Raw genomic sequence first — 230,686 nt, forward strand, 5'->3', positions numbered from 1 at the left:
AAAGCAAAAGCCGAAGTTTTAGCAGCAAGAGGACTGAAAATATTGACCCCATCACGTCGGAATATGAAAAACAAACCTATCCAAACAGAAGAAGAAAAACAATTGCTTTGCAGAAGAGGATTAATAGAGACAGTGAATGATCAATTAAAAAATTTACATCAACTTGAACATTCACGTCATCGTTCGGTAAATAACTTCATGGTGAATATCATGGCTGCTGTAGTGGCTTATTGTTTGAATCCCAATAAGCCAACTTTCCAAAATATGTTAAAAGGCTAAGTGGATTTCATCGAACTCAGGTTAAAAATATTTTTTTAGACTTTTTTGTATATAATTCCCTCTATAAAAGCTGAATAACTATATTTGTATAATTGATTGTTACATTAAAATGAGCTAAAAGTATGCAGTCTTAAAACAACAATACTGTTTAAAGTCATAATGATTAAATCATTATTTTATCCTGCCAGCATTAAATTGATAGTAAAAAGAAGATTATATGGGATCTATGAATCATCCATTTCCTCTGCATATTTTTCGTGCCTATGACATCCGGGGGAAAGTGAGTTTACTTAGTACGGGTGTAATTGACGCGATTGCCCATGGCCTTGCCCAGCAATATCGTGCTGCTGCACAGACTCGGGTAGCAATTGGATATGATGCCCGGATCAGCAGCCCCGCCTTTGCCGAAATTCTTCAACGTATTTTTGGTCAGTATTCGATAAAAGCCACCATTATCGGTTGCTGTTCCAGCCCGATGCTGTATTTTACGGCGCGTCAGTTCGACGGTAATGGCGTGATGGTAACGGCCAGCCATAATCCCAAAGAGGATAATGGAATTAAATGGATTATTTCCGGTGAACCGCCTTGCCCGCAGATGATTCAAAATGTGGCGCAACTGGCTAAACAGCATTGCCACAGCGAACTTGCCAACATCCCTCAACGTCCCCACTTGATAGCGCCAGAATTTTGCCTGCCATATCAGTATGCAATCTTGCAAGATATTCAGCTAAAGAAAAATTTTAAAGTCGTACTGGATGGCCTGCATGGTTCGGCCGGTCGCTGTGCCAAGCTGGTACTGGAAAAGCTGGGTTGTGAGGTGACGGCTTTGCGTTGTGTGGCGAATGGTGAATTTCCGGATCATGCGCCGGACCCTTCTCAGGAAGCACATCTGAAAACATTGTATCAGACGGTTATTCAGCAACAAGCCGATATAGGAATTGCCCTGGATGGTGATGGGGATCGTGTGGTTCTGGTAGATGAGCTGGGAAATATCATTAGTGCTGATCAGTTGCTGTGCTTATTTGCCAAAATCTGTTTGACCGGTTCAGAAGCAAAACAGTTTGTTTATGACGTGAAATGTTCGACCCTGGTTCGTAATACTGTACAGGAGCTAGGCGGTGAAGCAGTGATGATCCGCACGGGAAGTTCCTTTTTACGTAAATATTTGGCTCATTCCCAGAATCAGGCTGTTTTTGGGGGAGAATATGCCGGTCATTATGTATTTAATGACGGACGGGGCTGCGGCTATGATGATGGGCTATATGCTGCGCTACGCGTCATAGAATATCTTGACCAGACGGGACAAAGTTTCGCTCAGGTATTACAGGCCTATCCCAAACGCTATGGCACAGAAGACCTCTATATTGCGACCCGTGATATTCAGGCTAGTGAGCTTTTAGAGCTTGTCGAGCAGCAATCTCAACAATTCAATGCACAAATGACTACAATTGATGGGATACGTCTTGATTTTGAGGACGGTTTTGGCATCATTCGGGCATCCAATACAGGTGAATATTTTACAGTACGCTTTGACGCCAGCAGTGCTCAGCGTCTGAATGAAATCCGTCATCTGTTTGTAAGCATGTTGCGGGACCGTTATCCAGAAATCGCGCAAGACATTTTAGATGCTCAATAAGGAGAGGCGAATGCCAAATCAGCAGACCGGCATCGACAAAGCACAAATTCTGACAGAAGCTTTGCCGTATATCCAACGCTTTACAGGAAAGACTCTAGTCGTCAAATATGGCGGTAACGCAATGACGGATCCTGAGCTGGAAAGTTCGTTTGCCCGTGATATCGTCTTGTTGAAAACTGTCGGCCTGAATCCGGTGGTGGTGCATGGGGGCGGTCCACAAGTGGATTCCATGTTAAAACAGCTTGGGCGTGAATCTGACCGTATTGATGGGATGCGTGTGACAGACCCGGCGACCATGGAAGTGGTTGAAATGGTGCTGGGCGGTAGTGTCAATAAATCTATCGTGAATTTAATTAACCAGCACGGTGGCCGGGCAATTGGCCTGACCGGTAAAGATGGGAATCTGCTGCGCGCCAAAAAGCTGCTCATGAAAAAAACGGCAGATGATGGCTCGGTTGAGGAAATTGATCTCGGACTGGTCGGCGAAGTCGTTGGGGTAAAAACCGATGTCCTAGAAATGTTTACCAACAGCGACTTTATTCCAGTGATTGCTCCGCTTGGCGTAGATGAAGAAGGCAATACTTACAATATTAATGCCGACCTGGTGGCAGGCAAAGTCGCAGAAGCCCTGGGGGCGGAAAAACTGATCCTGCTGACCAATATCACCGGTGTACTGGATGAAAATAAAAAACTGCTGACTGGTCTGAGCACACAGGAAGTAGATCGCCTGATCGAAACCGGGGTGATTTATGGTGGCATGATTCCTAAAGTTGGATGCGCTCTAGATGCAGTCAAAGGTGGAGTGGTCAGTGCGCATATCGTCGACGGCCGTGTTCCACATGCCAGCTTGCTGGAAATTTTTACCGATCACGGGGTAGGAACCTTGATTACCAACCGTTCTAAGCCACATTGTGCTTAAGACATTATTTTAAAATTTTAAAGAGCCTCCCTTGAGGCTCTTTTTGATCCTATGTTTTAGCCAAACTGGGCAAATTCTCGAACCTTCAGGTTTTGAATGCTTAGAGATCGAAAGTGCATGGCTCAATAAAACAATAATATATCCCGCTTTCTGTCAATGCAGTGCTGCAGAGCATTACAGCGCTGATCTAAAAGAGATATTTGAAATGCGCTGAGGAGTCATGCACAATAACTTTTCTGAATTAACCAACAGCTGAACCAAGACTATGTGCCAATTGCTTGGAATGAACTGTGCGACTCCCACAGATATTACCTTCTCATTTCGTGGATTCTCCCAGCGTGCAGGTATTACTTCCGATCATTCGGATGGTTTTGGAATCGCTTTTTTTGAAGATAAAGCCTGTCGTCTGTTTGTCGATAACCAGTCTGCTGTCGAGTCACCGATTGCTGAGCTGATTCGCAATTATCCGATTAAATCCCGTAATGTGATTGCGCATATCCGTAAAGCGACCCAAGGTAAAATCAGCCTGGAAAATTCTCATCCTTTTAGCCGTGAGCTGTGGGGGCGGCAATGGATTTTTGCCCATAATGGTGATTTACATCATTTTTCTCCCGAGCTGAGTGGCCGCTTTACACCCGTGGGCAATACCGACAGTGAGTATGCTTTTTGCTATCTGCTGGATCAGCTGGTCAAACGTTTTGGCTACCACGAACCAAAGCTGGATCAGATTTTTGATTTATTGCTTGAAATCTCACCACCCATTGCCGAGCATGGAACCTTTAACTTCTGCCTGTCAAATGGGCAAGCCCTGTTTAGCTATGCGGTAACCAAATTACACTGGCTGGTGCGGGAATATCCTTTTAAACCTGCCCAATTGATTGATATTGATGTCGAAGTGGACTTTAGTCAGGTGACTACTCCTGAAGACCGGGTCGCTGTGATTACCACGGAACCTTTGACCCAAAATGAGCAGTGGACAGCATTTCAGCCGGGGGAAATGATTCTGTTCCGGGATGGCGCCAGAGTTCGGTCTGAAGTGACCCATATTGCGCGTTTAGAACGTGAAAGACTGGATCCTTCTTTAAAGCGAATGACTAAAGCTGATTTATATTAGGGGTCTGTAGATAATTCGTTTATATGGATAAATATAGATATTTAAAAGTATCTTCAAGAATAAATTTTAAAAAAACAGGAGTTACTCCCATTGCTGTCCCACAATTTTTCACAAGAGGAAGCTCATTTGAGCTTCCTCTTGTTTTATGGGTATTTTATCGGGTGAAAATAAAGCTTTTAAAGTTCTTCTTTCAAACAAATTCACTTGAATTATTCTGAGTAAACGTTGAACTGTCCAACCTGTTTTTCCTAAATGTCGAGCGAAACTCACCAATAAATAGGCGATCATCGCAATCCAGATTTGTGTCTGAATTGCGTTCCTGCTGCGGCCTAGAAACGCTTTTAATTTGAGATTCTGCTTAATCGCCTTAAAGAACAGCTCAACTTTCCAACGATCTTTATAAATCGCCGCAATGGTGGAGGCGGCTAAATGAAAGTTATTGCTGAGAAAGCTAAAGTGCTTGCCACTTTGCTGATCTCTATATTCAATTCTTCTTAACACTGGGGCTTTTCTTTTTAGGGCATGTGCGCTATTCAGCTGAATGGTTTCATCTTTTAGAATACCTTTGGATTCAAGCACTGGATGTTGCTGGATCACCTGATACACAGATTTAGGCCTAAAACGTGTGACAAATCCAATGTTTTGAGCAGTCAGATTTGCATACCATTGGTAATCGACATAGCCTTTATCAAAAACTACAATGCTGCCAGCAGGAAACTGGAATTTGCGGCCTTGTACCATGTCATTTTCTTTGCCATTTTCAACTGCAACAAACTCAGGAATATCATTGCTGTGATTCAATCCTATACTGAGTTTCATGCTGGCTTTTGAGTCGTGAACTTTGGCCCATTCACATAAGGAAAGCGACAGGTCAATATGACTGGCATCCAAGGAATACAAGGGATTCTTAAAGCGAAATTTATGAGCTACTTTTGAGTGTTCATAGTATTTAAGCAACTTGTAAAATAGCTGTTGATACAAGGTAGCAGGCTGCTGCTCATTGATTCGTGCCAGCGTGCTTCGGGGAATAGACTTTGCTCCGAGATGACTTAGCTTTTCCTGTTGGCACTCCAAATTGGATTGAATATCTCTCAGACTTTGCCTACAAGAGAATTGAGACATCAATATGGCAATAAACTGATCCCACCGGGAAGCCGCTCTAAATTTCTGTCCAACATGGTGTACTTTAGCAAGTTGTTCAAAATCCTGTCGCACAACAGGTTTAATTAGCTCATGAAATACGGTATTCTGATGTGACAAAACCTGAATCCTGGTCGTTAAAGTGTTTGTTTGCACTCATATTTTAACTGTTAGGACTCAGGTTTTTTTATTTAAAGCAAACTATGGGACAGCAGTGGAGTTACTCCTGTTTTTTTATCAATAAAATGAAAAATATAATATTAAAAACCAATGGATTGATTAAAAAATACTTTATGATTTTGGTCGGGTTTAAAATGTATTAGTTATAAGAAACAAGGGTTTGTGTTAATAGTTCGCGATAATACCGAAAGCCGACTAATTTACTTGATTTTTATTTATAGGTATTCCCTATATGATTGTATTTATGTGATAAATCCTTAATATGAATAGGTGGTCGTAATGAAAATGAAATGGATTCCAGATTATAATACTGGTATCGATGTGATTGACGATCAGCATAGACGCATTCTTGATTATATCAATGAGATTGATGACCTAGATGCCGATAGTGATCGTGATCGGATTAAACAGGTTCTGGAAAATATTATTGATTATACCCAATCACATTTTACTTTCGAAGAATCTCTGCAAGAAGAAGCAGGTTATAAATATCGTGTACCACATAAACGTGTACATGACCTGTTTATTAAAAAAATCGAATCTTATCGTGACCGTTTTGAAATGGGGCATTCGATTGAAGCGGAATTGCATGAAGTATTATCTAAATGGTTGATTAACCATATTCAGCATGATGATGCCGATTATGTGGGGGCAGTCAAAGAAAATATGATCGGGATTCTGAAAGAGAAAGAAAAGAAAAAAGGTAAAAACTGGTTTGCCCGTTTCTTCTCATAATCTGGAAGAACTCCGCATAGATTGAGATAAAAAAAATTAAAATTCTAATAATAAGTTCGCGCAGCAAATCACTGTCTTGGTGATTTGCTTTTTTGTTTTTGATTTTCATGGCCTCACAAGGCAAAATAGCGCTAGGTTTTTATAGGAATGCATCATGCAGGACAAAGCTATGTCAAAATGGTTATCACCGCTGATGGCTTTCTGTTTATCGTTTATTATCATCGCGACGCTCGCACCGATAACAGGTATACAGACTGATCGTCAGCTGGATTTCTGGATGCTCTGGTTAGGCACCATGCTGATTCTGGCGCTTCCCGTTTGCTATTTGGAAATTGCCTTAGCCAAACGCTCTAAAACCACCGCCGTGCAAGCGCTGTCAAGTTTGACCCGGGAAGCGGATGCATCACAAAAATGGCGTATTGTTGGCTGGCTTGGCGTGATCTTTATTCCATTTTTAGCCGGTGCCATGCTCAACAACGCCAGTGGTTTACTCAGCGTTGCGGCGATTGACGTTGCGCCGCAAATACTGTTTGCAGGCCTTGCCGTATTCGCGTTGGCGCTCTCTTTGCTTCCCCGTCAAATTTTACTGCTGCTGAGTACCATCGGGGTATTGGCTTCGCTGGCCTTTGCCCATATACAGGGAACGGCACTACCTGCCTGGCAAATTACCCCAATTGAATTTTCAGAGTGGGGCAATGCAACGGTACTGGCTTTGGTGGCCAGTGGTCTGGGAATGGGACTGTACTGGCAGTCCAGCCTTGCAAGTGTAAAAGAGCAATCTGTTGCAACTAAAACTGTACTGCCAATCTGGATCGCACAATTGCTGGCCGTGGTGGCCTTTGCTTTCTTTGCTGTTAAGGCACAAATTTCAGCTTTGACCTTGTGCGCAGCAATTGTGGCTGCTGCCGCATTTATACTGCAAATGGCACGTGAGCAGTTGCAACAACGTCAGCTAAATATCGCCATGCAATGGCTGATTCTAAGTGTAGCGACTCTGATCTGGCTTATTCCAAATACAGCTCCGGTGTTTAATGGCTTGTTAATTATCTGGGGGCTGCTCCTCTGTCTGATCTATGCCATTTTTGCGGGCTGGATCATGAAGATTAGTCATTTACGTAAGTCTATGAATTTCAGCAATGAAGCTTTTTATAATATCTGGCGTATTGCGGTGCGTGTCGTCCTGCCGCTTTCTATCATCATTGCATTGCTGGCTGTGATCGGACAGTGGGTGTGATGAGTAAGACCATGGTCTGGGTGGCCTATGCCACCCCGGAACAGCAGTTTCATATTGCATTGCCTTTTCAGGCTGGAATGACTGCGCTGGATGCTGTTCAGCAAAGTAGAATTGCACAGCAGGCTACTTTGCCTGAGCCGCTGGTATTGGGAATTTTTGGAATGCGTTTGCAGAATCAGCAGCAGCCATTGGCTGCCGGGGATCGTGTAGAAATTTATCGTGTATTGACCATTAATCCCAAGGATATACGCCGTAAACGTGCAGAGAAAAATCCGGTGGGCCGTTATGCCAAGGGAAACCGTTTTAAGCAACTCAAGACATCTTCCTAGGAACTGACGACTGATTCGGTGTATTTGCTGGTAATTTGATAGATCAATTGAGTTAATCGGAAAACCCCTGAAAATTCAGGGGCTTTTTTATGAAAAACCGACTATAGTGGAGGTGCGTTTAAAATTGCTTCTTTAGAACCTGGTAAACCGGGTTGAGATGCTGGAATTGTTTCCAGACCTTCAATCCGCTGCACCACCCCAGATTCATTAAAGTAGATTTTTAAATGCTGGCCTTGGGCGGCTGGGATCTTGGCCTTTTTGGCATATGTTCCCGGGGTATAGTTGTAGATGTAGTCCCAGCGTAAAGGATTCATTGGATCTGTCACCGTTGGGCTGCCGAGCAAGAAACGTACCTGTTGGTGATTCATTCCCACCTGGATTTTGGAAGCCTGCGCTTGAGTGAGAGGAGTACCCTGCGGTATATCTACTTTGTAGACACCTAATGCCGAACAGCCGACCAGCAGTGAGGTGACGAATAACGTCAACATGAGTTTTTGCATTTTGCTACACTATCCCAATTAATTATGATGCATTTGATCCAAGGATAGATCATACTGCATCTAAACTTTGTTGCCTATATTCCAACTTTGATTTTGTTGAGAGACCTTTTTACATGCCTATTTCAAACCAAGATTTACGAAAAGCTGGACTGAAAGTCACCCTTCCACGAATTAAAATATTAGAATTATTAGAAAACTCTAAACAGCATCATCTTAGTGCGGAAGATATTTACAAGACTTTACTCGAACAGGGAGAAGATGTCGGTCTTGCAACTGTGTATCGTGTGTTAACGCAATTTGAAGCCGCGGGAATTATTGAACGTCATAATTTTGAAAACAATCATTCCGTTTTCGAAATTATGCAGGAAGACCATCACGACCATCTGGTCTGTGTGAATTGTAGCAAAGTTGTTGAATTTATTAATGATACTATTGAAAAAGAGCAGCATGACGTGGCTCAGGAGTTCGGCTTCGAGCTAACCGGTCACTCGCTTAATTTATACGGTTATTGTGATGCCTCTGAATGTCAGGAAGCTTACCGTAAAAAATAATCCCGGTTCAGCTTAAAATAAAAAACAGGCTTCATAAGAAGCCTGTTTTTTTTATGGCTCTTAAATGATCAGCTCTGACCATCAAAGGTGATATTGGAATTGGCACGCAATAAATGCTCGCCGCCTTCTTCAGACAGCTTAATTTGCAGACGCAGGTCGTTTGGTGAATCCGCATGTTTCAGGGCATCTTTATAGCTGATCTGTTTGGCTTTGTATAAATCATAAAGTGCCTGGTCAAAGGTTTGCATGCCCAGCTCGCGCGAGCGTTTCATCAGGTCCTTGATCTCATGCACATCACCTTTACGGATTAGGTCTGCCACCAGAGGAGAGTTAATCAGAAGTTCGATGGCTGCCCGACGACCATTTCCATCCACTGTTGGAATCAGCTGCTGCGCCACGATGGCCTTCATGTTTAAGGATAGATCCATAAACAGCTGGCTATGACGGTCTGCTTCAAAGAAGTGGATAATCCGGTCAATGGCCTGGTTGGCATTGTTGGCGTGCAGGGTCGCAAAGACCAGATGGCCGGTTTCGGCAAAGGCAATTGCATAGTCCATGGTTTCACGGGAACGAATCTCACCAATCAGGATCACATCTGGTGCCTGACGCAGGGTGTTTTTCAGGGCGATTTCAAAGGAGTCTGTATCAATCCCGACTTCGCGCTGGGTGATGATACACCCCTTATGCTGATGGACGAATTCGATCGGATCTTCAATGGTAATGATATGGCCCTTGGAATTTTCATTGCGGTAGCCAATTAGCGAGGCCAGTGAGGTCGATTTACCTGTACCAGTGGCCCCTACAAAAATGATGATGCCACGTTTGGTCATTGCCAGTTCTTTAAGAATCGGTGGCAACTTCAGTTGGTCCATGGTGGGAATTACGGTTTCAATCCGGCGCAGGACCATGCCCGGCTGATCGCGTTGCTGAAAAGCGCTGACACGAAAGCGCGCAGTCTTGTCCGGATTGCTGATCGCAAAGTTACATTCACGGGTTTCTGCAAACTCTTTGCGCTGTTTTTCAGTCATGATGGAGTTTAAAAGTTGCCCCACCGCAGCCCCTGGTAATTTTACCGAACCAATCGGCACAATCTGGCCATTAATTTTGATGGAAGGTTCGACATCGGCTGTAATAAACAGATCCGAGGCCTTTTTCTCTACCATATAATTCAGTAAGCCATTAAAGTCCATGCTCAAGCCCCCAATATAATGAACTGTTTTTTATAAGAATGATTCAGGCTGTTTGGCTGCTGTACGTGCTACTTGCGGGCTGATGATCCCTTTGGAAACCAGGGTTTTTAGGCTTTGATCCAGTGTGGTCATTCCATAGTTGGCACCTGTTTGAATCGCAGAGTACATTTGCGCGATCTTATTTTCACGGATCAGGTTGCGGATTGCTGGAATACCGATCATGATTTCATGTGCTGCCACACGACCACCACCATTTTTTTTGAGCAGGGTTTGTGAAACAACTGCCTGTAAAGACTCTGATAGCATGGCACGTACCATGTCTTTTTCCTCGGCCGGGAAGACGTCAATCACACGGTCAATCGTTTTGGCTGCGGAGGTGGTATGCAGGGTACCAAAGACCAGGTGACCGGTTTCTGCCGCAGTTAAGGCCAGACGGATGGTTTCAAGGTCACGCATCTCACCGACCAGAATAATATCCGGGTCTTCACGTAGTGCTGAACGCAGTGCTTCATTAAAGCCGTGCGTATCACGGTGGACTTCACGCTGGTTGACCAGACATTTTTTCGACTGGTGTACAAACTCAATGGGGTCTTCAACAGTCAGAATATGGTCATAACGGTTATCATTGATATAATCGAGCATGGCGGCAAGGGTGGTTGATTTACCTGAGCCGGTGGGTCCGGTGACCAGTACCAGGCCACGTGGATATTCACTGATATCTTTAAAAATCTGGCCCATGCCTAAATCTTCAAGGGTCAGGACTTTTGAAGGAATGGTACGAAATACCGCACCAGCACCACGGTTCTGGTTAAAGGCGTTGACACGGAAACGGGCCACACCTGGAACTTCAAAAGAAAAGTCAGTTTCCAGGTTTTCTTCATAATCACGGCGCTGCTTATCGTTCATGATGTCATAAACCAGCTTGTGTACTTCCTTGTGTTCCAGTGCAGGCAGGTTAATACGACGTACTTCACCATCTACACGGATCATCGGCGGCAAGCCGGCAGATAAGTGTAAATCTGACGCACCATTTTTAGCAGAAAAGGCTAACAGTTCTGTGATATCCATCAGGTCCCCAATTTCATTAAAATATTATTTATTTTGCTAGAATAATAAGGCTTTCCGTCAGCTTAACCAACCCTTAGTTGGCGAGCAAGGAAAAAAAATCAGGACAAAATGAGAACCTCATCAATGAATATGCTGCAACAGTCACGAAATCAGGTTTTAGCTCAGATTCAGAGCGCATGTACCCAGGCCGGACGTGAACCGGATTCGGTACAACTCTTGGCGGTCTCCAAAACTCAGCCAAGCGCTATCCTGGCGCAGATGTATGAGGCCGGACAGCAGGCCTTTGGTGAAAACTATCTGCAAGAAGCGCTGGAAAAAATCACGGCTCTAAAAGCGCTGGACATTGAGTGGCATTTTATTGGACATGTACAGCGTAATAAAACCCGGCCTCTGGCAGAACATTTTGCCTGGGTGCATGGGGTGGATCGTCTGATTATTGCCGAACGTTTATCCAATCAGCGTCGCGATTCTCAAGCGGCACTGAATATTTGTCTACAAGTAAATATTGACGGACAGGACAGTAAGGATGGATGTCAGCCTGAAGAACTTAGCGAACTGGTGAAGCAGATCAGCCTATTACCGAATATACGCTTACGCGGCCTGATGGTGATTCCTGCCCCTGAAAATACCCGGGCCTTTGCAGATGCCAAAGCCTTATTTGATGTGGTAAAGGCTCAGCATGCCCATCCTGAGGACTGGGATACTTTGAGTATGGGCATGTCTGCCGATATGACCGAAGCGATTGCAGCTGGCTCTACCATGGTTCGTGTCGGAACAGCGCTGTTTGGTGCGCGTCCTAAAAAGGCTGAATAAAGCCGGTCAGATTCTTTGGGCAAAAAAAAGCGTTATTGCAGGGTATTGGATAACGCTTGGTTTCTTTGTGGTTCAAGCCATTTGGCCATGAGCCAGGCAAAGAGGATTAAGCCACACATGCTGCCGAGTAGCGCTAATACAGCACCACCGAGACCATAGGCCAGCGTTGCAGGCACAGCCCCTAAAATAAATAACAGTAATGGAAAATGGGTGACATAGAGTGTATAAGAAAAATTTGCAGATTGCACCCAGACCGGATGATAGCAGCTCTGCTGCTGTTGTAGCTGCACCAGCCAGCAGACAAAGGCCAGCCCGATGCAAATATTAAAAGGCACAAAATAATGCGTGGCGTAAAATTTTGTTTGTTCAATCACCTGAAATTGATAGGCATCCAGACAGGCAATGATGAAGGCTACAGCTAACAGGGCGGATTTAATGGCTTGTAAGCGGTCTAAAAAATGGAGCTGGAGATGACGGTGTGCACTGGCGAATGCTGTCAGCCAGAGCAGAAAATAAAACAGAAACTGGATATTCAACACCGACAGCGTAGTGAACAGAAGCAGAAAGCCGATTTTGGCGAGTTCAGAGGTTTTCAGAAAAGGCAGAAATCCGGCCAGTACATAGAACCAGACTTCAAAACTCAGACTCCAGAGGGGTGCATTGGCAGATACGGTGGGGCCAATAAAGCCATTCAGAAACAGCAGCGAAGCGATAAAATCTGGAGCTGTAATGTCATAGTCAGTCCGGATCATCATGCTAAAACTGTTCTGAAAATGATGGCTTTGTGAAGCAAAAAACCAAGGCGCCAGCATATATAAAACCAAGCTTAAAGCAGAAGCAAACAGAAAAGGTGGTAAAATCCGGCGACAACGCTGCCGCGCATAATGCCGTACATTAAACTGCCCATAGCGTCGGGAATGGTTCTGGATGGAAGTGCCGATCAAATAGCCACTCAGTACAAAAAAGATCATGACTGCGGCCTGACCCAGCAGACGCACCCAGGAATACAGGCTGAGATCAAAAGGGGCGATAAAGGCCTGAAAGCAGTGACTAAATAGTACTATTATCGCACTGATGCCTCGCAAGCTCTCTAGCTGTAAGCTGAAATAGGGCGAGAGCTGGTTCGGCGGATGGGTCATCTTTAACCTATAATCTCGATTGTACTGGCACCGGCACCGACCGGTTTGACCTGAATCTGTACCGGAATGCGTTCATGCATTTCCTGAACATGCGAAATCAGTACCACTTTACGGCCCTGACTCTGCAAATGATCCAGAGCATTCATTACCATGTGCAAGGAGGCCGGATCTAGCGTACCAAAGCCTTCATCAATAAACAGGGATTCCAGTTTCATCGAGCCGGAGGCCATATTGGCAATCGCCAAAGCCAGGGCCAGTGAAACCAGGAAAGTTTCCCCCCCGGATAAAGAGAGCACCGGACGCACTTCGCTGTTCATGTCCAGATCAATAATGGCCAGACTTAAACTGTCCGGAATCCGGTACAGCTGATAACGCGGTGCCAGCGGCTGTAACTGCTGGTTAGCGTATTCCACCAATATATCCAGATGATGCTCCTGGGCAATTTTCTGGAATTTGCTGCCTTCCTTGTGTCCGATCAGGTCATAGATCCGACCCCAGCGGTATTCTTCAGCTTTGACCTGTTCAATCTGATGCTGGTGTCTTTGCAAGGTCACCTGATTATTGACATGAATCCTTAGCTTGGTATCGACTTCATTAAAGGCATTTTGTTGTTCAGCCTTTTCCTGAGCCAGTTTATTTAAGTGTAGTTCAACTTCTTCAAAGCTCAGTTCAGGCTTGGATTTCAGATGATGCTGATATTGTTCTTCCAGAATCTGCCAGGCTGTTTTGGCATTTTCTACAGTCTGATGCTGTAGCTGTAATTGCTGGCGGATTTGCTGGTGCTGTTGCAGATCAATATTTAGGCACTGCTGGATATGCTCATGATTAAAATCAGTATGCAGACTTTGCCAGTGTTGAATCGCCTGCTGACATTGTTCAATCTGCTGCTGCAGTTGCTGAATCTGGGTGCTGATACTCTGCTTTTTCAATTCAGCCTGTTGCAAATGCTGCTCATGTTGCTGGGCAATAAGCTGTTGTGCCCGTAGCTGCTCATCCAGTATGTGTTGCTGCTGTTCCAGATGGTCACGCCATTCCTGTGCCGTGCGATAGCTTTGTCCGGCATGACTGAGAGTCAGGCTATTCAGCTGTTCACGTAACGCTTTACCCTGGTGAAGCGCCGTATCCAGCTTTTGTTGTAACTGCCCCTCATGATGCTGATGCAGAATCAACTGATCACGTGCTTTTTCAAGTTGCTGATTGAGGTTTTGAATGTGGGTTTCTAGGGTTTTAAACTCTTGGGATTGCTGCTGGCGCTGTTGCAGTTGCTGAGACAGCTGCTGACAGCTCGAGCCAGTATCCTTGACCCAGACATTTTGCAGGGACTCGGGCAAATGGGCCAGCACGGGCTGAATCATCTGTTCTAGCTGGAGATACTGTTGCATGCTCAAACGCAGCTGATCCAGTTGTTGTTGTTGCTGACGCCAGCGTTTCCAGTCACCTTGCTGAGTCTGGAGTTGTTGTGCAAGCTGCTGTTGTTCTTGCTGAAGATGAATCGCATGCTGGCCAAGCTGCTGTTGTAGCTGCTCGGTATTCTGGCTTGCATTCACTTGCCAGCCAAAGTGTTGCATCTCTTCATGAAGCTGGAATTTTTGCTGTGCCAGTGTGGTGGTGAGCTGTTGATTGCGCTGCTGTTGTTGCTCAATCAGGGTATGTAATTGAGATTGCTGGATCTGTGCCTGCTGCCATGCATGAGTCTGTTGCTGCAACTTTTCTTGGGCTTCCTGAAGCTGTTGATCATGCAGCTGCTGCAAGGCATTTTCCAGTAACTCCTGATGCTGCACAAAAGGGTGTTTATGACTGCCACAAACCATACAGGCTTCATCAGGTCTTAGCTGGGCGCGTAATTCCTGCACACTCTGGGCCTGTAACAGGCGTTGCTGCGCGAGCATCTGTTGCAGTTGTTCAAAGGACTGTTCGGCTTCTTGGCGCTGTTGTTGTAACTGAAGCAGTTCCGTGGTGAGTTGCTTTAAGGTATTTTGATGCTGCTGTAATTGGCTATTCAGTTGCTGGCTTTCAGCCTCAAGTCCAGCCATTTTCTGGGCAGCCTGGATCAGGCTTTCCAGTTTTAACTGTTGGATGCTGGCTTGTTGTTGCTGGCTTTGCAGTTGCTGTAATTGCTGTTCGAGCTGCTCCAGATCGGTATAGCGCTGCGTGAATTCTTGCAAATTTTCAGCTAAGCGCTGTTGCTGCTGTTGCAGTTCAGCGGGGCCAGCTTGAAAAACTGCCGGAGACTGCTGCATAAATTTTTCACGCAGTGCCTGATATTCCTGCAAACGTTGCAGGGTGGCCTGCGGCTCATGATCAAAAGCCGCTAAAAATTTCTGTTGTTCGAGTTGTGCCTGAATCTGCTGAGATTGCAGCTGAAGCTGTTGTAACTGTTGTTCGGTCCGGAGGATTTGCTCCTGTACAGGCTGAATCTGCCGGGCTTTATAAGTCTGTTGCTCTGCTGCAAGCTGTTTATACTGCTCACCCACTGACTGTAGCTCATGATCCAGTTTTAATCCCTGATCCAGATAGGGTTTGATCTTTTGAAATTCTTGCTGCTGTTGTTGTTGCTGTTGCTGCAATTGAAGCAGCTTCTGCTGCTGAGTGTCACGTTGCTGCTGAATCGCTGAAAACTCGGCAACGACACTGTGCTGCTCGGCCAGAAAATGGCTACGCTGATTGTGGAGCTGTTGTTGCTGGACAAATTGTTCCCGAATCTGCTGAAACTGGTCCAGCTGTTCCAGCAGCTGTTGTTGTGGTGCCATCTTCTGCTCGGCATCCAGCTGAACCATATAAATTTCTTTTTTGGCCTGAATTTCAGTATATAAATAATGCTGCTGGCGATGCCATTTTAGATCATTGTCCAGCACTTTTTCACTCTGGTTAAAATGCTCAATCACCTGTTTTAAGGCAGTATGTTGCTGCTCTAAGGTGGCAATATCTGTTTCGGATAATAGCTCCAGATAGCCAATCTGTTTTTCTAGATCAGCCCGTTTCTGTTTAACTTCACTATGTTTTTCAAATGCTTTTTGGCTGACCAGACTGAAAATCTGTGAGTTGGTCAGATATTCCAGTAAATCGGCACGCTCATTATCCTTGGCTTTTAAAAAGGCACCGACTTCAGACTGAGCCAGCAGAACCGCACGGGTAAACTGCTCAAAACTCAAGCCCACCAGTTTTTCAATCAGTGGGGTACATTCAGAAATTTTCTGGTTTAACACCCGCTGATCATCCAGACAGGTAATGGCCCGTTCTACTTTTAAATTACCATCGACTTTCTGCCGGGCACGACGGATTTCCCAGCGTGCCGTATAGCGTTTCTGATCCAAAGCGATAAATTCAAGCTCGGCAAAACCCTGTACGCAGCCACGGCGCAGAATATTCTTGGTGTCCTTGATGGAGACATCCTGGCCGCCCGCATCTTTAAGGCTACCGGTTGCACCTTTCAGACGCGGAATTTCGTTATATAGCGCCAGACACATGGCATCGAGCAAGGTGGACTTGCCGGAGCCGGTTTTTCCGGTAATGGCAATCAGGCCTGCATAAGCCAGCGGGCTGGATTCAAAATTAATATGATGAGTGCCAGCCAGCGAGGCCAGATTATTCAGGCTCAGACGGATAATTTTCATGGCTGATCCTAAGCTTGTTGTTTTTGGGCAAGTTCATGCTGAGCTTCGACCAGCAGCTGCTGAAAATCCTGCTGTATCGAATGGTCCTGACGATAGCCCATTTTTTCCCAGATATTAAAAAATAGTGATTCCGGCGTTGGAGGCGCCAGATCAATTTTGGAACTATCCGCCGGATCTTCTGCCTGACGCTGATAAACCCGGCTGATCCTGAGCAGACGATAACGATTGACTGGCAGCGCCTGTTCAATCTGCTGACGTAAATCGACTGGCGGCGGAGCATCGGTTGTGTATTCAATTTCCAGAAAATGCCGGGCAGCGAGATGTTCAATTTCACCCGCAGGTAGCGCCTGGATTTTATTCATCAGATTGTCCAGATTTTCCCGGATTCTAAACAGTTCTACCGTACGCGGTACTTGCAGGGCTGCAAACTGAAAGCGCTGTTCAGCCTTTTGCTCGGGATCAATTTTGACTTCAACCACCTGATGCGAATAGTTGATCTCACTAAAGGATAGAGGAATTGGCGAGCCACTATAACGGATATGCGCTTGGCCTACTTTTTGCGGCTTATGCAGATGGCCAAGTGCTACATAGTCGATGACTTCATCAAACAGCGCCGTTGAAAGCGCTTCTTCATTGCCCACTATAATCGGGCGTTCAGAATCTGAGGTTTCACCACCTTGCATATGCGCATGTGACATTAAAATCAGAGCCTGATGGGGCGCCTTACGTGCTTTGGCTTCTGCGATCAGCTGTTGATGCAGATAACTGATGGCATTCTGACTGTTATGAGTATGTTCGTTAATTCCGGTAATTTCAGCGCTGCGTAAATAGGGCAAGGTCAGACACCAGGCCACAATCGTTCGGTTCTGGTCATAAATTGGCACCAGCAGACGGTCCAGATCAAGCTGATTGGTCGAGGTTCGGCCGACAATCCCCACCGCTTTGGCATTAAATTTGGTCAGTAAAGGCTGTACCTGTTCAATCCGGTAACCTGAATCATGGTTACCGGCAATCATCAGGGTTTGCATATGGGGTGCCAGCTCATGCGCATCAGCAAGAAACTGATACAGCTGTCGTTGTGCACTTGAAGCCGGATTGATGACATCAAAAATATCCCCAGCGATGAGCAGGGCATGCGGCTGTTTGATCTTGATTTGTTCAAGCAGCCAGATCAGAAATTGCGCATGTTCAAATTCACGGTCATGGTTATGGAAGAATTGCCCCAAATGCCAATCAGAAGTATGAAGAAAATGAACTGCCATGTATACCAACCTTTATTTTTGCCTTGCTACTATAGAAAAAAGCGCTAGTAAAAGTCTACTTGAAAAATACTTTCTTATTTGCTTGTAAGCCGTTGAACTTGGTCGTAGAGCCTGCTGAGTTTGCCTGCCATCGTTGAGACAGCTTTTAAGTATAGGCCGGGTCTCATCTTTATTCAGCTTCAGGTTGTTTTTATTTTCATTCATTGGGGGAGGCCGGTTTGAAAAAATTTACCCTTTTAAACCAGTTTTTATGCAAACCAGGCAAAGCAGACTTGAAAAATAAGGACTGATCCTTATGTTAGCTCCTATAAAACAGTCCCTGATTCATCTGGTCAGAGTGACAAAATGCAGCGCCCAAACAATAAAAACCGACGATTCGAGTGATAGTGAAATCGTCGGTCAAAAATTGTGCAGATGAAAATTTTGGCTGCTGTTCAAAATTTCCACCTGCACTGAACTTATTGCTTTAGCGAAGTGAACGAAAACTTGTGGATGCCAGTCCAAATTTTCGAACCTTGTACCCTATATAACGTCATGATCTTGGCTGAGGTTGACAATAAAATGAAAAAAAACTTAATTTTTTTTATACTAGCTTGTTAATCGTCTTTGGATTCTTCTAATGGTGCCGCTAACTCGCTATTTTCTCTGGTTTTTCTTCCTGTGCTTTGTCTTTACCTGTATTTGCGGAGTGCTGGCAGCCTTGCTGCCAACCGGCATGGGCGCCATCTTGACCATTGTGCCTTATCTGGTGGCGATGATTTGGGTTCTGTTTAAATTTTTAAAACAGCAGCGCCGTGCACCCTCTGCAACCGAACGTAAAAAATTTAGCTTGGGCTTCAGTCTGATTTACTGGGGCTATAATCTGGCGTTTTTAATTTTGGGGATTGTGATTGCAACCCGTTCCAATCCGAATGCCTGGCAGGATTTTTTGCTGTATTTGCAACAGCCGCAATTTGTCAGCATTGTCGTGATTATGTTCCTTCTGATCGCCATTCCACTTTATTTGCTGACCTATTGGTTTTATGGCAAACAGGCACAGCGTATGGCAGCTAAAATTTCTGGTTTATAGTTGCCATTCAACCGTTGTGTACAAGAAAACCTTAAATATGTGAGTGGACACGGAGGTCAAAGATTACTCATCCTGACAGGACGTCGTGTATAGATAAAAGACTTTGGCTCTCTCAAAATTTGGATCTCGGCTATACACAGTTATTTGCAGAATTTTATGAATAATGAGGTTATCCAAGGTAAATATAAGCTTCTGCAACTCTTATCTTCCTAAACCAGGATGTTTAAAGGGTTAGTAAAATCAAATCTATAAATTAACCCAACTTTAAATTAACCCAGCTATCAACCAGACCGCAGGCTATTTTTAATATTCAGATGGTTTTAGCGCAAATTTTTATTTAATAAATAAAATGAGCCAAAGAGTAACTGCCGAAATGTTCTGGATGGCCTGAGTTTTCATTTACTGATCAATATTTTTATACTCGACATTTTGATAGGTGAGCAGCGTATACTCTGAATCATGACAAGAAGAATAGTGCAGGATCGGTATGTATAAACCAGTCGTATTGATGACAGGTGCCAGCGGTTTTATTGGCAGCCATCTGGTAAGGTTCTTACTGGCACGGGATTATGCGGTGATCGGTCTGACCCGACAGAAAAACTTGCGCAACGCCCACCCGGATTTTCGCTGGGTTCATGATCTGGATGAATTAAAAAACCAGCAGATTGACTATGTGATTAATCTGGCTGGTGAAAGTATTGGTCAGGGTCGCTGGACCACCGCCCGTAAAAAGAAACTGAAGGATAGTCGTCTAAAGACCACCCGGCAACTTTTTGAGCATCTGGAAAGATATCAGATCAAGCCCAAACGGATTATTTCAACCTCTGCTGTGGGCTACTATGGCATTGATCCTAAAGAGCAGTGGGATACGGTGTGTACAGAACAGAGCCCGGCACAAGACATTTTTATGTCCGAGCTATGTGCCGAATGGGAGCGTTTGGCCTTATCTTATCCTGAGCAGAACACCAAGATTATTCGTCTAGGTGTGGTGTTTGCTAAGGGTGGAGGAATTCTTCCGCAGATGTTATTGCCCATCAAACTTAATCTGTTTGGCCGGATTGGTCATGGCCGCCAGCCGGTGACTTGGGTGCATCTTCAGGATGTCATGCGGGCCATCGAATTTTTGATGCAGGAATCGACTCAGCCCCAGATTTTTAACCTGGTGGCTCCAGAAAAAGTCAGTCAGGCTCAATTTGCTCGAATAGCTGCGCAGCTATTGAACCGTAGACCTTTCTTTCCCCTGTCCGCATGCAGCATGAAAATGCTGCTGGGCGAGCAATCCCAACTGATTTTAAATGGACAGTATGTTCAGCCTAAAGCTTTACAGGAGGCTGGTTTTACTTTTAGCTATCCGACTCTGAAAGAGGCGCTACTGGAAGTGTTAAACCGCTAAAGCCTGAGTTTCTAAACGCTGTGCCGGATTATAAGGCTCTGGATCAACAAAAGTCGGCTGTTCCAGCATGAGCTGGGCCAGAAGTTTCCCCGACGCAGCGCCCATACATAGGCCATTACGGAACTGACCGAAATTGATCCAGAGATTGTCCAGATGCGGCACTTTGCCAATATAGGGAATGCCATCGGGTGAGCTGGGCCTTAAACCGGCCCATTGTTTCACCATCGGAAAATCAGCCAGCTCTGGCACCATCTCCAGACAGGCAGTAAAAATATCCTGACGGATTTCGGGTGAAGGGGAGGTATCAAAGCCGACCTGACGCATACTGGAACCGCACAGCACATGACCATCACGGCGTGGGATCAGGTACATGACCTTGTGCATGCACATGCTGGGCAGCCAGTGCTCTGGTGTTTTAAATAGCAACATCTGGCCCTGTACCGGCTGTACCGGAATGTTAAAGCCGAGCTGTTCCGACCAGTAAGCTGACCATGCGCCGGTTGCAATCACAAACTGATCTGCCTGAAAACTCAATCCATTCTCGCTTGATATCTGTTGAACATGACCTTGCTGTATATCGAGTTGGCTGATTTTACAATGTTCCTGCCAGATCACACGGGGATGCTGCCTCAAATAGCTGATGATCGACTTTAGCAGTCGGGGATTGCGGATATTGGCCAGTTCAGGAAAATAGAGAGCCTGTTTGAACTTCGTCTGATCTACTCTGGGATTGATCTGTCCGAGCTGCCTTTGATCGAGAAGTTGCGCCTGCTGCTGCGGATCCTGATATTGCTCGGCATAACGCAAACCAATTTCAAAATCGGACTCATCAAAAATCAGCATGCCCGTGTTATGAATCTGAAAATCAATTCCGCTTGACGGTTGCAGTTTTTGATTCCAGGCCTGATACAGCGGTTTGGCATGGCGAGCCAGAGTATTGACGGCATTTGGGTAACGCCAGGGATACATGGGGGAGAGAATGCCGCCTCCGGCCCAGGACGCTGCCTGTCCGGCGGCCTGCTGATCCAAAATCGTGATCGAACATCCCTGTTCCAGCAGTTCCAGTGCGGACATTAATCCGGTAATACCCGCACCGATAATGGCGATATGCATTGCGCCAGGGTCCTTCTGTTTATTTCATCTCTTTCAGTTTAACAGCTGCTTCTTCAGCAAAATAAGTCCAGATACCATCTGCACCGGCACGACGACAGCACATCAAAGATTCCAGAATCACGCTGTCAGATAACCAGCCATTCTGGATTGCAGCGGCCAGCATGGCATATTCGCCACTGACCTGATAGATAAAGGTCGGCAGACCAAAGGTGTCTTTGACTTCACGAACGATATCCAGATACGGCATGCCAGGTTTGACAATCACCATGTCTGCACCTTCCTGAATATCCAGAGCAATTTCATGCAGGGCTTCGGCGCGGTTGCCAACATCCATCTGGTAATTGTATTTATTGCCGCCTTTCAGGTTGCTGGCAGAACCGACTGCATCACGGAACGGGCCATAGAAGCTCGACGCATATTTGGCTGAATAGGCCATAATAGCAGTATAAATATGACCTTGTTGTTCGAGAGCCTGACGGATCGCGCCAATACGACCATCCATCATGTCGCTCGGGGCTACGATGTCGGCGCCTGCTTCTGCATGACTCAGGGCCTGTTTAATCAGGGCCTCGACTGTTTCATCATTTAATACATAGCCAGTTTCATCAATGATGCCATCTTGACCATGGGTAGTATAAGGGTCCAGCGCGCCGTCGGTAATCAATACCAGTTCCGGCAATTCTTTTTTTAACAGACGTACGGTGGTTTGTACCAGCCCATCTTCGCGCCAGGCTGCTTCTGCAAGCAGACTTTTATCTTCTTGCGGCGTTACCGGGAACAGCGCCAGTTTATTCACACCCAGTTCCAGCAAGCGTTCCGCTTTTTTTAGCAACAAGTCAGCAGACAGACGCTGCACATTGGGCATACTTGGAATGTCTTGCGTCTGGTCTTGCCCGGGCAGTACAAAAACTGGATAAATCAGGTGGTCAGCACTGAGATGCGTTTCACGTACCATAGAACGTAAATGCTCATTTTTACGAATACGACGCATGCGAGTTGCAGGAAATGCGGGACGATTGAACGTATAGGTCATAAAAATCTCAGCAATCAGTATTAAACTAGGCTGCTATTGTAGCCCTATCTGAAATTTTTGGGCATAAATTAGCGGTTTTATTGTGGTGGCTTCGGACAGACTTATGACTAAGACAGAGAAAAACTGGACAGGTAGTATACATTTAGGAGCAAAGGTGGATATTGATGTGGTTTTAAATCAGTTGGTACATGCTTTTAATGCCTCTCCTTTTTTTAAGCATAATGGTATGACCATGCGGATCGTCGATGGTCAGATTGAAGCTTATATTGAGATGCAGGACTTTATGATTGGTAATGTGGCCTTCCAGATTCTGCATGGTGGTCTGGCAGCCACGGTACTCGATAGTATTGGCGGGATTGTGGCCATGGGAGAGCTATATAAAAAGGCAGGACCAGAAACCATTGCCGAGACCATTAAAAAAGTATCACGTCTGGCAACAGTGGATATGCGGGTAGACTATCTGGCACCGGGACGCGGGAAATATTTTATTGCCCGTGCAGAAACCTTAAGATTGGGGCGTAAGGGCTGTACCATGCGCATGACTATGGTCAATAACGAAGACAAGCCGATTGCTACAGCTATTGCCTCTTATGCATATTAATCCATCTGGCAGCTCAAGATTGGCTATGAGCTGAGTATATAAGCACCTTTCTAAGCAGAGGTGCTTATACATTTAAATTTTCAGCTTACATTGTTCTATCGGGGGATTGTTATCAAGATGTACCATCATTCATGGCCGCAAAAAATAACAAGCCAGTAAAACTCATTTTGAACTCTCCCTGGGTGTTGATCTCAGCGCAATATAAAGTAGTAAGTAAGAAAATATTCAATAGAAAACCGGTAGTAGACAGCGGTTTTTATCAGGCTTATAAATCTGACTTTGCCCGTTTTAAGGCATTTTGCCATTTGGCTAAATGTGCTGCACGTTTGTCATCCTGCATTTTGGGTTCAAAGGCCCGGTCGAGTTGCCACGACTGTGCAATTTCATCAAAGCTTGCAAATACGCCAGATTTTAAGCCCGCCATTGCTGCAGCACCCCAAGCGGTAGACTCCAGCATTTTCGGACGTAATACCGGTACATTTAGCAGGTCTGCCTGAAACTGCATCAGCATGTCATTACCACTGGCACCGCCATCAACGCGTAACTCTTTTAAGGGATGGCTAATATCCGATTGCATTGCGGTCAATACATCTGAAACTTGAAAGGCAATTGACTCTAACGCGGCACGGGCAATATGGGCTTTATGGGTGCCGCGTGACATACCACAGAGCAGGGCGCGGGCTTCGCTATCCCAGTGCGGTGCACCGAGTCCGGTAAAGGCAGGCACTAGAACTACTCCATCTGTATCATCGACTGTACTGGCGAGCTTTTCGACATCACTGCTTTTTTGGATAATACCGAGACCATCACGCAGCCACTGTACTACTGCGCCAGCCATAAATACACTGCCTTCTAGTGCATAGGTCGTTTTGTCCTGTGCCTGCCAGGCGAGGGTAGAAAGGAGCTTATTTTGACTGAACTGAATATCATGGCCGGTATTGAAGAGCATAAAACAGCCAGTACCGTAGGTGTTTTTGGCAGTACCAGGCTCAAAACATGACTGTCCAAACAGAGCAGATTGCTGGTCACCTAAAATTCCGGTGATGGGGATAGTCGCACCGAGTAAACCGGGTGCAGTATCTGCAATATAGCAATCGGAACTCACAATTCTTGGCAGGATAGAGGTCGGAATATTAAATTGTTCTAATAACTCTTCGTCCCAACTCTGATTGTGCAAGTTCATCAGCATGGTCCGGGATGCATTACTGGCTTCAATAATATGCTCGGCACCTTGGGTCAGGTTCCAGATTAACCAGCTATCAATGGTGCCAAAAGCCACATGCTCCTGCTCAGCTAGGGCGCGCAATCCATCAATATTTGCCAGTAGCCAAACCAGTTTGCCAGCACTAAAATAAGGATCTATACGTAATCCGGTTTTTTGTTGTACCTGATCCATAAGGCCTTGCTGGATCAGCTGATTACACCAATCGGTTGCCCGGCGATCCTGCCAGATAATGGCGGGTGCCAAGGGTTTACCATTACGGCGGTCCCATACCACTGTGGTTTCACGCTGATTGGTCAGTCCAATGGCTTTAATATCTTTGGCAAGAATGCGCGCTGTAGCCAGTGCCTGCTGGACGACTGCAATTTGGGAGCTCCAGATTTCCTGTGCATCCTGTTCGACCCAGCCTGAATATGGCGTCTGGATATGGGTCTCGCGTTGAGCCGTTGCCTGAACCTGTCCATGTTCATTAAAAATGATCGCACGACTTGAAGTCGTTCCCTGATCAAGGGCCAATAAATAGCTCATGAATGTTTCTTTTATAGGACTTGAAAAACAAAATATTAGCGCAATTATTAAATTAAGGCATATCAAAGTGTAATTGTTTGAAAAATGGCATCGCAATTCTTCACAGTTATGCTATGATGAATCCTACTTTGGGGGTGTTTCTGGCTTCGACGCTGGTGATGAAACTCATAGATGCATGTCGAGAGCGCATTTTCTCTCGTAAATCAAATTTGCATTTTAATAGTCGCAAACGACGAATCATACGCTCTAGCTGCCTAAGGGCAGCTTGTCCGCATCTCTGAATACTTGTGGTTAGAGATCCCGACTGAAGCGCAAGCACACAAGTCCGTATAAAACCAAGCCTCGGGGTTTTGTACTAAATTAAGAGGATCGCGATTTGTACCCTGTTCGTCGGGTCACAAAGAGTTAAAACAATAGACGATATCTAAGCATGTAGTATTCTCGAGCGTAGTGCTGGCGGACGCGGGTTCAACTCCCGCCATCTCCACCAAAATTCTTGTTATAAATCAGCCACTTATATTAAGTGGCTTTTTTATTGCCACACATTTGCCACATTTTTCATTCCAAGAGCTTTTGATTTCAAAGTTTTTAGGCCGTACGTGCTACGCTAAGTTTTGCAATTTCTTGCTTATTTTTATCCCCATGCAACCATTTTGTATAGCGTTTGATCAGCATTTGTAGGCTATGTCCAAGTTGATCGGCTACAAACATTGGATTGACGCCATCCATCAGCAACATCGTCGCATAAGTATGCCTTGCATTGTATGCAGGGCGGTGACGTATAGAACACGCTTTCATCGCTTCTACAAGACGCTCTCTAGGTGGTTTTTCATTAAAGAATGGTTCCTTAGTCTTGGGACATAGCATCACATAATCTGTTTGGTAGCCTTGGTCTTTTTTAAATTGAAGCGGCTTTGTTGCACAAAGATTTAAAAGACAACACTCTGCTCATTTGAACAGAATTCAAGTGACAACTTGGGTATGAGGACGACCTAATTCTGTAAATTTGTTCAATACGGCTATGCGTGCATGAATCTCATTCACCTGACTAGAAAAACTCCTTGCTGTTAATTTATCACCTAATAGTTTGATGCAATGCATCTTGGTTTCAACTAAACTTCGACGATGATAACCAGACCATTTTTTCCAAAGCGTTCTTCCTAAACGTTTAACTGTTTTCAGTAACTCATTCCGCTCTAAAGATCTCAATTTCTGATCTTTCCATGGTTTTGCATTTTTTCTTGGCGGAATGACCGCATGTGCATCTCGATCTAGAATGACTTGTCTGCAGTGCTTCGTGTCATAAGCACCATCGGTATAGACCGAATCAATTCGTTCATCTAAGGGAATTTGAGCAAGTAAATCACCGAGTACTTGCGAATCGCTCACATTATTTGTAGTAAGCTGTACTGCACGTATTTGCAAGGTTTCAGCATCGATGCCAATATGAAGCTTACGCCATTGGCGACGATATTCAGGTCCATGTTTCTTACGTTTCCACTCACCTTCACCTAGAAACTTTAAGCCAGTTGAGTCGACGAGTAGATGTAGCCCATCACTACTTTTTTGATAGCTAATCGCAATATTAATATGTTTTTGTCTTCGACAAAGCGTACTGTAATCTGGTGCGGTCCAATTTAATCCACAAAGTTTAATCAGACTTTGAACAAAACCTGTGACCATGCGTAAAGAGAGTCTAAATAAAGATTTGATCATTAAACAGCATTGAATAGCCTTATCGGAGTAAGTTTGATTTCGACCTTGCTTGTCTTGTAGTTGTGCATACCACTGAGTGTTTGGATCAAACCAAATGGAAATGTTGCCCCGATTAATGAGAGCGCGATTATAGGAAGACCAGTTGGTTGTACGATAAGTTTTAGCAGTATGTTTATTCATTTTGAAATTATAGGACTGAATAAACCTTATAGGCTAGGTTTGTGCAACAAAGCCTACGTAAAGTCACTCACCCACAGTTGGTCAGGATGATCAGCATTAAAATTACGTTTCACTAAATCATCTGCTCTTTTTTGATCATCTCGGCTACGGGTGGTTTGTTTATTCTTACCACGCCAAACACCTTGTATACCTAGCTTCTGCATCAATCGAGCAACTGTACAACGTGCGATAACATAACCTTCACGTTTCAATTGTTGCCAGACCTTACGCACACCATATCGACCTGAACTTTCTTTCCAAATTCGTTTAATTTGTTCAGCATGATGCTCATCATGTAGATCTCGTTTCGCTCGATGTTCCCTTGCGAAGCAATGCTTCTCATCCGCGAGATCTAAAGTTCGGTAATAGGTTGAAGCTGCGATCGGTAAAATCCTACAAATCGCATCAACACCATATCGATCTTTATTGTTATGGATGAAATCCACCATTATTTGTGTGGGCGGTCGAGCTCCGCCTGGGCGAAAAAAGCGGCTGCTTTACGTAGAATTTCATTGGCACGCTTTAATTCTTTAATTTCACGTTCCATTTGCTTCATTTTTTCTTGATCAGATATCTGTTGTACTTTAATAGGATTTTGCTGATCTAAATGCTTTTGATGCCAGGCACGAAGTGTTTCAGGAGTACAACCAATCTTAGGCGCAATTGCTGTGATTGCAGCCCAAGTAGAAGGATAATCTTTTTCAGATTCAATCAATAATTGAACCGCTCTTTCTCTGATTTCAGGGGTATATTTTAATTTTGTCATCGGGGTAGTCTCTCAGAATATTGACTCTCCGACAAACCCGGTACGGTTCATTGAACAAAACCTGTGACCATGCGTAAAGAGAGTCTAAATAAAGATTTGATCATTAAACAGCATTGAATAGCCTTATCGGAGTAAGTTTGATTTCGACCTTGCTTGTCTTGTGGTTGTGCATACCACTGAGTGTTTGGATCAAACCAAATGGAAATGTTGCCCCGATTAATGAGAGCGCGATTATAGGAAGACCAGTTGGTTGTACGATAAGTTTTAGCAGTATGTTTATTCATTTTGAAATTATAGGACTGAATAAACCTTATAGGCTAGGTTTGTGCAACAAAGCCATGAAAAAGTAGTTAAATGTCATCTTATTTAAATATCTGCGGCGTATGGTTCAGCCATCTTTAGATGGGTTGATGCCATGCTCGGTTCTCTTGAAAAATTCCAATTAAAAACAATCAGCGTGGTATGTATAAGTTTCAGCGCTTTATTGCTTACCGCTTGTCAAACTACTACGATAACGCGAAATCAACAAGCCAATACAGAGCAACAGCTCCAACAAGAAAAAGTCCAACAACCGAAACGTGTGGTCTTTTTTTTGGGTGATGGTATGGGCATCACCACGCTTACCGCTTCACGTATTTATGCTGTTGGTGAAGATGGTCAGTTGGCGATTGATCGGCTGCCTGAGTCTGCTTTTGTTCGTACCTTTTCTGAAGATGCGCAAGTCACGGACAGCGCACCTTCGATGGGCGCGTACATGACCGGTGTGAAGATGAAAAACGAGGTGATCTCGATGCAGACAGGGACAATTGCGGTTGAACCTGACTCAGTAGGGAATAACCAGTGCGCTAGTAACCCACAAAACAAAAATAAGCAAAACACACAGACTTTACTTGAATTAGCCAAAGCAAAGGGCTGGGGGACAGGGGTTGTGACCACAACGCGGATCACGCATGCCACACCAGCATCGACTTATGCGCATATATGCCACCGTGATGCTGAAAATGACATTGCATCACAGTTGGTCCCGAGTTCAAAAGGCGATGATTATCAACGCTATAACCTCAAACTCAAAGATGGAGTCGATGTGGTTTTGGGTGGAGGTAAGCGTCAATTTTTGCCTAAAGATGCAGGTGGAGAACGTACTGATGGGCGCAATCTAATTACCGAGATGCAAAAGGCAGGCTACCGCGTGGTTTTTGATGAAAACCAACTGTCCCAAGTGCAACTGGCGAAAAATGAAAAATTATTGGGTTTATTTAATCACAGCCATTTAAATTACGACTTGGATCGCACCAAGAAAAACTTGGCAGAGCCGAGTCTCAAGCAAATGACGCTGTCTGCTTTAGACATCCTGACGCAAAATAAAAAAGGTTTTTTCCTGATGGTGGAGGGCGGGCGTATAGATCATGCGCTGCATGACACCAATGCCAAACGTGCTTTACAAGACACGATTGCCTTAAATGATGCTTTAGAAGCAACCATTCAAAAGCTTAAACAAAGTGATCCTGAACTTAAAAATACACTGATTGTAATCACAGCCGACCATGATCACACCTTGGTTTTAAATGGTTATGCCAAGCGTACAGGAAAATACGTCGAAGGTAAGGAAACCAGTGTGCTTGGATTGGTAAAAAACTATGATCAAGCGGGCTTTGCTCAAGATATTCATGGTCAACCTTATCCGATTATCGGTTTTGGTACGGGCAAAAAACGCCCCACTCAAAACCGTATGGATGACTTGGTACTGAACTTAAAAGACACTGATGTCTGTCATCCTGTACAAGGGCCAAAGGCACTACAAGGTGAAAAATATAGTTTCACCTATCCTTTGGCTGAAACGGGTTGGTGTACGGGCACTGCTGCGGATGATTTCCAACAAGAAGCTGTGATTCAAACGGGCTATAAAGATAAAGAAACGCATGGCGGTGCAGATGTGTTTTTAGGTGCGATTGGTCAGGGAGCCGATCAGTTCTCAGGTAGCCTTGAAAATATTGAGGTCAATCACCTCATTCGTAAGATCACAGGCTTATAGCAGAGGGATATCACATGAAACATACTTTAAAAACCATCCCATACATGATGCTTCTGCTTACAGCGTCGATTTCTTCAAGTGCTTTGTATGCTGCGGACACCACAGTTACACCGACGAAAAGCGTTATATTCTTTTTAGGCGATGGCATGGGACCAACCACAGTGACGGCAAGTCGTATTTATGCTGTGGGGGAAAATGGCAAACTGGCCATGGACAGCATGAAGCACGCAGCAAGGATTAAAACCTATTCTGAGGATGGTCAAACCACAGATAGCGCTCCCTCTATGGGCGCCTATATGACTGGGCAGAAAAATAAAAATGAAGTGATTGCCATGACAACAGGAACGGTTGCGGTCGAACCTGAAGAAGGAAAATTGCCAAATGGCAAAAGCTTAGCGAAAGCCATCAACCGTTGTCCAGAACAGGGCAGTAGTATGGTCGCAGGGATGCCTGCGTTAAGTATTTTAGAACTGGCAAAAAAGCAGGGTAAAGCGGTTGGCGTAGTGACGACGACCGAACTCACCCATGCCACACCTGCGGCAACCTATGCACATATCTGTCACCGTGATGCGCAATACGATATCGCGCTTCAAGCTGTTCCAAAAGGTAAAGCTTATAATCCAAACTTATTGGATGGCATTAATGTCCTTATGGGAGGCGGCTTAAATCATTGGACGCCTTATGATGCAGTCTCTAACCCCAAAGGGCGCTTGGATGGTCGTGATTTATTGGCAGAGTTTAAACAGCAGGGTTATCAAACCGTTTTAAGCCAAAGTGATTTGGCACAGACGGTCAATACTCAGAAAATTTTCGGCGTATTCTCCACACAGTCGCATTTAAATTTTGATTTGGACCGACTCAAGAAGAATATAGAGACTGAACCGAGTCTGGCGGCGATGACCAGTAAAGCGATTGATGCACTGCAAGCACAGAGTCATGGACAAGGCTATTTCTTGATGGTTGAGGGTGGGCGTATTGACCATGCGCTACATGCTAATAATGCCAAACGGGCATTGCAGGAAACCAAGGCATTTAATGATGCAATTCAAACTGCACTGGATAAAGTGGATTTGAGCAATACCTTGATTGTAGTGACGGCAGACCATGACCATGTGATGACCTTTAATGGTTATGCCGCACGAACGGGTCAAACGACGGAAACTAATCCAGGTATTTTGGGGCTGAGCTATGACTATAATATTGCAAAAGAGCAAAATGCTTACAGCAAAGTGCTGGCTGATGGCCAAGTACATAATCCATACCGCGATGTAAATGGGGCAACAGGAACGACGCTTGTTTTTGGAAATGGTACGGGTAAACGTTTAGATATTCGTGACAGTATTAGCAACGAGCAAGCCTTTGCTGACGACTATAAACAAGAAGTCGGGGTACAACTGACGAAAAGCGAAACACATGGCGGCGGAGATGTGATGCTGTTTGCTGAAGGAAAGAATTCAAATCTATTCAAAGGCACACAAGAAAATACATGGGTATTTGAGCAATTGAAAAAGGCGTTTGGATTCTAATGGATACAAGATTTATACGGCCGTTCAAATTCAAAATGAAATTCTTAGCATTGTCTTTCAGTTTGCTCAGTCCATGGGTATGGTCGGCCGATGAATATCGTATTGATTATCAGATTGAACGATTGGATGCCAATGGGGTCACGACCATTCAAAAATACAGTGAGAAAATAATTCGAGATGAGCAAAATATTTGGATTGAACGTTTAAACACACAAACGCATGCTGACGAAGCCCAGACACATAGCAACGCTCATGTGTCTGCCAAAACAGACACCCATGAGCATGTGAGTTTTGACAGTGCAATTCAGTGGATGCAGCGCAAAGATGTAGTCGGGCAAGCAAACGTAGAAAGTCCGTTTCAGCGTTTTTATATTTTGCCAGATGAAAAAATGCGGGTGCAATTGCAGGATGTCGATCAAGAAATGCTAGGGATGAAAAACTGTTGGCGCTGTGAATATAGTTTGATTCATCCTGACATTTTAAAGCGAGCACAATTGATTCAACGTGATCCGAAGTTAGCGCATTATCAAATACGCAGTGCTGGGCAAACGTTGAATATTATATGGAGTGAACAGGATCAACTGGTTCAAAAATACGAATTGCTCAAACCGACCTCAGGCTATGCCAAAACCTTTACCGTGCGCAAAATTGGCCAACATGTTGCTATACCTTGGACACAAACAGAAAAATACAGCGAACGTGACTATGCGGACTTTAGTGATTAGCCGATGAGTTTTTGACTTTTAATTTCGACGTTACAATAGAAATACCCGTGATTTTTTTGGGAAAAATAAGCGCTTAGGACTGTGCCGCTTGTACGGTTAAACCACTCCACCGCTTAAACGCACGTCGAAAATTAGTGGCATCGTTAATTTGTAAATACTGAGAAATCTGTTCAGTTTTAAAACCATGTACACGATATAAAATGATGGCAGTATGCAAACGACTTTGATCGAGTTGCGCCTGAAAATGGGTCTGATGCTTTTTCAGTTTACGTTTTAAGGTGGCAGAACTCATTTGAAAATAGTCAGCGGTTTGTTCAAGTTGAATATTATTTTGAATATTCTGCATTAAATATTGGTGCAAACTGAGCAAAAAATTCTGTTGAATATTTTGAGCTGTCATTTCTTTCAGCGCATATTGATAACTGATTGAAGCTAAGGTCGAAGAGGCATTGGGAAGTTTTTCATAAATCAAATCGCGAGGTAGGCTCATCATGTTGATCGGGCGATTAAACTCTAAAGCACTGCCTAAATGTGTCCAATATTGTTCAATATAATCCGGTTCAGAAAAATTAAACTCGAATTTCCACGCTAATTTGGCTTGGTACAGTTGACGGCTAAACGCTTGTACTGCACTCATTGCGCTTTCGATTAAAAAGCGATTTTCAAGCTTGTTTTCATCTAACCAATAAATATGAATATGGCTTTGACTGTACATGAGTCGAGGGCATAACCAAGGTGAAACGGACGCGGAAAATGTTAAATAACGGCTAAGTGCCTCATCGAAGGTCGATGCATAAAGCATGGATTTAATGGCGTCATTAAAGGGGGTGGTTAGGCTGCGTTGACCAAATAAAAAACTGATGTCCTGATTGCGAAAACACTGTTCAGCATTTTTTAAAACCTGTTGTAACTGTTGTTGACTAATTAGTTTTTGCCCCGAAAAGATATCTTCTAAGAAAATACTGCTGCCACTGAGCAGGACGTGATGTTCGACTTCATGACTCGCTGCCAAATCAATTAAAATAGACAATTGATGATGCGCAGGAATGTAGCTGTAGTCGCATTCAAAGCTCATACCATGACTCGCTTCGGTGAGTAGTACTGCTTCACTTGGAGCAATTGCTGATTTAAGGCACTCAAGAGTTGTTGGGCAGTTTGGTATTGTCCGACAGCGCAGCAGGTCGTGAGTGCTTTTAGAGGAATGTGCACAGACAGATCACGTTGATAATAAGCACTGACCATAAGCATGCGTTCAAGTTGAGCAGCCATTTTTTCAGCCTGTTGTAGCTTAGTCTCTGGTAACAACATAATAAAACGATCTCCTGCGAAGCGGCAGAGCAGGTCTTGTGGTCGTAAGTTTAAGCTAATCAATTGTGAAACATGCTGTAAAATAGATGTGCCTTCATCAAAGCCATGTGTTTGATTAATCTGATTAAAATTATGCATATCTAGCAGTATGACGGACATGTCGCTGGGTTCATGCAAGTTTTGCTCGATTGCGGCTTTGAGCTGTGTTTTAAAATAATGAGCATCGGCCAAAGGGGTGAGTGCATCGAATAAGCGATGATCCCGATAAATACGTTCTCGTTTTTGCATGTGTTTAGAAATTGCCTGTTCTTCTTGATGCCAAAAATAAATCCCGATGGTAAATAGATACAGTCCAATTGGAAAAGGAATGGACTCAAGCCATGCATCCCACATGATTTCTTTAGGCAGGCGAATAAACTCATCTAAGCTGTCCATCCACATGTGGAAAAAAATAAAACACAGTCCATAAAAGATATAGTTGGTTACACGGCCCAAAGGACGGCTTTTAATAATAAAGAAAATCCAAATACCAATAAAAACAGTTGCTCCCCCTTCACCTAAAATATCGACCCAGTTCCATTCAGCAAATGACTTGCTCTGCCCAAGTAAGATAAACAACCAAAGGGATAAGCTACAGGCAGTCGCTACACATAATAAAGGCCAGCGGTAGTAAGCAAAGTATTTAGGCATAGCATTTTTTGAAATGATTTATTTTCGCCCAAGCTAAACAGATTTAGATGACAGTTTGATGGCAATGGCTAGGGTCAAAATAGATCAGGGTATTTTTGATTTTTGAGAATAAAAATGCTGAAAAACCCTATCTTTGAGGTGAATATGCATCATTCTGTATGCTCAGTATTTTCTCTATACAGATCAAATTAGCTCATTTTTTGCTGAAAAAGGCCAAAAACAAATAAAAAGGACAGATCGTAAAAGGCACTGTCACATCATGTTCACATTCAATTTCTATTGTGCGTTCAAACCATGCCACTTTGGCTTGAGGGGAAGAACATAATGCAAAATAATCAGAGCCGTTTCATGAAACATAAGCGTGCGGGTTTTCAGCTCAGCACACTGGTCCTGTCAATGCTGAGCATGACGCATCTACATGCCGAAGATAACACGGTGGAATATGTACAGGTCATTGGTCAAGCTGCAAGTATGGATAAAGCACTCAAAGAACAAAAACGTGCCGACCAAATCAGCAGTGTGGTACATGCCGATGGCATTGGACAATTACCCGATGACAATGCCGCAGAAGCGTTGCAACGGATACCAGGTGTATCTACAGAGCGTGACCAAGGCGAAGGACGTTTTGTTTCCGTTCGTGGTTTAGGCGCTGACTTAAATGCAGTAACCATCAATGGTACTTTGGTTCCCGCGCCTGAAAGCGATCGCCGTGGCGTAGCATTGGATGTCTTACCTTCAGAGCTAGTACAGTCATTGGCTGTGGTGAAAACGCTGACACCAGACATGGATGCCAACTCATTAGGTGGTACGGTGCAGGTTGAAAGTTTATCGGCTTTTGACCATGACGGTTTGTTTTATACGGGAACGATTGAAGGTGGTTATGATGAAAAACGGGAAAAATATAGCCCTAAAGCATCTGGTGCTATCAGTAATCGTTTCAGTGTTGGTGAGGGGCAAGACAACCTTGGGGTGGCACTGGCACTGAGTTATCAAAACCGAAAATTTGGCTCGGACAATGTTGAAACGGGTGGGGCTTGGGATGGTGACGCACTTGAAGAAACCGCAATGCGTCAATATGACATCGAGCGTGAGCGCATTGGTGCGGGTTTAAACTTTGATTACCGTCCGAATGACAGAGGCGAATACTATTTAAGAACTTTATATAGTCGCTTTAAAGACACTGAATCACGTCAGGAAGTGGCGGCTGAATTTTCTGATCCACAACTTGCAGGCCAGCGTGGTGATGCAGAAGTGACTCGTTCACTGAAGAGCCGTGAAGAAACACAAGAAATACAGTCTTTTGTCCTCGGTGGTAAGCAAGGTTTTGGCACGTGGACGGTGGAAGGTCAGCTCGGTTATAGCGAAGCATCGGAGGAAAATCCAGGGGGAATTTCGGGGGCAAAATACCAAGGTGATTTTAGTAATATTGGATTTAATAGTACGCAAAAACCTGTAATTACGGCAGACCAAGATTTTTATGATGCGGCCAACTATGAGTTAGATTCGGTGTCGTGGGAAAAATCTAAAACCACCGATAAAGAATACAACGGTAAATTAGACTTTTTGAAAGACTATATGCTGGGGAATTATGCTGCTGTATTGAAGTTCGGCGGAAAAATCAGTCAACGTGAAAAAACCAACAATACCGATGAATGGAAATATGAAGATCTCAGTACGTCAAGTTCAGATTTCAATTCAAACAGCCATTATGAACTGGGTCAGTTTGGTCCAACCATTAATAAAAACGCTATTAAAGATAAAATCAGTGGATTAAATCCAAATGATTATGTGGTTGCTGACGGTTCAATCATTAATGACTTTAAGTCGAATGAAGACATACAAGCGGCTTATGTCATGAATACCGTTGATTTGGATCAACTGCGTGTGATTGCAGGCTTACGTTATGAAAATACCAACTTTGAAGCACGTGGTTTTGAGTTCAACGATGATGTGATCACTGCGACTAAATATAAAAATGACTATGATCATTGGTTGCCAAGCCTACATTTACGTTATCAATTGGCCGATAACGCTTACCTCCGTGCCGCTTGGACCAATAGTGTGGTACGTCCAAACTTTGCGCAAAGTGCACCAAGTGTTTATATCGATGGCGATGAAGCTGAGTTTGGTAACCCAATGTTAAAGCCTTTAGAATCTTCTAACTTTGATTTGGGGGTGGAAAAGTATTTTGGCAAAGCCAGTATGGTGGGTTTCTACGCATTTTATAAAGATATCGATAACTTTATTTATAACACCAATATTGCAGGAACAGGGCAATGGGCTGACTTTGATGAAGCTATAACCTATAAAAATGGTAATGAAGCAAAACTGTACGGGATGGAGTTTGCCTACTCACAAAAGTTTGACCATCTAGGAGCACCATGGAACGGGTTCTTGTTGGGTTTAAATACCACCTTTAGTAAGTCAGAGGCGGATATTGATTCGATGAAAGATGGCGAACTTCTGAGCCGTCGTATTCATTTACCAAACCAGTCGGATGTGGTCGGTAATGCCATGATTGGTTGGGAAAATGAGCGCTTTGGTGTACGACTTTCAGCAAATTATAAATCGAACTATTTGTATGCATTAGGTGATATCGACACGCCAGAAAAAGACATTTATACCGATGACCAAATCTTCCTTGATTTCAGTAGTCATGTGAATTTATCTAAAAACTTACAATTGACGTTTGATGTGCAAAACATCACCGATGAAACTTATTACAACTATGCAGGCTCTAAGGCTTATAACGCTCAATATGAAGAATATGGCCCAGCATACAAACTTGCACTGACCTACACCCATTTTTAAGTCGAATTAAATTTAGTTCTCAGGTTTGCTCAGTAAAAGCAGACCTGAGTTTCCTTGCCCAATTTTGAGTGTCTCTATGAAATTTTCATCTTTTAAATTGTCTGCTTTAAGCAGTTGCTTGCTGTTATTGAGCGCATGCAGTCAGCACAGCGTGCCCCAAGCTCCGCAAAATAGCCAGTCGTTAAGCTCGGCTGAAATACCAATAGATCAGCCTATGGCAGCGAAGTTGCAATTACGTGAAGTCGACATGAATGGGGCAAAAACTGAGGATGTGCAATGGTTAAGCTTGAGTGCATGGCCTGAGGTTGCCGCACTGTTGAGCAGTAAAAACAAAGGGCTACAAATCTTAGATGATCAACAAAATGTACTACATCAAATTCAAGGTCAGTTTGGGCGTTTTGATTATCGGATTGGTTCGGAGCGTTTATTGATTGCTGCGTCAAATTTGCAACAACAGCAAATTCAACTGATGAGCATGAACTTAAAAAATAAAGCATGGGACAAACCCAGCTTTATTCCAAAGCGTTCATTTAAGTCTGAAGATGTTTGCTTATATACCGATGCTCAAGGGCTGAGTTTTGCTTTTTTAGTAGGCGAAGAGGGGCTTGGTGAACAATGGTTGGTGGCTCAGCATGAGAAGGCTTTGAGTCAACCACAGTTGGTACGCCGTCTCAGTTTTCCACCTGCTAGTAGTGTATGCAAAGTGAATGATGCCACAGCAGAGCTGTTTATTAATGAAGCGAATGTTGGCGTTTGGGCATATCCAGCTCATTCCGAAGCAGACATGGTGCGTCAGGCGGTGGATCTCGTGCAACCCTTTGGTTCGATTCAAGGTTCACCTTCTGCAATTGCGATTGTAGATGATCATGTCGCTGTACTCGATGCGGAAAAACCTTTGCTTTATCGCTATCAAAAGCAAGATAAGCAATGGAAAGCACAGCCACCCTTACAATTAGACACGGTGAAAGAAGCAGAGACTTTGAGTGTTCAAGGTAATTTAACCGATAAATCCTTGCTGATTTTAGATGATAAAACCGTAAAAGTGACAGATGTGGAATGGGAAACTCAGACCCAGACCAAAGCTCAGAATATCATCACCATTCTAGCAGAAGTGCAGACGGAGGGTGTGCCAAGTACAGGTGACGCGGCTGATGATCCTGCGATTTGGCATAACGCTACACAACCGAGTCAATCCCGCATTTTAGCGACAGATAAACAAGGTGGTTTACAGGTTAACGATTTACAGGGCAAAACCGTGCAGTATTTGCCAGTAGGGCGATTGAATAATGTTGATGTACGCCACGGTTTTAAATGGGGCAATCAAACGGTCGATTTGGCTGTGGCATCGAACCGAGATCATAACAGCCTGCATCTCTTTGCGATTCAACCCAAAACGGGCAAGGTTTCTGTGCTCGGCGAGCTAGCAACTACATTGGATGATATTTATGGCATTTGTATGTACCGCGATGCTCAAGGGGAAATCTATGCCATTCCCAACGATAAAAACGGGACTTTTGTTCAATACCACATCACGGCTGCACAGCAAAAATTACGGGCTGAAGAAGTACAACGTTTTTCAGTTCAAACCCAACCTGAAGGCTGTGTCGTAGACGATGCCACAGGACGTATTTTCTTGGGTGAAGAAGATGTCGCGGTGTGGGTAAAAGATCTCAACCCAAAAACTCAGCTCCCTATGCAGCAGGTGATAGGTGTAGGAGAGGTGATGCATGATGACATTGAGGGAATGGGACTTTATCACGGTAAAAAGCAAAGTTATTTGGTAGTTTCAAGCCAAGGCAATGACAGCTTTGTGGTGCTTGATGCCGCAGCACCTTACACGGTTCTTGGCGCATTTCGTATCGGCATCAATACCGACAAAGGCATTGACGCTGTGTCTGAAACAGATGGACTAGATGTGAGTTCCCTAAATTTTGGTGGCAAATGGAAGCGAGGCATGTTGGTGGTGCAAGACGGACGTAAACGTATGCCTGAAACCAATCAGAACTTTAAATATGTGCCTTGGGAAAAAATCGCCCAAGCGCTGCATTTGGACTAAATAACTCTTTAGTACTTTAGTACCTGAGTGAGTACATGGGCTGCTAAAGAATCACAGCCCATTTTAAAAATATATATGTACTGCACCATGCAGTAAAAAAATTGGAGTGCGTTATGCAAGCAACGATGGATCAAATGTCAGTTTGGATGTTGATTAGCCATGCCAGTGTGTTGGTAAAAGTAGTGATGTTGATTTTGGTTTTATCCTCAGTCGTAAGTTGGTATTTAATCGTGCGTCACGGCATGTTACTTCGTGGACAAGAGCAGCTTTGGAACCGTTTTTTAAAGAATTTTAGACAGCAAAAAGATCTCAATCTTTTACAGCAAGATTACCAACAGCCTGAACAACAAAAAGGCGTTGTCAGCATTTTTCAACATGGGGTGGATGAATACCATCAATTGATCAAAGATGAGCAACTCACCACAAGTGATGTGATTGATGGGGTAGAACGTCGTTTACTCAGTAGTATTAGTGAAGAAGAAGAAAAGCTTCAGCAGAATCTAACCTTTCTCGCAACAGTCGGTTCAGTCAGCCCTTATATAGGCTTATTTGGAACGGTCTGGGGCATTATGAATGCGTTTATTGGACTGTCTGCCGTTGAACAGGCAACCCTCAATACAGTTGCACCAGGGATTGCAGAAGCGCTGATTGCGACAGCTATTGGTTTATTTGCCGCTATTCCTGCGGTCGTGGCGTATAACCGCTTTTCGGCACGTGCTGACAAGCTTTCCAGTCGTTATTACGGTTTTGCCAATGAGTTGCAAACGCGTATTTATCGTTTGTTGGGGCACACTGAGCGCACTTCGCGTTAAGGAGCAAGAACCATGATTAAGCGTCCTCAAAAATTCAAACCCAATGCTGAAATGAATGTGGTTCCTTATATTGATGTCATGTTGGTGTTGTTGGTAATTTTTATGGTGACTGCACCAATGTTGACGCAAGGCATTCAAATTGATTTGCCTAAAGTGGATGCCAATGTCATGCCCGCGTCACAACAGCAGCGTATTGTAACCTTATCTATTCAAGCCAATGGCCAGTATTACTGGAATATTGGATCAGAAGTGAATACCGAGAAAGTTACGGATCAGGCCATTGATTTAGCCACTATGCAACAAAAGCTCGTTCCGATTATTCAAAAAGATAAAAGCTTACAGTTTTATGTACGTGCCGATCAGGATGCTGATTATCAACTGGTTGCACAGGCCATAGCATCCTTGCAAAAAAGTGGGGTAACGAACTTGGGGCTAGTGACAGAGGAACCACAATCATGATGACAACCGTTTCCAAAATTAGGTTTCGTGATCAAGGCCTAGCACTTTCGGTCACGGCTGGATTGCATATTGCGCTAATTGCATGGTTATGTACGGTTGAGATGCATGAAACATTGGCGGAACCCAAGCCGAAAACCATTCAATTACAATTTGTGCAAATACCCCCTCCAGCCAAACAACAACCTGAACCTAAAAAGCCTGAGCCGATAGTCGAAGAAAAACCCTTACATGGGCCTGTCAAGAAACAGCTTGAGAAACCTACTGAAGTCCAACCGAAAACCACCAAGAAGTTTGTAGAGTCACAGAGCAACAAAATTGTACCTACAGCGTCTAAACCGACACAGCAAGTCGTGACGGAAAAGCAAACGGCTGTAGCGGAATCTCAGAAAACAGTAGATACGCAGTCTCAAGCGGATATACCAACTCAGACGAAGACCCAGAAATCAGTAGAACCTAAAGCACAAACTCATCCTGAATCATTTGATGTTAAAAATTATCAACCTGTTACAAAAATAGCACCAGCTTATCCTGAACAAGCTTTGGATCGTCAGCTAGAGGGGGATTGTACGGTGGTGTATAGCGTGAACGAAAAAGGACGGGTAGAAAATCCAAAGGCACAAGGCGACTGCCATCCGATGTTTGTACGACCTTCGATTCAGGCTGCTCTCACTTTTAAATATCAGCCTCGTCTCGTCGATGGCAAACCGACCAGTGTGTCGAATGTTAAAAATACCTTCCAATATCGTATTGAAAGTTAATCTTATTCCGTGGGTGCCATAAATTCTCCTTTAAGCTCTTTTCATTTCTATATTTTTCAATTGCCCGTACTCTTCTTGCCGATAATATTTAGTAGCAAATTCAAGATACTATAAGATTACATGGTTATTACTGCTCAAAAAAACAGTAAAAATATCATAGAAGCTATTTTATGGAAGCTATGTACGGGTGCGACATGGCATGATATTCCTCAAGAGCTCTGCCCTTTGCAAACTGCTTACAATCGATTTCATCACAGGCAAGTTAAGATACTTTTTTAACTGTCATGATCCTGAGCAGATCCAAGAATACACGGAATTGGGTATTTTAGGTGTTGGTCGAATCCACAGAAATAATTCTAGTGAAGTAGAAAAAATGGCTAATGCTGTGCGCTATTTAGTACGGCCTGAAAAAGATGCGCAACATCTGCGTGTGAAATGCAAAGCCAAGATGCGTACATTTCAATGAGTTGAAAATAATCTCAAATATACATTATCTAGATGAAAACGAGTTTTTTTAACTTTGCAATGCTTGCCAATCGGTGAGCCTTTGTCATTTCTAGAGGTATATATTATGAGTTTAAATTGTCCTTATTGCTTATCGGATCAAGTCATTCAGGTAGTGAATCAGCAGGTGAGTGGGTCTGATTCTACAGGTCTAGCCGCATCTGCATCGTTCGCAACTATCGGTGCAACCATTTCAAAGGGTTTACCTTTGCCTGTATCACCACTGCTTGGCGGGCTTGCAGTCATTGGTGGCCTATTCAGTAGTGTGTTTGATGAGCCTAAAAAGCCGATCACGCTGACGTATTACCATTGCAACCACTGTCAGCAAAACTTTCGTTGAATCATCATAGGAGATAAGAACGATGGCACATCAAATCGAACAAATCGCCTATGTTGGCGAAACCCCTTGGCATGGTCTGGGTAATCAACTCAGTCCGAACCAACCACTCGAAGTTTGGGCACAGCAAGCTGGGATGGACTGGCGGATAGAATCCTCTAACGTCAGCTATATGGCACAGAATGAGCGTGGTCAGAGCATCATCATGCCATTTGAAGAGCAGCGTGTCTTGTATCGTTCAGATACCCATGCACCTTTATCTGTAGTCAGTCAGCGTTATCAGGAAGTTCAGCCTAAAGAGATTCTGGAGTTCTACCGGGATCTGACTGAGCAATCTGGCTTTGAGTTAGAAACCGCAGGGGTTTTGAAAGGCGGGAAGAAGTTCTGGGCTTTGGCACGTACAGGTCAAAGTTCCGCTTTAAAGTCTAAGGATGTCAGTAATGGTTATATCCTGCTGGCTACTGCGTGTGATGGCACCTTGGCAACGACAGCACAGTTCACCAGTATCCGGGTGGTCTGTAACAACACTTTAGCTATTGCGCTACGTGGACAGAGCAGTAGTGCTGGAGTGGTGAAGGTTCCACATAGTACCAAGTTTGACGCAGAGAAAGTGAAACAGCAATTGGGTATTTCAGTGCGTGCATGGGATGAGCACATGTATGAGATGAAACAGCTCACGCAGCGTAAGGTGAGTCAACAGGAAGCCAAGGCTTACTTTGATGCCGTGTTCAATAACAGCACCATGTCAATTTCTGATCCTGAAGAAAACATCATTCAGTTCTATCGTAATGTCGCACAGCAAGTTCAGGAGAAAAAGCCTGAACCGAATGGTCGCGCCATGAATAAAGTGTGTGATTCATAGAGATCGTTTCAATTTAGCGATCTCTAAATCCATCTTGTAATTGGCATGTTGAATCCGTTCATTGGATGGGTTGTATTGCTTCTGGACCTCATCAGAGAAAGGGGTTTCTTCACATAATTCAAAGTACCTTTCCATCGGTGTTTTACCTTTCAAAGCTGAATGTGGTCTCATCCAGTTATAGTATAGTAATGCTGCCATTCGGCTAGCTTGTCTTGAATATCTTCAGAATTAATATCGACAGTAGCGTAGAACTCAGATTTATCAGTCTTTTGAGAGCGCTCTACCTTGCCATTCAAATGAGGTGAACCTGGTTTATTTGGCCTAAATTTGATTCCATGCTGCATCAATTTTTTCTGTACTTTTTCAGCAAAAAATTCCCGCCCTCGATCGGTCTGTATTCGCTGTATGGGAAAAGGCATTTCTTCAATTACGCAGTCTAAAAAGTCGAGCGTATTCGCTGCTGTTCGGCGTTTATATATCCTTAAAACGCGATATCGTGTGCAGTCATCGATAGATGTGTACTGATATAGCCCAGGACCCAATTTACAAGTATCCATTTGAATCCTATCGCCTGGTAATGGGCGTTCATAACGAATGAAATCTACTTTACGACGGAATTTTTTAATCGGTTTGACTTGATGGGTGGATAGTACTTTATGGATAGTCGCTAAGGACAACGAGACTCCGTGCAGCCTCATCAATTCTGTTTGCAAACGTCGAGCACCCAGATTTCTAGCCGAGCGCATTTCCAATATTAAGGCTTCTAGCTCAGCATTGATTTTAGTATTTGGAGATTTTAATGGGCGTTTACTCTGACTATTTAATCCATCAATACCTTGCTCAGAATATCGTTTCCACCACTTGCGTAATGTTGGTCTAGAAATGCCACATCTCCGACAGACTAGGCCAGCATCATTGGTCTCTTCAAATAATTTAACCCATACGAGTCTTTGTTGAATTTCTCTGTTCATAGACACCAATTATATTGAAATGATGTCTATGAATCACACATAAACATACTGCTAAAACTTATCGTACAACCAACTGGTCTTCCTATAATCGCGCTCTCATTAATCGGGGCAACATTTCCATTTGGTTTGATCCAAACACTCAGTGGTATGCACAACTACAAGACAAGCAAGGTCGAAATCAAACTTACTCCGATAAGGCTATTCAATGCTGTTTAATGATCAAATCTTTATTTAGACTCTCTTTACGCATGGTCACAGGTTTTGTTCAAAGTCTGATTAAACTTTGTGGATTAAATTGGACCGCACCAGATTACAGTACGCTTTGTCGAAGACAAAAACATATTAATATTGCGATTAGCTATCAAAAAAGTAGTGATGGGCTACATCTACTCGTCGACTCAACTGGCTTAAAGTTTCTAGGTGAAGGTGAGTGGAAACGTAAGAAACATGGACCTGAATATCGTCGCCAATGGCGTAAGCTTCATATTGGCATCGATGCTGAAACCTTGCAAATACGTGCAGTACAGCTTACTACAAATAATGTGAGCGATTCGCAAGTACTCGGTGATTTACTTGCTCAAATTCCCTTAGATGAACGAATTGATTCGGTCTATACCGATGGTGCTTATGACACGAAGCACTGCAGACAAGTCATTCTAGATCGAGATGCACATGCGGTCATTCCGCCAAGAAAAAATGCAAAACCATGGAAAGATCAGAAATTGAGATCTTTAGAGCGGAATGAGTTACTGAAAACAGTTAAACGTTTAGGAAGAACGCTTTGGAAAAAATGGTCTGGTTATCATCGTCGAAGTTTAGTTGAAACCAAGATGCATTGCATCAAACTATTAGGTGATAAATTAACAGCAAGGAGTTTTTCTAGTCAGGTGAATGAGATTCATGCACGCATAGCCGTATTGAACAAATTTACAGAATTAGGTCGTCCTCATACCCAAGTTGTCACTTGAATTCTGTTCAAATGAGCAGAGTGTTGTCTTTTAAATCTTTGTGCAACAAAGCCGTTTTGAACCCCTTGTAAAATTAAAAAATACCCAATCTGAAGTGTTTCTAGGTTTAATTTCCTCAAAAAATGAATATCTAGAAAGTGAAGCAGAAATTTCGAAACGTATCACTAAAGCGACTCAATTTTTACCCATTGAGCAACTTGGACTGTGTTTGCAAAGTGGCTTTGCTTCCACTGAAGAAGGCAACCAGCTGTCTTATGATACACAGTGGGCGAAAATTAAATTAATGAATCAAGTTGCCAAAAAGTTCTGGCCTTAATTTGATTATAGGTATCTTGTCGAAGTGATGAGTAAACGCAGGTGTGCACTGAAATTATTCTTAACTGTACCTACTTTATTCATCCTTTTGTATGGTATTTAACCTGAGTTCGATATAAAAAAGAGTATAAAAAAAAGCCTTGTATTTGTAACATATTGGTTATCAAGACAAAATGTTATAAAACAAGGCTTTTCAATGGATCATATTACCGAATTATTTTGTATTTTGGATGATTTCTGCAAAAAATTTAATAAATCTTTAGAGAAAGCTTTAATTTCTGATCAAAAATCCAGGCTAAAAAAGTCAGCTTTAAGCTTGTCTGAAGCAATGACCATTGTCATTTTATTTCATCAATCCGGGTTTAGATTCTTCAAATATTTTTATTGCCAAATGATCGTTCCATTCTGGAAATCTGCTTTTCCTAAACTGCTTAGCTACAACCGATTTATTGAAATTATGCCCCGTTGTTTGCAGGCTCTGAGTAGTTTCTTCCATCAAGTAAAAGGAAAAGATACGGGAATCAGTATCATTGACTCCACTAAATTGGTAGTTTGCCATAATCTTCGGATTAAAAGGCATCGTGTATTTAAAGGTTTGGCAGGTCGTGGAAAAAGTAGTACGGGGTGGTTTTATGGTTTTAAATTACATTTGGTTATCAATAATTTAGGTGAAATAATTAACCTCAAACTGACATCAGGAAATGTTCATGATGTTGCTATATTAGATTCTTTAACTCAAGAATTAAAAGGGATCCTACTCGGAGACAAAGGCTATTTGAGCAAAGCAAAAGCCGAAGTTTTAGCAGCAAGAGGACTGAAAATATTGACCCCATCACGTCGGAATATGAAAAACAAACCTATCCAAACAGAAGAAGAAAAACAATTGCTTTGCAGAAGAGGATTAATAGAGACAGTGAATGATCAATTAAAAAATTTACATCAACTTGAACATTCACGTCATCGTTCGGTAAATAACTTCATGGTGAATATCATGGCTGCTGTAGTGGCTTATTGTTTGAATCCCAATAAGCCAACTTTCCAAAATATGTTAAAAGGCTAAGTGGATTTCATCGAACTCAGGTTATTTAAATTAATCACCAAGTTTGAAATTTTTAAGTCGGTTATTCGTTGGTCTGAGAGTAAATATGTTAAAGGATAAAGAGTTTATTGGTCGTGTATGTCGAATGATACATAGCAATAACCCAATTGATTTTAGTGTGTTCAAGGTAATACGTTCGAAAGAGAATTCGATTCTAGGTTTTGAGATAGCTAGAAAAAATACTAATGATGAGCAATCTGAAATTGTTCTAAAGGATGAGTTGAGATTTCAGGATCATTATACTTGGATCAGTGGTTCTGACTTGATTATTCAATTACTTGAGCAAAAAATTAACACGCTACGCCGTCAAGTGAAGATCAGCTCATCCCAAAGGAAAAAATAGAATTTTGGTTGAGTTCATCAGAATATCTTTAAATGGGCTAGGTAGCGATAGGCCTTTAAGCCATTGAGCGTTTTTTAATCAATGATGTTGGATAGATCAAGGCACATGCTTAATTTTTCACAATACCTATCTAAAAATCAATTCTGTATTTTGTTGGAATATTTAACGACATCTCAAGATACTGCTGTGCCACAGTCTTTGGCAGGATATCCTGTAGTGACGACATTGGCAGATCGTGTGCATGCAGATGATGACCTTGCACCACTTGAAGTAGCCAAGTCATTCCCATCACACATTGAAAAGCTGCTGCATTATTCAGGAAAAGGGCGAGATATCCAAGATTTTGAGATGTTTCTTCAACGAGCCCAGAAAGCGAATATTCAAAATTTGTTATTACTCACTGGAGATAAACTGAAAAACCATAGTGATGGGTGTGATGGTAGTTCTCGTACACGCTATTTAGAGTCAGTTAATGCTGTTATGGTTGCTAATAAGCATGGAGGTTTTCATATTGGTGTCGCCTTTAACCCGTTTAAATATGCAGAAGCTGAACGTGACGCACAGTATCTAAAACTGCATAAAAAACTCAAAGCCGGTGCAGGCTTTATCATTACTCAATTAGGTTATGACATAGATGCTTTAAAACAGGCAAAGGCATTTTTAAAGCATCACCATTATCCTCAAAAAATGCTGGTTTGTGTCATGCCACTCAGTTTTGCACGTGCCAATTTTATGCTGAAAAATAAAGTGGCTGGAATTGTGATTACACCACATATGTTGCAAGTCTTATCTGAAGAAAAACAAGCAGGATTACAAGAAAATGCCTATAAACGCTGTGCTTTACAAATTTTAATCTGTAAACAGCTTGGATTTGCAGGAGTACATTTATCAGCCTGTCATAAGCCTGAAGAGCAGATACTTTTGGAAAGCTATATAGAACAATATCAGCATCTGGATTTGGAGGCACTTGAAGATATCTGGAATTCACTATGGCAAGTGAAGACTGGAAAAGAATTTGTACCGGAATTACCGTATTATTCACGTCAACCGACATCCACTCAGCTGATTAAATATCAACACCTGCATTTCATGCATGAGACGTTGTTTGAATCTAAAATTGCTAAGGGGATTGGAGGTTTTATTTTTAAAGCTTCATTTTGGGAAAATAAGTCTGTAGCAAAAGCATTACTGCAAACTGAATTTATCAGTAAGCATGGTGTCGTGGGCTGTGAAAGCTGTGGACAGTGTCGATTAGCGGATACACTTTATATTTGTCCTGAAACTTGCCCAAAAGGCTTGGCCAATGGTCCTTGTGGAGGAACCTGTTTAGATCGTTGTGAATTTGGTGATCGGGAGTGTATTCACTCGGTGAAAGCGCGACTTGCCAAGGCAATAGGGCAAACAGAGCTTTTAAAACAACAACTGATTCCAACTGTACCCATTGAAGTGCGTGGAACCAGTTCTTGGAAAAATTGGTACTTGGCAACAGAGGCTTAAGTCTCGTCATCCATTGCATTTGAATAGAATTTTACACCGAGTTTGATGCGATCACGTCCTTGGCTCATACGCCAGCGATTGGTATCACGCAAGGAATACACACAACCACAATATTCTTGTTGATAGAACTCTTCTTTTTTACTGATTTCAAGCATACGAACAGCACCGCCATTTTTACGCCAGTTGTAATCCCAATAGGATATTCCGTCATAATGTGAAGCAGAGCGATGACCACAGTCATTAATTTGCTTCATATCTTTCCAACGGGAAATGCCAAGTGAGCTACTGATGAGGCTAAAACCATTTTCGGCGGCATACAGGGCTGTACGTTCAAAACGCATATCAAAACACATGGTACATCGAATGCCTTTTTCAGGCTCATTTTCCATACCTTTCGCACGTGCAAACCAATTATCTGTGTCGTAATCGCAGTCAATAAACGGAATATTATGCTTTTCCGCAAAGCGAATATTTTCTTCTTTACGGATAATATATTCCTTAATAGGATGAATGTTTGGGTTATAGAAAAAGATTGAAAAGTCGATACCTGATTCAATCAAGGTTTCCATCACTTCACCTGAGCACGGCGCACAGCAGGAGTGAAGCAGGAGTTTGTCATGACCTTCTGGGAGAGTCAGTTTTTGACGTTCAAGTTTATTTGACATGGAAATAGGGCTTAAATCTAAACCCTACATCTTAACAATCTAATCTCATGGTTAAGGTGATTTTTGCTCATGTTTAAATGAGTGATCTTCAGGATGTAAGTTGTGAATTAAATTCATCTTTTGGTGAGGAAATATCGTTTTACTCATGTATTGGTGTGGGTATAAATTGCACTGGTGAAATATGATTAGAGCTTAAACAAATCAATTGAATGAAGCCAAATTTTAAAATTGAAGGCTGAGCTATTTTTTCTTTGGAAAAGCTAAAAATAGCTCATTAATTTGAATACTTAAATTTCGCTAAAAGTCATAAAAAAATTGAATCGGGTTCTAAACATATTTTGTTCAGTGTATATCTAAGCCGTCATCATTTTTTTGTACAAATATAAATGAGAGCCGACTTATTTATATCTTTTGATTTTTTATCGAATGATGATGGTCTTTCATGGAATATGTAGAACACAACACCTCCACGGTCAATCCAAATTCTAAAACACGTGTTTTATTTGCGAGTCTGGTAGGTACAACAATTGAATTTTTCGACTTTTATATTTATGCCACGGCTGCTGTACTGGTTTTCCCGCATTTATTTTTCCCTGAAAGTAGTGGTAGTGCCGCATTACTGCAATCTTTAGCCACTTTTTCAATTGCATTTATCGCACGTCCAATTGGCGCTATTATTTTTGGACATCTTGGTGATCGAATTGGCCGTAAAGCCACACTCGTTTCTGCATTGCTATTAATGGGGATTTCTACAGTTTGCATCGGACTATTACCGACCCATGCACAAATTGGTGTGGCTGCACCCATCTTGTTAGCATTGTGTCGTTTAGGGCAAGGGCTTGGTTTGAGTGGCGAGTGGAGTGGTGCGGTATTATTCGCCACAGAAAATGCACCAAAGGGTAAACGTGCATGGTATGGCATGTTCCCACAGCTCGGTTCTCCAATTGGTTTTATTCTTGCGGCAAGCTCATTTTTATTATTAGGTGCATTTTTATCAGATGAAGCCTTTATGCAATGGGGCTGGCGAATTCCGTTTATTGCAAGTGCATTGCTAGTATTCGTTGGCTTATATATTCGATTAAAACTACACGAATCTCCAGCTTTTCAAAATGTTTTAAACAAGCAATCAGCAGTTAAAGTACCTTTGAAGGATGTGCTCACCAAACATATTAGAAAAGTGGTATTGGGTATGTTGGCGACAGTATGTACCTTGGTTGTATTTTATTTGATGACGATATTTGCATTGAATTGGGGGACAACCGCATTAGGGTATAGTCGAGATACTTTTTTAAAAATCCAACTGATTGCAACAGTGTGTTTTGGTCTGTGTATTCCTATCTCTGCATTATCCGCTGAGAAGTTTGGTAGAAAAATAACATCCATTGCCATTTGTATTCTGACCATGATCTTTGGATTGTTCTTCTCAACATTTTTTGTTGCTGATAACGTATTATCAGTATTGGTGTTCCTGTGCCTTGGTTTAAGTATTATGGGCTTAACTTATGGACCACTTGGGACCATTTTGTCTGAAATTTTCCCTGTTTCAGTTCGATATACAGGAACAGCCTTGTCTTATAATTTTGGTAGTATTTTAGGCGCATCATTTGCCCCTTTGATTGCAACTCAATTGGCTCAAAATTATGGTTTGCATGCTGTGGGATATTATTTATCTATCGCGGCAGGTGTTTCTCTATGTGCTTTCATGTGTATTCGTGAAACAAAAAATGAAAACATTATGAGCTGATTGTTTTATTGCACATGATGCTCAATTTCGGGCTTATTCAATCGTATATTTTAAAATGAATAAGCCCACAACTCAGATACACCTTATCCCAACTCGTTTTCTCATCATTAAATGTTCATCATTGTATCGATATACAGATGCATTCGATTTCTATTTAATACGTGTCCAACACTTGATCTTTCAATATGGATATTTGATGAGGCGATCTCATCCATTGCATGTTAAAAACACCAACATGAGATTTACTCATCTCATCCTGAATTTATATCGTTTTACTCATTTTATGATTCACGTTTAAATAAAGCCATTCAGAAATTTAGATTTTGTAAAATTTTTTAGGTGGCAATCTCCATGAGTCAGAAATTTGCATGTTCAATCAAACGCATTCGTTTCGATGAAAACTATGAACCAGCAAACAATACACGTTTAACCACGAATTTTGCTAACTTGGCCCGTGGTGAAAGCCGCCAAGAAAATCTGCGCCGTACATTGGCGATGATCAATAACCGTTTCAATAGCCTTGCAACTGTAGATAATCCTAAAGGCGATCGCTATTCACTTGAAATTGATATTATTTCAGCGGCGATTGATATTGAAGGTAATGGTCAAACTTTCCCATTCATTGAAACTTTAAAAAGCACCGTGATCGACCATAAAACCGGTGAACGTCTTGAGGGTATGATTGGTAACAGTTTTTCTTCTTTTGTGCGTGATTATGACTTCAGCGTGGTACTGCCAGCACATGGTTGTAAGTTCAATGAGCAACCTGAAGGCTTTGGTGATCTACACGGTAAATTGTACTTACACTTGGTGAATTCAGACGTATTTAAAGCAGAATTTAAGCAAAACCCAGTGATTTGTTTAAGTATCTCAACCACGAAAACCTATTACCAAACAGCCAATGTGCATCCAGTACTCGGGGTTGAATATACCAATGACGATTACTCACGTACCGATGCCTATTTTGCCAAAATGGGTTTAAGTGTTCGTTACTTTAAGCCTCAAGGTGCCAATGCACCGCTCGCATTCTACTGCGCAGGTGATTTATTACGTGATTACACTGATTTTGAATTGATCAGTGCGATTGCGACCATGGAAAGTTTCCAAAAAATCTATCGTCCTGAAATTTACAACACCAATTCACCTGCAGGTGTGGAATATCAACCAAGTCTCAGCTATGGCGATTATTCTTTGACTCGTGTTGTCTATGACCGTGTAGAACGTGGCGAATTGGCAGTGAAACAAGGGAAATGGACCGAAGAAAACTTTATTAAGCCTTATAAAGACATTCTTGATGAATGGGCAGCCAATTTTAAAGTTGAAACAGCACAACAAGATACTGCTGCTTAAGCTGACACAATTTAACGATATACAAATTTAGAGAAAGAAGACTATGGCTATTTTACTCCCAACATCAACAGCAGGCAGCTTACCGAAACCCACTTGGCTGGCAGAACCGGAAAAATTATGGTCTGCTTGGAAACTTGAAGGTGAAGAATTATTGGAAGCAAAACGTGATGCTTTAAAATTATCACTTCATGAGCAAGTGACTGCGGGTATTGATATTGTCAGTGATGGCGAGCAGACCCGTCAGCACTTCGTAACCACGTTCATTGAACATCTTGAAGGTGTGGATTTCGAAAAGCGTGAAACCATGCGTATTCGTAACCGTTATGAAGCAAGCGTACCTTCAGTGGTCGGTGAAGTATCACGTAAAAAAGCTGTATTTGTAGACGATGCTAAATTCTTACGTAGCCAAACCAATCAACCGATTAAATGGGCGTTGCCTGGTCCGATGACCATGATTGATACACTTTTTGACGGTCACTACAAGAGCCGTGAAAAATTGGCTTGGGAATTTGCCAAAATTCTGAATCAAGAAGCTTTAGAGCTCGAAGCGGCAGGTGTCGACATTATTCAGTTTGATGAGCCTGCATTTAATGTGTTCTTTGATGAAGTAAATGATTGGGGTATTGCGACATTAGAGCGTGCGCTTGAAGGACTCAAATGTGAAACAGCTGTCCATATTTGCTATGGCTACGGCATCAAGGCAAATACGGATTGGAAACAAACATTGGGTAATGAATGGCGTCAGTATGAAGAGTCCTTCCCTAAATTACAAAAGTCAAAGCTAGATATCATTTCGTTAGAGTGCCAAAACTCACGTGTACCGATGGATTTAATTGAACTGATTCGTGGCAAAAAAGTCATGGTTGGTGCAATTGATGTAGCAACCAATCAAGTTGAAACTGCAGAAGAAGTCGCAAATACCTTACGTAAAGCATTGCAATTTGTTGATGCAGACAAGCTGTATCCTTCAACCAACTGTGGTATGACACCTTTATCTCGTAATGTTGCACGTGGCAAGCTTGAGGCGTTAAGTGCAGGTGCTGCCATTGTTCGTAAAGAATTAGAGGCTTAAATCAAACGTAGTTTGATGCTGAGCAGGGTAAATTGTGACTGAGTCATTTGTCCTGTTCTAAGCAAAAGCACGTGATTATACATTTGAGATGAAAGAGATGATTGAAGCAACAGACTTTAGAAATGCAATGTCTTTACTCACCACAGCAGTGAATGTTATTACGACTTCGGGTGAAACAGGTATGCATGGATTTACTGCATCTGCCGTATGTAGCGTGACGGATACACCGCCAATGTTATTAGTCTGTATGAATCAATCCTCCCGTTCACATGCCCATTTTGTTGAAAATAAAGTCTTGGCTGTAAACGTACTAAGTACTCAGCATGAACAGCTTTCAAATGCTTTTGCTTCAAGTAAATTCAGCTCAGAAGATCGTTTCAAACTCGGTGATTGGAGTACGATGGAAACTGGTTCACCTATTTTGAAAGATGCCTTGGCCAGTTTTGACTGTGAGATTCAAGATATTCAGCAAGTCGGTACACACAGTGTTTTCATGTGTCGTGTTCTTAAAGTTCAACAAAGCGATCAAGAAGAAAGTCTGGTGTATTTTAACCGTGCTTATCATCAAGTGGGTCAATTGGAACACGTTTAACCCAATGCCTTAATTCCTTCATCTTTTTAAAAGTTAGTCTATTGTGGAACTTATAACCTTTTTAATCATCGGTGCTTTTGCTGGTTTTGCAGCAGGGTTATTTGGTGTTGGTGGTGGAACGATCATCGTCCCATTACTCTTTATTGTTTTTACTCAGATGGACTACAGTCCTGATGTGATCATGCATTTGGCATTAGGAACCTCATTAGCCACCATTGTTGTGACATCAATCAGTTCATTCATGGCACACCATAAAAATGGTGCAGTGATGTGGCCGGTATTTAAAAATCTGGCGCCACCGATGGCGATTGGCTGTTTTGCCGGAGCTGCGATTGCGGGATGGCTCTCAGGAATACATCTTCAACTCATCGTTGGTTTATTCTTGATTTGGGTGGCATATACTATGTTCATGGGGGCTAAAAAGGTCGTGGACTCAAGTAGAACACTGCCTTCAACCGGTAAACAGGTTGCTGCAGGTTCAGTGATTGGAGTGGCTTCAGCTATTTTTGGGATCGGTGGTGGCAGTTTAACCGTCCCGTATCTCAACCGTTATGGCGTCGTCATGCAAAAGGCAGTGGGAACATCCGCTGCCTGTGGTTTACCCATCGCGATTGCAGGTGCGTTAGGTTTTATGCTTTTTGGAGTGAAAGCGCATGCTGCTGTACCTAACAGTATCGGCTATGTACATACTTACGCATTCTTAGGCATTAGCCTGATGAGTTTCTTTACAGCTAAGTTGGGTGCAAAAGCGGCACATGCTTTATCACCGCAAATGCTGAAAAAATGTTTTTCGGTATTGTTGAGTATCGTTGGATGCTTTTTCCTGTTTAAAGGGTTGAGTTAAGAGATATTCAATTAATTTGATATGAAGAACAGGCTCACTCAGTGTGGGCTTTTCTAACATTATAGTTATTGTCTGGGATTTACATGATAGAAATACGACATTTAAAAACACTGACAGCCTTGAGAGAGCACGGTTCATTGGTTGCAGCAGCAGGTGAACTATGTCTGACTCCTTCGGCTGTATCTCACCAGTTGCGAGAGCTAGATCAATGGTTTGGTGTAGAAGTAGTCAATCGTCGTACACGTCCTATCAGTTTCTCTAATGTTGGCTTACGTCTATTGAAATTGGCCGATGAAGTATTGCCACAAGTTCAAATTGCACAAAGCGACATTACCCGTATTATTCATGGGCAAACTGGTCGGATTACTTTTTCTTCTGAATGCCATAGTTGTTTCGATTGGCTCATGCCCTTACTCAATCAATACCGTATTCAATATCCCGATGTCGATTTGGATTTTGCATCAGGATTTGAAGAAAATCCACATGAGTTATTGCAAAATGGCGAATTTGATTTATTGATTACTGCAGATCCGATTGCTTTGAAAGGTGTTGAATACTTTCCAGTGTTTGAGTATGAGTCTCGACTTGTCTTATCGACAACACATCCATTGGTGCGTGCAGAACACATTACTGTTCAAGAGTTAGCTGAAGAAACGCTTATTACATATCCAGTGGATAAACATCGTTTAGATATCATGTCGAAGCTATTTATTCCTGCAAATATTCAGCCGAAAAATATTCGAACTACAGATTTAACCCAAATGTTGATTCAACTTGTTGCTAGCGGTCGTGGTATTGCCGCATTGCCTGATTGGGTGGTGAATGAATATGAGCAAAAAGGTTGGGTCACTTCACGACGTCTTAATTGTGTTGCACCTGAAGGTTTACGTCGTACCTTATATGCTGGTTTTAGAACGGATGAAAAAGACAAAGATTACTTTGATGGTTTCTTAAAGCAGCTTGAGCGATTCTCAAAGAAAAGAATCTCTTACTACAGTTAGTTCTCTGAGTCTTTATCATTGCATTATCCTAGGGGGATTTAGACAATAATAGTTTTATGATTCAATGCACTAAATCAAATTTGGGTTCACATTGGGTAAAAAATAATTGCCACATTTTTTGCCACACTTTTTTTAAATCCTATCAAAAACTATCAAATGAAATTATATAAATTATTGAAAATACAAACAATTATATTTGATAGATTTTGATAGAGTTAAGCTTTAGCGGGTTCAACTCCCGCCACCCCACCAAAATTCAAAACAAAACATGGCGAAACATGCCAAGTTTAAAGCGAAAAGGCTTGATTCTAAAAGGATTAAGCCTTTTTTCTTGCCTGAACATAACTATCTATAGTGTACATGCACGGTGTACACTGCCTTGTACATTGCATATTTTATTGAACTCACGGGTGTACAAGCTCATGAAAAGAACCGACATAAAACGCAGGCCGCTATCAGATACCGTATTAGCTAACCTAGAACCTGAGTCAAAAGAGTATCGGGAACTGGACGGCGAAGGCTTATATTTTCGTGTGAAGCCTGATGGCAAAAAAGCATAGCTGTTCAGATAGGCTTTGTTGCACAAACCTATTGATGACGGCTTATTCAGCAATATAATTTCCAAATGAATAAGCCCATATCTAAAGTCTACCGTACAACGAATTGGCCCTCTTACAATACAGCCCTGATCAATCAAGGAAACCTATCAATTTGGTTTGATCTCACTACTCAATGGTATGCTCAACCACAAGGTAAACACGGACGAAATCAAACCTATTGTGATGCAGCTATACAATGCTGCTCATGATCAAATCTCTATTTCGACTCTCTTTACGCATGGTCACAGGTTTTGTTCAGAGCGTCATTAAACTCTGTAAATTAGAGGGGACAGCGCCAGATTATTCCATGCTTTGTAGAAGACAAAAGCATATTGATATTTCGATTCGCTACCAGAAAAGTAATGATGGAGTTCATCTAATCGTTGGCTCTACTGGCTTGAGGTTTTTAAGTGAGAGTGAATGAAAGCGTAAGAAGCATCAGCCTGAATATCACCGCTCATGGCTTAAGCTTCATCTTGGTATGAATGCTAAAACACTGCAAATAGATACCAGTTCATCCCGAACGATATCAGCGATTCACAGGTACTCTGTGATTGACTGGATCAAATCCCATTTGATGAAGGCATAGATTCTATCTATCCCAATAGAGCTTATGACATTAAATACTGCCGATAGCTCATTTAAGATCATCAAGCACCTGCCATAATTCCACCAAGACAAATGCAAAACTACAGAAAGACAAAAAATAAGGATCTTTAGATAGAAATGAATTATTGAAAATTTGTAAATTCTTAGGAAGAATGATTGGGGAAAAGTGGTCTGGGTATCATCGACGTAGTTTGGTAGAAACCAAAATGTATGGCATAAAATGATAGGGAGATAAGCTAAGTGCTAAGAACTTCGGTAGCTAAATCAAGGAGATTCACGCACGTATAGCCATCTTAAATAAATTTACAGAATTAGGCCAACCTCACACCCCAATTGTCACTTAAATTTGAGTGACCCAGAAGAACTCTATCTTCCTATGCTTTATGTAACAAAGCCCGTTGTGGGTATAAATAAATATCCAGAAGGTATAGAAGTTATTCTTTTTTTTAAATAATAGGCTTTATAACTTTGATTGTGAATATTATATTTATTTTCAATTTAGCATTAAATAAATTTGTAAACTAAAGAATATTCGATACGAATTTTAATCATTCAAATATAGAATTGATCTATTCAAATAGTGTGTCTAGCTGATATATTGGAAAAATATTATAAATTTTAGCTAGGTGAAAAGGAATGCACTCACTAAGCCAACAGGATATTGAATTAAAGCATTATTCGAAAAAAGCCGACTTTGCTCAAGATCTTATGTCTACCATCTGTGGCGAACATCGCTTAGATACCAGTTATCGAAATACTTTAGATTTTCATTATGATGGCATGCGCTTGCCAAGTAAGCGAATGACGATTGGCACCATTTCCTATGGTGCAAATGTGGCAATCAATACCTCCCATCTCAGAGCTTATAGTATTAGCCTGCCTCTGTGTGGTAAACAGATTTTAAATATGAGGGGAGAACAATATTATTCAGACGAAAAAACTGGACTTATTATCTCAAATGCCCAGTTGCAAGATCTTACAATTGATAAAAATTGTAAAAAACTTCAAGTCGTCATTCCTGAAAGAAGTTTACATCTTGTATTAGCAGATATTCTTAAGCAACCTGTTGAAAAGTCTGTTATTTTTAGCCCAAGAATGCATTTTGATTCGCAGCAACTTACGACTTTGTGGTGGAAAAATATACAGGATTTTTTAAACTCAAAATCTCAGTATATTAATTCTCATGGATTGTCTTTGCTTGCTGAAGACTATGAAAACTTTATCATTAAAACCTTGTTGCTATTTCAAGAAAATAATTATTCAGAACAGCTTAGACAAGTATCGAATCAACAACAGCCTGCTTATATTCAAAAAGTACATAAATTTATAATTACTCATGCATGTGAGGAAATTAGTGTCGATACTTTGCAACAATTAGCAGGAGTTTCGAAGTCAAAATTATATGAAGAATTTCAAACCTATTATGGAACAAGCCCTTTGGCTTATCTAAAAAAATATCGCTTACAACAAATTTATAAATCTTTATGTACGCCGAGTGTTGATAAAAGAATCTCTATTTCACAATTGGCTTTTAAATGGGGATTTAATCATTTAAGTCGATTCTCTCAAGACTATCGTGAGGAGTTTGGAGAAAAGCCAAGTGATACTAAAAACAAATTTAAAGAGCTTCATTAAAAGACTAAAAATGTAAAGATTAAAAGCCAGATTTAAATCTGGCTTTTGATGCTTTTATAATAATTTAAGCTATTTCTTTAATTTCAGCTTGTTCTGAGTATTTTGATTTCTCACTTAGGACTTTTAGGCTTAAAGCAATAAAAGAAATAAATGTAGGAATTGCAAGGATGTAGAATAAACCACTCAGGCTCAGATCAAATGTGAAAATTAAGGATCCGAAGAAAGCACCTAGAATTGCTCCAATTCGACCAATGCCATGCATCCATGATACCCCTACAGCTCGACAGGTTGAAGGATAGGAAATAGCTGCTAAAGGTAGTAAGGAGGATTGAGCACCAGTAAGCAAGGCACCAATTAAGAATATGGTAACTCCAAAGAAAAATATGTCTGAACTTATGAAGCCAGCTACAATAAATAAGCCAAAAGCAATCAGATAAGAGTATCGAATAACTGTATTCGGATTGGTCTTATCCATATACCATCCCATAATTATAGCGCCAATGACTCCACCAAAAGGAAATATAGCGGCAATTAAACTGAATTGCTGAGTGGTAAAACCTGCTGTTTTTAAAATAACTGGCATCCAACTGGTTAAAAGATAAAAAACTAGTAAGCTCATAAAGCAGCAAAGCCATAACATACTTGAGCTTACTAAATATTTACTTAAAACTTGTTTAACAGGATTTTGAGTAGACTGTACTTCAGTGTAAGCCAGTCTAATTGTGATTCTATCGGGAAAAGGCTTTCCTTGAATCATCTCTAAAATATGCTGAGCTTTTGAAGGTTGATTGTTTTTGATTAAATATTGTGGTGATTCTGGTAATTTGGCTAGTAGTATAATTACCAGAATAAGGGGAACAATCCCACCAATAATAATGACTTTAGCCCAGCCTAAATTCTCTAATAAATAAGCAGATAGAAGGCCACCACAAGAAATTCCCAGCATGAATCCACAACCCGCCAATCCGGTTAAAAATGCTTTACGTTTTGCAGGCATATATTCTGAAACAATTGTACTAATATTTGGCATGGCTGCACCTAAGCCGATACCAGTAATGAACCGGTAAATCATCAATTCTTGTGTTGACGTGGCAAATCCGCATAAAACTGTAAATGCACCAAAAAGTAATGTGGTGAAAGTAATAACTTTTTTCCGCCCAAATTTATCAGCAAGAGGGCCAGACAGAATAGCGCCAATCGACATACCGACTAGAGCGGCACTCAATACTGGTGCAAGTTGGGGTTTGCTTATCCCCCAATCATCTAATAATGCAGGTGCAATAAAACCAATAATACCAGTGTCTAAGCCATCGCAAAAAAATACTAAAAAGCCTAGTGTAAATACGAGCCATTGTAATGGTGATAATTTTTCACGGTCTATCACCGTATTAAGATCAATTGTTTTCATCTTTATTCCTTTAAAGTTTTTAGAATTCTTTACTGTAATTTACAAAAAAGTTTCTTTTTGAAATCAGTGCTATATTTAACGTCATAATCAATTCAAAGATAGTGCACAGCTAAACCTTTGAGATAGTGCATGTTGAAATGTATAGCTTCAAATAAAATTAGCTTTACTTGCTTTATTTTCGTGACCATCAACAGCCTTAAAGGTATTACCGAATCGTATTCAGTCCTGGAATATAATCTTTAAAATTTTAGCTATAGATAAAATGATAAGACTTTTCATCATCAGCTTATATCACTTAAAATACTGAATAATATAAATGATTTTTTGATCTTACTGTTGGTCTTTGCTGATCTGTCATCCCATACCTTCCTTAGAGAAATTGATTCTTGCTTGCTATATTCCATTCACTTGAAATTTTTTTTCAGAGTATTGATTGAACGCTTTTTGATTCTTTTAAACTATCCAGAAATTCCTAAACACCATCCATTTTTTCCAAATTAGATAAATGGGATATTTAGTTAAATAGCTAAAAAATGATATGTGAAGGAAATATTTTACAAAGAGACGATTGTGCTAAAGGACTAGAGGTTTATTAGGAATAAATTATCTCTTTTAATAAAATAGGATTGGAGATAATAGATACATCAGTTTTTTAGAGAACAGTACAATAATTAACCCGAATCGCGGATAAGAAATTGACTTGAAAAATAAGAGGACTAGAGCCATCAGTTGAGTTACCACACCAAACTCACAACTCTAGTCCTGATGTTCAATAGTACCGAATTATTCTGCGTAATTGATGATTTTTTTCTTAAATTTGAATCAACTTATTGGGAGTTTCTCAAACAAAACTGTGGTTCCTTAAGAATCAGAACTGCTCAACTCACAATTTCAGAAATCTGCTTTATTGCCATTTGGTACAAATGCTCTCATTTCAATAATTTCAAAGCCTTTTTCACCTGGTTAAAAGAAGATAAAAGCCATTTATTTAAGTACTTGCCTTGCTATCAAAGGATGATTCATCTGATCAATATGCACCAATTGGCCCTACACGCTTTACATGTGGCGCTGATGAAAGACCAAGCTACACAATATTTATGGATTGATTCAACAACTCTGCCAGTTTTTAAAAATCAACGTATTCAGCGTCATAAATCATTAGTCCAAATTGCATCACATGGTAGAAGCTCAATGGGCTGGTTTTATGGCTGTAAATTACATATTGCGATGAATCAATTTGGTGAAATTGCCTGTTCTGCTTTATCGAATGGACATGTTGCTGACATAAAAATGGTTGAGCAATTGGTTGCTGGTATAGAAGCAAAACTTTACGGGGATCGAGGTTACATCAGCCAAGAATTAAAAAATCAGATTGAAAGATCAAGGTATTGATTTAATTACTTATCATCGAAAGAATATGCAGGCTATTCAACTCTGTGCATCAGATGAATATCACCTAAGACAACGCAATAAGATAGAAACATTATTCAGTTTATTGAAGGGGCAATACAATTTAGTGACGAGTAAAGCACGTAGTCTTCATGGATTTCTGAGTGGAATTTACGCCTCACTATGTGCATATCAATTAACCCATCCAAATAAGCCAACAATTCAAATTAAGGAATCATCGGCTTAAGCAGGATCCGGGTTAATTAAGGATAAAAAAATATTTATTTTGAAGTGAGAAGATTAGAAAAATGGGAAATGAGATAATTCAATTTAGCTTAATTTAGAACTCCCCACTTGAATCAAGATTAAAACTCAGTTCAAGTGGAGAGTAAAAGAGCACTATGCACATAAGCGACGACGTTCAACTTCTGCGGAAGGCGCTGAAACACTGTCTTTGGCTAGAGAGATATTAAATGTAATATGTTTAAACGGTCTATCTACGCCATAACGTTTAATTTCGCTTGAATCGGTAACATCTACTGCTGTTGCGACTAAACCATCACGTGTTGCGAAAGCAAAGTCATCCCATAAATATTGATCACCTTCAATATTGAACTGGGTGGTCAGCTTACGGAATCCAGGTGCAGATACAAAATAGTGCACATGAGAAGGGCGATTGCCATGACGGCCTAACTTGTTCAGCAAAGCCTGTGTAGTACCTTCTGGAGGACAACCATAACCGACCGGCATTGTAGTTAATGCTACATATTTTCCTTTATCATTGGTAAAAATCGTACGACGTAAATTGAATTCTGATTGAGCTTTATCGAAGAATGAATAATTTCCTAAACTGTTTGCATGCCATATTTCGACTTTGGCGTTTTCAATCGGGTTGCCTTCTGTATCAGTTACTGTCCCTTCAATAATAAGAGTATCAATTTTATTAGACTCAGAGCCATCATCCATACGTGCAAAACCTACCGACTCAGGCGCACCTGCTACATATAGAGGACCTTCAATGGTGCGTGGCGTGCCTCCAGTGATACCTGCTTTTAAGTCGATTTCATCAGCTCGCAAGTCTAAAAAATGCTCTAGTCCCAAGCCTGCTGCGAGTAAGCCCAGTTCATTAGCTTGTCCTGCATCAGTTAAATATTCTAAGCCTTTCCACACTTCAGAAGGTTGAATATCGAGCTCTTCAATGGCCTGAAAAAGATCTGTGACTAAACGTACAATAATTTCCTGTACACGTGTATCCACAGGTCCAGTGGCACTGTCTACATTCATTTGCTTGACCAGATTACTAATTTGTTTGCGTTCCATGCTACTTTCCTTAAGTGGGTATTTTAGATTTATTTAAAACTGCTGATTTCATGCTGCATTGATTCAGCACTACAAAAGTTAAGCCTTTATCTACAAAGCTTGTTGTTAAAGGCGACTGGTATTGCTTTGCAAGAATTTTTCACTATAAAGGCGGTAGTTTTGTAAGGCTTGATCCTCCAGCCAGTCTTTGACCGCTTCAATCATTGGTTGCGGGCCACACAGATACATATCAAATGCTTGCTCTGCAAGCTGGTCTTTATTTAAATGGTCCTGAATATAACCCGTTTTACCGGTCCAATTATCTGAAGCCTTACTAATGATTGGTTGATACTTAAAATTAGGCATCCGTTCGGTATAGGCATGTAAGCGTTGCTGTTCACACAAGTCGGCTTCTTGGTTCACGCCATAATAAAGATGTACATCTGGGGCATTAGGCTGTTCAACGATATTATCCAGCATGCCTAAAAAGGCAGATAATCCCGTACCACCAGCAATAAACACCAAGGGGCGCTCGATTTCACGTAAGTAGAAACTACCTAAAGGAGCTTCCATATAAATGGTCTGTCCGACTTTACAGTATTCACGTAAGTAATTACTCATCACACCGTTTGGCAGCAAACGAATTAAAAATTGCAGCTGATTGGTGGCATTAGGCCGGTTGGCAAAAGAATACGAACGCCAGTCCTCAGAATTTGGAATTTGCAGACATGCATATTGACCGGGTAAAAAGTGCAAAGGTTGCTTATAACTGCTGGCATCGACATGCAAAATGGCCGTGGTTTCAGAAACCAGTTCTACAGCAGTCACTGTGGTGGCAATTTTTAAAGACTCGCCGGCATTACAAAGATTTGAATTATGATCGAAATAAAATGCAGCATTGGATTTCACTCGGGTTTGGCATGCCAATATTTTACGCTCTGCCAAATCACGTTCACTGAGTGCCTCTTCATCGACATATTCCTGTTCGTAAGCCCCACTTTCGCACTGGCCCTGACAGGTTCCACATACCCCTTCACGACAATCTAAAGGCAGGGTAATTCCTTGACGAATGGCTGCATTGAGCAGCAATTCGTCATCATGTACAGAGATGAAAAAGGTTTTACCATCAGCGAAATTGAGCGCCACTGAATGAGTCATACTATTGATCCTTAAACATGATAAAAGTCTAAGACCGAGTCAATTTTGTCATTCAGTAATACTGTATGTTGACGACGGATGCGGAAGCTCTCTTCAGCTTTGCGTAAGGTATACGTGGCATGGCCATAAAAACTACCTTCCAAACCTTGACGGTTATACAGGGTGTGCCATGCTACTTTTGCTTCAATTAAGCCATCATCCAGTTCTTTGACCCGAATATTTTTAATCATGTGTAAAGTGCGGGGTAAAGGAGTGGCAGAGGCCGCCTTACCGGTACGGATACGAAAAATTCGGTCTTCTAGGCCTGTACGGTCTTCATAATAAATATAGGACAAGCCCTGATTCGGATCCTGGACGTAGTTATGGTCATCAATCCACTGCGGAATATGGTATTCACTATCCTCATCATATAGATCAAGATAAGCATCCCAATCATAGGTGTCACAGAGTTCGGCCTTTTTGATTAAAAACTGAGAAACAGCAAAGTTAAGTTCAGCAGTCATGATTACACCTCGTCCTTGATAGTGTGTTGCTCAAAAGTCACATCTTGCATTTTTAACGCTTTTTTATTTAGGCCATTGAGCATTAAACGTTGCCATTGACCGTGTTGATTAACGTATAAGCCTTCATGGGTGAATTCACGTCCAGTAATGACTGGCTTAATATTTAAATCTTGAGCATTTTGGGTAATGCCATATTCCCAAGTATGATGACCGCGAGAAATATCGCTCCAGCGTTCAAGTCGAGCTTGAAAGCCTTTTTGTTGTTCACGGAATTCCACAAGGTCATCTGGCGTACCTAAACCTGACACGTTAAAAAAGTCTTCAAACTGGCGGATACGGTTACGGCGTGCTTCGGCAGATTCACCCTTAACCCCAATACACTGGCTAATCACTTCTGTTTTGTTCCATGCTACAGGACGGATAATACGTAACTGTGAACTGATTTGATCCATAAAGAACAGACTAGGGTACAAATTCAGGTTTCTTAAACGATGCATGGCCCATTCGGCACGTTTTTTTCCATATTTTTCTAAAAGGTATGGCATTACAGTGTCATAACCTGGACGGACTGTTGGATTGGGCATATCACTGAACAATACACTATGACCATTTTTAAAGCTGAACCAGCCATCATCAGTTGCAGAGTCACCTGCACCTAATTTGCTGTAATCTAAGGTATCTAAGTCAGCTCCTTTTTCGAGATTGACTTGTTGACGATGCTGAACAGTCGATACATAGTTATAGTGCACCGTACTGACGTGATAACCATCTAGGCCATTTTCGTTTTGGAGTTTCCAGTTGCCTGCAAAAGTATAAGCTGATTTACCTTGTAATACTTCAAGTTCACCCGTTGGTGACTGCTCAACCATCAAATCAAGAAAGACCTTGGCATCGCCCAAAAAATCTTCTAAAGAATCCGTCGCCTGGCTATCTAAACTGACAAATACGAAACCACGATAACTGGCAATACGGCCTTGTTTAAGACCACGTGTGGTTTTATCAAAGTGTTCGCAATATTCGCCTGGCGCCTTAACTTTAATTAAGCGACCATCAGATTTATAGGTCCAAGCATGGAAAGGACAGGTAAATGTGGCCTGGTTTCCTTTACTGACACGTGTCAAGGTGGCGCCGCGGTGTTCACACGCATTGACCATGGCATGAAGTTCACCATTACTATCGCGGCTAATAATCAGGGGTTGACGGCCAATTTGAACCGTCACAAAATCATTGTTGTTCGGAATTTCACTTTCATGACAGGCATAAATCCAGACTTTTTCAAAGATCTGCTCCATCTCCAAGTCAAACAGTTCAGCTTCAGTGAACATTTCTCGAGCAATGCGGAACACACCATCATGTGGACGAAAATCAATACAGTTCTTAATGAAGTCTTGCCATTCAGTAATGCTGCGTGAGGTCATTGTTATATCCTCTAATCCATTAGGGTATTTCCTTCATTGAAGCGAAATTCATCCTACACAGCTATCCGAATCCTCCAGATCTTTATCCAATTTTTAGGATACTAAATAATTTTTAATTTAAATAATTATTTAGTATTTAGGGTATGTGTATTTGACCCTGGCTAAAAGATCAATCGCTTCTATCATGACACCACGCAGTCAAATTTCGTGGATAGAGATTGGTGAGACACCTGATAAAATTCGTGAGCAGGTACTGTCTATGCCTCATAGTTTATTTCCTGTATGCCGGGGTGTCTGGATAAAGTCTTGAATGTGGTTTGTGCAAAGGAATATTAGAGGTTCTGGAAAATGAAGAGCAGTTGAAAGCTCTGATAGTCACCGCCCAATCTATATATTTGAAAAAATGAAAGTGATTGATGCTATTAATACCTTGCGCACCTCTAAAGCTTCATATTGGTTTTAGGCAATGATGAGTTAGGGTATAGCCAGGCTAATTTCTCCGCTGGATGTGTTTGAAGCGATTGCTAGAGAATTCCCTGATGTAGATGAGCAACTTGATTTAGTTAAGTAAATGATCGTACTTGCAGAGCATCAGGTAGGTTAGATCTATACTAACTTGAGCTTGAATCAGGCTTAGACCTTGTTAAGCCAGATTCTGGTTACATCAGTATTTCAGGTTTAATGCTAGAGAAGTGTAATGGCGTAGTAGACGTAGGTTCAAGTGTGCAATATCAAGATACGGACTTTGAAGTCACAGAGTTAGAAGAAAATCGCATTAAAACAGTCATGATTACTTTCAAATAATCACCGCTTTTTTAGGCCCTCATAATTTTTTATGAGGGCTTTTAAGTTTAGGGGGCAGGAATTTATATCAGTTTTATATTTGGACTGAGATATAGTGCAAATCAAATATTCATATTTTTTAAGTTGTTTATTTTTAAAATAAAGATAAAAAGTATAGGACTTAGAAATACCCATACAGCCACAAAGCCAATACTCGGAGTAAACTGTGTGCCTAACAGAAACATCGCGTTGACTAAAAAAATACCCGCAGCAAACCGAGTACATTTAGGATAAGTGGTTAAAAAAGAATAGTGAGATTTTCGGGTTTTTATAATCTGCTTTTCACTTACCGCATAAAAACCAAAACAGCTTAGCCATAAAAGCCCCATGATTGCGATCCATATCATATGGAAGACTCCTGCTGTGCAGCTTTTAGTTTGGTCTGGATTTTCTTAATAGCCTTTTGCTGAATGGGCGTAATTTTCTGGTGTAAAAAGAGAGCAAGAATTGCCAAAATCCATAGCATTAGATCGATCCGTAGAAATGGCCAGTAAGTTGGAAAAGAATCAATATATTGCTGGGAAACTAAATAATAAACATTGATGAGCGGAAGCATGAAAGCGGCACAGATCAGGATTTTAAGTTGCATTCTCCATATATGCTGCTGTGGGGTTACACATGCCAGAATAAAGCTGCCCAACCAAATACTGAAAAAACTATAAATTTCATGATTCGGTGCACCTGCAGGGATGCTGATGAAACGATTTGCATAGAGATATCCCAGCATGGCAAGCGGCAAGCCAATGATTATAGTGATATTCAAACGGTTAACCAAATAGTGGCCGAGATGAAACCGCGCTGATTTTTTCTGTATCTGGCGTTTCAGACTCCAGAGCAGCAGTCCGGAGGCAATCATGCCACAGCCTAATAGGCCAGAGAAAAACAATCCTAAACGTAAAGCAGGCTCGGCAAAACGTGCCATATGTAAACCATACATGCTGGCATTTAAGGTGGCAATTGCACTTTCATTTCGTGTATTTTCAAGCAATTTTCCGGTAGCAGCATTTAAAATAAGTTGTACCTGATTTCGGGTAATCGAATGATCTTTGAGTTGAGTCAAGGTTATTTGTGCCAGCTGGGTATTGGGCTGCTTGACCGTGATATGGTCAAATTCTGCCTGTCCCCAATGTTGCTGCGCCGTGGTGATGAAATGTTGAACTGGCAGCATCTCGGTTTTCACATGTGCCACAGGCTTTGCTAATACATTGACCGTGCGAATTTCTTCAAAATATTGAAAGGGATTATCTGAATACAGTTTTTTCATACCAGAAGGCAGCACTATATAAAAGAAAATCGCCAACCCGGTAAATGTCATGGTCAAAAAAAACGGCAGGGCAATCACTGAGCTGACATTATGAAAATCCAGATAGGAGCGCTGTCCTTTAAGGGCTCTTAGGGTAAAAAAGTCTGTTAATATTTTTTTATGGGTGATAATTCCTGAAATCAGAGTCAGTAACATGATAAAGGCCGCAATTGTCACAATAAGGCGACCAATCGTGTAGGGCATACCGTAGAGCTGAAAATGGAAATTATAGAAAAAATCGCCCCCTTGTGTGGCTGAGAGGTTTAATTCTTTTCCTGTTGAGGCATCCAGGGTTTTGACTTCATAGCCGCCATCTGCTTTTTGCCAGTAGACTTTATTCACAGGTGAGTCTTGATTGGCGACTCCGATATACCAGTTTTGGGCGTCCGGTGCATGCTGCTGTAAATAGCTGTAAGCAGATTTTAAAGCAGTTTCCTGACTGACTTGTATTGAGGCAAATTCAGGCTGCATCCATATACTGATCTCATGTCGGTAATAGGTGACCGCGCCTGTTAAAAAAATGCCGAAGAGTAACCAGCCAAAGCTTAAACCTAACCATGAATGTAACCATGCCATGGATTGACGGACAGATTTATGCATGGTTTAACCTATGAAGCGGGAGAAGAGAAATAAAATAAGTAAAGGAATCAGGCTATAGATAGAAAGCTTTTTTAAGCTTTGGATACAGAAAATTCCAATCACAAAACAGACATAAAAAATCAGGGCAGTAAAGGCGGCCAAATAGACAGACTCAGCTTTAGGCAAATAAGCTTGTAAAAAGTAAGCCAGATCGAGTGCGATTAAATAACTGCACACGTAGCCAATACCAAAGACCATGCCTAAGCGATAGAGAATGGCGAGTGGCTGCACTACAGAAATCATATTTGGCCTTGAATAAATCTATACTGATGAAAATCTAAAAAACTTAATGAACAAAACTTAAAGTCGTGACCAGATACTGTTTTTTATAGGCCTGCTGATTCAACTTTCCTACCTTGTCTGCTTCTTTACCGACTTCAATGACATATTGACCTTTCCATGGCGTGGCGATCGTAATCTGGCCTTGGCTGTTGGTGGTGTATTTCTTTAGCCAGAATTGCGGAGAAAAGACTGTGACCTCAACATCAGCAGCAGGTTTACCCTGATACAGTACCGTAAATATATTGCTGTTGATTTGGGTCGGGACAATATCCAGTTCTGACTCTGCTTTCAAGTTTTGTCTGCCGGATTTGGCATGCTAGCTCAGCAATGATTCTCCATAGATCAATTCATGAATGAGTTGGACATCTGTCTGGCCTTGGGTCGCATAGAGCAAATGATCCTGTCGCATTTGAGGACTAAATGTTTTTTTGGCCTGAAGGGCCTTTGCCTGATTGAAAGACTTCAGGGCACCTTGCTACGTTTCTTTAAGCTGTTCACTATACTCACCAAAAAAAGCATGAGTCTGCATATCTTTACCACGTTCCAGCCAAAGCATATGCGCCTGAGTTGAAAGTGTCATAGACAGTCCAATGGTCAAAGCGATCATTTTTTTCATTTGTTTTACCTGTTTTGTGTATTTATCGATGATTTAGCCCTGAACATGTCGTCAAGGCTAAGCTTGAAAATCAGTATTTAAATTTCACGGCAACGCTGTAATTCGCTGGTGCACCATAAAAACCTTGCTGATTCGGGAAATTGAACAGATATTTTTCATTGGTCAGGTTATTGCCATTGGCTTGCAAGGTCATATGCTCATTCAGCTCATAGCTGGCCATTAAGTTCACGAGGGCGTAGGCATCCTGCTCAATAACTCCAGCTTTCTGGGTAATTACGCCATTGGTTGTTGCTTCAGGCACATCCAGATAGGTTCGGTCCTGCCATTGCACCCCAAGGCCCAGTTTCAGTTTTGGAATTTGTGGTACCTGATAAGTGGTTAGGAGATTAAAAGATTGGGTTGGATTGAAAGTACGCGCATCGCCGCCATTGATTAGATCTTTCAGGCTAAATTGGGTATAACCAAAGCTTAAGTTTAAATGGTCGGTCAGTTGTCCCGCCAAGTCGAACTCATAGCCTTGGGAACGTAGGTTACTGACCTGAGTCTTGCGTAGAGTCGGAATACCATCAGAATCACGAAGTGGATAATTACTTTGCTCGGTTCTAAACACAGCCATGGTGGCGGTAAGCTTGTCATCTAGCCAGGAACTTTTCATTCCGACTTCATAGCTTTCACCTTCGATCGGTTTGTTAATGCTGCCATCCATTGCTTTGGTGGTTTGCGGACGGAAAAGCGAGGTATAACTCAGATAACCTGTATATTCAGGGCTAAAGTTATAGGTTAGACCGGCATATGGTAAAACTTTATCTTCATCATAAATGGTGTCGGTCCCATAACTGCTACCACTGCTCTCAGCCTGAATATAATTGGCACCTAAAAGAAGTTTGAGATCATCATTCAGATGCAGTCGGGTTGCAGCATAAAGACTTTGGTTCTTCTGACGGATATGCATTTCACCACTGGTTTTCGACATATCCCAGGTTGGCTCTTCTGGTGTAAAGCTGGCTAAATCTGTGGTCAGCGGATTGGCAAAGCTGCCAGCATAACCCAATTCATCTAGACTATTCTTAGCCCATACATAGCCCAATGAGGCTTCATGGCGTTGTCCCCAAAGTGGATAGGTGCCGCTAAAACTCAGGCTGGCTTGTTGTTCTTTATTGTCATCAATATACATGCCTGGATATAGGGTGATGCTTGAAGTGCCATTTGCACCAGGTTTTCCGGACAGAAACAAGAGTTTTGAATCGCGTTGTGTTCGTTTTTCATCATAAATCAGTTTGGCTGTCCAGTCGCCTGCCAGCTTTTGCTCAAGCTCGGCAAAGTAACTTTTAATATTGCTGTTCCAATAAGTCCAGTCTGGACTATAATTATAATTTCGTGAATAACTGAGCTGCTTACCTTCGGTATTGATCAGCGGATTAGAACCCCAATTGACACCATTCGGCTTATGGTTGGTTTCGGTATAGCCAGCAGTCAATAAGGTAGTGTCAGTTACCTCTGCTTCCAGAACAGCCCCTATGCCGTTCTTTTCCAGTTTATAACGATCCAGATAGCTGTCGCCAGTCTGTTGATAACCAAATACACGGCCTCTCATTTTCCCATCTTCGGTCAGGGCAGAAGATATATCTGCTTCATAGCGCTGCGTATTCCATGAGCCATAGCTAGCATTCAATACTGCCTGAAGTTCCTGAGTAGGGCGTTTACGGATCATGTTAATGGTTGCGCCGGGATCACCAATTCCATTATTTAAGGCATTTGCACCTTTGACTACTTCGACGCGGTCAAACAAGAAGCTGTCAGGATTATCATTATTATAATTATAGCCTTCGAATGGAATGCCAACGCCATCGACTAAGAGATTTGAAATTTCGAAACCTCGGGCAAGGTAGGAGGTCCGTTCTGTTTCCTGATTACTAACTGTGATCCCTGGGGTATTACGCAGCACATCTCGGGTATTGTCTAATGCAAAATCATCCAGCTGCTGGCGGGTGACGACATTGACTGTTTGCGGCGTTTCTTTGAGTGAAATATCCAGTTTTGAGGCAGTTGAAGAGTTTTGGATGATATAGCTTTTGCTTTGTTCAGAACTCTCTAAGTCTGCTAAGGATTGAGTAGTAATAGTAATCGTTGGTAATTGCTGAGTCGTATCGGCAAAACTTTGCTGGCTAAGTAAAATAGCAACGCTAATACAAGATAGATTAAATGATGAAGGAACAGTATAAGACATTTTAGTTAATGCAAATGATAATGATTATTAATAATATTATTGTTCATTGGGTCTTAAAGCAATATCAACATAATAGGAAATCTAAATTAAAAATGAGTTAGTGATAGGTAAATCGACAACCAAGACTTTGATGTAGGGAGTAGGGCAATAAAGTATTATTATTCAAAAAATGGTATTACTTGAGTTTTGTTCTTGAACTCATTTTTATATCCTGCTCTATAACTTTTCAAACCCTTAATTCGAATTTGAACAATATTTAAAGTTAAATCAATACACTAAACCTAATTGGGGTCAAAATTAGATCAGTCATTTTTTATTTAATAAAAAATATTTAAAATGAATGGCTTAGGTTTTTGAATTCAATTGTTGCCCCTCTACCAAATACCCAACAAAACATGGCAAAATACGCCAAGTTTTAAAACGAAGAGGCTTGATTCTAAAGGGATTGAGCCTTTTTCTTGCCTGAACATAACCTAGTATAACTAGCCATAGTGTATAGGTGTCTTGTGCATTGCAAGATTTATTGAATCCGCTGGTGTACAAGCCATGAAGACAACTGATATAAAACGCCGTCTTTTATCGGATAAGGTATTAGCTAAACTTGAGCCTGAATCAAAAGAGTATCGAGAGCAGGATGGCACAGACTTATATATTTCGTGTGAAGCCTGACGGTAAAAAGCAGGGTTATTCAGATATAAAAAGCAGATGGTAAGTGGTCATGGCTAGGTATAGGTAGTTGTCCCGAACTATCAGGAGCAGGCATCATTTGCATCTCGACGGGATAAGCTCAGAATCCTTTGAGGCAGCTTCAAAATGAGGGGGTCTCATGTCTGGGATATTGCGAGCAGTCCATAATGACTTTGACAAGAGACCTAATATCTTTAGATTAAATCCATAGTGTGAAGATTATAATTATAGATGGTGTATTGATTGCGTAGGTGTTTGTGGTCAAGTTATACGTCTTTTATCAAGGTGTTTACAATGAGAAAAATATTGCTTAGCTGTTGGTTCATTGGTCTGTGGGGCAGTTCATTTACCTCTACATATGCAAATGATTTAACTTGGGGGAGCAATCAGGCTGAAGTTGGCCAATTATCCATCACGGGGGCAATTCGTACTCGCTACCAATCTAAAGATTTCGTTGATGAGGCTTATGAAGGAACTAACAATGATTGGAAACTTGCAGATTTAAAACTTGTTTTGAATTATGAAAATCCGACCTGGCTTGCTCAGAGTGATGTGCGTTGTTATCAATATGACCGATTATGTGATGCTGTATTTTTACATAGTGCATGGTTAGGCTATAAAGTTGATAAAATGCAACTTTTAAGTGCAGGCCTGCAACCTGTCGATTTTGGTTTTGGACGCTTTTGGGGCAGTAGTTATTACGAAACATTATTTAATACACTGGGTTATGAAGATGTACATAATCTGGGTCTCAAATATCAATTGAAACATCCGGATTATAATTTAACTTTAGGTTATTACCCAACGGATGGTGGTAATTTTAAAGGAACATCCAAAGATGCCAGCCGTTATACAGGCAACTTTGTCGAAGCGGAGGATCTGGAAAACGGAACCCATATTCAAGAAAAAAATATGTGGGTGGCGCGTGTATCAAAAAATATTACCTGGGATACAGAAAGTCATTTTTCCTCCGAAATTGGTGGCTCGATTTGGTATTCAGACTTAGACAATAGAATAACCCAGGAAACCGGACATAAAACTAACTGGAATATCTTCACTACCACTCAGTATCAAGCTTGGCAGTTCATGCTGTTGGCTGGGCAGCAAAAAATAAATAATAAGGATCAGCTGATGCCTCACAGTTCAACTTTGGGTGCATTTGATTATACGTATAACATTGCTAATGATGGTGAATATGTTATGGCTGAGTTGAATTATAATCTTAAAAATGACTTTAAAAATATCACGGGGATTAAGCCTTATTTATCCTATAGTCAATTTTTTAAAGATGAGTCAGGTTATAAAGACTCAAATCGGATTATTACTGGTTTAGCCTTTAATTATAAAAAAATTGGTGTACAAGCAGAATATATTTGGTCACGAAATGATGCCATGATCGGTGGAAGTTCAAAAGCTTTGGCGGAAGGCGATAATAATGAATGGAATAAACTTTTATATTTGGCAGTTGGTTATTATTTCTGAGCTGAGCAGTTTACATAGTTCTGAAAAATAATATAAAAACAGGGTAATTCGTGGAAACGGTTTACCCTGATTGGAGGGAAATAAGACATATTAAAATTATAAAAACACTTTTTCAGGAGGAAGAATGACTTGTTCTGCTTTAGCGAGAACAGGTTTGCCTCGAGTTAAGGTATTTAAATGCTGTAGACGGTTAAGTAATTGCGCTTGAATAAACAAAATACAAGTTTTTAATTTCGATGAGCTACGCAGGCGTGAATGATAAACTGCCCAAATATCCGCATCCTGCCAATAGCTCGTTAAAATATGTTGTAACTTTCCTGTGTGTAATTCCTCCATTACATCCCAGATCGAACACAGCATAATGCCCTGATCATCCATCACCAATTGTTTGATAATTTCGCTGTTATTTGAAGTGAATTTCGGTGTAATGGCAATCGACACATCTTCCATCGGGCTGCGTAATTTCCATGCATGGCGTGACTGATCACGTTCTTGAACGGCTAAACAGCTGTGATTTGCAAGTTCATCTAAATCATCAGGTTCGCTGTTCATTTGTAAATAGCGTGGTGAGGCACACAAAATCCGAAAATTCGACAATAATTTTTTAGCAATCATATTGGGTGAGATATCATTGCCAACAAAAATATCTAGATCTAGGCTGTGTTGAATCAGGTCTACCGTATGGTCAATGGTATTGAACTGAATATCTAACTCCGGATACATGGTCATCAGTTTCGATAAAATTGGCGCAATATGGCTACGTCCAAATCCAAAGCTACTGACAATATCAATACGTCCTGTTGGGGTATTTTGCGGATTATTGATCAAATCACTGAGTTCATCAAACTCATTTAAAATATTGGATACTCGTTCCAATATTAATTTTCCATCTTCAGTCAAACTGACATGTCGTGTACTGCGGTGAAACAAGGTGCAGTTTAAATTATTTTCTAAAATATTAATTCTTTTACTGACATAAGCAGGCGATGCACCTAATTCATCTGCTGAAGCAACAAAACTTTTTCGTTTCGCAACGACACAAAAGACCTTTAGGTCTGAAAGATTTGGCAGATTATTCACGATTCGTGTCCATTGGGTTAATGATTACCTTGTTGATCTTTGATGCGCAAAAAAGCATCTTAGCGCCTGAGGAATGTACTAAGAAGCAAAGTGGGTGGTGTAGCAAAGATCTGGAAAATCGTAACGATGACAGATGAGAGGATTTGTAGAGGGTTTTACCATAAGGCATACAGTGAGTAAAGATCATTGATCTAGATCAATTGGGTTGAAGTGCTGTTACTAAGGGTAAAAGCAATATTTCTCTTGATATTTAAGATTAATCTATTTTGATTTTTATGATTTTAAAACGCGATGCCATTTTGCTTTTGAGTTTGTCAGTTAAGACATGATGTAGGCGCTTACACATGTATTCATTCATGGCGTTACAACAATCAGTTTGACCGTAGGCTAAGAACGGATGACGTGATAGATGCAACGATAGTATCAATCATGGGGCATTTGTAGGGTTGATCAACTGCGATTGTGCGCATCAATAAGGATTTATGAATATGGACAGTAAACCCAATAAGGTGAAAATGGATAAGGTGCTGGCAACAGTCAGTTTATCTATTGTTTTCCTGTCGGTTATTGCGCTTTCAGTGTATTCGAAAGAATCAATTGCATTTGCAGAAAAGATTTTATTTTGGAGTACCTCACTTTTTTCTGCGCCAGTTCTTTTGTTCGGCTTTTTTGCCTGTGTATTTGTGGCGGGCTTAGCATTCAGCAAATATGGACATATCAAGCTCGGTGAAGGGAAACCTGAGTACAGCACGTCTTCGTGGATTTTCATGTTTATCTTGGCAGGTCTAGGCTCATCGACATTATATTGGGGCTTTTTAGACTGGGCATATTATTATCAAACACCAGGTTTGAATATTACACCTCAAACACCTGAAGCATTGAAATACAGCGTGCCCTATACCATGTTTCATTGGACGATTAGTGCATGGTCAATTTATGCTTTAGCATCTATTTCAGTATGTTATAGCTTTCATGTACGCAAAAATAAAGGCTTGAGTCTGGCATCAATTATCGAGTCGATCACAGGTTTTAAAGCCACAGGCATAGTTGGGCGCTCAATTGACTTGTTGTTCTTACTGTGTATGTTTGGTGCTTTAACGATTTCACTCGTTCTTACCGCAATTACGTTTACGAATATTTTATCGGCATTGACAGGTATTCCAAATACTTTCATGACCAATGCCATTATTGTACTTTTTGTATCTGTTTTATTTGCTCTAAGCTCTTATGTGGGTATGGACAAAGGCATGCAACGCCTGAGTTCAATGGTGTGTTATGCGGTTTTCGCATTTGCGCTGTATGTTTTCTTCTTTGGTCCTAGCCAGTTCATTTTAAATAATACCATTACCAGTATTGGTTTAATGTTTAGCAACTTTGTCAGCATGAGTTTATTTACCGACCCATTGGGCGATGGCAAATTTACCCGTGAATGGACGGTATTTTACTGGTTGTGGTGGACGTCTTATGCACCAGGTGTAGCATTATTTGTCACCCGAGTATCAAAAGGTCGCACGATTAAAGAAGTATTACTTGCCATGGTACTTGGTGGTAGTGCTGGGATGTGGATTTTCTTTGGCATCATGGAAAATTACAGTATTTACCAGTTTTTACATGGTGTGGTGAATGTCCCTGAAGTGTTGAGCACTCAAGGGGGAGAGGTGGCGATTGCACAGCTCTTGAACCTCTTACCAGGCGGCACATTGATGATGTGGATCTTCTTGGCAATTATGGTGATTTTCCTTGCAGCACACATGGATGCAGTGGGTTATGCCGTATCAGCAACCTGCTCTAAAGGCTTGCAAGAAGGACAAGATCCTTCACAAAATGTGCGTCTGTTCTGGTGTGTGATGCTGACTTTAGTGCCCTTGGCGATGATTTTTTCCAAAGCACCTTTAGATACCATGAAAGCAGCAACCATCGTCACAGCTTTACCTTTCATTATCATTATTTTGGTACAGACTTTTGGTCTGGTGCGCTGGTTACGTGAGGACTATGCAAAATTGCCCTCTTATATGATTGAAAAAGGTGAGAAAAGCGACACGCTCAAACGTATTCAACAAAGTAATGAAACACTGATTCAACAAGCATTGAACAGTGAATTAAAGTCTGAGCATGAAAGGAAGTCTGTGTGATGGAAAATAGTCAGCCAATTCTAACCGAAGAGATGCACATGTTTGATTATTGGAGTGGTGTATATAGCCCTGCTGATCAACATATTGACTCTTTGCGTGCAGCTTATGATGCTTTTCAGCAACATTACACCTTACCGCGCACGGAAGGCATGTGTATCGAAGATCATACTTTGACACTACCGACGCATCGCATCGACATGCGTGTGTTCTCACCTGAAGATATTGAACCCCTAACCGGTTGGTCATGGATTTTTTATGTACATGGTGGAGGCAATGTGGTGGGAGGTGCAGACTCACATGAATATATTGCCCGCCAATTGGCACGTGATCTTAAAGTCAAAGTCTTTTTAGCTGAATATGGTTTAGTGCCTGAGTTTGGCTGGACGCAAGGACAGCAAGATTGTCTGGATGTTTATCAACTTATTTTGCAACAAGCAGAAAAATGGAATATCCGTCCTGAGCATGGTGCAATTGTGGCAGATGGTTCAGGCGCTGTGCTTGCATTACAAGTGCAACAAGCACTATCAGCACAGCAACAACCGAAAGCATTGGTATTAATTTTCCCATCATTTGTAACTCAAAACAGCGCAACGCATCAACCACAAAGTTTGATCTATCAAATTGAAGATCAACATTTGATGCAAACATGGACAGGGGTGTCAGCACAACACGCGTTGCGTACTGTGCCCCAGCTAAAACATGCTGTGCCAAGCAGTTTTATTGCATTGACGCAATATGATGTATGTCATGGGGCAAATTTAGACTTGTTGGAAAAATTAAAGCAGCTCAATACCCAAGTAGACGTTTATACAGGCATGGGTTTAAGGGGCAATTGTCTGCCTTTACTCCGTGATTGTTATGCAGTTGCTTCAGTGTATGAGGCATTACTGAAATTTTTACAGCCTAATTTTTAAAAAATCAGAATTCAATTTTAGTGAGGAGAATGTGATGAATTCACTTGAGAAAATTCCTACTGTCGAAGCAGTGGATACATTACCTGAAGATTTTTGTCAGGATGCAGACAATGCTTGGACAATTCCAAAAGCATTCTATACGTCTAAAAAAGTATTTGAAAAGGAAGCCGCAGAAATCTATGCAAAAAGTTGGATTTGTGTAGGACATTGCAGCGAAGTTGCAACACCAAACCAATATTTCACCCGTAAAATTATTGGTGAAAATATCATCGTGATTCGTGGTAAAGACAGTGTCTTACGTGCATTTTATAATGTGTGCCCACACCGTGGACATGAGTTATTAACAGGTGCGGGTAAATCTAAAAATGTCATCACTTGCCCATATCATGCATGGACATTCAAATTAGATGGCTCATTGGCATTGGCACGTAACTGTGAAAATGTTGCCAACTTTGACAAAGAAGGTTCAAACCTTGTGTCTCTAAAAGTTGAAGAGCATGCGGGTTTCATTTTCATCAATATGGATCCTGAAGCAACGTGTGTTGCTGATCAATTGCCTGGTTTTGCTGAAAAATTAGCCGAAGCATGTAAGGTTGTAAAAGATCTTAAACTTGCAGCACGTTTTATTACAGATACCGCAGCGAACTGGAAACTCATCGTTGATAACTACATGGAATGCTACCACTGTGGTCCTGCACACCCTGGCTTCTCGGACTCTGTACAAGTCGATAAATACTGGCATACGATTCATGAAAACTGGACTTTACAGTTTGGTTATGCACGTTCTTCTGAAAAATCATTCAAATTAGATCCATCGATTGTTGATCCGTCTTTCAGTGGTTTCTGGACTTGGCCTAGTACGATGTTCAACGTACCACCAGGTGGTGATTTCATGACTGCAATTTACGAATTCCCAGTGGATGAAGAAACTACATTACAGCACTACGACATCTATTTCTTAAATGAAGAATTGACTCAAGATCAGAAAGATTTGATCGAATGGTACAAACATGTGTTCCGCCCAGAAGATTTAAATCTAGTTGAGAGCGTACAACGTGGTTTAAAATCAAGGGGTTACCGCGGTCAAGATCGTATCATGACTGATAAACAACGTTCAGGTATCAGCGAGCATGGTATTGCTTATTTCCAGAGTCTTGTAGCCAAACATCATCAATAATTTGATGAACGACACTTTTGGGTTAGGAATAAGCCCATTCTTATTTCTCAACCCAAGACGCTAACTATAGGAACAAACAATGTCAGCATTACAAGAAAACGCGTTATTCCAACAATCTGCTTTTATTGCGGGACAATGGGTTAATGCCGATGACCAAGATCGTGTGATTGTCACTAACCCAGCCACAGATGAAGAAATTGGTTCGATCCCCAATATGGGACAAGCCGAAGCGCAACACGCAATTGAATGTGCTTATGACGCTTTGCAGTCTTGGAAAGCTTTAACTGCACAAGAACGTGCCGATTTACTATTACTATGGCACAAACTCACTTTAGAGCATGCCAATGAACTTGCTCAAATCATGACGATTGAACAAGGGAAGCCACTTGCTGAAGCTTTAGGTGAAGTGAAATATGCAGCTTCATTTATTCAATGGTTTGCCGAGGAAGGCAAGCGTGTTTATGGCGATGTCATTCCAACCACCAATGCAGGTCAACGTTTCTTAGTCACGAAAGAGCCTGTGGGTGTTGTTGCTGCAATTACCCCGTGGAATTTCCCATTGGCCATGATTACACGCAAAGCTGCACCAGCACTTGCTGCGGGTTGTACCATTGTGATTAAACCTGCCAATGAAACACCTTATTGTGCTTTAGCGATTGCAAAATTAGCTGAAAAAGCTGGTATTCCAGCAGGTGTGATCAATGTGGTGACAGGTAAATCTGAAGCAATCGGTTCAGTCTTTACCACGCACGAAAAAGTAAAAAAACTGACGTTTACAGGCTCTACACCTGTAGGTCGTTTGCTTATGCAGCAGTGTGCGCCAACCATTAAAAAGCTTGCGCTAGAACTGGGGGGGAATGCACCCCTGATCGTCTTTGAAGATGCTGATTTAGACAAAGCAGTTCAAGGTGCGATGTTGGCAAAATACCGTAACGCAGGGCAAACCTGTGTATGTGCTAACCGTATTTATGTGCATAAAAATATCTATGCTGCATTTACTGAAAAATTTGTCGCTGCGGTACAGGCTTTAAAAATTGGCAATGGTTTGGATGCAGGTGTGCAAATTGGGCCATTAATTAATGAAAAAGCTGTACTCAAAGCTGAAAAACTGATTGATGAAGCATGCAGCAAAGGTGCAAAAATTGCCTGTGGTGGTCAGCGTCATGCATTAGGCCATAGCTTTTTTGAGCCAACGATTTTGACCAATGTCGATCAAAGCATGGAAATTGTCTCTGAAGAAATCTTTGGACCTGTTGCACCTTTGATCGATTTTGAAACTGATGAAGAAGTGATTGAACAAGCCAATGCCACAATTTACGGCTTAGCGGCTTATATCTATACCGAAAATATTTCTCGTATTTTTAAGGTTTCAGAGCAACTTGAATATGGCATGGTGGGTATGAACTCTACTGCTATTTCTAATGAAGTTGTACCTTTTGGTGGGGTGAAACAGTCAGGTATTGGTCGTGAAGGTTCTAAATATGGTTTAGAAGAATTTATGACCATTAAATATTTATGTTTAGCGGTTTAATTTTTTATTTCGTATAAAGAGTTCATTTTATTGCGCTAAATTTCCCAAACTTTGAGTGGCATTTTAGCAATGTCACTCAGGATTTTGGGGAATATGTTTTCCAAAATTAAAGACTGTGCATGCAGTATTTTATGCTAAAAATCAGGATTTACAGATGACTGACAGTTATCAAATGTTTCCCTCTGTTGTTACAGCAGTCGAACAACTTACGCCATTGATTAAACGTTTTACTTTTAAACGTCAAGATGGTGAAAACTTTCCAGCATTTACTGGCGGAAGTCATATCATTGTCAAAATGAATGACAAACTTTCCAATGCTTATTCATTGATGAGCAATGCCAATGATTTATCGACCTACCAAGTATGTGTCCGTAAAGATGTGGAAGGAAAAGGTGGTTCTGTATTTATGCATGATCACTGCGTGCAAGGCTTTCAACTTGAGATTTCTTCGCCAAAAAACCTATTTGAATTGGCACAGACAGGTGAGAAACATATTCTGATTGCGGGTGGGATCGGAATTACGCCATTCTTACCACAGATGGACGAATTGGCTGCACGCGGAGTAAATTATGAATTACATTATGCATTCCGTTCACCTGAACATGCGGCTTTGCTAAGTGATTTAAAACAAAGTATTCATGCTGAATATATTTACAGTTATATCGACAGTGAAGGTTCACATTTAGATTTAAATACACTCATTGGTTCTCAGCCCAAAGGTACCCATGTTTATGTATGTGGACCAAAACCCATGATTGATGCGGTGATTAATACCTGTAATCAGCACCGTTATCGTGATGAATATATTCATTGGGAACAGTTTGCCTCAAGTGCGCCTGAAAATGCTGAATCGTTTACTGTCATTTTAGCAAAATCAAATCAGCGTATTGAAGTGATGGCAGATCAAACTATTTTACAAGCGATCGAAGCGTTGAATGTGGACGTCGAATGCTTATGCCGAGAAGGTGTCTGCGGAACGTGTGAAACTGCGATTTTACAAGGTGAAGCGGAGCATTTTGATCAATATTTAGATGATGATGAAAAAGCATCACAACAAAGTATGATGATCTGTGTTTCTCGTGCGAAAGGCAAAGAAATTACATTGGATCTTTGATTTTTAATAATTTTTTATATATTAAAATAGATGGGCATAATATAAATCTCTGTAAGATAGTTTTATTATGCTCATCATTTTAAATTAAGGGATGAATGTTTAAAAATAAGTAAATTTATAAATACTATATTTTTATGGCTTTGTTGTATAAACCTATTATTCAAGGTCTCATCAACACTATAATTTCAAAGGGCTTTGTTGCACAAACCTATCTGTAAAGGCTTTTTCAGCGATATAATTTTCAAATGAAGAAGCCTACACACAAAATCTACCGCACAACCAATTGGCCCGCATATAACCGAGCACTCATGAGTCGCGGAAATATTGCCATTTGGTTTGATCCTGCTACGCAATGGTATGCTCCATCAAAAGGCAAACAAGGGCGAAATCAAACCTACTCCGACGCAGCTATCCAATGCTGCTTAATGATTAAATCTCTATTCCGTTTGTCTTTACGTATGGTCACTGGCTTTGTGCAAAGTCTGATTAAACTTTGCGGATTAAATTGGACCGCACCAGATTACAGTACGCTTTGTAGAAGACAAAAGCATATTGATATTGCAATCAGCTACCAAAAAAGTAGCGATGGGCTGCATCTACTCGTAGACTCTACAGGCATGAAGTTTCTAGGTGAGGGCGAATGGAAACGCAAGAAACATGGAGCTGAATATCGTCGCCAATGGCGTAAACTACATATTGGTATAGATGCCAAAACCCTACAAATACGCGCTATTCAGCTCACAACCAATAATGTCAGTGATTCACAGGTGCTTGGTGATTTACTTAATCAGATTCCACAAGATGAGCAGATTGACTCTGTTTATACCGATGGAGCTTATGACACCAAGCAATGCCGTCAGGTCATTGCAGATCGGCAAGCGCATGCGGTGATTCCACCTAGAAAAAATGCGAAACCATGGAAAGATACAAAGAGTAGCTCGCTAGAGCGAAATGAATTACTTCGAACAGTTAAACATTTAGGCAGGACATTATGGAAAAAATGGTCAGGCTATCATCGCCGCAGTTTGGTGGAAACCAAGATGCATTGCATCAAATTATTAGGCGATAAATTAATGGCAAGAAGCTTTCCTAGTCAGGTGAATGAGATCCATGCACGTGTAGCAGTCCTTAACAGATTTACGGAATTAGGTCGCCCACTTACCCAAGTTACGCCTTAAATTTGGATCAATTAGGGGCGCTTTGCATTTCAAATCTTTGTGCAACAAAGCCATTTCAAAGTGAAGAAGCTTATATTCAAAACTTACCGTACATCCAAGAGTCTTTCGTATAACTCCGTATTGAGTGAAAGATATTGCTTATTTTATTAAATTTATAAATGGCCTGTTTTTAATAATCAAGTTATTAAATACATAGATCAGCACTAAAGGGGTTAAGATGAGAAAGTTTATTATTTTTAATTTTATGTGAGTCAAAAGTGAATACTAATCAAAATCCTGATCGTCCACTTTATATTCCATATGCAGGCAATACTTTACTTGAGTTGCCTCTACTGAATAAAGGGTCAGCTTTTTCAGAAGAAGAGCGTATAAACTTTAACTTAAAGGGGCTTATCCCTCAAGTTATTGAGAGTATTGAGGAACAAAGTCATCGCTCATATCAGCAGTATCGTACCTTCAATGAAGATATTAATAAGCATATTTATCTAAGAAATATTCAAGATACCAATGAAACCCTGTTCTATCATTTAATTGAAAATCATTTAAGTGAAATGATGCCAATTATTTATACCCCGACTGTAGGGGAGGCATGTCAGCGCTTTTCAGATATTTATCGTCGCCATCGCGGTATTTTTATTTCATACCCAGATCGCCATCATATTGATGACATTTTACATAATGTAAACCGGAGAAATGTCAAAGTAATCGTGCTTACAGACGGTGAGCGCATTTTGGGATTAGGTGATCAGGGAATTGGTGGAATGGGAATCCCGATTGGAAAATTATCTTTATATACTGCCTGTGGCGGTATTAGTCCTGCCTACACACTGCCCATTACTTTAGATGTGGGAACCAATAACCAGCAATTATTGAATGATCCGATTTATATGGGCTGGTCTCAACCACGTATCACTGGGGATGAGTATTTTGAATTTGTAGATAAAGTGATCCAGGCGATCCAGAGAAGATGGCCGCAAGCACTGATTCAGTTTGAAGATTTTGCCCAGCATAATGCGATGCCTTTGTTAGAAAAATACCGGGATCAGGTATGCTGTTTTAATGATGATATTCAGGGAACAGCTGCTGTAGCAGTTGGAAGCCTGATAGCAGCTTCACATGCATCCAATCAACAGTTAAAAGATCAAACGGTTGCCTTTTTAGGCGCTGGATCGGCCGGTTGTGGTATTGCAGAGCAGATTATTGCCCAGATGGTAGCAGAAGGTCTGACCGATGCCGAGGCAAGAAAACGGGTATTTATGGTTGACCGCTTTGGCCTGATCACAGAAAATCAGCCAAATTTACTGAATTTCCAAAGAAAATTAGCTCAAGATCTGAAAAATATTGCTGGATGGGCGGAGGCTGAACAGACCATATCCTTGCTGGATGTGGTTAAATTTGCCAAACCCACGGTGTTAATCGGGGTTTCTGGGCAGCCCGGCTTATTTAGCAAAGATATTATCACTGCCATGGTGCAGAACTGCGAATCTCCAATTATTTTTCCTTTATCGAATCCAACCTCTCAAGTGGAAGCTGTGCCTGCTGATATTATCCAGTGGACACAGGGCAAGGCACTGATTGCTACCGGTAGTCCATTTGCACCCGTCAATTATCACGAAGAGATTTATCATATCTCTCAATGCAATAATTCTTATATCTTTCCAGGTATAGGGATGGGGGTTATTGCTTCAGGGGCTACACGCGTGACCAATAAAATGCTGATGGCATCCAGTAATGCTCTGGCAGAATGCTCGCCAAAATTAACAGATCCAAAAGCAAATTTACTTCCGGAATTGGATCAGATTCAGCATATTTCGAAAGTGATTGCTTTAAAAGTCGCTCAGGCTGCCATGGAAGAAGGGGTTGCTCCAAAGCTGACTTTGGAAGAGTTGGAGGAAAAAATTAACAGTAATTTCTGGCGTCCTCAATATCGTAAATATCATCGTATTACATTTTAAGGATGAGTAGGTTGTATTAACAACAAGTTTTTAGAAGCTAAAGCTTGAGGAGTGTGGGCTATTAAGAGCAAGTAAGATGCCAGCGTTCCGGAAAATCTTATTTTAATTAAAGAAGGTGAACATACTGTCAGTACATGGTAGTGCCTGGTCAAGGGTGACTTTGCTTTCGCAAAGACTTGAAGAATGCTAAGTGATGGATTGAGGAGTGCTTAAGGTTTTAAGCTGATCCACTCGCTTTGCAGGCCACTACACTTTATTTGCAATCCTGTGTTGTGGAAGTAGGGGATCTTGTACTCGCCCAGTATGTTCGCGTTGAATTATAACCTGAAATCAGAGAGATTTCAGGTTTCGAGCAAGTCAATTTTCCAGTTGCTGGCTTGAATTAAGACGTTTAAATCACGTAGTTTTACACTAATATCATCGGCTTGTTTCTGTAAGGAAGAAACAGGAATGACTTTATGCCATTTGATCTCACGTGTACTGTAACGATCGGGTTCACGAGAACTACTACTGATGGCGGCCGTTAAGACTTTATGACACTCTACCAGCTCATCACGCAAAGTAAGTAAGGCCAGCAAAGAACGACCATCACTTAACTTTGTTAGGGCATTGGTTTGATGAATGGCATACACCAGTTTCTGGGATTCTTGAGTAAGGGCAAATACCTGTTTTAACAATTCATTGGGATCTTCCGAGGGTTCATCCCCATCCTGTACCAGTACATTTGCATTGATACGTTGCTTAAGTGACGCAAGTTTTTTTTGTTGATCACTTCTAAGCAAAAGAGCTTCTGCTAATTTCATTTTTCACCTGTGAATGGTTTTCTTGATTTCATTACTGAGTGGCATGGTTTTTACTTTAGCGCCAAGGAGGGATGAGACAAAGCAAAAACTGTAAATCAAAACACGAATAGACTGATAGGAGCTTCTATTCAAAAGAAAAAATCTGGCGTGAGATTCTGAAGTTTATATCGTCAGCATTATATCACTTAGATCAGCATGTGAAGTGCACCACCATGTGATTATAATACTACCTGACTCGAACTTTTAAAGCCGGGTCTTTTTCTTGGGTGATGATTTAAACGTTGATTGATTTCTGAGAGATATTCATTCGTCTAGGTCTTTAAATTAGTGCTTTTTCTAAAGTATGCCGACATTTTTAGTTCAGAATTCAGCCTATAAAGGCAGTCAAATATAAAGACCAGCTAAAGCAACCGCACTTTGATAATTACCCTTGAGCTGGTCATATTAATTAGTAATCCTTCCAAACTGTTTTTTAGCAGCATGTTTGCTAAATAACCTAACTATATTCATAAACTTGTTGTGTTAAAAGCGCTGATTAGGTTTCTAGAAAATAACGTTTAGCTTATCGAATTCTTGAGCTAAAACTCGCCTATCCACGCTAAGCATTGTAACCGCTTACAGGGTTTCAGGGCTGGCGACCTCAGGAATTGTGCGTTATGTTAAAAAAGACGCTCTGAGTCAATCTCATCTTTATAAATGATACATTTAAATAAATTGATACTTTTTCAGCCGGTAATCCAGCTTTGCCCTGCTAATACCTAATAAACGTGCTGCTTCAGAAATATTCTGTTTGGCTGTATGCATGGCGGTTTGAATTAACTGCTGTTCATGCTGCTCCAGATCAAATCCTGTGGTCAGCATTGTAGCTAAATCCTTGGCAGGGTACTCAGTCTGATGATCCTCCATCTGGGTGTGCATTTGTGGGAACAGGGCATGCAGTTTAATCAGTTGCTGATCTTCGGTCAGCAGTACTGCGCGCTCCAGCAAATTTTCCAGCTCGCGGATATTACCCGGCCAGGCATAAGTTTGCATAAAAGCGGTGGCTTTTTCACTTAGCCCCTGAATCTGTTTGTCATACATCTTCTCAAAGCGTTTTAAAAAATGATCGACCAAAAGCGGCAGATCTTCACGGCGTTCCCTTAATGGGGGAATCTGTACAGGAAAAATATTCAAACGATAATAGAGGTCGGCACGGAAACGGCCTGCCTTGACGGCCTGTTCCAGATCTTCGTTGGTGGCAGTAATGACCCTTACATCAACATGCCGCGTTTGTGAATCGCCCACGCGTTCAAACTCGCCTTCCTGCAAAATTCGCAGTAAAGCAGCCTGGGCGCGAGGGGAAAGTTCAATCACCTCATCTAGAAAAATGGTGCCGCCGTGCGCACGTTCAAACTTGCCTAAGCGGGATTGATGCGCCCCTGTAAATGCACCTTTTTCTACCCCGAATAATTCAGACTCAATCAGTTCAGGAGGAATGGCGGCACAGTTTACGGCGACAAAAGCATGTTCTTTACGTTGACTCAGTTCATGTACACCACGGGCAAAAGCCTCTTTACCCACTCCTGTTTCACCTTGCAGTAAAATCGATACTTTGGCCCCGGCGGCGGCTTTGAGTAAGTCACACACCCGTTGATAGGCTGCAGACTGCCCAACCGAGCTGAACATGCTGTAGTCATTTTTACTGGTCGTATAAATCGACTTTTTTAGTTCAAATAATTCAGACTGTAAGGCAATCAGTTCCTGTTCCATCGGTTCTGGCGACATAAACTGGATCAGTTCATCAGCATTTTCCCATTCATGCAGAGGCTTGCCAATAATACGGCAATGGGCATGTCCACAGGCTTTGCATTCAATTTCTTGATAAATAATGGTCATGCCCGTGGCAAAACTGCTATAGCCACAGGCATAGCCCAATAACATCCAGCAGGACGGTTCATCATCCCGTCCAAATTGCTCAAGATGTACATCGGCTTCAAACGAATTGAACCAGTTTAAATCGGCATAAAACTGTTTTTTCTGGTGATTTAAAATCAGCTGATTGGCTTCGACTTTGACCATGCCACGAATCCCGTGCATTTGTGGTCCTGCCATAAATGCCTGCTCTTCATTTAAACCCGGGCGCATTTTGGTGGTCACTTCAGCATCTTTTAATCCGGCCTGATAACCCAGACGGATAAAAAAGCGTTTGGTGCGTTCTAGACCAATCATGTTGGCCAGATCTTTACGCAAATACCCCATGAGGCTGGTATGCATCAGCAGCATACGATATTCATCAAACCAGATTTGTCCATGTTCAGTGTCAAAATGCAGTTTGGAAAGCAGGTCATGAATTTCCTGAGGATAGGCTGCGTATTTTCCGTTGTTGGCGTATTTTACTTGTACCATGCGTCGTGTTTAATCCATTAAATTCGATGCCATCTGTCATCTTAGGCAAAATCCCTGAAATTCATAATACCTAAACGGTATCAAGTTAAATCTTAAAGGTATGACGCTATATCCATATGTTTTTATTATTTTTATTTATTCTGTTTCTAGTGAGACTGGCCCTAGTCTAAGGGTAATTTTTTGTATCACTCCACTTTATATTTCATCAAATCATGAAATTCACTTATTTAAAAAAATAAAAATTCATCAAATCATGAAAAAATAATTCTGATAAAAATACTCTTATTTTATAAGATTTTGATTCTATTGTTTTTTATAAAGTTGGCACGCTTGTTGTAATAGTAAAACCAAGCAGCAGATGCATGAAGCAACTGAAGCAAGCTCTGAATGAATCAGATCTTGTAGGAGAACAACATGAAGGATGCAACAGGCACTTTACCCTTAACCAAATATATTCGGGTGACCGGGGATATTCAGGCCGCATTTGTCGAGTTCGACTTTGCCATTCACGATCCCACTTTATATGTGGAACTGGTGTTACCGCAGCAAGCCTTTCGCGAGTTCTGCGCAACCCATCAGGTGGTGGAAATGAGCGAACAACAACAGGCCGTGAATGATGCCGAAGAAGACAAATGGCGTTATGGCATTGAGCACCAGACCTTAGTCGGTGCACAGCGCTACAACATTGATCATGAAGATCAACACTGAATGCTTAAGGAGATAAGCGATGACTTTAGAAATCAAAACAGCGGGTATTGAACCGATTCGTCAAAACTATGCCTATATTGAGCGCCGTTTTGGCAACAAGCCTGCCACCCGTTACCAGGAAGTCAGTTTTGATATTCAGGCGGAAACCAACTTTCATTACCGTCCGTTGTGGAATCCGGACAAAACCTTAAATGATAAAACCTACACTGCCATTGAAATGCAGGACTGGTATGCTTTTAAAGATCCACGCCAGTTTTATTACGGTACTTATGTGCAGCACCGTGCGCGTTTGCAGGATATTGCCGAAAGTAATTTTAGCTTTTTTGAAAAACGCCAATTGGCAGCGCATATTTCTCAAGAAGTCAAAGCCAAAGTCATTGCGCTATTTTTACCGTTTCGTCATATCGAACAAACAGCCAATTTACACATGATGTCCGGCAGTGCCTATGGTTATGGCACGGTACTGACCCAAGCCTGTATTTATGCCGCGATGGACCGTTTAGGCATGGCGCAGTACATTTCGCGTGTTGGTTTGGCCTTAGATGGCAATACGGGTGACGCTTTAATTCCAGCCAAACAGGCATGGATGCAGGATGAAGCTTGGCAAGGGCTACGCAAGCTGTGTGAGCAAAGCTTGACGGAGCAAGACTATTTTAAACTGTTTTTATTACAGAACCTGGTGATTGACAGCTTTATGACCGAATTGGTCTATACCCAGTTTGATCAGTGGCTGGCAGAACATCAAGCGCGTGATTTGGCCATGCTGACTGAGTTTATGCAGGAAGCCTTGGCTGATTTACGCAAATGGTCAGACAGCGTATTTAAAACTGCTGCAGCAGAATCTGAACACAACAAACAGTTATTGAGCCAGTGGTTAGCAGACTATTTACCTGAAGTGAAAGCAGCATTTGCCCCGTGGGCAGCGCAGGTCCTAGCGGCCGATGCAGTCGAAATTGCAGAACAAAAACTGCTGGAGCGCAGTAAAAAAATTGGCATCGAACTTGAAAAAACTTTGCAGGCTTAAGGAGAAGCAGCATGTCTAAGGTTTATCTCGCACTACAGGACAATGATACGTCACGCTACATCATTGAGGCGATTGAAGAAGACAATCCAGATGCCAGCATTCAATACCTGCCAGCCATGATTCGGGTAGAAAGCGAAACCGGTCTGATTGTCAAAGCAGAAACGGTCTCTGAAAAGCTTGGACAGGATTGGGATATTCAGTCTTTACAACTCAACATGATTACGTTGGGTGGCAATGTCGAAGAAGATGACGACAGCTTCCGTTTGCACTGGAACTAACAATAAGGATGTGCACTGCGCCAATCATTGGCACAGTGCCAGCAGAACATATTGCTGCATAGATTGCCGCTCAAAAATTTAAGGATGATGAACATGAATTCACAAGTTAAAACCCCGGCAAAAAAACTAAATGCCAAAGATCGCTATCGCGCGTTAACACGTGATTTAGACTGGGACTTTTCTTATACAGATCGTAAAGAAGCGTTCCCTTATGAAGAATTTGAAGGCATTAAAATTACCGACTGGTCCAAATGGGAAGATCCATTTCGTTTAACCATGGATACCTACTGGAAATATCAGGCTGAAAAAGAGAAAAAACTCTACGCTATTTTTGATGCGTTTGCACAAAACAATGGTCAGTTAAACGTGAGCAATGAGCGTTATTTAAATGCCATCAAACTGTTTTTAACTGCGGTTACCCCACTTGAATATCAGGCGTTCCAAGGTTATGCCCATGTAGGGCGTCAGTTTAGCGGAGTCGGGGCGCGTATTGCATCACAAATGCAGTCAATTGATGAATTACGTCATGTACAGACTCAAATTCATGCCATGAGCCATTACAACAAATTCTTTGATGGTTTCCAGGACTGGTCGCACATGCATGACCGCGTTTGGTACCTGTCTGTACCAAAATCTTTCTTTGAAGATGCGCGCTCTGCCGGGCCGTTTGAATTCCTGCTGGCGATCAGTTTTGCCTTTGAATATGTCTTGACCAACTTGTTGTTCGTACCGTTCATGTCCGGTGCTGCCCATAATGGTGATATGGCCACCGTGACCTTTGGTTTTAGCGCGCAGTCGGATGAAGCCCGTCACATGACTTTAGGCTTGGAAATCGTCAAATTCTTGCTGGAACAGCATGAAGACAACGTGCCAATTGTGCAGGAATGGATTGATAAATGGTTCTGGCGCGGTACACGACTGTTATCTATTGTCGGCATGATGATGGATTACATGCTGCCAAACAAAGTCATGTCATGGAAAGAAGCCTGGGAAACTTATTTTGAAGAAGCGGGAGGAGCATTATTTAATGATCTGAGCCGTTACGGTATTCGTATGCCGAAATATTCAGAAGTGATCACCAAAGAGAAAGAACACGTATCGCATCAGGCATGGTGGATTTTTTATAACTTTGGTCATGCAGCCGGTTTCCATACCTGGATTCCAACTGATCAGGAGATGGACTGGCTCTCTGAAAAATATCCAGACACTTTTGATAAGTATTACCGCCCACGCTGGGAACTGGCACGAAAAATGGAAGCGGAAGGCAAGCGCTTTTATAGCTCAGGTTTGCCACAACTCTGCCAGATTTGCCAAGTGCCGATGACCTTTACCGACATGGAAAATGATCCAACCCTGTTTACTTATCGCGAGTCGATTTATCAAGGCGAGCGTTATCACACCTGTTCAGATGGCTGTCACGATATTTTTGAGCGTGAACCGGAAAAATATGTACAGGCATGGTTACCAGTCAACCAGATTCTACAAGGCAATTGTGGTGGCTTGGATTTGGAAAACATGTTGCGTGAATACTACCGCTTCAATGTCGGTGCAGACAATCTGGATATTGAAGGCTCACCAGACCAGCAGCGCTGGAAAAAATGGAAAGGTGAGAAAGGTGATGCAGCTTAAAGCGCATTACATATCCAACGAGTAGTTTATTTCAAGATTTACATTTAAAAGGATTTGGGTTTGAGCCATTAGGGCTCAAACCACCCCCAATACGGAGAATGACCATGGCAATACGCGCTATTCGCCCAGATTACGACTTTGAACCACGCGATCTACAAAAACACTATGGCGATAACATTTTGATTTATGTGGGTTGGGATCATCACACCTTATATTGTGCCGCCCATGCCATGCTGGTTTCACCGCAGCAGACTTTTCAGGAGTTTCTGGATCAGCAAATGCAGGCGGGTTTTCATCAGCATCCTGACTTTGAACACATTAACTGGGACGAAGTGCAATTTAAGCTGAATCAACAAGCCATTCAGCCACGCCCGGAACAGACGCTGGCAGAAATTGGTTTCGATCATAAATCTCTACTTCGCTTTGTAACTCCAGGATTAAAGGGTTATCAGGGTGCGCATGTTTAAGACAGGAGGTCACAGATGAGCTATCAGGTCACAATTGAGCCAATTGGCACCACCATTGAAGTTGAAGAAGATCAAACCATTTTAGATGCCGCTTTACGTCAGGGCGTGTGGTTACCATTTGCCTGCGGGCATGGCACCTGCGGTACCTGCAAAGTGCAGGTGACGGACGGTTATTATGATGTGGGCGAAGCCTCACCCTTTGCCTTAATGGATCTGGAGCGTGAAGAGCAGAAGGTCCTGGCATGCTGCTGTAAGCCTGAGTCGGATATGGTAATTGAAGCCGATGTCGATGAAGATCCAGATTTTCTGGGTTATCTGGTACAGGACTACCATGCCAAAGTGCTAGACATCCGCGATTTATCCCCGACCATTAAAGGCCTGCGTTTACAACTAGATCGGGACATGGAATTTCAGGCGGGACAGTACATTAATGTGCAGTTCCCAGATATTGAAGGGACACGTGCTTTTTCGATTGCCAATGCACCCAGCCAGCCCGGTGTGATTGAACTGCATATTCGCCATGTGGTGGGCGGCAGTGCAACCACTTATGTACATGAGCAACTGGCAGTAGGCGATGAGCTGGAAATCTCCGGACCATATGGACAGTTCTTTGTGCGTAAATCAGATCAACAGGATGCAATCTTTATTGCCGGCGGTTCTGGTTTGTCGAGTCCGCAATCCATGATTCTGGACTTACTCGAATCCGGTGATACTCGCACCATTTACCTGTTCCAGGGGGCGCGTGATTTAGCCGAGCTCTATAACCGTGAGCTGTTTGAACAATGGATTAAGGATTATCCAAACTTCCGCTATATTCCTGCCTTGAATGCACCTAAAGCAGAAGATCACTGGATCGGTTTCACCGGCTATGTCCATGAAGCGGTTGCTGACTATTTTGAACAGCGTTGTGCTGGACACAAAGCCTATTTATGTGGTCCACCGGTCATGATTGATGCTGCCATTTCTACCTTAATGCAAAGCCGGTTATTTGAGCGGGATATTCATACTGAACGTTTCTTAAGTGCTGCCGATGGTGCCGGTGGACAGTCACGTTCAGCGTTGTTTAAGCATATTTAAAGATATTTTAGCCCGTTATTTTATAAAAAAACTCACAAAACAGGTCGATGGGGATGCAGAACCAGCTGAAGTATTGACCTTTTATAAAGACTATCACCGTGCCAAGGGCAAACAGGCACTGGCCAAAGCAAGAACTAAGGAGAGTGAGATGAATCGTCAAGAGATTGATGCTTTAGTGAAAAAATGAATGTAGCGACTGCCACCGGCCCTGTCGATTCACGTGTGCAACAAATAGTCGTGCGTTTGCTGGCAGACTTATTTCAAGCCATTGAAGATTTAGATATTCAAGCCTCTGAAGTCTGGAAAGGCCTGGAATATTTAACCGATGCAGGGAAAGCCAATGAACTGGGCTTACTCGCTGCCGGTTTGGGACTAGAACATTATCTGGATTTACGTGCCGATCAGGCGGATGCTAAGGCCGGGGTGACAGGGGGCACACCACGTACGATTGAAGGGCCACTTTATGTAGCAGGTGCGCCTGAATCGGTCGGGTTTGCCCGTATGGATGATGGTTCAGAGTCTCATCAGATTGATACTCTTATTATTGAAGGGACAGTGAGTGATACTGAAGGCAATATCATTGAAAATGCCAAAGTAGAAATCTGGCATGCTAACGGTTTAGGCAACTACTCATTCTTTGATAAATCACAGTCTGAATTTAACTTGCGCCGGACTATTTTTAGCGATACTGAAGGGAAGTATGTGGCACAAACCACGATGCCTGTAGGCTATGGCTGTCCACCCCAAGGCACCACGCAAGCCTTGCTGAACAAGCTCGGACGCCATGGCAATCGACCCTCCCATGTGCATTATTTTGTTTCTGCACCGGGTTTCCGTAAATTAACCACGCAGTTTAATATTGAGGGTGACCAGTACTTGTGGGATGACTTTGCCTTTGCGACCCGTGAGGGGCTGGTTGCTAGTGCCGTTGAGGTGACAGATCCTGCTGAAATTCAGCGTCGTGGTTTAGATCAGGCATTCCAATACATCCGTTTTAATGTTGAATTGGTGAAAGATATGCAGGATGCGCCATCGACTAAGGTGGAACGTCGTCGTGCTAGTGCCTGAACGCAAGGAATCAAAAAAAACAGCCAACGGGCTGTTTTTTTACCCCCAGCACATAGTATGGAATATACCGATTGTTTAACTGCAAGTTGTGAACAAAAACTGGAGGATTCCGAGTTACTTGAAGAAGCATCTCAAGCAGATTATAGGATCAGGGAATTTTGCACAATTCTGACTTGAAGCACTGCACAAAGCTAATCATCAGCAACGGAGGCGAAACACAATTGAGACCAGAGCAGCCCTAAGCATTAGCCTGTTTTTAATTAAGAACAGATATCCAGAAAATGCATCTAAATCTGAGCAAAACTGGGTATGAATTAAAACATACAAAAAAGATTATCGGTTTTTCTAATCAAAATATACCATTAACAATTAACCGGAGATGCCATCGCGAACCAGCCCCTATAAGCTTTTGATGATTCCTGTACTGCTGGTGGCGGACAGCAGCAAGGTGTCGCCTTTTTGCGGGCCTTACTTAATGGTTCATGCTGCCTCGTTACTGCCAGATGAGCCGACCCAGAAATCTGCGCAAACCGCAGCAGACATATTCGAGCTGTTTTGCAAGTACATCGCAAGCGAGACTATGCGGTACTATGGGTAACACATGATCCATGGCTGTCTGTCCCCTTGTGAGCGCACCATCCGGCTGGTCGATGGACGGATGGAAAGCGATACCCGAGCTGAGCCAGTTCAGGAAATAGAGGAGGAATAAATATGTCAAACCTACAGGATCCGCGGGTTTTATTTGCTTTAGAACGCACCGCTCTGGCTTGGAACCGTAGTGGTCTGGCCTTAATTGCTTTTGGTTTCGTGATTGAAAAATCTAATCTCTTGGTTCAGTTGATTGATCCAGTTCACTATCAGCATAAAATTGTTTATACAGAATGGCTAGGGATTGCTGTGATTGTCTTTGGCCTGCTGGTCAATATCGGCTCGATTTTACAATATCGCACAGGTCTCAAATCGCTTAATCCTGCTGAATTTATTGAAGGCTATCAAACCCGGCAGCCGGTCTGGTTGAATTTATTTACCATCTTTACCGGTATCTTACTGATTATTTCCTTCTGGATTCATTAAAAATGTCTTCACCGGATGCGGGCATTAAACGGCGCAATACAACTGATAGAGCGTCTGCATAATCACCAGCACGTTAGGGTCGGAGACCTGATAAAAAATCTGTTTACCTTCACGACGGGTATTCACGATGTTATTTTTGCGCAAGACCGTGAGCTGCTGTGACAGGGTCGGCTGATGAATATCGGTAGATTCCTCGATTTGCTGTACATTCAGCTCGCCATCGACCAGCACACATAAAATTCTCAACCGGTCAGGATTGGACAGGACTTTTAAGCAGTTGGTCACTGTATCTACCTGAGAAAAATCAATTTTGGCATTTTGTGCGATATTCATGGAAATAGCTTGTGCTCCTCTACAGCAGCGTATTTACAGAATAATAGCATAGAAAGCTTGATTAATATCTAATTTTATATAATATAAAAATATATATTGAATTGGTAGGCGTGTTATGCATGATTTTCTGATCGCGTTTCTCGGCGGCTTGATGCTCGGAGTTTCGGTGGTGGGCTATTTGTATGTGAATGGCCGTATTGCCGGCATTAGTGGCCTGATTAGTCAGGTATTAAATCCTCAAACCCTGTTTAAAACACCGGCCCTCTGGTTTATGTCGGGCTTGGTGCTTACCCCATTCCTGTACGGATTATTTGTCCAGCCTGATATTGAACTGAATGCCAGCCCACTGATGATGATCATTGCGGGTTTGCTGGTTGGCTTTGGAACGCGATTGGGTTCAGGCTGTACCAGTGGGCATGGGATCTGTGGAATCAGCCGTCTGTCCAGACGTTCTATCATTGCCACACTGACTTTTATGTTTGCTGGTTTTGTGATCGTTTATATCATTCGCCATGTTACAGGAGCATTTTAAAATGAAAAATATCTTGGCCTTTGTTTTTGGTGCCCTGTTCTCTGTTGGATTGATGCTGTCTGGCATGTCCAATCCGGAAAAAGTACTCGATTTTCTGGACGTGTTTGGTGACTGGGATGCTAGTCTGGCTTTTGTTATGATGGGTGCAATTGCAGTCGCTTTTATTCCTTTTCAGAAAGCAGTTAGAAGCCAGGCTCCAAAAACTATTTTTAATGAACCGATTGATTTGCCGAAAAATCAGCAGATTGATCCCAAACTAATCTCTGGCAGTTTACTCTTCGGTATAGGATGGGGCATTGCAGGCGTATGTCCGGCACCCAGTTTTACCCTGATTGGTCTGGGACATTATCAGATACTTTATTTTATTGTTGCGATGATGCTGGGTGTATGGATTCATCGTAAATGGGCAGGAGCTTAAATATGTCTAACAGACCCGTCGTCCAGGATTTTTTTCATGAAGATACCAATACCTTCAGTTATGTGGTGAGTGATCCTGCAACGCAAAGCTGCGCCATTATTGATAGTGTGCTGGATTATGATGCCGCTTCGGCCAGCACCGCAACCACGCATGCCGATCAGATTATTGCCTATGTCAGGGCGCATGGATTAAGCGTCGAGTGGATTCTGGAAACCCATGTGCATGCCGATCATCTGACTGCTGCGCAGTATCTGAAAGCAGAGTTGGGCGGCAAGATTGCCATGAGCCAAAAAATTGGCATTGTGCAGGACACCTTTGGGGCCATCTATCATCTGGATATTAAACAGTTCAATGCCCAGCAGCTCTTTGATTACTTATTTAAAGATCATGAGTCGTTCCAGATCGGAACACTGCAAGCCTACAATATTCCGACACCGGGACATACACCGGCCTGTCTGAGCTATGTAATTGGGGATGCAGTCTTTGTGGGGGACACGCTGTTTATGCCGGATTATGGAACCGCACGTTGTGATTTTCCGCGTGGCAGTGCAGAAATACTGTTTGATTCGGTGCAAAGGCTGTATCAGCTTCCAGAAAATACCCGAATGTTTCTGTGCCATGACTATTTGCCTGAAACACGCCAGTCCTATCACTGTGAAACCGATATTCGGACCCAGAAAACCCAGAATATCCATATTCATGAGGGCACGCCTAAGGCTGAATTCGTACAGATGCGTAATCAGCGAGATGCCGGGTTGAGTATGCCCAAGCTGATTCTGCCAGCGATCCAGATCAATATGAAAGCCGGGCAGTTTCCTGAGGCAGAAGCCAATGGCGTGTCTTACTTAAAATTGCCCCTGAACTATTTTAAATAAAGCGGGTAGAGCTGGACGATTATCTGCACTGATGCTCGCACGGCTAAGTGCCTGACTGAAGATTGCCTTATCCCTGCATAAGGTATTTTTTATTTTTGGTATGGTTGGGCCAGACTATTTTATTGCAGATTTTTCGATAAGAAGCTTTTGCAGCGTACTCAACAGATAGAGATTTTTATTGTCCTGCTTTGATTTGCCCAGTCAACAAGACTAAAAAAAACCCGAATGATGACATTCGGGTGTTTGGAAAATGGATAATTCTTAGGGTTTATAGTTTTTAAATTATTTATAAATAGGGGCTGTGCTTAGCCTAAGGTACTTCTGAGCATCCATGCCGTTTTTTCGTGCACATCCAGACGTTGAGTCAGTAAATCAGCAGTTGGTTGGTCATTGACTTCATCTACCACTGAAAATAGCTCTCTGGCGGTACGTGCAGTGGTTTCATGCGCTGTCACCAGATACTTGAGCATCTGCTCTGCGTTGGGGACGCCCTCAACTTCCTGGATCGAAGTCAGTTTGACAAATTCTTTATATGTTCCCGGTGCCGCAAAACCCAGCGCACGAATCCTTTCTGCAATCTGGTCTAGCGCATTCCACTGCTCGGTATATTGCGTCATAAACATAGTATGCAGGCTGTTAAATTGCGGACCGATCACATTCCAGTGAAAATTGTGTGTCATCAAATACAATGTATAGCTATCTGCCAGCAGTTTGGATAAGCCTTCTACAATTTTGGCACGGTCAGCTTCGGAGATACCAATATCAATCTTCATGATCTGTGCATCTGTGTTTGAAGAACCCATAATGTGACTCCTTAAAAAAAATCTAAATATCTATTTTTATCAACTGTTCACTTTCTTACTGATTTAAGCCCTCAATGGGCTGAGTCCGCTCGATCAAAAGCGTCTGAAACCGCTTATCACCACAGGATTAGCACGGGCTGTATAACTTAAGTTACGCCATCCCATAAATTTTATAGGAATGAAGAACTTAAAGTTTAGGTCTTGTGTATAGCCTAAGAGTAAGATTGTAACCGCAGTTATTTTAATATTTTAAATTCAACTAAAACAAAGGCTTAATCTCTATGTGAATAACTCCAAACTTGCAGTTTAAGCCGACTTTCTTGCTTGATCTTGGGGTGTATTAAAAAAATAACACAACAACGCCTTTATTAAACAATGCACTACAAAGAGTCATCACTCTGATTTTATAAATACCGTTAAGGTAGGGAGCAAAGGCGAAGTCGATAAGAAAACGATCTAAAGTTTAAGGATACTATCAAAAAAAACTGAGGCTTAGCACAATTGACTCAGCCCAGCAGCGATAGCAGACCTCCGGAATTTTTTATTGAACCCGCCGCCTATTGAACCAGACTCAAGCAAATTTGAGATAGAACCAAGAATACTTTCATTAAACTCGATCTCGGCAAGGAAAAAATCATGAAAATCAAGGCGAACAGCCCAATAGCAGCGACAGGCAGTTTAGATAAGCAAAATACCAATAAGAAAAGTGAGCAACTGGATGTATATCGTAGTGATGCGACAGAACAGACACTCACGACCAATCAGGGGGTGAAAATCTCTGACAATCAGAACAGTCTGAAAGCCGGTGTTCGCGGCGCAACGCTCATGGAAGATTTTATTCTGCGTGAGAAAATCACCCATTTCGACCATGAGCGTATCCCGGAGCGGATTGTGCATGCACGTGGTGTTGGAGCGCACGGTTTTTTTGAAGCTTATCCCGGCAATGACAAATGGACTAAGGCCGGATTTTTGACCCGTACTGACGTACAGACACCAGTTTTTGTACGTTTTTCTACGGTACAGGGGCCACGTGGTTCCGCGGATACAGTACGTGATATTCGTGGTTTTGCCACCAAGTTCTATACCGATGAAGGCAATTATGATCTGGTGGCAAATAATGCTCCGGTATTTTTTATTCAGGACGGTATCAAGTTTCCAGACTTTGTACATGCCATGAAGCCGGAACAGCAAACTGAAATACCAACCGGTGCTACGGCCCACGATACCTTCTGGGACTTCGTTTCTCTGGTTCCTGAAACGGCCCATGCGGTGATGTGGGCCATGTCCGACCGGGCAATTCCACGCAGCTTGCGTTCGATGCAGGGTTTTGGTGTGCATACTTTCCGGCTGATTAATGCTGAAAATAAAGCTGTCTTTGTCAAATTCCACTGGACACCGAAGCAGGGCATGACGCAGTTGGTCTGGGATGAAGCACAAAAGCTGGCAGGAAAAGACCCGGACTTTCATCGTCGTGACTTGTATGAAGCCATTGCTTCAGGAAACTATCCTGAGTGGGAGCTTGGGGTGCAAATCGTGGCTGAAGAAGATGAAATGAAGTTTGATTTTGACCTGCTGGACCCGACCAAAATCATCCCGGAAGAGTTAGTGCCAGTAACTCCACTTGGCCGTATGGTACTCAACCGTAATGTAGATTATTTCTTCGGCGAGACTGAACAGGTGACCTTCTGTCCCGGACATGTGGTACCAGGAATTGATTTTACCAACGACCCACTGCTGCAAGCGCGTCTATTTTCTTATACCGATACCCAGTTAAGTCGTCTGGGTGGTCCGAATTTCCACCAGATTCCAATTAACAAGCCGGTCTGCCCATTTCATAATAACCAGCGAGATGGCTTGCATCAGCGTATTGTCTATAGTGGCCAGGCCAATTATGAGCCAAACTCAATTGATAACAACTGGCCAGCCGAAGCAGCGGGCGCGCAGGCTGGTGGCTTTGAAAGCTATCAGGAGCGTATTGACGGTCATAAAATCCGTCAGCGTAGCCCATCTTTTAATGACCACTTTAGTCATGCGCGTATTTTCTACCAAAGCCAGCAGCCACATGAACAGAAGCATATTGTAGATGCCTATGTGTTTGAGCTGAGTAAAGTCCAGCGTAAACATATTCAGGAACGTGAAGTACTGGATGTGCTGTGCAATATTGACTTGTCTTTGGCCCAGCAGGTCGCAGACCAGCTAGGTATCGAGATTCCAGCCGAGAAAAAGGCGGCTAAACTGCCAGAGGTGGTGGTTTCCAAGCGCCTGTCTTTTGAGGCTTTTAAACCACAAGACATCAAGGGTCGAAAAATTGCCATTCTGGCTCATGATCAGGCCAATGAAGCCAGTATTAAGGCAGTTCAAGCCTGGGCAGAATCAGAAAGTGCGGTGGCTGATGTCCTTACTCCACGCTCAGGCCCGGTACTTAGCCAGCAGGGTGCAGTCATTCCTTCAGATGGCATGCAAAAAGCAGAACCTTCGATTGCCTACGATGCTGTGGTGATTGTCGATGGCGATAATCATGACATGGTGTTAAAAGATGGAGTCGCCACACACTATCTGCTTGAGGCATATAAGCATCTTAAGCCGGTGGTTTTCCTGGGTGATAAAGACCAGCTGATCGAAGAGCTGCGGTTGAGCCGTGATGAAGGCACTTTGGTAAGTGCACAGTTTGAAAAGGTACAAGATCAATTTAAAACTTTAATCATGAACCATCGTGTGTGGATGCGTGAAGCGATTGCAGAAACTATTCCTGCATAACTTTACAGGGAATAGAAGCCCCGGCTTCTATTCCCTGTTTCGCAAGGGCTGAGTGAGGAGGTAGAGCAGGATTTATAGGGTTAAACAGAATCATTGAACAATGATTGAGGTGATGCCTGTGTAAAACCTAGAGACAGTACAGCCCTTTGCTTGTTGGAGAGGATGCTGACCCGATTTCCATTTTGAGGAAGAATCTACATGAACCTCGGTTCAATATTAGAAAAATTTAAACATTCATCTTTAGAACTCGAAGAAAGTATTCACCATACCTTAAAGGAATTGGTACAGTTTTCTGAACAGATTCCTTTGCCTGCCTCGGGCGATACCTTAAAACGCTGGCAAATTCTGGCTGAAGTTTCTGCGACCAACTTAAGCCTGGGCAAACTGTTTGAGTCCCATCTGGATGCGCTGGCTATTTTACATGAACTTCATATTCCGGCAGATTCCGGGCGGCTCTGGGCAATCTGGGCTGCAGAAGGCGGACCTCAACCGCTGCAACTGGAACAGGGCAAATTAAGTGGAAGCAAGCCTTGGTGTTCAGCCGCAGCCTGGGTAGATTCCGCCTTGGTCACTTGTCGAAATGAACATCATCAGTCGCAGCTCCTGATTCTGGATATGTTGCAACCCGGTATTCATTATCATCAGCAGCATTGGCATGCAGTCGGAATGCAGCATACCGGCACCAGCCGTCTTGAATTGGATCAGGTTGCGGTACAAGCAGTCGCAGCACCGCATGCTTATCTGGAGCGCGCCGGATTCTGGCATGGTGCAGCAGGGGTGGCAGCATGCTGGTATGGGGCCACCGTCGCTGTGGCTCAGTATTTAAAACAGGGCGTATTAAACCGGCCCCATCTTTATACAGCCATGTATTTGGGCGAGGTCAGTCGTGAGCTCTTGGCAACGCGTGCCATGTTCCATCAAGTGGCACAGCAGATTGACCAGTATCCCGAACAGTCTCATGAACTGAAAGTTCGCAGCCTGCGCGCCCAAGTCGAGGCAAGTACACTTCATGTGCTGAACACGGTAGGCAAAGCGCTAGGTGCGACGCCGTTTTGTGAAAATGCTCATTTCGCCCGTCTGGTTGCAGATCTTCCGGTGTTTATCAGGCAAAGTCATGCGGCGTTTGATCTGGAGCGTATCGGTGAACTGAGTGCACAGGAGGAACAGACCTTATGGCAACTCTAGTTCATGAGATCGTAGGAGACCGGGTAATTCACGGAGAGGGGACGCCTAAAGAGCAATGGCTGTCCTGCCCGATCTTGCAGCAGCTTGCTGCATTCGATATTCAGGCCATAGTTCCTATGAGGTCACGGGTCTGTATTATTGCACCACATCCGGATGATGAAATTCTGGGGTGTGGCGGTCTGATTCAGCGCCTGGATCAGGCCGGGTATCTGGTTACGATTTTTGCAGTGACCAATGGCACTGCCAGTCATCCTGATTCCAGTCTTTATAGCCCGGCGCAACTCGATCAGATTCGGCCACATGAAACACGGCAAGCCTTAGCAGCACTAAAGTTGCAGCAGCATGTCGAACGAATTGCACTACAAATTCCGGATGGAGAAGTAATTGAACAGCGTGAACTGCTCAAGCAGCGTCTAAAAGCACAACTACAGCCCCATGATGTACTGGTGACGACCTTTATTCATGACGGACATCCTGATCATGAAGGGACTGCGCAGGTGATACAGGATTTGGCGACAGAATTGCAGCAGCCTTGTATACAGGTGCTGATCTGGGCATGGCACTGGGCCCAGCCGGGTGATGCACGGATAAACTGGAAAATTGCCCATAAACTTCAGCTTAGTGCTACCGAATTAAGTCATAAGCGACGAGCCGCGCAATGTTTTAAGAGTCAGCTGGAAATGGACCCGACGACTGGACAGCCGCCTATCCTATCCGGTCATGCGCTGCAACGTCTTTTACAACCATGGGAGGTCTATCTGTATGAACAGTAAATTGACCTATCAGCAGGAATATTTCGATCGTCTCTATCGTATTAATCAGGGTGATCCCTGGCACTATGAACAGCGTTGGTATGAACAGCGCAAACGCCAGATTTGTCTGGCCATTTTACCCCAGCCATCTTTTGATTCGGCGATTGAAATTGGTTGTAGCAACGGCGTATTTGCACAGGAACTGGCGCAGCGCAGTAAGGAGCTGGTCTGTCTGGATGCGCATGCCACGGCGGTTGAGATGGCTCGGCAACGGTTGCGGTCTTATGAACATGTTAATGTACAGCAAGGCATCATCCCGTTGGACTTGCCAAAGCGGAAGTTCCAGCTCATTGTGGTGAGTGAAATTTTATATTATCTGGACCCGCATAGTCTGGAACAGGTACTACAATGGTTACATGAGGCGCTCGACGCTGGGGGCTGTCTTTTGGCCTGTCATTGGCGCGCCCCGATTGTCGACTTTCATTTTAATGGCGATGTCATCCATGCGTATTTAAAAGAAAACTTGCAATATCGTCAGGTATTACATCTGGAAGAAGCTGATTTTCTGGTCGATCTGTGGGTAAATGCCGCTCAATCCGTGGCAGAGCAAGAGGGCTTGAAATGAAAAAGATCGGTGTGGTCATTCCTGCTTGCAATGAGGAAGCTTATATTGAACGCTGTTTATTGGCCTTAAAAACAGCCCAACTTGAATTTTTTCAATCGCTTGAATCAGTGGAAAGTCTATTTGAGATTAAGATTTTAGTCGTCTTAGACACTTGTACCGATCAGACTGCGCAAAAAGTCCAGAAAATGGCGGTTGAAAGCATCCAGTGTGATTTTCAGTGTGTAGGCAAAACCCGTCATTTAGGCATCCAGCAACTTATTGCTCAAGGCTGTGATTGGATCTGCTGCACCGATGCAGACTCTCGAGTGCAGCCGGACTGGTTTAAAGTCATGTTAGAGCATCAACCCACTGAGGTGATTTGCGGAGTAGTCGAGCTGGATGAGTGGGATCATTTGAGTCCGGGAACCCGTTTTAAGTACTTGAACCATTATCAGAATAGAATGAATCATCACCATGTTCATGGTGCAAATTTATGTTTTAAATCAGATGTATATATAAAAAACCAAGGCTTTGAACAGCTGGCTTGCCATGAAGATGTAGAGTTCATTCAGCGTCTGGAACGGGCAAATGTCCAGATCACCTGGTCTAACCGTTTAAGAGTGCTGACCAGTAGTCGTTTGAACTCAAAAGTGACAGAAGGCTTTGCCAGTTTCTTGCAAAATTTAGAGACTCAGGAGACAGTCGAAAAACCGATCATTGTTTACAAATAAAACAATAAAATTATAAAATTTATACAATCAAACACTTGTAAGAAAATATTAAAAAATCTGTTTTCTGCCTATTTTATTTCATTTCATTTTATATATAATTCACGCAAATTAAGCCCTACTTACTTATACCTCCAAGCTATAAGTAGGTGGGGTTTTTCTATGGATGCTCGGTAATGGATGCCTGAATTTTCTTTGGAACAACATCATGTTAAATCCAACTTTACGTGCTCGACTTCAGTCTCCATCACCCTATCTATGGCAAAAGATTGCAACGGCTTTATGTTTTTTCAGTCTGGGTTTTAGTACGGCAGCGTGGGCACCGCTTATTCCTTATGCCCAGCAGCGTCTTTTTCTGAATCATGCAGATTTTGGCTTATTATTGCTGTGCGCGGGCATTGGTTCAATGCTGGCTATGCCACTGGCGGGGCGTTTGGCAAATAAATTTGGCTGTCGTCCGGTTTTAGCAGTCATTCTTGCAGCATTCCTGTTTATTTTACCGGCTTTGGCAGTCAGTCCAAGCACTCTGATTATGGCAATCAGTCTATTTTTCTTTGGTGCCAGTGCTGGTGCGCTGGGGGTAACGGTCAACCTTCAGGCTGCTCAAATTGAAAAATACGTGGGTAAAAGCCTGATGTCTGGTTTCCATGGCGTATGCAGTTTGGGTGGTCTGGCAGGTGTGCTGGGGATGACGACTTTAATGGGATTCGGCCTGCTGCCTTTAATGGGTGCGGTAACTATCAGTATAATTTTGCTGCTTATTACCGTGGTCGCTATTCCATTTTGCCTGGGTCGTCCTGCACCAGCAATGAAGGAAGATATAACTGAAACTGCGCATGAAGTAACTAAAAAATCACGTCCAACCTGGGCCATTCTCGGTATTGGTCTGATCTGTTTTGTGGCTTTTCTTTCCGAAGGGGCGGCCATGGACTGGAGCGGAATTTATTTGGCGACCGAGTTCAGCTTGCCAGCTGCACAAACCGGCTTGGCTTATAGCTTTTTCGCTGCCTTGATGGTGCTGGGGCGTTTTAGCGGACATTTGTTCATTCAGTTTTTAGGTGAGAAAACCACGATTCTGTTGAGTGCATTGCTGGCAGCAACAGGTTTATTCATTGTGGTATTTGCACCTGTCTGGCCTATGGTGCTGGTGGGTTATGCGGTGTTAGGACTGGGCAGTGCCAATATTGTTCCCTTGATGTTTTCACGTGCAGGCCGTCAAAAGACTTTGGCCTCCCACGTGGCTTTGTCTTATGTATCAGTCTTTGCTTATACCGGCTCATTAATTGGACCGGCTCTGGTGGGTTTTGGGAGTGAAATAGTCGGTTTAAGTGTGGTCTTTACTGTGGTGGCCTTCGGCCTGTTAAGTATTGTCATCCTGAACCATCTGACTGCGGATCAACAACTTGTAGAACAGCCAGAAGCAGCTCTGCCTGTACTGGAAAATGAAACACCAGCATAAAGCTGGTGTTTTTTTACGGTGCAGCGATTAGCCATGTACACTGAACTGGGTCGAAATCCCCGCAGCCAGCGGACGGTAAATTCGCAAACTTTGGGCTTTTTTTAGATCGGTCAGGAACTGATCACGCCAGCGCATAATGTCGAAGTTTTTAAGACCTTGCTGCAAATAACGATAACGCTCTATACGTTCTGATTTAGACATCCGTAAGGCTTTTTTTAATGCCTTATTCATGCTGTCATGATCATAAGGATCGACCAGTAAAGCCTCTTTCATCTGCTCGGCAGCGCCCGCATATTTGGACAGGATCAGTACGCCCGGATCTTTCGGATCCTGAGCGGCAATATATTCTTTCGCCACCAGATTCATCCCATCCCGGATGGAGTTTACCCAGCAAATATCAGCATGTCGGTATAAGTGCATCAGGCTTTCATGACCGAGCGTATTAAAACTACACTCAAAAGGCAGCCAGTCTGCTGAACCATGTTGCTGATTTAATTGCTCTACAGCGGACTGGAACTGTTGATACAGGTTTTGATAGGTTTTTACATCCAGCCGGCAAGGGCAGGCAATCTGTAGCTGCTGGAATTGGCCTTTAAACTCCGGTTGATCTTCCAGCAAGCTTTGCAAGGCGCCAATTTTTTCCATTAAACCTTTACTATAGTCAATTCGGTCAACTGAGATAATAGTTTTATAAGGTTGCGTTTCAGTCAAGTGGAATGGAAGTTCCGTCTGCTGACTGGCTGCCGCCTGTTTCTGAATTTGTACCGGATGCACGCCAATTGGATAACATTTCACATTAATCCGTCTAGATTGATAATTTAGAATCTCATCATTGCGGTGCCCAAGATGCAGCATCTGTTCCAGAAAATGAATACAGTTCATCTGGTCACGCGGGGTCTGGAAGCCGAGCACGTCGTAATTTGCCAGATGATGGGCCAAATCCCGATGAGGAGGAAGCGTCTGCCAGAGTTTCAATTCCGGAAATGGAATATGCAAAAAGAAACCAATCCGGTTACGCATGCCGAGCTTGCGACAATAATGTGCCACACTGAGAAAATGATAATCATGAATCCAGATGATGTCATGTGGCGAGGCAATCTGTTTCAGGTGTTTGGCAAAACGTAAATTTACCTCTTTATATATCTTGAAATCCTGAGGCTGATAATCTACCAGTTGATGCTGATCATGCATCAGTGGCCACAAGGCATTATTGGCAAAACCACAATAAAATCCCTGATACTGGGACTCAGTCAATGGACTGGTATGATATTCGACATTCTGAAACTTCTGAATCTGAAATTTTTGCTCCTTGACCTGTTCAGTTCTTGAACCGTTCCAGCCTACCCAGATTCCGCCGATATCCTGCAAAGCATCCTGCAATGCGACAGCCAATCCACCAGCTTTCATGTTATCTGGGTTAGGTAGATTCACACGATTTGATAACACGATGAGTTTTGACATGTGATTTCTCCGATAATTGTTGTTCTTGTGCTTTGAGTGATGTTAAAAATATTTCCAGAAAAGCCTGCACTTGGGACACATTTTCTAATCTGTATTGCGCCGCGGTTACTCCGCTGCCGACTTTAATGGAACAGCCCTTCAATGCGTTAATGGCCTGAAAACCGGCTTCGTCGGTCAGGTCATCGCCGATAAAAATGGGATAAGCAGTGGGGGAGTGATATTGCTGCATGATCTGCTGAATGGCTGAGCCTTTGTTTGCACCTTGAGGTACAAGTTCAAAGACATATTTGCCAGGTTTCAGCTCAAACTCTGGAAACTGAGACAGGCAGTTTAAAGCCAGTGTATGTGCTGCCTGTTCCATGTCCGGATGTTCACGAAAATGGAGGGCAACGGAATAGCGTTTAACTTCAATTCTCAGTTGGGCAAGCTGCCGTGCATGAGTTTGAATATAGTCTTTTAATTGTTGAAGCCGTTCTGGATTTAATTGAATTAACGTTTTTAATTCAGACTGATATCTTAATTCCAGGCCATGTGAACCTGCGATATTCCATTTAAATAGATGGATAAGATTTTGCGCCTGTATAATAGAACGGCCAGTAACTAATATAAGGGTGAGGTAGGTTTGTAATTGTTTAAGTAAATCTATAATTTCACTACTAATAATACTTTTTTCTGGATCAGGGTTAAACTCAGATATTGTTCCATCAATATCAAGAAATAAAACCAAGTCTTGAGAATAAATCTCTGATGGGCAAGTATTTATAATCGTATTTGGCGACATATAAAAAGAAGCTTCAGATGAATCTTCTATAACTTGCTCCGAATGCTTGAACATTATAAATCTGCCTAAGTAATTGATATAGGGTTAAATAAATATTAAATTTTGACTTGGTTGGTTTTTGATCTTCTAGATTTATAACATATTATTTTTATTGATTCGGTCTTCAATGCAGAAACGAAACACTTTTAGTGTGTATCTTTACTTTGTAAAATTTCGAAATATTTAGGCGATTTAAATATTATATTTTCTGAGTGTATGATTATTTATTTTATTAGAAAAATGTATATTTATGTAATTATAATAAATAATTAACTGAAACTTTAAAATGTTTTAAATTTAACGATTTAAAGTGATTTTTTATTTAAGGTTATTGTAGGTAAAATAGAATACCTTGATTCAAGCAGATAAATTTTTCTGGCTTTAAATCAGAGTTATGAAGTTGAGACTTAATTAATGAACCTGATATGGGTCAGGAGTCAAAATAAATGCAAACAGCAAAGTTTTTATTTTAAGACCTGCCAAGTGTTGATCCTAAAAAGAACCTGAAGATGGTTTAGTCATCTACAGCAGACCAATATCATTTCAGACCATACAGCAAAATAAAATATTAGGCAGTTGGCGAAATGGAACATGCCAGCTATTCACGCTGAAAGTGAGAAATACTGCTGGCTATTTAGTAGAGCTATCATTTTGTACATAGCAGCTTTGCCCTATAAGCCAATGATCAGAATTTTTGAAACCTTGGCTTTAGCAGAACCTGGAGAATGTATTAAATTCTTTCAGACCAGACTAAAGTCTCTGTCGAGCTGATTATTTTTATTTAAAGTACACGCCAAATCTTGTTTTCATCTTTTAAGGCAACAGTAAAATTAAAATCATCATCCTTGCTCACCAGCAGGCTGGTAGGAGTCTGCATCAGGACTTTCAGAACTGTACCTGTTTCAAATACCAAAGGAGGGCAGTTTTCTTTTTCCAGTGTTACAGGCTTCAGCAGTTCGATGACTGATTTTTCCATTTTTTATCTCCCCGCGGTCAATGAATTTTTATAGGCCTAATCATAACATGTTTTGTGAAAATTCACCTATTTCTATAAAGAAATGAGAACTTCATCAATTATTTCCTGAGTAATTTCAGTAAATTAAAAACGCATCTGCTACGTAGAAAAGATAAAAATAGTATCTCGGTAATTTTCCATTCTATAAAAATTCTTTATTTTAACCCTTAAAATTATGAGAGCCAAAGATGCCCCAAAACTAAAGATAAAATTGAATGACTGAAGTGAAGAAGAGGGGGCTGCTATAGTATGATGGCTCATTCATGAGGAATGACTGGGCTTTCTGTCTCGTCTAGCTCAGCATATATTTTGTCGCCCAGCTCGACCAAGTGCCAACACCCCCTGTATTTAGAATAAATTTAATCTAAAAAATAAATTATATTTAATGCATCAATGTTTTATATTCATCTGTTGTTTTTTGCATTAAATTGAAAAATAATGCTGTCGCAGGTTCTCAAGCTAAAAATAAGAATACACTGTGCTTCATTTCTGAACCAGAGATAAAAGGAGAGTTATACCTCTATGTTCAAGTCATTTTTTCCGCAACCGGTCTGGTTTTTCAGCAGTCTGGTCTTGTGGTTTCTAATCAATCTCGGCCTTTGGCATAGCGGTGGTTCAGGCTGGGGTGTTTATCTCGGCTTGGCACAAGGGTATCAGGATGCAAATCTTCCTATTGGAATTAACCGCTTCTGGACCCCGAAATTTATCTGGTTTTATCTATGGTTCTTTGTCGCTACCACTTTGTTTGCTTTGTTTTGGCGGTTTAAAGCCCATCACCCATGGCAGCGCTGGTCCGTCTGGGGATCAGCTTTTATCCTGTTTAATATCTGGTTTGGCGTACAGGTCAATGTGGTGCTGAACGAATGGTACAGTCCGTTTTATAACCAGATTCAAAACATGCTCAGTCAAGGTGGAGGAGATGTAAAGTTTCTTTACCAGGAGGCATTGACCTTCATTTATATTGCCATGGTTTATGTCACGCTGGCAGTCTTTAACCTGTTTTTTGTCAGCCATTATGTATTCCGCTGGCGTACTGCAATGAATAATTATTACACTGCACACTGGGAAAAACTGCGTCATATTGAAGGGGCATCACAGCGTATTCAGGAAGATACCATGCGTTTTGCCAAGACCACCGAGCAGCTCAGTGTTTCCCTGATTGAATCCCTTATGTTATTGATGGCTTTTTTGCCTGTTTTGTATCAACTGTCCTCGCATGTAAAAGTTTTGCCTTTTGTCGGGGAGATTCAACATAGTTTGGTGTGGGCATCAATTGGTTGGGCAGCACTGGGAACGGTGATCTTGATAATCGTTGGCATGAAGCTGCCAGGACTGGAATTTAATAACCAGAAAGTAGAAGCTGCCTATCGGAAAGAGCTGGTTTACGGTGAAGATTATGAAGATCGCGCCCATCCTTTGACCTTGCAGGAACTTTTTAGCCGGGTACGCTGGAACTATTTCCGTTTATATTTCCATTATGCCTATTTCAATATGGTGCGGATCTGGTATTTGCAGCTCGATAATATTTACGGATTATTTATTCTGTTTCCAAGTATTGCTGCGGGCACGATTACGCTGGGCTTAATGATGCAAATCCTGAATGTTTTTGGCAAAGTTCGCGAGTCTTTTCAATACCTGATTATGTCTTGGCCGACGATTATTGAACTCTTGTCGATCTATAAACGTTTGAAAGCATTTGAATCTCATATTAAATAAATGAGTTTTAAAATATTTGATTTTAAGGCCAAACATTCAAAGTTTGGCCTTTTTTGTGTTTTGTTTCAGGGAAAAGCGAGAAAATGAGCCAACAAAGTCACTGCTCTATGTGCCGCTCAATGGTCGCAATCTCTCAGTGTCAGGATATTTAACCGTTTTCTCTTATCTAGTGTCTGAGAGTCAGTATGACTGGGGTTTAATTTGTATAATGGGGGGATATAAAAAATAAGGATTTTACATATTTGAAATGATTCAATTTTTTAATCTCATCTAGAGGATATAGAAGAAGTGAATCAATGTTCAGGGAGGCAATAAAATAATAAAAAGCTCTTGAGTATATTTAGAATGGATAACCGAACAACTCGTTTCTTTGGTCTTTAGGTGAGCAGGTTGGGGTTAAAATTTAAATACAGTGATCTGTCCGATTAATGAACCATTAAAATGTTAACAAAATCCATTTTTATAAAACAAAGGTTGTCATACTTAACACCTTTGGTAATGATCTGTGCGATTTTTTACTTTAATTTCGATATTTATCAATATCTTATGATTGTTGTTTTTTTGTATTTGCTATATGTTATAGCTTAATCCGGGTTGAGATGTTTGCTGTGCAATTAAAATTCATTATTCTAACAATAAGTACAATAATTTTAGCGGGCTGTAATAGCATGATGCCCTCGAAACCCAAGGCTTTGCACCCTTTTGTTAGCCCTCAAGAAGTGATTGTCAAAAGAAATTTAAACTTAGAAAATGGTCAGGCAAAAGAGTATGTCTATGTATGGGATGCAGCCCGACAGCATCTGGAACCACAATCTTTATATCCCCGTACCGTCCTCAGCCAGTATTGTCATGAACAGGGCGGGAAGTTTTCCCTGTTACATCGAAGCCGCCTAAGTCTGGTCAAAGAGAATGCCCAAAGAAGCAGTCTAAATAAAAATCGTTATGTCACCCAAGGGATTGGTGCCTATCAGTGCCATCTGTCGAGCCAAGCACAAAAAAACTGGATTGTATCGATTGAACCTGTTTCCGAGCGCCAGCAAGATAAGAAGGGCACGCGGGCAGTACGTTTATTGACACAGATGTTTACATTGAATGAAGCGCATAATTTTTATCAGGCTAATAAGACCGCCTCTAAAGTCAGAAAACCGGGCAATGATAAAACAGAAGCTAAAACTACCGTGAAAGAGGTCGAGAAAGCTGATCTTGATAAAAAAGAAACAGATAAACAAGAAAGTAAAGTACCTCTAGAACAGCCTACAATTGTAACGCGCCGTAAAGCGGAAACGCCACAACAGCAGCAGATGAAGCTCTATGTGGTAGCTCGTCGTGATATTAATAGCGGTAAAAATCTGAACAATGCCTGTAATAATGCGCAGCGTGCTTATAATTATGGCAAGTTACAAGGAACAGAAGGCACCCGGGTATATACCGAGTCGGGAATGCTGGTGGCACGCTGCCTGAATGGTATTCCTGCTTATGCGAATCGCTTCCCGAACTCTAAAGCTCAGGCCAAGCGAGTGTTGCAAAACTTGGCGACTAACTACAATCATAGTGGTGCGAAGAATATGCTGAAGCAAATCAATTAGATGTTTTTTGATTAATGAGGTTTAAGCAGTTGCAATTATGATAGGAAAGATTCTAAACCCGCTTAGAATCCAGCAAGTTTAGAATCTTTGGCATAAAGCATTAAAGGCGAATGGTGGCGCCTAAAGCTTTGACAAATTGTGCCATCCAAGCCGGGTGAGCAGGCCATGCAGGCGCAGTAACCAGATGACCATCGGTAACTGCTTCAGTAACAGCAATGTCGGCATATTGACCGCCTGCCAATTTCACTTCAGCAGCGCAAGCAGGATAAGCAGAACAGACACGGCCTTTTAATACATCAGCAGCGGCTAAAAGCTGCGCGCCATGACACACTGCAGCAATCGGTTTTTGTGCTGCATCGAATTCACGCACAATCTCGACCACACGATCATTCATACGCAAGTATTCAGGCGCACGTCCACCAGGAATGACCAGTCCCACATACTCCTGTGAATTTACCGCAGTAAAATCATAGTTAATGGCAAAGTTATGACCACGTTTTTCGCTATAAGTTTGCTCGCCTTCAAAGTCATGAATGGCTGTTGCAATGCTATCTCCCGCTTTTTTGTCAGGACACACTGCATGCACGGTATAGCCTAGGCCAGTCAGAAACTGAAATGGCACCATAGTTTCATAATCTTCGGCATAGTCGCCAACCAGCATCAGAATTTGCTTAGACATGTTTTTCCCCTCGAAAAGTATACTTTTACTGTTTTAGAGAACCTTAGCATAAGTAGGTGACAGTGATAAGAAAATGGAAACCTTTTTTGGTCGAATAATAATAGTTTTTAAAATCATGGAATTTTGAGCTAAGTAAAAGAATAATATTTATTTTACAGATGAATAACAGGTGAACAGAGGCGGTTTGTGATACAAAGAATTCATTGTTATTAATAGGAGTTTGCCTGATGTCTCGTAGTGTATTCACTGCCGTTCGTCACACATTTTCCCGTATGGGCTGTGCTGCTGTAATGGCACTTGCCTTATGCGGTGCAACTCAACTTGCATCAGCCGGGCCAACGGTGGATCAGTTGAGTGATTGTCTGGTGAAATCAACCACAACAACGGATAAGACGACGGTGTTGCAATGGACTTTTGTAGCTTTATCAGCCCATCCTGAGCTAAAGAAATTCAGTAATGTAACCGATGTGCAGAGAACGCAGCTTGATAAAAACCTAGCTCAAGTGTTACAGCGTATATTGGTGGAGCAGTGTTCTGCGCAAACAAAAGCAGTGATCCAGGCAGAAGGCTTGCCAGCTGTTGGTAATAGTTTTCAGGAACTGGGCAGTATTACGGGTGAAGAAATTCTAAAAACTCCAGCAGTGAAAGAGCAGCTCAAGGGCGTGGTGCGATATATTGATTTAAATAAATTGGTGGTGACGTTTTTGACACCGGATGTGTGGAATAAGTTGGGGTTGATTCGAGGGGAATAAGTGGTTTTTGAGTTTATTTGAAGATAGCGATGATGATTTTAATCAGCCAGTAGATGGGGTAGAAGATCACTTCAGTTCCATAGGAAAAATCTCCGCGTTGTTTTCTACGTGGTTCAGGTTGCGCTTCAGGGAGCGACTTATGGCTTTTGGGAATAATGAGCAAAAAGACAATAACAACTGAAAATATGCCAATTACTAGTTGAATGATGGTAAGTAAGAGTTCGGTTGTCATTATTGTTTTTCTTTGGTGTTTTTGATTTTATAGCATAAATATTAATCCTCGCTAATGTGTTTCTTTTTTAGAAATACCTCTCCCTAACCCTCACTTGCGCTTCGTTTTAAAAGCAGTGCTGTAAAACTCGCTCAGGAGAGGGAATTTCGCTTATTAAGTTGATTACGCGACAAAGTCTCTTTTTTTATAGGGGGAAATTTAGAAGAAGTTAAGAATCTTGATAAGTCCTAAATTTTCGAGTTTGATGATTCAAGATACTTTTTTTCATTTAAGTTTGATATATATTTGTTTATGGCCATTTTCCAAAATTCGTTCTTCATACTCAAAAATATCAGAATGATCTTTTATTAAGTCTACAACCTTTTTAAATCCATAATTTCTTGGGTCAAAATCATTTTGTAGTAATTTCCATTGTGATGTAAATGAAGATGCAGGAATCCATTCAGTATCATGGTTATCGAAAACTTGCTTAATAATGTTTAAAGGCAGAGGAATTTGTGATTCTGTTTTAAGCTGCTGTTTTGGTACTTCTTTGTTACTATTTTCTTTTTTAATTTCTGTAATTACTCTTTCTTTGAATATAGATTCTTCGTAATTACTTAGATTTTCAACATAGGTGAAGTGCGAGCAAGCATTTCTGAATGCTTCCGGTGTTTGTTTTTTACCAAATCCATAGACTGTAGCCCCTTGCTCTTTAATACGAATTGCTAGTGCAGTAAAGTCACTATCACTTGATACTAAGCAAAACCCGTCAAATCTACCGGTATAAAGTAAATCCATTGCATCAATAATCATAAAGCCATCTGTTGCATTTTTACCTGTTGTATAGGCAAATTGCTGCATAGGCTTAATCGCTAGACTATTAGACTTCTTTCATAAGTCATTTTTTACTCAGTTCTAAATTATAGATTCCCGCAATTAGATTGAATCTTAATCCTAGTCTTTTGCCTCGATTGAGATATCGTTCGGCAAGGATCTTGAAAGTTTTCAAACTGCCAAATACATGCTCAATCCCAATTCTTCTTTTATTGATTTCCTGATTATAGGTTTTTAATTCAGGATCCAGTTTACAACGCTTCTTTGCTTTTAATGGCAACAAGCTATTTGGATACACTGTATAAATTCCCTGATAACCCTTATCCGCAAGGATAAATGCACCTGCAGGAATCTGATTCAAGTTACGTTTGAAGAGTTCGAAATCATGTACGGCACCACGACTCGTACATAAACTCAGGATTTTTTGAGTTTGATAATGAATGATGGCCTGTACTTTGAAGGTGTGGGTCTTTTTCTTGCCGCTATAGCTTTTCTTCTGTTTTTTTAGGCCTTTGGATTGGAATTTCTGTGGCATCTACAATCACCACATTCCAGTCAATGCCTTCGCCTTCAGGCAAATGCTTGGGTAAATTAAATAAATTGGACTTGATTAAGCAGTCCTCTACATGACGTACGATTCTTGAAGCAGTGGGCTCTGACACGCCATAACTCGTCGCAACGTGAAATAAGGTTCGGTATTCCCGCCAATAACTTAAGCACAGGAGGATCTGATCCTCTAAGCTCAATTTAGGTGGTCTGCCTTTGGCAGGAACATGCATCTTCAATTGCTCAACCATTAAATCAAAGGTTGACCATGAGATACCGGTGTATCGCTTGAACTGTGTTTCAGAAAGCTTCTTTGAATCGATGTATTTCATCCGCAGATTATGCATGAATATTGAAAATTCCTCGGTACAAATAAGCAGCAAAAAGTAGATCGTTTTTTGATTTATGAAAGAGATCTATTAATTGCTTGTTTCCAACTACCATTTTGATTAACAAAATTTCCATAAATTCTTTTAACAGTAGCTTCCCCATATTTAGTTAGTTCATTTAATATATTTTCAATATCTTTTGCTGATGCATTATCTGCATCAATTAATACTGCTAATTTTGTTGTTCTTTCTTCCGAAACATTAAAAATTGTTTTTAAAGCCATCATTCTCTCAAAAATAAAAACCCTACACTAGGTAGGGATTTTATAGCATAAAATTAATTCATGAGCGAATGGATTAACCAATCAATTTCTTCATCAATTCATTCACTTGAGCAGGGTTGGCCTTACCACGTGACGCTTTCATCACTTGACCAACCAGGCCATTGAACGCTTTCTCTTTACCAGATTTATACTCTTCAACCATCTTCTCGTTGGCAGCAAGCACTTCCTTAATAATCGCTTCAATTGCACCTGTATCAGTTTCCTGTTTCAAGCCTTTCTCAGCAATAATTTCGTCCGCAGTTTTGCCTTCTTCCCACATAAAGCCGAACACCTGTTTCGCGATCTTACCGCTAATGGTGTTGTCTACAATACGCGCGATCATCCCGCCAAGTTTCTCAGCAGATACAGGAGAGTCAGCAAGGTCTAGGCCAGCTTTGTTTAAAGCACCTGAGAATTCTCCCATGACCCAGTTTGCAGCAATCTTACCTTGTGCAGCACCACCAGCAGCAGCGACAACTTCTTCGTAGAACTCTGACATTTCACGCGTTAGTGTAAGCACATGAGCATCGTACTCAGTCACACCAAAGTCCGCCACGAAGCGCGCACGACGTGCCGCAGGAAGTTCAGGCATGGTTGCTTTAATGGCTTCAATTTGCTCGTCTGCAATGATCACAGGTAACAAGTCTGGGTCAGGGAAGTAACGGTAATCGTTCGCTTCTTCTTTCGAGCGCATAGAACGGGTTTCCATCTTCACCGGGTCAAACAGACGCGTTTCCTGATCAATGGTGCCGTCCCATTCCAGAATTTCCATCTGACGCTCAATTTCAACATTAATCGCCTGTTCAATGAAACGGAATGAGTTCAGGTTTTTCAGCTCGCAACGTGTACCGAACGGTTGACCCGGACGGCGTAACGACACATTACAGTCGGCACGGAACGAACCTTCCGCCATATTACCGTCAGAAATACCTAACCAGCGTACCAGTGTATGAATGGCTTTAATATAAGCCACCGCTTCTTCAACCGAACGCATATCCGGTTCAGACACGATTTCAAGCAGCGGCGTACCGGCACGGTTTAAATCGATACCAGACATGCCTTCAAACTGGTCATGAATCGATTTACCTGCATCTTCCTCTAAATGCGCACGTGTTACGCCAATGCGTTTAACTGTGCCATCGTCCAGCTGGATATCGATATGACCGAGGCCCACAATCGGGTTGTCCATCTGGCTGATCTGGTAGCCTTTAGGCGAATCTGGGTAAAAGTAGTTTTTACGTGCAAATACAGAAGCCTGGTCGATATAAGCATCAATTCCCAAACCAAAGCGAATGGCAAGATCAACCACTTCCTTGTTCAATACCGGTAGTACGCCCGGCATAGCAAGGTCCACCAAACTGGCTTGGGTATTTGGATCTTGACCGAATTCAGTAGAAGAACCCGAGAAGATTTTAGATTTGGTCGCCAGTTGCGTATGGATTTCGATCCCAATGACAACTTCCCAGCCATCAATTAAATTTGACTTTGGTTTTTTTTGAGCTTGAGCCATTATGCGTTCTCCTCAGCAATTGCCGCGCGTTTGGTATGCCAGTCTGTGGCTTGCTGGTACTGATGGATCACAGACAACAATTGAGATTCTGACCAGTAGTTACCAATCAGTTGTAAGCCAACTGGCAAGTGGTCTTGGTCAAAACCAACAGGCGCGTTAATCGCAGGAAGACCTGCCAGGTTCACTGCGAGGGTATAGATATCACCCAAATACATTTCGGTGGGGCTTAGATTAGCACCAATCTTATAAGCTGTAGTTGGTGCAGATGGTGCAGCAATCACATCTACATTTTCAAAGGCTTTTAAGAAGTCTTGCTGGATCAGGCGACGGACTTTTTGCGCTTTTACATAGTAAGCATCGTAATAACCCGCCGACAGAGCATAGGTCCCGATCAGGATACGGCGTTGTACTTCAGCACCAAAACCTTCAGAGCGTGAGCGTTTGTACAAGTCCATCAAGTCCACAGGATTCTCTGCACGGTAGCCATAACGCACGCCGTCATAGCGAGATAAGTTTGAAGAAGCTTCGGCAGGTGCGATCAGGTAGTAAGTCGGTACATAGCTTTCAGTCATGTTGAGATCAATCTCAACCAGAATGGCGCCCATGTCTTCCAGTTTTTTTAAGGATTCTTCAACACGTGCCTTCACATCGGCAGCCAAACCTTCAACATTGAAGTACTGCTTTGGAATACCAATGCGTAAGCCTTTGACTGATGTGCCATTGAGGTTTGCCACATAATCATCTACTTCTTTATTGATTGAAGTAGAGTCTTTAGCATCATGACCGGCCATCACGTTCATCAGATAAGCACAGTCTTCAGCGGAACGTGCTATTGGGCCGCCTTGATCCAGTGATGATGCGTACGCGATCATACCGAAACGCGATACCCGGCCATAAGTCGGTTTCAGACCGGTCAGACCACAGAAAGAGGCGGGCTGACGGATTGAACCACCCGTATCAGTACCGGTTGCGAAGGGTGCCAGATCAGCCGCTACAACCGCAGCAGAACCACCTGAAGAACCACCTGGAACATGATCTAAAGCCCAAGGGTTTTTGGTTGCACCAAAGTAAGATGACTCGGAAGTTGAACCCATGGCAAACTCGTCCATGTTCACTTTTCCGAGGGTCACTAGGCCCGCAGCTTTAGCTTTCGCTATAACGGTTGCGTCGTAAGGAGAGATAAAATTGTCCAGCATTTTAGAACCGGCAGTGGTTTTAATGCCTTGGGTACAGAAAATATCTTTGTGTGCAATCGGAATCCCGGTCAGTGCGGTTGCATTTCCGGCTTTAATGGCCGCATCTGCGGCATCGGCTTGCACCAAGGCTTGTTCAGCAGTGACAGTCACATAAGACTTCACCTGAGCATCAATCTTTTCAATGCGCTTTAAATAATGTGCAGTTAATTCGCGGGATGAAAACTGGGCATTGGCCAGGCCTTCACTAAGTTCACGAATGGATAAGCGATGTAAATCTGTCATGAGAAATAATTCTTTACGTTTAATTTAATAAAAAGAATGAACTGGGTAGTAATTACTCAATCACGCGCGGGACGAGATATAAGCCGTCCTGTACTGCAGGGGCAATGGCCTGGTACTGCTCGCGATGATTGCTTTCCGACACGACATCTTCACGTAATGGCTGCGGGTGGTCGAAAGGGCTTTTTAGCGGCTCAACACCGTCTGTATCGATGCCTTTCAGGGTTTCCATCATGCCTAAAATTTTATTTAAACTTTGAGCATATTCAGCAGATTGCGTATCATTAAGAGATAACCTTGCGAGGTGGGCAATAGCTGAAACTGTTTCTGCATTTAAATCTGCAGAAGACTGTGCATCCGATGTAGACATAATATTACCTAATCAGTATTAAAAAATTCAAATTATCATGCGTTATGATAAGCGATTGACTTGTCCAAATCATCACATTTAGTTAAAGTGGCCACCTTGCGTCCATATAAAGTTTAACTGAGAACGTCCCCGTGATTCTAAAACGACTAATAGGCTTGTTTTCGCCAGATCTCGCTATTGATTTAGGTACTGCAAATACACTTATTTATGCGCCAGGACGAGGCATTATATTAAATGAACCGACGGTTGTAGCCATCCGTCATAGCGGTTCACATAAAATTGTTGCTGCTGTAGGTCTTGACGCGAAACAAATGCTCGGTCGTACGCCTGCAAATATCTCTGCAATTCGTCCGATGAAAGATGGTGTAATTGCAGATTTTGAAGTGACCGAAACCATGTTAAATCAGTTCATTGGTAAGGTACACGAAAAACGTTTATTTCCGCCAGCACCGCGTGTCGTGGTCTGCGTGCCATGTAAATCGACTCTGGTTGAACGCCGGGCGATCCGCGAGGCGGTATATAATGCCGGTGCGCGTGAAGTCCGTCTGATTGAAGAGCCGATGGCAGCGGCAATTGGTGCAGGTATGCCGGTTGAGCAGGCCTGTGGTTCCATGGTGGTTGATGTTGGTGGGGGTACGACTGAAATCGCCATCATCTCGCTACAAGGCTGTGTCTATGCAGATTCGCTGCGTATCGGCGGTGATGTATTCGATGAGCAGATCATCAACTACGTGCGTAAGGCACATGGCTGCGTGATTGGTGAAACCACAGCTGAAGTGATCAAGAAAGAGGTGGGTATGGCATTGCCAGATGAAGGTGAAAAGCCACTGGAAATTGAAGTCCGCGGCCGTAACCTCGCAGAAGGTGTGCCACGTGCGATTGTGGTGAATTCGGATGAAGTCACTCAGGCCATTTCTGATCCCCTACAAAATATTGTCTCAGCAGTCAAATCTGCGCTTGAACAAACTCCGCCAGAACTGTCTTCGGACATTGCTGAACGCGGTATTGTGTTAACAGGCGGTGGCGCATTGCTCCGTAACCTTGACAAGCTGTTAGCCAAGGAAACCGGCCTGCCTGTGGTGGTTGCTGAAGATCCACTGTCATGCGTGACCCGTGGTGGTGGCAAGGTACTCGAGTTCTTCGATAATCCAAATCACGACATGTTATTTGTAGGCTAAGACAAGGATTCGGCGGGTGCAAGCACATCTGTTTTCTCGACAACCGCCATCTTTTCGCTCTTTTATCATTGCATTGGTCACCTGTCTGGTAGTGCTGTTCTTTGACTGGCGCATGCCACATGTGGTCCAACCTGCACGGGATGTCTTGTACGCGGCTTATAATCCGATTTATGCCGTGGCCAGCTATCCGGTACTGTCGCGAGAATGGCTGAATCAACAAACCAAATCTGAAGCACAACTGCGTCGTGAAAATACCGCGATGCAGGCTGAGCTGTTGCAGGCCCAAGTCCGACTGCAAAAAATTGCCGAGCTTTCTGCCGAAAATACCCGTTTACGTGGTCTGCTGGATACACCGCTGATTATTGATGGACGCATGGAAATTGCCGAGGTGATTGGCACAGATGCCGACCCCCTGCGGCATATTATCGTGATCAACCGTGGTTCCAGAAATGACCTGAAAGTAGGACAGACCGTATTGGATGATAAAGGTATCATGGGGCAGATTATCAGTGTCTATCCACATAGTAGCCGGGTAATGTTGCTGTCTGATAAAGAGCATTCGCTGTCCGTACGTCTGGAACGTACTGGCATGCGTGCCATTGTATCCGGTACGGGCGATCTGGGACGTTTAAAGATGGAATATGTACCGACCAGTGCCAACATCAAGGTTGGAGAAAAAGTATATAGCTCCGGGTTGGGCCAGCATTTTCCGGCCGGTTATCTGGTGGGGACGGTGGCTAAAGTCCAACGGCATAATTCAGGCGAGTTTGCCCAAATTGACATGATTCCGGCAGCACAGCTTGCGGGCGGGCATCATGTGGTGGTGTTATTCTCCGACTCACTGGCGATGGAGCAGCCGCATGTCAATCGCTAAGATGAAATCAAGAACACAGCGTGATCCTTTTCTGGCAATTGTAATATCGGTAATCCTCGCTTCGATCTTGATGGTTTATCCCTTGTCCTATACCTTGTCGGGCTGGCGTCCGCTGTTTATGCTGATGGTGATGCTGTTCTGGGTATTGTGTCAGCCCACCTGGTGCGGGATCTGGTTTGCTTTTGCGACCGGTATTTTTGCGGACTTGTTGCTGGATGCGCCTTTGGGGCTTAATGCCCTCAGTTTTATACTTATCGCTTTTCTGGCACGTTTCCTGACCCGTGAACGCCGTATTTTGACCTTTTCCAATCTGTGGATCATCACTGCAATTGCCATTGTGGCCCATCTGATGCTGATCTTTTTTGCCCAGATTTTAGCCAGCGTACAGTTTTCCTTTGCCCGGCACTGGATTCCAGTGCTGACCAGTATTCTGGTATGGCCTGTCCTTTACTATATGTTGAAGAAATGGCGCATATAATTCTTGCTTCTAGCTCGCCGCGACGTCGCGAGTTGTTACAGCAACTTGGACTGAGCTTTGATATTTATAGTCCGGATATCGACGAATCTGTGCATGTAGGCGAGTCCGTCGCAACCTATGTGGAACGTCTGGCACGGGCCAAGGCTGATGCCGTGGCGGAGCGTTTTCCAGAAGCAATTATCATCGCCGCAGATACCAGTTTAGGTGTCGACAATGAAATTTTGGGCAAACCCGCATCAAAACAGCATGCGATTGAAATGTGGACAAAAATCTCAGGGCGGTGGCATGATGTTTACACTGGGGTGTGTGTGCGTACAAAAGATGAAAAATACAGTATAGTCGTCAGAACCCAGGTTGAATTTCAGATACTGAGTGTCCAGGATATGGAAAGTTATTGGGCAAGCGGTGAGCCGGTAGGAAAAGCAGGTGCTTATGCAATTCAGGGCATTGCCGCACGCTATATTCCAAGCATTCAGGGCAGTTATTCTAATGTGGTGGGTTTGCCCCTTTATGAAACAGTACAGTTATTACAGAGAGTTAAGGCACTAAATTAACTACTGATAAAAAAGAATTTTTATAATGTTTTGAGTGTTGTTATGTCTGACGAATTGTTGATTAACGTCACGCCAATGGAATGCCGCGTTGCGTTAATTGAAAACGGCACAGTCAATGAGCTGTTTGTCGAGCGCACGGCCAAGCGTGGTCTGGTTGGAAATATTTATAAAGGCAAAGTGGTCCGGGTTCTGCCTGGCATGCAAGCCGCTTTTGTCGATATCGGCCTGTCTAGAACTGCCTTTTTGCACATTAATGACATGGTCTGGCCGCGCAATCAGCCTACACCAAATGTGTTTGAGCTGCTGCAACCGGGACAAATTCTTACCGTTCAGGTTATGAAAGACATGTTGGGCACCAAAGGTGCGCGTCTTTCTACCGACCTTTCGATTCCTTCACGTTATCTGGTGCTGATGCCGTATGGCAATCATATCGGAGTATCCCAACGGATTGAATCTGAAGATGAGCGAAACCGTTTACGTTCCATCATTGAGCATATTCAGGGTGAATATAAGCTTCCTGGTTCAGTCATTGTACGCACGGCTGCCGAAGGGATTGAAGAGGCCGCTATTGCCCAGGATATGGCTTATCTGGCCAAGCTCTGGGAATATATTCAGCGTAAACAAAAAGTCATTGCAGTCCCTTCACTGATTTTTGAAGAACTCCCTTTACCTGAGCGGGTGATTCGTGATCTGGCAAATGAGAATACCGCCAAAATCTATATTGATTCACGTGAAATTCATAGCAAGTTGCAAGAGTTTGTCGAAGAATTCGTACCGAGCATGAAGGATCGTTTGCTGCATTATCCAGGTGAACGTCCGATTTTTGACTTGTACAATGTTGAAGAGGATTTGCAAAAGGCCTTGCAGACCCGTGTCGCACTCAAATCTGGTGGCTATCTAATGATTGATCAGACTGAGGCCATGACTACGATTGACATCAACACCGGTTCTTATGTCGGTGGCCGTTCCCTAGAAGATACCGTATTCAAAACCAATATGGAGGCTACCCAGGTCATTGCACGTCAACTGCGCTTGCGTAATCTGGGTGGAATTATCATTATTGATTTCATTGATATGCAGGAAGCCCTGCATCGTGAAGAGGTTATGAAGCAGTTTGAGCGTATGCTGGAACGGGATTATGCCAAGACCAAAATTACCCAGGTGTCTGAATTGGGTCTGGTGGAAATGACCCGAAAGCGTACCCGGGAATCTTTAGAGCATTTATTGTGTGAAGCATGTCCAACCTGCCAAGGGCGAGGTTATGTCAAAACAGCAGAGTCAGTGTGTTACGAAATATTTAGGGAAATTCTGCGTTATGCACGGGCGTATGAGTCACAGAGTGGCTTTACTGTCGTTGCTCATCCTGCGGTGATTGATCGCTTGTTAACTGCAGAAGCACCAGCAGTCGCTGATCTTGAGCATTTTATTAATCGTGTGATTAAGTTCCAAGTGGAAAATTTATATACGCAAGAGCAATACGATATCATTCTGAGCTGAAATTGTAACAGAATATCGTTAAACACTTGTTACATCTGGAATTTTACAATTGGGTCGAGATTTACAATACTAGAAACATCAAATTAGCCAAAGCCATTTCTCCCCGTTCTAGGCTTAGCAAAAGGAGTATATGATGAGTATGAGTAAAGCGGTTGTAAATAAAAGCCTAAAACATGTACTAGAACCAAAAACTGTTCATGCTGGATATATTGTTGATGAGCGCGGTAATGAAGTTCAGATTACGGCTTCTATGATTCGTACGGTGTGCCATCAGTTATTAAAACAGTGTCGTACTATTAAGGGTTAATTCAAGTTTAACGATTTTATTTTCTGTATAAAAATAATTCACTTGATGTAAATCAATAACTAAAGGGATCGATCAGATCCCTTTATTTGTTTTTGCAGGATTGGCAAAAGTGCTTAATGCCAAGTTGTTGAGTTAATGTCTTCCTGTGAGGATGCAATTAAGCTACCGCTTGCAACTTTAGAGGGATTAGCTCTCTATGAGCTGCTCAAAACGTTGAATTTCTTCTTCTAGATGAGTCAGTAGATTCTGCATTTTTGGTAAGGCATTACGGCAGGCAGTGAGGCCGACTTCAAGTTTGTCCAGATAGCTGGTCATCGTGATATTCAGTGCCTGACCGTCCAATATAATCGAGGCAGGGTAGAGGGCTTCCAGACGTGCGCCATTCCAGTAAAGTGGCTCTTGTGGTCCTGGAACATTTGAAATGACCAGATTAAATGCCTGACGTTTAGGCATTAAACCCGATGCAATATTTAAACCGGCTGCACCATAAATAAATGCACTATAGTTTAAAATCTGATTGGCATTCATGCGTTTAAAACGTTCTTTGGCATTTAATACGCTGCGGCGCACAATGTCTAAACGCTCCAGTGGGTCATCTTTATGCGTACCGAGATTTGCCAGAATCATGGTAATCCGATTGGAAAGATCGGAGTCATCGCTGCGTACTGAAGCTGGCACCATGGCAATCAGAGGCTTTTTAGGTAGTGCATTCTGGCTGAGCAAATATTCACGTAAGGCGCCTGAGCAAATCGCCAGTACAATATCATTAATGGTCACCCCTAATGCCTTGGAAATGTGGCGCAGGCGTGAAAACTCAAAAGATTGGGCGGCAAAACGGCGTGAGGAGCTGACCCGCTGGTTTAAAATAGAACAGGGAGCCTGAAAACTGGATACATAGTCGGGATTGCGTCCCATGTCTTTCATTATGGTCTGAGACAGCTCGTAAGCGACCCGTGGAGTACATTCAAGCTGCCCTTTAATAGTGCGCAGGATATTTTTTAGCCGGCTCACCTTCGGGGTCATTAAACGTTTAGCCCGTGGGCCCTGTACACACCAGGGAGGTACAATACTTTTTGCATCCGGATCGTGGGACAGTGATTTTTCGACTAGACGCATTCCGGCAATGCCATCTACCATGGCATGATGTATTTTGAAATACATGGCAAAACGGTTATCTTCAATGCCTTCAATAATGTGACAAGTCCATAAAGGCTTGGCCCGATCAATCAGTGCGCTATGTTCCTGGGAAATATAGCTGAGTAATTCACGAATACGTCCAGGTTTAGGCAGAGCGATATGCCGAAAATGATGCTCAAGATCAAATTCTTCATCTTCGTCCCAAAATAGGCCGTTTAAGTAATTATTAAAAGGGGGAATCGGAGAAGATTTTGAATTACGAATATCGCTCACTAAGTCTTGAATAAAAGAGGCGGGTGCATGCTCAGGGATTTGAAACAGAAATAATCCGCCGACATGCATGGGTTGCTGGCGTTTTTCTAAAGTTAAAAAAATAAAATCAATCGGATGTAATGGACGCATAGCGTAGATTGCCTCACTGCATTTTCTTCAGCTGCTTTTGTGCAAGCAACCTTGTTAGAATTATTGGTATCGTAAGATAAAGTATAGCGATTTTGCCACATACATAAAAGGAGTACTTTTATGTAGCGGATAGGTTTACAAAAAAACCACCGACAAGGCGGTGGTTTTTACCAGATTATTTTTTTAAATTGTCAGCGTGCAAACCGCATTCCTTATGAGTGGCTTCTTCCCACCACCAGCGACCTTCACGTTCATGCTGGTTTGGAAGTACAGGGCGGGTACATGGCTCACAGCCAATTGAAATAAAGCCTTTTTCATGTAGCGAATTATAAGGAATCTCCATCATGCGGATATAACTCCATATATCGGCGCTTGACCAGTTTGCTAGCGGATTATATTTGATCAGCTGTTTGCCGGGGCCAGAAAAGCCGAGATCCGCCTGTACCACTGGGATTTCCTGACGGGTGCCCGGACTCTGGTCTTTGCGCTGCCCGGTAATCCAGCCATCCAGCGTCGCCAGTTTTTTACGTAAAGGCTGAACCTTGCGAATCCCACAACATTCCTGATGACCATCTTGATAAAAACTAAACATACCCTTTGTTGTGGTCAGTTGTTGAACGGCTTCAGTTTCCGGAAAGCAGATTTCAATATCAATATGATAGTGTTTGCGAACCTGCTCAATAAACTGGTACGTTTCGGCATGCAGGCGGCCGGTATCGAGACTAAATACCCGGAACGGCTTGCCCAGATGTGAGGCCATATCAATCAGAACTACATCTTCTGCACCTGAAAAGGAAATCGCAATCTCGCCAGATTGATTTAGCGCAAGCGCCAAAATTTCACTCGGTGATTTATCTGCATATTCGGATGCCAGCGCATCCACCATATCAATAGTCTGGATTTTGGTCATAAGAGTCCTGGCAACATAGGCCTGGAAGTGACGCGGCCTATCAACTAATTTAATTTATAGGCATTTTAATAGACTTCACTTAAAGGACTTAGCACTAAAAAATAAATACTTATGAGGAAAATAGATTTTAAAAAGAGCAGTGCAAAATTTATTTCTTCAGCTATCATAAGACTGATTTTTTTAATACCGTTCAAAGGGGATAGTCATGGAAGTCGTATGTCTAGATTTAGAAGGCGTTCTGGTTCCAGAAATTTGGATTAACTTTGCAAAAAAAACCGGCATCAAGGAACTTGAAGCAACGACACGCGATATTCCTGACTATGATGTACTGATGACTCAGCGTCTGAATATTCTTAAACATCATGGTTTAGGTCTAGATGATATTCAGGCTGTAATTGCGGAGATGGGACCTTTTGAAGGGGCAAAAGAATTTGTAGAGTGGGTAAGTACACATTTCCAGCTGATTATCTTGTCAGATACCTTCTATGAATTTGCCCATCCTTTAATGAAGCAATTGGGCTGGCCAACTATTTTCTGTCATAAACTGGAAACAGATGGTAATGGCATGATCACAGACTATAAATTACGTCAGCCGGACCAAAAGCGTCAGGCCGTAAAAGCTCTGCATGGCCTGAACTTCCGTGTGATTGCAGCTGGTGATTCCTATAATGATACTACTATGCTAGGTGAAGCAGATCATGGTTTTCTGTTTGATGCACCTGAAAATGTGATTGCTGAGTTTCCACAGTTTCCGCCAATCAACGGTTATGATGCATTAAAAGAAGCGATTCGTAAGGCGTCGGTACGTGATATTCCAGCTTAATTTTTAAGTTTGAAATAAAAAAGGCACCAAAGGGTGCCTTTTTTATTAAAGCTAAACTCTTTATCGCTTAGAAACGGTAGCCGATTTTTAGACCATAACCCATTGCATGGTTGTCTTCAAAATCACCTACAATAGTACTGCCAGTTTGTGCTTGAGCATCGCCTAACCAGAAGTATTTAACACCTGCTTGGATAAAATAATTTTCAGCGGGGCTATATTGTCCACCTAAACCGACGCTCCAATAGCCTTCGACTGGACCCAATGTTGTCACAGGGTTACCTGCACCAGAGTCATAGCCCAAAGTTACAGAACCAGACCATTTGGATGTAAATTTATGACCTACACCTAGGTTTGCAGACCACTGATCGTCAGAATAATCGATTAGGTTTTGACGGTTTCCAGGGTCTTGAATCTCAGATAAATCTCCAAGGAGGGATGGCTTAACTGCAAATTGGCTCCAATGAACCCAACGCACATTTGCGAAAGCTAAAGTATCTTTGGCAATGCCTGTTTGGAAGTCAAGGTTTACAGATTGAGGTGTTGTTGCATCAACACTATCAGTACGACTTGTAGGAACACCAGCAGGTAAATGAGGTAAAAGTCCTGCAGGAATACTAATATTTGATGATTGATTTGCTCTAGCATCATGTTGAATTTCTGAGCGGTAAGTAATTGCTGCTTTTAAAGCAATTTCAGGGATTTGATATGCTAAGCCAGCGATCCAACCCCAAGCTTGTTCTTTTTCGACTTCAACATTGTAACCAGTATTACCATAAGCTGCACCGCGTAGTTTAATATCAGCCTCTACAGTTTGCCATATTGGACCTGCATAAAAGTTCCAGTTTTCGTTTGGTTGGTAACCAATTAATGCAGTTAAGTTTTCTGTTTTTACATTAACAGATGTGCCTTCACCATCACTGCCAAATATAAGTGAAGTGGTATCATATTCAGCTTCTGCACCATATGGTTGGTCGTAAATAAAGCCAAGAGAGATATTATCAGTTGCCTGAACCTTTACCGCAGCTGAAGGGAAGTAATATGACTTTGCCATATCATCGACATTAAGTTTTTTAGATTTTACTTCTGCATCTAGAACTGTAATACCTGCTTCAGCATAGTTACCCGGCTGTAAAAAGGCAGAAATAGATTGACCAGAACGGTCTAGGCCAGCTGCTTGAACTACAGAAAGAGGTAAAGTGCTAAGTAGAATAGCAGTATAAATTTTATTGAGCTTCATGGTACGTTCCCTGATGCCATCTGTAACAAAAATGTGCTGGAAAAGTAACATAATTTCAAAAAGAGTAAATACTCAGCTCTGTTGAAGAAATGAACGAAGGCGGTTAAATAAAAGAGTTGCTTAGAGTATTTATACTATATTTTGATATTAACTAAATGATAAATAAGAAAATAAAATAAAAAATAAATTTTAAAAAATTGATATTTGCAGGAGGATTAATTGCTCGTAAAACAAGCAAATGATATGCAAGTGTATAAAAATAAATAGTGAGCAATAAAAAAACCACCCCAAGGGTGGTTTTTTTATGAGGTATTAGATATTAGAAGCGATAGCCCATTTTTAAGCCATAACCTAAAGCATGGTTATCTTCAAAGTTACCAACATTTGGATTAGCAACAGTTAATGCTTGAGCATCGCCTAACCAGAAGTACTTCACACCACCGGCAATAAAGTAATTTGGAGCAGGTGAGAATTGTAGACCTAGGCCAACGTTCCAGTAACCTTCAGTTGGGCCTAAAGTTGTTACAGGATTATCTACACCTGAGTCCCAACCCACTGATACATTACCAGCCCATTTTTCATTGAATTTACGGCCTACACCTACAGTAGCCGACCATTGTTCTTCATTATATTCAACAAGGTTGCCACCTGATAATGCAGGAACAACTTGACCTAATGCATCTAAAGCTTGGCCAAAATCATTTGGACGAATTGCAAATCCATCCCAATCTACCCAGCGTACATTAGCAAATGCTACAGTGTCAGCCATAACTCCAGTCTGAAAATCGAGGTTCACAGATTGAGGAGTCTTAACTCCTGTTTTACCTGGAGTAAATTGTGGAACCATTGCATTAGCCATAGCTGGTGTAATTTGTCCACCTGATGCCTGCACTAAACCGCCTACAGCAGCTGTTCGAACGTCAACAGGACCAACATTTTCTGATGTAGAAAGTTCATGATCGATTTCTGAACGATACGTTAACGATGCTTTTAAGGCAATATCAGGAATTTGGAAAGCTAAACCTGCAACCCAACCTAGTTCACCATCTTTTTTCATGCTTGCATCATAGCCACTTAATAAGCTATATGCTTGGCCACGTAGAGATACATTCCCTTGAGCTGTTTGATACGCAGGACCAGCATAGATATTCCAGTTTTCATTAGGCTGGAAACCAAATAAAAAGGTTAAGTTTTCAGTCTTAACTTCAGCTTGAGTTCCATCAGTACCTGTAGGATTGAAAGCATTCGATTGAGTTGTATAGTCTGCTTCAGCTCCAAATGGTTGATCATAAAGTAAACCAAAAGAAAAATTATCTGTTACTTGAAGTTTAAGAGCAGCAGATGGGAAGTAATAATCACTTGCCATATCTCCAGTGGCTTGATTCCCTAGAGCAGCTGAACTAGTACCAGATACAGAAGGATCTAAAACAGAAATACCTGCTTCAAAGTAATTCCCTGGCTGCAGGAAGGCTGCAATAGATTGGCCTGAACGGTCCATTGCCGCAGCAAATACACCCGTCATTGGTACAGTCGCGAGAATCATTGCAGTCGTTAATGTTTTTAATTTCATTTATGTCTTTCCTTGAGTTACAAATTTATAGCTGGCGTTGTTGTTTGCACTTATCAAATTCTTGGAGATTTCAGTGAGTGAGTCGAAATCATTTGTTACTCCATGTGACAAAAATAGCACAATTAAAATAAGAGTAAATGCTCTAGAAAAAACTATTCAGTCCAAAAAAGCGCCAAAATAGAGTTTTTACACCAAAATATAAGAGTTGATTAGGTTAAGTTATTGATAGTAAAAGGCATAAAATAATGAGAAGAAAATGTTTTTTTGTTTAAAAAATATTCTAAAAGGATGCAATTTCATGTTTTTTTATGCGGAATAAATCACATTTTTATTCTTGGTGCGCCCTGCGGGACTCGAACCCACGCCGGTCGCTTAGGAGGCAACTGCTCTATCCAGTTAAGCTAAGGGCGCAAACAGAAGTTTATTTTACTGCAAAATGCATAAAAAAAGTTACTGCCGGAGCAGTAACTTTTTAAGTATACAAAATAAATCAGCGTATCAAGTATTTTTTGGCTTAAGCAATTTAAATACACACAGCATGGTAATGATCCAGATTGGAATCATCAGTACAGATTCCTTGAAGCCCTGTGTCCACATGATGTACAAGATCATAGCAATAAAGCTTAAGACCAGGATATTGCCTGCAGGTGACCAAAGTGCAGGGAAACTGGTTTTTTGTCCTGATTTCTTCATGCTCTGTAAAAACTTGAGATGGGTGAGGGAAATCATGGCCCAGTTTAAGACCAGCGCACCGACGACAATATAAATCAGATGGCTCAGTGCATTTTCAGGAACAAGGTAATTAAGCAAGACACAACCAAAGATCAGTAGCGCAGAGAAAAGCACTGCAGGAACCGGCACTCCCTGTTTATTGACTGTTTTGAACACTTTAGGGGCATTCCCTTGATGTGCCAGGCCGTACAGCATACGGCTATTTGCATACATTCCACTGTTATAGACAGAAAGCGCAGCAGTCAAAATAATAAAGTTAAGCAGATGAGCAGCCCAGCCAATACCAAGCTGGCTAAAAATCATGACGAATGGACTTTTATCCAGGCCACCAAGTTCAAGCTGGTTCCAAGGTACCAGAGACAAGAGAATGGTCAAAGCACCCACATAGAAGATCAGAATACGGAAAACCACCTGATTAATCGCTTTAGGAATGGTTTTTTCCGGATCATCAGCTTCTGCTGCTGCCATACCAATCAGCTCAATCCCGCCAAAAGCGAACATCAGAAATGCAAGCATATAGAACAAGCCTTCAAAGCCGTTCGGGAAGAAGCCGCCTGCAGTCCAAAGGTTACTAAAAGATGCTGTTGAGGAGGCATCTGCTGTTAAAATCAGATAGAGGCCAAAGACAATCATCGAAACGACCGCAGTCACTTTAATAATTGACAGCCAAAATTCTGATTCACCATAGAATTTTACATTGCCGAGGTTGACCAGGGTAATCACAATAAAGAAAAACAGAACCGATGCCCAGGCAGGAATATGTGGCCACCAGTAGTTAATATATTTTGCGACAGCAGTCAGTTCGGTCATGGCAACCAAGATATACAAAATCCAGTAGTTCCAGCCTGCAAGAAAACCCGGGAATTTCCCCCAATATGTATAAGCAAAATGGCTAAATGAACCGGCAACCGGTTCATGAACAATCATTTCACCTAATTGGCGCATGATTAAGAATGCGATTAATCCACCAATGGCATAGCCTAAAATAATAGAAGGGCCAGCTGATTGGATCACCTGTGCGGAACCTAAGAATAAGCCTGTGCCAATTGCACCGCCCATGGCGATCAACTGAATATGACGGTTCTTTAAGCCACGCTGAAGTTGTGAAGACTCGTTATTCAAAGTTTTCAGCCCGACAATGGAAAATAATAAGTCGCTGATTGTAATAGATCAAAGATAAGAAGCCTAGTGCATCATAAAAATCAATGAAGGCTATAAAAACAATAATGATTATTTATGGTGGTAAATTAAATATAATATCAATTAATCAAAGGTTTATTTTTATTGAAACGATAATTGACGGATTTTTACTTTTTGCGGGGGAATAGGCTGCAAACCAGATGTGACACCTGAGCAATGGGATAAAAACTCAGATATGCTAGAATATTTGGATTTTTAATTTGTAATTTGAAAGTTTTCAAAGTCCTCATATCTGCAACTTTTCAAGAAAAAAAGACAGAATTTATTCTGCTTGAAATAGTAAAGATGAATCCGCCCGCAAGTACAGAAACTTATTTTTAGGCCACTTGAGTGGATTTAAAGAACGATAAACGAAAATAGAGGAAGGGATAGCGCTGTTTTCTTGATTGTACTTGTGCCTTGAATCTGTCGTATAGACAGAAGATCAACAGGCACTCATTAAAAAAGAGGCCATAGCGCCTCTCAATTTTTTAGTTTCTATTCATCCGGATAAGCGACTCTCTTTAAGGCTTTAATATCAGCATCGGGCGAGCAGAGTGAAATAAACTCATAACCATATCCCCGCAACAGATGACCTTTACGAACTGCGATCCAGGTGGTATTTAAGCCAAAAATCTCAGTTTTAATCTGTTTTAGGCGATAATCCCGTTCTGAATCATAAGCCACATCATTGACGATTCCCACGCCCATATTCAGCTCCACATAGGTCTTGATCACGTCGGCATCAAGTGCAGACATTACAATATTGACATCAACACCTGCATCTTCAAACGCTTTGTCAATTTTAGAACGGCCAGTAAAACCACCATGATAGGTAATAATCGGGTAGCTGGCTAAGTCCTCAATCTGAATATGCTCTATAGCTGTTAATGGGTGATTTTGCGGGGTAATAATGCTGTGCTGCCAAGTATAGTAAGGAACGCTCACCAGATTATCTTCAGTTGTAAGCGCTTCGGTGGCAATTCCGATGTCAGCCTCACCTTGCAGCAGCATTTCAGTAATTTCGACTGGACTGGCCTGCTGTAAAATCAGATGGACTTTAGGAAACTCTTTTTTAAACTGGTTTACGATGGGCGGCAAAATATAACGTGCCTGCGTATGGGTCGTGGCAATCGTCAGGGTGCCTTCATCGACTTTGTTAAAGTCATCCGCCAGACGTTTGATATTATCCGCATCGACTAGCATACGTTCGACAATGCCCAATAGAGCCTGACCCGGTTCAGTCAGACCAAGTAAGCGTTTGCCTTTGCGAATAAAAAGCTGTACCCCCAGCTCATCTTCCAGATCTTTAATGTGTTTGCTTACTCCAGATTGTGAAGTATAAAGTGCTGCTGAAGCTTCAGTTAAATTAAATTTCTGTCTAACCGTTTCCCGGATAATTCTTAATTGTTGGAAATTCATGATGATATACTCTATAAGAGGATGGGGCATATTATCGCCCCACCTTTGGTCTTAAGCGACCTGATTTTCAAACAAATGCAGGTTTAATGCACTTAACCAAACGGTCTGATTCGGGCTGAACTGATGTGCTCTGGCTTCTTCTGGGGTCAAAGAAATTTCAATCAGGTTGTCTTGACGATCAGTGAGCTCAGCAATTACTTTGCCAGCAATCCAGACCTCACGCAAGAAGGTCGCCTGAATGGCATTGTCCTGCGGCTGCGCATGTATACGCAGTTCATCGGGACGTGCAAAAACAATGACATTGCCTTGGGCTGACTGTTTGGCGGCATCAAACTGGATGCGGTCCTCACCCAGTTGTAAAATACCGCCATGATTTTGTCCTTCAAAGCGGTTGGCCTGTCCCAGAAAGTCAAATACAAAAGGTGTGGCTGGAGTTTCATAGACTTCACGCGGTGAACCAATTTGCTCGACATTACCTTTGTTCATTACAATAATTTGGTCTGCTACCTCAAGCGCTTCTTCTTGGTCATGAGTCACGAAAATAGAGGTGATATGCAGTTCATCATGCAGGGTGCGTAGCCAGCGGCGCAGTTCTTTACGCACTTTGGCATCCAGCGCACCAAAGGGTTCATCCAGTAACAGGACACGTGGCTCAACCGCTAAAGCACGTGCCAAAGCAATACGTTGACGTTGGCCGCCAGAGAGCTGTGCCGGATAACGGTCAGCCAGAAAACCTAACTGAACCAGATCCAGTAAACGTGTCACACGTTTTTTAATTTCTGCTTCGGAAGGGCGAGTGGAACGTGGACGTACACGCAGACCGAAAGCGACGTTGTCAAAAACCGTCATATGGCGGAATAGGGCATAGTGTTGAAATACAAAGCCCACTTCACGTTCACGCACATGTACCCGGGTTGCATCCTGGCCTTCTAAAATAACCTGACCGCCATCGGCCGATTCCAGACCGGCAATAATCCGCAGCAGGGTGGTTTTACCACAGCCCGATGGACCCAGGAGTGCAACGAGCTGACCATCTGGAAAATCGAGGGAGATATTTTTCAGTGCATGAAATGCACCAAAGTGTTTTTCAATATTTTTAACTTGAATACTCATGTGGGCATTCCTTAAGAAACTGTTGAATCTTCATTACGTTTGCTTTGTCGTTCCTGACGCAGTTCCACCCAGGTTTTTAAAATCAGGGTGATAATCGCGAGGAAAGCCAGCAGTGAGGACACAGCAAACGCAGCACTAAAGGTATATTCGTTATAGAGAATTTCGACATGCAGCGGCAAGGTATTGGTTTCACCGCGAATATGACCGGAGACGACCGATACGGCACCAAACTCACCCATTGCACGGGCATTACACAGAATCACGCCGTAGATCAGCCCCCATTTGATATTAGGCAGGGTGACTTTCCAGAAAGTCTGCCAGCCCGATGCACCGAGTACAATCGCTGCTTCTTCTTCTTCAGTCCCTTGTGCTTCCATTAGCGGAATCAGTTCACGTGCGACAAAAGGTACAGTAATAAAGATTGTGGCCAAGACAATAGCAGGTACGGCATATAAAACTTTAATGTCATGATCCATCAACCAGCCGCCGAACCAGCCTTGACTGCCAAAAATTAGGACCAGCATTAAACCTGCAATCACCGGCGATACAGAGAACGGCATGTCAATGATGGTGGTTAATATCGATTTGCCACGGAAGTTAAATTTCGCCACAGTCCAGGCTGCCGCTACACCAAAAACCACATTCATAGGTACTGCAATTGCGGCAGTCAGTAAGGTCAGCTTCACGGCAGACAAGGTATCTGGATGTACCAGAGCTTGGGCATACACCCCGACCCCTTGTTTAAATGCTTCTACAAAGACTAAAACCAGAGGCAAAATCAGGCAGCTCAGGAAGAAAATCATGGCAATCGTGATCAGGGTATAGCGCACCCAGGTCGGCTCTCGAGTCGCATCGCGTGATTGTAGTTTTTCAGCCAGCGCATTGCTGTTGGTATTTAAACTCATCGCGCAGTTCTCCCGGTACGACGGCTGGCCCAGGCTTGGACTAAGTTAATCAGGAACAAGATTACAAAAGACAATACCAGCATGACCACCGCAATGGTGGTGGCACCGGCATAATCATATTCTTCCAGACGGGAGATGATCATTAAGGGCGCAATTTCCGTTTCAAAAGGCTGGTTACCCGCAATAAAAATGACCGAACCATATTCCCCGACACCGCGAGCAAATGCTAAGGCAAAACCGGTAATTAACGCTGGCAATAAAATCGGGAAGATGATTTTAGTAACAATCTGCAAACGGTTGGCACCCAGCGCAGATGCTGCTTCTTCCAGCTCGGTTTCCAGATCGCTCAGAACCGGCTGAACCGTACGCACCACAAAAGGCAAACCGATAAAGATTAAAGCCAGGGTAATACCAATTGGTGTATAGGCCACCTGAATTCCAAGTGGCTCAAGGTACTGGCCAATCCAGCCGGTCGGTGCATACAAAGAAGTTAGGGCAATACCCGCCACTGCAGTTGGCAGGGCAAAAGGTAAATCGACCAGAGCATCTATAATGCGTTTACCCGGGAAGCTGTAACGTACCAGACACCATGCCAGTAACAGGCCGAAAACCACATTGACCAGTGCTGCAATAATGGCGGCACTAAAGCTTAGCTGTAATGATTTTAAAATACGTTCAGAGCTCAGGATTTCCCATAAGCCATCCCAGCCAATGCCCAGTGATTTAATAAAAACGGCAGAAAGCGGAATCAGAACGATTAATGATAAATACGCTAGGGTAAAGCCTAGAGAAAGACCAAATCCTGGCAGCACTCGGGATCGCTGCGACATGATTACTCCTCAAAAGAGAGAATGCTGGTGGAAGCTGACCAGCGAAAATTAGAAAACAAATTTGGCACAAGCATAGTTAGCAGCATCTAAAATGCAAATTTAAATAAATACTTGCAGTCATCAGCTTTACTGATATGTGGCATAGTCTTTTCTGAAATTAAGTATTGTTCAATTTCAGGAAAAGGCCCAAAACCGGAAGAGACATTGACATGACCGACCTGACCTAAATTAATTGGTTTGATGTTCCAGGCTTTGGCAAGTTGCAGGGCATCTGCAAAATTTAGCCAGGGATCATTTTCACTGATCAATAAGCGAGTCGGTACCTGAATCTTGAGTTGCTGAAAATAGGCGCGGTAATCCGTCAGGCTATCATCTGCAAACCCATTTTCACCAAAACGTGCCGGATTGGCAGGTGCAACCAGCACCAGATTTTTGATTTTGGCCTTCAGTTCCGGATACCGGGCAAGGGCCGCCAGACTGGTCAGACAGCCAAAACTATGCGCTACAATCTGCACATCATCTGGAATGGCTTGAAGGGTTTTGACACACTCGGCCACCCATTCATTCAGGACAGGATGATGCCAGTTTTTTTGCTGTACCCGGGAGCAGCGCATCAGACGATGTTGTAACCATGTCTGCCAGTGGCAGTATTCACTTCCACCCACACCTGGAACAATAAGCGTATGTGTCATATCGATGCTCCTTAAAAGTAATGAGTTGTTATTTCGCTTGATTGGCTTTGACGATCTGGTCGAAAATTCCGCCATTTTCAAAATGGGTTTGTTGTACCTTAGTCCAGCCGCCAAATTCCTGCTCAATCGTCACCAGTTTTAGTGGCTTAAAAGTCTGCTGGTATTTTTTAAGTACTGCTTTATTGCGCGGACGGTAATAGTTTTTTGCTGCAACTTCCTGACCTAATGGGGAATAGAGGAAATTCAAATAACCTTTGGCCAGGTAGCTATTGCCTTTTGCCTGGGCATTTTTCTCGACAATAGCAACCGGTGGTTCAGCCAGAATAGAAAGAGAGGGCGTCACAATTTCAAACTTGCCGGGCTGTTCACGCAAGGCCAAATGTGCTTCATTTTCCCAAGTCAGCAAGACATCTCCGATACCGCGTTCAGCAAAAGTCGTGGTTGCACCACGTGCACCTGAATCCAGAACTTTGGTCTGCTTATATATTTGACGCACAAAATCGCGGGCTTTGGCATCATTGCCACCTTTCTGGTGTTTGGCCCAAGCCCAGGCAGCAAGATAGTTCCAGCGTGCGCCGCCGGAAGTTTTTGGGTTTGGCGTAATAATGGCCACGCCGGGTTTAACCAGATCATCCCAATCCTGAATCCCTTTGGGATTGGCTTTACGAACCAGAAAGACAATTGTCGAGGTATATGGGGTTGAGTTGTGCGGTAATTTTTTCTGCCAGTCTGTGGGTAGCAGCTGGGCTTTCTTTGCCAGCACATCAATATCGGCTGCCAGTGCGAGAGTAACAACATCTGCCTCTAAGCCATCCAGCACAGCACGTGACTGTTTGCCTGAACCGCCATGCGACTGTTTAAAATTAATTTTCTGACCGGTATGGCTTTCCCAGTATTTGCTGAAATTTTTATTGATCTCTTCATACAGTTCCCGGGTTGGGTCATAAGAAACGTTAAGAAAATCCTGTGCTATCACACTAAAAGAGCTTGCCGAAATCGCTATAGCTAAAACCCCAAGTTTTAATGTCTGTACAATGCTCATCTGCATCCCCGCTCTTTTCTATGTTTTGTAACTTAAGCGCAGCATAATCCTATTAGCTATGCATAAAAAATAACTAAAAATGAATTCAATATGAAAAAAAGAGATAATAAGCACTTAAGTTGTGGTCATGAGTCTACGCTTATAAAAAAAGCCTGACTGAGTGACCAGATGAGTCAGGCTTTTACGTGATTGCTTGTGACTCTCTCATCCAAGTCCCGATAGGGGGATAACTGCTATTTTTGTCCCTGAGTTCAGGCATTATTTTTTCTGAAGGATGGGCGCTTTTAATGACTTGAGTGCAGGACTGTCTTACTTCGATACCTTTATATTGCGAAGAGCAATGCTTGATCAGAACCAGTATCCGATGGTTAAGATGAATCATTGGATCGGTAGTTTTTTCCAGCATGGACTCAATTCTGGATTCAAGTTGTCGTACAATTTGCAAGTTGGTTCATCAAAAATATTCAGGCAAACTTTTGCAGGTATATTTCCTGTCCTGACTGACAGGAGTGCTGCCAGTTCCTTGGGCTTGTTAATTACTGAAGATGTATGCCGACCTCGGGTCCTTTGGTTTTGGTTAGATGAGGCGGAAATGACGTGATATTTTTGTATAAAAAATAATGAAAAACCAATGTAAGCTGGGTAACAGAGATATCGGGACTAGGCTTATAATTTCACTACCTCACTTTAAGGCTTAAGAGGCGATCTAAGGATGCTATGTTTAAGAAATGCTCAAATTGTCAATAATATAGATTTGTTAGATCGTGCTTTTCATTATGGAGATGGCTGTTTTACCACAGCCCGCATCCGGCACAATCGCATTGAGTTAGCTGAACGTCATCTGGCGCGATTAAGAATGAGCCAGCAAAAACTAAGCTTAGACGTTGATCTGGGGCTGATTACAAAAAGCCTGGCGGTCTTGCTTGAATCAGAAACTGCACTGAATGGCACATTAAAAATCGTACTTAGTCGTGGTATTGGTCAGCGAGGTTATAGCTTGCCAGACCATCCTGCGGACCTGTGGATGTTTTATTATCCGCAAGCCGTATCAGACTTTAGTTATGAGCAGATTCAGAGCGGCGTGCTACAGCAGGCTATAGGCCTGAGTATGCCGAATCTGGTCGGACTAAAAACCCTGAACCGGCTGGAACAGGTCTTACTCAAGCAGGAAGCAGATTTGCGCGCTTGGCCTGAAGCTTTGGTGACCAATGTACAGGGGGCAATTGTTGAAGGGGTGAGCAGTAATTGCTTCATTCGTATAAACAATCAATGGGTCACACCGAAACTTCGTTATAATGGCGTCTTCGGTGTTATGCGTGCAGAAATTATGCAACGGATGCAAGAGCAGCAAATCGTCTGTCAGCAACGTGATGTGGAAATAGATGAAATTCCACATATTGACAGTCTGTTTTTTTGTAATGCACTTAGCCCAATGAAAATTGCCACTCAATTTGAGCAACGCGCTTTAAATGTAGATGCTTGTATTGAACTTTTTAACCGTCTTCGATTGAATCAGATGTCGTATTAATATGTCAGCTTCCAAGTCCAGCAGTAAAAAGACAAATAAAACCAACTCGACAGGTTTTCTAAAGGGGATCGCCTTAGTGCTGATCGGAATCATGCTGGTTCTCGGCCTGATCCTGAAAAGCAGCCTATGGAAAGCCTATCCGGTCGAGGGGCAAAAACAGCTATTGGCGATTGGTTCAGGTGAGACCTATTCGGGTTTTATTGACCGTCTGGCAAAAGAGGGACAGCTCAGCTTTCCGCTTGTTTTAAAGCTTTATCAGCGCATTATGATTCATGACACCATGAAGGCCGGGGTTTATGAAATCCGTCAAGGCATGAGTATGCGTGAAGTGATGGAGATGATTTCCAATGCTGAAAATGCCCAGATGAACCGTATTCTGGTGATTGAAGGCACCACCTTCAAACAGTTAATTGATGCTTTAAAGCAAGATGAGCTAGTCACCAAGGAAGTGGTGTACCTGCCTACTGAACAGCTGCTCAAGGAACTTGATATTCCCTTTTCGCATCCTGAAGGGCTATTTGCGCCAAATACCTATTTCTTTGCCAAAGGTGAAACTGACCGCAAAATTTTGACCAATCTTTATCAGCGACAGATCAAGACACTGGATCAAGCCTGGGAGCAACGCGCATCAGGTCTACCGTATCAGAATAAATATGAAGCGCTGATTATGGCATCGATTATTGAAAAAGAAACCAGTGTTGATAGTGAGCTGCAACAGGTTTCTGGTGTGTTTGTACGCCGTTTGAACATGGGCATGCGTCTGCAAACCGACCCGACGGTTATTTATGGTATGGGCGATGCCTATACTGGCAATATTACCCGCAAAGATCTGCGTACCCCAACGCCTTATAATACTTATACCATGGCAGGTTTACCGCCAACGCCGATTGCATTGCCAAGTAAGAAAGCCATTGAGGCTGCCATGCATCCGGATAACTCACAAAATATTTATTTTGTTGCTACAGGCAATGGCGGACACAAATTCAGTAGCAATCTGCAAGAGCATAACCAAGCTGTGCAGGAATACCTTACCGTTTTACGCTCGAAAAATAAGGAATGAGTATGTTTATTAGCTTTGAAGGCACAGAAGGGGTAGGCAAAACGACGCTCATTCATCGAATTTATGCTGATCTGATGGCACAAGGCAAAGAAGTCATTCTGACCCGTGAGCCGGGGGGTACGCCCATGGCAGAGCAAATCCGGGCTTTATTGCTCAGTGTTAGTCATGATGAGGCCATGTGTCATGATACCGAATTGTTGCTGATGTATGCAGCCCGTGCCCAGCATTTGGCACAGGTCATTCTGCCTGCCTTGTCTGCCGGTAAAACCGTTCTATGTGATCGTTTTACTGATGCCAGTTTTGCCTATCAGTGTGCGGGACGTGGCGTGAGTGAAGATAAGCTGAATTTGCTGAATAAAAGCTTTGTGGCACACATGCCAGATTTGACGTTCTGGCTGGATGCTCCGATTGAACTGGGGATGACGCGTGCCCGCGAGCGCGGAGCATTGGATCGCTTTGAACAAGAAAAAATGACTTTCTTTGAAAAAGTCAGAACAGGTTATGCGACCTTATGGCAGCGTTATCCGGACCGGATCAAACGTCTCGATGCTACTTTGCTGCCTGATCAAGTATTTGATCAGGCCTTTCAGTATCTGAAATAAGTAATTTTCAATTATACTTTTGATCTGGTTTTTCCCTCGATTTTTACCAGCAAAATCTTCTATAGTGTAGGAAATCAGGAAGATTAAATATGATGAAAAGTACACGAGAAGAAATTATTCAGTTTCTGGAGCAGGAGTTTCCTCAGAGTCTGGAAAAATGTGAGATTGAAGCCGTTGTTCCTTGCGGTGCCACGATGCTGTATCGGGTTGGCGAGCAGGAATTGCGTCCAGGGGGAACCGTTTCTGGACCCACAATGATGACGCTGGCGGATTTTGCCTTATATGTCGCAATCTTGGGAGAGATCGGTCTGGTCGGTTTAGCGGTCACCACCAATATGAATATTAATTTTTTACGTAAACCTTCGGGTGGCGTGAACTTGCGGGCAGAGTGTAAGTTAATGAAAGTCGGCCGGGTACTGATCGTGGGCGAGGTCTGGATCTATTCAGTTGATCAGGAACAGCCGGTCGCGCATGTAACCGGAACCTATTCTGTGCCGCCCCAGCCGGCTTCTGCAGTGCAAGCATAAGCAGCTATAAAAAAACCGGAACTTGTTTCCGGTTTTTTTTATACAAGCTTAAATCCTCTTTAAGCTTCTGCGGTATTGACCAGCACCTGCTCTACTTTAAAGCTCGGTGGAATCAGCACCGTCTTGCGTAGTTCTGGTAAAAGCTGCGGATAATCCAGAGTAAAGTGCAAGCCCCGCGATTCTTTACGCTCAATGGCACAACGTACAATCATTTCTGAAACCAGAACCAGATTACGCAGTTCAATCAGGTTTTTACTGACCTGATAGTCCTGATAATATTCTGCGATTTCTTTTTTGAGCATCTCAATGCGGTGTAGCGCACGTTGCAGACGTTTGGTCGTACGGACAATACCGACATAGTTCCACATGGTTTGACGTAATTCGTCCCAGTTCTGCAAAATGACCACATCTTCATCCGGGTTGGTGACTTGTGAATCATCCCAAGCGGGCACCGAAGGGGACTGATAAGATCCCTCAAAATGCGTTTCAATATGTCGGGCAGCACTGATGCCATATACAAAGCATTCTAAAAGTGAGTTACTGGCCATTCGGTTAGCACCATGTAAGCCGGTATAAGAGGTTTCTCCAATTGCATAAAGTCCCTGAATATCGGTTTGGCTGTTTTCATCGACCACAACGCCCCCGCAGGTATAGTGCGCAGCTGGAACAACCGGGATCATACCCTGGGTAATATCAATGCCAAGTTCGAGCAGGCGTGTATACAGTGTCGGAAAGTGAGTTTTGACAAAATCTGCATCTTTATGAGTAATGTCGAGCCAGACATGACGAATCCCGAGACGTTTAATTTCATAGTCAATCGCACGCGCTACAATATCTCGGGGCGCCAGTTCAGCCCGCTCGTCAAAGCGCAGCATAAAACGCTCACCGTCCGGTAAACGTAAATAGGCGCCTTCACCACGCATGGCTTCAGTAATTAATAAGGAGCGTGCCTGGGGATGATATAAACAGGTGGGGTGGAACTGGTTAAATTCCATATTGGCCACACGGCAACCTGCCCGGTAAGCCATGGCAATCCCATCACCGGTTGCAATATCCGGATTTGAGGTATAAAGATAAGCCTTCATCGCACCGCCACAGGCGAGGGCAGTAAAAGGTGCTAAAAAGGTATGTACTTTTTCCGTTTTTTCATCCAGTGCATATAAGCCGAGCGCACGGTTGGCCTGATCTGCAAGACCAAGTTTCTGTGAGCAGATCAGATCAATGGCAATATAGTTTTCAAAAATCGTAATATTGTCTTTTTCCTGGGCGCGCTGTACCAATGTGGTGGAAATTGCGCGTCCGGTGGCATCCGCTGCATGAATGATACGGCGTTGGGAGTGGCCGCCTTCACGGGTCAAATGCAGCTGCTCCTGTTCATCCAGTGTAAATTGCACCCCATGCTTAAGCAGGAAATCGACAGAAGGCTTGCCGCCTTCGACGGTATGTTTAACCGCGTCCATTTCACACAAATGGACTCCTGCAATCATGGTGTCATCAATATGCTGTTGAATTGAATCAGTTTCATCCAGTACGGCAGCTACGCCGCCCTGGGCATAGAAGGTACTGGCATCCGTAAGACTGGATTTTGCCAGTACTGCAATATTAAAATGTTCTGGCAACGATAGTGCTAAACTTAAGCCGGCGCCGCCACTGCCTACAATAATCACGTCAAAATGATGGGTGAGATGTAAATTAGACATGTCCATCAGCTAATTTAAAAGAAGTCTGGTAATGACAGCGCTTTTTTGCATAAAAGGCAAGCTTTTAAATACAGATTTATTGATCAAAAAACTAATAAAAGCCTTAACTTAATGCAGTAAAAAAACCAAGATAGCAGTATTCTGATATGTGAACATATTGTTACTTAAAACCAATGATGTTTATGATAAAACCTATTTACATAAATTTATCAACAATTTGAGTGAATAATTTATATGAAAATTCTGGACTTAAAAAAAGGATTATTTGCAGCTACTGTCACTCTGAGTGCTGCCCAGCTACAGGCTGCTAACCCTGTAGACTTTTCAAATCTGGTCGAGCAGGTCAGCCCGGCTGTGGTGAGTGTCAATGTTGTCAAGAAAATGAGCGAAGAAGAGCTCCTGCAGCAACAAGTGCCTGAAATTTTACGGCGCTTTTTTGGCAATCAGGTGATTATTCCACAGCCACGGATGCCACAGGAAAAAACCGGCTATGGAAGTGCCTTCTTTATCAGTAAGGATGGCTATTTGCTGACCAATCATCACGTAGTTGAAGATGCGTCCAAAGTGACCATTACTTTAAATGATCGCCGTGAAATTGATGCTACGGTTGTTGGAAGTGATGAGCGGACAGATGTTGCCCTACTTAAAGTACAGGGCGCTAACTTTCCCCAATTAAGCACGGGCGATGTAGACCGTTTACGGGTAGGGGAGCCAGTGCTTGCCATTGGTTCTCCTTTTGGCTTTGATTATTCGGCTTCTGCCGGGATTGTCAGCGCCAAAATGCGAAACATGATGGGAGAAACGGCAGTTCCGTTTATTCAGACCGATGTAGCCTTAAACCCGGGGAACTCCGGGGGGCCGTTATTTAACCAGCGCGGTGAAGTGGTGGGGGTCAACTCACGGATCTTTAGTGGTACAGGCGGCTATATGGGACTGTCTTTTTCAATCCCGATCGATGTGGCCATGGAGGTTGCAGAGCAGTTAAAACGAAACGGAAAAGTGACCCGTTCCTATCTGGGAGTCAGTTTGCAGGACATTGACCGTACTCTGGCGGAATCTTATAAGCTGTCTAAACCGGAAGGTTCACTGGTGACCCAGGTCGAGCCAAACTCTCCGGCAGCTCAGGCCGGACTACGCCCTGGAGACGTGATTCTAAAATATAATGGAACCTCTATTTCAAGAACCAGCGAGCTACTGAACTATCTGAACCGTACTGCCCCAAAACAACGCGTTCAACTGGAAGTGTTGCGTGATGATAAACGCCGTCAAATTGCGGCAACTTTAGTCACCGCTCCAGACAATACACCAGCCAAAACGGCTACCCCAGCTCGGCCTTCCAAAGGCCCGATCTTGGGGGTCACCATCCGGAATCTGACCCCGGCGGAACTGACTGGGCTGGAAATTAAAGGAGGGGTGGTGATTCAGGATATACGCCCGGGCGGAATTGCAGCTCAAGCCCGGATCATGCCGAATGATGTCATTACCCAGGTCAATAATGCACCGATACAAGATACCAATGGCTTTATTGAAGCTGTTTCAGAGTTGAAAAAAGGCACAGTTGCACGGGTGACCTTAATCCGTCAGGGACAGCGTGCAATAGTGGGAATGCGTATTTCCTGAAGTTGAGAAGTTCTATTTAAAAACCGTCTTTAAGTGAAGACGGTTTTTTATATTTTGCAATTTACCCCAGTGAAAATTTCTGTAGACTGAGGCAAGCCAGAACAGTTGAATGAAAGGACAAATGAAAAGTGTCAGGTATTTTTGATCAGGTCTTAGAGGTAAAAAACGAGCATATTGACGCTTTGGGGCATGTTAATAATGTGGTTTATGTGCAATGGATGCAGGATGTAGCCTCAGCACATATCGAGCATTTGGGGCTGGGACTCAAAGAGTACCTACAACTTAAACATGCCATGGTCGCTGTGCAACATCAGGTGCAATACCGCAAGGCTGCCTTTGAGGGTGACAAGATTATGTTAAGGACCTGGCTGAATGATCTAAATGCCTTGTATTTATTCAGACAATATGCATTTTACCGTCCTCAGGATCAAACTCTGCTATTTACAGGAAGTACACAATGGGCCTGTATAGAAATCGAGACAGGACGTCCCAAACGTATGTCACCAAGCTTTACCCAAGCTTATCAGCCTATTTCTGCTGAGCTAAATCCGCTTGATTTTTCTCAATCTTATTGCATAGAAACTGCCTGATTCGCTTTTAAGCCAGATAGGTTTTGTTATTCTGCCGAGCGGACTGAATCATAAAGATCTGAGACATTTTTAAGTGGCTTGTTACGACCTGAAAGCAGGGTTTTTATCAAGAAAAATGATCTGGGTTACTGGCTCATTCAAGCACAAGTGATCTGAACAGAAAAAACATATGCTTGAGTTGCCACAGTAAACAATCAGCAAGGCGGAGTGGCGACTTAAAAGCAGGAAAAGATAATCCTTTTTCTGTATCATCATTCTGCTATAATCCTCGGCAATTTCTATTCGGTTTTTGTTGTGCAGTATCTTTTTTAATTGCATGACACGTTTTTTCTCAAGGTAGCCCATGGCGCAAGCTAAAAAATCTGTTGATATTAAAAATATTCGTAATTTCTCGATTATTGCGCATATCGACCACGGTAAATCGACTCTTGCAGATCGTTTTATTCAAACTTGTGGTGGTTTGCAGGATCGTGAGATGCAGGCCCAAGTTCTTGATTCAATGGAGCTAGAGCGCGAACGTGGGATTACCATTAAAGCCACCTCCGTGACGCTATACTATACGCATCCAAATGGTCAGGAATATCAGCTGAACTTTATTGACACTCCGGGACACGTGGACTTTTCTTATGAAGTTTCACGCTCTCTGGCAGCATGTGAAGGGGCACTTCTGGTGGTGGATGCCGCACAAGGAGTAGAAGCCCAGTCTGTAGCCAACTGCTATACTGCGATTGAACAAGGTCTTGAAGTACTGCCAGTCCTCAACAAGATTGACTTGCCGCAGGCTGAACCTGAACGTGTGATTCAGGAAATTGAAGATATTATTGGCATTGAGGCGACAGAAGCTCCAACCTGTTCAGCGAAAACGGGTCTGGGCATTGAAGGTGTTCTGGAAACTCTGGTCAATGTGATTCCACCTCCAACAGGTGATCGCGAGGCACCCCTTCAGGCGCTGATTGTTGACTCATGGTTTGATAACTATCTGGGCGTTGTCTCTCTGGTTCGGATCAAGCAGGGTCGTGTGCGTAAAGGCGACAAGATGTTGATGAAATCAACAGGGCAAACGCACATCATTACGTCGGTAGGTATCTTTAATCCAAAACATACTGAAACCGACATTTTGGAAGCGGGTGAAGTTGGCTTCGTCATTGCAGGGATTAAAGACATTTTTGGTGCACCAGTCGGGGATACGATTACCTTGGCGACCACACCAGAAGTTGAAATATTACCCGGATTTAAAAAGGTGAAACCACAGGTCTATGCGGGGCTTTTCCCGATTGATGCCAGTGACTTTGAACCATTCCGCGAAGCCTTGCAGAAACTACAGATCAATGACTCGGCACTGTTTTTTGAACCGGAAAGTTCAGATGCACTGGGTTTTGGTTTCCGCTGTGGTTTCTTGGGCATGCTGCACATGGAGATCGTACAGGAACGTTTAGAGCGTGAATACGATCTGGACCTGATTTCATCTGCACCGACGGTCATTTATGAAGCGGTGATGAAAAACGGTGAAATCCTCTATATCGACAGTCCTTCAAAAATGCCGGATGGTACAACCGTTGAAGACCTGCGTGAGCCGATTGCTGAGTGTCATATTCTGGTGCCTCAAGAGTATCTAGGGAACGTAATGACTTTGTGTGTGGAGCGTCGTGGCGTACAAAAAGACATGAAGTTCATGAGTAATCAGGTTTCCATTACCTTTGAAATCCCGATGGCTGAAGTGGTCATGGATTTCTTTGATAAATTGAAGTCGTGTTCACGCGGCTTTGCTTCGCTGGACTATAACTTTGTGCGTTTTGAAAGCTCATCACTGGTGAAGGTGGATGTCCTGATCAATGGTGAAAAAGTTGATGCGCTGGCCATGATTTGTCACCGTCAGGATGCCCGTCATCGTGGTATTGCCCTGGTTGAAAAAATGAAAGACCTGATTCCGCGTCAGATGTTCGATGTGGCGATTCAGGCGGCCATTGGCGCACAAATTATTGCTCGTTCAACCGTAAAAGCGATGCGTAAAAACGTATTGGCAAAATGTTATGGTGGTGACGTCTCGCGTAAGAAGAAACTGCTTTCGAAACAAAAAGAAGGTAAGAAACGTATGAAACAGGTGGGTAGTGTTGAAATCCCGCAAGAAGCGTTCTTAGCTGTATTGAAAGTCGAACGCTAAATAATAAGGATAAAGCCCATGGATTTTGATTTTAATTTGATTCTTGTTCCTGCGACCTTAATCTTTGTCGCAATCTGGTTGCTGGATAAGTTTGTACTGAAGCAGCGGCAGACCCGGGGCAAGGGCAATGAAAATTTTATCATCACATGGGCTTATGACTTCTGGCCAGTGCTGACAGTGGTGCTGATCTTACGTTCGTTTTTGTATGAGCCTTTCAATATTCCATCAGATTCAATGGTACCGACCCTGGAAACGGGTGACTTTATTTTGGTCAATAAGTTTGACTATGGGGTAAAGCTGCCGATTGTAAACACCAAGATTATTGATACCGGCCATCCGGAGCGCGGTGATGTGGCGGTATTCCGCTATCCGCCACAGCCAACGATCAGTTATATCAAGCGTATCATTGGTTTGCCGGGCGATCATATTGTTTATGATCATGGTCAGCTCATTATTAATGGTCAAAAAGTCGAAAAGGTTCCGGTAGAATTTAGCCGTGAAAAAGACCGTATGGATACGCCAAATTCGATGTATCATAAAGAAACCATTGGCGAGCATACGTTCACCATGCGTGAACTTGAAAACGTGAATGTTGCACGTCAGGCACCATTTATTAACTATGTGGACAATGGCAAGTATTCCACTGAAAATGGATTGTATTGGGAAATCAAAGTACCAGAAGGGTACTATTTCGCGATGGGGGACAACCGCGATCAGAGTGCTGATAGCCGTTTTTGGGGATTTGTTCCGGAAGAGAACTTAACAGGTCGAGCATTCTATATCTGGATGCATAAAGAGCCTGGCTTTAAAATGCCATCGTTTAATCGAAACGGAATGATTGATTAATTGTTTCAGTCAGGAAAATAAAAAATGAAACATCAACAGGGTGCTTCTTATATTGGAGTTTTGGTTGCAATTGTAGGCTTTGCATTTCTTGCAAAAGTGGCAATTGCAGTGTGGGGGCCGTATTTCGATGACCGTATGGTTGATAACCAAGTTGAGGAGCTACTTAAGACTGCTCCCGCCAATATGGCACCATCGCAATTCAGTCAACAGATGGATCAGCGCTTACAGATGAATAATATTCGTGATCTGAAGTTTGATGACATTGCCCGAGTCACCAATACGGATGGCTTGCAGGTACACAAGAATTATGAAATTCGCAAAAATTTTGTAATGAATATCGATTTAGTGATGAAGTTTGAGAAAGAGTTTGATCAAAGCACAGTCAAAACTAAATGATGAACGTCTGACCAGACGAATTGGTTATCAGTTTAAACAGGCTGATTTACTTAAGCTGGCCCTGACTCATCGTTCAGTCAGTCATAAACATAACTATGAGCGCCTAGAATTTCTAGGCGATTCACTTTTAGGAATGATCATTGCGAACTATCTGTTCACAGCTTATCCGCACGAAAATGAAGGACGCCTCACGCGTATGCGTGCGACCTTGGTGCGTCAGGAAGCGCTGGGTAGAATCGCCAATGATTTAAAACTTAGCCAGAATTTAATTCTCAGTACGGGTGAATTGAAATCTGGCGGTCATCATCGTGAGTCTATACTTGCAGATACGGTCGAGGCGATTATTGGTGCCATCTATGTTGATTGTGGCGATCTGAATATCCTGGAAGCGGTTGTGCTAAAATGGTATGAACCATATTTGGACAATATTGAGCCCACCGACCAGTTAAAAGACCCGAAATCACGCTTGCAGGAATATTTACAAGCTTGTAAAAAACCTCTCCCGGTTTACGAGGTGGTCGATATTCAGGGTGATGCCCCGAATCAACATTTCAAGGTGGAATGCCAGGTTCAGGGAATGTCAGTCATGACCGGGGAAGGTTCAAGCCGCCGATTTGCCGAACAGGCTGTAGCGGCAGATATTTTAAAACTTTTGGAGCATAAGTCTTAATGACTACTCATTCCGATCACATCGATGCTGATCACGAGTCGCAAAGCGACAGCAATGACTTGATTAGTCAATTCTTTAGTGCAGAAGGTACTGAGATCCCTTCGGATTATCGTAGCGGTTTTGTTGCGATTGTTGGCCGGCCAAACGTGGGTAAATCTACCCTGATGAACCATTTGCTCGGTCAGAAACTTTCCATTACTTCACGTAAGCCACAAACTACACGTCATAAAATTGTGGGAATTGATTCACGTGAAAAATCTCAGGCAGTCTTTGTGGATACGCCAGGGATGCACAAGAAAGAAGTTCGTGCCATCAATAAAATGATGAACCGTGCTGCACATTCGGCCCTACGTGATGTGAACCTGGTGCTGTTTGTGGTCGATGCACAGAAATGGACCCAGAACGATGAGCTTGTGCTGGAAAAATTAAAGAATGCCGAGATGCCGGTAATTCTGGTCATCAACAAGCTGGACACGTTTGAAAACAAGAATCAGGCCTTACCGCTGATTCAGGAACGTGCCAAGTTGATGAACTTTGCGGAAATCGTACCAGTATCTGCACTGCGTGGTGCCAATCTGGAGCATTTACGTGACACGATTGCCAAATACCTGCCATTTCAGCCACCGCTTTATTCGCTAGATCAACTGACAGACCGTTCAGAACGTTTTCTGGCTTCTGAAATTATCCGTGAAAAAATCATGCGTCAGCTCGGTGAAGAACTGCCGTATGACCTGACGGTTCAGATTGAATCTTTTAAAATCGAAGAGCCGGTACTGAATGAAAAAACAGGGCGTATGAAGCCTGCCTGTACCTATATCGATGCCACAATTTTTGTTGACCGTCCGGGACAAAAAGCCATCGTAATTGGTGAAAAAGGATCTAAACTGAAAAAAATCGGTATGGATGCACGGGTGGATATGGAAAAAATGTTCGAGCAAAAAATCATGCTGACGCTTTGGGTGAAAGTCAAAGGCGGCTGGTCTGACGATGAGCGTGCATTGAAGAGCCTTGGTTATAGCGATATTTAATCACTGAAATTTTACAGGTAGAGTGCATGATGAAAGTTTTAGCCCTCATGGTATGTGTCTTGTTCTTGCAGGGCTGTATTCACAAAGTCGTGACTGTACCTGTAAAAGTGGCCTATAAAACCACGAAAGGGGTGGTCAAAGGTACTGCGGCCGTCGTTGGTGCCGTCATCCCGGATGGGGACGACGAAGATGAACAACGATCTAAAAAAGATCGTGATTAAGCCAGCAGTCTATGCGTAATGAAGTGCTGCATGGCTATTTGATTCATCATCGTAAATATCGCGAACGTAGCCATATTGTGTACCTGTTTACGCAGGAATATGGCCGGATGGATGGCATACTTCGACAAACTCCACCCCCTCAATATCAGCCGATCAGTTTGCAGGCTTCAGGAAAATCCGAACTGAAAAACTTTATCAAGCTTGAAATTGTTAATCAGCCTATTTTCTTTTTTGGTGATGCCTTCTTTTCCGGTTTTTATCTAAATGAAATTCTGCTGCGGCTGTGTCCCCTGGAAATGGAAATGCCACAGACTTATGCCAAATATGGCAAAACGCTAGTGGCTTTGCAGCAGCTTTCTGTCCAGACTGATCCTCATAGTTATTTAAAGCAAATCCTGCGCCAGTTCGAGCATGTGCTGCTTGAAGAGTTGGGCTACGCTTTGGACTTTTCAGTCGATGCCAATCAGGTGCCTATCAATCCCTCGCAGCATTATTATTTTCAGTTAAATGATGGCTTTATGCCTACCGCCAAGCCATCTCGCTCAAATTTGTCGGGCCAGCAGATTTTAACCATGCTGCATTATGAAAGTGGTAGGGATTTTAGCCCAGAACAGTTACAATTACTGACGAAGCTTTATCGACAGGTGATTACTGCCTTGCTTGGCGATCGCCCCTTGAAAAGTCGACAATTGTGGATTCAAAACTCTCAATCTCAATCGTAGTTAGGAAGATATTATGGCTGCATTACTTGGTGTCAATATTGACCATGTCGCAACATTAAGACAAGCACGTGGTACGACCTACCCAGACCCAGTCAATGCTGCATTGATCTGCGAGCAGGCAGGTGCAGAGGGCATTACGTTGCATTTGCGTGAAGACCGCCGCCATATTCAGGATGATGATGTACGTCGTATGCGTCCCGCACTCAAAACCCGGATGAACCTGGAAATAGCGGTGACGGATGAAATGGTGGCTTTTGCCAAGGAAATTCAGCCACAGCATGTTTGTTTTGTGCCGGAAAAACGCCAGGAAGTCACTACCGAAGGTGGGCTGGATGTGGTTGGCCATTTTGAAGATGTGAAAAAGGCGACTCAGGAATTAACAGCGATTGGTTGTGATGTTTCACTGTTTATTGATGCCGATCTGGCACAGATCGATGCAGCAGTGGCATGTGGTGCGCCAACGATTGAGATTCATACCGGTGCCTATGCTGATGCAGAAACACCAGCAGCCCAGCAGGCTGAGCTTGAGCGTATTATTCAAGGCGCTGAATACGCAGTTTCTAAAGGTCTGATGGTCAATGCTGGCCATGGCTTGAATCTGGATAATGTCACTCCGATTGCTGCCATTCCACAGATTCATGAACTGAATATCGGTCACTCCCTGATTGCAGATGCTGTCTTTGTTGGTTTGGCGCAGGCAGTGCAAGAAATGAAAGCCGTAATTAAAGCTGCCCGCTAAGATTAAAAGATCGTTATGTCAAATATAAATTATGATGAACTCATGAAGCCCGTGATTGGCTTCCTGGGTTGTGAAACGCCCCAAGCCTGGCTCAATGAAGCACTGAATAATCTGGATATTCTGATGCAGGATCATGCTAACTGCGAGAAAAAAGCCGCCAGTACGGCGATGAATCTGATGTTTCGCTACAGTTTCTTTGTAGATTTGCAGGTGAAACTGGCACAGCTGGTCCGTGAAGAGATGCTGCACTATGAGCAAGTGCTGGAATTTATGAGTAAACGTGGTCAGCAATGGATTGGTCTTAGTGCGGGGCGTTATGCAGGTGGCCTACGTAAAGAAATTCGGACCTATGAGCCAGAAGCCCTGATTGATGTGTTGATCATTGGTGCCTTTGTGGAGGCTCGTTCTTGTGAGCGTTTCTATGCACTTGCACCTTTGGTCGATGAAGAGCTGGGCCGTTATTATCGTTATCTGCTGAAATCCGAATCTCGCCATTATGAGGATTATCTGGCACTGGCGATGGATGTGGCAAAAACCGCAAAATGGAAAAATCCAGAAGAGAATATCCAGAGCCGTATTGAGCATATCCGGGAAGTAGAAAAGAATCTGATTTTAAGTCCAGATGAGCTTTTTCGTTTTCATAGTGGTGTGCCCGTACAGGCAGCATAAGTTTGACATGATGCAAGCGGGACAAAGTTCCCGCTTTTTCTTTGGGCTGAAGTTGATTAAATAGAGGCTTTATTTAACCCAAAATATTTTAATTTTCTAATTAAATATAAAAATTAGAAACTTATAGATAGATAGGAATAAGAGGGCTATTGGGGTGTATTTTAGATAATACTATGTTTTTTATCTGGTTTTAGGTATTTTGGTTGTGTGTACTGCCATATAGGCAGCTTAGAAAAACTCAACAAGGATGGAAAGAAGTATTTGAAAGTGTACTGCCATATAGGCAGCTTAGAAATCAAACGTGGTGGCTTGGTGATCCTGATTCATGTGTACTGCCATATAGGCAGCTTAGAAATTAAATCGGTTTTTAGCTCTTGGAGTTCAACAGTGTACTGCCATATAGGCAGCTTAGAAAAATTGCATCAGAAATGAATTCAGTCGGAACAAGTGTACTGCCATATAGGCAGCTTAGAAATACAACGAGCTTCTAGAAATGCAAAGCTTATCGTGTACTGCCATATAGGCAGCTTAGAAAGTGACATTTTAAGAGCCATTAAAAAGCTAGATGTGTACTGCCATATAGGCAGCTTAGAAATAGAGATGGCTAAGCAAGGCATACCACTAAAAGTGTACTGCCATATAGGCAGCTTAGAAATTCATGCTGCATTAAAAAGGTAATTGCGTCATGTGTACTGCCATATAGGCAGCTTAGAAATTATTGGTATCACGATCAATATGCTGTCCACAGTGTACTGCCATATAGGCAGCTTAGAAATAAAAGCATTTTTGCTTGCTTACGCACCGACTGTGTACTGCCATATAGGCAGCTTAGAAAACGTATGCAAGAATGTAGGACAGTTTGATGATGTGTACTGCCATATAGGCAGCTTAGAAAAGCCATTATCACCCCGCAATCGACTACCTAAGGTGTACTGCCATATAGGCAGCTTAGAAATTGCACACTGTAAAACAAATTAATTTTACCAAGTGTACTGCCATATAGGCAGCTTAGAAAGCGTGCAGATTTACTTTGATCAATCCAACCGTGTGTACTGCCATATAGGCAGCTTAGAAAACAAGCAGAAAAGCAGGGCGTGGAAGAAAAAGGTGTACTGCCATATAGGCAGCTTAGAAAGAAATGTCTAAGTATTCGCAAGGTACGGAAAGGTGTACTGCCATATAGGCAGCTTAGAAATTTGGGGTATGAATCGCCCATGTGTAGGCATGGTGTACTGCCATATAGGCAGCTTAGAAACATTAATAAGTGCAAGTGATTAGGCTGATTAAGTGTACTGCCATATAGGCAGCTTAGAAATCAAGTAGTTTTAAATAATCGTTTCTCATAACGTGTACTGCCATATAGGCAGCTTAGAAAGTTCACTGAAGTCATAATTCTGGTATTAAAAAGTGTACTGCCATATAGGCAGCTTAGAAAATAGCCCCACATAAGAAGCGCAGGACCCGCTTGTGTACTGCCATATAGTCAGCTTAGAAAATAATCGCAGTACGAGTCTCGACTTTGGTAATGTGTACTGCCATATAGGCAGCTTAGAAATAAATCAGATATCAGCCCGTTTAGCGATTTTTGTGTACTGCCATATAGGCAGCTTAGAAATGTCGTTATCAGAGTAGCCGTTCGGGTAGTCTGTGTACTGCCATATAGGCAGCTTAGAAATATACGCAATAGGTTTAGTTACAGAGCAGTATAAGTGTACTGCCATATAGGCAGCTTAGAAAGATGGAAATGGAATATGTTGGCCATCATGTGCGTGTACTGCCATATAGGCAGCTTAGAAATTGTCCAGATCTGCTGGAATTAAAATCAGGCCGTGTACTGCCATATAGGCAGCTTAGAAAATGCACCAAAGGCAACTGCCAGTGCAAGTAAGGTGTACTGATATAGGCAGCTTAGCAAAGCGAGTTGATGATTTTAAGGTCGCTAAAAGAAGGGAGGGCATAAAATAGAAAATAAAAAAGCCCGCTTTAATGCTGCGGGCTTTCTTGAATTTGGCTCTCCCACCTGGGCTCGAACCAGGGACCTGCGGATTAACAGTCCGTCGCTCTACCGACTGAGCTATGGGAGAATCTGCATGCGATTATAGAGACATTTTGACAAGGGTCAAGCAAAAACTTTCATATTTATGACAAATCATATTTATCTGATTTTAATTTAAACAATTGCATAAAAATATTGAAAAATACTTGTCAGGAGAATATCCAGTTGCTAGATTGAATCCATAAAGTCGTTTGATCAAATGGTCAAACAGTGTGGATTTAAACCGACTTGCCAGCACAAAAATGGCTAAACTGGAGAAAGCGAATGAATACGCTCACAATCCCCCAAATTTTCGCGCAGTGGTCTTTCTATCAAGAGCATTATCTCGATATTATTCAAGATTCGAGCCAATATTTTACTCCTGTTACAGGTGCTGAAATCTGTTTATGGCCCTTAGCGAATCAACAGTTATATCTCGGGGATCTCTTGCAACTGTGGTTTTCAGAAAAATGGTTGGCTAAAAAAGAACCGCAGTTCGGTATTGAAATATTCCTACATGTCCCTGAAGTGTCACAAAAAGATTTATATATTTATGCAATTTCAGGTAATTTTTTGACTGGATCGAATCAATCTAAAGTTTGGCAGGCATCGACTGGCCAGACTCAGGAGTTGAGTCTGGCGTATATCTCGAAACATTATTTTGAATATCGTGCTTTAACCCGACCGAAATCTGTCAAATTAGCAGATAGAGTAGGGAGTGCTTTAAAGCATAATATGCTATAAACCTTTAACGGAGAATCATACATGTGGCTGTTGCGTGTGCATAAAGTTTGCCATCTTCATCCACAATTTCTCCTTCTGAAATCGCAAGATTTTTACTCATATTAATCAGCTTGCCAATAGCAGTCAGCGGTTGGTTTTGTGGAACAGGGCGACACATTTTAATATTCAGATCAATAGTGCCATATCCAATGCCTGCTTCTAAAGCGCTGTGAACAGCACAACCTGTTACGGTATCGAGTACGGTTGCAGCAAAGCCGCCGTGTACACCACCTAAAGGGTTTAAATGACGTTGATCAGCCTGTACTTCAAAGGTGACCTGTCCACTTTCAATTACGGTCGGTTTCATGGGGATCGTCTGGCTGATACTGGCAGGAGGAATATGGCCGGCGGCCATGGCTTGCAGAAGTTGTAGTCCGGTCATTTCTTTAGGGTTCATGGTTATTCCTTTACTTCACTGTTTTATCAATATGATTAGATTGTTATTTACAAATTTTCAAGTTCTAAAGTAGAACTTGTGTCGAGAGGAGTCAATTGTTTAAAGTAGAGTTAGTAAAATAATTCTCTGCGGGCTTACATTTATGAAATGGACTGAAGCAACTGAGCAAAACTGTCCGATTGCCAAAAGTCTGGCAATTTTTGGTGATCGTTGGACCTTGTTAATTATTCGTAATGCCTTCTTAGGCATGACCCGCTTTGAACAGTTTCAGCAGAATCTGGGCCTGACCCGTCATGTATTATCTGATCGTCTGTTGCGTCTGGTGAATGAAGGGATTTTAGTTAAACAGGCCTATGTTGACCGGCAGCAGCGTTTTGAATATGTACTGACTGAAAAGGGAAAGGCTTTGGCGCCTATGTTGCAAACCATGATGCAATGGGGTGTAAAATGGACTGATGCTCAAGTCCCAGAAAAATATCGTGATGCTTTAACAGCTGTAAATGTTTAAAATTAAAAAACCCGCGCTCATATCATGACCGCGGGTCTCTTTAATCTAATAATTTAGATTATTTTGCAGCTTTTTCAGCTTCAATTGAAGCAATCGCTTCATCAACGCCTTCAATAGAGTCAGCCGCTTTCTTAATACGTGCAAGCGCATCGACCAGTACTTCATCAGCAGTTGCATAAGAGATACGCATGAAGCCACCCAGGCCGAATGCATCGCCAGGAACAACTGCAACACCCGTTTCTTCCAGTAACCAGGCAGAGAACTCTGTGCAAGATTTCAAGCCTTTGGCACGAATCAACGGTTTGATGTTGGCATAAGCATAGAAAGCACCATCAGCAGGTAAGCAAGAAATACCCTTGATGTCATTCAAGCCATTGACCACGAGGTCATGACGACGTTTGAAAGCTTCAACCATTGGCTCAAGTACATCTTGAGGACCGTTCAATGCCGCTTCTGCCGCAACTTGTGAAATCGAAGTCGGGTTAGAAGTTGATTGAGACTGGATTTTTTTCATCGCGCCAATTAGTTTTGCAGGACCCGCGGCATAGCCGATACGCCAGCCAGTCATTGCATAGGCTTTAGACACACCGTTTAATACGATGGTGCGCTCATAAAGATCTGGTGCAACTGTTGCGATGTTATAGAACTCGTCAGTCCAGCGGATTGGCTCGTACATGTCATCCGAGGCAATAAAGACGTCTGGATGTTTGCGTAATACCTCAGCCAAAGCTTCAAGCTCAGCTTTGGTATAAATCATGCCTGTCGGGTTAGATGGACTGTTTAATACCACCAGACGGGTTTTTTCAGTGATGGCCGCTTCTAATTGTGCAGGGGTAATTTTGAAACGTTGTTCTTCACCACATTTCACAATTACTGGTACACCTTCAGCGATGATGACCATATCTGGATAGCTAACCCAGAATGGCGCAGGGATAATCACTTCATCGCCTTTATTTAACAGGGCAAGCGCCAGGTTAAAGAAAGATTGTTTACCGCCACAAGATACCAGAATCTGGTTCGCTGCATAGTCAAGGTTATTGTCACGTTTTAATTTAGCAATGATTGCTTTTTTAAGACCTGGCGTGCCGTCAACAGCGGTGTATTTGGTGAAACCGTTGTTAATCGCTGCAATTGCTGCATCTTTGATGTGTTGCGGTGTATCAAAATCTGGCTCACCTGCGCCCAGACCAATGACATTATGACCGGCAGCTTTTAATTCAGCAGCCTTATTCGTCACAGCAAGGGTTGGGGACGGTTTGATGGCATTTACACGATCAGAGAGACGTACGTCCACGGCAGTATTCCTTCTTATGGGGATTAAAAAATAAAAAGCACATTATCTTAGCTCAAAATACTCAATATAGGGCAAAAGAATTTGAAAAACTTGATGAAAAAAAGAGGAGTTGTCAAAGTTTATCTTGAGTTAAAAATGCTCAGGCAAAGCCCGATGTGCTTTATTTATAAGTTTAATATTTGATTAATAGATGAAATATAAAATAAAAATGGCCACTTTAAAGTGGCCATTGCTCTGTTTAAGACTTGCAGTTATGCGGTAAAACGTGACAAATCTTCTTCGGGACGAGCGGTGAGGACTTCAACACCATCTTTTGTTACTAAAAGAGTGTGTTCATATTGTGCTGATAATTTATGGTCTTTGGTGACTACGGTCCACTTATCCCCCAGTAGTTTGGTTTGCCAAACGCCGGCATTTACCATCGGTTCAATCGTAAAAGTCATACCTTCTTCAAGAATCATGCCGGTATTCGGTTGACCATAATGCAGTACCTGCGGTTCATCGTGGAAAGTCGTGCCGATGCCATGACCACAATATTCACGCACTACACTAAAGCGTTCAGATTCAACATATTGTTGAATCACATGGCCAATATCACCGATGGTTGCACCCGGCTTAACTACAGCGATACCCCGGTACATGGCTTCCTGTGCCACTTTGCAGAGACGGTTGGCCAAAATTGAGGTTTCGCCACCGACGATATACATCATGTTGGTATCACCATGGAAACCATCCTTGATGACAGTTACATCAATATTCAGGATGTCACCTTTTTTCAAGGTTTTGTTTTCCGAAGGAATCCCATGACAAACCACATGGTTCACCGAAGTACAGATGGTGTGCTGAAAAGCAGGACGACCAGGAGCCGCACCATAGCCCAGACAGGCCGGAATTGCGTCTTGCACATTGACAATATAGTCATGACAAATCGTATCCAGTTCCAGGGTAGTGACGCCGGGTTTGATATGCGGTTTGATCATATCCAAAACTTCTGCTGCCAGTCGTCCAGCCACGCGCATCTTCTCGATATCTTCTGCGGATTTGATTAAACGAGGGGGAGCTTGATAAGTCGTGTTCATGATCTCTAAAAACTTTTGGAAATTTGTGTGTAGCTATGGTATAAATAGCCGCCCATTTTATCAAATGCTTTTTCGTGAATATATTTGCGAGGCTAGATGAATGGTGTATTAAAATCCGCACATATATCGACACATTACTCTGGGTGCCCTACGGGGTGGAGAATGCGGATATATGGAGGCCTAACCCAAACTTTAAGGTAAAGAAAATGGCAGATTACAACGTAAGCATGCGCGACCTTCTTCAAGCAGGCGCACACTTTGGTCACCAAACACGTTTTTGGAACCCAAAAATGCGCGAATACATCTTCGGCGCGCGCAACAAAATTCACATCATTAACCTTGAGCACACTGTTCCTGCGTTAAATGATGCTTTGAACTTTGCTAACAACTTGGCTAGCAAAAAGAACAAAGTTTTGTTCGTTGGTACTAAACGTGCAGCTTCTGCAATCATCCGTGAACAAGCGCAACGTGCTGGTCAGCCATATGTAGACCACCGTTGGTTAGGTGGTATGTTGACGAACTGGAAAACACTTCGCCAATCTATCAACCGTTTAAAAGACCTTCAAACTCAATCTCAAGACGGTACTTTCGCTAAGCTGACTAAACGTGAAGCTTTAGAGCGTAGCCGTGAGATGGAAAAACTTGAGCGTGCTTTAGGCGGCGTGAAAAACATGGGTGGTTTACCTGACGCATTATTCGTAATTGACGTTGACCATGAAGCGATTGCAATTAAAGAAGCCAAAAACCTTGGTATTCCTGTAATTGGTATCGTTGATACAAACTCTAACCCAGACAACGTAGACTACGTTATTCCGGGTAACGACGATGCGATCCGTGCAGTAACTCTTTATGCTTCTGCTATGGCTGATGCGATTATTGCTGGTAAAGAATACGCTCAATCACAAGCAAATGCACAAGCTAAAGCAGAAGAAGCTCCAGCTTCTGAGGCTTAATGCGTTTGACGCTAGCTTGTCATTTTTGCGACATGTGACAGTGGCAAAGTAAGCGTTAAGTATGCAGGCGGCCCATGAGAATCCTCTGGGCCGTTTCTGTTCTAAAAGATTTCATTTTCTACCGTATTTAGGAGATAAACATGACTGCAGTTACAGCAAGCATGGTTAAAGAGTTGCGTGATCGTACAGGTCTTGCAATGATGGAATGTAAAAAAGCATTGACAGAAGCGGGCGGTGATATCGAACTGGCGATTGACAACCTTCGTAAATCTGGTCAGGCAAAAGCTGCTAAAAAAGCAGGTAACATTGCTGCTGACGGCGCGATTACCATTGTTCAGGAAGGTAACAAAGCAATCCTTCTAGAAGTAAACTGCCAAACTGACTTCGTTGCTAAAGACGCAAACTTTGCTGATTTCTCTAACAAAGTTGCAGCAGCTGCACTTGCTGCCAATGAAACTGACGCTGCTAAAATTGCTGAACTTAAACTTGAAGATGGTGCGACTGTCGAAGAAGCACGTATCGCTCTTGTTCAAAAAATCGGTGAAAACATCCAGGTACGTCGTGCTTCAATCCTTGAAGGCGAAAAACTGGCTGTTTATAAACACGGTCTGCGTATCGGTGTTGTTGTATCTTACACAGGTGATGCGGATACTGGTAAAGGCTTGGCAATGCACATTGCTGCATTCAATCCGGTTGCCGTAAATGCTGAACAGGTTCCAGCTGATCTGATCGCGAAAGAGAAAGAAATTGCTGAAGCGAAAGCACTTGAATCTGGCAAACCAGCAAACATCGTTGAAAAGATGGTGGTAGGTTCTGTTGAGAAATACCTGAACGAAGTTGTGCTTGAGCGTCAAATGTACGTAATTGACAACGACAAAAAAGTTGCTGACGTTCTTAAAGCAACAGGTACTACTGTAGCTCAATTCGTTCGTTTCGAAGTGGGTGAGGGTATCGAGAAGAAAGCTGAGCTTTCTTTCGCTGAAGAAGTTGCTGCTGCTCAGGCTGCTGCACAATAATTCGGTTAAGAATTTAAAAAAGCCCCATTTGATGGGGCTTTTTTTGGCCTGAACAAAATTTTAGGGGTTGACTCGATCATTTACTGACTTTAAACCCGGCGTACAAAATAATTTGCTTTAAAGGGTCTTGAAGTCACGCAACAAGCTATTGGGAGAGCCTGAATTTACCGGGAAAACCGATTGCGGAATAGCACTTTCCCGGATTTATAAGTGTAATGATATTACATACGCTTCAAATGGGCTGTAAGGCCTCAGATTGACGGGATCTCCAGGATGGTAGGAATTTACCTAAATATGCATCCATGCACCAGATTGGGCCAATGAGGAGGAATTGCAGGTCTTTAAAGAAAGAAGGCTTTTTACCTTCAATTTTATGACCATAAAACTGACCAATCCAGGCAAAAACGAAGAGGGCAATAAAGAATCCGCTGCCCATCGGTAAAATCCAGATCAGCCAAGCCATGACCAGCGTCAGTGCTGCCATCGCGACAGCCAGTACAATATCAAGGCGAGCATAGAAGATAAACGCTAAAGCCAAGAGCACAGCCGTTAGTAAAGCGCTAAAATGCGCCAGAATACCGATAATCGAAAAATAAATAGTCGGGACACACACCCAGTGAATCAGTTTATTGGTTTTATTCTGGTGGCTTTCGCTATATTCAGCAAACCATTCCGATACTGTTTTCATTTTTCGCTCCATCCTTGAACATATTCTAATTAAATCTGAATATAGAACAGAAGTAAGCGTTGGTCAAAATGAAATCGATAGCAGGCAAGTTGATCAAGTTGAGGTTTCGGAAAAAAACCAAGGTCTAGGGTTTGGGTATCAATAAAAAAAGCCGCATATTACTGCGGCTTTTGTTAAATGTATTGCAAGTTAAATTTTAAGAATTTGGACCGGCAACACGTTCAATATTTACGTTTGCAGTTCCGGCACTGGTGATTCCCAGCTGCTTTGCTGCACCGTAAGAAAGGTCAAGAACACGGTTGCCATGGAATGGACCACGATCGTTTACTTTCACAACGACACTTTTACCATTGTTCTTGTTCGTGACACGGATATAACAGTTCAACGGCAAGCTACGATGGGCGGCTGTTAAAGCATTCATATCGAATGTTTCACCGCTTGCTGTTTTACGGCCATGGAATTGACGGCCATACCAGGATGCAGTACCTGTTTGGCTAAACTTGCGTACTGTCTTGGAAGCAACAGTATTCAGCTTTTCAATCACTGAAGGCTCTTCTGCAGGTATTTCAATTTTTGCTGCAATGGTTTCACGACGAACTTTATCGCCTGAACGTTCAGTGATTGAAAGGCTGTTCAAATTGGTGAAATTTGAATTGAAGCTTTGAGCTTCTTTATTTAACACTCGTGCAGCTAGACGAGAATTGTCATTTTCATGATTGAATGAAGATGACGGAACCATATCTGCCTGTGACTGGGCCAGTGTGACCGTCGCGGCAATAGCCATAAAATACTTCAAAAAAGAAGAATGCATCGAATCAACTCCTAACAGCATATTTAGATTGATTTGTCTAAGTTATTGAAAAATCAACCAAACCTGCCTGACATTTAACTTATGCAACTACATTTAACGAAAAGGATGATATTCATGCTGACAATAAGCTGTCTAGTATTTAATTAAAATATTGAAAAAAAGAACGTAAAATACACAGTGATTGATTAAAAAATAATCAATATTGTAACATTGTATTAAAAACGCCTATTTCTTGCTCATATTTTCTTATAAAAAACTTGACTTTAATAATTTGTAGCAAAAATTACTGTTATCGGCTCGTAATTTCTGTACCTAAAAGCCATAAAGCGGTCGCATACATGCGACTGCGGTTGTAGGTCGTAATTACTTGAAAATTAGGATAAGTAATATAGTAAATTGGCCCAGAGCTTTCTTGTAATTGAATTAGGTTCACCATGTCCAGATCGTCAATTTTTACGATCGGATTCATCGGGCTGACTCCTTGGCTTTTTAGTACTCCATAAGGTACAGGCTGGGTTAAATCCTTGGCAATCACTGCCTCAGGATTGGAGCCACTATAACGCGCCGGAAAGGCCACTGGCTGGTTGCGTTGCCAGCCATATTGGGCCAGATAGTTGGCAATGGAACCAATTGCATCCACAGCAGAATTACGCAGGTCAATATGACCATTGCCATCATAGTCCACACCAAATTTTGGAATATTGCTTGGCATGAATTGTGGGTAACCAATTGCACCGGCATAGGAACCGACCACTGATGAAGTTGGAATGCCATCTGTATAGGACCAGGCGATTAAAGCCGCCAGCTCATCCTGGAAATACTGTGCACGACGCTCATAGCCAAAACCTAAAGTGGCTAGGGCATCACGGGTAATAAATGAGCCTTTATTGCTCCCAAAACCGGTTTCTACTCCCAAAATGCCTAAAATGATCGCCTGAGGTACTCCAAATTGCTGCTCAGCACGGTTAAGGGTATCTGCATACTGCTGTTTAAAACGTACGCCACGCTGAATGGTAGACTCAGCCAGAAAATTGGTTTTATAGGCATACCATGGCTTACTTTCGCCCGGACGATTCATGATATTGATAATATTCGGAAGATTTTTTGTCCCAGCCATCGCAGAATCGATTTGCCCTGCGGTCAGGCCGTATTTTTGCATGGTACTTTGTTTAAAGCTGGCATAGGAAGGATGATGTTGAAAGTCATTGGCAGAAACAATACTGCTGCTCAGGCCCAAGGTGGCAAATAGAATTGAATATTGTTTCAATTTTTTATATAAATCAAATTTCAACATCTTGCTATGATTTCCAAATTTCTGGTGAGTTTGTGGCTATGTCATTTGAATCATGCCGCAAAAATAGAAGAATTTGTTTTTCTCAATTTTCCGGCTTAAAGCTGTGAATAAAGATAACATTGCCGCGAATATGAGTCATATAAAGTGTGGTAAAAATAAAGAAAGGTTGGCTATTTTTAAAGCACATTTCATTTTTATGGTCTTTAACTGTAACAAGCTGTTTCATTGAGACTAAAAAGCCTGACCGGAGTCAGGCTTTTTAAAGGGAGTATGTTCAGGCTGAGACATTACTCGGTATAGAACAAGGTGTCATGATATTCCGCCATAATCTGCAATTCTTCTTTGGTTAAATTCAGAATGATTTTATCAGCGGCAATATTAACGGCTTTAATTACGGCAGCAGCACCAATATCTGCTGCTTTGCGTTTGATCATTCCCAAATCAAGGGTTTTATTAAAGTCGACCATAAAATGACGTACAGTGGCTTCAGCAAACTGTTTATACAGGTTACTCAGCGTTTGCTTGTCTACCGTATTGCCAGCTTTGAGTTCAGCAAATTGGTGCTTCAGATTAGTGACCAGACTGGCGTCGAGCGTTTCACCGATACGCATATGGCCAGCCGGGTCTTTGAACAGACTACGCTCCGAGAAGGCAATCGACTCTTTCACCACCTCATTTGATGCTTTACCCAGCAACTGCTTGAGTAAAACTGCAACAGTCGACTTGATATAACCCGCCAGTTTTTCTGCTGTATCACGCTTGTCGCTGGCAGGAAAACGGCGTACCAGTTCCGTGAGAATCGCGTCGAGGATTTCATCATTAATCATCAATGCGGTTTTGTCACGTAAAGGATAAAGCGGTTCACTTGAGTTTTTATTTTTCTGTGCAGTCTGAATAGTATTTAATAGTTCTGCAGAAGGAATAAAACCAAAAAATGGCATTGTTAAACCTCAATGTTTTTTATTGTCGCGCTAAACGTATAGGGCGAGGCATCCATGTTAAATCCGATACACGACAAGGATTGATGTCCAATCCACCACGACGTGTATAGGTGGCGTAAACCATCAGCTTTTCTGGTTTCAGTTGTTGCCAGATGTCGGCAAACATCTGTTCCACACACTGTTCATGAAAACCATTGTGCTGACGATAAGAGATAATATAAGCCAATATACTCTTATAACAAGGTTTTTTGCCCTGATAACGTATAAAAACTGTTCCCCAGTCTGGCTGGCCAGTCACCGGGCAATTACTTCTGAGCAAATGAGAGTAAAGCTGGATTTCGCCTTCTTGTGAATTTTCCAGATCCAAAGCCAGCAGGTTGGCATTCGGATGATTTTCCAGACGTTCTGGCACCAGATCATCAATAGAAATGCCTTCTGGCTTGGAAACTTCAAGCTCATCTACCTGAAACAGTTCTAGCGTCACTTCCGCTTCAGCCACGCGGGATAAATCTTGTTCTACCGTCTGGATAAAGGCATCTTTTGAGTTGAACGTCGTAAAGTTCAGACTATTAAAGTAGAGTTTTAAAGATTTAGATTCGATCAGGTTGAGTGAAGATGCCGGTAGGGCAATCCGGCCAATGGCTACTTGCGGGATGCCGACTGCATTTAACCAGGAAATTTCAAAGACATGCCACCAGTCTTTGCCTTGCTGAATGGCATCTACATGGGCATAGTTTTCACGGGCAGGTGCGCGTGAAATAGGGAACAGAACATCGGGTTGATATTCTGTCGGGTAGTTGGTGTCTTTACCAAGAAGAGATTGTTCTACACTCATTATTCACGCATTCCTGAACCACGGGAGAGTAAATGATAGGCAAGCATATACAGTGCTGCACAACATAAGCTGATTACTGTCAGTGAAACGGCAACATTGACATCGCTATGACCTAAAATGCCATAGCGGAAGGCATTGACCATATACACCACAGGATTAATCAAAGATAAATTTTGCCAAAATGGACCGAGGGCTGAAATTGCATAAAACACCCCGCCCAAATAGGTCAGCGGCGTCAATACAAATGTCGGGATGATTGAAATATCATCAAAAGATTTGGCATAGACTGCATTGATAAAACCGCCCAGAGAAAAGAGCAGGGAGGTAATCAGTACAGTATAAATGGTGACGAACCAGTTGGTAATAGATAAATCTGCAAAAAACAGACTCATTACACTGACAATTATGGCGACCAGTACACCGCGGGTGACACCGCCCAGCACATGACCCCATAACACAATGTGCAGAGGTACGGGGCTCATGATCAGCTCTTCAATACTTTTCTGGAATTTTGAGCTAAAAAAACTGGAAGAGACGTTGGCATAACTGTTGGTAATCACGGCCATCATAATCAAGCCGGGCACAATGAACTCCATATAGCTGTGGCCACCCATTTCCCCAATTCTTGAACCGACCAGATTGCCGAAGATGACAAAGTACAGGCTCATGGTAATGGCTGGGGGTAATAAAGTCTGTGGCCAGATCCGCATAAAGCGGCGGATTTCCTTATGCAGAATGGTATATAAGGCGATACCTAGTTGATTCATGTTCATTCTGCCGCTCCATCCAGATTTTTTTCAACCATTTTTACGAATAGCTCTTCCAGACGATTGGATTTATTACGCATACTGCGAACCTGGATATTTTGTGATTCGAGTAACTGGAACAGATCATTCATGGTATGGGCCTTATCCAGGGTGATTTCCAGAGTCAACGGGTCAATCAGATTAAAACGGACGCCAATAATATCCAGACTGAGGGGCTCAATTGGGGCGGCCAGATCGAAAATAAAAGATTCTTCATTGAGCTGGTTGAGGAAGTTTTTCATGCTGGTATCTTCTTTAATGACCCCGCGATCAATGATGGCTATACGACGACACAACATTTCTGCTTCTTCCAGATAATGAGTGGTCAGAATAATAGAAGTGCCATTTTCATTCATTTCATTCAGGAAATCCCACATAGAACGGCGTAGTTCGATATCAACACCCGCAGTAGGTTCATCCAGAATCAGTAATTTGGGTTCATGCATCATCGCACGGGCAATCATTAAACGGCGTTTCATTCCCCCTGAAAGCATACGTGCCTGGGTCGAACGCTTATCCCATAAGCCGAGTTTGTTTAAATATTCTTCTGCTCTGGCTTGCGCGATTTTTTTAGGGATACCGTAATATCCGGCTTGAGTCACCAGAATATCAAAGGTTTTTTCAAACTGAGCGAAGTTAAATTCCTGTGGAACTACCCCTAGACACTGTTTGGCTTTAGAGGGCTGGGTGTCGAGGTCATAACCAAAAATCTCAACCGTGCCAGAGCTTTTTCTTGTTAATGAGCTGATGATGCCAATCGTGGTTGATTTTCCTGCACCATTGGGACCCAACAGCGCATAAAACTCACCTTCCGGTACATTTAAGTTAATTCCTTTCAGTGCCTGAAAACCATTTCTATAGGTTTTCGATAAATCCCTCAATGTCAGTGCATCAGTCATGGATATCTCAAATGGTGAAAAGTTAAGATATTGTGAGTGATCTTGCAAAATAAGCCAAGTCATCCACTTGGGATTCTATGTTGCGTTTTTGGAATATTGTATAAAGCATAAGCATAAAGTTAAATAACTTAGAGATAGGTGCTTTACCTTACTGATTTTTTTGTTATGATGTGCGTCGCGCGCTCATAGCTCAACTGGATAGAGTACAGGTCTCCGAAGCCTGTGGCGTGGGTTCGAGTCCCGCTGAGCGCACCATTATTATTTATAAAATCAATACCTTATCTATATTTTGGCGTGATCTGTATTTTCTCAAAAAAAAACCGCTATTTTTGCGGTGACTGCCTACTATTTTCTGTATCAAATCCCAATCAAAAACTTTAAAAATTATGAAGTAGATTTAATGGATAAATAAAAGGTCTATTAAAATCCAGCTTATGAAGTGTCCTGTTTGCCTTTAGTCACGCTTGGTACAAAAGCTGCTCAAAAGAAGATGCCTTTTGAGTTATGAGAGAAATTTAATATAAAGTCATTTTTTATTTTTTTTAAATATTTTTAGAATAAAAGCTTTAATACATACCAGCCAATAAAAGCCACCTGCGTATTTATACAGATGGCTTTTGATATGCTCTGGCCCTACATGGCTTCTTGCTGTTTAGGGTCTTCTAAATAACTTTCCAATGAGTCATCAAGCGCATATAACCAAGGGGTATGGTGCGGTTGAGCCATTTTTCCTGTCATCACCGAGCGATATACTTTATCTCTGAAGCCCATAATATTTTCTTTTTTATGCTTTTTCCACTGCATGAAAATATTATGTACTGCATCAATATCAAAAGATGGATAATCGGTTTGTGCAATTAACTGTTTGATATAGTCGCCTTGAAACTTCGCAGACTGTTCCTCGGTTATTAATTGCTTCTCTTTCTGATGCAGGGCTTGGGTATGCTGTTGCATTTCTGCAACCTCAGGTAAGGCGATCTTGCCTAAAATAATATCGCGTACATACCAGGCTTGGGCATCAAACATATTAAAGGTATACCACTGATCCTGCATGCCTAGATAAAATAAGCGCGGATTTTTCTCCCATACCACCCCTTGATATAAGCCCAGAGGGTACAAGCAGTTATGGGTTCTTAAGCGCAACTTGTCTTCAATGAAGGGGAAATGGTGCAGATAGCCAGTACATAAAATAATGGCATCAACCTTTGCTGAGCTGTTATCTCCGAAATAGGCTGTATCTTCATCTACACGAACAAGCTGCTTTTTTTCTGACCAGTTTCTAGGCCATTTAAAGCCCATAGGCTTGGTGCGATAACATGTGTAAATCTGTTTAGCACCATACTTATAACATTGAGAACCAATATCTTCAGCTGAATAACTGCTGCCCACAAGTAAAACAGATTTTCCTTTAAACTCACGAGCATCACGGAAATCGTGAGCATGTAAAACTCGCCCATGGAAGCGGTCGAATCCTTCATATACAGGAACATGTGGGGTAGAGAAATGTCCAGAGGCAACGATGACATAATCAAACTGCTCTGAGTAATGACATTGGTTCTGATAGTCTTCTACAGAAACTGTAAATTGCTGGCTATGTTCATCATAGCTAATCTGTTGTACTGCGGTATTAAACCTCACCTGATCTTTAATATTGGCTTTTTCTGCACGCCCTTTAATGTAATCCCAGAGAACTTCACGGGGGGGATAAGACGCGATTGGCTTTTTGAAATGTTCATCAAAAGTATAATCGGCGAATTCTAAAGCTTCTTTAGGGCCGTTCGACCATAAATAACGGTACATACTGCTGTGGACAGGTTCGCCATGCTCATCTATACCTGTACGCCAGGTATAATTCCATTGCCCACCCCAATCACTTTGTTTTTCAAAACATACAATTTCTGGAATTTCTAGACCTTTGGCCTTTGCTGATTGAAATGCTCTTAATTGGGCCATACCACTGGGACCAGCACCTATAATTGCAATTCGGTTCATCGCTATCTCCATTAGTTTTAACTTATGCATTCACCTCCAATTTTGAGTTTGGTCATTCAGGATCATAGATAAAAATAGATACAATCCTAACTGTATAGATGAATAAAAAATCTACTCAAAATAGGACATGAATTAAAAGATGAAGATATGTGCTAAATCACATTGAAAAGTTGAATTTAAGTTGGATTTATAAGAAACACACATCAAAGAAACTGCATATTATCATAATTCCTTATGAACTTTAAGGGCCTCATTAGAATTGTGATTAGGCCTTAGCAGTTAAAATGATTAATAATGAGGTAAGATATTAGAGAGAGTATTAAAACACACGCTTTAAATCAAAAAATTTTAATTGTTTTTCAATGGGTTATATTTTTTTATTCCTAGAATAGGAAGCTATTAATATTTGACACTCATGCAGAAATAAACCCCGATTTTTCTGCCAGATTTACTGCTCATTTAGCCCCATCATCATATTAAATTATGCAGATAAATCAAAAAATATAAAAAATCTGATTAAATATATTAAGAGCCTGTTGTCAGGACAAAGAAGTATTAACAGATGATTATCATGAAGCAAGTATTTTAAATTATATGCAAACACTGGCTGAAATAAGAAGGTATCAAATAGTTTATAAACACGAGAAATTACAGCCGAGGTTTAATACCTGAATAATTCCATTGAACTCAGTTAAAAAACCCACTGCAATAGAGTGGGTTTTTTAGAGGTGGATGAGTGATGTTCTCAATAAAAGGTCATCTCAAGATGTCGGAATTTATTGAATAGTCACTTTTACAGGTGCTGCATATAGCGTATAGCTATAATTCGGTGCCATGGTGTAATTGTAGCGAGGCATTACATAGGCGGTGCCTTTTTCACTAAATGTCACGGCTTGACCCGCTTGAGTGTATTTAGCGGATTGAGGTAAAACCAGCATTTCTTTAAATATATAGGTGGTTTTTTCTCCCACTTGAGTCGTGGTTTGACCGGAGATCTCTACAGGTTTGCCCACTGTGGCAGTGATTTCTGCAGGGGTCTTTAGCTTGACAATTAAATTAGAGGAATCATGTGCATAGTCAGTGGTTAGGCCATGGGTGCCTTGAACATACATACGATTGAAATCTTCTTTATTCAACCGGAATGTCCATGGCCAGAAGGTCACGCCACGTTGACTGGCAAGCGTCATGAGCTCTTTACTTAATCCCCCGAAAGATGGGTTAAATGTCGAGGAGTACTGTTGGGTGGCATCCAGAATACGACGGGTATTCACAATGTCGCTCTGGGCGGTTGGAGTATTGGTTAAGAAACCGGTGGATACGCCGGGTAACACATTCTTCATATGAAGGATTTGGGCACCACTAAAGCTAATGACGATAGATTGGTCATAGGCATCATGTTGATCTAGTAGTGCTTTAATGGCAGGCACAATTTCAGGTTTTGGACTCTTAATTTCAATAAAGTTCACCACATGTGGATATTTCTTCACCTCTGTAAGTACTTCATCCATTGTTGGAATTTGACGCTGTTTGCCTAAAGTGCGTAATTCCCGAACTTCCGCCAAAGTCATTTCTTCAATCTTGCGCGCAACACCGGTGGTACGTGTAGTGGTGTCATCATGCATTAAGACTACATGACCATCTTTAGTGATATAGACATCGTATTCAACGGCATCTGCACCGACCTCAATTGCTTTTAACATGCTTTCTAGCGTGTTTTCGTCATCCAGTGCAGGGATACCACGATGCCCGGTAATTAGCGGCTTACGCAATAAGGTATTAGGTGCCATGCTCTTCATAAGATTCTGGAAAGTATCGGGCTGAGTGGTCAAAATCCCATTCACACCAGTCGTTAAAATTTGTGCGGCTGAAACTGGAGTAGTCGTGTTTGTGCTTGCCCAAGGGGTAATCAGTAAACGCTGTAAATGACTCACCACCTCTTGTTTCACTAAATGCGACGGTAAAATCACAATTTTAGAAAGTGAAGAGTTGGTATTGTGTGCAATTTGTACAATGTCTTTACGGCTATCAGTTAATCCAGTGTGACGTGAATAATCCAATGCAGTACGAGAGCTTGGAAGAGCAAGACGAACTTTACGTAATAAATCTGCTTGATCAGACACAAAAGTGAAATCTGCCAAATCATAGTTTGTAGACAGTGCTTTTAATTGCGTGATGGTATTTTCATTTTTGACGGTTAAAAGAGGTAAGGTACGGCGGTTGCTATCATTCAGATAATCACGTAAATGCATGACTTTTTGATTATTTGCATTCAATAAATTGAGTTGCTCATCTAGCTGATATGCAATATGGGTGGCATTGACCGAGGCATTTCCGGTAAGAGGAGCCGGTTGAGCCAGCGTAGGAGCCATTGAAACAGGGAGGCGATGATCGATGATATCGGTCACTTTATTTGATTCAGGTAGCGCATCAAGCTGCTCGGTAATTTTTAGACGCTCTACTCGCATCAGCAGACCTGCTGTAGATAATCCAATGCCGCCTTGATCGAGACTATACGGTAGCGAAGTATCCAGTACCAGCTCATCATTGATATAGTGGCGCACACGTTTACCATGCACAATCACCGTGGCTTTATAGGTCTTGGTCGGATCTATATTTTCTTTATACGCGGATTTGTGTAGGACATTCCAGGCATTGGTCGGTTGACGTAAAGCAAGTTCTAGACCGCTTGCACCTGTGGCATCGCCACGAATCGCAAATTGGTAATAGGGTGAAAATGCAGGTTCAGCATAGTGATCTGCAGCACGGTAAATAATACTTCCCCAGCGTCCGCCATTATTACGTTCCACATAGGCAAACTCCATATCGATACGATAATTACGCAACTTTTGATATTCTTGTGGCAGCATCACCGAGGTCATTTGCGTGTCGTTGGCACGACCATCTAAAAATAAACTACCTTCGCTTAAATAGACTGTTCCAGCATTTGATCTTGGCATTGACCAGGTTGCAGGAATCTCCGTCATTTGGTCGAAGTTTTCATCCAGGTAAACTTCAGGAACTGGCACAGGTTGTTCTGGTGTTTCAGGCTCAGGATCTGGAACGGTAGGCTCTTCTGGGTTGACTGGCGGTTGCGTTGATGTATTTTCATCGTCACTTGAACAAGCGCTTAAAGTTAAAGCTAATAAAATAGCTGTTGTTAGGTGTGTAATTTTCATAAAGTGCTTTCTCTATATAGAGGCTTCAAAAACGTTTCTCACCTTAAAACAGCTTGGTTACATTTCTGTTGATTTGTCATAAACTAAAAATTTAATTACATATTAAATATTTATGAAATTTATATGATGGTCATAGCGACATGATGAAATGAAAGATTTTATTTTTATCCATTTTTAAATGGCGGGATAATTCGACTTGAATTGATCAGGCTCTTTTGGACACGTCACTCTTGAAAGAGCCGTTATATAGTCTGGAAGGGTCAGGAGGTGAGTATTTTGGCTTGCTCTAAATAGCTCTGCATTTGCGTCATGCTCTTAACCCCGGCAATACGCTGGATAATGTTGCCTTGATAAAAAATTAAAGTCGAAGGTAAGCCATATACTTGATAGCGCAAAGTCAGAATAGGCGATTGATCAATATTGACCTTACCAAACTTGATGGTTGGCTCGGCGTGCATTTGAGTCTTCGCCCATTGTTCAAAGACAGGAGCGTTTTGCACACAGGGCGCACACCAGTCTGCATAAAACCGGATAATTGCAAGGCCGTCATACCACTCAAAGTCAGTATAGTTGTTTTCAGTGTATTCAATGATGTCTGCCATAGTAGGTCTATTATCCTGCGCCTAAATATGGACATGATTATACATAAGTCCATTGCTGTTCAATCTGCTGCATTTATATGTTCAAATAGTTTTAGAGGCTTGAATAGTCAATCATTGAAAAAGGAAGAACATATGACACCCACCACCATGCAGCAGGTCATTATTACCGAGCCGGGCGGTATCGATAAATTGGCTTATGAAACGGTTGCGATCCCCGAAGCCAAAGCAGATGAAGTTCTGGTGAAAGTTCATGCTTTTGGTATTAACCGTCCAGATATCTTGCAGCGTCAAGGTTTGTATCCAATGCCGAAAGGCGTAACACCCGTCCCGGGCCTTGAAGTCGCGGGTGAAGTGATTGCAGTCGGTGGTGAGGTAAGCCAGTTTAAAGTTGGTGATAAAGTCTGTGGCCTGACCAATGGTGGTGGTTATGCGGAGTATTGTGTCGTACCAGAAAGCCAGACCTTGACCATCCCGGAAGGTGTAAGCTTTACACAGGCAGCAGCCATTCCAGAAACCTTTTTCACCGTGTGGGCCAATGTCTTTCAAATGGCACATGCCAAAGCAGGCGAGATGGTACTGGTGCATGGGGGTGCCAGCGGTATAGGTACCACGGCATTGATGCTGTGCAAATCATTGGGCTTGGAATCGTTTGCCACAGTCGGTTCGGATGAAAAAGTTCAGGCGATTTCCCATCTCACTACAGCCATTAATTACAAAACTCAGGACTTTGAACAAGTCATTAATGAGGCGACTGACAATGGTGGTGTAGATGTGGTGCTGGATATGGTGGGTGCGCCGTATCTAGAAAAAAATCTGAACTTGCTGCGCCGTGATGGCCGTTTGGTCTATATCGCATTTCTGGGGGGTGCCAAAGCTAAAGAAGTGAAGCTGGGCCAAATTATGATGAAACGCCTGACCATTACTGGTTCAACTATGCGTGCCCGTAATACTGCAGAAAAAGCTGAAATTGCCAAAGGCTTACGGGATTATGTGGCGCCACTCTGGGCAAAAGGCGAATGTCTGCCGATGATCTACAAAACCTTTAAATTTGACCAGATTCAGGATGCGCATGCAGCTATGGATACGGGAGAGCATGTCGGGAAAGTTGTGGTGAAAATCATTTAAATTTTCTCCCTTTTTAAAGGGAGAAGTTCATCTGTTGTACAGGACCGTTATTGAGGTAGATATATCATTTATCAACACCCTCTCATAGGAAGCCGGAACGTATCCGGCTTTTCTTTGAAAGAAAATAAGATAAATCACTAAAATTAATTGAAAAAATATAAATAAATTTGCCAAAAAGTAAAAAAACGTTAACTGTCCGACACAACCTGTCAGAAGTGAGGGTTACATTAACTTTAAATTTAACTTGACTAAATTTGTCTAGTTTATGTGAAACATCCTGTAATAAAGGAGATATATGATGAAGATTGTATCGGTGCCATTCACGCATGTGCATAGTTTTCGCGCTTTAAGGCGTCTTCATAAAGCGATTATCCGTAATCAATTATATTCGGATGTGCCTAAAACTTACCCTGCAATGCTTCATTTAGAACGTTATGTTGAGCGTCTTAATCATAAAGGTAAAAAAGCTGTGTTGTAGCTTCTGTTAAGTCAGCATATTGAGTGGGTATTAGCCTTAAGTTGAAACAAGTATTTGAAAATAAGTTTATATTTAGCTGTATAATTTAATAATTTTACGCATTTTATGCGCTATATTGCTGATTGCAAAGAGGGTATTTATGAAGGGCAATCCTTCGACACATGAGCGTCTTGCAGAGCGTTTAGCTAGAATTTTAACTAAATTAAATCTTGGTCACCAACTAAATGTACAAGAGCTGGCGCACGAGTTTCAGGTAAGTACACGAACAATTGAACGTGATTTTGACCGGCTCAATTCCTATTTACCCTTAATTCAGGATACACAAAGCAAGCGTTACTATCTTGAACCCTCTTATTTAGGGCGTTTTAAATTACAGGATATTCAAAACTTTGCTCAGTTATCTGGAATCAGTGAATTATATCCTTCTCTGGACATTTCATTTTTAAAGGAACTATTTGATAATCGTGCCAGCCTGGTTTTTTCAGCTAAAGGTTATCATTTTGAAGATGTAAGCCAATATGCTGAACACTTTAAATTAATAACAGCCCACATTCAGAAATGTGTACAAGTGGCTTTTATTTATAAAAGTAAAGTGAGAGTGGTAAAGCCTTACCGGCTGATTCATCATCATGGTAATTGGTATGTAGCAGCGGTACGCAAGCAAAAGTTGCGAGTTTATCGTTTAAGCCGGATTGAACGTATAATTACCAGCCATCAACTGGCTCAGTTTGAACTTGAACCTGATATTTTGCAGCAATTGGATAATGAAGACAGTATTTGGTTTGGGTACGATAAGCAGGAAGTTACCCTATCTGTACATCCAGATGTTGCGCTGTATTTTAAGCAACGTAAGCTTTTTCCCGAGCAAGTTATTTTAACAGAGTCTGCAGCGGGAGAGTTGTTGATCTCTTGCCAGATTCGGCATCAAAAACAACTGCATCCTTTGGTTCGTTACTGGATACCCTATCTAAAAATTATTGAACCTGTTCATTTACAGCAAGAGCTGGATGCTGGTTTGCAAGGATATTTAACATCTTCTCAGTGCAAATGACGGAGAATAAATTAAAATAACAGCCCATTTGAAATTTCAGGCATAAAAAAACCAGCTTAATGCTGGATTCTTTATGTACACCATCTTAGAAGAGTTAAGAATGGTGCCCGAGGCCAGACTCGAACTGGCACGCTTTGTGGGCGGGGGATTTTAAATCCCCTGTGTCTACCGATTTCACCACTCGGGCTTTAACAAGATGGAGGCGGAGGTCGGAATCGAACCGGCGTCCACGGAGTTGCAGTCCGCTGCATGACCACTCTGCCACCCCGCCGCGTCTTGTTGATGCGTATATTATCAAGCTCTGAAAAAAAAACAATAGTGCATTCATTTGTATGCGCAGAAAAACAGCATATAGCGGAAAATATTTAAAATATTCATGTAGAATGTGCGAAATTGATTCATATCAACATTTGGGAGAAGTGCCGTGGCATTAGTTCTAGACGGTCGTGCATTGGCAAAGCAAATTGAAGCTGACTTGTTAACTCGCGTGGAAGCGCTGAAAGCAAAAACAGGTCGTACTCCAATTCTTGCAACTATTTTGGTGGGTGACGATGGTGCATCTGCAACTTATGTGCGTATGAAAGGCAACGCTTGCCGTCGTGTCGGTATGGATTCACTCAAAGTTGAGCTGCCTAAAGAAACTACAACTGAAGAGTTACTGGCTGAAATTGAAAAACTCAATGCAAATCCAGATGTTCACGGTATTTTGTTACAGCATCCAGTACCCGCGCAAATTGATGAGCGTGCTTGTTTTGATGCAATTTCACTTGCCAAAGATGTAGATGGTGTAACTTGCCTGGGCTTTGGCCGTATGGCAATGGGTGAAGCCGCTTATGGTTCAGCAACACCTGCTGGCATTATGACAATTTTACAAGAAAACAAGATTGAGATCGCAGGCAAACATGCGGTGGTCGTGGGTCGTTCTGCGATTCTGGGTAAACCAATGGCAATGATGTTGCTTCAAGCAAATGCAACCGTCACTATCTGTCATTCACGCACTCAAAACCTGGCTGACTTTGTGAAGCAAGCCGATATTGTTGTGGGTGCAGTCGGTAAAGCGGAGTTGATTCAAAAAGACTGGATTAAACCGGGTGCTGTGGTGGTAGATGCTGGTTTCCATCCACGTGAGGGTGGCGGTGTTGGTGATATTCAATTGGTAGGTATTGAAGAAGTGGCATCTGCTTATACACCAGTTCCAGGTGGTGTGGGTCCAATGACGATTACCACTTTAATTCGTCAAACTGTAGAGGCTGCTGAGAAGGCGCTAGGTTAATAAACAGACCTCTTCCTGACCCTCTCCTGAAAGGAGAGGGAAAAGTTCATTGTGAAAATAATGAATGCTCCTTCCCCCTGTGGGAGAGGGCTGGGATGAGGGTAGTACCTAAAATATAAGAGTTCTTCAACACATATAAAGAATAAAAATCCAATGAGCTGTACTTTTCAAATGCCCAAAGCCCCTGCGCATCTTCTTCATGCTTTGCATGACATCATTCCGTACTGTGAGCTGCAGGCACAGCAATTACCCGGTACACCCATTTCTTTATGGCTGATTCCACCCGTATTTCCAACCGATAAACTGGATGATGAAGTGATTCGTCGGATTTGGAATGAGACACCATATTGGATCTTTTGCTGGGCATCAGGCTTGGCAATGGCGCAATGGCTTTTAGTCGAACCACATCATGTTAAAGACAAGGTCGTGCTGGATTTTGGTGCAGGTTCAGGTGTGGTGGCAATCGCGGCGAAAATGGCAGGGGCAAAACGGGTAATCTGTTGTGATATTGATCAGGTGAGTTTAGATGCCTGTCGTGCCAATGCTGAGCTCAATAATGTAGAGCTGGAATATCTGGATGATCTGTATAAAGCTGAGCAGGTGGATATTCTATTGGCTGCTGATGTGCTCTATGATCAGTGCAACCGCTTTTTTCTAGATGAGTTTTTAAAGTTTGCTCCAGAAGTCTGGGTGGCAGACAGTCGGGTGAAAAACTTCAGCCATCCACAATATGTGAAACTGGATGAACGAAGTGCAACGACCTGGCCGGATCTGGATGAGTCACCAGAATTTCGTAATGTCAGTTTTTATCGAACCAGATAAATAACTGATCAGTTATTCAATAAAAAGGGCCTGTAGCCCTTTTTATGTAAAGATTTTTTTAGGAGCAGCTAAAGCGTATCACTCTCACGGTGGTCGGATGAGCTTCAAGGGCCTGGCGGGTGCCATAATCTTCACTGTTATATAAGCTAGGAGTATTACTTAAACTGATTTGGGCACGGCTGCTGCCAATTTGACGGCCAAAGTCAACTTGTTTGTTTGCTGGATTAACAACTTCATTGGTGCTTAAAACTTGAATATTATAATTTTTACTGGCGCCTAAAACTTGTTTGCAGGCCGCTTGTAATCTATTTTCGTCCTGACTAGGTCGTCCCGAAAGGATATAGCTCAAAGTTGCTGTATTGTCCGAACGCTCCAGAACCTTATAACCATTTTGTCCATTGAACTCATGCGGTGTGGTCTGACAGGCGCTCATTACTAAAGCGCTTGCAGCCAAAGCTAAAATTGCTGTTGTTCTTCTCATGTTTATATTTCCTGAACTCTTGGGCTAAGTATGCCATAGATTACTCAAACTGTTGCCTTGAGTAATTATCATCAATTGTTTGGATATCTAATAAGAAGCTGTTTATAAACTGCATCCAGAAATTAGATATTTTTAGTTTAATATAGTTTGCAATAGAGTATGTACTGTCTTCAACAGGATGTTCCCATGGGGGGAAACTCAGACAGTAGCTTAAGTTGATTGCATTATGATAACCATGAAGCATGGATAAGAAATGAAGTTAAACAAGATGGCTGGACTCATAGATAAGTTACGACGCAAACTTAAAACCGACTATCTTGTGTTCGAGTTTACGCAACAACTCTGCAGCATTAATGGTGTTTTTTTAAGGTGAAGTGCTTTATTGACAATATCTAAAATAAAAAGCTTGAATGAAAGCCGGTGATCAAGTGGCCTATGTTGATCTGAAATTGCATTTATTGCAGTGTGCTATAAAAAATCACAACTCCATAACTTTAAGTTTTTTCATACAGGATCGGGCACTTCTATTGTGCACCAATTAAAGCTTTTCCATCCTATCTATGTATGATTGACTGGGTCAATCAACATCAATTGCTTTTACAAGTATTACATTGTGGTTTGAGCTGGCCGACTAAAAATCATGGCGCTTGGGTCGATTCTACAATATTACCTGTATACAAAGCAGCTTGTTCGGCCTCATAAATTTTAAAAACAAGTCACCACACGCAACAAAAGTCATATTGCTATTTATCAAGCATAAAAAACCACCCGAAAGGGTGGTTTCTTGTCGTTTAACGCTGCCCGAATTAACGGTTAATGTCGCGTTGAACTTCGCCAGTGTAAAGCTGACGAGGACGACCGATTTTGTAAGGTCCGCTGTGCATTTCTAACCAGTGGCTGATCCAGCCTACAGTACGTGCAAGCGCGAAGATTACAGTAAACATTTCAGTCGGGATACCGATCGCTTTAAGGATGATACCTGAGTAGAAGTCTACGTTAGGGTATAAGTTACGCTTGATGAAGTATTCGTCAGACAACGCAATACGTTCAAGTTCCATTGCAAGAGCTAGCTGTGGATCGTTGATACCAAGCGCACCAAGAACTTCGTCACAAGTTTCTTTCATAACTTTGGCACGAGGGTCGAAGTTTTTGTACACACGGTGACCGAAGCCCATGAGTTTAACTTCTTTAGTCTTCACTTTTTCCATGAAGCTAGCAACGTTCTCTACCGTGCCGATTTCGTCAAGCATCTTAAGAACGGCTTCGTTTGCACCACCGTGAGCAGGACCCCAAAGTGCAGAGATACCAGCAGCGATACATGCATATGGATTAGCGCCAGTAGAGCCCGCTAAACGTACAGTAGACGTAGAAGCATTTTGTTCATGGTCAGCATGAAGCGTGAAGATACGATCCATTGCTTTTGCAAGAATCGGATTAACCTTGTAGTCACGGTCTGCTGGTGTAGCAAACATCATGTACAGGAAGTTTTCAGCGTAGTTCAAGTCATTACGTGGATAAACGAATGGTTGACCAACGGTGTATTTGTAGCTCCAGGCTGCTAAAGTAGGAACTTTGGCAATTAAGCGGATCGCTGTAATTTCACGATGGTTAACATCTTCGATGTCCAGGTTGTTGTGATAGAACGCAGAAAGCGCACCTACCACACCTACCATGATCGCCATTGGGTGAGCATCGCGACGGAAACCGTTAAAGAAACGGCTAACTTGGTCGTGAACCATAGTATGGTTACGAACTTTAGCGTCAAACTCTTCTTTTTGCTCAGCTGTTGGAAGCTCACCATTTAAAAGCAGGTAGCACGTTTCAAGGTAATCAGCTTTAGTTGCTAACTGGTCGATTGGATAGCCACGGTGTAAAAGTACACCTTTGTTACCATCAATAAATGTAATCTTAGATTCGCAAGAAGCGGTCGCCATGAAACCAGGATCAAAAGTAAAGTGACCTGCAGCCAACACATCTTTAACGTCGATTACATCTGGGCCCAATGTGCCGCTGTAAATTGGTAATTCAATTTCTTTGCCATCAAGCTGTAAAACGGCTTTCTTGCCAGTTGCTTCAGACATTCAATAGATCTCCTGTCCTGGTGAATGTATATCCGATTTGCTATCAATCTTTTAATGTACAAAACGGACGGGTCAAAAATTTGCTATAAGATTAGTGGCTACTGAAATTTTGTCAATTATACTTATGGATGAAAAAATGACGCTTGCACAGCGGTTTAGTTAATTCACCAAGAGATAAAAAGTCCAATAGAATCACAGTACCAAGGCGCTATAATAAGTCAAATTCAAGAGAAGGTGCAGAAAAAAATCACCTGTAGCAGTTATTTATCAGCATTTTTTTAAAACTTAAAAAGAGCAATTAAAATTACTTGAATTTGCCAGCTTCTCCTGAAACCTATCTAAATCTCATAACTTAGATAATTTTTCAAAATTATTTAAAGGATCAAGAGATTATAAATAAAAGTTCTAGATTGAGACCTGATTCTCAGTTTAATTGGTTAAAAAGTAGCTGATATTTATTTGGAAGAGGTTGGAAACCTTATTTATAGAGATTGGGTAAGTGATTTTTTAAATCTAAAATGCTTAAAAGGGTTGAAAAAACTATCAATAAACCAAGTTGGCTAGGTCTTTCTTTTAATGAGGGGGTTTTGTATATCATTCATTTTGGTCATAATTGTTATTTGTTTTATAAATGCAGATATTTGATTTAACTCAAAAAAGAAGCCCGTACTTTACAATTTAAGACAAGATTCTTCATCTTTAGTCTAAATTCAAACGGTATAGGAATAAATCAGGCAACAGGGCGAATTTATCTACTTAATTATTTAAAAACAATTATATAAGCATAAAACACTAAGCTATATTTTGGTGGGTTCATTGAGGGGTTTTTGTTAATGATTCTTATTTAAAGGTTTTTTGCCTAAAAAGCCTGAGTGAGCTGTTTGTGTTTTAATAGTTGACGTTTTATAATTCAGTGTCGTTTTACGTTCGGCATGTATTTGCCTGACAATGCCAGCTTTCCTTCGAATTAATTCCAACAAACTCCGGATGGAGTTTTTAACTACAGGATGCCCGCTGTGAAAAGCAACAGACCTGTCAATTTGTCCATGGGTCAAGTTTTAGAAGTAAACTTAAAATCACCCGTGGCTATTGCATCAATTCTACACCGTCTTTCAGGTGTCATCGTATTTTTACTCGTACCGGTCCTTTTGTGGATTTTAGACAAATCATTGTCTTCACCAGAGGGTTTTGCACAAGTACAGGAAATCTTTAACGGTTTTATTGTGCGCTTCATCGTATGGGTATTTGTAGCCGGTTTAATTTTCCACTTTATCGCTGGTGTTAAGCATTTACTTGCTGACGTTGGTGTTGCAGAAGAACTGCAAAGTGGTCGCACAGCAGCTACTATCGCATTAATCTTGTCTGCAATCGGTATCGTTGCGTCATTTGTATGGATCGTACTCTAATGAAAAGTGCTACTGGTTTAACGGGTTCAGGTTCACGCGACTGGTTTATCCAGCGTATAAGTGCCGTTGTTCTTGCTGTTTATACTGTTGTTATTCTAGGTTGGATCCTGTGCAACAGCGGTTTTACTTTTGAACAGTGGTACGGCTTTATGATGACAACTCCAATGAAGGTTTTATCTTTATTGTCTGTCTTATCTCTTGTTGCGCATGCGTGGATTGGTATGTGGCAAGTATTTACTGACTATGTAACTACTCGTCAGATGGGTCCATCAGCTTCAGGTTTACGCCTTGTACTGACTTCAGCAATGATTATTGCTGTATTTGCATATGCGATCTGGGCGATCCAGATTTTTTGGGCGAATTGATAGGAAACAATCATGGGCGCTATAACCCCTAAAGACGATTACACAAATATTCCACATGAAACTTTCGATGCAGTTATCGTTGGTGGTGGTGGTTCTGGTATGCGTGCTTCTTACCAGCTTGCTCAAGCGGGTCTGAAAGTAGCAGTACTGACTAAAGTATTCCCGACGCGTTCACATACTGTGGCAGCACAGGGTGGTATTGGTGCATCTCTTGGTAATATGCAAGAAGATAACTGGCACTATCACTTCTATGACACGGTGAAGGGTTCTGACTGGTTAGGTGACCAAGACGCGATCGAGTTCATGACGCGTGAAGCACCTCAAGTGGTATACGAATTAGAACATTTAGGTATGCCATTTGACCGTAACGCGGACGGTACAATTTACCAACGTCCATTCGGTGGTCACTCTGCCAACTACGGTGAAAAAGCAGTTCCACGTGCATGTGCTGCAGCTGACCGTACGGGTCACGCGCTTCTTCACACGCTTTATCAAAGCAACGTGAAAATGGGCACTCAATTCTTTGTAGAGTGGATTGCGCTTGACCTGATCCGTAATGAAGAAGGTGATGTACTGGGTGTAACAGCAATTGACCAAGAAACTGGTAAAATTGCAGTATTCCAAGCCAAAGCAACCTTGTTTGCAACTGGCGGTGCGGGTCGTGTTTACCGTGCATCTACTAACGCGTATATCAACACTGGTGACGGTCTTGGTATGGCGGCGCGTGCAGGTATTCCATTACAAGATATGGAATTCTGGCAGTTCCACCCAACAGGTGTTGCGGGTGCAGGCGTATTGTTAACTGAGGGTTGTCGTGGTGAAGGTGCAATCCTTCGTAACAAAGACGGCGAACCGTTCATGGAGCGTTATGCTCCAACCTTGAAAGACTTGGCGCCGCGTGACTTCGTATCACGCTCTATGGACCAGGAAATCAAGGAAGGCCGTGGTTGTGGTCCTAAAGGAGACTATATCCTTCTTGATATGACTCACCTGGGCGCTGATACGATCATGAAGCGTCTGCCATCTGTATTCGAGATTGGTAAGAAATTCGCGAACGTTGACATCACTAAAGAGCCAATTCCTGTAGTGCCAACAATCCATTACCAAATGGGTGGTATTCCAACGAATATTCATGGTCAGGTAGTTATTCCTGAAAGTCGTGAGACTCAAGAGCTGCAAGCGAACTACAACAAAGACACAGATGTTTACTCGACCAATGCGGGTGAGCGTAACTTTGTTAAACCGGTAAAAGGTTTCTATGCCATCGGTGAATGTTCATGTGTGTCTGTACACGGTGCCAACCGCCTAGGTACTAACTCACTGCTTGACTTGGTTGTATTTGGTAAAGCTGCGGGCGAACATATCATTGATTATGTGACTAAACATCACGGTGATGAATATCAGCCACTTCCACCAAATGTGCTTGAAGAAACAGTTGCGCGTATTCGTAAACTGGACGAATCAACCAGTGGTGAAAATGCTCAAGAAGTTGCCGATGCAATTCGTGACATCGTTCAAGACCACGCGGGTGTGTTCCGTACCACTGCGCTTCTTGAAGAGGGTGTGAAACAGATTCTTGCGATCGAGCCGCGTGTTCGCAACATTCATTTGAAAGACAAGTCTAAAGTTTTCAACACTGCACGTATTGAAGCGTTAGAAGTGGAAAACTTGTATGAAGTTGCAAAAGCGACATTAATTTCAGCTGCTGCACGTAAAGAATGTCGTGGTGCCCACACCGTAGTGGACTTTGAAGAGTCGCCGGATCACCCAGAGTATCCATATGGCCGTCGTGACGATGAGTGGATGAAACACACTTTGTGGTTCTCTGCGGATAACCGTCTTGAGTATAAGCCAGTACGTTATAAGCCACTTTCGGTAGAGGCTATTCCACCGAAACCACGTACATTCTAATCAGGAGATTTAAGATGAGTAGAGGTACTCGTACATTTCATATCTACCGCTACGATCCTGATAAGGATAAAGCACCGTACATGCAAACTTTTAAGCTTGAATTGACTGATAAGCACCGTATGTTGCTTGATGCGCTTCTTGCATTGAAAGTTCAGGACGAATCTTTGACATTCCGTCGCTCATGTCGTGAAGGGATCTGTGGTTCTGATGGTGTGAATATTAATGGTAAAAACGGTTTGGCGTGTCTTTGGAACCTCAATGATCTGCCAAATGAAATTACTATTCGTCCACTTCCAGGTCTTCCTGTCGTAAAAGACCTGGTGGTAGACATGAATCAGTTCTACGATCAGTACAACAAGATTCATCCGTTCTTGATCAACAACCAGCCTGCGCCACCAAAAGAGCGTTTGCAGTCTCCAGAAGAGCGTGAGCATCTAGATGGTCTGTATGAATGTATTCTTTGTGCATGTTGTTCAACTTCATGCCCATCATTCTGGTGGAACCCGGACAAGTTCCTGGGTCCTTCAGCATTGTTGAATGCATACCGTTTCATTATTGATTCGCGTGATACAGGTACTCAGGAGCGTTTGGCTCGTCTTGACGACCCATTCTCATTGTTCCGTTGTAAAGGTATCATGAACTGTGTATCGGTATGTCCGAAAGGTCTGAACCCAACTAAAGCAATCGGTCACATCCGTAATATGCTTTTAGATATGGCAGGCTAATCTAATAGACTGAGAAATCAGTTCCCAAAAAAAAGCACACCTACTGGTGTGCTTTTTTTTATATGTTTGAGCTAGATGTAAAAATGATAAATAAAAAAACAGGGATGTAATGCTTAAAATACATCATGTGGGTTAGAGAAAAAAGGCGCAAAATATCAGGTGCTGACCTCAACTATGAACATGCATCTGATTATTTTATTCATTTATGGTTTTTAGATGTAAAAGTGACCTGAAAAATAAACAGAAGGATGTTATTATATAACTGCTGGTGTAAAGGGAGTGGATTGAAAGATTTGCTCTCTTTTTATTTATCTTGATTCGTTAGGAAAGTCTTGGACTTAAGTCTACGTTGAATCTGATTTTTAAATACAGCACCATATAGTAGAGTAAAACTTCTACACTGTATTTAGCCAATTTATAGGAGGTATGTGTCAAAAAAATCAATTGAAAACTGATAACATGTTAGCATTTAGCCTAAGTTTAAATCGAAAAAGTGTGCCGCTTGGGTACATTTTTTAAACACTGCAACTGAAAGAGAGTGTTATATAAGGTTATATAAAAGTCGCTTTAGCAAAAATATGCGTTAAAACCTTGTTTTTCCTAAGTCGATTTGCAAAAAAATTGCTCGGTCACGATCGGGTATTCAATGAGTGATGATGCCGCTGAGGGGCGTTATTATTCATTAAACATATCAAGGTTTACTTGGTGTGGTGATAACGCCTCATGGCTTATGCCTTATGGGGGACTAATGTCATATTACAAATTTGACATTAAAAATCCTGGGTTTTGCTTAAAAAGCATCCTGAAAATGTTTTTGCAATAGGAAATGGGTCCACAAATGCAAGAAGTTGCTGACGCTCTGCGTCTTGACACTGAACTTTCCGCTGATAGTGCAGCGTATATTGAAGAACTTTATGAGCAGTACCTCACTGCTCCAGACTCAGTAGGTGCTGACTGGAGAGCGTACTTCGATAAATTCCCAAAAGGTGATCAACCACACAGTAATGTACGTGAGCAATTCCTACTTTTAGGTCGCAATTCAAGCCGTATTCAGCCTGTTATCCAATCAGCAGTAAGCTCAGAGCATGAACGTCGTCAAATTGGCGTATTACAGCTGATTGCTGCTTACCGTAATCGTGGTCACCAGAAAGCAAAACTCGATCCATTAGGTTTGGCAAAGCGTGAAATTGTTCCAGATCTGGATCTTGCTGCGCATGGTTTAACCCAGTCTGATCTGGACACTGTGTTCAATACCGGCAATCTCGCTATTGGTAAAGAAGAAGCGACCCTGGGTGAAATGGTTCAGGCGATGGAAGCAATTTATTGCTCTTCAATCGGTGCTGAATACATGCACATCGTGGACACTAAAGAAAAACGCTGGATCCAGCAGCGTCTGGAAAGTGCGCGCGGTCAGTATGGTTTAAATGCAGAACAGAAAAAGCATGTTCTGGAGCGCTTGACTGCTGCAGAAGGCCTGGAAAAATATCTGGGTAATAAATTTGTTGGTGCGAAACGTTTCGGTGTTGAAGGTGGTGAATCTTTCATTCCAATGGTGAATGAGATTATTCAGCGTGCTGGCTCAGTAGGCTGTAAAGAAGTGGTTATTGGTATGCCACACCGTGGCCGTCTGAACCTTCTTGTCAATATCATGGGTAAAAACCCGGCTGACCTGTTTGGTGAGTTTGAAGGTAAATCAATCCACAAGAAAGGTTCTGGTGACGTTAAATATCACCAAGGTTTCTCTTCTAACGTCATGACTCCGGGTGGCGAAGTTCACTTGGCACTGGCATTTAACCCGTCGCATCTTGAGATTGTTGGACCAGTGGTTGAAGGTTCGGTACGTGCACGCCAAGTCCGTCGTAAAGACATTGGTGGTGATGATGTATTACCGCTTATCGTTCACGGTGATGCGGCATTTGCAGGTCAGGGCGTTAACCAGGAAACCTTCCAGATGTCACAAACGCGTGGCTATACAGTAGGTGGTACGGTTCATATCGTCATCAATAACCAGGTTGGTTTTACAACCTCTGACCCACGTGATGCGCGCTCTACAGAATACTGTACTGATATTGCAAAAATGATTCAGGCACCGATCTTCCATGTCAATGGTGATGATCCTGAAGCGGTGATTTTCGTTTCTCAACTGGCACATGATTTCCGTCATACTTTCCGTAAAGATGTCGTGATTGACATGTTCTGTTACCGTCGTCGTGGTCATAACGAAGCGGATGAGCCGGCTGCAACCCAGCCAATGATGTATCAAGTGATCAACAAGAAGCCGACAACTCGTACGCTTTATGCAGATCAGCTGGTACAACAAGGCGTGCTTGACCGTGCAGAAGCAGACCAGTTAATTGATAGCTATCGCGCTGATCTGGAAGCGGGCAATCATGTTGCTAACGCTCTGGTTCTTAAGCCGAACAAAAAAATGTTTGTGGACTGGACACCTTATCTGGGTCATGACTACACAGACGAGTGGGACACGACCTGTTCACTTGAGCGCCTAAAAGAACTTGGCAAAAAAATGCGTGAGCTTCCAGAAGGTTTTGTCATGCAACGCCAAGTGTCTAAAGTCATTGATGACCGTCTGAAAATGCAGACTGGTGAAATACCGTTGAACTGGGGTGCTGCTGAAACTTTAGCTTATGCCTCTCTTCTGGATGATGGTTATCTGGTGCGCTTAACTGGTGAAGATGTAGGTCGTGGTACTTTCTCACATCGTCATGCGAAACTGCACAATCAGGTGGATGGTTCAACTTATATTCCATTGTGCCATATCAAAGAGAACCAGCCGCGTGTTGCAATTTATGACTCATTATTGTCTGAAATGGCAGTACTGGCATTTGAATACGGCTATGCAACAACTCTTCCAAAGAGCTTGATTATCTGGGAAGCGCAGTTCGGTGACTTTGCAAACTGTGCACAAGTGGTGATTGACCAGTTTATTTCATCTGGTGAAACCAAGTGGGAGCGTGTGTGTGGCTTAACTATGCTACTTCCACACGGTTATGAAGGTCAGGGTCCTGAGCATTCCTCTGCACGTCTGGAACGTTTCTTGCAGTTATGTGCTGAAGAAAACATGCAAGTGATGACACCGACTACCCCTGCACAGATTTTCCATGCTTTACGTCGTCAGGCGATCCGCCCGATCCGTAAACCAATGATCATCATGTCACCGAAGTCATTACTGCGTCATAAGCTGGCGGTTTCTACCCTGGATGAGCTGGCAACTGGCACATTCCAGACAGTGATTGACGAAATCGACAACATCAACAAGGCAGATGTGACTCGTCTCGTGTTATGTGGTGGTAAGGTTTACTACGACTTACTAGAAAAACGTCGTGAAAAAGAATTGAACAATACTGCGATTGTACGTATTGAACAATTGTATCCATATCCTGAAGCACGTCTGGCGGAAGTCCTTGCTGCTTATCCGAACATCAAAGAAATTGTTTGGGCGCAAGAAGAGCCGAAAAACCAGGGCGCTTGGCTGTTCATCGCACCTCGTTTATACGATGATGTAATGAAATCAGGTAAACAAGTACGTATTAGCTACGCAGGCCGTGAAGCTTCTGCTGCACCGGCATGTGGTTCACCATATTTGCATGCAAAACAACAAGCTCAGCTCATCAACGACGCGCTTGCGATCGATGCTGAATAATCAGGAGATTCTAAAGAATGGCAACCGAAATTAAAGCACCGGTATTCCCAGAGTCAGTTGCGGACGGTACGATCGCAACTTGGCACAAACAGCCAGGTGAAGCAGTATCACGTGATGAAGTGATTTGCGATATTGAAACAGATAAAGTTGTTTTAGAAGTTGTTGCTCCTGCAGACGGTACTATTGCATCAATCGTGAAAAACGAAGGTGATACAGTACTTTCAGCTGAAGTGATTGCACAGTTTGAAGAAGGCGCTGTTTCTGGTGCTGCTCAAACTCAGGCAGTTCAGTCTGAAGAGAAAGTTGAACAAGCTGCGGCGAATACTGAAGCAGGTAATTCACCAATTGTTGAGCGTCAGCAAGTACAAGATCAAGCGCCTGCAGTGCGTAAAGCCTTGACTGAAACTGGTATTGCTGCAAGCGATGTAGAAGGTACAGGCCGTGGTGGTCGTATCACTAAAGAAGACGTGGCAAATCACCAGGCGAAGCCAGCTGCTCCTGCTGCTGCACCATTAAGTGTGGCTGTTGGTGAACGTATTGAAAAACGTGTTCCAATGACACGTCTTCGTAAGCGTGTTGCTGAACGTCTACTTGCTGCAACTCAAGAAACAGCAATGTTGACGACGTTCAACGAAGTAAACATGAAACCAATCATGGACATGCGTGCTCAATATAAAGATGCATTCGAAAAACGCCACGGTGCGCGTCTGGGCTTCATGTCATTCTTTGTTAAGGCAGCAACTGAAGCACTTAAACGTTACCCTGCAGTAAACGCGTCTATTGATGGTGAAGACATCGTTTACCATGGTTACTACGACATCGGTGTAGCAGTATCTTCTGACCGTGGTCTAGTGGTTCCTGTACTTCGTGATACCGATCGCATGAACTATGCTGAAGTTGAAAGTGGTATCCGTGCATATGCTGCTAAGGCACGTGACGGTAAACTGGGTATCGAAGATATGACTGGCGGTACATTCACCATTACTAATGGTGGTACTTTCGGTTCATTACTTTCTACGCCAATTTTGAACACACCACAAACAGCAATTCTGGGTATGCACAAAATCCAGGAGCGACCAATGGCGGTGAATGGTCAGGTTGAAATTCTACCAATGATGTACTTGGCACTTTCTTATGACCACCGTCTGATTGATGGTAAGGAAGCAGTAGGCTTCTTGGTAACAATCAAAGAATTGTTAGAAGAGCCAGCTAAACTGATCCTTGACCTTTAATTCTAAAAAATAAAGCATGGGCTTAGGGCGATCCTCTAAGCCCATTTTTGGAGATAAAAATGTCTCAACAATTTGATCTTGTTGTTATTGGCGGCGGCCCTGGTGGTTATGAAGCTGCAATCCGTGCAGCGCAACTTGGCTATAAAGTTGCCTGTATCGAAAAACGTATTCATAAAGGCAAGCCATCTCTAGGTGGTACCTGCTTAAACGTGGGTTGTATCCCATCTAAAGCGTTACTTGATTCTTCTCACCGTTATGAAGATACAGTGCATCACTTAGATGATCACGGTATTACGACTGGTGAAGTGAAATTTGACCTTGCAAAACTTCTTGCTCGTAAAGACAAAATTGTTAACCAATTAACCATGGGTATCGACGGTCTTTTGAAAGGCAACGGTATCGAATGGTTAAAAGGTACGGGTAAATTGCTGGCAGGCAAAAAAGTTGAATTTGTGTCGCACGAAGGTGAAACTCAAATTTTAGAACCGAAGTATGTCATTTTGGCAACCGGTTCTGTGCCGGTCAATATTCCGGTAGCGCCTGTTGATCAAGACCTTATTGTTGACTCGACTGGTGCACTTGAGTTCCAGGAAGTACCTCAGCGTTTGGGCGTGATTGGTGCAGGTGTTATCGGTCTGGAGCTTGGCTCTGTCTGGCGTCGTCTGGGTGCTGAAGTTGTTGTATTTGAAGCAATGGATGCCTTTTTACCAATGGCGGATAAAGCCTTGGCAAAAGACTATCAAAAACTGTTAACTAAACAGGGTCTAGATATCCGTGTTGGCGCGAAAGTGTCTGGCACCGAAGTGAATGGCCGTGAAGTTACAGTTAAATACACACAAGGTGGCGAAGAAAAAACTCAAACTTTCGATAAGTTGATCGTGTGTGTAGGGCGTCGTGCTTATGCTGAAGGCCTGTTGGCTGATGACTGTGGGATCAAACTGACTGAACGTGGTTTAGTTGAAGTAAATGATTGGTGTGCAACTTCTATTGAAGGCGTATACGCAATTGGTGACTTGGTACGTGGTCCAATGCTTGCACATAAAGCCATGGAAGAAGGTGTTATGGCAGTTGAACGTATCCACGGTCATGCTGCACAAGTCAACTACGACACTATCATTTCAGTTATCTATACACACCCTGAAGCGGCGTGGGTAGGTTTAACCGAAGAGCAGGCGAAAGAAAAAGGCCACGAAGTGAAGACTGGCCAATTTGGCTTCGCTGCGAATGGTCGTGCCATGGCGGCAGGTGAAAATGCTGGTTTCGTGAAATTTGTTGCGGATGCCAAAACTGACCGTTTACTGGGTATGCATGTGATTGGGCCGGCTGCGTCTGATATTGTTCACCAAGGTATGATCGCACTTGAGTTTGTATCGAGTGTTGAAGATCTGCAATTGATGACTTTTGGTCACCCCACCTTCTCTGAAGTTGTACATGAAGCAGCTTTAGCAGTGGATGGACGAGCGATTCACGCGATTCAGCGTAAACGTAAGTAATACCAAAAAGAGCGGCTTAAGCCGCTCTTTTTGCATTTGGTGGTTGTTTTTATATGAATAATCATCTAAGAATAAAGATAAGAAACAACATTGAGTTCTAAAACACCAATCTTGATTGTGAATCAAGAAATATGGGTCGATGTATAACAAGTCAAATAAGTAGTAAAAGGTTAATCAATGAATTTACATGAATATCAAGCCAAAGCGTTATTAAAAAAATATGGTATGCCAGTACAGGAAGGCATACTTGCCACTAATGCTGATGAAACCGTACAGGCATTTGAGCAATTAGGTGGAAAGTTTGCAGTCCTCAAGGCCCAAGTTCATGCGGGTGGTCGTGGTAAGGCAGGTGGTGTTAAAGTGGTAAAGTCGGCAGAAGAAGCAGCCGAATATGCTAATCAGATTATTGGCTCAAGTCTGGTGACTTATCAGACGGATGCTAATGGACAGCCGGTAAACAGTATTCTGGTATCAGAAGATGTATATCCCGTTGAGCGTGAGTTGTACTTAGGGGCTGTGGTGGACCGTTCAAGCCGCCGAGTCACTTTTATGGTATCCACCGAAGGTGGTGTTGATATTGAAAAAGTCGCAGAAGAAACCCCGGAAAAAATTATTAAAGTTGAGGTAGATCCGCTGGTTGGTCTATTGCCATTTCAGGCACGTCAAGCCGCTTTTGCACTAAAACTTAAAGATGGGCAAATCAATCAGTTTGTCAAAATTATGAGTGCAGCTTATGACGCATTCATAGAAAATGATTTTGCCCTGTTTGAAATTAACCCGCTATCTGTGCGTGAAAATGGCGATATTCTTTGTGTGGATGCTAAGATTGGTATTGATTCAAATGCTTTATACCGTCTGCCTGAGATTGCAGCACTACGTGATACCTCACAGGAAAATGAGCGTGAATTAAAAGCTTCTGAATTTGATTTGAACTATGTGGCACTAGAGGGCAATATTGGTTGTATGGTCAATGGGGCCGGTCTTGCGATGGCAACCATGGATATTATCAAGCTCTATGGTGGACAGCCGGCTAATTTCCTTGATGTCGGTGGCGGCGCAACCAAAGATCGCGTGATTGAAGCCTTTAAGATTATTTTGGCAGATAGCTCTGTACAAGGAGTATTGATCAATATTTTTGGTGGAATTGTACGTTGTGACATGATTGCTGAAGCAATTATTACAGCAGTTCAGGAAGTGAATGTGACAGTGCCTGTGGTTGTTCGCCTGCAAGGGAACAATGCAGAATTAGGAGCACAATTACTGGATAAATCTGGTTTGAAATTAATTTCTGCAACAGGCCTTGCTGATGCTGCAGAAAAAATCGTTGCTGCTGTGAAAGCTTAAGGGGTATCTAACATGAGCGTATTAGTTAATAAAGACACGAAAGTATTGGTACAGGGCTTCACTGGCAAAAACGGCACATTCCATTCAGAACAAGCGATTGCTTATGGTACCCAAGTGGTGGGCGGGGTAACCCCAGGCAAGGGTGGTCAGACCCATCTGGATCTACCAGTATTTAATACCATGCGTGAGGCGGTTCGTGAAACCAATGCGGATGCTTCTGTCATTTATGTTCCTGCGCCTTTCGTACTGGATTCAATTGTAGAGGCGGTGGATTCTGGTATTGGTTTGATTGTGGTGATCACTGAAGGCGTACCAACACTCGATATGTTAAAGGCTAAGCGTTATCTTGAAACCAATGGCAATGGTACACGCCTGATTGGTCCAAACTGCCCAGGGATTATTACACCTGAAGAATGCAAGATCGGAATTATGCCAGGCCATATTCACCAGAAAGGTAAAATCGGAATTATCTCGCGTTCAGGTACCTTGACCTATGAGGCCGTTGCGCAAACTACGAAGCTAGGTTTGGGGCAGTCAACTTGTATCGGTATTGGAGGTGATCCAATTCCGGGCATGAACCAGATTGATTGCTTAAAACTGTTCCAGGAAGATCCTGAAACTGAAGCCATTATTATGATTGGTGAAATTGGCGGGACTGCTGAGGAAGAAGCAGCAGAATATATCCAGTCGAATGTCACTAAGCCGGTAGTCGGTTATATCGCGGGTGTAACAGCACCAAAAGGCAAGCGTATGGGGCATGCCGGTGCGATCATTTCAGGCGGAAAGGGCACTGCAGAAGAGAAATTTGCAGCTTTTGAACGTGCAGGAATGGCGTATACGCGTAGTCCGGCTGAGCTTGGTTCTACTATGTTGGAAGTATTGAAAGACAAAGGTTTAGTGTAAGTTAAAACTTCTTTAAAAAAATCCCCTAACTGGGGATTTTTTTATCTTCATATGCCTGAAACCTTTAAAGGCTTATGGAAACAACGCCTGCGCTGGGCTCAAGGTGGGATTGAAGTGCTATTGGCATATACTCCAAAAATGTTTAACTGGCGTTTACGCCGTATGTGGCCGGTTGTGATCGAGTCGATGATCAGTATTGTCTGGGCCTATGTCATGTTTGGTATTATATTGCTTTACCTGTATGGGCTATTTTTTCCTTTGCCGGGTGAGTGGGCCATCCAATCACTGGTTCCACAGTGGTATGGAGTAATTCTAGGGGTCACCTGTCTTATTCAGTTTTTTGTCAGTCTGATGATTGATAACCGCTATGACCGTGGCCGTATTTTAAGAAACTATTTTTGGGTCATCTGGTATCCTTTATTTTTCTGGGTTTTGACTATGATGACCACAGTGGTTGCGGTGCCTAAAACATTATTAAAAACTCAAAAACGTGCGCGATGGGTGAGTCCAGATCGTGGCTTTAGAAGGGAGGCCGGAGATGCAAAAAAAGGAAGTATTTAAAGTCGTTACCGACAAAGCATTACTCGATATTCCTGCTTATATTGATCAACCTGAATATGTTCGTAATAAGGCGGTAGGTTATAGCTTATTGGCATGCGGCTGGGTGGTATGGATGTGGTTGTTTATGCCGTTGCTGACCTTGTTCTTTTGGTGGGTGGAAGGCGGTTTGGTCTATGACCAGCTGGTTGTGGCCGAAATGCCCAAAGAATCCTTAAATTTATTTCAGTTGATGGGACTTATCGCGACGTTCATTTCATGTCTATTTCTTTGGGCAGGTTATAACTGGTATCGTTTTCATAATAAGGAAAAGCGATTATCTCCGAAGAACGTCACAACCTCGGATCTGGCTCAAAGTTTCAGTGTAAATGCTTATGATATCAGGCGTTTACAGCAAGCAAAAAATATCACCTTACACTACAGTGAAGAAGGTAAACTTAGGGCTTATGATCTGAGTGATCAGCTGGAAATACCGACTGCAAAGTGGACGCATGTGGATGTTGCTGCACAAAATCGTCAGGATAATAGCCAAAGTGTTTAACACCATGTTGTTTTAGTAACTCCATAGTTTTAGCGAGTTCTTGAGTGGAGATTTTTTGATTATTTCTCCAGTTGACTGCTTGAAGCTCGAAAATCGTACGATCCAAAGTTGGGTCGTATTTTTTTGCCTGAGCAATAAGGTCTAAATAAAATTGCTGGTGATTCGTGCTTTCTTCCATATAGGGCATGGCCATAATTGCATTATAGTCATAATGCGCCAGTGTACTGGCTTGAGATTGACTAAACCATTGTTCACTTTTCGGATTGAGTACAACGGGAGTATACATATTGCGTGCGGTCAGCAGGTGAGGTTGTTGTTTTTTTAAAATCTGGCTAATGCCTGCTGCAAACTGGTCAAGATAAGCAGTTTTGTATTGTGCAAATTTAAACTGTTCAGGATGTTGTGGTTGACCTAAAATAGATAAATCTTTAAATCCCCAAGAGCTATAGATTTTTTTAGCGACTTGAGAGTTATCTTCATAGTCACTGAGGGTAATATCGTCATGATATAAAATGCCGTCGACTGGATTATTCTGAATAAAATCAATAAAAATCTCTGCCACTAAGTTCATATTTTTGGGGTCAAAAGGGCTGATACGAATATAGCCTGAGCCAGCTCCCTGGCTATGAGTCACATACTGAAGAGACTCAGTTTCCGGAAACTCCCAAGCAATCAGCGGAAGCCATGCATAGATCTGTTTAACCTGAGTGTACTGTCTAATTTCGCTAAGAACTGTAGGGAATAAATTATTTCGTGTTGGAATATGCCTGTTTTTAAAATAAACCTGATCTGCCGACCCATTGGCATCCGGATCGGCAAATGCTTGTAAAAATATCGTATTAGGTTGGATTTGCTGGATACGTGCAATCAAAGCTTTAATATTGCGTTGTTGCTGCTCTTTATCAGTATCGAAAACGTAGTCGAGATCAATATGCATAATACGCATTTGATCAATTTTGATCATTTTAGAAGGTGGAAGGTTTTCTGCTTGGTATTTCGCAACAAGCACATTAATTGGATGGTTTTTAATGAAGACCGGTGCCTTGGAGTGAGATAAGGGGTTGCATGCAAATAAAGGCAGAGTTGTTATACACATCAGTAGGGTATTCAATTTTTTTTTATCTAAAAAATAAGACATGAGGCTTACTATAAAAAACAAAATCAGGATAAATACTGTAATAGAAAAAACCTGGCTCTGGGAGAATTTATGTAGTGTTCTGTATTCTTTACTGTTAGAGATGCAGAGGAAAATAAAAATAGCTTGCATAAAGCAAGGGATTAAATAAAAACCGCAAATGAGGGTGCAGAAGGAAACGAGCTACTGCCTTTCGGAACGAGCATATTTTTGCTACTATTTAGTAATAAATCATGCATTTAGAAGACTGGATTTCCTGCCTCACGCCTTGTCTTAACTAAAAATCTTGCGAAATATATCTTTCCAGTTGCAAACGTAGACGAATTGCCAACAGACCCTAATACTCTATGGCCTGGAAGCCATTTTTAGTTTTTTGGGTTAGCACAACTATCTGACCTTGCTGAAGAATATGATTCTGTTCCGGTTCAACCAGTACATAATGCGTATGACCATATGGATCACGCACCTTGGCCTGTGCAGGAGAATTTAGCTTGGCTTCACCTAAAATAATAATGGCTTTGCATCCAAGCAGCTCGTCACTATAGAGGGCTGTGGTTTCTTCTTGAGGAATAACTTTAGTGGCCAGCATTGCCCACCAGCGTACAACAGGCATGCACAGCAACAGACAGGCAGGGGTGATAATCCAAACGTTGAACAACTGATTACTAAAATATTCAAAAATGCCTTGAATCAAGAAGCCGCTCAAACCAAAACAGGTCAGAAAAATAATCAGCCAGATAAAGAAAGGTAACTGGCGAATATAAAGCCAGTCCAATACTTTAAACAATATTCCCGGATTCTGTTCAAATGCAATATCGGCCTGTATGGCGTCATGGGGCCAGAACTGCTCCAGAATATTCTGCGAGCCACCTCCTAGAATCAATAGCACGCACTCCAAAGCTGCAAACATCAGCATCAGGCTTAAGCTGATACTGAATACGATATTTGAAGGATGAGTGAACAGTTCCCACATTGCTATTGTCTCAAATATTTATGGTTATGGTCAAATATATAATGGATAAAAGATAACAGTTATCATTCAAATTGTATCCAATAGATTACATAAAATACTAGAATGAAAATTGAAAAAGGCTAGTATTTAATGTTATGCACTTAAGGAGAGTTAAGCATAGAAAAAGATCAAGCGCAAAGTTTTTAATCATAAATTCATTTTTATAATATTTATTAGACGAATGGACAGATGAAAGTCAAAACAAGAAAATTCAAGCATGAGGGGACGTATAAAAGAGAGAGTAGGGAAAGTGAGTATGATGATCCTAGTCTGGAGGGGAGAAGCGTTTGTAGAAGCACTTAAAGTAGGGCAGTTTGGATGCGAACTTTCATGTCCAGCGCCTGCTGTAAAAGATAAGATTTCATCCATTTCACCTGCTCACCCATCGGATTGGTTTTGACTGCGCTTTCCAAAAACTGAAGTTCAGGCTGATTAAATAACTGTTGCTGCAAAGCCTGTTCCAGTGTCTGGGTATTTGCAGAGAGCGGTAAAGCCACCAGATAAAAGGCTTTAGGGTAATTATAAAAAGCATAGAGCAGGTTAAAGGCCTTTTGATCACCTTTCAGATTACCGGCACCAATTTCATAAGCAGCATTCTGGTTACTGTAGGTAATACCGAGTAGATATTCCCAATGTCCTTCCTGTTGGCGCAAACCAAACTGGATGCCGATCTGGTCTGCCGTCAGTTCATGCTGCAGATAAATATTTAAAGGGCTGCCATCTTCAGTCAATGGTTCCTGTAATACCAAAATAGAGGATTGATGCTGATAAAGATAACCAGCAAGCCGTGCTTTTTCCAGGGAGGCTTTTAAGGTTGCAAGATCGAAAGCATTATAGGGCATATAAAAGAATAAAATTCAGTGGGTAAATTCTTGCAACTCTAGTTTTTTTTCTATCGCTTGTGAACCCCACTTTAGTTGATTTTTCTATTATATTTTTTTAAAAAAACTATAAAAAATATCCTGAGGAGGAGGCTGATGGAATGGTGCTAGTTTAGCTTGAAATTTGGATTCACTAAAATTGATAGTTGATATTAGTGAAGTTTTATATGAGCTTTTGAGATATGAATATCATAAAACAAGCAATCGTTATAAAAAGTTACTCTCTATAATAATTATAAATTTCTATAAAGTGTCATTAAGTACACGTGTAATCCGCAGGTTGTCCATGTCATTAAATGAGGAAAGACTTACTCATCTTAAACAGCTTGAAGCTGAGAGTATTCACATCATTCGCGAAGTTGCTGCCGAGTTTGAAAATCCGGTTATGCTTTACTCAATCGGTAAAGATTCAGCTGTTATGCTGCATTTAGCCCTAAAAGCGTTTTACCCTGCAAAACTTCCATTTCCTCTACTGCATGTAGATACGGGCTGGAAATTTAAAGACATGATCACCTTTCGTGACAACATGGCAAAAACCCATGGTTTTGATTTGATCGTTCATCAAAATAAAGAAGGTCGCGATGCAGGCATCAATCCATTCGATCACGGCAGTTCCAAATATACTGACATCATGAAAACTCAGGGTTTGAAACAGGCACTAGATCAGTATGGTTTTGATGCAGCCTTTGGGGGCGCGCGTCGTGATGAAGAAAAATCACGTGCAAAAGAACGGGTATATTCATTCCGTGACAGCAAACACCGTTGGGACCCGAAAAACCAGCGTCCAGAACTGTGGAATCTGTATAACGGTAAAGTCAACAAGGGCGAAAGTATTCGTGTATTCCCATTGTCGAACTGGACAGAGCTCGACATCTGGCAATATATCTATCTGGAGCAGATTCCAATTGTTCCATTGTATTATGCAGCGAAACGCCCGGTAGTTGAACGTGGTGGCACCTGGATTATGGTAGATGATGAACGCATGCCACTGAAACAAGGCGAAGTTCCAGAAATGAAATCGGTACGTTTCCGTACACTGGGCTGTTATCCCTTAACCGGAGCAGTCGAGTCAGAAGCCGATAGCTTGCCTGAGATTATCCAGGAGATGTTGCTTGCAACCAGCTCTGAACGTCAGGGACGTATGATTGACCATGATGAAGCGGGCTCGATGGAAAAGAAAAAACAGGAAGGCTACTTCTAATTAATCTCCCACCTAACCCTCTTTTGGTGCAAGAGGGGGAATAACCATTCTTTTTATGAAAGAAAGATGGAGGTGCGTGAAGGATTAAAACTGATTTCTAAAGCATTTGTGGAGTTTGAGCCATGTCTCATCAATCAGAACTGATCAGCCAGGATATTCTGGCTTACTTAAAGCAACATGAAAATAAAGACCTGCTGCGTTTCCTGACTTGCGGTAATGTAGATGATGGCAAGTCGACCCTGATCGGTCGTCTGTTATATGATTCAAAGCTGATCTATGAAGATCATCTGCAAGCGGTAACCCGGGATTCAAAAAAAGTTGGTACGACTGGCGATGCACCTGATCTGGCTTTGCTGGTTGATGGCCTGCAAGCTGAGCGTGAGCAGGGCATTACCATTGATGTGGCTTACCGTTATTTCTCGACTGAAAAGCGTAAGTTCATCATCGCGGATACGCCGGGACATGAGCAATATACCCGTAACATGGCGACTGGTGCGTCGACTGCGGATCTGGCGATTATCCTGATTGATGCCCGTTATGGCGTACAGACCCAGACGCGCCGTCATACCTTTATTGCCAGCCTGCTTGGTATTAAGAACATTATTGTTGCCATTAACAAAATGGATCTGGTGGAGTTTTCTGAAGCACGTTTCAACGAGATTCAGGCCGAATACACCAGTTTTGTGAATCAGTTAGGGGATCGCAAACCGGCGAATATCGTATTTACCCCAATTTCGGCCTTGAATGGCGATAACGTGGTGAACAAGTCTGAACACACACCGTGGTATACCGGGCAGACCTTAATGGGGACGCTTGAGTCGGTGGAGGTTTCTCATCAGGCAGACAAACAGGAATTCCGTTTACCTGTACAGTATGTCAATCGTCCAAATCTGGATTTTCGCGGGTTCTGCGGTACAATCGCGCTCGGTGAAATCGCAGTAGGGGATGAGATTGTGGCCTTGCCGTCGGGTAAAAAGTCGACGGTAAAAGAAATTGTGACTTTTGATGGTAACTTGCCACGTGCCTTTGCAGGTCAGGCCATTACTTTGACGCTAAATGACGAGATTGATATTTCTCGTGGCAACATGCTGGTCAAAGCAGGGGATACACCTTTGGCATCACGTTCAGTTCGTGCTTCTGTGGTATGGATGAATGATCAGCCTTTGGTAAAGGGCAAGCTTTATAATGTGAAGCTGGGTACACAAATCGTTCCTGCCAAAGTGGAACAGATTAATTACCGTGTGGACGTGAATACGCTGGAAAAAACTCAGGTAGAGCAGCTTAATCTGAATACGATTGCCGATGTCGTCATCGAGTTTGATGCGCCTGTGGTCTTTGACCGTTATCAGGACAGTCGCCATACCGGTTCGTTTATCTTTATTGACCGCTTAAGCAACGTAACTGTCGGTGCCGGCATGGTTGAGGAAGCGGTTGAATGGGTAGTTCATACCAATCCTGTTACTGCCGAAGATCGTGCTGCACGTTTAGGTCAGAAGCCTGCGATAGTATCTGTATCCGCCCAAGCACTGGAAAGTGCGCAAGCCCTAGAAAGCCTGTTAATTCAACAAGGTGTGGTGGCTATTGCCAAATCAGGTTTAACCGCAGAGCAGGTTGCGCTGCTTCGTGAAACGGGTGTGGTGGTTATAACTGAAGTGAGCGAAGACGCTGATGTGACTTATGTTCAAGAAGCGGTTGAAGAACTGGCTGAAAAAATTGTGGAATTGGTTCGTCTATAAGACAGGACTGTTTTGAGAAACAACCCGCTAATATATGGCGGGTTTTTTATGGTTTCAAAGATGACTTTAATGAATTAAAGAAATACTTAAAAGTCAATAATTCACATAAGTATTCACTCTGTATAGAATCTGTCTAAGAGGTGAATATGATGAAAAAAATTCTAGTTTTATTAGGACTATGTTTGGCTTTTGGGGCGGAAGCCAAACAAAATGGACAAAGTACTGAAGCGATTAAGCAAAAAATGATTCAGCAATCGATTGAAAGTTATCCAGGAAATTGTCCTTGTCCATACAATACTGCAAAAAATGGGAGTCGATGCGGTAAGCTTAGTGCTTATAACCGGGCGGGTGGGTATAAGCCGCTTTGTTATCCAGAAGATATCAGCGATCAGATGGTGAGAGCATATAAAGGCCGTGCTTAGAGCCTATAAAAATAGCAATCACAGATTAGGTTAGATGTTTGAGGGGAAACCGATTCTAAAAGTCATTTTATCTGTGCTTAAACTCTTAGTGCCTTGACCATACCTATAATTAAAACCGGCTTTAGTGAGGTGAAAAGACTATACCCAGAATATCATCGTGTTGGTTTGTCATATACAGGCATTCTATTCGCGCCGTGTTGTGATGTCAGGCATGGATTTTGGATGGTGCTAAGTGTTTTTTTTAAGTCAGAACACGCCAGGCACTTCTGATGCAGATTATGATAAGAAAAATAAACAGATATAGAAGAAACTCACTGGTTATCGAGGTCGTCTGGTGAAGTCTGTAGTAATGGATAAGAAAGAGCAGAAGTATGATGCTAAGAAGATAAAGCATTAGGCTTTTTAATATTAATTGCTATAAGCGGCATATTAAGTACGGGCGTGGAAAAATGCAAAAATAGTCTTGCTGATCAGTTTCTCGCTGCTCATCTTCAGGATGAATGTGTACTTCATTATGTCTGCAATTGATCAGGCCTAAATCCTGAGTTTTTTCTGATCAGGTATTTAGTCAGACAATGGACTTAATTTAACCATTAAACCATGTGGCTGAGCAGCCTGAAATTCCAGATGGTAATGATATTTTCTTAAGAGCGTTTTAACCAAAGACAGACCTAAGCCATGACCGGGCTGCTGGGAAGATTTACGCCAGAAACGCTGTCCCAGATTCTCCATTTCAGTTTGATCCAATATGCTGCCATTATCTTGAAAAATCATAGATTTATCTTGCATAGATATAGAAATAACATCGGCATGTGCATGCAGAGCCGCATTCTCCATCAGGTTTTTTAAAACCGTATATAAGGCAAAGTCTGGCAGCTGAATGCTGGTCAGGCTTTCCCAGTCGATATTTAGGCTTGTCTGAAGCGCAGGATAAGCTGGTTGCAGGTCTTGAATAACTTGTCTTAATACGCTTGCTACTTCTGTTGAGCCTAATTCTTCTATTTTATTGTGTTCTAGAGAAGAAAGCGTTAAAAGCTGCTCCAGAAGCTCGGCATATCTGCGGATACTGGTATCGGCCTGCTGTAAATTTTGCTGTAACTTGGGCGATGCCTCGTGCTGTGCCATCAACTGGGCCAGCTGGACGTGGGTTTTAATGGCAGTTAAAGGACTGCGTAATTCATGGGCGGCATAGGCCGTAAAGACTTTTTCATTTTCCAGACTATGATGCAGCTTTTGAATCAGTTGTGTTGAATTGTCGACGAAAGGCTGCACTTCATGCGGAATATGTCTAGGGTCAAGATCGGTTAAATATTGGGTTGCCGCCGTCAGGGTTAAATTCTTTCGACTTAAATGCTGGGCGATGTCATCCAGGCTTTTAAATTCCCTGCGAATAATCAGTACAATCAGGATGGTACAGATCAATAAGGAAAGCATCAGGGGAATAAGTACGGATCGTAAAATCTGCTGTAACAAGGATTCACGCAGGAACATGCGCTCAGCGGCGACAATCTGTATATCACCTTTACGCAGTACATAGCTGCGCCATTCAATGCCGCCAGATTGCCAGGTGCTGAATCCAGACGGCTGTTGGCTCAGGTTGGCAGGCGCTCCCCGGGTTTTGGCCAAAACCTGCTGGCCCACTGAAATATCCGAGCTGAACAGAGACACTTCACAGGCAATCAGGTTTTCAGCATCTGCCGATTTATTGGGTTGCTGTATCAGTTCATGATGAATGGCTTGCACGGGAAGTTGTTGAATCAGGCGCGCCACCATATGCGCCGATGCAGAAAGGCGTTGATCCAGCGTCTCTTGCAGGCGTTTTTGCAGGTCAATGTACAGCCAGGCAAAAACGATACTCCATAAACACAAAAAGACCAGTAATAAGCTGATGACCAGACGCCATTTCAAACTGTAGCTACGCATCAGCTTTCCCCGGGAGCTTTAAACATATAACCCACACCACGGATGGTCTGGATAAAATCAGCATTTAATTTTTGACGCAGATGGTAAATATGCACATTTAAGGCATTGCTCTCAATACTGTCCTGATAACCATAGAGTTTATCCAGTAGCTGCTCATTTTTCAGAATCTGGTTGGGATGACTCATCAGGGTCTCCAGTAAACTGTATTCACGTCTGGACAGCTGAATGGCCTGCTGCTGATAGAACACTTCCTGGGTATCGCGATTCAAGCTGAGGTCTGCAAACTGCAAGATATTCGATGAAAAGCCCCGATGGCGCCGGCTAAGGGCATGGATACGGGCAATCAGTTCATCCAGCTCAAAAGGCTTGGTTAGATAGTCATCAGCACCCAGGTTTAAGGCTTCTACACATTGCTGAGTATGTAAACGTGCTGTCAGCACGAGCACAGGTAGATGAATCTGGTCCTGGCGCCACTGTTTTAGTAACTCCAGGCCATCCTGATCCGGCAGTCCCAAGTCGAGCAGACACAGATCTACGGCGCTATGGCGGACAAAATAATCCGCTGTACGTGCTGTACTGACATGCTCTACAGAAATATTTAAAAAATCCAGAGCTGCACAAATACTCTGCGCAATATAGGGATCATCTTCTACCAGGACGACGAACATACTCTTTCCTTCCGATACTGTGTCTATTTTATAAATGATTCTGCCTGTTAATGCTCCCTTAATTTTAGATTCCTGATAATGGCCGTGATGAAATGAAACGAGATAGGGATGATGGCTTGGATTTGCAGAGTATTTTGGATCATGGTGTGCATAGGACTAAATAATGCCTATGCTGACTATCTGCCGCCTGATCAAGCTTTTCAGTTCCAGGCGGTATCGACCAGCCAGGATAAAGCCGAACTTACCTGGAAGATTGCGGATGGTTATTATCTTTATCATGATCAGTTGAAAGTCAGTCAGGGGCAAACACCGCTCAAATTGGATTTGCCGGCACCTCAAGATAAGGATGATCCCAATTTTGGTCTGACTCCAGTACATTATGGGCAAGTCAAAACACAGATTAAAGTGCAGCCCCAGCAAACGCTGAGTATTCAGTGGCAAGGTTGTGCAGAAAGCGGCTTATGTTATCCGGTACAACGCAGCACGATTCAAACTGATGCTGAAGGATTGTTGCCGGCCCAGAGAATCACTGAAACCAAAAAGCTGTTAAATCTGGACTCTACTGCTAATGCTGTATTGCAACCTGAACCAGTCGCTGAACCGGGACTGGCTCAAGAAAAAAAACCAGCGCCAGCAGTAGAAAATTTAAGTAATAAAGATATCGAAGAAATATCTGAAATTCCGGTCTTGCTACCGCAGACTGAACCAGTCGCTGATAAAACGCTGACACCGGCCGCAAGTGAAATCAGCCCTCAGACAGAACTTCAGACACAGTCTGATCAGGCCACAAGCCCTATGCAATCTCAATGGAATAATGACCAGTTCTTTTTTAGCCTGCTTTCGAGTCAGAATCTGTTGATTAATTTACTGGTGTTTTTAGGGCTCGGCATCCTGTTGGCTTTTCTACCCTGTTCCTTGCCTCTGATTCCTATTCTTTCGGGAATTCTGGTTCAGCGTAAAACCGGTTACCGGGCGGCATTGATTGCAGGCGCTTTTGTTGTAGGTATGGCAATTGTCTATGCGTTGATGGGACTGGCAGTGGCGCAATTAGGTTATAGCTTCCAGCGGTGGTTCCAAAGTCCAGCATTCATTGGCTTTTTTGCTCTTCTCTTTGTTCTGTTTGCCTTTAACCTGTTCGGGGCATTTCAACTGTCCTTGCCACAGGGTCTGCTACAGCGTCTGGACCAGTGGCAGCAGCGTCAAAAGGGCGGCACATTGTTCGGTGCCTTCTTGATGGGCGTGATCGCGGCCTTGATTGTAGGCCCTTGTATGAGTGCGCCGTTGGCCGGAGCCCTGTTATTTGTTTCTCAGTTGAATCAGCCTGTGATGGGCGCCAGCTATTTATTTGTGCTTGGCCTGGGTCTTGGCTTGCCGATATTTATTGCTTCAGTATTTGGGGCAAAATATTTACCTAAACCCGGTGTATGGATGGATCGTCTTAAATTCAGCTTTGGTTTTGTGATGCTGGCTCTGGCGATTTATTTTATACGCCCCTTCATTCCGGGAGTGGTGTATTTCAGCCTGTTGGGCTTGACCCTGTTATTACTTGCAGGCTATTGCCTGCTGAAAATGCTGCCTCATTTATCACGGGCAATTCCGAAAACCATAGTGGCCGTGTTAAGTCTTCTGTTTGCTGCCGGAGGTATTTGGCAGCTTAACCAGGCTGTTGCCCAGCTTAATATCACTCAGGCAGAACGCGTACTGGAATGGCAGAAGGTAAGCACGGCAGAGGAACTGAGCCGCGTACTTGTCCAGTCTCAAGGACAAGCTGTCATTATTGATGTCTATGCCGACTGGTGCGTAGCCTGTCAGCCTATTGAGCATGAAGTGCTACCGCGTGAAGATGTACAGAGGGCGCTGCAGGATATTGTGAGGATTAAGCTGGATCTTACTCATTATCATCCAAGTCAGGATGACGTATTAAAACAGTGGCAGATTCTGGGGCCGCCGACCATGATCATGCTGGATGCTTCGCAGCAGGAGCAGCGCAGACTTCGACTGACCGGCACATTTAGTGCAGAGCAGCTACTGACACGATTAAAACAGCTTCAGGCAGGAGGACAGCCATGATTTCTTCTGAAGCCTTACATCTTGGTCCGTTGATGTTGCCTTGGACACTGATCATTCTTTTAGTCGCCCTACTTGGAGTGTCGATTGTCGCTCATCTGGTTAGCCGGAAACTGAATTGGGACCCAGCGATCTTTCAGGTGTTTCAGGACTCCCTATGGACCAGTGTGTTGATCGGGCTGATCGGAGCACGAATGGTTTTTATCATGCTGCATTGGGATGCGTATTCTACTTCCATGATCGACATCTTTAAAATTCAGGACAAGGGATTTCATTTAATTGGCGGTGCTCTCTTCGGATTGGGTTGGTTTTTCTGGAAAAATAAAGGTTTGGCTTATACCTCAAGGCTTAGCTTTATCTTTATTTTTACGCTGCTTTTAGGTACAGGTATAGCGCTGCAAGCCAGTGTGAAACAGGAAACACATTTCCCAGATTTAAGCTTTTCTTCTTTGAATCAAACAGGTGAGGCAGCAGAGCAGATCGCACTCCAGCAGTTCGCCGGACAGCCTACGGTGATTAATATGTGGGCCAGCTGGTGTCCGCCGTGTCATCGAGAAATGCCGGTTTTACAGCAGGCCCATGATCAATATCCTGACATTCATTTCATCATGCTGAATCAGGGTGAAGATGGCGTCACAGTCCGAGATTATTTAAAACGTTATCAGCTTGATTTTAAAAATGTATTACTTGATCCATATGGCGAGCTGCCTCAACAGCTGAATATGTTCGGCTTACCGAGTACCTTGTTCTTTAATGCACAGGGCCAGCTGGTAGAACGGCATATGGGGGAGTTAAGTCCTGCAATGTTGCAGCACTATTTAAGCAAAATTTCTCTACAACCTTAACTTGACCGGGTGAATTTTATGATGAGACTGACACAACGTACGTTTATTTTTATGTTGCTCGCAGGCAGTACGGCCTTTGCTTCAGCCGCGACAGACCTTAAAACACAGATTACGCAGGAAGGCTTTCAGTTTGTGAAGCAAATTCCTGCACCCAGCGGTATGACCGGTTGGGTCGGGCATAGCAATCAGCATCCTGGAACGGTATTTATTTCTAATGACCAGAAATATTACATCCAGGGTGACTTATATAATGCCAAAGGAGAAAACCTGTCGATTGAAGCCATGAATCAACATGCCAAACAGGCGGTTCTGGATGATGTATGGAAGACTCTGGAAAAAGCCACCTGGATTCAGGATGGGCAAAAAACAGCGCCACGTATTGTCTATGTATTTTCAGATCCTAATTGTCCTTATTGTTATCAACTTTGGCGAGAGGCACGTCCATGGGTTCAATCCGGCAAAGTCCAGTTACGTCATATCCAGGTCGGGGTAATCCGTGAAGAAAGTCGGGCTCAGATTGCCACCTTGTTGAAGTCCAAAGATCCGGCCGCCGTGTTTGCCAAGATGAATACGGATAAAGCCAAGAATCGCTTGAAACCGGCGAGCAGCATTCCTAAAGAGATTGCAGAAAAAATTGACTTCAATGAAGGCTTGATGGAGAAATATGGGTTTTTCTCAACGCCGTCTATGGTCTGGCGCGATAGTAAAGGAGAGTTTAAATCTGCCCAAGGCATGCCGCGTGATTTAAAAGAAATCTTTGAGAAATAAAGTCCTCAATCGAAACTGTCAGTAGCGAGGTGCTGGATCAGTGTGAGCAAGATAAGGGCTATTTCGGTTTGAAATTTCAGAGCAGGTAAACTACAAAAATCCAGGATTGAGCCTGATCAACCTGGATGATTGACAGGTCTGATGGAGCTTTGAACAGGCAGTATCAGTCCGCTCCAGAGCTGGCTTGTTTATAATCCAGCCGGTATAAAACTATTCAGCCAATCCGGGTATCTAGGTGAGTTAAGCTACTTATTCTATCTAAATTGAATGGAGTAAAGTCTTGATAGACAGAGGATAGGCTCTATAATGGCAGATGAATCGCTTTATCTGGCTTTCTTATGCGTCTTGCAACATGGATTACGGTCTTGGTTGGATTGTTCATGTTCCAAAGTCTTTGGAATGTGGCAGCAGCCTTTTGTGCCCATGAAGAACAGGCATCGCTACAGCGTTATCATTTCGGTCACCATCAAAATACTTTGTGTACCAGTGATAACCGACAACCTTCGTATCATTCGCAGCTAGATCATTTAAAGCAAATCGGGAACGATTTTGAACTGGGTGAAGATCATCAGGATCATTTACCGTCGATGACACATTTATTGGTGCAAGATGCAAAAGTTATGATTGTTTTGCCCGTGTTCGAGACTCAGGTAATTCCAGAGTTTTATTGGAAAAACAGCTATCAGGCACCGGACCTTTTTCAGCAAAGCCCGCCTCCCGAATTTTCCCCGCTAAAGGTGGGGTAGCCTAAAATATTCCCACCACTGTTATTATTTCAATAAGTGGGAAAATTATGTCTTTACAAAAAATGGCATTCTTGAGCCGTTATCTGGTGGTCGCTGTCTGTGCAGTCTGCGTGCAATATAGCTGTGCTGAAACGGTCAGCGGTTTTGAATCGGCTTTAGCAAAAGTACAAAACTATCAGGCTCAGGATCAGTTGTGGCAACAAGGCCAGCAAGTTTCTAAACTGAATATTCAGCAAAGCCGGTTATGGCAAAATCCAAGTTTAAGCCTCGAAAAGTCCGGATTTGGTTCAGATCAGGAGCAGGAATTCAGTATTGGCATCAGCCAGCCGCTAGACCTTTTTGGCGAGCGTAAGCTGAAGCAGCGTATGGCACAGACCTCAAATCAGCAAATCCAGTTACAGCAGCAATTATGGCAAGCACAAAGCCAGCTGATTGTGAAATTTGCCTGGTCACAATTGCTGCTTGCTCAGGTTGAACAGTCTGTCTATGCCTCACAATTAACCGTAAGTAAAGCTAATCTGGACAGTGCCCAGAAACGTTATCAGGCGGGCAGTATTGCACTGGTCGATTTTGAACGTGCCCAGATTGAAGCGCTAGATGTAAAACGGCTGTATCAGCAAGCGCTTTTGAATCAGCAGGTGGCTGAGCGTCAGCTCTCTAATTTGTGGGGAGAAACGGCCGCAGCTATTCAGCCGAATAAAAAGGGGGTGCCTTGGCCGGAGCACAGTGAGCAAGTGGTACAGCGTTATATTGCACAAGGCTGGCTGGAAAAGCTGTATGCCTTGAATCTCCAGCAGTCGAATAATCAGATTGAAAATTTAAAAGTGCAGGCGCGTCCGAACCCGACCTTGAATGTGGGAATGAATCGTAGCAAGTCGCCGGATGAAAATAATGAAACGGTTTTAGTACTGGGCGTTGATGTGCCGCTGAATATTTTTAATCGTCAGCAATATACGATTCCTATGGCCCAGCAGCAACAGATCTTGCTCAATCAACAGCAACAACAGGAGCTGAAGCAGCAAATCTTGGATATTGCCAATGGCATGCATCAGCTGAAAGGCTTGCGCAGTCAGTTTGATGCAACGACTGAACAGATTGCCTTGGCAAGTAAAGTTCACAGCCGTACTTTGCAAGGTTTTCGGGCAGGAAAACTATCTACTACAGATGTCCAGCAGGCGACTACTCAGCTGCAAAACCTCCGTTTAGGACAATTACAGATTCTGCGTCAGGCCTGGCAAAGTGCCCTGACTGCTGAGGCGCTCAGTATCGGCACCAGCTATGAGGAGATCAGCCGTTCAGATGCCCATACCCAGCTGAATAAAAATGCCATTGCCGTATCACAAAATTTAATCAATGCAGGGGCGCGATAAAATGAATATGAAGCAAAACGGAAAATTATCCCAGCCTCTCATGATTGCGATTTTGATTGGGGTGACGATTCTGGTCGGCATCGCGATCTGGTTTAACAGCAAAAATACTCCCTCTGATCCACATGCGCATGAGGAAGATCATGGTCAACATGCGCATGCAGAGGGTTCTGATGAAGCGCATGCAGAGCAAGGCGAACATGGGGCAATACAGCTGACCGCCCAGCAAATGGCCGAGCAAGGCCTGAAAATTGCGGTGGTATCCACTGGGATGGTTGAAAAGCTGACCACATTGCCCGGCCGGTTGGTGGTCAATACCGACCAGCAGGCACATATTTCTCCGAACTTTAGTGGCCATGTTGAACAGGTAAATGTAGCTTTGGGACAGAATGTAAAAAAAGGGCAAATACTGGCGGTACTTTCTGTACCTGAGCTGATCGACCAGCAGGCGAATCTGAGAATGGCGGAAGCCACTCTGGAACTGGCCCGTCAGGAATATCAGCGTGAACAGCAGCTCTGGTCACAGGGAATATCAGCAAAACAGGATTACCAGCGTGCCGAAAGCGCCTATCGTCAGGCCCAGATTAGTGTGCAATCTGCCAAGGCACGTTTAAATGCCTTGGGTGCAAGTGGCAATAATAATGGCCGTTTTCTGATTCGAGCACCAATCTCGGGCGTGATCAGCCAGAAGGATATTGTGGTCGGTGAAAATGTCCAGCTGGCCGACCAGTTATTTGTGATTGAACAGTTAAAAGACTTATGGCTTGAATTTAATCTGCCAAATCAGTTTCCAGGCCAGTTGCAACCAGGCCAAACGATTGCTTTTAAAAGCAATGGGTCCGAGCAAAGCTATACCGCCGTCATTCAAAGCTTAAGCCCTCAGGCCGATGTGCAAACCGGACGTCTGGTGGTACGCGCCAAGCTGAATGTCCAAGCTGACGAACTGCGGCCGAATGTCCTGGTGAATGTGCTGATTAGCGAACCATCTGCAAAAGCTGCATTGCGTATTCAAAAATCTGCACTGCAACAGATTGAAGGCGAGGACAGTATTTTCATTGTTGAATCACAAGAAAAAGGTCAGGTGCATTTAAAGGCCCAGCACGTCGTACTTGGACAAGTTTCCAGTGATGGCGAATGGCTGGAAGTGATTTCGGGTCTGAGTGAAGGGCAAAAGTATATTAGCCAAGGCAGTTTCTTGCTGAAATCTGAACTGGAAAAAGATGAGGCAGGCCATGAACACTAATTCTGATCTGCCCAAAGCAGAAGGACTGTTTGAACGAATCATCCAGTTCTCGATTCAAAATGCCATTTGGGTCATTCTCTTTGCCTGTACCTGGATTGCAGTCGGGATTTACAGCTATCAGAAATTACCAATTGATGCGGTACCTGACATTACCAATACCCAGGTTCAAATCAATACTCAGGCGAATGGGTTTACGGCGCTTGAAGTCGAACAGCGGATTACCTATCCTATTGAAAATGCCATGGCCGGGATTCCTGATCTGGAACTGACCCGTTCCATTTCGCGTTATGGCTTATCGCAGGTTACTGTCGTTTTTAAAGATGGCACCGATATTTATTGGGCCCGTCAGCAGATCAACCAGCGGGTACAGGAAGTCCAGTCTGAACTGCCTGCGCAAATTGCCCCGACCATGTCTCCCGTTTCCACAGGTCTGGGAGAGATTTATCAATGGGTACTTAAAGCCGACCCGAATGCCAGAAAGCCGGATGGAAGTGCATATACGGCGATGGATTTACGCGAGATTCAGGACTGGATTGTGCGTCCTCAATTGCAGCGTGTGCAGGGCGTTGCAGAGGTCAACGGCATAGGCGGCTTTGAAAAAACGTATGTGGTGTCGCCAGATCTGAACCGTATGCAGCAGCTGAAAATCTCATTAGACCAGCTTCAGCAAACATTGCAGGAGAATAATGAAAACCGGGGAGCTGGATTCATTGAGGACAATGGGCAGCAGTTGACGGTACGTGTACCGGGTACACTCAACCAACTCTCTGATATTGAAAATACCATGATCGCCAGCCCAAATGGCGATCCGATCCGGGTCGGAGATATTGCCGAGGTATCTATTGGGCATGATTTAAGAACCGGTGGCGCCACTTATAATGGTGAGGAAACGGTGCTGGGCATTGCCATGATGGCAATGGGAGAAAACAGCCGGACGGTTTCTCAGGCGGTACATGCCAAGATTCAGGAGGTGCAGAGCAGCCTGCCTAAAGGGATCAGTATTGAAACGGTGTATGACCGCACCACACTGGTTGAAAAAGCCATTCAGACGGTACAGAAAAACCTGCTGGAAGGGGCCATTCTGGTCATCATCATCCTGTTTCTGTTCTTGGGAAATATTCGAGCAGCTTTAATTACCGCCTGCGTTATTCCATTGTCGATGCTATTCACCTTAACCGGGATGGCACAAAAAAATATCAGTGCCAACCTGATGAGTCTGGGCGCTCTTGATTTTGGCATCATTGTCGATGGAGCCGTGGTAATTGTTGAAAACTGTATTCGCCGCTTGGCCCATGCCCAGCAACTGCTCAAACGTCCTCTTAGTCAAAGTGAACGCTTTAAAGAAGTTTTTCTGGCGGCACGACAGGCACGCCGTCCCCTGATCTTTGGCCAGTTAATCATTTTGGTGGTCTATCTGCCGATTTTTGCTTTAAGTGGTGTAGAAGCAAAACTGTTTCATCCTATGGCTTTAACGGTGGTATTGGCGCTGGTGGCTGCCATCATCCTGTCCATTACTTTTGTACCTGCGGCAGTGGCGCTATGGGTAAAGGGAGATATTCAGGAAACAGAAAGCCGCTGGATGATCTGGCTCAAGACCCGCTATCAAAACGTGCTGGATAGTGCTTATCACTATAAGGCCGTGGTGTTGACCTTTGCGATTTGCCTGTTGGTACTGACGGGTTTGCTTGCTACTAAAATTGGCAGCGAGTTTGCACCGCAATTAAGCGAAGGGGATTTTGCCGTACAGCAGTTACGCTCACCGAGTACGGGGCTGGAAGAATCCTTGCGCATGCAGGAAAATACCGAAAAACTGTTACTGAAAAATTTTCCGGAAATTAAAACGGTATTTGCCCGTACCGGTACAGCTGAGGTGGCTACCGATGTGATGCCACCGAATATTTCCGATGGCTATATCATGTTGAAACCGCATGAAGAATGGCCTAATCCGAAAGAGACCATTGATGAGCTGAGAACTCGAATGGTCGCTTATCTTGCCACACTACCGGGAAATAACAGCGAGTTTTCTCAGCCGATTGAACTGCGTTTTAATGAGCTGATTTCCGGAGTGCGTAGTGATGTCGGAGTGAAGGTTTTTGGTGATGATATGCAGCTGCTTAATAGCGAAGCTGAAAAAATCGCCAAAATTATTCAGCAGATCGCAGGCAGTAGCGCAGTGCAAGTGGAGCAAACCTCAGGTCTGCCTTTACTCAATATTGAAATTGATAAAGCTCTGGCTGCCCAATATGGACTCAGTGTCAGATCTATTCAGGATGTGGTGGCTGCCAGTATTGGCGGGCGCAGTGTCGGAGAGATTCTGGAAGGAGACCGCCGTTTTGATTTTGTCATCCGCCTGAGTGATCAGGAGCGTAATGTCGCAGCTGTTGCGCAATTGCCCTTACAACTTGCCAATGGGGGCAGTATTGTGCTCTCTGATATTGCACAGGTTTCGACCATTGAAGGCATTAATCAGGTCAGTCGGGAAAATGGTAAACGTCGAATTGTGGTCACAACAAATGTTGAAGGCCGTGATTTAGGTTCTTTTGTCTCTGAGCTGCAAGCCCGGCTCAAAGAATACAATTTGCCCAGCGGTTACTGGATTGAATATGGTGGACAGTTTGAAAATCTGGCTTCAGCCAAGGCCCGAATGCAAATCGTAATTCCATTGGCCTTAATTACGATTTTTATTTTACTTATGGCCGTCTTTCACAACGTCAGGGAAAGTCTGCTGGTGTTTACCGGTGTTCCATTTGCTCTGACAGGCGGCGTACTGTTTTTATGGCTGCGCGATATTCCCCTTTCAATGTCAGCAGGAATTGGCTTTATTGCCCTCTCTGGGGTTGCAGTGTTGAATGGGCTGGTCATGTTGACCTTTATCAAGGAATTAAGAGATCAATATTCCTTGCATGAAGCGGTATGGCAGGGGGCAATCTTAAGGCTCAGACCAGTACTGATGACTGCCTGTGTTGCCTCACTGGGTTTTGTGCCGATGGCACTGGCTACCGGTACAGGGGCCGAAGTACAAAGACCGCTAGCGACAGTGGTGATTGGCGGAATTATTTCCTCTACTTTACTGACATTGGTGTTGTTACCGGTACTGTATCGCTGGATGAATCATTCCAGACAAAATCGTGATGCCTGATGACCAGTCTATGAAAAAATGAAATCACCATACTCAGGATGATTCTAGAATTGTCCTGAGTCTTCTATTTTACTGTGTGCTGCCCTAAGCAGAATGGCTGTTCATGTCCTGTACCTCGTTAGGTAATATATCTATTTAGCGATGTCTGGATATTTCATTTCAGATGAATAACTTGTTTTATAAAAAGATCAGGCTTGGATTGAGGTTTTCTGTGGCGAATCAGTATGGTCCTTGGGTAAATTTCAGCACATATTTAATATGGATGTAGGGATAACCCTGAATAGGGATTAGTGTGATCATGCGATAGCTGCTGTTTAAAACCGGAGAGATTTTATTAAAACTATCATCCCATTATTTAAAGTGAGAAAAATTCATTGATTTTATCTTAAGATGATTTAAATTAAACCAGATTGGAAGAGCTCAGTTATTTCCGGAATGGAATAAGCCATTTTTATATTTTGGGTATTACGCATGCTAGAACTACGACATTTAAAAACACTGACCGCTTTACGAGAGCATGGTTCGCTCGTTGCAGCAGCTGGGGACCTGTGCCTAACCCCATCCGCTCTATCGCATCAGTTGCGTGAGCTTGATCAATGGTTTGGCGTTGAAGTGGTTAACCGCCGTAGTCGCCCTGTGAGTTTTTCTAATGTTGGGCAGCGGTTACTGAAACTGGCTGATGAAATTCTTCCCCAAGTGCAAATTGCTCAGAGTGATATTAGCCGTATTGTGCATGGGCAGACCGGAAGAATCATTTTCTCTTCAGAATGTCATAGCTGTTTTGACTGGTTAATGCCTTTATTGAATCAATACCGTATGCAATATCCTGACGTCGATCTGGATTTTGCTTCAGGTTTTGAGGCGAATCCGCATGAATTATTACAGACCGGGGAGTTTGATCTGCTGATTACCGCCGATCCGATTGCACTCAAAGGGATCGAATACTTTCCAATTTTTGAATATGAATCCCGGCTGGTGCTCTCCAATACGCATCCCTTGGTACGCGCCAAAGAGATTACGGTACAAGAGCTGGCTGAAGAAACTCTGGTGACTTATCCTGTCGATAAGCACCGTCTGGACATCATGTCGCGTCTTTTTATTCCTGCCAATATTTTACCCAAGCAGATCCGTACCACGGATTTGACCCAAATGCTTATTCAGCTGGTGGCCAGCGGCCGGGGTATTGCAGCGTTGCCAGATTGGGTGGTCAATGAATACGAGCAGAAGGGCTGGGTAACTTCACGTCGTTTGGATTGTGTAGCACCTGCAGGTTTGCGTCGTACTTTATATGCGGGTTATCGCAGCGAGGAAAAAGAAAAAGATTATTTTGAAGGCTTCTTAAAGCAGCTCGAACGCTTTTCGAAAAAGAGAGTAACCTACTACTAAGTATTCTATGATCATCAGCATGGTATTGTTCAATGCTGATGAGCATATTATAAATATTTGGATATAAATAAATCTTCCATTTATGAAGCAGAAAAGACCAAACATATAAAATCAGAAACATACACAATTGCGTCCCTCATTTTTAGCTTTATATAAATTGTTATCAGCTATTTTAAAAACTTCCTGAATATTATTAGAACTAAGTGGCCAGGACGCAATCCCTATAGAAATCGTTATATTGCCGATATTGTCAATTTTATGCGCTTCGACTTCTTTACGGAAGCGCTCGGCACTTTCATAAACCTGTTGCGGATTACTGTTTGGTATAATAATGATAAACTCTTCACCGCCATATCGACAGCACAGATCATCTTTCCGAAATTTTTGTTGCATCAGACTGGCAACCTGCTTTAAAACAATATCTCCCTGATCATGACCATAGGTATCATTCACTTTTTTAAAATGATCGACATCAATCAGAAGTATCGAGAAAGTGGTAGCGGTATTTATTTTTTGGGTAATGAAGTCATTCATTCCACGGCGATTCATCAGCCCGGTTAAAGGATCGGTATTAATATGATTATCCATCTGGGTAATTTGCTGGGAAAATTTTCGCATACTGGACAAGAGAGAAAATTTAAATTTGGTGACCTCATAATACCAAGGCTTGATCTCTTTAATTTTGGAGCTTATTTCAGGCTGATTTAATAAACCTGCCATATTGGCCAGTTGATTTAAAGGTGAGGCAATATAATTCGATAATTTCCAGACGATATAAAATATGAGCACATAGAAGAAAAAGAAGGCCGCTGCCAGTTTATAAAGTATCGAATTTGCCTGTTTGAGCAATTCATGAGTAGGCTGTTGCGATACCACAATCCAGTCTGTAACCGGAATATGGGAAAAGCCAGCCAGATTATCTATGCCTTGACTATTGATTAAACGGATCTGACCATTTTTATGGGTATGCATATAGTCTATGCCGGTATTACCTGTTGCCGTCTGCCCGATTCTATTCGCATCAGGATGGAAAATAATTTCATTTTTATGGTTAATCACATAAATATAGCTATTTTTATAATTATGATTCGTTGTTAAAACTTTATTAATAATATTCTTCTCTCTGAGATAAATAGCTGAACCAATAAAACCCTTATAAGCATTTGAGCTATCAAAAATCGGCTGAGAAATGAATACAATCATATTATTTTTAACAGAATAATAAGGTGAGGAAATATAGGCTGATTTTTTATTTAGGGAATTTAACACCCCAGGAGTATTCTGTATTTGATTTTTATCAATATTAAGTACATTTGGGGAATAGTTAATCAGTCTTCCCTGAGGATCACTAATGACCACGCTATTATAGTGATCAGACTGATATTTTAACCGGTTGGTTTCACTCTCTCTTAGTTCATGGCTATCGAAGTTTTTACTTAAAACTTTAGAGCTGTATTCAAGCTCAAGCAGCATGTTTTTAAAGTAGTTATTGGTATTTAAAGATACTTTATTGGCATAATTCGAGTTTAAGGCCAGTGAGTTGCTGATCAGCTGGTTTGTGACAATCTGATAGCTGATAATTAGAGAAATAATAAAAAGTGTAGAGACACTAAAAATCGCTAATAAAAGTATTAACTTTCTTAAATTCAGATCGAGGCGCTTTCTAAATTTATAAATTAGCATGAAAAAAGAATTATATTTAAGTGTAATGATACGTATTGTATTGTATTTTTCTTGCAAGTTTAAAGAAAAACAACAATAAAATTTCTATCGAGCAAAGGGCGGATTATTTAAGGTGACGAGTTTTCATCACCTTGAGGTTTTTTATAGCAGCGTCTCCAATTTTCCCCACGTTTTACAAATATTGCAATGGTTTTGATTCTGATTGCTCTACCTGCCTTTATATGAAGTACAGAACTTATGCAAAATAGATGAACAGGCTTAATCCGATATTGTTTGTTTTTTTCAGTGCCCTTTTAAACAACTTGTGCTCACACTCCTGAAAATGAGACACTACAGCATTCAACTCCAATGAAAACTTTTAAAGCAGATCAGACCACACAACGAGCAAGCAAAGAAATTAAGCCAAACAGACATTAAATCAAAGGTATATACTGAAATTGTGCGAATGATTGCCTTGGGTCGGCCAGTGACGATAGATTATCGTACTAATCGAATTGCTATCGTGGTCGGTCCTCAAACTAACATTATTGTAACGGCCGCGTGTGGCTAAGCTGGTTCATCCTTCTACTTTACAGTCCTCCTTAGATGATTTTTTAGGATGAAATGTTATCTTTTAGAATAAGAAACTTTATATAAGCTTACATAAATATTAAAGCTTCTCTATTGAATAACTTTGTTGACTATTTGAGCATGATCTTTTCAACTTTAATAAGGGATGAAAGGCCATGAAAAAAGATGAAAACTCTATAAATGATGAAAATATGCCTGTAAATATTCAGCAGGAAGAAAGACCTTTAAATTTCGAGGATGATGAACAGCCTTTAAATTTTGAAGATGAAGAGTTTATTGATGATAAAAAAGAAGATGAACTCTACAATACGATTACCAAAGATGGATCAAGTGTTGATCCTGCCGATGATGCGAAGCAGCACAGACGGCCTGAAAATGGTGAACCTATCGAAATTGATGAATAAGCAAAAGCCCAATTGTATATTGGGCTTTTTATTGGCCTTAAAAGTAGTACAAGACTGAAGAGTTTATTCTCGACGCGCAAAGTAAGTATCTAAGCTAAAATGATCAGATGATTTTTTTCCAGAATAAAGGCTCAATTCAGTTTTTTAGAATAAAAGATTAAACCTTTTAAAGCAGCAAAGAACATGATAGAAAGAGGGTAGGTTTTTTAAAAATATTTATTTTCAAATAAATAGCTAGTGTTGTACCTAACTACTCAATTGATACTTCTGGGTCTGGCATCGCGTAAATAAGAGCCAGAAATAGACTTTAAAATAGACCAGAAATATAATAATCCGTTTTTTAAAATTCACAATTAAAATCTTGTATGGCTGTTTTTGGTGAAGTGTAAAAGGCTATTGTAGCCTTAAAAAAGAGTGTTATATTAACTTCACGGTAGGTCAAAAAACAAACGACGCTACCAATTAGTTGGACGGATCAATGACAGTTAGTTGAGTTTGATGTCTAACATTAAACAATAAATCTAGCACTAGCCATCCAACACAGAGCTCGCAGAAATGCGAGCTTTTTAATTGGATTTTTTAATTTTTGTCATACAAGTTAACCTATTTTAAAAGAATGATTCGCTATACTTTTTCCTGTTTAAATAAGTTTACATTGCCAAATTCGCTAACATTTTTAGGCTTAACGGCCAGTTCGAGTGTGTTATAAAAACCTTAGGAAAATAAAAGAGGGAAATAATATGTCAAAGATGATAGATATCAAGGTTAAAGATCAATACAGTAAAATTATTGATGCCAAAGCCTTATTGCGCTCACTTACAGATTATCAAGCTCCTACAGATCTGGTTAAAAAAATTGATCATATTGTGGTAGAGGGCGAGAAGATTTTGCCAAGTATTGAGCTATTATTTGAAAGTCAGCAGTCCAGTTGTATTTACCGTGTAGTTGAATAATAAATGGAGTACATATCTCATGTCTCCAATAGTTTGCGTTAGAGCTCTAAGCTTACCACCTTGGATGAAATAAAAAACTCACTATAAGGGTGAGTTTTTTATTTGGTATAAGAAGGTTTTACAGAAATCAGGTGAGCCAGTATTTAGTTTAAAACCTATAAAATCATATTCCATCCAGCGGTTCAAATTCGCGCTTTGATTTTAATCAATCTTCAATTAAAAAGATTTAAGCTGGACATTAACCTCATATTTTTCAAATTCTTTTAAAATAGTGCTTAGAATATGTTGTGCCGTAGCCTGTTCGGCACGCAGGATGAGTTCCTGCTGAAGCGTGCTATCAAAACATTCAATACCCTGTATTAGCCAATGGTGCTTGATCTGGCTTTTCTGGATCAGCACCCGGCGTGGTTGCAAGTGCTCACAGAGCTGCCGTGGCAATACAGAGCTAATAGCGAGTACGATATGTTCTATTTCTTCAGGCGGACTCATAAAAGTGATGACCCAGTTTCCTACTTTACTGAGCTGCATTGGATTGTCGAAGGCATCAAATTCTAGATAATATTGCATATAGCTGATCCAACTGGATGTAAACCTTGGTTATATGCGGGTAAATAACTGTTTTTTCTATCACGCTTAAGTATGGGTTTTGAGCATTTGAATTTGCTCTTAAAATAATTACTAAATAAAATCAAAAATATATATTCTTGTCTCACTTAAATCTGATTGCTTTGAAGGATGAGTTAAGAGATTAAAAGACTAAATGATAGGGAATCCTGTCAGATTCTTAATCAACAGTAGACTGGAGTTTTTGATAACTCAAATTAATCTGCTGCAATTTATAATTTAACTCTTGGGGATGGATTCGACTTTCTTGTAATGTGGTAATCCATCGCATCTGACAGCGTTTTAAATGCTGGATATTCGAAGCATTTAAAATATGTTGAATTTGCTCTTTAGCCATTAAACCACAATGTTTTTGCAAACTATCCATCATCATATATTTCAGATCTTCAAATGAAAGTGCCTGTAGTTCAGGAAGGAAAATTTCAGCGCTTTTATTCAAGTTTTCTAAAGGGGCGATCGGGTCATCAGAAGTCGCCACTTCATTTATCGATAGAAGAGCATGATCATTAGCCACCCGGGAATGAGAAGGACTTAAAGGTCGGTAATGAATCTCCGATTCTGTCAAACCTACTTTTGTCCCGGCTTCTGGAAGAGTTCCGGTCTGATGTTGAGTGACAGCCTGCTTGTCGGCCGGCGTGATTAAGCCCATTTGACAGAGCTGCAGCAATAATTCAGGACGGGCAATATGCAGTCTGGAAGCTTCATTTAAGGAGTCAAAAGCTTCGCTACCGATTAACACTAATAGTTGGCGCTGACGTGCAGTGAGGGGAAGGGACCGATTCTGTAACACATCCATCCCACGTTGAGTCTTATTAAAAAGTAACATCCTTGATCTATCTTCTGCTTAAATAAGCACCAGCATAGAAGGTGAAAATTACAATGATATTAAGGATATATTACGCTTTTAAGGATGAGCTGATGGTTATAAAGTCAGCACAGCTGCATTTTCCAGCGCTTTACGCAAATAAGGATCGAGTTCATCCTGGCGTAATAACCATTGCACATAGTCCGCTGGTAATTCCGCAATCGCTGTACCCCGATGCTTGCCAAAATTAATGCTGCGTGGAATACGGGCATCTTCTGAAGCGGCATATAGTTCTTCCAGACTGTTAATTTTCAGGTGATGCACAATATGCATCAGAATATTTGCGGTAAGAATGATATCCATATCTGCGCGATGCGCTTTACGAATCATCTCACGGGCCCGCTCACTACCTTTGGTAATCATATAAATGAGTGCGGAAATATTGTGTGCTTCTGCCTCTGGCCAGACCCGACGAGCAAGGGCAAGGGTACAAATAGCTTTAATATTGGATGAATCTACACCACATTTTTCCAGAGCACGAATATCGTAATCAATATTATGCCCGATAATATAAGTGGTTTCTGTTGGAAGCTCGAAGCTGCTGTAATGTGGCTGTCCATCCAGATCAGATTGTAAAATATGATGCACAGCCATCGCTGCAAAAGAAATTGGCTCATCACATGAATATAACTGATCAAACAGTCGGCTTTTATCCAGACTGAGTTTATGGTCTACAATCTCTACAGGCGCATAGGCGATTTCAATCGGTTGACCATTCAGGGTGTGGGTTTCAGTATCGAGAATAATGGCCTGCATGTCGGAAATGTTCCTGAAAAGAGAGGAGAGTAAAATCTAACATTATTATTTTGCAACTGACAATCGAATTGCTTTATTTCTGTATTAATTGCAAGCTTTTTAACTTATGACGACTATTTGTATGGTTCCGGAGAGGAGCAACTCTCTATTTTAAAGTTTGCTGATTTCAGCATAAATCTAAACTGGCGCGAATTTAATAGAAAAAATAACGCATTCTTTGCTTGATATTGTTTAGATAAGTTGGGAAATTATATGTGGTTTTATCGTTTGTTAAAGATAAAAACCAGAAAAACTCATTAGAGATGATAATAAATATGATAAGGATAAGATCGATGAAACGTCAAGTATTGACCTGTGCTCTTCTCACATTAAGTGTAGCCTTAACTGCTTGTAACGATGATAGTGATAATGATCATTTTTACGAGTCCAAACCTGTTATTCCAGTAAATAATATCGTTAATCCAGTCGTGGCCACACCTGTAGCCTACACTCAGACAGATTTCTCCGGGATCGCTGACGAAAGTGTGATCATGACTTATAAGATGTTAGGAATTAATGGTAAGGAAACACAAGCTACTGCATTAGTTTTTACACCCGCGGGAACACCTCCAGCTACAGGCTGGCCAATTGTGGCATGGGCACATGGAACTACCGGTGTAGCTGATCAGTGTGCGCCGAGTCGCAAAGCGCTGAATGATTATATTAAAGCCATGATTGGCGGGTTTCTCCAAGCTGGCTATATTGTAGTAGCACCTGACTATGAAGGTTTAGGAGAGCCGAGTGGAAAAGAACTTCATCCTTTCTTGAATCTGAAAAGTGAAGCTTATTCTATTACTGATGCGGTGGTGGCTGTACGAAATTATTTAGGTTCACAAGCATCCAGTCAATGGGTTGCTGTAGGGCATTCTCAAGGTGGCCAGGCAGCTTTAGGTGCTGCGCAATATGCAGCTCGTGCTTCTAAGATGACCTATAAAGGTACGGTAGCTTTAGCACCGGCTTCAAATTTCAATCTGATTTTGACAGGAGGTGAACAACAGGCAGGACAAGAAACAAATCTGGATAAAAAAATTGGAACTTTAGCGTCTTTAGATACCTTTACTGCACTGATTACTGCCGGTTTGCGTAACCCGAACCCGAATCTGCAATATAGCCAGATTTTTAAAATGCCAACCGATGAAATTGCGAAAAATGCAGAAACTGATTGCTATGATGTATTAGGTCAGAAGTTTGGTAGAGCAATGTATGCTTATGCACAATCAAATAATAACTCAGTAAATAATTATCCTCGTACTCAAACTAACTTTATGAGTATTCCAGTCGTAAAGAACTTTTTGGAAAAAGATTCTCAGCCTTTACTTGTTAAAGTTTCTACGCCAGTGATTATTTATCAGGGTTCAGCAGATAGTACCGTTCCTAAAGCAGCAACAGATGTTTTAGTAGCACTTGCCAAGCAGAAACAAACTTCAGTACGTTATATTACGGATGAGTCAAATGCGACTAAATGGGATCATAGTAGTGTCTATGCACTGAATATTCCTAGTATTATTTCAGATGTGAAATCTCTAATGCCAATTCAATAACTTATTTTTATCTGAATGGCTCATGTTTTTTAGGTATGAGCCATTTTTATTGCAAACTGCATAAAGTTCATGATCGAAAATATCAAACTTCATGCTACAATACGCGCCAATCTTAGCACGGCTTAAAAGCCCTAAATTAATAGGACCTCGCTAATGTTTGCCAATATCTCTATTGCTGACTTTGATCCAGAATTAGCTCAAGCAATTTCGCAAGAAGATGCTCGTCAAGAAGCTCATATTGAGCTAATCGCTTCAGAAAACTACTGCTCACCAGCAGTTATGGAAGCACAAGGTTCAAAACTGACTAACAAATATGCGGAAGGCTACCCAGGCAAACGCTACTATGGCGGTTGCGAATATGTAGACGTAATTGAACAATTGGCCATTGACCGTGCTAAAGAACTCTTTGGTGCTGATTATGCTAACGTACAGCCACATGCCGGCTCACAAGCCAACTCTGCGGTTTACCTTGCACTGCTTAACCCGGGCGACACCGTTTTGGGTATGAGCCTGGCTCACGGTGGTCACTTGACTCATGGTGCAAAAGTTAGCTTCTCTGGTAAAACATATAACGCGATTCAATACGGTTTAAACCCGGAAACTGGCGAAATCGATTACGAAGAAGTTGAACGTTTGGCGGTAGAACACAAACCACGCATGATCGTGGCGGGTTTCTCTGCATATAGCCAAATCGTGGACTGGCAGCGTTTCCGTGAAATCGCGGATAAAGTTGGCGCTTACCTGTTTGTTGACATGGCGCATGTTGCAGGTTTGGTTGCGGCTGGTGTTTACCCAAGCCCGGTACAAATTGCTGACGTAACTACGACGACTACGCATAAAACACTTCGTGGCCCGCGCTCAGGTTTAATCCTTGCAAAAGCCAATGAAGAAATCGAGAAAAAACTACAATCTGCGGTATTCCCGGGCAACCAAGGTGGTCCTTTAGTTCACGCGATAGCGGCTAAAGCGATCTGCTTTAAAGAAGCAATGGCACCTGAATACAAGGAATATCAACAACAGGTTGTGGTAAATGCTAAAGCAATGGCTGAAGTATTAATCGCACGTGGTTATGATGTAGTATCTGGTGGTACTGAAAATCACCTCTTCTTGTTATCTTTAATCAAACAAGACATCACCGGTAAAGATGCTGATGCCTGGTTAGGTGCGGCTCACATTACTGTGAACAAAAACTCTGTACCAAACGATCCACGTTCTCCATTCGTGACTTCAGGTATCCGTATTGGTACACCTGCAGTAACCACTCGTGGTTTCGGTGAAGCAGAAGTTCGTGACCTGGCTGGCTGGATTGCAGATATCCTGGACAGCAAAGGTGACGAGGCTGTGATTAATACAGTGAAAGAAAAAGTTGCAGCTGTTTGCGCGAAATTCCCTGTTTACGCAAAATAAGTCTGACTTGAGAAAAGCCCCCCTTCTCAAGGGGGCTTTTTTTATTAGGGAAAATTTTTTATTTCCTGTATCTTTTAAACGTGATTGGACTTTCCTTTTTCTGAAGAATTCAACCTGCTACTAGGGAAGTGGCTGCAAGCTTTTAATCCGGTGATTTAAAAAATGCTCGAGACGACATAATTATGCTTGTTATGTGGTCCTGAACTTGATAGATATATTTCAAATCACTATTAAAAAAATCGTTGAATATATTTTTTTCAATTTTATAGATTCTTCACTTATTTGTTTAACAAGGTAATTAAGATGGATAAACCAGTGATTATAATATCTGAACAGGACCTGCATCGTCTGGAAACGATGCTGGATAATCAGATGAAGCTTAGCGAGACCATGATGTCGCTGGAAGATGAACTGGCACGTGCAGAAGTCATGAAGCCGGATGAGATTCCAAGCAATATCGTTACGATGCATGCTCGCGTATTATTGACGATTGCACCATCTACCGAGTCTGTAGAAATTACCTTGGTTTACCCGCACGAGTTCAAAGGTGAAAAAGGTCAGCTTAATGTGGTTGCCCCTGTAGGAACTGCGATTTTAGGTTTGGCAGAAGGGCAGACCATTGAATGGCCACAGCCGGACGGTCATATGATGAAAGTGAAAATTGAAAAAGTGCTGTATCAGCCAGAACGCGAAGGCGATTTTTTATAATTCTGGATGGATTGCAGAAAGAGCCATAGTGATATGGCTTTTTTATAACAGTTTTATTCTTTTAGAGAGAAAAAGCCTTGGTTTTGATGCAGTTAAAACATATTTTTTACTTTGCTGACGATAAGTAGACGCGCTGCGCCAGCTTGATAAGACCATAATAAAATAAAGATAAAACATGAATTTAGTTAAAGCGCTGTAACGAATTTCTGGATAAATAAACACAATTCTGCTTCTTTCTTTGTTACATTCAATATATCCCCCTATACCCATTGTTAAGAAAGGATAGACCTACGCTCATGTCTAGATTTGAAGCTTTACCAGCCTTGACTGACATGCCGATTGATCCTGCTCAGGTGCTGAAGATCAAGCGTAATGAACTTGTACCTCTTCTGAATGATCAGTATAAATTGAATCATTATGCAGAGCCGCTCATCCAGGCCCAATCTGTTTTATTAAATGGTGTTGATCCTCATTTAACCCGGCAACTGAGCCAAACCATTGAGCAGTTGATTCAGATGCTCTCTGAGTCAAAAAAATATCTGAAAAAGCGTAAATTTAATGCCCTGCAAAAATGGTTGGGGATGGATCTGGATTATGGTTCCAGTCAGATTGAATATTATAAAAAACTGGATGCCTTGCTGGATCAAGCCGCTCATTTGAGTACCAAGCTACAGGTCGAGATTCAGAAATCTCAGGCGCGTTTTCAGCAGTTGCTGGGTTTGCGTGAACAGATGGCCAGACATATTCTGGCAGCAGAAGAGTTTTTGTCAGAATATCCGCAGTTTGTGCAGAACCAGCATCCTCTGGATAATTTTTCAGAACGGCTTTCTAAAAAAGTGCATACTTTGCGTACGCTGCAAAGTAGTAATGATATTGCCATTACCCAGATGCAGCTTTCCCAGCAGCTGTCTTATACTTTGCTAGACCGGTTTAAGGAAGCACAGCAGGTGCTGATCCCGGCCTGGCAATATCATGTCAAACAAAGCCAGATGAAACACTCGACAAGCGATCTGGAAAAACTTGATAATAGCCGCAACCGGCTGATTAAAACGTTAAGAAAGTCACTCGAGAAGCCCTCGGATACATAACAATATAAGGTGAACCATGACCAAATCTGATGTAGTAAATTTACCTGCCGAAAGCTCTACTGAACTGGCCGAAGAAAAATTTCAGCAAATGAATCTCAGAGAGCTCGGCTTGCAGCCTGCAGACTTTCAGGAAGTTTTGGCAGTACGTAAAGAGCTGCAGCAAATGAGTCATAACACTGTGGCTGAATATGGCAAGAATATTGCCAGTAAAACCTCGAGCTATACCGATGAGCTGCTGAATCTGGTGCAAAATAAAGACCTAGATGCAACTGGCCAAAAGCTGAATCAGGTCGTACAAGTGGCGCAGCAGCTCAATACCAGCAGCATTTTAAATAAAAGAAAAAGTTCAGGTTTTCTGGGCAATATCATCAACAAATTTAAAGGGGTGAAAGGTAATTTTGATACCCATTTCAATACTACCAAAGAACAGATTGATGTTTTGGTCAAGGAGATTGAAACCTCTCAGTCTGGCCTGAAAGCACGCGTTGATACGCTGGATAAAATGTTTGATGGCGTGCAGGATGAATATAAACAGCTGGGGATTCATATTGCAGCCGGGCGTTTACGTGAACAGGAGTTGCAGCAGGAAATCGCGCAACTGACTGCATTAGAACAGGATCAGAACACCACCCAGAAGATTTATGACCTGAATCATCTGGCCAATAATCTGGAAAAACGCATCAGTGATTTACAGGTCCTGCAACAGTCTGCCATGCAAACCTTGCCGATGATCCGGATTATCCAGTCCAATAACCTGATGCTGGTAGATAAATTTTACGCCATTAAAAATATTACCTTGCCAGCCTGGAAAAACCAGATCAGTCTGGCCATCTCCTTGAATGAGCAAAAAAACAGTGTGCAGCTGGCCAATACCATTGATGATGCGACCAATGAACTGTTACGCCGTAATGCTGACCTGTTGCACCAGAACTCAGTGGATACCGCAAAAGCCAATCAGCGCTCAGTGATTGATATTGAAACGCTTGAACATGTGCAAAACACCCTCATTAAAACTGTGAATGATGTGATTCAGATTCAACAGGAAGGTGTACAGAAACGCAACGAAGCTACGCTGCGTTTAAAGGCGTTACAGGATAATCTGAATCAATTGGTGATTGAATCAAGTAGCAGCGGATCAAAGTCTGACTAAAACAGATGTGAGGCTTTGATCTATGAAGGAGTAGAGCTTGCCTCCCGTAGAAGACTATGTGCTAAAACCTCGTGACATCCAGCAAGGGGTAGTGGCTTTAAAAAAGCGTCAACGTAATTTGATGCTGTTAGCGCTAACCAGCTCGACTATATTTATCGCCTCGGTGGTTGGCCTGTTCTTTCAGCAAGAACTGGTTTATGGCTTTTTTGGTCTGACTACCCAGATTCAGCAATTGCATTTACCAGTCAGTGTAGATGCCAATTTAGCAAGTATTGGCGATAGCCCGGATTATTTTTTTAGTCTGCTGAGCTGGTTTGGCTGGCTGATTCTCAAAACTTTTGCTTCCTTTATTGGCGCATTTTTTGTGATCGGTTTGCTCAAAAAGTTCCGTTTCTTTTTTGTGCGTTTCCAGTCCTTTGTGCTGAAGTTTGTGGGCTGGCTGATTGCTTTTATTCTGATCTGGTCAGGTCTGAGTTATTGGCAGCATGACCTGAAAAGTGATCGTGCTGATGCCTATAAGCAGGTGGTCTATTACGATAGCAATCTTAATGACAGTGAAATTGCACGTTATCTTACAGATGCCGATATTGCAGGCCCAGTAAAATCTTATTTACTTGCCCAAACTGCACTATTGCATAAACCCGTAGATTTGTCGGCGGCCAAACCCTATGTGTTGAATCTGGTTGAGGCAGAAAAGCAGGATGCCAAATTTGAGCAATATGGTTTTAAACCCGAGCAAATCTGGACCATGCAACAGCAGGTTTATGGCAAAAGTCTGACACCGCTGGCAAAAAGTGTGTCTACTCAGGTACAGCAGGCCGAGCAGTTGAGTCAATTTGCTCATATCGTTATTATTGCGGTTGCGATTTTATCCGCCATATTGAGCCTGATTTTATTTTTTTTGGCCCATCTCATCAAAAACCGTTCCTTAAAGATTGAACAGCGAATGTTCTAAATAAAAAATGCGTCGTATCAGGCGCATTTTTGTCTTTTTATTGAGAGTGAATCATGCGAAACCTAGAACTTCCATACTCAACTGAAAGAACGTATCCTGATATTTTGATCTAAAAAAACGATCATTAATATAAAAACAAACTGTTTCTTCTGTTTTGTTATTTGACTTAAAATAGCGTCATTAAATAAAGATTTACTCCCTTGGAGATGTTAGCAATGTTGGATCAAAATACTTCCGCCCAACTCAAAACCTTACTTGAACGCCTTGAAGCACCTATTGAGCTGGTGGCCACTTTAGATCAATCAGATAAATCTGCCAAAATCAAAGAACTGGTGGAAGAAGTCGCAGCTCTGTCTGATCGGGTGACTGCCCGTTTTGATGGTCAGAACAAGCGGGTACCCAGCTTTGGAATTGCCAAAGCCGGTGAACAGCCACGGGTGTTCTTTGCAGGTTTGCCAATGGGCCATGAGTTTACTTCCCTGATTCTGGCATTGTTACAAACCTCGGGTTATGCCCCGAAAGTCTCTGATGAGGTGCTGGCTAATATTAAAAGCCTGAATATCCAGTCTGACTTCGATGTCTTTGTCTCTTTAAGCTGCCATAACTGTCCGGATGTGGTGCAGGCACTCAACCTGATTGCCATCTATAACCCGGGTACCACTGCCACCATGATTGATGGAGCCTTCTTCCAGGATGAAGTGGAAGAGCGCAAAATTATGGCAGTGCCGATGGTCTTCCAGGACAACAATCATATCGGTCAGGGTCGTATGACGCTGGAAGAAATCATTGCCAAACTGGATAGCAATGCAGCAGCCAAAGATGCAGAAAAACTGAATGCCAAACAAGCCTTTGATGTACTGGTGATTGGTGGAGGACCTGCGGGGAATACTGCCGCAATTTATGCTGCCCGTAAAGGCATTCGTACCGGGATCGTGGCTGAACGCATGGGCGGTCAGGTCATGGATACTATGGACATTGAAAACTTTACCTCTGTCCAGAAAACCCAAGGTCCCAAGTTTGCGGCAGAAATGGAAGCCCATGTACGTGAATACGATGTGGACATCATGAACCTGCAGCGTGTCTCTGCGATTAAAGGTGCCGATGAAACCTCTAATGGTCTGGTAGAAGTCACCCTTGAAAATGGTGCAAAACTTGCCTCAAAAACTGTGGTGCTATCCACAGGGGCACGCTGGAGAGAGATGAATGTTCCGGGAGAGCAGGAATACAAGACCCGTGGTGTGGCGTACTGTCCGCACTGTGATGGCCCCCTGTTTAAAGGCAAACGTGTTGCCGTGATTGGTGGCGGTAACTCGGGTGTGGAAGCAGCGATTGATCTGGCAGGTCTGGTTGAGCATGTCACCCTGATTGAGTTCGATACCAAACTGCGTGCTGACCAGGTCTTGCAGGACAAGCTGAACAGTCTGGCAAATACCAGCGTTATCAAGAATGCGCTGTCTACTGAAGTGCTGGGAGACGGTTCACAGGTCACCGGCCTGAAATACAAGGACCGTGCTACAGATGAAGAGCATGTCGTTGAACTGGCGGGCATCTTCGTACAGATTGGTTTGCTGCCAAATACCGACTTTTTGAAAGGCAGCAAAGTCGAGCTAAGCAACCGCGGTGAGATTGTGATCAATGAGCGCAATGAAACCAGCATGAAAGGTGTATTTGCTGCGGGTGACTGTACCACTGTTCCCTACAAGCAGATTATCATTGCCACTGGTGAAGGTGCAAAAGCCTCGCTGTCTGCTTTCGATTACATGATACGCTCAGGACAATAAAGAAAATGGCACCAGGAATCCCCAAGTTCCCGGTGCCAGATCACGAACAATATTGTTATTGTTCTTTTTTATTGGAACTCTGGATGCTAACTCCAGAGTTCCTTTTTTTATCTTTTTATTATTGAATCAGCTGCATGTGTCCCCAAGCACATTAGGCTGTTTCTCATCTTTTTATTTTTGTTTTATAACCCTTCTTATTATGCTTTCCCCAAGGTGATCTGTATTAGGCATTAAACAGGTTTAAGCCCTTAAACTTTTGTAGCAACTGTTCCGCTGTTTCACGGTGTTCAGGATATGGAATGATGCATTCAATTGGGCACACATCCACACAGGTCTGATGCTCGTAAAAACCGACACATTCTGTACAACGGTTGACATCAATTTCATAGATTTTGTCACCCTCATAAATCGCTTCATTCGGACATTCTGCTAAACACATATCGCAATTGATACATTTATCGGTAATCAGTAGTGCCATGCTTAACTCGCCCGATACGCCAGTGAAGAGGCTGAAATGTCTACAGTCGAACTGGGCAGATTACGGATCAGCAGGGCATATTGCATATCTACATCTGCTGGGGCCGGAATCTCGACGATATGACCTGAGCCTTTGGCATCTTCAATCAGATTACCTTTTTTGTCTTTCATCTCAGTTAAAGTAAAGGTAATGTTGCCTTGAGGAGTCATCAGCTCCAATGAATCACCCACCACAAAACGGTTCTTTACATCAATTTTGATGTAGTCGCCATTATGTTCCAGCACTTCGCCACAGAACTGCTGATGATCGAAACTGGATGAACCATTCTCATAGTTTTGATATTCGCTATGCACATGGCGGCGCAGGAAACCTTCGGTATAACCACGATTCGCCAGACCTTCAAGCTGAGTCATCAGTGATGGATCAAAGGGTTTGTCTGCCAGTGCATCATCAATCGCTTTACGATAAATCTGTGCAGTACGCGCACAGTAGAAATAAGACTTGGTCCGACCTTCAATTTTTAAGGAATGTACACCAATTTTGGTGAGACGTTCGACATGTTGTACGGCACGCAGATCTTTGGAATTCATAAAGTAAGTGCCGTGTTCATCTTCTTCGGCGGCAAACATGTCTTCTTCGTTGCGCTGTAACAGCACTGGCTCATTGAACTGGTGTTGTGTCTGCAGATGTGCTTCGTCGGCATCTTTGGAGCAGCAGCCTGAATCCAGGTTTTTCACCGGAATGACATCGCCAGTTTCATCTTCCTTGGCATCGAGAACTTTATATTCCCAGCGGCAGGCATTGGTGCAGGCACCCTGATTGGCATCCCGTTTGTTCATGTAACCGGATAACATGCAGCGTCCTGAATAGGCCATGCATAATGCCCCATGAACGAAAACTTCAATTTCCATATCCGGAACTTGCTGTTTAATTTCTGCGATTTCTTCAATGGACAGTTCACGTGACAGAATGACACGGGTGAGTCCCATCATCTTCCAGAATTTGACGGTTGCCCAATTCACGGCATTGGCCTGCACAGACAGGTGAATATCCATATGCGGAAAATGTTCCCGTACCAGCATGATCAGACCGGGATCCGACATGATCAGAGCATCTGGCTGCATGGCTACGACAGGTTCTAAGTCACGGATAAA

The 230,686-nt window shown here is 42.5% G+C and carries 197 protein-coding genes, 5 tRNA genes, 1 other RNA gene, 16 pseudogenes, 1 CRISPR repeat array and 1 other annotated feature (2 of these 221 running past the window's edge); of the genes and pseudogenes, 132 read left to right on the forward strand and 87 right to left on the reverse strand.

Annotated elements, in window-relative coordinates; translation table 11 throughout:
* From E5Y90_RS03485 to E5Y90_RS03500, 4 genes are all read left to right on the forward strand, one after another.
* On the forward strand, window positions 1-279 hold the 3' end of the coding sequence (locus tag E5Y90_RS03485) for an IS982 family transposase (protein WP_174659411.1). Its footprint begins 585 nt before the window's first position; the window shows 279 of its 864 coding nt (coding positions 586-864); its start codon lies off the left edge, out of view; it ends in the stop codon at window positions 277-279.
* 217 nt (window positions 280-496) lie between these two features.
* The gene (locus E5Y90_RS03490) at window positions 497-1,915 is read left to right on the forward strand and encodes a phosphomannomutase/phosphoglucomutase (protein ID WP_174659421.1); all 1,419 of its coding nucleotides are present in this window, start codon (window positions 497-499) and stop codon (window positions 1,913-1,915) included.
* A gap of 10 nt (window positions 1,916-1,925) precedes the next feature.
* The gene (gene argB, locus E5Y90_RS03495) at window positions 1,926-2,834 is read left to right on the forward strand and encodes an acetylglutamate kinase (protein WP_151203728.1); all 909 of its coding nucleotides are present in this window, start codon (window positions 1,926-1,928) and stop codon (window positions 2,832-2,834) included.
* Between the two features lie 265 nt (window positions 2,835-3,099).
* The gene (locus E5Y90_RS03500) at window positions 3,100-3,948 is read left to right on the forward strand and encodes a class II glutamine amidotransferase (RefSeq protein ID WP_151203730.1); all 849 of its coding nucleotides are present in this window, start codon (window positions 3,100-3,102) and stop codon (window positions 3,946-3,948) included.
* 108 nt (window positions 3,949-4,056) lie between these two features.
* On the opposite strand, the gene E5Y90_RS03505 is transcribed toward E5Y90_RS03500, so the two are convergent.
* Window positions 4,057-5,208 (reverse strand): IS4-like element ISAbe18 family transposase, encoded by a 1,152-nt coding sequence (locus tag E5Y90_RS03505; RefSeq protein WP_096901158.1) that lies wholly within the window; start codon window positions 5,206-5,208, stop codon window positions 4,057-4,059.
* A 339-nt stretch (window positions 5,209-5,547) separates the two neighbouring features.
* Between E5Y90_RS03505 and E5Y90_RS03510 the strand changes: the two genes are divergently transcribed.
* From E5Y90_RS03510 to E5Y90_RS03520, 3 genes are all read left to right on the forward strand, one after another.
* Complete coding sequence (locus tag E5Y90_RS03510) at window positions 5,548-6,003, forward strand: bacteriohemerythrin (protein WP_151203732.1); 456 nt, start codon at window positions 5,548-5,550, stop codon at window positions 6,001-6,003.
* A gap of 154 nt (window positions 6,004-6,157) precedes the next feature.
* Window positions 6,158-7,237 carry a hypothetical protein gene (locus E5Y90_RS03515; protein ID WP_174659422.1) on the forward strand — a complete coding sequence of 360 codons (1,080 nt, stop codon included), beginning with the start codon at window positions 6,158-6,160 and terminating at the stop codon, window positions 7,235-7,237.
* Complete coding sequence (locus E5Y90_RS03520; protein ID WP_174659423.1) at window positions 7,237-7,566, forward strand: RnfH family protein; 330 nt, start codon at window positions 7,237-7,239, stop codon at window positions 7,564-7,566. Before E5Y90_RS03515 ends, E5Y90_RS03520 begins: the two co-directional genes overlap by 1 nt.
* A gap of 101 nt (window positions 7,567-7,667) precedes the next feature.
* On the opposite strand, the gene E5Y90_RS03525 is transcribed toward E5Y90_RS03520, so the two are convergent.
* A complete protein-coding gene (locus E5Y90_RS03525; RefSeq protein WP_151203738.1) occupies window positions 7,668-8,066 on the reverse strand; it encodes an outer membrane protein assembly factor BamE in 399 nt (132 codons plus the stop codon).
* Between the two features lie 113 nt (window positions 8,067-8,179).
* On the opposite strand from E5Y90_RS03525, the gene fur reads away from it, so the two are divergent.
* Complete coding sequence (gene fur, locus E5Y90_RS03530) at window positions 8,180-8,617, forward strand: ferric iron uptake transcriptional regulator (protein ID WP_151206576.1); 438 nt, start codon at window positions 8,180-8,182, stop codon at window positions 8,615-8,617.
* A 68-nt stretch (window positions 8,618-8,685) separates the two neighbouring features.
* On the opposite strand, the gene E5Y90_RS03535 is transcribed toward fur, so the two are convergent.
* Both E5Y90_RS03535 and E5Y90_RS03540 read right to left on the reverse strand, forming a co-directional pair.
* A complete protein-coding gene (locus tag E5Y90_RS03535; RefSeq protein ID WP_151203742.1) occupies window positions 8,686-9,807 on the reverse strand; it encodes a PilT/PilU family type 4a pilus ATPase in 1,122 nt (373 codons plus the stop codon).
* Window positions 9,808-9,837: 30 nt separating this feature from the next.
* Window positions 9,838-10,875, reverse strand: coding sequence for a type IV pilus twitching motility protein PilT (locus E5Y90_RS03540; RefSeq protein WP_151203744.1), 1,038 nt, complete (start codon window positions 10,873-10,875; stop codon window positions 9,838-9,840).
* A 123-nt stretch (window positions 10,876-10,998) separates the two neighbouring features.
* Here E5Y90_RS03540 and E5Y90_RS03545 point away from each other — a divergent pair, with 123 nt between their 5' ends.
* Window positions 10,999-11,688, forward strand: coding sequence for a YggS family pyridoxal phosphate-dependent enzyme (locus tag E5Y90_RS03545; RefSeq protein ID WP_174659424.1), 690 nt, complete (start codon window positions 10,999-11,001; stop codon window positions 11,686-11,688).
* Between the two features lie 32 nt (window positions 11,689-11,720).
* On the opposite strand, the gene E5Y90_RS03550 is transcribed toward E5Y90_RS03545, so the two are convergent.
* From E5Y90_RS03550 to E5Y90_RS03560, 3 genes are read right to left on the reverse strand one after another with little or no spacing between them, the layout of a single operon-like run.
* Window positions 11,721-12,827, reverse strand: a complete 1,107-nt coding sequence (locus tag E5Y90_RS03550; protein ID WP_174659425.1) for an acyltransferase family protein — start codon at window positions 12,825-12,827, stop codon at window positions 11,721-11,723.
* A gap of 2 nt (window positions 12,828-12,829) precedes the next feature.
* A complete protein-coding gene (locus tag E5Y90_RS03555; RefSeq protein WP_174659426.1) occupies window positions 12,830-16,441 on the reverse strand; it encodes an AAA family ATPase in 3,612 nt (1,203 codons plus the stop codon).
* Window positions 16,442-16,449: 8 nt separating this feature from the next.
* Window positions 16,450-17,703, reverse strand: coding sequence for an exonuclease SbcCD subunit D C-terminal domain-containing protein (locus tag E5Y90_RS03560; protein WP_174659427.1), 1,254 nt, complete (start codon window positions 17,701-17,703; stop codon window positions 16,450-16,452).
* A 619-nt stretch (window positions 17,704-18,322) separates the two neighbouring features.
* On the opposite strand from E5Y90_RS03560, the gene E5Y90_RS03565 reads away from it, so the two are divergent.
* Complete coding sequence (locus tag E5Y90_RS03565) at window positions 18,323-18,772, forward strand: ABZJ_00895 family protein (protein ID WP_174659428.1); 450 nt, start codon at window positions 18,323-18,325, stop codon at window positions 18,770-18,772.
* A gap of 487 nt (window positions 18,773-19,259) precedes the next feature.
* Window positions 19,260-20,165 carry a TIGR01777 family oxidoreductase gene (locus E5Y90_RS03570; RefSeq protein ID WP_174659429.1) on the forward strand — a complete coding sequence of 302 codons (906 nt, stop codon included), beginning with the start codon at window positions 19,260-19,262 and terminating at the stop codon, window positions 20,163-20,165.
* Here E5Y90_RS03570 and E5Y90_RS03575 read toward each other — a convergent pair.
* On the reverse strand, window positions 20,154-21,278 hold the full coding sequence (locus tag E5Y90_RS03575; protein ID WP_174659430.1) for an NAD(P)/FAD-dependent oxidoreductase: 1,125 nt from the start codon (window positions 21,276-21,278) through the stop codon (window positions 20,154-20,156). The two genes, E5Y90_RS03570 and E5Y90_RS03575, sit on opposite strands and share 12 nt — an antisense overlap.
* Window positions 21,279-21,297: 19 nt before the next feature.
* A complete protein-coding gene (hemB, locus tag E5Y90_RS03580; protein WP_174659431.1) occupies window positions 21,298-22,311 on the reverse strand; it encodes a porphobilinogen synthase in 1,014 nt (337 codons plus the stop codon).
* A gap of 103 nt (window positions 22,312-22,414) precedes the next feature.
* Between hemB and E5Y90_RS03585 the strand changes: the two genes are divergently transcribed.
* Complete coding sequence (locus tag E5Y90_RS03585) at window positions 22,415-22,912, forward strand: thioesterase family protein (protein WP_151204233.1); 498 nt, start codon at window positions 22,415-22,417, stop codon at window positions 22,910-22,912.
* 265 nt (window positions 22,913-23,177) lie between these two features.
* Here the strand turns inward: E5Y90_RS03585 and glpK are convergent, their stop codons facing one another.
* Window positions 23,178-24,662, reverse strand: coding sequence for a glycerol kinase GlpK (glpK, locus tag E5Y90_RS03590; protein WP_174659432.1), 1,485 nt, complete (start codon window positions 24,660-24,662; stop codon window positions 23,178-23,180).
* 130 nt (window positions 24,663-24,792) lie between these two features.
* Between glpK and ssrA the strand changes: the two genes are divergently transcribed.
* Window positions 24,793-25,152: a transfer-messenger RNA gene (gene ssrA, locus E5Y90_RS03595) on the forward strand.
* 98 nt (window positions 25,153-25,250) lie between these two features.
* Here the strand turns inward: ssrA and E5Y90_RS03600 are convergent.
* The 4 genes and pseudogenes from E5Y90_RS03600 to E5Y90_RS03615 form a co-directional block, all read right to left on the reverse strand.
* Window positions 25,251-25,571: pseudogene (locus E5Y90_RS03600) on the reverse strand (site-specific integrase); the annotation flags it as partial.
* 54 nt (window positions 25,572-25,625) lie between these two features.
* A complete protein-coding gene (locus E5Y90_RS03605; RefSeq protein ID WP_174659433.1) occupies window positions 25,626-26,558 on the reverse strand; it encodes an IS5 family transposase in 933 nt (310 codons plus the stop codon).
* Between the two features lie 56 nt (window positions 26,559-26,614).
* Window positions 26,615-27,363, reverse strand: a pseudogene (locus E5Y90_RS03610) (IS3 family transposase); the annotation flags it as partial.
* Window positions 26,972-27,088: a sequence feature (AL1L pseudoknot), on the reverse strand. It overlaps the preceding pseudogene by 117 nt.
* A gap of 50 nt (window positions 27,364-27,413) precedes the next feature.
* Window positions 27,414-27,647 (reverse strand): annotated as a pseudogene (locus E5Y90_RS03615) (transposase); the annotation flags it as partial.
* Between the two features lie 131 nt (window positions 27,648-27,778).
* Here E5Y90_RS03615 and E5Y90_RS03620 point away from each other — a divergent pair.
* From E5Y90_RS03620 to E5Y90_RS03630, 3 genes are read left to right on the forward strand one after another with little or no spacing between them, the layout of a single operon-like run.
* The gene (locus E5Y90_RS03620) at window positions 27,779-29,395 is read left to right on the forward strand and encodes an alkaline phosphatase (RefSeq protein ID WP_174659434.1); all 1,617 of its coding nucleotides are present in this window, start codon (window positions 27,779-27,781) and stop codon (window positions 29,393-29,395) included.
* Between the two features lie 14 nt (window positions 29,396-29,409).
* Window positions 29,410-30,921, forward strand: a complete 1,512-nt coding sequence (locus tag E5Y90_RS03625) for an alkaline phosphatase (protein WP_010326316.1) — start codon at window positions 29,410-29,412, stop codon at window positions 30,919-30,921.
* A 35-nt stretch (window positions 30,922-30,956) separates the two neighbouring features.
* Window positions 30,957-31,646 (forward strand): hypothetical protein, encoded by a 690-nt coding sequence (locus E5Y90_RS03630; RefSeq protein WP_228276958.1) that lies wholly within the window; start codon window positions 30,957-30,959, stop codon window positions 31,644-31,646.
* A 73-nt stretch (window positions 31,647-31,719) separates the two neighbouring features.
* Here the strand turns inward: E5Y90_RS03630 and E5Y90_RS03635 are convergent, their stop codons facing one another.
* Complete coding sequence (locus tag E5Y90_RS03635; RefSeq protein WP_174659435.1) at window positions 31,720-32,721, reverse strand: helix-turn-helix transcriptional regulator; 1,002 nt, start codon at window positions 32,719-32,721, stop codon at window positions 31,720-31,722.
* Window positions 32,718-33,644 carry a diguanylate cyclase domain-containing protein gene (locus E5Y90_RS03640; RefSeq protein ID WP_163141003.1) on the reverse strand — a complete coding sequence of 309 codons (927 nt, stop codon included), beginning with the start codon at window positions 33,642-33,644 and terminating at the stop codon, window positions 32,718-32,720. The genes E5Y90_RS03635 and E5Y90_RS03640 overlap by 4 nt, the downstream gene beginning before the upstream one ends.
* 324 nt (window positions 33,645-33,968) lie before the next feature.
* On the opposite strand from E5Y90_RS03640, the gene E5Y90_RS03645 reads away from it, so the two are divergent.
* The 8 genes and pseudogenes from E5Y90_RS03645 to E5Y90_RS03680 form a co-directional block, all read left to right on the forward strand.
* Window positions 33,969-36,455: a TonB-dependent receptor gene (locus E5Y90_RS03645; RefSeq protein ID WP_174659436.1), complete on the forward strand. Its 2,487-nt coding sequence runs from the start codon at window positions 33,969-33,971 to the stop codon at window positions 36,453-36,455.
* Between the two features lie 76 nt (window positions 36,456-36,531).
* Entirely contained in the window at window positions 36,532-38,511 is a 1,980-nt protein-coding gene (locus E5Y90_RS03650) for a phytase (RefSeq protein WP_174659437.1), read from the forward strand.
* Between the two features lie 113 nt (window positions 38,512-38,624).
* Complete coding sequence (gene tolQ / locus E5Y90_RS03655; RefSeq protein ID WP_049590884.1) at window positions 38,625-39,323, forward strand: protein TolQ; 699 nt, start codon at window positions 38,625-38,627, stop codon at window positions 39,321-39,323.
* Window positions 39,324-39,335: 12 nt separating this feature from the next.
* Window positions 39,336-39,782, forward strand: a complete 447-nt coding sequence (tolR, locus tag E5Y90_RS03660; protein ID WP_174659438.1) for a protein TolR — start codon at window positions 39,336-39,338, stop codon at window positions 39,780-39,782.
* A complete protein-coding gene (locus tag E5Y90_RS03665; protein ID WP_218955339.1) occupies window positions 39,779-40,540 on the forward strand; it encodes an energy transducer TonB in 762 nt (253 codons plus the stop codon). The genes tolR and E5Y90_RS03665 overlap by 4 nt, the downstream gene beginning before the upstream one ends.
* Window positions 40,541-40,660: 120 nt before the next feature.
* Window positions 40,661-40,819: a transposase gene (locus tag E5Y90_RS17665; protein WP_163168538.1), complete on the forward strand. Its 159-nt coding sequence runs from the start codon at window positions 40,661-40,663 to the stop codon at window positions 40,817-40,819.
* Window positions 40,820-41,111: 292 nt separating this feature from the next.
* A complete protein-coding gene (locus E5Y90_RS03675) occupies window positions 41,112-41,384 on the forward strand; it encodes a hypothetical protein (protein ID WP_174659439.1) in 273 nt (90 codons plus the stop codon).
* Window positions 41,385-41,406: 22 nt separating this feature from the next.
* Window positions 41,407-42,237, forward strand: a pseudogene (locus tag E5Y90_RS03680) (DUF932 domain-containing protein); the annotation flags it as partial.
* On the opposite strand, the pseudogene E5Y90_RS03685 reads toward E5Y90_RS03680, so the two are convergent.
* A pseudogene (locus tag E5Y90_RS03685) lies at window positions 42,238-43,214 on the reverse strand (IS481 family transposase).
* Window positions 43,215-43,246: 32 nt separating this feature from the next.
* Here E5Y90_RS03685 and E5Y90_RS03690 point away from each other — a divergent pair.
* From E5Y90_RS03690 to E5Y90_RS03710, 5 genes are all read left to right on the forward strand, one after another.
* Window positions 43,247-44,182, forward strand: coding sequence for an IS5 family transposase (locus tag E5Y90_RS03690; RefSeq protein ID WP_174660552.1), 936 nt, complete (start codon window positions 43,247-43,249; stop codon window positions 44,180-44,182).
* Between the two features lie 40 nt (window positions 44,183-44,222).
* Window positions 44,223-44,498, forward strand: a complete 276-nt coding sequence (locus tag E5Y90_RS03695) for a hypothetical protein (RefSeq protein ID WP_228723972.1) — start codon at window positions 44,223-44,225, stop codon at window positions 44,496-44,498.
* Between the two features lie 195 nt (window positions 44,499-44,693).
* Window positions 44,694-45,557, forward strand: coding sequence for an IS982 family transposase (locus E5Y90_RS03700; RefSeq protein WP_174659411.1), 864 nt, complete (start codon window positions 44,694-44,696; stop codon window positions 45,555-45,557).
* A gap of 85 nt (window positions 45,558-45,642) precedes the next feature.
* Window positions 45,643-45,939 carry a hypothetical protein gene (locus E5Y90_RS03705; protein WP_174659440.1) on the forward strand — a complete coding sequence of 99 codons (297 nt, stop codon included), beginning with the start codon at window positions 45,643-45,645 and terminating at the stop codon, window positions 45,937-45,939.
* Window positions 45,940-46,044: 105 nt separating this feature from the next.
* The gene (locus E5Y90_RS03710; protein ID WP_174659441.1) at window positions 46,045-47,436 is read left to right on the forward strand and encodes a methylenetetrahydrofolate reductase C-terminal domain-containing protein; all 1,392 of its coding nucleotides are present in this window, start codon (window positions 46,045-46,047) and stop codon (window positions 47,434-47,436) included.
* On the opposite strand, the gene E5Y90_RS03715 is transcribed toward E5Y90_RS03710, so the two are convergent.
* Window positions 47,433-48,101 carry an epoxyqueuosine reductase QueH gene (locus E5Y90_RS03715; protein WP_166137907.1) on the reverse strand — a complete coding sequence of 223 codons (669 nt, stop codon included), beginning with the start codon at window positions 48,099-48,101 and terminating at the stop codon, window positions 47,433-47,435. The genes E5Y90_RS03710 and E5Y90_RS03715 overlap by 4 nt on opposite strands.
* A 442-nt stretch (window positions 48,102-48,543) precedes the next feature.
* Here E5Y90_RS03715 and E5Y90_RS03720 point away from each other — a divergent pair, with 442 nt between their 5' ends.
* The 9 genes and pseudogenes from E5Y90_RS03720 to E5Y90_RS03760 all read left to right on the forward strand — a co-directional run bounded on the left by E5Y90_RS03720 (window position 48,544) and on the right by E5Y90_RS03760 (window position 57,547).
* Window positions 48,544-49,845 (forward strand): MFS transporter, encoded by a 1,302-nt coding sequence (locus tag E5Y90_RS03720; protein ID WP_174659442.1) that lies wholly within the window; start codon window positions 48,544-48,546, stop codon window positions 49,843-49,845.
* Between the two features lie 351 nt (window positions 49,846-50,196).
* Window positions 50,197-51,195, forward strand: a complete 999-nt coding sequence (locus tag E5Y90_RS03725; RefSeq protein ID WP_166137904.1) for a putative oxygenase MesX — start codon at window positions 50,197-50,199, stop codon at window positions 51,193-51,195.
* Between the two features lie 43 nt (window positions 51,196-51,238).
* Window positions 51,239-52,267 (forward strand): methionine synthase, encoded by a 1,029-nt coding sequence (locus E5Y90_RS03730; protein ID WP_166137901.1) that lies wholly within the window; start codon window positions 51,239-51,241, stop codon window positions 52,265-52,267.
* 97 nt (window positions 52,268-52,364) lie between these two features.
* A complete protein-coding gene (locus E5Y90_RS03735; protein WP_174659443.1) occupies window positions 52,365-52,859 on the forward strand; it encodes a flavin reductase family protein in 495 nt (164 codons plus the stop codon).
* Between the two features lie 43 nt (window positions 52,860-52,902).
* Window positions 52,903-53,703 (forward strand): sulfite exporter TauE/SafE family protein, encoded by an 801-nt coding sequence (locus E5Y90_RS03740; RefSeq protein ID WP_166137896.1) that lies wholly within the window; start codon window positions 52,903-52,905, stop codon window positions 53,701-53,703.
* Between the two features lie 83 nt (window positions 53,704-53,786).
* Window positions 53,787-54,704 carry a LysR family transcriptional regulator gene (locus E5Y90_RS03745; protein WP_166137893.1) on the forward strand — a complete coding sequence of 306 codons (918 nt, stop codon included), beginning with the start codon at window positions 53,787-53,789 and terminating at the stop codon, window positions 54,702-54,704.
* A 422-nt stretch (window positions 54,705-55,126) separates the two neighbouring features.
* Window positions 55,127-55,261 (forward strand): annotated as a pseudogene (locus tag E5Y90_RS03750) (Arm DNA-binding domain-containing protein); the annotation flags it as partial.
* Between the two features lie 68 nt (window positions 55,262-55,329).
* Window positions 55,330-56,256: pseudogene (locus E5Y90_RS03755) on the forward strand (IS5 family transposase).
* 292 nt (window positions 56,257-56,548) lie between these two features.
* Entirely contained in the window at window positions 56,549-57,547 is a 999-nt protein-coding gene (locus E5Y90_RS03760) for an AraC family transcriptional regulator (protein ID WP_174659444.1), read from the forward strand.
* 64 nt (window positions 57,548-57,611) lie between these two features.
* Here E5Y90_RS03760 and E5Y90_RS03765 read toward each other — a convergent pair whose 3' ends face one another.
* Entirely contained in the window at window positions 57,612-58,955 is a 1,344-nt protein-coding gene (locus E5Y90_RS03765; protein WP_174659445.1) for an MFS transporter, read from the reverse strand.
* Window positions 58,956-59,720: 765 nt separating this feature from the next.
* Here E5Y90_RS03765 and E5Y90_RS03770 point away from each other — a divergent pair.
* Window positions 59,721-60,591, forward strand: a pseudogene (locus E5Y90_RS03770) (IS982 family transposase).
* A 152-nt stretch (window positions 60,592-60,743) separates the two neighbouring features.
* Here E5Y90_RS03770 and catA (E5Y90_RS03775) read toward each other — a convergent pair.
* From catA (E5Y90_RS03775) to antA, 4 genes are all read right to left on the reverse strand, one after another.
* Window positions 60,744-61,664, reverse strand: coding sequence for a catechol 1,2-dioxygenase (gene catA / locus E5Y90_RS03775; protein ID WP_174659446.1), 921 nt, complete (start codon window positions 61,662-61,664; stop codon window positions 60,744-60,746).
* Between the two features lie 105 nt (window positions 61,665-61,769).
* Window positions 61,770-62,801: an anthranilate 1,2-dioxygenase electron transfer component AntC gene (gene antC, locus E5Y90_RS03780; RefSeq protein WP_174659447.1), complete on the reverse strand. Its 1,032-nt coding sequence runs from the start codon at window positions 62,799-62,801 to the stop codon at window positions 61,770-61,772.
* 11 nt (window positions 62,802-62,812) lie between these two features.
* Window positions 62,813-63,304: an anthranilate 1,2-dioxygenase small subunit gene (gene antB / locus E5Y90_RS03785; protein ID WP_174659448.1), complete on the reverse strand. Its 492-nt coding sequence runs from the start codon at window positions 63,302-63,304 to the stop codon at window positions 62,813-62,815.
* 2 nt (window positions 63,305-63,306) lie between these two features.
* Complete coding sequence (gene antA / locus E5Y90_RS03790) at window positions 63,307-64,722, reverse strand: anthranilate 1,2-dioxygenase large subunit (RefSeq protein ID WP_174659449.1); 1,416 nt, start codon at window positions 64,720-64,722, stop codon at window positions 63,307-63,309.
* A gap of 151 nt (window positions 64,723-64,873) precedes the next feature.
* Here antA and E5Y90_RS03795 point away from each other — a divergent pair.
* A pseudogene (locus E5Y90_RS03795) lies at window positions 64,874-65,526 on the forward strand (transporter associated domain-containing protein); the annotation flags it as partial.
* Between the two features lie 101 nt (window positions 65,527-65,627).
* Here E5Y90_RS03795 and E5Y90_RS03800 read toward each other — a convergent pair.
* The 5 genes and pseudogenes from E5Y90_RS03800 to E5Y90_RS03820 all read right to left on the reverse strand — a co-directional run bounded on the left by E5Y90_RS03800 (window position 65,628) and on the right by E5Y90_RS03820 (window position 70,632).
* Complete coding sequence (locus E5Y90_RS03800; RefSeq protein WP_174659450.1) at window positions 65,628-65,912, reverse strand: hypothetical protein; 285 nt, start codon at window positions 65,910-65,912, stop codon at window positions 65,628-65,630.
* Window positions 65,909-67,468, reverse strand: a complete 1,560-nt coding sequence (locus E5Y90_RS03805) for a PepSY-associated TM helix domain-containing protein (protein ID WP_174659451.1) — start codon at window positions 67,466-67,468, stop codon at window positions 65,909-65,911. Before E5Y90_RS03805 ends, E5Y90_RS03800 begins: the two co-directional genes overlap by 4 nt.
* A gap of 3 nt (window positions 67,469-67,471) precedes the next feature.
* Entirely contained in the window at window positions 67,472-67,750 is a 279-nt protein-coding gene (locus E5Y90_RS03810; protein WP_174659452.1) for a hypothetical protein, read from the reverse strand.
* Between the two features lie 43 nt (window positions 67,751-67,793).
* Window positions 67,794-68,405: pseudogene (locus E5Y90_RS17630) on the reverse strand (DUF4198 domain-containing protein).
* 70 nt (window positions 68,406-68,475) lie between these two features.
* Window positions 68,476-70,632 carry a TonB-dependent siderophore receptor gene (locus tag E5Y90_RS03820; RefSeq protein WP_174659453.1) on the reverse strand — a complete coding sequence of 719 codons (2,157 nt, stop codon included), beginning with the start codon at window positions 70,630-70,632 and terminating at the stop codon, window positions 68,476-68,478.
* A 546-nt stretch (window positions 70,633-71,178) separates the two neighbouring features.
* Between E5Y90_RS03820 and E5Y90_RS17565 the strand changes: the two genes are divergently transcribed.
* The gene (locus tag E5Y90_RS17565; protein WP_257234962.1) at window positions 71,179-71,301 is read left to right on the forward strand and encodes a hypothetical protein; all 123 of its coding nucleotides are present in this window, start codon (window positions 71,179-71,181) and stop codon (window positions 71,299-71,301) included.
* Between the two features lie 312 nt (window positions 71,302-71,613).
* Window positions 71,614-72,801 carry a hypothetical protein gene (locus E5Y90_RS03830; protein ID WP_151206539.1) on the forward strand — a complete coding sequence of 396 codons (1,188 nt, stop codon included), beginning with the start codon at window positions 71,614-71,616 and terminating at the stop codon, window positions 72,799-72,801.
* Window positions 72,802-72,897: 96 nt separating this feature from the next.
* On the opposite strand, the gene E5Y90_RS03835 is transcribed toward E5Y90_RS03830, so the two are convergent.
* Complete coding sequence (locus E5Y90_RS03835; RefSeq protein ID WP_174659454.1) at window positions 72,898-73,881, reverse strand: LysR substrate-binding domain-containing protein; 984 nt, start codon at window positions 73,879-73,881, stop codon at window positions 72,898-72,900.
* Between the two features lie 488 nt (window positions 73,882-74,369).
* Between E5Y90_RS03835 and E5Y90_RS03840 the strand changes: the two are divergent.
* The 7 genes and pseudogenes from E5Y90_RS03840 to E5Y90_RS03870 form a co-directional block, all read left to right on the forward strand.
* Window positions 74,370-75,903: pseudogene (locus tag E5Y90_RS03840) on the forward strand (BCCT family transporter); the annotation flags it as partial.
* A gap of 109 nt (window positions 75,904-76,012) precedes the next feature.
* Window positions 76,013-76,927, forward strand: a complete 915-nt coding sequence (locus E5Y90_RS03845; protein ID WP_174659456.1) for an alpha/beta hydrolase — start codon at window positions 76,013-76,015, stop codon at window positions 76,925-76,927.
* Window positions 76,928-76,961: 34 nt separating this feature from the next.
* Entirely contained in the window at window positions 76,962-78,104 is a 1,143-nt protein-coding gene (gene cntA / locus E5Y90_RS03850) for a carnitine monooxygenase subunit alpha (protein WP_174659457.1), read from the forward strand.
* A gap of 79 nt (window positions 78,105-78,183) precedes the next feature.
* Window positions 78,184-79,635, forward strand: a complete 1,452-nt coding sequence (locus E5Y90_RS03855) for an NAD-dependent succinate-semialdehyde dehydrogenase (protein WP_174659458.1) — start codon at window positions 78,184-78,186, stop codon at window positions 79,633-79,635.
* Window positions 79,636-79,789: 154 nt separating this feature from the next.
* Entirely contained in the window at window positions 79,790-80,749 is a 960-nt protein-coding gene (cntB, locus tag E5Y90_RS03860) for a carnitine monooxygenase, reductase subunit CntB (RefSeq protein ID WP_151206528.1), read from the forward strand.
* A 245-nt stretch (window positions 80,750-80,994) separates the two neighbouring features.
* Window positions 80,995-81,927 (forward strand): IS5-like element IS17 family transposase, encoded by a 933-nt coding sequence (locus E5Y90_RS03865; protein WP_099475569.1) that lies wholly within the window; start codon window positions 80,995-80,997, stop codon window positions 81,925-81,927.
* A gap of 257 nt (window positions 81,928-82,184) precedes the next feature.
* Entirely contained in the window at window positions 82,185-83,882 is a 1,698-nt protein-coding gene (locus E5Y90_RS03870; RefSeq protein WP_174659459.1) for an NAD-dependent malic enzyme, read from the forward strand.
* A gap of 341 nt (window positions 83,883-84,223) precedes the next feature.
* Here E5Y90_RS03870 and E5Y90_RS03875 read toward each other — a convergent pair whose 3' ends face one another.
* Window positions 84,224-84,685, reverse strand: coding sequence for a DIP1984 family protein (locus E5Y90_RS03875; protein ID WP_151204242.1), 462 nt, complete (start codon window positions 84,683-84,685; stop codon window positions 84,224-84,226).
* A 705-nt stretch (window positions 84,686-85,390) separates the two neighbouring features.
* Window positions 85,391-87,070, reverse strand: coding sequence for a phenol degradation transcriptional regulator MobR (gene mobR / locus E5Y90_RS03880; RefSeq protein ID WP_174659460.1), 1,680 nt, complete (start codon window positions 87,068-87,070; stop codon window positions 85,391-85,393).
* Between the two features lie 414 nt (window positions 87,071-87,484).
* Here mobR and E5Y90_RS03885 point away from each other — a divergent pair, with 414 nt between their 5' ends.
* From E5Y90_RS03885 to E5Y90_RS03920, 8 genes and pseudogenes are all read left to right on the forward strand, one after another.
* Complete coding sequence (locus tag E5Y90_RS03885) at window positions 87,485-87,778, forward strand: phenol hydroxylase subunit (RefSeq protein ID WP_151206522.1); 294 nt, start codon at window positions 87,485-87,487, stop codon at window positions 87,776-87,778.
* Window positions 87,779-87,797: 19 nt separating this feature from the next.
* A complete protein-coding gene (locus E5Y90_RS03890) occupies window positions 87,798-88,802 on the forward strand; it encodes an aromatic/alkene monooxygenase hydroxylase subunit beta (RefSeq protein ID WP_174659461.1) in 1,005 nt (334 codons plus the stop codon).
* Between the two features lie 11 nt (window positions 88,803-88,813).
* On the forward strand, window positions 88,814-89,080 hold the full coding sequence (locus tag E5Y90_RS03895; protein WP_151204246.1) for an MmoB/DmpM family protein: 267 nt from the start codon (window positions 88,814-88,816) through the stop codon (window positions 89,078-89,080).
* A 93-nt stretch (window positions 89,081-89,173) separates the two neighbouring features.
* Window positions 89,174-90,709, forward strand: coding sequence for an aromatic/alkene/methane monooxygenase hydroxylase/oxygenase subunit alpha (locus E5Y90_RS03900; RefSeq protein ID WP_151206518.1), 1,536 nt, complete (start codon window positions 89,174-89,176; stop codon window positions 90,707-90,709).
* A gap of 104 nt (window positions 90,710-90,813) precedes the next feature.
* Window positions 90,814-91,176, forward strand: a complete 363-nt coding sequence (locus E5Y90_RS03905) for a phenol hydroxylase subunit P4 (protein WP_151206516.1) — start codon at window positions 90,814-90,816, stop codon at window positions 91,174-91,176.
* 15 nt (window positions 91,177-91,191) lie between these two features.
* Window positions 91,192-92,253, forward strand: coding sequence for an NADH:ubiquinone reductase (Na(+)-transporting) subunit F (locus E5Y90_RS03910; RefSeq protein ID WP_174659462.1), 1,062 nt, complete (start codon window positions 91,192-91,194; stop codon window positions 92,251-92,253).
* A gap of 148 nt (window positions 92,254-92,401) precedes the next feature.
* A pseudogene (gene catA, locus E5Y90_RS03915) lies at window positions 92,402-93,321 on the forward strand (catechol 1,2-dioxygenase).
* Window positions 93,322-94,032: 711 nt separating this feature from the next.
* Window positions 94,033-94,395: a YidH family protein gene (locus E5Y90_RS03920; protein WP_151206512.1), complete on the forward strand. Its 363-nt coding sequence runs from the start codon at window positions 94,033-94,035 to the stop codon at window positions 94,393-94,395.
* Window positions 94,396-94,419: 24 nt separating this feature from the next.
* Here E5Y90_RS03920 and E5Y90_RS03925 read toward each other — a convergent pair whose 3' ends face one another.
* On the reverse strand, window positions 94,420-94,728 hold the full coding sequence (locus E5Y90_RS03925) for an ArsR/SmtB family transcription factor (RefSeq protein ID WP_151206510.1): 309 nt from the start codon (window positions 94,726-94,728) through the stop codon (window positions 94,420-94,422).
* A 115-nt stretch (window positions 94,729-94,843) separates the two neighbouring features.
* Between E5Y90_RS03925 and E5Y90_RS03930 the strand changes: the two genes are divergently transcribed.
* Genes E5Y90_RS03930 through E5Y90_RS03940 form a run of 3 tightly spaced genes read left to right on the forward strand, consistent with a single transcriptional unit; the run spans window position 94,844 to window position 96,553 of the window.
* Complete coding sequence (locus tag E5Y90_RS03930; protein WP_174659463.1) at window positions 94,844-95,260, forward strand: YeeE/YedE family protein; 417 nt, start codon at window positions 94,844-94,846, stop codon at window positions 95,258-95,260.
* A 1-nt stretch (window position 95,261) separates the two neighbouring features.
* Window positions 95,262-95,678, forward strand: coding sequence for a YeeE/YedE family protein (locus E5Y90_RS03935; protein WP_151204253.1), 417 nt, complete (start codon window positions 95,262-95,264; stop codon window positions 95,676-95,678).
* Between the two features lie 2 nt (window positions 95,679-95,680).
* Window positions 95,681-96,553 carry an MBL fold metallo-hydrolase gene (locus tag E5Y90_RS03940; protein ID WP_174659464.1) on the forward strand — a complete coding sequence of 291 codons (873 nt, stop codon included), beginning with the start codon at window positions 95,681-95,683 and terminating at the stop codon, window positions 96,551-96,553.
* A gap of 305 nt (window positions 96,554-96,858) precedes the next feature.
* Here the strand turns inward: E5Y90_RS03940 and E5Y90_RS03945 are convergent, their stop codons facing one another.
* Window positions 96,859-97,356 carry a Dps family protein gene (locus E5Y90_RS03945; RefSeq protein ID WP_174659465.1) on the reverse strand — a complete coding sequence of 166 codons (498 nt, stop codon included), beginning with the start codon at window positions 97,354-97,356 and terminating at the stop codon, window positions 96,859-96,861.
* 636 nt (window positions 97,357-97,992) lie between these two features.
* Between E5Y90_RS03945 and katE the strand changes: the two genes are divergently transcribed.
* The 6 genes from katE (at window position 97,993) to E5Y90_RS03975 (ending at window position 104,841) form a co-directional block, all read left to right on the forward strand.
* A complete protein-coding gene (gene katE / locus E5Y90_RS03950) occupies window positions 97,993-100,113 on the forward strand; it encodes a catalase HPII (RefSeq protein WP_174659466.1) in 2,121 nt (706 codons plus the stop codon).
* Between the two features lie 198 nt (window positions 100,114-100,311).
* Window positions 100,312-101,298 (forward strand): acyl-CoA dehydrogenase family protein, encoded by a 987-nt coding sequence (locus tag E5Y90_RS03955; protein WP_174659467.1) that lies wholly within the window; start codon window positions 100,312-100,314, stop codon window positions 101,296-101,298.
* The gene (locus E5Y90_RS03960) at window positions 101,286-102,071 is read left to right on the forward strand and encodes a PIG-L deacetylase family protein (protein ID WP_174659468.1); all 786 of its coding nucleotides are present in this window, start codon (window positions 101,286-101,288) and stop codon (window positions 102,069-102,071) included. Before E5Y90_RS03955 ends, E5Y90_RS03960 begins: the two co-directional genes overlap by 13 nt.
* The gene (locus tag E5Y90_RS03965) at window positions 102,061-102,675 is read left to right on the forward strand and encodes a class I SAM-dependent DNA methyltransferase (RefSeq protein WP_174659469.1); all 615 of its coding nucleotides are present in this window, start codon (window positions 102,061-102,063) and stop codon (window positions 102,673-102,675) included. The genes E5Y90_RS03960 and E5Y90_RS03965 overlap by 11 nt, the downstream gene beginning before the upstream one ends.
* A complete protein-coding gene (locus tag E5Y90_RS03970) occupies window positions 102,672-103,385 on the forward strand; it encodes a glycosyltransferase (RefSeq protein ID WP_174659470.1) in 714 nt (237 codons plus the stop codon). The genes E5Y90_RS03965 and E5Y90_RS03970 overlap by 4 nt, the downstream gene beginning before the upstream one ends.
* Before the next feature lie 205 nt (window positions 103,386-103,590).
* Window positions 103,591-104,841, forward strand: coding sequence for an MFS transporter (locus E5Y90_RS03975; RefSeq protein WP_174659471.1), 1,251 nt, complete (start codon window positions 103,591-103,593; stop codon window positions 104,839-104,841).
* 27 nt (window positions 104,842-104,868) lie between these two features.
* Here the strand turns inward: E5Y90_RS03975 and E5Y90_RS03980 are convergent, their stop codons facing one another.
* The 3 genes from E5Y90_RS03980 to E5Y90_RS03990 all read right to left on the reverse strand — a co-directional run bounded on the left by E5Y90_RS03980 (window position 104,869) and on the right by E5Y90_RS03990 (window position 108,098).
* Window positions 104,869-106,302, reverse strand: coding sequence for an alpha,alpha-trehalose-phosphate synthase (UDP-forming) (locus E5Y90_RS03980; protein ID WP_174659472.1), 1,434 nt, complete (start codon window positions 106,300-106,302; stop codon window positions 104,869-104,871).
* Window positions 106,259-107,140 (reverse strand): trehalose-phosphatase, encoded by an 882-nt coding sequence (gene otsB, locus E5Y90_RS03985; RefSeq protein ID WP_373688399.1) that lies wholly within the window; start codon window positions 107,138-107,140, stop codon window positions 106,259-106,261. Before otsB ends, E5Y90_RS03980 begins: the two co-directional genes overlap by 44 nt.
* 763 nt (window positions 107,141-107,903) lie before the next feature.
* Complete coding sequence (locus E5Y90_RS03990; RefSeq protein ID WP_151206490.1) at window positions 107,904-108,098, reverse strand: hypothetical protein; 195 nt, start codon at window positions 108,096-108,098, stop codon at window positions 107,904-107,906.
* A gap of 561 nt (window positions 108,099-108,659) precedes the next feature.
* On the opposite strand from E5Y90_RS03990, the gene sbmA reads away from it, so the two are divergent.
* Entirely contained in the window at window positions 108,660-109,853 is a 1,194-nt protein-coding gene (gene sbmA / locus E5Y90_RS03995; protein WP_174659474.1) for a peptide antibiotic transporter SbmA, read from the forward strand.
* A gap of 668 nt (window positions 109,854-110,521) precedes the next feature.
* Window positions 110,522-111,439 carry a hypothetical protein gene (locus E5Y90_RS04000; protein ID WP_228723975.1) on the forward strand — a complete coding sequence of 306 codons (918 nt, stop codon included), beginning with the start codon at window positions 110,522-110,524 and terminating at the stop codon, window positions 111,437-111,439.
* Window positions 111,440-111,539: 100 nt separating this feature from the next.
* Here the strand turns inward: E5Y90_RS04000 and E5Y90_RS04005 are convergent, their stop codons facing one another.
* A complete protein-coding gene (locus tag E5Y90_RS04005; RefSeq protein WP_174659476.1) occupies window positions 111,540-112,118 on the reverse strand; it encodes a DJ-1/PfpI family protein in 579 nt (192 codons plus the stop codon).
* Window positions 112,119-112,345: 227 nt separating this feature from the next.
* Between E5Y90_RS04005 and E5Y90_RS04010 the strand changes: the two genes are divergently transcribed.
* Entirely contained in the window at window positions 112,346-112,870 is a 525-nt protein-coding gene (locus E5Y90_RS04010; RefSeq protein WP_174659477.1) for a hypothetical protein, read from the forward strand.
* A 13-nt stretch (window positions 112,871-112,883) separates the two neighbouring features.
* Here the strand turns inward: E5Y90_RS04010 and E5Y90_RS04015 are convergent, their stop codons facing one another.
* The 8 genes and pseudogenes from E5Y90_RS04015 to gatC form a co-directional block, all read right to left on the reverse strand.
* Entirely contained in the window at window positions 112,884-113,102 is a 219-nt protein-coding gene (locus E5Y90_RS04015; RefSeq protein WP_174659478.1) for a hypothetical protein, read from the reverse strand.
* Window positions 113,103-113,366: 264 nt separating this feature from the next.
* Window positions 113,367-113,966: pseudogene (locus E5Y90_RS04020) on the reverse strand (NYN domain-containing protein); the annotation flags it as partial.
* A gap of 16 nt (window positions 113,967-113,982) precedes the next feature.
* Entirely contained in the window at window positions 113,983-114,453 is a 471-nt protein-coding gene (locus tag E5Y90_RS17380) for a transposase family protein (RefSeq protein ID WP_217485911.1), read from the reverse strand.
* Window positions 114,401-114,811 (reverse strand): transposase family protein, encoded by a 411-nt coding sequence (locus E5Y90_RS04030; protein ID WP_174659419.1) that lies wholly within the window; start codon window positions 114,809-114,811, stop codon window positions 114,401-114,403. The genes E5Y90_RS17380 and E5Y90_RS04030 overlap by 53 nt, the downstream gene beginning before the upstream one ends.
* A gap of 71 nt (window positions 114,812-114,882) precedes the next feature.
* Window positions 114,883-115,077, reverse strand: a pseudogene (locus tag E5Y90_RS04035) (NYN domain-containing protein); the annotation flags it as partial.
* A gap of 73 nt (window positions 115,078-115,150) precedes the next feature.
* Entirely contained in the window at window positions 115,151-116,626 is a 1,476-nt protein-coding gene (gene gatB, locus E5Y90_RS04040) for an Asp-tRNA(Asn)/Glu-tRNA(Gln) amidotransferase subunit GatB (protein ID WP_174659479.1), read from the reverse strand.
* The gene (gene gatA / locus E5Y90_RS04045) at window positions 116,626-118,104 is read right to left on the reverse strand and encodes an Asp-tRNA(Asn)/Glu-tRNA(Gln) amidotransferase subunit GatA (protein ID WP_174659480.1); all 1,479 of its coding nucleotides are present in this window, start codon (window positions 118,102-118,104) and stop codon (window positions 116,626-116,628) included. The genes gatB and gatA overlap by 1 nt, the downstream gene beginning before the upstream one ends.
* Before the next feature lie 52 nt (window positions 118,105-118,156).
* Window positions 118,157-118,471: an Asp-tRNA(Asn)/Glu-tRNA(Gln) amidotransferase subunit GatC gene (gene gatC / locus E5Y90_RS04050; RefSeq protein WP_151205525.1), complete on the reverse strand. Its 315-nt coding sequence runs from the start codon at window positions 118,469-118,471 to the stop codon at window positions 118,157-118,159.
* A 131-nt stretch (window positions 118,472-118,602) separates the two neighbouring features.
* On the opposite strand from gatC, the gene E5Y90_RS04055 reads away from it, so the two are divergent.
* From E5Y90_RS04055 to E5Y90_RS04080, 6 genes are all read left to right on the forward strand, one after another.
* Window positions 118,603-119,649, forward strand: coding sequence for a rod shape-determining protein (locus E5Y90_RS04055; protein WP_151206476.1), 1,047 nt, complete (start codon window positions 118,603-118,605; stop codon window positions 119,647-119,649).
* A 16-nt stretch (window positions 119,650-119,665) separates the two neighbouring features.
* Window positions 119,666-120,523, forward strand: coding sequence for a rod shape-determining protein MreC (gene mreC, locus E5Y90_RS04060; RefSeq protein ID WP_151203039.1), 858 nt, complete (start codon window positions 119,666-119,668; stop codon window positions 120,521-120,523).
* The gene (gene mreD, locus E5Y90_RS04065; protein WP_151206474.1) at window positions 120,510-121,001 is read left to right on the forward strand and encodes a rod shape-determining protein MreD; all 492 of its coding nucleotides are present in this window, start codon (window positions 120,510-120,512) and stop codon (window positions 120,999-121,001) included. The genes mreC and mreD overlap by 14 nt, the downstream gene beginning before the upstream one ends.
* A complete protein-coding gene (locus E5Y90_RS04070; RefSeq protein WP_174659481.1) occupies window positions 120,989-121,555 on the forward strand; it encodes a Maf-like protein in 567 nt (188 codons plus the stop codon). The genes mreD and E5Y90_RS04070 overlap by 13 nt, the downstream gene beginning before the upstream one ends.
* 42 nt (window positions 121,556-121,597) lie before the next feature.
* A complete protein-coding gene (rng, locus tag E5Y90_RS04075) occupies window positions 121,598-123,052 on the forward strand; it encodes a ribonuclease G (protein ID WP_174659482.1) in 1,455 nt (484 codons plus the stop codon).
* A gap of 133 nt (window positions 123,053-123,185) precedes the next feature.
* On the forward strand, window positions 123,186-123,359 hold the full coding sequence (locus E5Y90_RS04080; RefSeq protein WP_162850565.1) for a PA1571 family protein: 174 nt from the start codon (window positions 123,186-123,188) through the stop codon (window positions 123,357-123,359).
* Window positions 123,360-123,545: 186 nt separating this feature from the next.
* Here the strand turns inward: E5Y90_RS04080 and E5Y90_RS04085 are convergent, their stop codons facing one another.
* The gene (locus E5Y90_RS04085; RefSeq protein WP_151206470.1) at window positions 123,546-124,898 is read right to left on the reverse strand and encodes a WS/DGAT/MGAT family O-acyltransferase; all 1,353 of its coding nucleotides are present in this window, start codon (window positions 124,896-124,898) and stop codon (window positions 123,546-123,548) included.
* Between the two features lie 175 nt (window positions 124,899-125,073).
* Window positions 125,074-125,808 (reverse strand): phosphoadenylyl-sulfate reductase, encoded by a 735-nt coding sequence (locus E5Y90_RS04090; RefSeq protein WP_174659483.1) that lies wholly within the window; start codon window positions 125,806-125,808, stop codon window positions 125,074-125,076.
* Window positions 125,809-126,013: 205 nt separating this feature from the next.
* On the opposite strand from E5Y90_RS04090, the gene thrH reads away from it, so the two are divergent.
* Window positions 126,014-126,631 (forward strand): bifunctional phosphoserine phosphatase/homoserine phosphotransferase ThrH, encoded by a 618-nt coding sequence (gene thrH, locus E5Y90_RS04095; RefSeq protein ID WP_174659484.1) that lies wholly within the window; start codon window positions 126,014-126,016, stop codon window positions 126,629-126,631.
* Window positions 126,632-126,698: 67 nt separating this feature from the next.
* Here thrH and E5Y90_RS04100 read toward each other — a convergent pair whose 3' ends face one another.
* The 10 genes from E5Y90_RS04100 to E5Y90_RS04145 form a co-directional block, all read right to left on the reverse strand.
* Entirely contained in the window at window positions 126,699-127,868 is a 1,170-nt protein-coding gene (locus E5Y90_RS04100) for an OmpP1/FadL family transporter (RefSeq protein WP_174659485.1), read from the reverse strand.
* Window positions 127,869-128,187: 319 nt separating this feature from the next.
* Window positions 128,188-129,438, reverse strand: a complete 1,251-nt coding sequence (locus tag E5Y90_RS04105; protein WP_174659486.1) for an OmpP1/FadL family transporter — start codon at window positions 129,436-129,438, stop codon at window positions 128,188-128,190.
* Window positions 129,439-129,773: 335 nt separating this feature from the next.
* Window positions 129,774-129,849 (reverse strand) — tRNA-Arg (locus E5Y90_RS04110).
* A gap of 87 nt (window positions 129,850-129,936) precedes the next feature.
* On the reverse strand, window positions 129,937-131,292 hold the full coding sequence (locus E5Y90_RS04115) for an amino acid permease (RefSeq protein ID WP_174659487.1): 1,356 nt from the start codon (window positions 131,290-131,292) through the stop codon (window positions 129,937-129,939).
* A gap of 555 nt (window positions 131,293-131,847) precedes the next feature.
* Window positions 131,848-132,771, reverse strand: coding sequence for a CysB family HTH-type transcriptional regulator (locus E5Y90_RS04120; protein WP_151203028.1), 924 nt, complete (start codon window positions 132,769-132,771; stop codon window positions 131,848-131,850).
* 51 nt (window positions 132,772-132,822) lie between these two features.
* The gene (locus E5Y90_RS04125) at window positions 132,823-133,884 is read right to left on the reverse strand and encodes a sulfate/molybdate ABC transporter ATP-binding protein (protein ID WP_174659488.1); all 1,062 of its coding nucleotides are present in this window, start codon (window positions 133,882-133,884) and stop codon (window positions 132,823-132,825) included.
* An 11-nt stretch (window positions 133,885-133,895) separates the two neighbouring features.
* On the reverse strand, window positions 133,896-134,789 hold the full coding sequence (gene cysW, locus E5Y90_RS04130) for a sulfate ABC transporter permease subunit CysW (protein ID WP_151206460.1): 894 nt from the start codon (window positions 134,787-134,789) through the stop codon (window positions 133,896-133,898).
* Window positions 134,786-135,619: a sulfate ABC transporter permease subunit CysT gene (gene cysT / locus E5Y90_RS04135; RefSeq protein WP_151203025.1), complete on the reverse strand. Its 834-nt coding sequence runs from the start codon at window positions 135,617-135,619 to the stop codon at window positions 134,786-134,788. The genes cysW and cysT overlap by 4 nt, the downstream gene beginning before the upstream one ends.
* Before the next feature lie 86 nt (window positions 135,620-135,705).
* Entirely contained in the window at window positions 135,706-136,311 is a 606-nt protein-coding gene (locus tag E5Y90_RS04140; RefSeq protein ID WP_174659489.1) for an alpha/beta hydrolase, read from the reverse strand.
* A gap of 28 nt (window positions 136,312-136,339) precedes the next feature.
* Window positions 136,340-137,353, reverse strand: coding sequence for a sulfate ABC transporter substrate-binding protein (locus E5Y90_RS04145; RefSeq protein WP_373688386.1), 1,014 nt, complete (start codon window positions 137,351-137,353; stop codon window positions 136,340-136,342).
* Between the two features lie 712 nt (window positions 137,354-138,065).
* Between E5Y90_RS04145 and pabC the strand changes: the two genes are divergently transcribed.
* From pabC to E5Y90_RS04165, 4 genes are all read left to right on the forward strand, one after another.
* A complete protein-coding gene (pabC, locus tag E5Y90_RS04150; RefSeq protein ID WP_174659491.1) occupies window positions 138,066-138,881 on the forward strand; it encodes an aminodeoxychorismate lyase in 816 nt (271 codons plus the stop codon).
* Window positions 138,882-138,972: 91 nt separating this feature from the next.
* Window positions 138,973-139,941 carry an endolytic transglycosylase MltG gene (mltG, locus tag E5Y90_RS04155; protein WP_416377166.1) on the forward strand — a complete coding sequence of 323 codons (969 nt, stop codon included), beginning with the start codon at window positions 138,973-138,975 and terminating at the stop codon, window positions 139,939-139,941.
* Between the two features lie 2 nt (window positions 139,942-139,943).
* Window positions 139,944-140,543 (forward strand): dTMP kinase, encoded by a 600-nt coding sequence (gene tmk / locus E5Y90_RS04160; protein WP_174659493.1) that lies wholly within the window; start codon window positions 139,944-139,946, stop codon window positions 140,541-140,543.
* Between the two features lie 92 nt (window positions 140,544-140,635).
* The gene (locus E5Y90_RS04165; RefSeq protein WP_162850564.1) at window positions 140,636-141,070 is read left to right on the forward strand and encodes a PaaI family thioesterase; all 435 of its coding nucleotides are present in this window, start codon (window positions 140,636-140,638) and stop codon (window positions 141,068-141,070) included.
* A 59-nt stretch (window positions 141,071-141,129) separates the two neighbouring features.
* Here the strand turns inward: E5Y90_RS04165 and nadB are convergent, their stop codons facing one another.
* Window positions 141,130-142,776: an L-aspartate oxidase gene (gene nadB, locus E5Y90_RS04170; RefSeq protein ID WP_174659494.1), complete on the reverse strand. Its 1,647-nt coding sequence runs from the start codon at window positions 142,774-142,776 to the stop codon at window positions 141,130-141,132.
* A gap of 228 nt (window positions 142,777-143,004) precedes the next feature.
* On the opposite strand from nadB, the gene E5Y90_RS04175 reads away from it, so the two are divergent.
* From E5Y90_RS04175 to E5Y90_RS04225, 11 genes are all read left to right on the forward strand, one after another.
* Window positions 143,005-144,390, forward strand: a complete 1,386-nt coding sequence (locus tag E5Y90_RS04175; RefSeq protein WP_151203017.1) for a Do family serine endopeptidase — start codon at window positions 143,005-143,007, stop codon at window positions 144,388-144,390.
* Between the two features lie 128 nt (window positions 144,391-144,518).
* Entirely contained in the window at window positions 144,519-144,980 is a 462-nt protein-coding gene (locus E5Y90_RS04180; protein ID WP_174659495.1) for an acyl-CoA thioesterase, read from the forward strand.
* A 343-nt stretch (window positions 144,981-145,323) separates the two neighbouring features.
* The gene (gene lepA, locus E5Y90_RS04185; protein ID WP_151203015.1) at window positions 145,324-147,141 is read left to right on the forward strand and encodes a translation elongation factor 4; all 1,818 of its coding nucleotides are present in this window, start codon (window positions 145,324-145,326) and stop codon (window positions 147,139-147,141) included.
* Window positions 147,142-147,159: 18 nt separating this feature from the next.
* Window positions 147,160-147,987, forward strand: coding sequence for a signal peptidase I (gene lepB, locus E5Y90_RS04190; RefSeq protein WP_174659496.1), 828 nt, complete (start codon window positions 147,160-147,162; stop codon window positions 147,985-147,987).
* 24 nt (window positions 147,988-148,011) lie between these two features.
* Window positions 148,012-148,383, forward strand: coding sequence for a DUF4845 domain-containing protein (locus tag E5Y90_RS04195; protein ID WP_174659497.1), 372 nt, complete (start codon window positions 148,012-148,014; stop codon window positions 148,381-148,383).
* Window positions 148,355-149,053 carry a ribonuclease III gene (gene rnc, locus E5Y90_RS04200; RefSeq protein WP_174659498.1) on the forward strand — a complete coding sequence of 233 codons (699 nt, stop codon included), beginning with the start codon at window positions 148,355-148,357 and terminating at the stop codon, window positions 149,051-149,053. The genes E5Y90_RS04195 and rnc overlap by 29 nt, the downstream gene beginning before the upstream one ends.
* Window positions 149,053-150,081 carry a GTPase Era gene (gene era / locus E5Y90_RS04205; protein WP_151203011.1) on the forward strand — a complete coding sequence of 343 codons (1,029 nt, stop codon included), beginning with the start codon at window positions 149,053-149,055 and terminating at the stop codon, window positions 150,079-150,081. The genes rnc and era overlap by 1 nt, the downstream gene beginning before the upstream one ends.
* A gap of 26 nt (window positions 150,082-150,107) precedes the next feature.
* Window positions 150,108-150,302, forward strand: coding sequence for an NF038104 family lipoprotein (locus tag E5Y90_RS04210; protein WP_151206446.1), 195 nt, complete (start codon window positions 150,108-150,110; stop codon window positions 150,300-150,302).
* A gap of 11 nt (window positions 150,303-150,313) precedes the next feature.
* Window positions 150,314-151,024, forward strand: coding sequence for a DNA repair protein RecO (gene recO, locus E5Y90_RS04215; RefSeq protein ID WP_174659499.1), 711 nt, complete (start codon window positions 150,314-150,316; stop codon window positions 151,022-151,024).
* A gap of 13 nt (window positions 151,025-151,037) precedes the next feature.
* A complete protein-coding gene (pdxJ, locus tag E5Y90_RS04220) occupies window positions 151,038-151,763 on the forward strand; it encodes a pyridoxine 5'-phosphate synthase (RefSeq protein ID WP_174659500.1) in 726 nt (241 codons plus the stop codon).
* 15 nt (window positions 151,764-151,778) lie between these two features.
* A complete protein-coding gene (locus E5Y90_RS04225) occupies window positions 151,779-152,432 on the forward strand; it encodes a tRNA-(ms[2]io[6]A)-hydroxylase (protein ID WP_151206444.1) in 654 nt (217 codons plus the stop codon).
* A gap of 207 nt (window positions 152,433-152,639) precedes the next feature.
* Window positions 152,640-154,289: direct repeats of the CRISPR family, unit length 28 nt; unit sequence GTGTACTGCCATATAGGCAGCTTAGAAA.
* Between the two features lie 151 nt (window positions 154,290-154,440).
* Here E5Y90_RS04225 and E5Y90_RS04230 read toward each other — a convergent pair.
* Window positions 154,441-154,516, reverse strand: a tRNA-Asn gene (locus E5Y90_RS04230).
* A gap of 236 nt (window positions 154,517-154,752) precedes the next feature.
* On the opposite strand from E5Y90_RS04230, the gene E5Y90_RS04235 reads away from it, so the two are divergent.
* On the forward strand, window positions 154,753-155,211 hold the full coding sequence (locus E5Y90_RS04235; RefSeq protein ID WP_174659501.1) for a hypothetical protein: 459 nt from the start codon (window positions 154,753-154,755) through the stop codon (window positions 155,209-155,211).
* A gap of 4 nt (window positions 155,212-155,215) precedes the next feature.
* Here the strand turns inward: E5Y90_RS04235 and E5Y90_RS04240 are convergent, their stop codons facing one another.
* On the reverse strand, window positions 155,216-155,647 hold the full coding sequence (locus E5Y90_RS04240) for a PaaI family thioesterase (RefSeq protein WP_174659502.1): 432 nt from the start codon (window positions 155,645-155,647) through the stop codon (window positions 155,216-155,218).
* 142 nt (window positions 155,648-155,789) lie between these two features.
* Here E5Y90_RS04240 and E5Y90_RS04245 point away from each other — a divergent pair.
* A pseudogene (locus tag E5Y90_RS04245) lies at window positions 155,790-156,104 on the forward strand (winged helix-turn-helix transcriptional regulator); the annotation flags it as partial.
* A 109-nt stretch (window positions 156,105-156,213) separates the two neighbouring features.
* Here the strand turns inward: E5Y90_RS04245 and E5Y90_RS04250 are convergent.
* Window positions 156,214-157,449: a pyridoxal phosphate-dependent aminotransferase gene (locus E5Y90_RS04250; protein ID WP_151203003.1), complete on the reverse strand. Its 1,236-nt coding sequence runs from the start codon at window positions 157,447-157,449 to the stop codon at window positions 156,214-156,216.
* Window positions 157,450-157,700: 251 nt separating this feature from the next.
* A complete protein-coding gene (gene map / locus E5Y90_RS04255; protein ID WP_151203002.1) occupies window positions 157,701-158,528 on the reverse strand; it encodes a type I methionyl aminopeptidase in 828 nt (275 codons plus the stop codon).
* Between the two features lie 206 nt (window positions 158,529-158,734).
* Between map and rpsB the strand changes: the two genes are divergently transcribed.
* Both rpsB and tsf read left to right on the forward strand, forming a co-directional pair.
* Window positions 158,735-159,481 (forward strand): 30S ribosomal protein S2, encoded by a 747-nt coding sequence (gene rpsB, locus E5Y90_RS04260; protein ID WP_151203001.1) that lies wholly within the window; start codon window positions 158,735-158,737, stop codon window positions 159,479-159,481.
* A gap of 140 nt (window positions 159,482-159,621) precedes the next feature.
* Window positions 159,622-160,497 (forward strand): translation elongation factor Ts, encoded by an 876-nt coding sequence (tsf, locus tag E5Y90_RS04265; protein WP_174659504.1) that lies wholly within the window; start codon window positions 159,622-159,624, stop codon window positions 160,495-160,497.
* A 232-nt stretch (window positions 160,498-160,729) separates the two neighbouring features.
* On the opposite strand, the gene E5Y90_RS04270 is transcribed toward tsf, so the two are convergent.
* From E5Y90_RS04270 to E5Y90_RS04300, 7 genes are all read right to left on the reverse strand, one after another.
* Window positions 160,730-161,185, reverse strand: coding sequence for a DUF962 domain-containing protein (locus tag E5Y90_RS04270; RefSeq protein ID WP_174659505.1), 456 nt, complete (start codon window positions 161,183-161,185; stop codon window positions 160,730-160,732).
* A 196-nt stretch (window positions 161,186-161,381) separates the two neighbouring features.
* Window positions 161,382-161,996, reverse strand: coding sequence for a septal ring lytic transglycosylase RlpA family protein (locus tag E5Y90_RS04275; protein WP_151202998.1), 615 nt, complete (start codon window positions 161,994-161,996; stop codon window positions 161,382-161,384).
* A gap of 289 nt (window positions 161,997-162,285) precedes the next feature.
* Window positions 162,286-163,290 carry a lytic murein transglycosylase B gene (mltB, locus tag E5Y90_RS04280; RefSeq protein ID WP_151202997.1) on the reverse strand — a complete coding sequence of 335 codons (1,005 nt, stop codon included), beginning with the start codon at window positions 163,288-163,290 and terminating at the stop codon, window positions 162,286-162,288.
* Between the two features lie 287 nt (window positions 163,291-163,577).
* Window positions 163,578-164,231 carry a hypothetical protein gene (locus tag E5Y90_RS04285; protein WP_151202996.1) on the reverse strand — a complete coding sequence of 218 codons (654 nt, stop codon included), beginning with the start codon at window positions 164,229-164,231 and terminating at the stop codon, window positions 163,578-163,580.
* Window positions 164,232-164,250: 19 nt separating this feature from the next.
* Window positions 164,251-165,066 (reverse strand): NADPH-dependent 7-cyano-7-deazaguanine reductase QueF, encoded by an 816-nt coding sequence (queF, locus tag E5Y90_RS04290; RefSeq protein WP_174659506.1) that lies wholly within the window; start codon window positions 165,064-165,066, stop codon window positions 164,251-164,253.
* Window positions 165,066-165,839 carry an ABC transporter permease gene (locus tag E5Y90_RS04295; protein ID WP_151202994.1) on the reverse strand — a complete coding sequence of 258 codons (774 nt, stop codon included), beginning with the start codon at window positions 165,837-165,839 and terminating at the stop codon, window positions 165,066-165,068. Before E5Y90_RS04295 ends, queF begins: the two co-directional genes overlap by 1 nt.
* Window positions 165,836-166,771: an ABC transporter ATP-binding protein gene (locus E5Y90_RS04300; protein WP_151202991.1), complete on the reverse strand. Its 936-nt coding sequence runs from the start codon at window positions 166,769-166,771 to the stop codon at window positions 165,836-165,838. The genes E5Y90_RS04295 and E5Y90_RS04300 overlap by 4 nt, the downstream gene beginning before the upstream one ends.
* Window positions 166,772-166,950: 179 nt before the next feature.
* Here E5Y90_RS04300 and E5Y90_RS04305 point away from each other — a divergent pair.
* Window positions 166,951-167,026 (forward strand) — tRNA-Arg (locus E5Y90_RS04305).
* A gap of 378 nt (window positions 167,027-167,404) precedes the next feature.
* Here E5Y90_RS04305 and E5Y90_RS04310 read toward each other — a convergent pair.
* The 3 genes from E5Y90_RS04310 to E5Y90_RS04320 all read right to left on the reverse strand — a co-directional run bounded on the left by E5Y90_RS04310 (window position 167,405) and on the right by E5Y90_RS04320 (window position 172,541).
* Window positions 167,405-168,763: an NAD(P)-binding domain-containing protein gene (locus E5Y90_RS04310; protein WP_151202990.1), complete on the reverse strand. Its 1,359-nt coding sequence runs from the start codon at window positions 168,761-168,763 to the stop codon at window positions 167,405-167,407.
* Window positions 168,764-169,539: 776 nt separating this feature from the next.
* Complete coding sequence (locus E5Y90_RS04315; protein ID WP_174659507.1) at window positions 169,540-171,939, reverse strand: glycerophosphodiester phosphodiesterase family protein; 2,400 nt, start codon at window positions 171,937-171,939, stop codon at window positions 169,540-169,542.
* 260 nt (window positions 171,940-172,199) lie between these two features.
* Window positions 172,200-172,541: a thioredoxin family protein gene (locus E5Y90_RS04320; RefSeq protein WP_174659508.1), complete on the reverse strand. Its 342-nt coding sequence runs from the start codon at window positions 172,539-172,541 to the stop codon at window positions 172,200-172,202.
* A 132-nt stretch (window positions 172,542-172,673) separates the two neighbouring features.
* Between E5Y90_RS04320 and E5Y90_RS04325 the strand changes: the two genes are divergently transcribed.
* The 3 genes from E5Y90_RS04325 (at window position 172,674) to E5Y90_RS04335 (ending at window position 175,195) form a co-directional block, all read left to right on the forward strand.
* Window positions 172,674-173,666: an NAD(P)H-quinone oxidoreductase gene (locus E5Y90_RS04325; RefSeq protein ID WP_174659509.1), complete on the forward strand. Its 993-nt coding sequence runs from the start codon at window positions 172,674-172,676 to the stop codon at window positions 173,664-173,666.
* A gap of 298 nt (window positions 173,667-173,964) precedes the next feature.
* The gene (locus E5Y90_RS04330) at window positions 173,965-174,144 is read left to right on the forward strand and encodes a hypothetical protein (RefSeq protein WP_174659510.1); all 180 of its coding nucleotides are present in this window, start codon (window positions 173,965-173,967) and stop codon (window positions 174,142-174,144) included.
* 139 nt (window positions 174,145-174,283) lie between these two features.
* Window positions 174,284-175,195: a helix-turn-helix transcriptional regulator gene (locus tag E5Y90_RS04335; RefSeq protein WP_174659511.1), complete on the forward strand. Its 912-nt coding sequence runs from the start codon at window positions 174,284-174,286 to the stop codon at window positions 175,193-175,195.
* Between the two features lie 101 nt (window positions 175,196-175,296).
* Here the strand turns inward: E5Y90_RS04335 and E5Y90_RS04340 are convergent.
* Window positions 175,297-175,382: transfer RNA gene (locus E5Y90_RS04340), tRNA-Leu, on the reverse strand.
* Between the two features lie 10 nt (window positions 175,383-175,392).
* A tRNA-Cys gene (locus E5Y90_RS04345) sits at window positions 175,393-175,466 on the reverse strand.
* Window positions 175,467-175,619: 153 nt separating this feature from the next.
* On the opposite strand from E5Y90_RS04345, the gene folD reads away from it, so the two are divergent.
* Both folD and E5Y90_RS04355 read left to right on the forward strand, forming a co-directional pair.
* Window positions 175,620-176,468, forward strand: coding sequence for a bifunctional methylenetetrahydrofolate dehydrogenase/methenyltetrahydrofolate cyclohydrolase FolD (gene folD / locus E5Y90_RS04350; RefSeq protein ID WP_151202978.1), 849 nt, complete (start codon window positions 175,620-175,622; stop codon window positions 176,466-176,468).
* A gap of 153 nt (window positions 176,469-176,621) precedes the next feature.
* Entirely contained in the window at window positions 176,622-177,290 is a 669-nt protein-coding gene (locus tag E5Y90_RS04355; RefSeq protein ID WP_174659512.1) for a class I SAM-dependent methyltransferase, read from the forward strand.
* 58 nt (window positions 177,291-177,348) lie between these two features.
* Here the strand turns inward: E5Y90_RS04355 and E5Y90_RS04360 are convergent, their stop codons facing one another.
* Window positions 177,349-177,771: a hypothetical protein gene (locus E5Y90_RS04360; RefSeq protein ID WP_174659513.1), complete on the reverse strand. Its 423-nt coding sequence runs from the start codon at window positions 177,769-177,771 to the stop codon at window positions 177,349-177,351.
* 806 nt (window positions 177,772-178,577) lie between these two features.
* Window positions 178,578-179,852 carry a citrate synthase gene (gene gltA / locus E5Y90_RS04365; protein ID WP_151202972.1) on the reverse strand — a complete coding sequence of 425 codons (1,275 nt, stop codon included), beginning with the start codon at window positions 179,850-179,852 and terminating at the stop codon, window positions 178,578-178,580.
* 1,007 nt (window positions 179,853-180,859) lie between these two features.
* On the opposite strand from gltA, the gene sdhC reads away from it, so the two are divergent.
* The 11 genes and pseudogenes from sdhC to pgaD all read left to right on the forward strand — a co-directional run bounded on the left by sdhC (window position 180,860) and on the right by pgaD (window position 193,991).
* Window positions 180,860-181,258: a succinate dehydrogenase, cytochrome b556 subunit gene (gene sdhC, locus E5Y90_RS04370; RefSeq protein WP_151202970.1), complete on the forward strand. Its 399-nt coding sequence runs from the start codon at window positions 180,860-180,862 to the stop codon at window positions 181,256-181,258.
* Window positions 181,258-181,623 (forward strand): succinate dehydrogenase, hydrophobic membrane anchor protein, encoded by a 366-nt coding sequence (gene sdhD / locus E5Y90_RS04375; RefSeq protein ID WP_151203043.1) that lies wholly within the window; start codon window positions 181,258-181,260, stop codon window positions 181,621-181,623. Before sdhC ends, sdhD begins: the two co-directional genes overlap by 1 nt.
* Before the next feature lie 12 nt (window positions 181,624-181,635).
* On the forward strand, window positions 181,636-183,534 hold the full coding sequence (sdhA, locus tag E5Y90_RS04380; RefSeq protein ID WP_151202968.1) for a succinate dehydrogenase flavoprotein subunit: 1,899 nt from the start codon (window positions 181,636-181,638) through the stop codon (window positions 183,532-183,534).
* A gap of 14 nt (window positions 183,535-183,548) precedes the next feature.
* On the forward strand, window positions 183,549-184,259 hold the full coding sequence (locus E5Y90_RS04385; RefSeq protein WP_151202966.1) for a succinate dehydrogenase iron-sulfur subunit: 711 nt from the start codon (window positions 183,549-183,551) through the stop codon (window positions 184,257-184,259).
* An 838-nt stretch (window positions 184,260-185,097) separates the two neighbouring features.
* Entirely contained in the window at window positions 185,098-187,920 is a 2,823-nt protein-coding gene (locus E5Y90_RS04390; protein WP_174659514.1) for a 2-oxoglutarate dehydrogenase E1 component, read from the forward strand.
* A 17-nt stretch (window positions 187,921-187,937) separates the two neighbouring features.
* Window positions 187,938-189,152, forward strand: a complete 1,215-nt coding sequence (gene odhB / locus E5Y90_RS04395) for a 2-oxoglutarate dehydrogenase complex dihydrolipoyllysine-residue succinyltransferase (protein ID WP_151206428.1) — start codon at window positions 187,938-187,940, stop codon at window positions 189,150-189,152.
* Window positions 189,153-189,211: 59 nt separating this feature from the next.
* On the forward strand, window positions 189,212-190,645 hold the full coding sequence (gene lpdA / locus E5Y90_RS04400; RefSeq protein ID WP_174659515.1) for a dihydrolipoyl dehydrogenase: 1,434 nt from the start codon (window positions 189,212-189,214) through the stop codon (window positions 190,643-190,645).
* Between the two features lie 177 nt (window positions 190,646-190,822).
* The gene (sucC, locus tag E5Y90_RS04405; protein ID WP_174659516.1) at window positions 190,823-191,989 is read left to right on the forward strand and encodes an ADP-forming succinate--CoA ligase subunit beta; all 1,167 of its coding nucleotides are present in this window, start codon (window positions 190,823-190,825) and stop codon (window positions 191,987-191,989) included.
* A gap of 12 nt (window positions 191,990-192,001) precedes the next feature.
* A complete protein-coding gene (gene sucD, locus E5Y90_RS04410) occupies window positions 192,002-192,892 on the forward strand; it encodes a succinate--CoA ligase subunit alpha (protein WP_174659517.1) in 891 nt (296 codons plus the stop codon).
* Between the two features lie 42 nt (window positions 192,893-192,934).
* Window positions 192,935-193,453: pseudogene (locus E5Y90_RS04415) on the forward strand (poly-beta-1,6 N-acetyl-D-glucosamine synthase); the annotation flags it as partial.
* The gene (pgaD, locus tag E5Y90_RS04420) at window positions 193,431-193,991 is read left to right on the forward strand and encodes a poly-beta-1,6-N-acetyl-D-glucosamine biosynthesis protein PgaD (protein WP_174659518.1); all 561 of its coding nucleotides are present in this window, start codon (window positions 193,431-193,433) and stop codon (window positions 193,989-193,991) included. The pseudogene E5Y90_RS04415 and the gene pgaD, both read left to right, overlap by 23 nt.
* On the opposite strand, the gene pgaB is transcribed toward pgaD, so the two are convergent.
* The 3 genes from pgaB to E5Y90_RS04435 all read right to left on the reverse strand — a co-directional run bounded on the left by pgaB (window position 193,888) and on the right by E5Y90_RS04435 (window position 196,980).
* Complete coding sequence (gene pgaB, locus E5Y90_RS04425; RefSeq protein WP_174659519.1) at window positions 193,888-195,129, reverse strand: poly-beta-1,6-N-acetyl-D-glucosamine N-deacetylase PgaB; 1,242 nt, start codon at window positions 195,127-195,129, stop codon at window positions 193,888-193,890. The genes pgaD and pgaB overlap by 104 nt on opposite strands.
* 334 nt (window positions 195,130-195,463) lie before the next feature.
* Window positions 195,464-196,099, reverse strand: a complete 636-nt coding sequence (locus E5Y90_RS04430; protein WP_174659520.1) for a YqiJ family protein — start codon at window positions 196,097-196,099, stop codon at window positions 195,464-195,466.
* Between the two features lie 338 nt (window positions 196,100-196,437).
* Complete coding sequence (locus tag E5Y90_RS04435; protein ID WP_151206420.1) at window positions 196,438-196,980, reverse strand: hypothetical protein; 543 nt, start codon at window positions 196,978-196,980, stop codon at window positions 196,438-196,440.
* A gap of 325 nt (window positions 196,981-197,305) precedes the next feature.
* Between E5Y90_RS04435 and cysD the strand changes: the two genes are divergently transcribed.
* The 3 genes from cysD to E5Y90_RS04450 all read left to right on the forward strand — a co-directional run bounded on the left by cysD (window position 197,306) and on the right by E5Y90_RS04450 (window position 200,378).
* Complete coding sequence (cysD, locus tag E5Y90_RS04440; RefSeq protein WP_151202942.1) at window positions 197,306-198,220, forward strand: sulfate adenylyltransferase subunit CysD; 915 nt, start codon at window positions 197,306-197,308, stop codon at window positions 198,218-198,220.
* Between the two features lie 122 nt (window positions 198,221-198,342).
* Window positions 198,343-199,956, forward strand: a complete 1,614-nt coding sequence (cysN, locus tag E5Y90_RS04445; RefSeq protein WP_174659521.1) for a sulfate adenylyltransferase subunit CysN — start codon at window positions 198,343-198,345, stop codon at window positions 199,954-199,956.
* 149 nt (window positions 199,957-200,105) lie between these two features.
* Entirely contained in the window at window positions 200,106-200,378 is a 273-nt protein-coding gene (locus tag E5Y90_RS04450) for a hypothetical protein (RefSeq protein ID WP_174660553.1), read from the forward strand.
* A 564-nt stretch (window positions 200,379-200,942) separates the two neighbouring features.
* Here the strand turns inward: E5Y90_RS04450 and E5Y90_RS04455 are convergent.
* Entirely contained in the window at window positions 200,943-202,301 is a 1,359-nt protein-coding gene (locus E5Y90_RS04455; RefSeq protein ID WP_174659522.1) for an ATP-binding protein, read from the reverse strand.
* The gene (locus tag E5Y90_RS04460; RefSeq protein WP_151202934.1) at window positions 202,301-202,969 is read right to left on the reverse strand and encodes a response regulator transcription factor; all 669 of its coding nucleotides are present in this window, start codon (window positions 202,967-202,969) and stop codon (window positions 202,301-202,303) included. The genes E5Y90_RS04455 and E5Y90_RS04460 overlap by 1 nt, the downstream gene beginning before the upstream one ends.
* 111 nt (window positions 202,970-203,080) lie before the next feature.
* Between E5Y90_RS04460 and dsbD the strand changes: the two genes are divergently transcribed.
* From dsbD to E5Y90_RS04500, 8 genes are all read left to right on the forward strand, one after another.
* Window positions 203,081-205,039 carry a protein-disulfide reductase DsbD gene (dsbD, locus tag E5Y90_RS04465; RefSeq protein ID WP_228723984.1) on the forward strand — a complete coding sequence of 653 codons (1,959 nt, stop codon included), beginning with the start codon at window positions 203,081-203,083 and terminating at the stop codon, window positions 205,037-205,039.
* Window positions 205,036-205,881 (forward strand): TlpA disulfide reductase family protein, encoded by an 846-nt coding sequence (locus E5Y90_RS04470; protein WP_174659523.1) that lies wholly within the window; start codon window positions 205,036-205,038, stop codon window positions 205,879-205,881. Before dsbD ends, E5Y90_RS04470 begins: the two co-directional genes overlap by 4 nt.
* Window positions 205,882-205,932: 51 nt before the next feature.
* Entirely contained in the window at window positions 205,933-206,649 is a 717-nt protein-coding gene (gene dsbG / locus E5Y90_RS04475; RefSeq protein WP_228723985.1) for a thiol:disulfide interchange protein DsbG, read from the forward strand.
* A gap of 338 nt (window positions 206,650-206,987) precedes the next feature.
* Window positions 206,988-207,395, forward strand: coding sequence for a cation efflux protein, CzcI-like (locus E5Y90_RS04480; RefSeq protein WP_217485913.1), 408 nt, complete (start codon window positions 206,988-206,990; stop codon window positions 207,393-207,395).
* Between the two features lie 47 nt (window positions 207,396-207,442).
* Complete coding sequence (locus E5Y90_RS04485) at window positions 207,443-208,765, forward strand: TolC family protein (RefSeq protein WP_174659524.1); 1,323 nt, start codon at window positions 207,443-207,445, stop codon at window positions 208,763-208,765.
* A 1-nt stretch (window position 208,766) separates the two neighbouring features.
* Complete coding sequence (locus E5Y90_RS04490; RefSeq protein WP_174659525.1) at window positions 208,767-210,005, forward strand: efflux RND transporter periplasmic adaptor subunit; 1,239 nt, start codon at window positions 208,767-208,769, stop codon at window positions 210,003-210,005.
* Window positions 209,995-213,144 (forward strand): efflux RND transporter permease subunit, encoded by a 3,150-nt coding sequence (locus E5Y90_RS04495; protein ID WP_174659526.1) that lies wholly within the window; start codon window positions 209,995-209,997, stop codon window positions 213,142-213,144. The genes E5Y90_RS04490 and E5Y90_RS04495 overlap by 11 nt, the downstream gene beginning before the upstream one ends.
* Before the next feature lie 471 nt (window positions 213,145-213,615).
* On the forward strand, window positions 213,616-214,530 hold the full coding sequence (locus E5Y90_RS04500) for a LysR family transcriptional regulator (protein ID WP_174659527.1): 915 nt from the start codon (window positions 213,616-213,618) through the stop codon (window positions 214,528-214,530).
* Window positions 214,531-214,641: 111 nt separating this feature from the next.
* Here the strand turns inward: E5Y90_RS04500 and E5Y90_RS04505 are convergent, their stop codons facing one another.
* The gene (locus E5Y90_RS04505; protein WP_174659528.1) at window positions 214,642-216,213 is read right to left on the reverse strand and encodes a sensor domain-containing diguanylate cyclase; all 1,572 of its coding nucleotides are present in this window, start codon (window positions 216,211-216,213) and stop codon (window positions 214,642-214,644) included.
* 773 nt (window positions 216,214-216,986) lie between these two features.
* On the opposite strand from E5Y90_RS04505, the gene E5Y90_RS04510 reads away from it, so the two are divergent.
* Entirely contained in the window at window positions 216,987-217,187 is a 201-nt protein-coding gene (locus E5Y90_RS04510; protein WP_151206600.1) for a hypothetical protein, read from the forward strand.
* Between the two features lie 740 nt (window positions 217,188-217,927).
* Complete coding sequence (locus tag E5Y90_RS04515; RefSeq protein WP_151204667.1) at window positions 217,928-218,140, forward strand: hypothetical protein; 213 nt, start codon at window positions 217,928-217,930, stop codon at window positions 218,138-218,140.
* A 216-nt stretch (window positions 218,141-218,356) separates the two neighbouring features.
* Here E5Y90_RS04515 and E5Y90_RS04520 read toward each other — a convergent pair whose 3' ends face one another.
* The 3 genes from E5Y90_RS04520 to E5Y90_RS04530 form a co-directional block, all read right to left on the reverse strand.
* Window positions 218,357-218,707: a hypothetical protein gene (locus E5Y90_RS04520; RefSeq protein ID WP_174659529.1), complete on the reverse strand. Its 351-nt coding sequence runs from the start codon at window positions 218,705-218,707 to the stop codon at window positions 218,357-218,359.
* A gap of 217 nt (window positions 218,708-218,924) precedes the next feature.
* Entirely contained in the window at window positions 218,925-219,590 is a 666-nt protein-coding gene (locus tag E5Y90_RS04525) for a hypothetical protein (RefSeq protein WP_174659530.1), read from the reverse strand.
* Window positions 219,591-219,686: 96 nt separating this feature from the next.
* Complete coding sequence (locus tag E5Y90_RS04530; RefSeq protein WP_151206405.1) at window positions 219,687-220,385, reverse strand: exonuclease domain-containing protein; 699 nt, start codon at window positions 220,383-220,385, stop codon at window positions 219,687-219,689.
* 332 nt (window positions 220,386-220,717) lie between these two features.
* On the opposite strand from E5Y90_RS04530, the gene E5Y90_RS04535 reads away from it, so the two are divergent.
* The 7 genes from E5Y90_RS04535 to ahpF all read left to right on the forward strand — a co-directional run bounded on the left by E5Y90_RS04535 (window position 220,718) and on the right by ahpF (window position 229,054).
* On the forward strand, window positions 220,718-221,965 hold the full coding sequence (locus E5Y90_RS04535; protein ID WP_174659531.1) for an alpha/beta hydrolase family protein: 1,248 nt from the start codon (window positions 220,718-220,720) through the stop codon (window positions 221,963-221,965).
* Window positions 221,966-222,118: 153 nt separating this feature from the next.
* The gene (gene glyA, locus E5Y90_RS04540; protein ID WP_151204662.1) at window positions 222,119-223,372 is read left to right on the forward strand and encodes a serine hydroxymethyltransferase; all 1,254 of its coding nucleotides are present in this window, start codon (window positions 222,119-222,121) and stop codon (window positions 223,370-223,372) included.
* A gap of 303 nt (window positions 223,373-223,675) precedes the next feature.
* The gene (rnk, locus tag E5Y90_RS04545; RefSeq protein WP_151204661.1) at window positions 223,676-224,080 is read left to right on the forward strand and encodes a nucleoside diphosphate kinase regulator; all 405 of its coding nucleotides are present in this window, start codon (window positions 223,676-223,678) and stop codon (window positions 224,078-224,080) included.
* 296 nt (window positions 224,081-224,376) lie between these two features.
* Window positions 224,377-225,168: a tellurium resistance protein gene (locus tag E5Y90_RS04550; protein WP_174659532.1), complete on the forward strand. Its 792-nt coding sequence runs from the start codon at window positions 224,377-224,379 to the stop codon at window positions 225,166-225,168.
* A gap of 16 nt (window positions 225,169-225,184) precedes the next feature.
* The gene (locus E5Y90_RS04555) at window positions 225,185-226,318 is read left to right on the forward strand and encodes a toxic anion resistance protein (protein ID WP_174659533.1); all 1,134 of its coding nucleotides are present in this window, start codon (window positions 225,185-225,187) and stop codon (window positions 226,316-226,318) included.
* Window positions 226,319-226,355: 37 nt separating this feature from the next.
* The gene (locus E5Y90_RS04560) at window positions 226,356-227,273 is read left to right on the forward strand and encodes a hypothetical protein (protein WP_174659534.1); all 918 of its coding nucleotides are present in this window, start codon (window positions 226,356-226,358) and stop codon (window positions 227,271-227,273) included.
* A gap of 215 nt (window positions 227,274-227,488) precedes the next feature.
* On the forward strand, window positions 227,489-229,054 hold the full coding sequence (gene ahpF / locus E5Y90_RS04565) for an alkyl hydroperoxide reductase subunit F (protein WP_174659535.1): 1,566 nt from the start codon (window positions 227,489-227,491) through the stop codon (window positions 229,052-229,054).
* Window positions 229,055-229,277: 223 nt separating this feature from the next.
* On the opposite strand, the gene E5Y90_RS04570 is transcribed toward ahpF, so the two are convergent.
* Window positions 229,278-229,532, reverse strand: a complete 255-nt coding sequence (locus E5Y90_RS04570; RefSeq protein WP_174659536.1) for a YfhL family 4Fe-4S dicluster ferredoxin — start codon at window positions 229,530-229,532, stop codon at window positions 229,278-229,280.
* Between the two features lie 2 nt (window positions 229,533-229,534).
* Window positions 229,535-230,686 carry the 3' portion of a tRNA 5-hydroxyuridine modification protein YegQ gene (yegQ, locus tag E5Y90_RS04575; protein WP_174659537.1) on the reverse strand. It continues 240 nt past the right edge of the window, so only the last 1,152 of its 1,392 coding nucleotides appear in the window; the start codon falls outside the window, past its right edge — the gene reads right to left on this strand; the stop codon is at window positions 229,535-229,537.

The organism is Acinetobacter sp. 10FS3-1, from assembly GCF_013343215.1.
Taxonomy (GTDB): Bacteria; Pseudomonadota; Gammaproteobacteria; order Pseudomonadales; family Moraxellaceae; genus Acinetobacter; species Acinetobacter lwoffii_C.

What these genes read in the sequence shown, in the direction of transcription:
- dsbD (WP_228723984.1), top strand. Translation starts at nt 203,081, where the DNA reads ATGGCTTGGATTTGCAGAGTATTTTGGATCATGGTGTGCATAGGACTA.
- pgaB (WP_174659519.1), bottom strand. Translation starts at nt 195,129, where the DNA reads ATGTCTTATTTTTTAGATAAAAAAAAATTGAATACCCTACTGATGTGT.
- era (WP_151203011.1), top strand. Translation starts at nt 149,053, where the DNA reads ATGACTACTCATTCCGATCACATCGATGCTGATCACGAGTCGCAAAGC.
- E5Y90_RS03705 (WP_174659440.1), top strand. Translation starts at nt 45,643, where the DNA reads ATGTTAAAGGATAAAGAGTTTATTGGTCGTGTATGTCGAATGATACAT.
- E5Y90_RS04550 (WP_174659532.1), top strand. Translation starts at nt 224,377, where the DNA reads ATGTCTAGATTTGAAGCTTTACCAGCCTTGACTGACATGCCGATTGAT.
- E5Y90_RS03540 (WP_151203744.1), bottom strand. Translation starts at nt 10,875, where the DNA reads ATGGATATCACAGAACTGTTAGCCTTTTCTGCTAAAAATGGTGCGTCA.
- E5Y90_RS03520 (WP_174659423.1), top strand. Translation starts at nt 7,237, where the DNA reads ATGAGTAAGACCATGGTCTGGGTGGCCTATGCCACCCCGGAACAGCAG.
- E5Y90_RS04330 (WP_174659510.1), top strand. Translation starts at nt 173,965, where the DNA reads ATGAAGATTGTATCGGTGCCATTCACGCATGTGCATAGTTTTCGCGCT.
- E5Y90_RS04535 (WP_174659531.1), top strand. Translation starts at nt 220,718, where the DNA reads ATGAAACGTCAAGTATTGACCTGTGCTCTTCTCACATTAAGTGTAGCC.
- E5Y90_RS03800 (WP_174659450.1), bottom strand. Translation starts at nt 65,912, where the DNA reads ATGATATGGATCGCAATCATGGGGCTTTTATGGCTAAGCTGTTTTGGT.
- E5Y90_RS04485 (WP_174659524.1), top strand. Translation starts at nt 207,443, where the DNA reads ATGTCTTTACAAAAAATGGCATTCTTGAGCCGTTATCTGGTGGTCGCT.
- E5Y90_RS04335 (WP_174659511.1), top strand. Translation starts at nt 174,284, where the DNA reads ATGAAGGGCAATCCTTCGACACATGAGCGTCTTGCAGAGCGTTTAGCT.
- fur (WP_151206576.1), top strand. Translation starts at nt 8,180, where the DNA reads ATGCCTATTTCAAACCAAGATTTACGAAAAGCTGGACTGAAAGTCACC.
- E5Y90_RS03965 (WP_174659469.1), top strand. Translation starts at nt 102,061, where the DNA reads ATGAACAGTAAATTGACCTATCAGCAGGAATATTTCGATCGTCTCTAT.
- E5Y90_RS04085 (WP_151206470.1), bottom strand. Translation starts at nt 124,898, where the DNA reads ATGCGTCCATTACATCCGATTGATTTTATTTTTTTAACTTTAGAAAAA.
- E5Y90_RS04015 (WP_174659478.1), bottom strand. Translation starts at nt 113,102, where the DNA reads ATGACAACCGAACTCTTACTTACCATCATTCAACTAGTAATTGGCATA.
- tolQ (WP_049590884.1), top strand. Translation starts at nt 38,625, where the DNA reads ATGCAAGCAACGATGGATCAAATGTCAGTTTGGATGTTGATTAGCCAT.
- antB (WP_174659448.1), bottom strand. Translation starts at nt 63,304, where the DNA reads ATGACTGCTGAACTTAACTTTGCTGTTTCTCAGTTTTTAATCAAAAAG.
- E5Y90_RS04070 (WP_174659481.1), top strand. Translation starts at nt 120,989, where the DNA reads ATGGCGCATATAATTCTTGCTTCTAGCTCGCCGCGACGTCGCGAGTTG.
- E5Y90_RS04390 (WP_174659514.1), top strand. Translation starts at nt 185,098, where the DNA reads ATGCAAGAAGTTGCTGACGCTCTGCGTCTTGACACTGAACTTTCCGCT.
- lpdA (WP_174659515.1), top strand. Translation starts at nt 189,212, where the DNA reads ATGTCTCAACAATTTGATCTTGTTGTTATTGGCGGCGGCCCTGGTGGT.
- E5Y90_RS03735 (WP_174659443.1), top strand. Translation starts at nt 52,365, where the DNA reads ATGATTGAAGCAACAGACTTTAGAAATGCAATGTCTTTACTCACCACA.
- E5Y90_RS03635 (WP_174659435.1), bottom strand. Translation starts at nt 32,721, where the DNA reads ATGAGCTTTGAATGCGACTACAGCTACATTCCTGCGCATCATCAATTG.
- E5Y90_RS04120 (WP_151203028.1), bottom strand. Translation starts at nt 132,771, where the DNA reads ATGAATTTCCAACAATTAAGAATTATCCGGGAAACGGTTAGACAGAAA.
- E5Y90_RS03975 (WP_174659471.1), top strand. Translation starts at nt 103,591, where the DNA reads ATGTTAAATCCAACTTTACGTGCTCGACTTCAGTCTCCATCACCCTAT.
- E5Y90_RS04285 (WP_151202996.1), bottom strand. Translation starts at nt 164,231, where the DNA reads ATGCCATTTTTTGGTTTTATTCCTTCTGCAGAACTATTAAATACTATT.
- E5Y90_RS04145 (WP_373688386.1), bottom strand. Translation starts at nt 137,353, where the DNA reads ATGAGCATTGTACAGACATTAAAACTTGGGGTTTTAGCTATAGCGATT.
- E5Y90_RS03555 (WP_174659426.1), bottom strand. Translation starts at nt 16,441, where the DNA reads ATGAAAATTATCCGTCTGAGCCTGAATAATCTGGCCTCGCTGGCTGGC.
- E5Y90_RS03565 (WP_174659428.1), top strand. Translation starts at nt 18,323, where the DNA reads ATGGTGCCGCTAACTCGCTATTTTCTCTGGTTTTTCTTCCTGTGCTTT.
- E5Y90_RS03570 (WP_174659429.1), top strand. Translation starts at nt 19,260, where the DNA reads ATGTATAAACCAGTCGTATTGATGACAGGTGCCAGCGGTTTTATTGGC.
- E5Y90_RS03710 (WP_174659441.1), top strand. Translation starts at nt 46,045, where the DNA reads ATGCTTAATTTTTCACAATACCTATCTAAAAATCAATTCTGTATTTTG.
- E5Y90_RS04470 (WP_174659523.1), top strand. Translation starts at nt 205,036, where the DNA reads ATGATTTCTTCTGAAGCCTTACATCTTGGTCCGTTGATGTTGCCTTGG.
- sucD (WP_174659517.1), top strand. Translation starts at nt 192,002, where the DNA reads ATGAGCGTATTAGTTAATAAAGACACGAAAGTATTGGTACAGGGCTTC.
- cysW (WP_151206460.1), bottom strand. Translation starts at nt 134,789, where the DNA reads ATGAGTTTAAATACCAACAGCAATGCGCTGGCTGAAAAACTACAATCA.
- E5Y90_RS03890 (WP_174659461.1), top strand. Translation starts at nt 87,798, where the DNA reads ATGACTTTAGAAATCAAAACAGCGGGTATTGAACCGATTCGTCAAAAC.
- E5Y90_RS03490 (WP_174659421.1), top strand. Translation starts at nt 497, where the DNA reads ATGGGATCTATGAATCATCCATTTCCTCTGCATATTTTTCGTGCCTAT.
- katE (WP_174659466.1), top strand. Translation starts at nt 97,993, where the DNA reads ATGAAAATCAAGGCGAACAGCCCAATAGCAGCGACAGGCAGTTTAGAT.
- E5Y90_RS04490 (WP_174659525.1), top strand. Translation starts at nt 208,767, where the DNA reads ATGAATATGAAGCAAAACGGAAAATTATCCCAGCCTCTCATGATTGCG.
- E5Y90_RS04500 (WP_174659527.1), top strand. Translation starts at nt 213,616, where the DNA reads ATGCTAGAACTACGACATTTAAAAACACTGACCGCTTTACGAGAGCAT.
- E5Y90_RS04295 (WP_151202994.1), bottom strand. Translation starts at nt 165,839, where the DNA reads ATGAACATGAATCAACTAGGTATCGCCTTATATACCATTCTGCATAAG.
- E5Y90_RS03955 (WP_174659467.1), top strand. Translation starts at nt 100,312, where the DNA reads ATGAACCTCGGTTCAATATTAGAAAAATTTAAACATTCATCTTTAGAA.
- E5Y90_RS03765 (WP_174659445.1), bottom strand. Translation starts at nt 58,955, where the DNA reads ATGAAAACAATTGATCTTAATACGGTGATAGACCGTGAAAAATTATCA.
- E5Y90_RS04275 (WP_151202998.1), bottom strand. Translation starts at nt 161,996, where the DNA reads ATGCATTCTTCTTTTTTGAAGTATTTTATGGCTATTGCCGCGACGGTC.
- mltG (WP_416377166.1), top strand. Translation starts at nt 138,973, where the DNA reads ATGCTGGTTCTCGGCCTGATCCTGAAAAGCAGCCTATGGAAAGCCTAT.
- antC (WP_174659447.1), bottom strand. Translation starts at nt 62,801, where the DNA reads ATGACTCATTCAGTGGCGCTCAATTTCGCTGATGGTAAAACCTTTTTC.
- E5Y90_RS03865 (WP_099475569.1), top strand. Translation starts at nt 80,995, where the DNA reads ATGAAGAAGCCTACACACAAAATCTACCGCACAACCAATTGGCCCGCA.
- glyA (WP_151204662.1), top strand. Translation starts at nt 222,119, where the DNA reads ATGTTTGCCAATATCTCTATTGCTGACTTTGATCCAGAATTAGCTCAA.
- cysN (WP_174659521.1), top strand. Translation starts at nt 198,343, where the DNA reads ATGTCTCATCAATCAGAACTGATCAGCCAGGATATTCTGGCTTACTTA.
- E5Y90_RS04325 (WP_174659509.1), top strand. Translation starts at nt 172,674, where the DNA reads ATGACACCCACCACCATGCAGCAGGTCATTATTACCGAGCCGGGCGGT.
- sdhC (WP_151202970.1), top strand. Translation starts at nt 180,860, where the DNA reads ATGCCCGCTGTGAAAAGCAACAGACCTGTCAATTTGTCCATGGGTCAA.
- E5Y90_RS03525 (WP_151203738.1), bottom strand. Translation starts at nt 8,066, where the DNA reads ATGCAAAAACTCATGTTGACGTTATTCGTCACCTCACTGCTGGTCGGC.
- E5Y90_RS04530 (WP_151206405.1), bottom strand. Translation starts at nt 220,385, where the DNA reads ATGCAGGCCATTATTCTCGATACTGAAACCCACACCCTGAATGGTCAA.
- gltA (WP_151202972.1), bottom strand. Translation starts at nt 179,852, where the DNA reads ATGTCTGAAGCAACTGGCAAGAAAGCCGTTTTACAGCTTGATGGCAAA.
- E5Y90_RS03905 (WP_151206516.1), top strand. Translation starts at nt 90,814, where the DNA reads ATGGCAATACGCGCTATTCGCCCAGATTACGACTTTGAACCACGCGAT.
- E5Y90_RS03515 (WP_174659422.1), top strand. Translation starts at nt 6,158, where the DNA reads ATGCAGGACAAAGCTATGTCAAAATGGTTATCACCGCTGATGGCTTTC.
- E5Y90_RS03945 (WP_174659465.1), bottom strand. Translation starts at nt 97,356, where the DNA reads ATGGGTTCTTCAAACACAGATGCACAGATCATGAAGATTGATATTGGT.
- mobR (WP_174659460.1), bottom strand. Translation starts at nt 87,070, where the DNA reads ATGGTACAAGTAAAATACGCCAACAACGGAAAATACGCAGCCTATCCT.
- E5Y90_RS03625 (WP_010326316.1), top strand. Translation starts at nt 29,410, where the DNA reads ATGAAACATACTTTAAAAACCATCCCATACATGATGCTTCTGCTTACA.
- E5Y90_RS04125 (WP_174659488.1), bottom strand. Translation starts at nt 133,884, where the DNA reads ATGAGTATTCAAGTTAAAAATATTGAAAAACACTTTGGTGCATTTCAT.
- E5Y90_RS03805 (WP_174659451.1), bottom strand. Translation starts at nt 67,468, where the DNA reads ATGCATAAATCTGTCCGTCAATCCATGGCATGGTTACATTCATGGTTA.
- recO (WP_174659499.1), top strand. Translation starts at nt 150,314, where the DNA reads ATGCGTAATGAAGTGCTGCATGGCTATTTGATTCATCATCGTAAATAT.
- E5Y90_RS04090 (WP_174659483.1), bottom strand. Translation starts at nt 125,808, where the DNA reads ATGACCAAAATCCAGACTATTGATATGGTGGATGCGCTGGCATCCGAA.
- E5Y90_RS03730 (WP_166137901.1), top strand. Translation starts at nt 51,239, where the DNA reads ATGGCTATTTTACTCCCAACATCAACAGCAGGCAGCTTACCGAAACCC.
- pdxJ (WP_174659500.1), top strand. Translation starts at nt 151,038, where the DNA reads ATGGCTGCATTACTTGGTGTCAATATTGACCATGTCGCAACATTAAGA.
- E5Y90_RS03885 (WP_151206522.1), top strand. Translation starts at nt 87,485, where the DNA reads ATGAAGGATGCAACAGGCACTTTACCCTTAACCAAATATATTCGGGTG.
- E5Y90_RS04460 (WP_151202934.1), bottom strand. Translation starts at nt 202,969, where the DNA reads ATGTTCGTCGTCCTGGTAGAAGATGATCCCTATATTGCGCAGAGTATT.
- E5Y90_RS03875 (WP_151204242.1), bottom strand. Translation starts at nt 84,685, where the DNA reads ATGAAATTAGCAGAAGCTCTTTTGCTTAGAAGTGATCAACAAAAAAAA.
- E5Y90_RS03715 (WP_166137907.1), bottom strand. Translation starts at nt 48,101, where the DNA reads ATGTCAAATAAACTTGAACGTCAAAAACTGACTCTCCCAGAAGGTCAT.
- E5Y90_RS03560 (WP_174659427.1), bottom strand. Translation starts at nt 17,703, where the DNA reads ATGGCAGTTCATTTTCTTCATACTTCTGATTGGCATTTGGGGCAATTC.
- E5Y90_RS03760 (WP_174659444.1), top strand. Translation starts at nt 56,549, where the DNA reads ATGCACTCACTAAGCCAACAGGATATTGAATTAAAGCATTATTCGAAA.
- rpsB (WP_151203001.1), top strand. Translation starts at nt 158,735, where the DNA reads ATGGCAGATTACAACGTAAGCATGCGCGACCTTCTTCAAGCAGGCGCA.
- E5Y90_RS04430 (WP_174659520.1), bottom strand. Translation starts at nt 196,099, where the DNA reads ATGTGGGAACTGTTCACTCATCCTTCAAATATCGTATTCAGTATCAGC.
- E5Y90_RS04320 (WP_174659508.1), bottom strand. Translation starts at nt 172,541, where the DNA reads ATGGCAGACATCATTGAATACACTGAAAACAACTATACTGACTTTGAG.
- E5Y90_RS03960 (WP_174659468.1), top strand. Translation starts at nt 101,286, where the DNA reads ATGGCAACTCTAGTTCATGAGATCGTAGGAGACCGGGTAATTCACGGA.
- E5Y90_RS04435 (WP_151206420.1), bottom strand. Translation starts at nt 196,980, where the DNA reads ATGCCCTATAATGCTTTCGATCTTGCAACCTTAAAAGCCTCCCTGGAA.
- mltB (WP_151202997.1), bottom strand. Translation starts at nt 163,290, where the DNA reads ATGTTGAAATTTGATTTATATAAAAAATTGAAACAATATTCAATTCTA.
- E5Y90_RS04450 (WP_174660553.1), top strand. Translation starts at nt 200,106, where the DNA reads ATGAAAAAAATTCTAGTTTTATTAGGACTATGTTTGGCTTTTGGGGCG.
- E5Y90_RS03830 (WP_151206539.1), top strand. Translation starts at nt 71,614, where the DNA reads ATGAGAAAAATATTGCTTAGCTGTTGGTTCATTGGTCTGTGGGGCAGT.
- hemB (WP_174659431.1), bottom strand. Translation starts at nt 22,311, where the DNA reads ATGACCTATACGTTCAATCGTCCCGCATTTCCTGCAACTCGCATGCGT.
- E5Y90_RS04175 (WP_151203017.1), top strand. Translation starts at nt 143,005, where the DNA reads ATGAAAATTCTGGACTTAAAAAAAGGATTATTTGCAGCTACTGTCACT.
- argB (WP_151203728.1), top strand. Translation starts at nt 1,926, where the DNA reads ATGCCAAATCAGCAGACCGGCATCGACAAAGCACAAATTCTGACAGAA.
- antA (WP_174659449.1), bottom strand. Translation starts at nt 64,722, where the DNA reads ATGACCTCACGCAGCATTACTGAATGGCAAGACTTCATTAAGAACTGT.
- E5Y90_RS03720 (WP_174659442.1), top strand. Translation starts at nt 48,544, where the DNA reads ATGGAATATGTAGAACACAACACCTCCACGGTCAATCCAAATTCTAAA.
- E5Y90_RS04010 (WP_174659477.1), top strand. Translation starts at nt 112,346, where the DNA reads ATGTCTCGTAGTGTATTCACTGCCGTTCGTCACACATTTTCCCGTATG.
- E5Y90_RS03940 (WP_174659464.1), top strand. Translation starts at nt 95,681, where the DNA reads ATGTCTAACAGACCCGTCGTCCAGGATTTTTTTCATGAAGATACCAAT.
- E5Y90_RS03930 (WP_174659463.1), top strand. Translation starts at nt 94,844, where the DNA reads ATGCATGATTTTCTGATCGCGTTTCTCGGCGGCTTGATGCTCGGAGTT.
- sdhA (WP_151202968.1), top strand. Translation starts at nt 181,636, where the DNA reads ATGGGCGCTATAACCCCTAAAGACGATTACACAAATATTCCACATGAA.
- E5Y90_RS03550 (WP_174659425.1), bottom strand. Translation starts at nt 12,827, where the DNA reads ATGACCCATCCGCCGAACCAGCTCTCGCCCTATTTCAGCTTACAGCTA.
- E5Y90_RS04210 (WP_151206446.1), top strand. Translation starts at nt 150,108, where the DNA reads ATGATGAAAGTTTTAGCCCTCATGGTATGTGTCTTGTTCTTGCAGGGC.
- E5Y90_RS04385 (WP_151202966.1), top strand. Translation starts at nt 183,549, where the DNA reads ATGAGTAGAGGTACTCGTACATTTCATATCTACCGCTACGATCCTGAT.
- E5Y90_RS03820 (WP_174659453.1), bottom strand. Translation starts at nt 70,632, where the DNA reads ATGTCTTATACTGTTCCTTCATCATTTAATCTATCTTGTATTAGCGTT.
- E5Y90_RS04455 (WP_174659522.1), bottom strand. Translation starts at nt 202,301, where the DNA reads ATGCGTAGCTACAGTTTGAAATGGCGTCTGGTCATCAGCTTATTACTG.
- E5Y90_RS04195 (WP_174659497.1), top strand. Translation starts at nt 148,012, where the DNA reads ATGAAACATCAACAGGGTGCTTCTTATATTGGAGTTTTGGTTGCAATT.
- E5Y90_RS03910 (WP_174659462.1), top strand. Translation starts at nt 91,192, where the DNA reads ATGAGCTATCAGGTCACAATTGAGCCAATTGGCACCACCATTGAAGTT.
- lepB (WP_174659496.1), top strand. Translation starts at nt 147,160, where the DNA reads ATGGATTTTGATTTTAATTTGATTCTTGTTCCTGCGACCTTAATCTTT.
- E5Y90_RS04300 (WP_151202991.1), bottom strand. Translation starts at nt 166,771, where the DNA reads ATGACTGATGCACTGACATTGAGGGATTTATCGAAAACCTATAGAAAT.
- E5Y90_RS03900 (WP_151206518.1), top strand. Translation starts at nt 89,174, where the DNA reads ATGAATTCACAAGTTAAAACCCCGGCAAAAAAACTAAATGCCAAAGAT.
- E5Y90_RS04515 (WP_151204667.1), top strand. Translation starts at nt 217,928, where the DNA reads ATGTCAAAGATGATAGATATCAAGGTTAAAGATCAATACAGTAAAATT.
- E5Y90_RS04030 (WP_174659419.1), bottom strand. Translation starts at nt 114,811, where the DNA reads ATGCATAATCTGCGGATGAAATACATCGATTCAAAGAAGCTTTCTGAA.
- rnk (WP_151204661.1), top strand. Translation starts at nt 223,676, where the DNA reads ATGGATAAACCAGTGATTATAATATCTGAACAGGACCTGCATCGTCTG.
- dsbG (WP_228723985.1), top strand. Translation starts at nt 205,933, where the DNA reads ATGTTGCTCGCAGGCAGTACGGCCTTTGCTTCAGCCGCGACAGACCTT.
- E5Y90_RS03970 (WP_174659470.1), top strand. Translation starts at nt 102,672, where the DNA reads ATGAAAAAGATCGGTGTGGTCATTCCTGCTTGCAATGAGGAAGCTTAT.
- cntA (WP_174659457.1), top strand. Translation starts at nt 76,962, where the DNA reads ATGAATTCACTTGAGAAAATTCCTACTGTCGAAGCAGTGGATACATTA.
- ahpF (WP_174659535.1), top strand. Translation starts at nt 227,489, where the DNA reads ATGTTGGATCAAAATACTTCCGCCCAACTCAAAACCTTACTTGAACGC.
- E5Y90_RS04140 (WP_174659489.1), bottom strand. Translation starts at nt 136,311, where the DNA reads ATGACACATACGCTTATTGTTCCAGGTGTGGGTGGAAGTGAATACTGC.
- pabC (WP_174659491.1), top strand. Translation starts at nt 138,066, where the DNA reads ATGCTATGTTTAAGAAATGCTCAAATTGTCAATAATATAGATTTGTTA.
- cysT (WP_151203025.1), bottom strand. Translation starts at nt 135,619, where the DNA reads ATGTCGCAGCGATCCCGAGTGCTGCCAGGATTTGGTCTTTCTCTAGGC.
- catA (WP_174659446.1), bottom strand. Translation starts at nt 61,664, where the DNA reads ATGGAACGCAAACAAATTAGTAATCTGGTCAAGCAAATGAATGTAGAC.
- E5Y90_RS03545 (WP_174659424.1), top strand. Translation starts at nt 10,999, where the DNA reads ATGAATATGCTGCAACAGTCACGAAATCAGGTTTTAGCTCAGATTCAG.
- queF (WP_174659506.1), bottom strand. Translation starts at nt 165,066, where the DNA reads ATGAGTGTAGAACAATCTCTTCTTGGTAAAGACACCAACTACCCGACA.
- sbmA (WP_174659474.1), top strand. Translation starts at nt 108,660, where the DNA reads ATGTTCAAGTCATTTTTTCCGCAACCGGTCTGGTTTTTCAGCAGTCTG.
- glpK (WP_174659432.1), bottom strand. Translation starts at nt 24,662, where the DNA reads ATGAGCTATTTATTGGCCCTTGATCAGGGAACGACTTCAAGTCGTGCG.
- pgaD (WP_174659518.1), top strand. Translation starts at nt 193,431, where the DNA reads ATGCAAAAAAAGGAAGTATTTAAAGTCGTTACCGACAAAGCATTACTC.
- E5Y90_RS03725 (WP_166137904.1), top strand. Translation starts at nt 50,197, where the DNA reads ATGAGTCAGAAATTTGCATGTTCAATCAAACGCATTCGTTTCGATGAA.
- tmk (WP_174659493.1), top strand. Translation starts at nt 139,944, where the DNA reads ATGTTTATTAGCTTTGAAGGCACAGAAGGGGTAGGCAAAACGACGCTC.
- E5Y90_RS04315 (WP_174659507.1), bottom strand. Translation starts at nt 171,939, where the DNA reads ATGAAAATTACACACCTAACAACAGCTATTTTATTAGCTTTAACTTTA.
- E5Y90_RS03500 (WP_151203730.1), top strand. Translation starts at nt 3,100, where the DNA reads ATGTGCCAATTGCTTGGAATGAACTGTGCGACTCCCACAGATATTACC.
- sdhD (WP_151203043.1), top strand. Translation starts at nt 181,258, where the DNA reads ATGAAAAGTGCTACTGGTTTAACGGGTTCAGGTTCACGCGACTGGTTT.
- E5Y90_RS03675 (WP_174659439.1), top strand. Translation starts at nt 41,112, where the DNA reads ATGAGTTTAAATTGTCCTTATTGCTTATCGGATCAAGTCATTCAGGTA.
- E5Y90_RS17565 (WP_257234962.1), top strand. Translation starts at nt 71,179, where the DNA reads ATGAAGACAACTGATATAAAACGCCGTCTTTTATCGGATAAGGTATTA.
- E5Y90_RS03990 (WP_151206490.1), bottom strand. Translation starts at nt 108,098, where the DNA reads ATGGAAAAATCAGTCATCGAACTGCTGAAGCCTGTAACACTGGAAAAA.
- E5Y90_RS04480 (WP_217485913.1), top strand. Translation starts at nt 206,988, where the DNA reads ATGCGTCTTGCAACATGGATTACGGTCTTGGTTGGATTGTTCATGTTC.
- E5Y90_RS04235 (WP_174659501.1), top strand. Translation starts at nt 154,753, where the DNA reads ATGAATACGCTCACAATCCCCCAAATTTTCGCGCAGTGGTCTTTCTAT.
- E5Y90_RS04520 (WP_174659529.1), bottom strand. Translation starts at nt 218,707, where the DNA reads ATGCAATATTATCTAGAATTTGATGCCTTCGACAATCCAATGCAGCTC.
- E5Y90_RS03510 (WP_151203732.1), top strand. Translation starts at nt 5,548, where the DNA reads ATGAAAATGAAATGGATTCCAGATTATAATACTGGTATCGATGTGATT.
- E5Y90_RS04355 (WP_174659512.1), top strand. Translation starts at nt 176,622, where the DNA reads ATGAGCTGTACTTTTCAAATGCCCAAAGCCCCTGCGCATCTTCTTCAT.
- tsf (WP_174659504.1), top strand. Translation starts at nt 159,622, where the DNA reads ATGACTGCAGTTACAGCAAGCATGGTTAAAGAGTTGCGTGATCGTACA.
- E5Y90_RS03585 (WP_151204233.1), top strand. Translation starts at nt 22,415, where the DNA reads ATGACTAAGACAGAGAAAAACTGGACAGGTAGTATACATTTAGGAGCA.
- E5Y90_RS03920 (WP_151206512.1), top strand. Translation starts at nt 94,033, where the DNA reads ATGTCAAACCTACAGGATCCGCGGGTTTTATTTGCTTTAGAACGCACC.
- E5Y90_RS03630 (WP_228276958.1), top strand. Translation starts at nt 30,957, where the DNA reads ATGAAATTCTTAGCATTGTCTTTCAGTTTGCTCAGTCCATGGGTATGG.
- E5Y90_RS03620 (WP_174659434.1), top strand. Translation starts at nt 27,779, where the DNA reads ATGCTCGGTTCTCTTGAAAAATTCCAATTAAAAACAATCAGCGTGGTA.
- E5Y90_RS03980 (WP_174659472.1), bottom strand. Translation starts at nt 106,302, where the DNA reads ATGTCAAAACTCATCGTGTTATCAAATCGTGTGAATCTACCTAACCCA.
- E5Y90_RS04555 (WP_174659533.1), top strand. Translation starts at nt 225,185, where the DNA reads ATGACCAAATCTGATGTAGTAAATTTACCTGCCGAAAGCTCTACTGAA.
- map (WP_151203002.1), bottom strand. Translation starts at nt 158,528, where the DNA reads ATGAACACGACTTATCAAGCTCCCCCTCGTTTAATCAAATCCGCAGAA.
- E5Y90_RS03650 (WP_174659437.1), top strand. Translation starts at nt 36,532, where the DNA reads ATGAAATTTTCATCTTTTAAATTGTCTGCTTTAAGCAGTTGCTTGCTG.
- E5Y90_RS04495 (WP_174659526.1), top strand. Translation starts at nt 209,995, where the DNA reads ATGAACACTAATTCTGATCTGCCCAAAGCAGAAGGACTGTTTGAACGA.
- E5Y90_RS04165 (WP_162850564.1), top strand. Translation starts at nt 140,636, where the DNA reads ATGAAAAGTACACGAGAAGAAATTATTCAGTTTCTGGAGCAGGAGTTT.
- E5Y90_RS04505 (WP_174659528.1), bottom strand. Translation starts at nt 216,213, where the DNA reads ATGCTAATTTATAAATTTAGAAAGCGCCTCGATCTGAATTTAAGAAAG.
- sucC (WP_174659516.1), top strand. Translation starts at nt 190,823, where the DNA reads ATGAATTTACATGAATATCAAGCCAAAGCGTTATTAAAAAAATATGGT.
- gatC (WP_151205525.1), bottom strand. Translation starts at nt 118,471, where the DNA reads ATGTCTACATCGGATGCACAGTCTTCTGCAGATTTAAATGCAGAAACA.
- nadB (WP_174659494.1), bottom strand. Translation starts at nt 142,776, where the DNA reads ATGGACATGTCTAATTTACATCTCACCCATCATTTTGACGTGATTATT.
- E5Y90_RS04525 (WP_174659530.1), bottom strand. Translation starts at nt 219,590, where the DNA reads ATGTTACTTTTTAATAAGACTCAACGTGGGATGGATGTGTTACAGAAT.
- E5Y90_RS04310 (WP_151202990.1), bottom strand. Translation starts at nt 168,763, where the DNA reads ATGAACCGAATTGCAATTATAGGTGCTGGTCCCAGTGGTATGGCCCAA.
- E5Y90_RS03700 (WP_174659411.1), top strand. Translation starts at nt 44,694, where the DNA reads ATGGATCATATTACCGAATTATTTTGTATTTTGGATGATTTCTGCAAA.
- rng (WP_174659482.1), top strand. Translation starts at nt 121,598, where the DNA reads ATGTCTGACGAATTGTTGATTAACGTCACGCCAATGGAATGCCGCGTT.
- E5Y90_RS03845 (WP_174659456.1), top strand. Translation starts at nt 76,013, where the DNA reads ATGGAAAATAGTCAGCCAATTCTAACCGAAGAGATGCACATGTTTGAT.
- cntB (WP_151206528.1), top strand. Translation starts at nt 79,790, where the DNA reads ATGACTGACAGTTATCAAATGTTTCCCTCTGTTGTTACAGCAGTCGAA.
- E5Y90_RS04570 (WP_174659536.1), bottom strand. Translation starts at nt 229,532, where the DNA reads ATGGCACTACTGATTACCGATAAATGTATCAATTGCGATATGTGTTTA.
- E5Y90_RS03895 (WP_151204246.1), top strand. Translation starts at nt 88,814, where the DNA reads ATGTCTAAGGTTTATCTCGCACTACAGGACAATGATACGTCACGCTAC.
- cysD (WP_151202942.1), top strand. Translation starts at nt 197,306, where the DNA reads ATGTCATTAAATGAGGAAAGACTTACTCATCTTAAACAGCTTGAAGCT.
- E5Y90_RS17665 (WP_163168538.1), top strand. Translation starts at nt 40,661, where the DNA reads ATGGTTATTACTGCTCAAAAAAACAGTAAAAATATCATAGAAGCTATT.
- E5Y90_RS03925 (WP_151206510.1), bottom strand. Translation starts at nt 94,728, where the DNA reads ATGAATATCGCACAAAATGCCAAAATTGATTTTTCTCAGGTAGATACA.
- E5Y90_RS03665 (WP_218955339.1), top strand. Translation starts at nt 39,779, where the DNA reads ATGATGACAACCGTTTCCAAAATTAGGTTTCGTGATCAAGGCCTAGCA.
- E5Y90_RS03535 (WP_151203742.1), bottom strand. Translation starts at nt 9,807, where the DNA reads ATGGACTTTAATGGCTTACTGAATTATATGGTAGAGAAAAAGGCCTCG.
- gatA (WP_174659480.1), bottom strand. Translation starts at nt 118,104, where the DNA reads ATGACAGATTTACATCGCTTATCCATTCGTGAACTTAGTGAAGGCCTG.
- E5Y90_RS04080 (WP_162850565.1), top strand. Translation starts at nt 123,186, where the DNA reads ATGAGTATGAGTAAAGCGGTTGTAAATAAAAGCCTAAAACATGTACTA.
- E5Y90_RS03640 (WP_163141003.1), bottom strand. Translation starts at nt 33,644, where the DNA reads ATGCCTAAATACTTTGCTTACTACCGCTGGCCTTTATTATGTGTAGCG.
- E5Y90_RS04225 (WP_151206444.1), top strand. Translation starts at nt 151,779, where the DNA reads ATGTCAAATATAAATTATGATGAACTCATGAAGCCCGTGATTGGCTTC.
- E5Y90_RS04270 (WP_174659505.1), bottom strand. Translation starts at nt 161,185, where the DNA reads ATGAAAACAGTATCGGAATGGTTTGCTGAATATAGCGAAAGCCACCAG.
- E5Y90_RS04000 (WP_228723975.1), top strand. Translation starts at nt 110,522, where the DNA reads ATGATGCCCTCGAAACCCAAGGCTTTGCACCCTTTTGTTAGCCCTCAA.
- E5Y90_RS04105 (WP_174659486.1), bottom strand. Translation starts at nt 129,438, where the DNA reads ATGAAATTAAAAACATTAACGACTGCAATGATTCTCGCGACTGTACCA.
- E5Y90_RS03645 (WP_174659436.1), top strand. Translation starts at nt 33,969, where the DNA reads ATGCAAAATAATCAGAGCCGTTTCATGAAACATAAGCGTGCGGGTTTT.
- mreD (WP_151206474.1), top strand. Translation starts at nt 120,510, where the DNA reads ATGTCAATCGCTAAGATGAAATCAAGAACACAGCGTGATCCTTTTCTG.
- lepA (WP_151203015.1), top strand. Translation starts at nt 145,324, where the DNA reads ATGGCGCAAGCTAAAAAATCTGTTGATATTAAAAATATTCGTAATTTC.
- E5Y90_RS03935 (WP_151204253.1), top strand. Translation starts at nt 95,262, where the DNA reads ATGAAAAATATCTTGGCCTTTGTTTTTGGTGCCCTGTTCTCTGTTGGA.
- E5Y90_RS04240 (WP_174659502.1), bottom strand. Translation starts at nt 155,647, where the DNA reads ATGAACCCTAAAGAAATGACCGGACTACAACTTCTGCAAGCCATGGCC.
- gatB (WP_174659479.1), bottom strand. Translation starts at nt 116,626, where the DNA reads ATGGCTCAAGCTCAAAAAAAACCAAAGTCAAATTTAATTGATGGCTGG.
- E5Y90_RS03810 (WP_174659452.1), bottom strand. Translation starts at nt 67,750, where the DNA reads ATGATTTCTGTAGTGCAGCCACTCGCCATTCTCTATCGCTTAGGCATG.
- tolR (WP_174659438.1), top strand. Translation starts at nt 39,336, where the DNA reads ATGATTAAGCGTCCTCAAAAATTCAAACCCAATGCTGAAATGAATGTG.
- E5Y90_RS17380 (WP_217485911.1), bottom strand. Translation starts at nt 114,453, where the DNA reads ATGCCACAGAAATTCCAATCCAAAGGCCTAAAAAAACAGAAGAAAAGC.
- odhB (WP_151206428.1), top strand. Translation starts at nt 187,938, where the DNA reads ATGGCAACCGAAATTAAAGCACCGGTATTCCCAGAGTCAGTTGCGGAC.
- E5Y90_RS03575 (WP_174659430.1), bottom strand. Translation starts at nt 21,278, where the DNA reads ATGCATATCGCCATTATCGGTGCGGGTATTACCGGATTAATGTCCGCA.
- thrH (WP_174659484.1), top strand. Translation starts at nt 126,014, where the DNA reads ATGGAAGTCGTATGTCTAGATTTAGAAGGCGTTCTGGTTCCAGAAATT.
- E5Y90_RS03605 (WP_174659433.1), bottom strand. Translation starts at nt 26,558, where the DNA reads ATGAATAAACATACTGCTAAAACTTATCGTACAACCAACTGGTCTTCC.
- E5Y90_RS03745 (WP_166137893.1), top strand. Translation starts at nt 53,787, where the DNA reads ATGATAGAAATACGACATTTAAAAACACTGACAGCCTTGAGAGAGCAC.
- E5Y90_RS03855 (WP_174659458.1), top strand. Translation starts at nt 78,184, where the DNA reads ATGTCAGCATTACAAGAAAACGCGTTATTCCAACAATCTGCTTTTATT.
- E5Y90_RS04100 (WP_174659485.1), bottom strand. Translation starts at nt 127,868, where the DNA reads ATGAAGCTCAATAAAATTTATACTGCTATTCTACTTAGCACTTTACCT.
- E5Y90_RS04005 (WP_174659476.1), bottom strand. Translation starts at nt 112,118, where the DNA reads ATGTCTAAGCAAATTCTGATGCTGGTTGGCGACTATGCCGAAGATTAT.
- E5Y90_RS04360 (WP_174659513.1), bottom strand. Translation starts at nt 177,771, where the DNA reads ATGAGAAGAACAACAGCAATTTTAGCTTTGGCTGCAAGCGCTTTAGTA.